The following is a 230,686-nucleotide window of genomic DNA, read 5'->3' on the forward strand; positions in this document are numbered from 1 at the left end:
CTCGCCACCGACCAAAACAAAATCATGATCGTCCGGCCCCGTTTGCAATCGCACATAGTGGTAGGGATCCTCGGTGTCCCAGTAGAGCGCATCCGGAAGCTCACCCCGCGCGATCGCAAAGGCAAGCACATAAGTGCGGTAGGGTGCGACCTTGGTATGCAGTTGCAAGCGGTCGGCAATGGAAGCGTTGGTCGCAATCACGGCTTGCCCGGCCGTGATCTGCCCGTGTCCGGTCCGCAACGTAACGCTGCCATCCCGCTCGGCAATTTCTTCGACCGGACTGTTGGCAAAGAAGCGGACATCGTTCGCCTCGCAGACGGCGGCAACGCCCGCGAGGTATTTGAGGGGATGGAACCTCGCCTGCCGGGGATATCGAAGCACATGGCGACTTTCACATCCCTTGAGTGGCACGCCGACCAGCCGGTGAACCGGTGCGCCGACTTGCTGAACCGCTTCCAGCTCCTGATCGATGACATCGGCCGCCATGCCGTCGCCCTGAAAGAGGTATCCATCCAGTCGCCGGAAGTCGCAGGCGATCGTCTCGCTCGCCTGGACGGCTTCGATCCGGTCGACGGCTTTGGCCTGGCTTTCATAGAAGAGCTTGGCGTTCTCAGCACCTCGCAACTTTCTGAACTCGCTCATCAGATCGTCGCAGAGCGGCGCCAAATGCGCCGAGGTGCGCGCGGTCATGCCGCTTGCGATGCCCTTGCGATCGATGACGATGACCGACCGGCCGCGCTTGCAAAGCTCGTAGGCTGTCGAAAGGCCAGCGATTCCTGAGCCGACCACGGCCACGTCGCAATGCGCATCGCCTTCGAGCTTCCCCGCCTCCGGCAATATCTCCGTATCCATCCATAGCGAGGTGCTGGCCATCCTGAACTCCGCGCAATAAGGCAAAACGCCCGCTCAGTGCCACAGTTCCTTGTTCTACGGGGAGCGGCATTCGCGATCTTGCGTGCGGACAGCCGACGCAGCGACCCGACCTATACAGCCAAACGGCGGCAACGGCGGCGAGGAACAAAGCCCGATCGGTGCCGTTCCATCGCTTTGAGATCAGGGAGTGACGCCATGGGACTATTCACAAAAGACATCAAGACGATGGGTGATCTGCTGCTGCATGGCTTACAGGACATCTATTATGCCGAGCAGCAGATCCTCAAGGCGTTGCCGAAAATGATCGATAACGCGACCAACCGTGATCTGACAATCGGCCTCAAGAGCCATCTCGAAGAAACCAACAAGCAGATCGAACGTCTTGAGAAGGTCTTCGAGAAACTCGGCAAAAAGCCAAGCGGCACGCAATGTCCCGCGATCGACGGCCTGATCAAGGAAGCGGACGAGACAGCCGGCGAGATCGAAGACAAGACGGTACTCGATGCGGCGATCGTCGCCAATGCGCAAGCCGTCGAGCATTACGAGATCTGCCGTTACGGCACTTTGATCGCATGGGCGGAAGAACTTGGCCACGACGATATCGTGCGATTCTTGACAACGAACCTCAACGAAGAGAAAGCGGCGAACACCAAGCTGAACACCGTTGCGCTGCGCAAGGGCGTCAACAAGAAGGCTTCCACCGCCGCCTGACCGGGAATGCGACCAGCGGTCTTCTTGCCTCAGGCGCCCGACTTCGTCTTACTCTCTCCGCCGGCGTCGTCACGCTTTTTCTTGACGACGCTGATCTCTCCATTGCCTTCGACATGCGCACTTTCAACTTCGGAAAAAGCGTCAAGCCCCTCCTGCCGGAGGTGGCTCCTCAGTTCCTCTTCGGTTATAAGCTCGCGCCGCATATTGCGTCGGTTCAAGCGCCCGTCGATAATCAACGGCACCGGCGACGGTGCGAGCAGTCGCTCGAAAAGGCTGACGTGGAAGCCAAGCCAGTTGAACGCAAAATCCCAGAAAACGATAGTGAGTATGAGCACGATGCTTTCTGAGACCGATTTGTACTCCTTTGAGAAACCATTTTGCGCGGCATCCGCAATGACAACGATTACGAGAATGTCGGCAATACCGATTGTGGAAGATTGACGCTTCATGAGAAAGCGCAGGATAAAGAAAAGGGCGACATAGCTAAGGCTGCCGCGCACGACCATTTCCAAGAGGGAGTGGGTCGGAATGACTATGTCAGCCCAGTCGACGCTGTAAATTTTTGACATCGCAGACACCTTCTTCACCTTCAGATCACCCAGAAGCTGACGAGGTCACCGAGCGAGGGCGACAAATACCAGACGCGGTGCATGCGGGGATCTCGACAAGCCAAGCAATGGTTGCCGTGCGGCCAACCTACGGCCCGGCGGTCATGCGTCAAATGGCCAAGTTTCGCAGCTGAGTCTTTGATGGTGACGGCTCTCGTCAGCATTGCCCGCGTCCGGCAGTCCCCCGCATGGCGAGGGCTCATCGTCGTTCATACAGCCTACCGGTAGAACGCCTAGTAAGCAGCTGCTCTTCTCAAGCCGCAGCGCGCAGGTGCAGTCACTATTAGCAATACAGGCCAGCGGTAGCAGGCCTTCATTGGAAATGCATGGGACAGGGCTACTTCTGATCGACGTTGCTGGTCCCGGAGCCGGGGGTCCCAATTGGCAAGCCATTCGCCGCGTGACCAACGCCAACGCCTGGGGCGCTCACGGCGCCAGGAGCCTGGTCTTGAGGCAGCGTCTTGATCCCGGTTCTTGCTTGTTCGGCGGGGCTCATCTGCCGATTGTTGTTGGTGCTGTTGGCGCCGCTCGATGCCGTGATGCCAGACCTGTCGTTTCCGCTTTGCGTACCCGTCTGTGTCGAACCAGTCGCGGTGTTGCCCGTCCCCGAGCTGGTCGGCGCCGCAGGGGTGCTTGCTGTATTCCCGTTTGGCGTTGGGGCCTGAACGTTCGGACTAGTGGGCGAGTTGTTTGTGTGGACCCCAGTTGTGCTGTTGTTAGTGCCCATGCCAGATGGAGCCGACGGGCCACCATTCGCGCTGCTCGACGTCCCGGTGCCTGCGCCGGAGCTAGCGGATCCTCCTGACCCTCCGCTGCTGGAGGCAGCCCCGCCTGCACCTCCGCCTCCGCCGCCACCACCACCGCCTCCGCCACCTTGAGCGAGGGTGGGAGCGGCAACAGCGAGGGACAACGCAGCTGAAAGAAGAAGAGCTTTGCGGTTCATGACCATCTCCCGTTGGAAAGAAGGTCAATGGCGTCAAAGCGTCGATCGTTCCTCGCTGATGCACTTCACCGAACAGCTCCACCGTCGCTAAGGGGCGGTCATGGGAAGTATGTCGCAGGCGGCACGTCAGCAAAGTTGGAGCGAACTGAGTAAGCAACTCAAAAGCAACTGCCTGCGAAAGGGCTGATGTTTGGCACCTACGTTTTTTGCAACGACTAGTGGGAGCTCTCGCGCGCCAACCGGACTACCCTGCGGGGATCTGCCAAACAAACTTGCTGGGCATCGGCCGCCGGAATGGCGGCTACAGCTTGAGCTGGATCAATGGCAAAGAGACCCGGCCGCGCGGCGGCCGCTTGCTCTGGAGGCGCTCGAACCAATTAATGTACAATCCGTCCAAGTATTTCTTTCGGATCGACCACGAATCGGGAAAATCATGCAATGCGCGCCCATTTGGGGCTGCACCGAACGGCCTCAGCATCCGAGCCAGCCCCGGAAATGCTTGAGGCCGTTTTGCTTGCGTCACCGAATGCGGCGGCGGTCAAAAGCGCCGCGTGTCTCGAAGTAAGCGACTATCGCCCCGAGTGTAGCGAGCCCAACAGCGGACATGATGAGGATCATTCCCAGCATCGAATCACCCGCGCATTGCGAGGTTCCTAAGTACCAAAGTGGACACTCGTTCCAATTGGCCTTTCGACGGCTCGGCAAACCGAACGACCGAGGCTCGCCAGTTCAGCCAACCCCGGGCGGGGCCCTCCAGCACCTTGTTAACTTTCGATTCACATTTGTGAGTGCCGCAACCTTCAGGCGCTGTAGACTGCTTCGACCGGGGCTGGCTGCATATTTCACTTAGATCTTTTCACCCGGCATTTTTGACGCGGCGCGGGCCGCAGCGAGGTTGATCGCTGCGGCCTTCGTCTTACGGGTCTCAGAACGAGAGACGCCTGCCAGCGTGAACCGGCGCGCTGTGCGGGTGGCCCAAAAAAGGGCGGCCTCAGCTGGCAGTAGCTGAGGCCGATGGGGGTCTACTCTGGCGCCAACGGGGGAGTTCAACACCGGAGCAAGAACCAATTCGCCAGATAGCGACCTGTTCCTGACTTGTAAAACGTGAAGCGCGATGGCTACCAGATACTGTCATCCGGAAGAACGAGCACGTACGCCTGCTGTCTCGCAACAGCGCCGACTGGCCCGTGCGCTATCCCTGGATCGCTGAGGCGGCGCTGAAGACCCGGCAGAAGCGCTTTCTGATCGACGGCGAGGCGGTCATCCCTGGGGTGGATGGCATCAGGGACTTCAACGCGCTGCAAGCCGACAATACGACCACGAGGTGCAGCTTTCCGCCTTCGATTTTCTCGCCATGGACGGCGATCATTTGCGGTCCCTTCCCCTCCACTTGCGGAAAGCAAATCTGCAGCAGCTATTGGCGCGTCGGCCGGATGGCATCAGCGTCGCGCCGTTCGAGCGCGGCGAGATCGGGCCCGACTTATTCTAGGTTGCCTGCCGCATGGGGCCTGAAGGCATAGTTTCGAAACGACGCGATCGCCGCTACAGCGCCGGCCGCTCGCGAGATTGGATCAAGGTCAAGAACCGCACCCACACTGCGATTTCACGCGTGATGGACGCTTTGAAATAAACGGTCGGGAGCGGCAATCAGGCTCATCCATATCCTAGCATGTCGATGATGGCCGACATCAGCGGCTGCCCCACATCGGCCCCAGCCTGGAGGTTTTCCGATTCGAAAACGAGCTGGGACCGAGAGGCCTGCCGCTCTCGCGGCAAACGCCAGATTATCCCAAATGACACCAGCCTACTCAAATTAAACAACGGAAATAAACACTTCCAGCCCGAAGGGACGGACTGGAGCCTGGTTTGGCAACAGGTCCTGCTAACACGGCTCGCAAGACCGCGCCGCTTCAACACGATCTCGAAGCCTGTGTAGCGATCCTTGCCGGTCCGGGAGTTTAGGCCACGGCCCGTGTCGACAAGCCGCCTTAAGGTGGTCCAGAAGCCGCCGCTCGCGCTCCTTTTCGGTTTTCGCGCTAGCAAGCAGCAGCCGAAAGTGGGCAATGATCTTCTCACTGCCGCGGATCAGCGTGTCCCGCACGGCGATCATGGCGCGGCCCCTGTTGTTGCTGGCAAGACCGGTCTCGGCGGCATCGTGAGCGCGATGGGAAAGGTCTGGGACGTCAACGTCTCCAGGGCCGAGCTCTCCTCCGATAGGCGCCGTTCGATGAACTGTCGCTCGAGGTCCGACAGCCGCGTCTCCAGCAGGCTGCGATAGCGGTGGATGTTGTTGCGGTGGGCACGGATGCGGGCAAGGTTCTCATCGAGCATCTTCGTCACTCCTCACGTCTCCTACGCTGCTGCCCGCTCGACCGGCCGCAGCCGCATCGGCTTGCCGCCCGGCGGATTCCGGGGGCCTTCGTCCAGCGCGCAAAGTGCCTCTAAGATCTCGTCGATCTTGACCGACGCCTTCAGCCCCTCGGGCGCCCTCAGCGACGGGCACGATGCGATTGCAGAAGCGTCCGATGCCCACGAAGCCAGGATGGCGCGCTTCTCGGTCAGGCTGAGAGAGGGATGGGAGACCACATCCCGGGGATGCTCGAAAACCATACCGGGATGGATGATGGCGTTGAGATCAACAACGTTGTCGTGAAGGGCGGTCGTCGGCCGCATGGCTTTCCTCCATTTCCAAGACGAGTTGAGGGATAGCCGCGCGGGACGACCCACGCGGCTTGGTCGCTGTGCTGCGGGATGGCCTTAGGCCGCCTTGGACTCGATCTGCGTCACCTTGCTCGATGCGGCGCCATTGATCGCAATGCGGCGCGGCTTCATCGCCTCGGGGATCTCCCGCTGCAGGTCGATGACCAGCAGGCCATTCTCGAAGATAGCGCCCTTGACCTCGACGTGGTCGGCCAGCGTAAACTGGCGCTTGAAGTTGCGGGCCGAGATGCCGCGATGCAGGAAGGTCTTGCCTTCTTTCTCGCTCTTGTGTCCTTCGAGCGTCAGGACATTCTGCTCAACCGTCAGGACGACCTCGTCCGGGCTGAAACCGGCTAGCGCTACCGAAATCTGGAAGCGGTTCTCGTCGAGACGTTCGATGTTGTAGGGGGGATAAGTCTCTTCGCCCGCGCGCTGGGCGGCTTCGGCGAGATCAAAAAGCCGGTCAAAGCCGATGGCCGACCGGAAGAGGGGCGAAAAATCAACAGTGCGCATAGCCAGATCCTCCTGGGAGCAAAATGGTTACGAGCGGCACCGGACACGACCGGTGCCCGTCTCAGTGGCGGGACCCGAACGGCATCCCGATCGTCGTACGACGACGCCGTAGAAATTTGGGAATCTGAGAAAAGTTTCAAGACCCGGGGACGATTTTTTTGCGAGGACTCCCGATAGTTGACGCGGGCGTCGTGCGGGGAGCAGGATCGCGGTGATCACGACGCCCGGGAGCGTGCATTCGATGTCGCGCGTCAAGTCCCACCGGCCGGGGTTTCTCCAGCGGGCTGCCGCGGTTGCGATCGCAGAAGTCTTAGATTCGATACTCGACGACAAGACTAGGGCTTGGAATAAGCGCGGTAGTACTCAGTTGACGGTGCCAACGAAGTCTACCAGCAATCAGGATCCAGCGGATTTTTGCATTCGGCCGGAGAGCCAACGCCTCGCAAGCAACGCGATCAAGACATGGCCCCCAACTGGCAGCGGCCTGCGCGGGCTTGAGCCCGCCTAGAAAGTGCGCTGGTGATCGCCGACGAGCTGTGTCAGGTCTACGACGGCGCGTGGGCAGACGCTTCCGTTCGACGCCGCGTCCTCAAGATCGGAACGCCGCCGTCTATAGGAACTTAGCCGCGACGCTTCGGTTGGCTATGGTGGGATTCGACGGCCCTTTGCCAGCTCAGGAGGTAAGGGTGGCAAAAGCTCTTATCTCAAAGGCCGACCTCGAACGTATCGCGTTACAGGAAATCCGCAGTTTTCCCGGGTCCGAACAAGTCCGCTCTGTGGAAGTAGAATGCGAGACCGATGTCCCGCGCGACTGGAGGCTCTACGTCATCGCGAACGATGAAGGCGACCTCGACCGCATTCAATACGCCGCAAAGGTCACAACCGAACGCTTGAAGCGCCGATATGATCTTCGGTGAGATACTTAACCCGAATACGGCATTCCAATTCCTGTTCCTCTTCGGCTCCTCGACTTCTTCGATGATCCGCTCGATGTCCGTCGCCCTATCGCACTCACATGGCATGCCAGCGCCACACTGACAGCCTCCGGGCTGCTCGGTCCAAGCGCGGTCAGAGTGGTTCTCGCAGACCCAGCCGAGCTCGAGGCAGATACGATAGTTGGGATCAGTTACAAGAGAGCCCCGCGACCATGTCGCAAGGTTATCATGAGGCCAGACATGCAAGCGACTATCGCGTTATCGATGTAGATCAGCAGTCATTCGCGATCTTCATTGCGCATTTGTCTCTTTGCCCAACTCCTTACGGACCGTAGCTGCGGAGTTGCCCACCTTATCGATTGCTTTCTGTAGCTCTTCACGGGTCACGCCGAGGGCGTGCGTCCAGTACTTTACCTCGTGAGCCTCATGCATGTTTATTTTGCTGCGGTCAGGTTGAGCACGCTTGGTGAGATTATCAGACACGTCCATCCTCCATTTTGGAGAAGAGAACGCTACCAGGGGACTGCGCGTTCCTTTGCTCAATCCCTTTCGGCCAGCGCTCAATAATTGAGACATGGCGACGCGCTCGCCGGACGCTAGGCAAGGTAACGGCGGTACGCTTGGGGCTGGGGAGCACTCTTTCTCTTCAACTTGATCTCAGGAGGTGTTCGCCCTAACCCGTTCGCGCGCCTCGCGTCGACGTCCACGGCGTTCACGACGCCGCTTGGCCCGGTCAGTGGACTGCCGCAACGGAGGAACCGGAGCCGGCACGACTACCGCCTCCGCAACTTCCTCGACCAAAGGCGCCCGGATCGGTTCGGGAGCGGCCGGGCTGGATTCCATGAATTCCAGCACGGCCCGTCCCTTCGACGTGATCTTCCAACCACCGCTTTCCCGGTCCACCAGTCCTTGGGAAAAGATGTCGAGCTCCGAGACGCGCGCGGCCAGCCGCCGGGTTCGGTGCGCCCAATCATGCCCGCTGGTCGCCAGGATGGCCAGGTCGCGCTTGAGATCCTGCATGACAGCGAAGCCATCCGGGTAGCTCACCAGAATCTTCAGCACGGTAACTTGGAAATTCACAGCCGACCCCGCTCGATCAGCGCCACATCGTAGGCGCGTGCGAGAGGGCGTCCCGGCCGACCTGCCTGAGCTCTTCGGGAGAGACCTCGCCTCTGGTAGCAGCCTCTAGAATTTTCGAGGCGACGTGTGCGCGCTCCGATCTCGCGGTGCGAAACGCTCTCACAGACTTCATCGAGGACCGCGCGCAAAAGCGCGGTCGTTGCCGTATCGAACATGAACTACCCCCCGGAGGGAAAACCTTGCTATAGCGGACTTTCCGGGCGACGCGATTCAACAATGTTAACGATCACGAGAGGCCGGTCAAATTCTAGGATGATGAGCTCATGAACATCGTGGCGACCATGCCCACGATGCACAGCGCCATCGCAGCGGTCGCAGCCCAGCCTAACCAATACAACGGTCCTCTGACGACAAGCTCGCCCATGACCTTCGGTCGCCGGACGAGCATCATCAGGACCACCATGACGGGCGCGGCAAGCACGCCGTTGACCACAGCGCTCCAATAGAGAGCCTTGATCGGATCGATCGGAGTAAAGTTGAGCCCGATCCCGCAGAGGCCCGAAAGTGCCAGCACGGAGTAGAACGCGATAGCCTCCTTCGGCTTACGAGACAGGCCGACCGTCCAGCGACGTCCTTCCCCGATGGCGTATGCAGTGGAGCCGGCCAGGACGGGAATCGCCAAGAGCCCGGTTCCGACGATGCCGAGCGCGAAGATGAACTCGGCGAACGGACCGGCAATCGGTTTCAGGGCTTCCGCTGCCTGTGCCGAACTCTCGATGTCGGTCTTGCCCTGGGCATGAAGTGTCGATGCGGTCGTGACGATGATGGAGAGCGCGATGAGGTTAGAGAAGGCCATGCCGATCATGGTATCCAGCCGGATCCGCCGAAATTCTTCCGGCGCATCGGAAGCATCCTTCTTCAAAGGCTTCTTGTTGTTGTCGATCCGCTGCTCCTCTGCTTCCTGCGAAGACTGCCATATGAAGAGATACGGCGATATCGTCGTTCCCAGGATGGCGACGAGGGTCGTCAGGAAGCCGGCATCCCAACTCACGTGGGGAATCAGAATGCCCTTCAGAGCATCGCCCCAAGGCACCTTCACGACGGCGAGTGCGATCACGTAAGCGAACAGGCTGAGCGTCAGCCACTTCAGAACCTTAACGTATCGGTCGTAGTTGAAGAAAATCTGGGCAAGAACCGACACGGCGCCGAATAGCACCACGTAGGCGATGCCGGGGCCGCCGATCAGAAGCTTGAGGGCATCCGCCATGGCCCCGAGATCGGCGGCGATATTGATCGTGTTGGCCACGAAGAGGAGCCCCACGAGGCTCCAGATGTAGCCCGGGCCGAGATTTCGGCAAACGTTGCCGGCGATGCCGTGGCCAGTCACCCGCCCTATCCGTCCCGAAATCTCTTGGATCGCAGTCATGAGCGGATAGGAGAGCAGCATGGTCCAACCAATGCCGAAACCGAGCTGCGCTCCGGCCTGGCTGTAGGTGCCTATTCCGGACGGATCGTCGTCGGACGCCCCCGTGATGAGGCCTGGTCCCAACGTGGACAGAAAGTTGCGGATGCGGAAGGTCTTTCGCTTCTGAACCTTTGGCTCGATCGCCGCATCCATTCGATGCTTCTCCATATTGTCAGCTTCGAACGTCCAATCGGCCCGAGACTGGGATGCCGCCGGCGGCTTCATCATCCCGACAAGGCAGGGGCCGCATTTCTATGAGGCTGACCCCTGCCAAGATGTCGATCACCAGCTACGGGCGCCGATGACGGCCGGCCGCCCACAAGCGTTTGCTTTTACTCAGTTGTAGTCCGAGTATTTGAACTGCGGCAGTGCCTTTAACTGCTCCCTGTTGCCGCTCATGACGGCGTGATCGGGTACCCAATCGTTCGCATTGCGATTCGTCGCGTTGCTCGACGCCGCCCCGGTGCTCGCGGTGCTGGTCGAGCTGGTTTGGACCGGCTCTTCGACGAATTTCAATTTGTCCATGGACACGGCGATGTCGTGCTCGCCCATTCCCAAGAAGCCGCCGATGCCAATCACCACGGCTTCGATCTTGCCGCTCTTGTCGACTAGCAGCTCGTTGACATCGCCGAGCTTCTCGTTGGCTTCGTTGTAGACGTTCAGGCCCATCAGCTTCGAGGCGCGCCAGCTTCCCTTGAGCGCCATCTTCGCGTTGGAGGGCTGACTGGTCACCGCCGGCGCAGCGCGATCCGCAGGCTGGGTGGATTGCGCGAACGCAGAACCACCGATCACGGCAGCACCAAGCAAAGCAACGGAAAGAAAACTTTTCATCGATTATCTCCTTCAACGTGAGCCGGCAGCCTGTCGGATGCCCGCCCCCCAACGTCCCGGGTTGCCACTTGTTCCCAGCGCCGCGCTGATCAAAGGAGTAGAAATCGTTAGCGACGTTCGGTGGTGACCAAGCGAACGGCGGCGGCTCCCCCACCTCCGGAGCGGAGGCAAGCTTGCGTGAAATGCGGCCACACCTGCTTCGAACAGTCCTCCGCTTCCTTCGCAGCGTCGGCTGCCTCCTGTACTTTCGGCAACAAGACGGGCGCTTCTTCCGCCAGTGCCGTCGTGGTGAGAAGAATAAGAACAGCCGTCGTCGAGAAAATAAACTTCATTCGCACCTCGTTGATCGGCAACTCAACGACGGGGCTGCGAAGCCGTTCCACATCGGGCGGAGTTCAGGACGGCCCCCTCGCCCGAGCGACCACCTCGCGATATCGGGATTCATAATCCTTCGCCATCCGGATTGATGTAAAGCGCTCCTCAAACCGGGTGCGAACCACTCTCCGGTCCAGTCGGCCGAGATCGTTCACCGCCCTGACCGCTTCCTCCGCGTTGTCGACGATAAAGCCGGTGACGCCGTCCTCCACCACTTCGGGAACGGAGCCAGAGCGGTAGGCGATGACAGGCGTCCCGCAGGCCATCGCTTCGATCATGACGAGGCCGAACGGCTCGGGCCAATTGATCGGAAACAACAATGCCGCGGCTCCAGCGAGAAATGGTTGCTTCCGGGACTCGTCCACTTCTCCGACAAGTTGGATCCGCTCGCCGTCCATGTCCGGTTCGAGCTTCTTCTTGAAGTATGTCGTCTCCGCGCGAGGTATCTTGGCGGCGATCCTCAGCGGCATCCCGGTAGCACGTGCGATGCGCATGGCGTCTTCGGGTCCCTTTTCCGCCGTCAGCCGCCCCAGAAAGGCCAGGTACGAACCGCGCTCATAGGAGGGCCGAAAGAGATCCTTCGGCAGACCGTGCTGGATCGTCGCGATCCAATTCGCGTCCGGAAGAGGCTGACGCTGATTGTCGGAGATCGAGGCGAAGGCCGCATTCGGAAAGGCCCCAATGACCTCGGCCAGCCCGGGAAGGTCGAGACGGCCGTGCATCGTCGTGAGATACGGCACGCCCGTCCGGCTCAACACCGGAAGCGGCAGCCAGTCGACGTGAGAGTGGACTAGGTCGAAGCTGGCGGCATGTTCGGCAATGGCTTCGATCAGCAGCGCGCAGGCGGCGTTCGGATCCACCCCCCTCCGTCCCAGTCGCAGAGCTCGGGGCCACACCGGGTGGAGCTTTCCCTTCGTGTTCGAATCACCACTTGCGAACAAGGTAACGTCGTGTCCGAGCTCGACCAATTCGTCCACCAGCCAGGCGATTACGCGCTCCGTCCCGCCATAAAGTTTCGGTGGGACGCTCTCGGCCAACGGAGCAAGCTGGGCGATCCGCATCGGTCTAGGTCCCGAAAGCAAAGCGCAGGATCATCACGATGCAAGCGGAAATGAGGGAAGACATCGCAAGCAGTGTCCAACTGGGCCTAGTGCTTCCGCGAGCCACCGGCGCGACGAGCATCTTCATGCCCCTCAGCATTCGTCGCGGGGAAGCCGGTCCAGGTAGGCTATCCCGAAGCTGGCGAGTTCTTCGGAATCACTCCGTCGCTCTTCCCATTTTCTTTGCAGGTGGCGCTCCAGCAAGCAGCGCCGGCCATCCTGTGAGTCGACGTGGGGATGCCTTGCGCGGTAGACCGTCCATGCGGTTTCCCCGGCCATCTTCAACACGACTTCGTCGACCATCTTCACGCTCCGGCGACCACATCCAGTCGCTGGCAACGCGACGCGCTCCGGAAAGTTTCCAGTTTTTCCCGATCGAGCTTGGTTCGGGAGACAGATTAAGAGGATGGCTTGCTCGCAGGTACGTCGGCCAGCCCCGCCGGCAGAGCGTCGTGGCTCGACGTCGCGCTTAAGGTGCTCTGGATCAAGGGGAAGGCTCGTCGAACTTCATCCCTTCCTGTCCAGAGGGCGGGGCCGAAGGGGGCGACCAATCGGACATTCGAGCGCGGCACGATCCCAGCGGCCGACATCGGCTGCCGCTCGATAGGTGCTTTCCAGAAACGACATGAGCGTCGCCTCCGGATCGCCCGACTTCCTCACAACCTCGTAGGCCAGAAGATATTCTCCGAGCTTCTGATCGAAATATGCGCCCGCCGGCAAAATCTGTTCGTCGGCAAAGCCGTTCGGGGTGGGATAGGCATAGGAGTAGAAAGCCGCAAACTCTGTGCCGCCTCCGCCCGGCCAGAAGCCGGCGGATGAGACTTCATCACTGTAGGCCTCGCGCGTCACTTCGTCCGGCAAACCCGGTACGCCACCCGGATGAAGCGGAGCAGGACGTCCGGAGAAGCGCGTCACTGCGAGATCGAAGCTGCCCCAAAAGAGATGGACCGGACTGACCTTTCCGGTGAAGCCCGTCCGAAACCGATGAAACACACCGTTGATCGCAACCAGGGCCCTGAAGAACCGCGTCGCGGCGTCTGCATCATAGGGTCGGATCTGACGGTCGTCCTGGAAGAGAATCGGATCGGGCACTTCATTGGGCCGGCCGTCGAATTCCGGTGTCCCGCCGAGACGTCCCACCAACTCGCAGAACCGGGCGTGAAAGTCGGCAACGGACATCGGCCCGAGCGCCATTTCAACCTGGCGCCCGTCAGAGGCCTCTCCGATCACGATATGACGGGAGAGATCGAAGGTGATCTCGATACCTGAGGCGTCTGGAACCAGTGAAGTCGTGAGCCCACGAGCATTCACGTAGAAAGTCGCGTGCCATGAATGGTTGACCCACGGCGTCCTCGCGAGCCGATACTTGCCGACAACTTGGCAATACAAATGAAGCGCGGAACAGGTTTCGCGCCATGCCTCGAAGGGGATTTCCGGCCAAATCGCGCTCATAGCGTTTCCTCCTTGTGTTTGGTCGCACGTGAGGCGCTTGTATCGTTGTTCCACATATGTGCCTTGACGGTGGCAGGCATTTGAGAACGTTTGCAGCGAAAAACAATGCCGCAAGTTGGAGAGGGAGTGTCGCCAAGTTCGTTGAGGTGCGGCGTTTTGCTAAAGCTCATCTTTGGCCGGGCCGTCGCGCCAAATGGCCGCTTTGGGTCTTGGCCGTGTCGAAACGACCGCAAAGGGCGTCGGTCGGGGAGCTAGGAACAGGGCCTGTCTCGAGCCTCGATCGCAGTGATCAGTGGCTAACGCGGCACTCCAATTGTCAGCAACGGGTCTGCACCACCATTGGTCTCGTCGTGGGATTGCCGCTGCCTTGTTACTCGCTCGCAAAAGACCAACTCGGCACGAATTGAGAGACTCAAGCCGCTACAATGTAGGGCCGACCTACTTGGCTAGCCGATGCATCACTCGGGAATCACGTCAAAGGCGCGAAGAATTTTTTCGTTGAACAGGGCAAGGTTGGAGAGAAGCCCCGGAACTTGCTCCAGCGGAATAGCCCGCTGCTCGATTGCCTTATTAAAAACTCGCAAAAGGCGCGTGATACCGTAGTGCAGAAAGGCTCGCCTCGCTTTTCCAGAGTTCGGGACGGCAATGGCATTGCCCTCGATGATAATCTGGTTCCCGGCGCGCGGGTCCATCTCGAGAACGAATGTCTTGCACGCGAACGCGAATTCGATTTCCTGAACAGTCAGGATAACCCGCCTCGAGCTTGGCTTTCCCATCGTTTCCCGACACTATGGTACCCCCGCTGCGGAGGTCCGACAAGACGATGAGATACCATCACCGCCGCAAGCAGTCCTGCCGAAATCGGCTCCCTGCTTTCTAGCGCCGCCATCTCTGCCGCGGATTACGCCAGCTACGGCAGATCATGCTGCGTTTTCATGAAGAGCGGCGATTTGCCCTTGGCGTGTCCAAGCAGGAGCCGATATGCTTGGTGACAATCTCGCAGCAGCAACGTTCAATGCGCCGAGGTTGTCGAGCAGCCCCATTGATTGGAGCAAGGTCTTGTACCGTCCATCTGAAATCCAGGCAAAATCCTCACGTGAGGAAACCGGCTTTCGCATGATGCAACTACCGGACCTACGAATCAACTACGAGCCGCTCGATCCCGACTTTCTCGATCGTCCGGTTGTCTCCATCGCCATCGAGACACGACAAAACGACGACGAACTTCCGATGCACACGCATCGGAAGGGGCAGCTGGTCGTCGCCTCGCGCGGTTCAGTCATGTGCCGGGCGCCCGACGGGCTATGGATCGTTCCGCCGCAGGGCGCCGTCTGGATCCCCGGTGGCGTGCAGCACAGCAATTGCGTCTCCTCATTCGGCAAGATCTATTGCGTCTTCATCGATTCCCGAGCGATGAAGCTGCCGTCCGAATGCTGCACATTCACGATCTCGCCACTTGTGCGTGAGCTGATCGACAGGCTTGCCTCTTTCCCGCCTTTATATCCCGTAGGCGGGCCGACCAGTCGGCTCGCGCAGGTCCTACTCGACGAATTGGTGCAGATGGATTCCGAGCAGATGTATCTGCCAATCTCACGCGACATTCGCCTGCAACAGCTGGCGACCGCTTTACTGCGAGATCCCGGCGACCGCAGCACGCTCGACGAATGGGCGGAGCGCTATGCGATGAGCGAACGAACGCTAGCGCGCCTCATCCAAAAGCAGACGGGTCTGACGTTCGGCCGCTGGCGCCAGCGTCTGCATATCCTGGTCGCGCTCCAGCGGCTGTCGGTGGGAAAATCGGTTCAGACGGTGTCGCAGGATCTCGGCTACGAGACGCCGAGCGCCTTCATTACCATGTTCAAGAAAGCGTTGGGCAAGAGCCCCCGCCGATACCTGGCCGATCGAAAGATGAGCGGCACCTCGACCACCCCCTGACCAGGGAGGGCGCAGGTTCGCCGTCAAAGCCCGAGATAGGCACGCCGGACATCCTGGTTACTGAGTAGAGCGGCGCCGGTGCCTTCAAGAACAACATTTCCGTTCTCGAGCACATAGCCACGGTCTCCGATCGAGAGCGAGTCCGCAACGTTCTGCTCGACCAGCAGGATCGTGGTCTTCTTGGCATGCAGCATCTTGACGATATCGAACATTGCGCTGGTCAGCGCCGGCGAAAGCCCGATCGAGGGTTCGTCAAGCATGATGAGCTCGGGTTCGGCCATGATGGCGCGGCCGATCGCGAGCATCTGCTGCTCGCCGCCGGACAGCGTGCCCGCGGCCTGCAGCCGCCTCTCCAGCAATCGCGGGAAGAGACCATAGACCTGCTGCATGTTGCCCGACCTGCGAGCCCTTGCGCGCTTGAGCGAGCCCCCAATGAGTAAATTCTCCTCGACCGAAAGGTTTCGAAACAACTCGCGCCCTTCGGGCACTTGTGCGATGCCTAGTTCGCAGATCTCCCACGGTGGAAGGCCCGCAATGTTGGTGCCCCGCCAACGTATCTCTCCATCCAACGGCCGTACGACGCCCGCGACCGACCGGATGAGAGATGTCTTGCCGGCGCCATTTGCGCCGACGACGCTCAGCAGCTCTTCCGGATAGATACAGAGCGACACGCCGTTGAGGGCAACGGATCCGCCGTAGCCGACCGTCAGAGACTGCACAGTGAGAAGCGGCTCGCTAGGCACGGAACCCCTCCCCGAGATAACCTGCAACGACCTCAGGATGACTGACGATGTATTGCGGCGTGCCTTCGGCGATCTTCGCGCCATGATGGAGAACGATGACGTGTTCGGCGGCCTCCATCACGATACGCATGACGTGCTCGACGAGCAGGATCGACAAGCCCTTTTCAGCGAGGCGCCTGAGCACGGCGACCACCGCCGCAGCCTCAGGAGGCCGCAGCCCAGCCATTACTTCGTCGAGCAGAAGCAGGCGGGGCCGGGTCGACAGCGCCTTGGCAGTCTCGAGCATCTTGCGATCGGGGAGGGTCAGCTTGCTGATGGCCGCGTCGGCTTTCGGGCCGAGCCCCACTAGGTTGAGGGCCTCGCGGGCGGCATCCCTCGCCTCGCTCACCTTTCGCGTCCAACTGAAAGCACCGACCATGGCATTCTCGATCACGGTCATGTCGCGCATGGGCCGGACCACCTGGAACGTTCGGCCAATACCGAGCCGGCAGATGGTCTCGGCCGGAAAGCCGGAGATGAGCTTGCCGCCGAATTTGATCGATCCCTGCGTCGGCGGAAAGGCTCCGGCAATCAGATTGAAGCATGTCGTCTTACCTGCGCCGTTTGGTCCGACCAGCGCGGTGATCCCCTCGCTCTTGAGCCGAAAACTGACATTATCGACGGCAAGTAATCCGCCGAACCGGCGCGAGACACCGTCGAGTTCGAGAAGATCGCTCACTTCTTGACCTGCTCTATTTGGAGGTAACCGAACCAGGAAAGTCGGGTGACCGATTTGGCCGAACTGACTATGGCCGGCCAGATGCCGTCCGGCAGCAGCCAGACGGCAGCGATCAAGGCGAAGCCGTAGGCGACGTTGTTAAGCCCGGGAATCCCGAACTTGTTGCCGATGGCACTCGCGAGATGATCCAGGGGCAGCGTGATGAGCGTGCCGACCAGCGGCCCAAAGGCCGTTCCTAATCCGCCGACAACTGGGCCAACCAGAATATCGACCGAGATTCCCATGCCCATGATCGAATCCGGGAATACCGAGCCTTGAACCAGCGCGAGCAACCCTCCGCCAACCGCCGCCCAAGCTCCGGAGAACGAAACAATGACGATCTTGTGCAGGAAAGTACGTACGCCCAGCGCGCGTGAGGCTTCCTCGTCGTCCCGCATCGCGCGCCAGACATAGCCCAGGAAGGATTGGCGAATGAGAGCCGTGACACTGACGCCGAGAAAGACCGCGGCCAGCGCCACGAAATAGTAGAAGCGCGCATCGCCGCGCAGCATCCAGAGCGAGTTCGGCCCGGATTGCGCTGGAAAGAAAAGGCCCTGCATGGCGCCGACGAATTCCCAGCCGCTGAAGACGACGCGGGCAAACTCGGCCGCGGCGATCGTCAGCAGCGCGAAATAGATGCCTCGGACCTCGAAACGAAAGCTAAGCCAGGCCAGTGCCGCGCCGACGATGGCTGCCAGCGCCATCCCGACGACCAGCCCGAACCAAGGGCTCAGGCCGTAGCGAATGTTAAGAACCGCGACGGAATAGGCTCCGATGCCGACGAACAGCGCGTGACCGATCGACAGCTGGCCCCCGAGGCCCAGCATGATGCTCCATGACTGCCCGATGAAGGTGAACAGGAACACGATCGTCAGCAGCGAGATCAGGTAGGGGTTGAGCACGCCGCCAAGCCCCGAAAGGATGGCGAAGGCCGCAAGACTGGCGACAACCGCGCCACGATCCGGCAAGGCATCACGTTTCTTTTGCACCGAAGAACCCTCTTGGACGCACGATCAGGACGATCATCAGCAAGCCGTAGGACAACGCGGACTTAAGGGACGGCGCAAACAGAAGCGCTGCGACCGCTTCCGTAAGCCCGATGGTCAACCCTCCGACGAGAGCTCCCACGAAACTTCCGAGGCCGCCGACGATAACCGTGACGAACGCCAGCAGCGTGAAGTCGACGGCGAGGAAGGGCTGGGCATCGAACAACGGTGATATCAGCGCACCGGCCACGCCAGCGCAGGCCGCTCCGATGCCGAACGTCATCGCGTAAATCTTCGGGATCGGCAGCCCGACCATCAGGCCACCTAGCCGGTTGTCGGCGGCGGCGCGGATGAAGCGGCCGAACGTCGAGTATTTGAGGAACGCCGCGAGCGCCAGGATCATCACGGCCGCAACGATGGCCGCCTGCAGCCTGGCAAGGTCGAGCCGGATGGGCCCGAGAGCGATGGTCTCAAAGGAGAGATGTGAGACCGAGGGACGCGGGTCGGGTCCAAACGCGATCAATTGCGCTCCGCTGAGGACCAGCGAAATCCCGATGAACAGAATGAACTGGATGTGGTGTGGCCGCGCGACGAATCGCTTCACCACCGACGTCTCCAGCACATAGCCGAACACGAACAGGAGTGCGCCGGCGCTGACCGCGGCAACGATGGTCGGAATACCCCACCAGGCGCGAGCGCAATAGCCAACATAAAGACCGAACACGACCATCGCACCGTGCGCAAAATTAACGATGCGGATAACGCCGAAGATGATCGTCAGCCCCAGCGCGATCATGCCGTAAACGAGACCCATGAGGATCCCGCTTACAAGAACGTTGCCCCACAATGTCAGCATCTAGCGCTTCTCGAACGGCACGAGGGGATATTGCGGCTTGTACTCAGCGATGATGTCGGGGCCGACGACGTGGGGCTTCGATTCCTTCGCTTGAAGAACCGCCACAGCCGCGCCGGTGTTCTGCCCGGTCGCATCAAATCTGATCGGGCCGCTGTACATGAGGATGGGCTTGAGGTCCGTCGTCTTCAGCGCCGCATGGATATCGGACGAGACCGCCGACTTGCCACGAGCGACCGCGTCTGCCACGATCTGGACCGCCTCGAACGCGCATCCAGAATTCGCGTCCATCCATTCGTTGGGATAGGCAGACTGAAATCTGTCTACGATCGTGCGCGTATCCCCGCCTTTCGGATTGTACCAGAGGTTCGACGACATCGCGCCATCGGCATACTTTCCAAGCGCGTCGTAGAACGCCTTGTCGGGCACGCCGTTGCCATTCGGCGAGAAGATCATCTTCGGGTTCCACCCCTGCTTGATGCATTCCCGAACGATCATGATTGCATCGTTGACGCGGGTTACGGAGACCAGCGCATCTGCGCCCGATGCTTTGGCCTTCGCCACCTCAACCGAGAGATCGCGCGCCTTCTCGTCGTAAGGGATGTACTCGAGAAGCTTGACCGGTACGTCGAGCTCCTTCCAGGCACCATCGAGACTGGTCGCGGTTGACGTTCCCATCGTATTGCTCAGATGCAGGACGACTGCGCCCTTGGGAGGATCCTTCACGCTCGTGACCAGGGCCTTCATTTCGGCAAGCGACTGACGCACGATCGTGGCTGCAGGCGGATAGAACCGGAACACCTGCGTGAAACCCTGCGAGGTGACCTGGTTGGCGCTCGCGACATGCACCACCATGGGTACCTTTGCTGCTTCGGCGGCCTGAAGCGCCGAGATGGTTGCACCGGAGTCCCACGCCCCGATCAGAACGTTGCAGCCCTGCTGAATAAGAGAGTCGGCTGCGATCCTGCCGTTCTCCGGCTTGCTCTGCGTGTCCGCGTGGACGACGGTCATATCGACGCCAAAGCGTTCCTTTGCAAATTTGGCGCCGAGATCGACGCCGCGAACGCAGGCCTGGCCCGGGAACGCAAGTATGCCGCTACTCGGCATGATCGCACCAACCTTGACGGGCGGTGGCGCCGCGGCACGAACCCAGGGGGCCATCGTCGCAGCTGCGAACCCTGCAGCGCCCTTCATCGCCGTACGTCGGTTAATCGTTGGTCCCTTGAGGCTGGTCATCGAAGTCTCCGTCCATGAAGAAGTGATGCGTGCATAAATCAGGCCGACTTTTCAGGTCCGGCGCGATCGAGATTCGCAGGTACGGCAAATTGTCCCTGCCCGTAGACGAGGGGCTCGAGGTCGTCGCGGTGCATCTCGGCGAGCACCGCTCCGACAAACACGGTGTGCGTGCCGGTTGGATGCACGCCGATGACCCGGCAGTCGAAGCTGCTGAGGGCGTCGATCAAGATCGGCGCTCCCGTTCTAAGCGACCGCCACTCCTTCTCGACAAAGCGAATGTCGCCCTTGCTGCCGTCCTGGCCGGAGAACTTCTGGGCCAGCGGCACATGAGATGACGACAACACATTCCAGCCGAATGAACGGGTCTTAACGATCGTATCGTGCGCACCCGCCGATTTGTTGACGCAGACGAGAACCGTCGACGGCTCGACGGACAGCGAACAGGCGGCGGTGACGGTCAGGCCGTGGCGCGAGGGGTAAGATCCGGACGTCACGATCGATACTGCACCGGTTACGCCTCTGAGCGCCCTCTTGAACGAGGTGCTGTCGACGAGATCGTTTGGATCAAATTGAGCTTCGGCAGTCATGGCTTCTGTTCCGGCGTTGGTAAGTCGTTCCAGGCGAGCAACAAACAACGGCGCCCTGCTCATGCTTTGACTCGCTCGAAGAACTGGATCAGGTTGTTCTGCGGATCTCGGATCTGTGCGGTGCGACCGTGGCTGCCCATGTCGCGGATGCCCGAGATGTTGGTCCCGCCGGCATCGACGGCTTTCGCCAGCACGGCTTCAAGCCCCTCGACTTCGAAAACCACGACGGCGTTCGAAGAGGGTTGCACCGCCGATTCCTCGAGGCCTGCGATGCAGAACGCGGCTCCGTCTGTTGCGAACTGGATCCAGCGCTCGCCATCGGCGAAGCGAACCGGCATGCCGATCTCGCGATAGAACTGCGCCAGGGCCTCGGGGTTCGACGCCGTAAGGTAGGTGTGCTTGATCTTCATGGGCGGGCCCCGTGCGATCTCGATGCCGGCGACAGTTGTTCCTTGATGAGCTGCTCTTCGGAATCGTCGTAGAGCGTGTCGATCAGCGACTTGTAGCGCTCCATCAGCGGCTTGCGGCGCTTCTTGCGCGTTGGCGTCATGACGCCGGTATCGGGCGAGAGTTCTTCTGGCAGAATGCGGAACGACTTGATCTGCTCCACGCGCGCAAGACGCATGTTGGCCTTCGCCACCTCGCCTTCGATCAGGCGGGTCACGATCTCGGACATGGCGAGATCCTTGTACTCCCTCACCTGGTCGTCACGCGACCTCGCCCAGTCCATGCCGGCGGTGGCGTCAACCTCGATCAGCGCCGTGAGGTACTTCTTGCCCTCGCCGATCACGGCGGCTTCGGAGATATAGGGGCTCTGGCGCAGCTCGTTCTCGATTTGGGTCGGACTGACCGATTTGCCGCCCGAGGTGTTGATGATCTCTTTCTTGCGGTCAACGAGCTTGAAGGATCCGTCCGGCTGAACTTGGACGACATCTCCGGTGTAGAGCCATCCGTCCTTGAGCGCGGATTGCGTTTCGGCGGGCTTGTTCCAATATCCGGTGAAGAGGCCCGGGCCGCGAACGATCATCTCGCCGTCTTCGAGAACCCGGGTTTCCCAGGCCGGGTCCTGGACCGGGATGCCGACCGTACCGGCTTTCGACCAATCCGCCATCTGGCCGAGATTGCCGCCGACCATCTCGGTCTGGCCGTAGCACTCCTTGAGGTTCAGTCCCCAGAGTTGCCACAGGGTCATTACCTCCGACGGCATGGGGGCCGAGGCAGTATAGGGATAGGTGAGTTGATCGAAGCCGACTTCGGCAAGAAGCGGACGAAACACCTGCTCGCGGCAGACTTCGAACAGACCATCGAGAAAGGGATTCGCCTCGCGGCCGGCCTGGCGATGCGCCAGCACTGTCTTGGCGATCCGCATTGCGTGTTTGTAGTGTTGGCGGAACCGCGTCGAGCCGGACTGGACCTTACTCAGGATCAGCGCGGCATTGCGCTGATAGAACCGCGGCGGCGCCATGTAGAAGGTCGGCTTTACTTCGCGGATCGTCGCGGCGAACTCGGCCGTGGTTTCACCGAAATGCGGTACGACCCGCGTGATCAGCGGCTTCGTAGTCGCTTGCGCGCGCGCGACAGTGTGCGACATCGGCAGATGCACGGCAACGCGTTGCGGCTCCGTGGCGAGCGGCGGGCAGAACGTGATGTTTGTATGGGCGCCGGCAAGCAGCGCCGTGTGGCTGAGAATGGCACCCTTGGGATAGCCCGTCGTTCCCGAAGTGTAGCCGATCGTCGCGATGTCGGAGGCCTTCGCGATGGCGGCTTCTTCGGTGAGGGCCGCGGCAGCATCGACCGTCACCGCGCCGATGAAGTCCACCAACGTCGTGACGTTGTTCCCTGGCAACGCCCCGCTCCAGCCGGGATCCATAATGACGATCTTGTCGAGCGTGGCCGCCTGGCTACCGGCGAGGAAGGCGCGAAGCTGCGCCTCCCCCCCGACAAAGCCGATCCGCGCTCCCGAATCCTGCAGATAGTAATCGACCTCCTCGGGCGAGGACGTGAAGTAGATGCCGACCGTCACGGCGCCGGAGCAGATCGTGGCCATGTCGGCCAGCAACCACTCCTGCGACACGTCGCCCATGATCGCAACCCGGTCCCCGCGATTGAGCCCAGCGGCTTTCATCGCGGCTGAGATGCGGCAGACCAGCAAAGCATAGTCTTGCCAGGTGGTGCGAAGCCATTGGCCGTTCCGCTTTTGACAGAAGGCGACCTCACCAGCCCGCTCGACGCTTCTGGCCTTCAGCAAGCTCGGGATCGTCACATCGGCATATTGGGCGCCGGACGCCGGCAACGGCTCGGTCATCGTCATTTCTCCGCGAAGCGCCTGCGCTTTTCGGCGAAAGCCGCAACGGCTTCGCGCCGCTCGGGACTCGCAAAGGTCAGCGTTTCCAGCGCGGTCGACGTGTCGAGCAGCAGGTGGGTGTACTCCTTGATGATCTTGTTGACGGAATACTTGGTCCAGACAATCGCGTCGCGCGGACCGCTGGCCAGCATTTCGGCGTACTCGATCGCGTGGTCGCGGACGTCGCGTCCGGTCACTACCTCGTTGATCAACCCGATCGCCGCCGCCTTCTCGGCGGAAATGAAATCACCCGTCATCAGATAGTGCTTGGCGCGCGCCGGCCCGATTAGCAGCGGCCAGATGACCGCGCCGCCGTCACCGGCGACGACGCCGGCCGTCACATGCGTATCGGCAAACCGGGCGCTCGACTGCGCGAAGACGATGTCGCACATCAGGGCGAGCGTCGCGCCAAGTCCGACGGCGGCGCCGTTGACCGCGGCAATGATCGGCGCTTCGACCTCGAGAATGTTGCGGATGAGGTGACGCCCTCCGCGGGTCGCCGATGGAATCGTACCTTTGTCGAGCGTCTTCTGGTCACCGCCTGAGCAGAAGCCGCGGCCGGCGCCGGTCAGCACGATGGCGCGAACGTCCTTGTCGGAATCGAGGTCGACGAAGACCCGCTCCAGCTCGTCGTGCATCTCCCAGTTCACGGCGTTGAGGATCTCGGGGCGGTTCATCGTCACGACGGCGACGCCGCTTGGCCGCTTGTCGACGAGCAAGTAGGTGTAGCTATGGGATGTCATGTTTCTCTCCTCAGGCGGACTTGGCCGCCAGCGCTTCGTTTTGCGGGCGCATCGCCCTGATCCCGTCAAGGATCTCGTCGGTGGGGCGAACGACGTTGTTTCGGTCGTTGAAGTGGGGGATGACGTAGCGGCCGACCATCTCGACACCCTCCATGATTTTCTCGTGCGTCACAGAGTCGAGATGCAGCAGCACCTCCTGGATGCCCATCGCCTGGAACTTCTCGATCTGGCGGATGACGGTATCGGGGCTGCCGCAGACCGTCGTGCCCGAGTGATTGAGCAGGTAATCCCAGTCGCGGCCGGCCCGCTCCATGGCGGGCACGCTCTCGCTCATGTAGGAATAGTCGTCGGCGAGCTTGGCAAGGCGCGGATAAGCGTCCGTCGAGATGCGCGCGTAGTGCATCAGCGCTTCGGCGTAGTCGTCCTTGGCGGCCTGATCGGTCTTGCCGATTCCGAAGAACAGAGGCACACCGACACGTGGGCGATCGAGCGGCCCGGTCTCGTCGCGCTTCCAGGCTTTGTGATAGGCATCGATCAGCTTCTGCTGGTTCTCGAAGCCCTGGTAGATCGTGGCGCTCATGAGAGCGAGGCCTTCGGCACCGGCCCAGGCGTGGCTGCGCTCGCTCGTCGCAGCGATGCCGATGACGGGATAGGGCTTCTGCAACGGCTTCGGCACCAGCATGCGCGGGGGAACCTGGTAGTATTCACCCTCGAACGTGAAGATATCCTCGCGCATCGCCTTGCGAAGCAAGGCCATGCCTTCTTCCATCTGCGGCAACGTTTCCTTGGGATCGACGTTGAAGGCGCGCATCGCGATCGTAGTATTGGCGCGACCGCAATACATCTCCATGCGCCCGTGGGACAGAATGTCGCTGACGGCGAGCCGCTCGGCGGAACGCAGCGCGTGGTTGATGCGCTGGGGCATCAGGGTCACCGCGGTGCGAAGGCGAATCCGCTCGGTGACGGCGGCAAGGTAGCCGAACACGACTTCGGGCGCGGAGCTCGAGATTCCGCCGAGTGCGACATGCTGCTCTGACAACGCGACGAAGTCGAAACCCATCTTCTCGGCCAGCCTGGCCTCGTCGACAAGTTCGTGTAGTCTGCGAGCATAACTGTGTCCGACTTGCGTTTCCTGCTCCGACCACAATCCAAACTTGAGTGACATTCAGCGCTCCCTTGGCGTCGCTTTTTGATGCAAGGAGAGTGTCACAGGTCGCGCAACATTTTCTCCCGAAGGTGCCACCGCGAGATGCGGGCTTCCCTATTTTATGCTGCGCGAGGGATGTGCGTGGTGTTGAACTGGTGTAGCGATCCTGACGAAGAAAGAAGCCGCGACAGAAATTGCGGGGTAAGGAGTCCGGGAGAATGACGTCGCGTCAATCGACGGTGCAAAAGTACTTCGTCAGGAGGCAAGCGACGTCATGCAGGCATTGTTCACCGATTGCGGCCGACGAGCCACGCGGATCGCCGATGATACCGTTTCTGGATACGGACACGATGCCGTTATTCCACATTAGATCCAGTTGATCGGGTGTCAGCGCACCGAGATGGCCGCGCGCGAAGCGATCGACGCGGACGCTTTCCGGCCGAAGCTTGAGCATCAGCGACGTCTCGGCGATATCGGCGTGCCCGCCGACATGGTCCGGATCACCGCCTGCCTCCTGCACTGCGTGCTTCCAGCATCCGATCCAGGCTTGGGAGTCCGTATAGGCGGCGATGCGAACCTTGCCGTTCGTTGCCTGCCGCAACCGCGGCAGCATGTCTGCCAGAACCGGAAAATTCCCGATGTGGCCGGAGAATAGCAGAATGTGCTTGAAGCCGTGAAGAACGAGGCTTGTGCAGTAATCCTGGCACACCGCTTCAAATGTCTCCTTGCGCAACGAGATCGTCCCCGACAGCGCCAGATGATGCGCGGAGCAACCGACCGTGATGATCGGCGCGATCAGCGTCCTGCCGAGCTCTTGCGCGATCAACACCGCCAGACGTTCGGCGTGATCGGCATCCATGCACAGCGGTAGATGGGGACCATGCTGCTCGATCGCGCCGCAGGGGATGAGCACAGTATCGAAGCCGTCACTCAACGCGTTCGACACGTCCTCGAACGTCATGAGTTCGAGCTTCAAAGCGTCTATAGGCGTATTATCGACCATCTTGCTTTCATTTCCGGGCGAGAAACCGTGCGCGAGCATCCGCAGACTCGTCATTGTCGAGATATTGGCTGAGGTCGTCGACCGTCATCTGTTCAAGCTGTTCGTCGCTCAACCGTCCCGTCATATTCAGCGATCTTTTGATGGCCGCAAAGAGCTTTCGGTCTTTGCTGCGGAAGTTGCGGCAGATTTCGATGGCGCGATCCAGCACGACGCCGGTGTCCACGACCTCGTCAAAGGCGCCGATCTGCATCGCTTTTTGCGAATCGATGAGCGCTCCCGAGTAGAGCAAGGCCTGTGCCGCCCGCTTTCCCAAGCGCAACGCAGCCTGGCGAATACCCTTGGCCACCGGCAATAGGCCGTGATTGATCTCGGGAAAGCCGATCTGGGCTTTGTGGTCGGCAATCACGTGATCGGCATGCAGGAGAAACTCGAGCGCGCCGCCGACCGCGTAGCCACGCACGGCACAAGCGACCGGGGCCGGATAGCGTTCGAAGGCACAGAGCACGGCATGGAAGAGACGAATGCGCGGAGTTGCGACTTTCACCCCGGTGACCTCGCGAATATCGCCGCCGGCACTGAAGAAGCGATCTCCCTCGCCGGTCAGGACGATACCGGGCGGTTCGGGCTCGGCTTCCAGGCGTCCGATCTCCTCAAGCAATCGCGCAATCAGCGCATGATTGAGCGCGTTTGCTGGAGGCCGGCTCATCGTAAGGACGACAAGGTTCGGCTCGCGCCTAATCTTGAGAATGTCTGTATCCGTCATGCGCGACAGGCTAACGGAGTGGGCGTTGAATGAACTGCCGTATTGCGTGAGGCTCGATCCGATCGGCGGCAGAAATGATCGCGCTGGGCGCCACGCACCGACTTTTCTGCCGCGCCGACTTCGTGGTCGTTTGTTCGAGTCCGATGGCCACCGTGGCACGCCGATTGAGCAATTTGATCCATTTCTGGTCAGGCCATTGGATCTAAATTGGTCAATTCGCAGCGCGGCTTTTGGCATAAATTTCGAGGTTGTCCGTTTTTCGATATAAGATGACAATTTAGCGAAATACAGACCTGCAGAGCCGCCGTAGCCTTCCTGAAATACCTGAAGCTGCGGCTCGCACCCACAAAAACTCGCCCGGCGGGTATTTGGGAAGGCTAAGGAGGTCTCGATGAGCTTTGACACGCTGGACAAGATCGATCTGCGGATCCTGCAGGAACTTCAAAACGACGCCAGTCTCACCAACGTTGAGTTGGCATCGCGTGTCAACCTGTCGCCATCGCCTTGTCTGACGCGGGTCAAGAATCTCGAGCGTCTCGGTGTGATCAACCGACGCGTGGCCGTCGTCGATCCCCAGATCGTCGGCCTGCGCGTCATGGCCTTCATACAGGTGACGCTCGAAAAACATGCGCAAAGCGTTCGCGACGGTTTCGCCACCGAGGTCGGCCGCATCGACGAGATCATGGACTGCTATCTCATGGTTGGCGATCAGGATTATCTGCTGCGCGCCATCGTGTCCGACGTCCCCGATCTCGAAAATCTGATTGCGCGAATATCGCGCATCACCGGCGTCGCAAGCATCCGTTCGGGCCTCGCCGTCCGAAACGTGTCCTGCCGGCGCGCCCTTCCGCTCGACGTTTCACGTCCCATTCAAGTGAGGTCGGCAACAGGCCATTCCGAACGATCTCGTCCGTCGGTGCATCGTCACCTGCAGGCTCTCGCCTAAGGGATTGCGTCCGCCTTCGGTATTACAACTGACCGTTGTGACGGCTACGACTTCAATGGGTTAGAGAGCCAAGCGAGGGGCACAGGTGCATTTCGCGCGCAAAGTACCTTTTCGCCGAATCGCTGAAGAAGGGCCCTGCTCTAAGCGAAATCAGGTTCGCCCCGCACCTTATAACGGTCTGGTTGCGGGTTCGAATCCTGTTGGCCCACCAAGAATATCAATATCTGGCTTAGTCTTGTTGCCCCGAGCGCGATCATCGCACCAGATACGCGCCCTGTTACCTTGCAAGGTACGCACTTTGGCGCCAGTCATTGATTCGGCAAGAGATCCACACCGAATCTCGTTAGCGAGACCGATCCGAAAATCCAGGAGTCAAAATCGGCAAAGCGTTGTTCTCAGAGCTTTTCCACTAGATGAACTACGACCGGAAATCCCAAAAGCTGAATGCGATCAGCGACAGCGCGGAGGCAATCCCAAGTGAAGAATAGTTAAGCTACCGAACGACGGCGGCTATGTCTTTCTTTTGTATCAGCGCTGAAAGACGACTTTCCCTCCGACGAGGGTGATGTCCGCCTTGATGTCTTTGATCTGCTCTTCCGGTATGGCCATGAAGTCCGCGGAAAGGACCGCGAGGTCGGCAAGCCTGCCCGGCTGGATCGTACCCTTTCGGGTTTCGTCGAACGTGTAGCGCGAAGCTGCCGACGTGTAGAGGCGAAGTGCCTGTTCACGACTGATAGCTTCAGCCGCGCCATAGGCGCTGCCATTCGGATCCCTCCGCGTCACCATGATGTACATGTTGAGGAACGGGTTGATCGGATTAACGGGGAAGTCCGTTCCCGCGCCGAGGTTGTCCAGCCCCATCTTCTCGATCAAGGTCTTTGTCGGTACGGCGCGATCGGCTGTCGGCCGCCCCAAAAACCGCTCCACGGTCGCAGCCTTGTCCCACATGAAGACGTTCTGGAAATCGATCCTGACACCCAACTTGTGAGCGCGCTCCATCTGCTCGGGCCTGATCAGACTCGCGTGGATCAGAACGAAACGACGATCCCGTATGGACCTTTCCTTGTCGGCCGCCTCGAAGGCGTCGAGCACTTGGTCGATGCCGAGATCGCCGACAACGTGCACGCCGACGCGCCAGCCGTAGCGATTGCAGATCGAGACGAGTTGAGCCAGCCGCTCGGGCGTCTGCTGAGCGATGCCATGGTAATTGTCGTGGGAATCCGGGTAGACGTCGCGCATCAGCGCCGTCTTCAGCGTCATGCCGCCGTCGTAGAAAATCTTGATGCCGGCAAACCTGACCCAGTCGTCGCCGAATCCGGACGAAGCGCCATTACCCGACATGATCGCTTCCCAGGCGCTCAGATCGGCGGGCGGCTCGGGTCTGTACATCAATCCCGTCCGCAGCGTCGCGTGTCCGGACGCGGCGAGCTTCTGCAGCGTACGGACGTCGCGCGCTTCCGTGGCGCCTTCGACCGCGCTCGTGATCCCAAAACTGTTCAGCGCTCCTTCGGCAAGCGTGAACTGTCTGATTTCATCCTCTTCGGTCCACGGCGGAACGGCCTTCTCGACCCGATCGATCGCGGTCTCCACGAGGACGCCAGTCAGTTCGCCTGCTGCGTCGCGCTCGAAAGAGCCACCGTCCGGGTTCGCGGCGGTCTTGTCGATGCCCGCCTTCTGCAAAGCCATCGAGTTCGCCATCGAGAAATGCCCGACGGTGCGCAAATAGACCGGATTGTTCGGAGCGACGCTGTCGATCTCCTGCCTCGTCAGGTAGCGCTTCTCCGCGAGTTGTGACGGCGGATGCCACGCTCCACCAACGATCCACTCGCCCGGCTTCTTTTTGGCGGCGAAGACCTTGATGGCCTCGAGCGCTTCCGGGACCGTCTTCGCCCGGCTCATGACAACAACATAGTCGCCAAGTCCAGCCGCCTTGAAGTGGGCATGGGTGTCGATCAGGCCGGGGATCACAGTCTTGCCGGACACATCGAGCACGCGTGTGCGCGCTCCGGCGAGTGTCCGGATGGACGCGTTGCTACCTGTCGCAAGAATCTTTCCGTCCCGAACGGCGATCGCCTCGGTCACGCTGGATTGCTCGTCGAGGGTCAGGACCTTTCCGTTGACGAGAACGAGATCCGGCGAATTGACGTCCTCCTGCTGGGCTGCAGCGGGCGCTGCGGCTGCGAACAGAATTCCCGCACCGAGTATTGCAAGCGCCGTCGACCTGCAGACCATTCCAACCTCCCCAATAATGTGTTCAATAGGCGAACATTCAATCTTTCTTCGATGATAGCCGGGTGCATCAAATCGGTCCAACGATCTGGAAGCTGCTCACGCCGCGATGGTGGCACCTTCATCGACGACGACGGTCGAACCGGTCGAGACGGATTGCGTGCGAGAAGAGGACCGCGTTCGCGATGTTCGCTACGGTGGAAGTATAACGCCGAACTGGTCGCTACTCGTTTGGAAGGGACCTGGTTTGACAATTCCCGGAGCGTCACTTTCAGGCGTCAGAACCAATATCAAAAGCATCGCGCTGGGCCCGACCTCCGAGCAGACGCGGCTACTACTCAATCAGACCTTCACAAACACATTGACCCACTGATCCATCACGCATGGAGGTAGACAAACGCATGATGCCGGCCTTCGCTGCAATTAAGAGGGTTTCGCTTTTTCTTGAGGTTCTCGTCTACATCGTCAACCGCATCAATCGCTTTCGCGGCATACTGAACCGCAGCGCCGTCGAGCGCGATCGTGGCAATGGTCACCAGGCTGGTTGGCGTCAACAGCGAGGCGAAAGCGCTACTCAGTAGAGAGACAGCCCCAGTTGCACCGGACTGGCCCAGCACCCGACTCTGCGTGCCCTACTGCAGTGCAACGGTGAACGGCGACTGCCCGCCTTGAAGCTGGACAGCGATGTCCTGAAACTGGGCCTCCATTTCATGCCACGTTCGATAGAAACCTTCGCCGGCACCAACGATCTTTATTTCGCATACGAGCATGGCCGCGGCGTCGCGGAAAATGAAGGCCCCACGGTGCACTATAATTACCAGCTGTTGCAGGCGATGCCCGCGGGCTTCCGCAATTTTATGATGTACCAAGCCTGCATCCTCAATTATCGCAGCGACCAGGGCCTGCGCAAGCCGATCAACAAGACCGATTACACGAGCTATGAAATCACGGCGGACTGCAGCGCCGTCATCCGCCTGCGCGATGAAAATCGCTTTACCCCGGACGATCTGCGCTCGGTGGAAATCCTGCTGAACACGGAAGATCGCGAAAGACATGACGGGCCGGACACTGAGAAAGCTCAGCGCCGCAAACGCAACATCGCGCAGTGCTACTACCGGAACATGCCAACGGAAGGCACCAAGCCTGCAGCGAAGTCCAGCCAAAACCCGCCGAATACGCCTTAAACTTCCTGCGCGATTGCAGTCACGAGCTGTCGTTTGAGTTTGATCGGTAGCTGACCGATCTGCCGGCCGAAGTCGTCGTTGGGCAATTGATTTTCCTAGTTGCCGGTAGATTTGCGCGCGCCGCGCTATGTGTTAGACCGCGCCCCTCAACATTGAAGGAGCGTCAAGTTGGCTAAGAAGAAATTGGTTCGCCGTGAGTGGACGCTCGCGGAATTGCGGACGTTGAAAAAGCATTCGAAAGATCGGACGCCAGTCGCGAAGATTTCAAAAGAGATGAAGCGTACGGAGGGCGCCCTCCGTCAGAAGGCGCTCAATCTGGGAATCGGATTGGGACACCAGCGGTAATTGAAAACTCCACCGATTGCATCCGGCCGCCAGTTCCCGATATCGATTTAACATCCATCTAACGAGATCGGGGTACAGACTATCGATTGTGCGATGGCGGCGGCCCTGCACTTGACCGAGGCCGAGAGCTCGCGGTCCGCCAGCCCCATCGGCGAGCTTCTCGCCTCGGTCAGCTAAACTGCCGTAGTTAAAGTTTAGAGCGACTGTGACCTAGATGACATTGTGCTTCGGCTGGCTCGCGGTAGGCTTACACCTGCCGGGGCTGGACCACATATTTCACTTGCAATTTTTTAACCCGGCACAGGCCCGCAGTGGTCCGCCGCTGCGGGCCATTTTGTTGGGCACACCGATCAGTGCACGGACAGGCTCACCCCGTGGATCGGCACATTCTTATTATTGAGGGTCTTGATCCGAGCGGCAAACGACGTGCCTACTGTGCACACAGTGTCGGCCGTTTCCGCGATTTTTCGCCCGCCTTGCCCATTCGTTGAGACTGACGCCAGGGTGGCCGCGGTCCAGTGTGCTCCGGCGTCGCAAGTCACCGCGACGGTCAAATCAGTGTTGAGCGTCGGTGAAGCAGAGTTGTCGAATTCCGAGCGAAGCTGATCGACTGCCGCTCATCCAGAAGGTTGGCACCGGCATTTCCTGTCTCATCCACAAATGCAAACATGTCTCGTCTCAAGGCGGCTGCCACGACACTAGGTATGCAATCATCAAATCAGGAGTTGCGATGGCAAGATAGGAATTTTCCCTGATCAAACAGCCGCTACCCTGCGACTACCGACCTAAGGCCTGACCCTACGCTTCCGGCGCGCGCTGGGACAACTCGTAACCCAAAGGATATCGTTCGGTGGTCATTCCAAATCTAAACACCCTTTGGTCAGTGGTCGGCAGATGAAGATCATTAAGAGGCTACCGGGCTTCCCGGTCGAGCGTGCGCTGGGGGTCCTTGCGGGACGATGGAAGGCGGTCCTTATCGATGTGCTCGCGGATGGTCCGCAACGCACATGCGACCTGGAAAAGCGCATTTTCGGCATCACGCAGAAGGTGTTGATCGAGCAACTGCGAGCGCTCGAGGAGCATGGGATGGTAAGCCGGCGGCCCAAGGTCGGCGACAGTCAGGCGATCGAATACCTGCTCACCCCGCTCGGCAAGAGCTTGCGGCCGGTGCTGGATTCCCTCATCGATTGGGGAGCCCATCACGCCAGGGAACTCGATGAAGTCGATGGGCTACTGCCATGCAACGCGGTCGTTCGAGATCGCAGTACCTGACGCTTCTCCCGGCTATCGCCGTGCAAAAGTTCTAGACGCATCTGTCGTCACGTTAGGCGATGCCGTGCGCGACATCTAGAACGGCCCGAAAGACGTTCGGCGTTACAGCCGGCGGCTTAATAAAACCAGACTTCTCCGGCATGACCGCCGCGGGCGTCCAGCGCCAGCCCAGCTGGTCTGCTGCGGGTGAGAGCGACGCTCGGGGCGGTGATCAACACCGGTGGCTAACGCGCAGCCACAGCAATTTGTGGCCCCCTATTCGAGCCGGTATGCCGCAACAGCATCCTCAATCCAGCGGACAGAAGCCCGCGCCGAGCCACTTGTGCACACGGGATCGAGGCTTCGCCGCGGGCCCCGGATTCGCAGATGAGACGTTATGCAATAAGTCAGCCAGTGACCGATTGAGCTGAGCTACTTAGACGAGTAGCGATATAAGTCCCATGAGAACTAAAGAAGGAATTTGCGTAGTTCTTCTTGAAATATTGGCGCGCCGGGATCCTGTGGAAGCAGCATATGGTTTTTACCAGGGAGTGCCACAAACCTCGCTCCGGGAATTTCCGCTGCTAGGTCGCGACCGGAGGCGACCGGCACCCTGCGTTCATCGCGAACGTGCATAACAAGCGTTGGCGCCTTTAGCGCACTGCGCACTCGGCTGAGGCGCTTAGACGTTGAAGCTCATTGAAGGCGTCTGCTTGTTCCTTCGTGGCATCCGGCAACATCGAGGCGATGAACAGTTGCCGAAAAGTCGGATCATCTGCGCCCCACCCGAGTTTCATCAACGTTTTCATTGCAGCAAACCGCTCTCGATCAGCGGCCGTGTAGTTAGGGTTCTTGTTCGCGCCAACGGCGAATCCACCATAAAGAATTAGATGCGAGACGCGTTCGGGATGCCGCGCTGCAAATGCTATAGAAACCGCGCAGCCCTGCGAAAACCCAAGCAACGGAAATCTGTCGAGACCGGCTGCGTCGGCTACGCTCTCCATATCCTTGACCCACGCATCAAGAGAAAGCTCTCCGACATCCCAGTCAGACAGACCGTTGCCACGCGCATCGTACCTCACGAGGGTAAATGACGAAGCAAGCCCAAGCAAGAAGTCGCGCTGGAGCGGAAAGTCCCAGTCGTACTCGAGATGGCCGAGCCAATGCGCCGATTTCAACAGACCAGGTCCCGTTCCCACTTTAGCATAGGCTAACCGCACACCATCCGTGGCTCTGCAATAGCGAATTTCCTGCTTCAGGTTGGCTGCCGATAAAACTCGCGTTGCGGGCGATCCTTCCTCGTTCAGGTCAATCGCATAAACTTCGATTGGGCGAGTAATGTTCTTTAAATTCTGGCGGCCTAACTCGCGCAAAGGGAAGTTAAGCTTGCCGTCGATCTGGTCAAGGACTTGGCGAGAGATGCATATGCCGCCTCGCACCGCAATGCTCTCAAGCCGCGCAGCTACGTTGACGCCATCTCCGAAGATATCGCCCTCGTCCTCAATAATGTCACCGACGTTGATCCCTACCCGAAACTCGATACGTCGGTCCGGACGCACGCTTGCATTTCTGTCGATCATCCCACGCTGCACTTCGACCGCGCATTTTACAGCCTCAACAGCGCTCGAGAACTCCACCAACATGCCGTCACCGGTTGTCTTGATCAGGCGGCCACGATGGGATTTGAGTTTCTGATCAACGAGCTCTCGGCGGTGCGCTTTCAATCCCGCTAGCGTGCCCTCCTCATCCTCCCCCATCAGCCGCGAATAACCGGCGACATCAGCTGCCAATATTGCCGCTAGCCGGCGCTCGACCTGAACGTCTGTCACGGTGATCCTCATTTCCTTGCGTATGGCAGGCGAAGAAGCTCGTGCATGTCCAACGGAAAATAAATCGACGTGCGAATTAGATCATTGGCGGGGGTGAAGTTGCAAGTGGCTGTAATAGCTAACTTATTCTTTAGCGGAGGCGATTACACGCAAGTTGCGAGCCCAAAAATCGACCAGACGGAGAAAAAAATCCGCGAATGAGAGTGGGGCCGGTCCCTGAATCGCGAGGCGCTGAGGAATGACCCACCCCCTACCCTGACCTTTGCAAGTTGCTCCGTGTGCCGTTGCAAGTTTCCCGGGTGCCGCTCCGATTCATCGTCTGGTTCAATAGAGGGGGTGCCCACCTGTGGGCACCCCCCTCTCGCCAAACTGTTTGTGCTATCGCGAGCTATCTCGCAAAGTGTCGCGAATTCACGATTGTGCGGTCAGTCACTGCTCGCGAGATGAAGGGGGGCACATGGGTGCCCCCTTTTCTCTCGCGCTCCACCCTGAGTGGGCTTTTTGTTTTTATTTCTGAACTTTTTGCGTGCGAACCAGGGAGACCGGTCTCCTCATCATCGCCGCCAGACTTTGAGCCCACCCCCGCCCTGTCAACCCGACTGTCAACCGTGTCAACCTTGTCAACCTAACTTGCAGTCCCTTCGGCTAGCGCGGCGGCGCGGTGCGAATTACCCGCACTGAAATCTGACCGCCAGAGGGACCCATGATGCGGGGCAGTTGTCGCGCGACACCTACATCGTGCCACGACGCGCAAGTTGCCATTCCATGGTGATAAGAGGTAAGCAGTTCCATCGCGTCATTTACGGACGTTCGCCCGCTATTGCGGGAATATTGTTGAGGCAGAATTTTCGACTTTTTCAACACAACCAGCCCTAAGCAGAAGTACGCCTTCCTCATTCGATCACTTCGTCGGCGCGGGCGAGGAGCCCTGCTGGTATAGCCACATCGAGAGCCTTTGCCGTCTTGAGGTTGACCGCCAACCACAGCTTGCTCGGAAATTCGATGGGAAGATCGCCCGGGTGTGCCCCCCTGAGTATCTTGTCCACAAAATAGCCTGCGCGACGAAAGCACCAGCGCAAGTCAACGCCATAGCTCACAAGGCCGCCGTGGATAACGTGCTCGCGATATCCGAAGACGGTCGGCAGCCGCTTTTCAAGCGTGATAGCTCCGATCTCCTGGCTCATGTTGAGCAGCAGGTTCGTCTGAAGGACAACGGCGACATCGACCTTTTCGTTCGCCAGCGCAGCGAGCGCATTCGGAATGTCCTTCGCCGCACTGGCATCTGCTTCGACCACGCTGAGGCTCAAAGTCCCACAGGCTGCCCTCAAATCCCCCACTTGAGGCGGCCCCTTAGGATCGTTAATGTTGGTCAGCAGTCCGATGCGCCGCGCCTTCGGAGCGATTTCTCGCGCGAGTTCAATTTGCTTGGTCGGCAAACCCGCGATGTAGGGCTCAATGCCCGTTACATTTCCTCCTGGGCGAGCCTCGCTGGCAATCAAGCCGAGATGGACCGCATCGGCAAGCGCGGGACAGACAATAGGTATTGTCGATGTTACGTTTCGAGCAGCGACCGCTTCTAGCGTTGCTGGCACAGCGATGATATCGGGTTTGAGCAGAGCCACGATCTCCTCAATAGACGGTACGCGGTCCGGAAAGATGTCCTGTCGCCGAATGATATCGATGTTACGGCCCTGTTCGTAGCCGAGCTCAGAGAGCCCCTTAACGAAACTGCCGAACAAGTCTAATATGAACTGGGGAAGCTTCACCCCCGGAGGCGCAGCTCCCGCCCATGCGATGAGCGGACGTTTTCGCACAGGCTGCGCGCTCAAGCCCCAACCAAACAATGTCGATCCTGCTGCAGCGCCAATAACGCTGAGATATCCGATGAACTCCCGTCGTCGCATGTGTCCCCCTGTACGGGCCACGCTATTGGCTGCTGAGGTTAGCACCTTGCGACGGTCTGTGCGGCAATTTAGCGAGCTTGTTGCCCCAAGATGCAATTGCCGGAAGATGGTCGACATGGGTCACCAGCGGCGGTCAAGCGCGGCCCCGCGTCCGGTCCACCGCCGACAGCCGACATCACGATAGCTTCGGCATTGTTCGGCTAAGGGCCATAACCGGTCGTGAGCAGCCTCGGCAACGCCCGGGTCGTTATTCGATTACCTCGTCGGCGCGGGCGAGCAGCATGTCAGGCACCGTAAGACCGAGTGCCTTTGCAGTCCTTAGATTGACGACGAGGTCGAGCCGGGTAGGGAACTCAAAGGGTAAATCGGCTACGGGAGTGCCCTTGAGTATCTTATACACGTAGGTCGCAGCGCGGTAATTGCATGCACGAAGGTCAATTCCATAGCTAATGAGCCCGCCCGCATCGACGAGTTCGCGGTATCCATAAACGGTCGGGAGCCGAGCTGCCGCTGCGACGGCGGCGATCTGAGCCCGATCCAAGAGCAAGAAGTTCGCCTGCAGAACGATGACGACATCAACGCGCTCCGCTTTGAACCTTCTGAACGCGGGTTCAATATCCTCGGTTCTCTGAGCATCCGCACCGACGATCTTGATTTCAAATTTCGCGGCGGTGGCGTTGATTTCGTCCCATTGAGGCGCTGTTTTGATGTCGCTCGTATCGTTTACGATCCCAACTTTCTGCGCGCGGGGAACGATTTCCCGCGCGATCTCAAGCTGCTTTGCAGGCAACCCACGCACGTAGGGCATGATACCGGTCAGGTTGCCAGTCGGACGGCGAACATCGGCTTCCGACAATCCAAGCGCGGTCAGGTTTCCCAACGCTGCAACAACAATCGGGATGGTTGATGTTGCCTGCTTGGCGGCAAGCGCATTGGCGCTGGCGGCGGCAAAAATGACATCGGGGCGGAGCTGAACCACCTCCCTCGCTACCTCTGGTAACTTCTCGGTAGACGCGGCAAGTCGGAACGTTATGTCGAAATCACGCTCCTCGATATATCCGAGTTCTTGCAGCCCCTTCAAGAACGCTGGCCAAGCTCCGTAACCTTTGCGCTGAGCTGGCGTACCCGATCCAAATGTGCCGATAAGGGGCCGTTTCCTCGGAGTCTGGGCTCGTACGACAGACGGCCACGCAATTGCTGCACCGCCAAATAGCGTCACGAACTCGCGTCGTCTCATGTGTCCACCCCGGCTCAGGAGAGGGAGACTTGTCGTGACAAATCATAGCACGTTGAGAGGGGCGGAGCTATTTTTCATGACGTGTGTGTTGGGTAGCTGTCGAGGTCTGTTTCGGGTCACAAGCTCACGCTCGGAGGCTGCGCGCCGAGGTCGGCTACGGGCCCAGAAGCTGACCTTCCATGTGGCCCCCCACGACCAAAAGCACCTTCATTGCGCCAGCTCGTCGAGTAAGGCCTTGGCCTGCTTCAAATCCAACGTGCCGAAGCCCTCGGTGAACCCGCCGTAGATAGGCGCGAGGAGATTGCGGGATTCTCTGCGCTTGCCACGGTCGCGCCAGATCCGGGCCAAGCTGGTGGCAGCGCGCAGCTCTAGGCATTTGGCGCTCTGGCGACCCGCCACGTCTAGCGCACGCTGAAACCACCCTTCTGCTTCGGTCCCGTCGCCGCTCCGCCTGGCAAGCGTCAGCTCCCCAGTTAACCGGCAGATTTCCGCCTCCCATCGTCGCTCGCCAGTTTCTTCGACAACGCGCGCAGCCCCGACCAGCGCGGTTAATCCTTGCTCGATTTCTCCGGCCCACGCCGATGCTTCAGCCAGCGACGCGAGATAATAGGGCCGACGGATGCGCACGCCCGTCGGCTCGACGGCCGCGAGACCGCCGCGAATCTCCGCGGTCGAACAAGGCTGAAGGGCTGCGAGAGCCCCCGCGCCATCCTCACCGCCTCGCGCGCCGTGGCAAGCGCTTGCTCGGGGAAGCCAAGCGGCGCCCGCCCCAGACGATGACCGCCGAGAATTCCTAAAGACGTGCGGGCGTTTCGCCGCCGTGACGCCTCCAGCCATGACGCTCCTACTGTCGACGTCGCTCACATCAGATGCAATTGCGAAGTCCGGCGGTGGACCGGCCGCCCGCGTGGCAACAATGGCAAGGGCAACGGCGGCGGCGACGGCAGCTCCAACGGGAAGACCGATATAGGCCGCTGAGTTGAAGGCTGCTTGGAACGATCTGCCAATTACCAAGTTTTCCTGACACCCATCCCCAAGTGGGTACCCTGTCGGGCTCCAGCTCTTCCACCCGCCCCGCTGTGAGCTGGAGCCCGTCTCGTTTGGCATCTTTAGATTGGGCACATCGTGAATGCTGTCGATGGACCGAGCGTCGATCTACGACGAGTTGAGCCGTATTGAGCGCGAAGTAGTCGCTGGAGAGCGCCAGCTTGCAGAGCAGGAGCGACCAGGAGGGCCAGGATTCTACAAGTGCCGGAAAGGAGCTGGAACGGTTGCGTGCCTGCCAGCGCGCACGCGATCAAGACAGTCAACGGTTTCTGTCACTCCTGCAGCCCTAACAGATACAAAACTCCCGTCGAATTTCACATTTCACTTTGAAAGGAGAATAACGCTAGTGCCCGTGACCGAAGCGGAGCAGCGATGAGCTCACACGGCCGCAACATGGGCGTCAAGGGTATTCGCCGTTCGCGGCTGGCTGCAGATTTCACTTGGACTTTTTCACCCGGCTTTTTTGACTATGCGCGGGCCGCAGCCTGCCCCCAGGCTGCGGCCTTCGTGCGTTTCACCAACGGCTGATTTTCAGAACGTGAGGTTCGCCGCTAGCCACGTGGCGAGGCCGGTGCATACGCCATACGGCAATGCGAGACGCATGGTTGCCTAGCTATGCGAGAGTCGCACGACGGCATGCTGCCGTCCATGTACCATAGGTCAAGCCGATACTTGGCCTAATCGCCTTTGCGATGACGCAAGGGTGCGACTGCCGTCTGCCTCGGCTCGCCCTTTGCCGGTTCTCTGAGAAGACAGTGCATTCAGTCGCGGCCTCGTCTCTGGATCAACGCCGGGTCATGGGAGCCAGCCGGGAGGCATTTTGAGTCATTCGGGTGGCCGTCAGACGCAGGAAATACAACGATAGGCCAGGATTGCGCTCGCAGAGCTTTTTTAATGCTACATCGCTGATGCAAAGCAGATCCACATCGGTTGCTGCAACTGCGGTTTGCGTGCGTCGTCTTTCTAAAGAAAATAATCCAATCTCGCCGAAGAGATCACCTGCCGAAAGTCGCTGGTCAATCTCCGGAAGCTCAACTTCGCCCGATACAACCATATAAAGCAAATCGGCGTGCTGACCTTTCCTAAAGATCGTCTCCCCCGTCCTAAAATGCTTGGGCCACATGAACGGCTGCATCCACAATGGCGAAAGATCCGTGGCCGCAGCGAGCTTCGCTTTCCGAAGCAAAATCATCATGCGAACGAGCAATACAATATTCAAAGGAAGCAGTACGACGTGCAGAATGAGGACAGGATATAGCCCGGCTCCAAAGCCGTAGCTGATGAATGCGAAGTTACTGCAAATTGCCACCGCACGCAGGCTTAACATAGTGCTCATGCAAAACGTGAGCAGGACAAGAGCCGACGCCAAATAGCCGATAGCCTCAATCAAGGTCATTTCGGTGCCCGACCGGAGCAATCAATATCAGAGAGAATGCTGCTAGAGTCGCTTGCGATATCGGGCGGAAATGAGGCCGGCGGGCGCAGCCGCGCTCCCGACTTCACCGGATCATTCTGAACGCCGGCATCTGGGTCCGTCTGACCTCAGCTCAGAGCACCGCGACGTCCGCCTACTGCAAGTGACTTGAACACACCATGCGAGCGCGCCAAGGCGGCCCTTGACCTGGAGCGGACATCCCGCCACCTCTGGCCCTTCCAGGATGCGATTTGAGCCAGTACGATGGCGCCATTGGGCCTTGGGTGGAACCATGAGGCGTCGCAAATTCATCCTACTGACCGGAAGCGTAGCGCTTTGTCCTTTCGCGGCGCGCGCACAACAGGTATCAAAGGTGCCTCGCATAGGCTATCTTGGCGTCACGTCCCCCTTCGATAGGCCGCTTTTACTCGACGCGTTCCGGCAAGGTCTGCGTGAGCGCGGATTAATTGAAGGCCAGAATATTGTCATCGACTATCGTTTCGCTGAGGGTAGGCTCGACCGGTTGCCCGACCTTGCGGCCGAACTGGTCCGGCTCAACGTCGACGTCATCGTATCGTTGGGAACGCAGGGAGTGACGGCAGCCAAGAACGCCACCAAGTCAATCCCCATCGTCATGATTGGTGTTCGCGATCCTGTTGGCATCGGGCTCATCGCCAGCCTTGCGCGCCCGGGCGGAAACATCACCGGGGTGTCCGGCAGCGCCGGCCTGGAAATCGTCACCAAACAGCTAGAACTGCTCAAGGAGACCGTTCCCAAAATCCAACGCGTGGCCATCCTCTCGAACCCGGCGAATGCGTATCACCAGCTCGCGATAAAAGAATTGAACGTCGCAGCCCTGTCGTTGGGAGTGCAGCTCCAACTGCTGGAGGCTCGAGGTCCGAACGAGTTCGACGGCGCATTCGCGGCCATGGCCGAAGAGCGCGTGGAAGCACTCCTGGTCCTGTCAGATGTGATCTTCAACGACCACCGAGCACGGCTTGTAGATCTCGCGGCAATGAACCGCCTGCCGACAGCTTATGGCATCAGGGAGAGTGTGGAGGCCGGGGGTGTAATGTCTTACGGGCCGAGCTTCCTCGATTTTTTTCGGCGCAGCACCGCATACGTGGATAAAATCCTGAAAGGCGTTAAGCCAACCGACCTCCCTGTTGAGCAGCCAACGAAGTTCGAACTGATCATCAACCTCCGGACGGCCAGGACGCTCGGTATCGAAATTCCTCCAACGCTGCTCTCGCGCGCCGACGAGGTGATCGAATAGTCATAGATATTCGCTCTTGGCGCACAGCAGGCCTTTTGGCGCATTCCGGAGACCGCCAGATCTGGCCCTTAGCGGACCAATCGCGGCATGGTTCGCAATGGTAGCTCTTGATCCTTGCAGAATTGGTACGTCTGCGTCCCTTTGGGACTGCTCAATTTCAGCACTTTTTCGGGCCGGCGCTAATACGTCGCACGGCTTCGCGCCAGCGATTGACATGGCTCTAAATGAAGTCTGTCGCATGCAGGTTCGCCGTTTGGAATCCCTGCAGCGTTATCGTATCGCTGGCCGTCAGGTGGATCACGGCGTTGCCGTCGCCGCCGTCGCTGCTCAAGCTCGGCGGGCGCCCTCGATCTTAGCCCCCGGCGAGCGAACGTGGGACAGGATAGCGGATTTGCTTTTGGCTCCAGGCCGACCGAGTTTTGCTCGCTGAGGACCGCTTCTGACCGCCAAGGGACATTCCGACCAAGCCAGTCGGCCGCTCAAGCAAAAGAGCCTGCCTCAGTTGGCGACCCCATCGCGAGCGGCTTCTCATTTTGGCGTGCCGGCCTTGCTACCCGAACCGGTGGTCTGCCCACTTCCCGGTTGGGCCGGGGGATGCGCAGAAGCGGCTGGCGTCTCTTGATCGGCCACGTATCCGGACGCGCCGGAGTTGCGTGTCTTGACACCTTTGTTCGGATCACCCTGCATCTGCTCGTTGGGCGCGCTAGCCTTGAGCCCTTTATCTACATCACCGTGCACTTCATCCTTGGTTTGCTGACTGGGCGCCGCCTTTTGCTCCTGTGCCATTGCAGGAAAGGTAATCGCGCTTCCGGCAACTACAATCATCGCGAGAATTGCTGTTCGCATGTTTCTCCTCCATGGCGTTGCCCCAGTCCCGCTCAACGCGCGAACTTCCCAACCTTTCCTAGGTCTGATCGCTATTTTTATCGGTACGCTTTGCGCAATCGCAGTGGGCTGCGCTCAATGTTGCCTATTGGGCCCTTAGCTGACTTGCGTTGTTGGGATTCCAGAAGCGGCCCCGGCTTGGAGGCGGGACAAGGGTGCGCCGAGGCCGCCGCCAACCCTTCGCCGAGAGGGCCAGCAACTCCAAAACCCGATACAGGGTCTGCCGTTCCTTCCCCTGGCAGGTAGTATCGGCCTGTTGTCAACGGATGCGGAAACATTCCACATCCACGAGAGGAACGGTAGCACCGTTGAGTAGACTACGCTTCCTGCCCCATGTGATCGAAAGGACAGGCAAGGCGACCGAGTACCGGCAGGAGTAATTACGACATGGTCACCATGGTGCGACTGAAGTGCAGGTCTGCTACTGTCCCTTCTCGGACCTCGTGCCATGTCAGCTCCTACGCCGCCGTTGAGAGGAAGTTGACATCGCGGATTCATGAATACACGACCTAGCTAAAGCTCAGCGCTTCTTCGCCTTTTTCTTCTTGGCCTTTGTCTTCTTCTCTACCCGAACTCCCTTGAACTTTTTGGCAGCTTTCTTCGCCTTTCGCGGCTTCTTGACCGCGATAAACTCGCCGGACTTCGTGTCCCGCTTCGTCCACCCTGAGGCGCCGACTATCGTGGTTTTCGTCGGGATCGGTGACCGCATATTCGGGAATGAGGGCCAAAACCCAACCCCGAGCGCATCAGCGCCTGGATCCAGTCGTCGCGGTCGCTGCGGTAAACGGTGTCGATCTCGACTCCCTGTTCCTCGAAGAAGCGATCCGCACAGTCATTAAATCCGCAGCTGGTAAACCTAGGCCGGCCAAGCCACGCGTCTATTCAGAAGCCTTCTTCGCGAGCAAAGCAGAATAGCTTTCATCAATCGCGATCCAAATGCGTGCGCGGTCTGTTCGGCGATTTACGGTTAGGAGAGAGCGGCCTTGAACAGCCGCTAACGTTGCGACCAAATCGCGCGCGTCGGCCTCGCCGAACTACCTTGCCATGTCCGCGATCCCGCGTGGCGAAGCGCTTCGAGTAGGCGACCGGGCAAACCTTACCGGCGATACCACCGAGCCGGCAACTTTTGCCGGCCGGCCGGCGCTGCTCGATGGGCGCGAGCCCGGAAACATATGCAATCAAACGAAGGAATTTGGCACGCACGTTGCTTGCCCTTCGTGATCGTCTTGAGGGGCCGAACATGCAAGTCACGGCAGGAACATCAATCTTCGGCTACCAGCCTGCAAAAGTCGGCTCAACGAACGGTGCATCGAAACCGTCGGTGACCGACAATGGTGGGCTCCCGCAGGCCAGCGAAGATGGCGCATCGAGCGACAGCAGCGTGGTGCAGGAGTTCCTGAAATACGCGAAGATGAACCCCTTCGACCGTATGCGGGCGGCCATTCTGAAAAGCATGAACCTCAGCGAGGCCGACCTCGCCAACATGACCCCGGACCAGAAAGCGGCGGTGGAGCAGAAGATCCGGGACGCCATCGAAAAGCAGCTGGAGAAGAAGGGCCAACAGCCCGGCAGCCTGGTCGATCAGTCCGCGTAACGACCGCGCGTCACCAGTGGAATATCGCGCCTTTTCCAATCTCGCAGTCGAATGCCGTATCCTTGAGAACGGCGTCATTAACGGCGTCCAGGATCATCGTGCGTGCTTCGATCCTGCCGTTTGCGTGCACCCTGAACGACAAGAATTCTCTGACCGCCTTGTCCGGTCCTACCGTGAAATGGGTCGTTGCGAAGGCGATCGTTCCGTCAGGCTGGATCATGTATCCGTCAAACCGCATGCTCGCCTTGATCGGAGGCCCCGCCGCGTTAGTGCCGTGAACTTGGCAAGCCGAAAGGTCGACGAGCATGCGCAATTCCTTCCCAGCGACAATTGCCTTGTTCAGCGCCGCATAGTAGGCGCTTCCGGTTCGTCCGCGATCACGGGGTGCGTCCAGAAGCTCGTTACGATCGCCAGAGTGGCGGCGTAGTTGCGCAGATCATTCGACAAATGTGACTCCCCGGAATGGAGGCTCTCGGCTGGACCTCGTTTCGCCGGAGCAGGCATGTGACGACATTCGTCGCCCTAGCCGGCTCCCGACTCGAACTTCACCGCCTCGTGATTGGTGATGACTTCTCGAACGATCAGAGCATGCAGCTTCTGGGTAAACTCCGGATCGAGCCCGCTCTGTGCGGCGAGCATGCGAAGCCGCTTCAATTGCGCCGCTTCACGTCGGGGATCGCGAGACACCAGTCCATGTCTAGCCTTGAGCTCTCCGATCACATGAGTACAGCGAAAGCGTTCTGCAAGCAGGTGCACCATCGCCGCATCGAGATTGTCGATGCTGCGGCGCAGCTTGGCCAAATCGCCGGCAAACTCCCGGTCATCATCCGTCATCGATGGGTACCTCCGGACAGCGTCGCGGCGGACAACCCGCCCTTCTGCAGAATGAAGCCCGCAATCTCATCGACGCCTTGGCCACTCTTCAGATTGGAGAAGATGAAGGGCCGCGTGCCGCGCATCCGTCGTGCATCCGCTTCCATGATCTCCAGATTTGCGCCCACCAGGGGAGCGAGATCGATCTTGTTGATCACCAGCAGGTCGGATCGCATGATCCCCGGTCCTCCTTTGCGCGGGATCTTCTCTCCAGCCGCAACGTCGATCACGTAGACGGTCAGATCCGCTAGCTCCGGACTGAAGGTGGCAGCGAGATTGTCGCCGCCCGACTCGACAAAGCAAAGCTCCGCGTGCGGAAACTTCAGGTTCATGTCGTGAATCGCCGCCAGGTTCATCGAGGCGTCCTCCCGTATGGCCGTATGCGGACAGCCCCCCGTTTCCACCCCCATGATGCGCTCTGCCGCCAGCGCTTGGGCGCGGGTCAGAATGAGCTGATCCTCCTTGGTGTAGATGTCGTTGGTGATGACGTAGATCTCGTAGAAATCGCGCAGATGCTTGCACAGCGCCTCGACCAGCGCCGTCTTTCCGGAACCGACCGGACCGCCGATTCCGACGCGTAACGGCCCGTTGGTTGCCGGAATGCCGGGTGCGCGGAAAGACCTGCTCTCGCCTTCAATCGTTCTCATGACCGAAACAACCTCGTATACTGGAGCTCGTGCGCGATGGACGCGAGCTCGACCATCAGGCCCGCCGAACCGAGATCGTCGACCGTCTCACGGCTTGCGATTTCACTGCGCGATAGGATCGCCTGCTCGAGCGCCGCGATGGCGAGCTGACCATCGGTCTGACCGAGAGGCACCAATCGCACGCCCGCGCTCACCAGATTGGCGACGTAGCTGTGCAGGAATGCCGGCAGTGCGATTTCGACGCCAATCCGCTCGCGCGCCGCTCTCGCTCCGAGCAGGACGGCCAACACCGGCGGGCATTTCGGGTCGGAGAAAATGTCCAGAATTCGATCCGGCCACACGCTGCGAAGGGTCGTAAGGCACGCTGACGATTGTTGTGCGGATTCGAGCACGAATTCGGCCGTGCCACGGGACGCGGCTGCGAGTTCAGCCAGCTGCGGAATCTGGTCTTCGGCATCCTCCGCCACGCATCGATAGGCTTCGCTGAAAAAAATCGCCTCGTTTCGGCCGGAGCCATAGCAAAGGTCGGCCTTGAGCCAATCGATCAGGCTGCGCCGATCGGACACATAGCCGGCCTCCACGGCCCATTCCAGGCCGTGCGAGTAGCTGTAGGCCCCGTTCGGGAACGACGGCGAGAGCCAGCTCTGCAGCCTCAGGAACGCCAACGCCGTATGTCCATAACTATCGTCTGTCATCGCACCACCATCCTGGCAACGCGTCAGTACATGAAATAGCGCTGCGCCATCGGGACCACATTCACCGGCGGACAAGTGAGGAGTCGCCCGTCGGCTCGCACCTCGTAGGTTTCGGGATCGACCTCCATGTGAGGAAGCGCGTCGTTGAGGATCATGGAATGCTTGCCGATCGATCGCGTGTTCGAGACCGGCAGGAGTTGCTTTGCCAAGCCCAGCTGTCTCGTCGTTTCGAGCGAAGCCTGACTGACGAAGGTTACTGAATTTTTGCCGGGAGAACGGCCAAAGGCACCAAACATCGGCCGGTAATATTCCGGTTGTGGCGTCGGTATCGATGCATTGGGGTCACCCATGATCGCGGCAGCGATCATGCCGGATTTCAGGACCATGTCGGGTTTGATCCCGAAGAACGCCGGATCCCAGACGACGATGTCCGCGAGCTTTCCGACCTCGATCGAACCGACATGGCCTGACATTCCCTGCACGATGGCCGGATTGATCGTGTATTTCGCGACGTAGCGCCGAGCCCTGAAATTGTCGTTCTGCCCTGTTTCTTCCGGCGATCGCCCGAACTGCTTTTTCATCTTGTCGGCGGTCTGCCACGTCCGCGTGATCACCTCACCGACGCGCCCCATCGCCTGGCTATCCGACGACACGATCGAGAACGCACCGAGATCGTGCAGGATGTCCTCTGCGGCGATCGTCTCCTTTCGTATGCGGCTCTCGGCGAAGGCGACATCCTCCGGAATGCGACGGTCCAGATGGTGGGTTACCATCAGCATGTCGAGTGCTTCGTCGAGCGTGTTCGCGGTGTAGGGACGCGTCGGATTTGTCGAGGCCGGGATGACGTTCCTCTCGCCGCAGACCTTGATGATATCAGGCGCATGCCCGCCGCCGGCCCCTTCCGTATGGGCCGCATGGATCGTCCTGCCCTTGAACGCGGCGATCGTGCTCTCGACGAACCCGCCTTCGTTCAGGGAATCGGTGTGGATCATGACCTGCACGTCCATGTCGTCGGCGACTGAGAGACAGCAGTCGATCGATGCGGGCGTGGCGCCCCAGTCTTCGTGCAGCTTCAGCCCGCACGCGCCGGCTTCGACCTGCTCGACAAGGCCCGCGGGTACACTCGCATTGCCCTTGCCGAAAATGCCGAAGTTCATCGGGAACCCATCCAGCGCCTCGAGCATCCGATGGATGTGCCATGGCCCCGGGGTACAGGTCGTTGCCGTCGTTCCAGCGGCAGGCCCGGTCCCACCACCCATCATGGTTGTTACACCAGAAAAGAGCGCCTCCTCGATCTGCTGGGGGCAGATGAAATGAATGTGCGTATCCATTCCGCCGGCGGTGATGATCTTGCCCTCGCCCGCGATGATTTCCGTCCCCGGCCCGATGATGATCGATACACCCGGCTGAACGTCGGGGTTGCCTGCCTTGCCGATGGCGGCAATGAGCCCGTCCTTGATCGCAATGTCGGCCTTGACGATTCCCCAATGATCAAGGATCAGCGCGTTGGTAATGACCGTATCGACTGCACCCTGCGCCCGCGTGAGCTGCGATTGTCCCATGCCGTCGCGGATGACTTTGCCGCCGCCGAACTTGACCTCTTCGCCATAGATCGTGAGGTCCTTCTCCGGCTCAATGAACAGATCGGTGTCAGCCAGCCGCACCCTGTCGCCGACCGTGGGGCCGAACATCTGCGCATAGGCTCTGCGGCTCATCGTGTGGGACATGTCTTCCTCACCTCATTCGTTGGAGCCGGATGCATCGGTCTGTGATTCCAGAGGTCCCATCACGCTGCCGCTAAAGCCGTAAATCCGCCGCGCTCCGGCAAATGGAATCAATGAAACCTCGCGCGACTGACCCGGCTCAAACCGCACGGCCGTCCCGGCCGGGATATCTAGGCGGCGTCCACGGGCGGCGGATCGATCGAACACGAGTGCTGCGTTCACTTCGGCGAAGTGATAATGACTGCCCACCTGGACCGGCCGGTCGCCGGTGTTGGATACGGCAATCGATAGACCCGTCCTGTCCCTATTCAGAACGATGTCGCCGTCAGCCGGAATGACCTCTCCGGGAATCATGCCACGCCTCCAAGCAGCAGCAACCCGACAAGACCGGCACAAACGCCCGCCGCGCGAAGCAAACTTTTTCTGGCCGCGCTTCCTCCCCAGAACCCGATGAACATGCCGGTCAAGAGAAGAGCAGCGGTCGCAGTTATGAAGCCGATCACGTAGGGAGCAAGCATCGAGGCGGCTTCAGTTCCGTGTGCGTGACCATGGAAGAACGCGAACAGGCCGATGGCCGCCGCGCCTAGCATGACGGGCATCCTGAATTCGAACGCAACGAACGCTCCCAGCGCCACCATCGAGAGGCTGATCGCCGCCTCCACAAAGCCCATCTGGAGACCTGCGCTCGCCGCAGCAAAGCCGCCCAGCATCGCGATCAGAAAGGTCAGCGGCCACACGGCTCTCGCGGATCCGCCCACGAGCGCGCTCCACGCTCCCACCAACGTGATCGCAATCAGATGATCCGCGCCGCTGAACGGGTGGACGAGACCGGCATCGAACGAGCTGCCCACGCTAGTAACAGGATGAGCAAAAGCGGGCGAGGCAAGCACGCTCAACGCGGCGACGCAAAACGGGACGATACGCATCATTGGCTCCTATCGGATCGGGTTGTGCACCGGGACAAGCTTGGTCCCATCCGGAAATGTCGCCTCCACCTGGATCTCGCGGATCAATTCCGGGATGCCCTCCATGACCTGGTCCCGGCGCAGCAGCCGGCCGCCTTCAGACATCAGATCCGCGACCGACCGCCCGTCGCGAGCGCCTTCCATGATGGCATCCGAGATCAACGCGATACTTTCGGGATAATTTAGCTTGACGCCTCGCGCGAGCCGGCCACGCGCAACGATCGCGGCGAGTGCTATCATCAGCTTGTCTCGTTCCCGTGGCGTCAAATTCAAGGCGCTTCTCCCACTTGGCCGCGCTGCTAACAGGACCACATCTTCGGCACACCGAAGGGACCGGATCCAAGTTCATGGTCGAGTTGATCGAGGAAGCGGCGCAGACCTCGGCTGAGATCCGCGCTGGCGATCGCGGCGATCCGGATCACGATGATCGCACCCACGATCGTGACGCCGCACGCGCATTCCAGGGAAGCGCCGATCTCGCGCAACCGCTCGAATCGGCTCTCGAGATGCGGACCGAAATAGATCATTGTCGCAATCGCCCTCCAGTTCGAGAGCAGGGCCGTTTTCCGAAGCTGCGGAAACACCTGGTCGGACGCGAGGAAACCATCCGCCCACGCCAGACGGCCATCGACCCTGATGCGCCAACTGTCCCGGACATATCCGCCGAGAATCTCCTCGCCGCTCTCGATGCGGCCGAGAACCAGCCACTCGAGTGCAAGTAACTCGGTGCCCGAGCTCACATCGATCTCGGTTTGCCGCGCGACGCGCGCCTGGTTGAAGACGATCGTTTCCTGTGGAAGCCACGCCAGCCGAGCATTTCCCTCAGCCCTCAATCGGGTCAGGATTCGGGCAGGCCGATCGAGCGCCCGATAAATCTTCTCCGCGGCCTGCGTGGTCACTGCGACCGAGGCATTGCCTTGAGCGACCACCTCGATCCTGATCTCGTCGCCGCCCGCGACACCGCCCGACGTGTTGATGAGGACCGCTTCCTTGCGCCGGCGGGCGTCGATGTTCGGGAAGGCAACGGCCATCGGAAATTTCTGATAAAGGTCGCTGATCTCCGTACCGTTTGCCGCGCCGGCGAACGCCACGCGAATTGCCCCGACGGCGCGCTGCAGGTCAGCCTTGTCCATGGCGCTCTCCCCTTTCCCCGGATGACCGGGACGGGCTGCGGACTTGCCGCGAGAGCGCTCGTGGATCACTTCAAACATCTGTCCCGGGCTTCATGATTGACGCTGCATTTCTCGCCCGCAGGCGAGCGGGAAGCCGGGCGCGGAGCGGCAATGCCGGCCACACCCGGACTTCGTGTCGCGAAACCGGGATCAGAAACCCGCAAGCCCCTGGGGACTATTGTACGGGATCTTGACGCTGCCAATCTCCTTCAGCGAACCGTCCGGCTGGGTGCTGTAGCTGACAAGCTTCGAGGCGTTGCCATAGATCTGATAGAGATAGGCGCCATCAGGCGTGATCCAGCTGTCGCTGGGACCGCTCGTCACGGTTCCGTTCAATCCCCGCGCGGTCCCGTCGCCGGGGACCTTCGGACATGCCGGATCGCAGGCAACCTCCAGGCCGCTGCCATCGATGCGGTAGCTGCTGATGTTGCTGTAGCCGAAATTCGTCGCGTAGATCGTGCGATCATCGGGAGCGATGGCCAGCCAGCACAGCTCGGTGGGCACGCCTGCGCTGGTGTCGATCTTGACGAGCGGACCAATCTTGATCGAGCCGTTCTTCTCGATGCTGCAAATGGAGCAGCCGTCGCCGACGGCATAGCCGATCACGAACATATTCGGGCGCTGATGCAGGAAGGCGATGTAGAATGGAGAGCCGGCCTTCGCATCGTAGAACCTGGCCGTGCCGAGCGAGCCGTCCTTTTGCAGAGCGAACACGGCGAGGCCGTCCGGATCCGGTGCATTCGAAGCGATCGAGTGCAACGCACCGCCGGCCCGCTGGACCCAGAGAATGGGTGAGCCGTCCGGATACAAGCCGGTCAGCGCAATTGGCTCATCGAAGGTCGTGCCGACGAGGACCAGTTCCTCGTTCGGGGAGACCACGACCATGGTCGAGACGCGGTTCCGCTTGCTCGAGGTATTGACCGTGTATCGTTCGGGCCGCGGCTTCAACATGCCTTCGGCATCGACCGACATCAGCCGGAGGTGATCTGGCCCGAATGAGTGCAGCACAAATAGCGTGCGGGTCGACGGAGCGAAGGCGAGCGATTTGGCCGTGCCGCTCCTTCCCTCGACAGGATTCCCGGTCGACTTCACATCGAGCAGCGTGAGGCCGCCGTCACTCCCAAGGCGGAAGCTCGAAACCGAATTGTCTCCACCATTCGTGGCAAACAGAAAACGCCGGTCGGACGTGATGATGACGCTGCCCGCGCCTTCGAAGGAGTTGGGCGCGCTGTCCTGGCCGCTGATCGGCTTGAACTCGCCGGAGCCGGCGCCGCCGGTCTTGATCCGCGCGACCTCGGCCAGCTTGCCGTCCGCCTGCCGCCTGTAGTGAATAATGGCGTTGTCGATCTCATTGGTCTGGATGTAGAGATGGCCAGCCTGACCTTTCGACATTCCCATCTCACTCGTCGTCGCCTCTTTAGCCATCTCTCGCTCCTTTGGTGATTGGCTTTGGTTAAATCGAATGACTTTCCGTGACGTGCACGGCCGTTAGTTCTTCAACGGCGGGTAGCCATCGACGTAGACCCAGTCGGAGGCCCGAGCAGGCACATGGCACGCGAGACATTGGGTCTTGTAATTCGTCGTCGTCGTTCTTGACCGATCGCCGGCGTCGAACCAGGACCATCCCCATCCGTCTCCCCACAGCGCGTTATCCGGATGCTTGTTCGCGGTGTCCTTCACCATGACGAACCAGCCCTTCAGGGCGTCGGCGCGACTGACGGTACCAGTCGTCATTTCGGAGGTTGTCGCCTTGAAAACCTCCTTGATCAGCACGGCTCCATCCGGAAAGCGCTTGTCCTTTCGATAGGCATCGATCACCCCCGGCGAGGCGTACACGACATGAATTTCGTTCGAGCCACCGCCGTCGCCCGCTGCAATCGCCCAGCTTCCGAGGAGCTGATAAGTCGAGCGGTAATCATCGGGCACACGCAGATGCCCGTCGCGGTCGGCGACACTCGCACCGGGCGAAACACCATCCGCCGCGTTCGCCCGCAGCTGCGAATACCTGACCGCGGCCGGGATCGCGAAGATCATGACGAAGGCGATACAAGCGGCTTTGAGGATTTTCACGCCGATCTTCCGCCGATTACGTGGTCACCGGGCGTCCTTGTTATCGAGCAGCGGATAGAACTGGGTCCAGACCTCATCCTTCTTGGCGTTCGCGATATGGCAGTAGGCGCACTCGTCCTTCGACTTCACCTTGGCCATCGACGCTTTCGGTTCGTGGTGATTGAAGTTGAAGTAGCCCCATCCGTTGGTGTCGGCGAAGCGCTTTGAGTCCTTGACGGTCACGTCGGCGCCGTTCCACTTGCCCGGGAAGTAACCACGTCCCGACGCTTCCGTTCGCGAGCCGTCGGCATTCTCCTGCGGCAACGTCAGCTGCAGCTCCTTGAACAGGATCGTCCCCTCGGGGAATTCGCCGGTCTTCTTGTAGATCGCGTACGAGCCCGGCTCGATATAGACGTTGTGGAATTCCGGGAAGTTCGCCTGCCCGCCGTTGAGGGCGTTTGGCGTCAGCGGCGAGCCGACATAGACCCACTCATGGAAATTCTTCGGCAGGAGCAACTGCCCGTCCGCGGTATATTCCGGCAAATAGCGCGCATTGTTCTGAGCATTGCTATGCTTGAGCGATCCGAAGAACAGGATCGTTGCGACCGCACTGCCTGCGATGACCGCCGCTGCTGCCTGGACTCTCACGCGCATTGCTCTCTCCTGCGTCTGCGGCCGACGCTCGATGCGCCGGCAGGATTAACCTGTCGGGAGACGATATAACCAGCCGCAGAAATTCTTGCGCGCTGGAGATTGCCTTCGCTTGTTCTATCTTGATGCATTCCGCATCCGTCTTGCGATCGCCGGAGGCCCGCGCTTCGAAAGCAAGAGGCGCGGCGACCGCAGCGCAGCAGCGACCAACGATGAGGGCGGGGATGCAAAGCCGGACGGCGCGGTCTGAAAGCGGGCCGCTCTCAGGTGACAATCCGTATCACCTGGGAGCGTAGGGCTGGGTCGTCCTTCACGCCTGCAGGGGGCGTTCGCGGCAGATCCCGTAACTATCCTGCCAAGGACGAAGACGTTCGAAAGCCGCGCTCGCGGCCAGTACGTCGAAGTCGGCATTCCGGCGACCTATGATCTGCATCCCGACTGGAAGACCGTCGGACAACCCCGCCGGAATCGAAGCCGCCGGATGGCCGGTAAAGTTGACGAAGTAGGTCAGGCACCATCCGATGAGCGGATCTATCTCGACACCATTGATCGACCTCGGCCCGATCGTGTTGCCGTCGGTTGCGTTGTCGACCGGCGGGCATGCGAGGGTCGGCGTGACGAGCAAATCAAATCTGCCGAGGACGTTCTGGAAGGCGTCGTAAACCTCCGACCGGACAGCCTGGTCCCGGAAGAAATCGAGGCCCGACATGCGATTGGTCTTCTCGACCCAATCCATGTATTCGGGCGGGAAGTCGTCGCGATGCTGGCCGAACAGATCGATGCCGTCGCGCTTCATGTTCTCGATCGCCTGCAGGTTCAGAAGCATGTAGAGACGCGACCAGACATCGCTCAACTCGCGTTGCGAGCGGGTGATCCCGAGCTTCACTTCCTCCACGTGAGCGCCGGCTTCCTCGAACGCCCGTAACGCACGGCCGACTGTCTCTGTGACCTTTCCGTCGACCGGAAAGACGTCGAGATTTGGACTATAGGCAATCTTGAGCCCACGGATGGACCGACGGGTCGCGGCGGTAAAGTCGACAGGCGGCTCGATCAGGCTGAAAGGATCTCGCGGATCATGCCCAGCAAGCACGTTCATCGCGATTGCCGCATCTTCGACCGTCCGCGTGATGGGCCCTTCGAACAGGAACGGGGAGTCGGCCGTGCCGAACGCGTTCGGACGCACAAGGAACGGCACCCGGCCAAACGATGCCTTGTAGCCGTAGACCCCACACCAGGCGGAGGGGATTCGTATCGAGCCGCCGGCATCCGTACCTTCTGCAATGGGCAGCAGTCCATCGGCGACGGCCGCGGCGCTTCCTCCGGACGACCCGCCGGTGTTCTTGGCAAGATTGAAGGGGTTGCGCGTGGGACCAAACAGGTAATTATCGCAGGTGCCCCGGAATCCCATCAGCGAGCTGTTGGTCTTGCCAAGGAACACCGCTCCGCCGCGCTTCTCCATGCGCTCGCAGAACACACAGTAGCCGTTCACGACGTGGTGCTTGAGCGCGCGAATGCCGCCCAGGCTCGCCGGCCAGCCCGGCTTGAAGTCGAACAGATCCTTGAGCGCCGACGGAATGCCGTGCAGTGGCCCCCACGACTCGCCGGCGACCAATGCGCGCTCGGCCTCTTCCGCTCTCATGCGCGCGCCCTCGAAATCGAGATAGACCAGCGCATTCAGGCTCGGGTTTCGCGCTTCGATGCGCCGGATGAATGCGTCGACCACTTCAACCGGCGACAGGTCGCGTCGCCGGATGCGAGCTGCCAGCTCGTGCGCGGGGAGGTACGCGAGTTCGTCGGAATGCAAGGTCCGGATTGCGCTCGACATTGTTTCTCCTTATGAACCACTTCAGGACGAAACCGCATTTGACATTGAAATAGTCGGCGCCCGCGCAGCCGCGATTGCTTCCTCTTTGGCGATCTTGATGCTTTCTCCACCACGGCCATCGACAAGGCATCCATCGCGGTTCATCTGCATTTGTGCGGGCTACACGGTATGTCGACACACATCCGGGCATCCTGCGCGTCACTGCACGAGGGCACGCTTCCATGGACCGACCTCCCGTTTCTCGCGGCTTCAAATCAAAGCGACATCGATCCGAAACCGCCGGGCTACCGCCGGGTCAGTATCTAACGACTGACTTCCCGGTGCTGTCGGCGGGCCCCACACCGGCGATCCGTGTCACCGACTGGAAGATCGCGCTTCAACTTGGCGGCTCGTTGCTGGGGAAATGGACCTGGGACGAGTTCGAGGCGCTGCCCCAGACCACGATCACGGTCGACATTCACTGCGTAACTAAATGGACGAAGCTCAACACGGTCTGGCAGGGCGTCAGCTTCGACGATCTTCTCAAGGTGGTCGGGCTGAGCGAGCCGCCGGACGCCTTTGTCATGGCGCATTGCGACGGCGGATACACGACGAACCTTCCGGTCGCCGACCTGGTCGCGGGAAAGGCGGTGGTCGCGACCCGCTATGACGGTCTGCCGCTTGCCCCCGCGCACGGTGGCCCCGCCCGTCTCCTGGTTCCGCATCTCTACTTCTGGAAGAGCGCAAAGTGGCTGCGAAGGCTCCGCTTCATGCCCAGGGACGAACCGGGCTTCTGGGAATCGCGCGGTTATCACAACTATGGCGATCCTTGGCGGGAGCAGCGTTATGACGGCGACTGATGCGCCTCTGCAGCAGCACAGTATCGACTGGCAGACCGGCCGCGTGCAGGCCATCGTGACCGAAACAAGCCGGGTGAAGAGCATCATCCTGCAGCCGGCGCGCTGGTCCGGACACTGGCCCGGCCAGCATGTCGACATCCGGCTCACCGCCGACGACGGCTATCAAGCCGAACGTAGTTACTCGATCGCATCGCCACCCGAAGAACAACTGCTCACCCTCACCGTCGAACGGGTCGAGGACGGTGAGGTTTCTCCTTATCTCCTCGACGAATTGCGGGTTGGTGACGCTCTCGAATTTCGCGGCCCCATCGGGCGGTATTTCATCTGGAACCAAACTCGCGGTGGACCGATTTGCCTGGTCGCGGGCGGAACCGGGATTACGCCGCTGATGGCCATGTTACGCCACCGCAAGATGTCGCGCCCAAACATACCGGCTTCATTGATCTATTCGGCGCGCAGCCTTGCTGACGTCGTGTACTGGGATGAACTCGATACGATGGCTCGCGGCGATCTCAACCTGCGTCTGGTCTATACGCTCACCCGCGAGCATCCGAGCGACTGGAACGGACATCTGGGGCGGGTCAACGAGGTTCTGCTCGCAGAGAACAGCTTCACGCGCGAGCAAAATCCCACGTTCTTCATTTGCGGTCCTGCCGGGTTTGTCGAAAGCATCTCGAGCATGCTCGTGAAGCTCGGTTTCGATCCCTTCACAGTCAAAACCGAGCGTTTCGGACCAACGGGAGCATGATCGCCATGGCAGACAACATCGCCGACCTCATTCTTGGCGGTGATCCATGCACACACCTGCTTCAGGAAGCCTTTGCCTTTGACATCACGCTGACGAAGATCAGGTGCGCGGTATGCGACACCGTGTCCGGTCTTGGCTCTCTTGGCGTCGACGGCGGGCCCCTGCAGGCGCTCGTCAAGTGCGCCGGTTGCGGAAGCGTTCTGATGAGGGCAAGGCGAACTCAGAAGGGGTATATCCTTGAAATGCACGGGGCCCGGCACCTGTACTTCTGAATGCTGCGCACGATCACCCGTCAAGCTCCAAAATCAAAGACCCGCCATGCCCAGTGAAGACATCCGCCTCGCCGAAATCGAGCGCCAGATTGCCGTCACAGCGGCGAACCTTCGCGAGTTGATTGAACAGGCCGCCTCTTATTCCGTCGCGACCAGCGAAGAGCTCGTCGGCCAGCGAATTGACGATCAGGCCGCGCGGCTCGAGAGTTTGATCAGGCGCCGCGAAGAGCTCCTCAGATCCAGAGCTGGGGAGGACTGACGAGGTCAACGAGAGCGAACGAAAGCGTCTCAACTCGTCGACGATCTTGTTGATCGCGCTGCGCTCGGCGCCATTCAGATCGATTTCACCTCGCCGCCATCCATCCGCAAGGCCGAGCCGGTCATCCAGCGCACGCCAGGCGATACGAGGAATGCCATCAGCTCGGCAATCTCTTCCGGCTCGCCGTAGCGCGCGATGCCGGCCTCCTTCGGAAACTTTGCCGTTGCCTCCTCGACGGTCATGTTGTGCAGGGGCGCCCAGTGCCCGAGATAAGAGCGGCGGCGTCCTGTCATCACCGGCCCCGGCAGGACGCTGTTGACCTGGACGCCATCGCTGATCCCCCTGTCGGAGAACGCCTTTGCCAATGCGACGATTGCCGCATTGATGGTGCCGACCGCTGCGTAGGGCGACTTGGGGAAGGAGGCTGAATTTCCTGACATCAAGACCACAGCCCCCTTCGATGCCATGAGCGATGGCCAGGCCGCGATCGTGAGCCGGCGCGCGCCATGCAGCTTCAAGGCCAGTCCTGCTTCCCACTGCGCGTCCGTCGTCTCGAACAGATCGACCTGCGGCACCGCGCCAGCGATATTGAGCAGTGCGTCGATCCGGCCGAACGCCGCCAAATTCTGGGCGACGACGGCTCGAGCTGCGTCAGGTTCGGCCAGGTCGGCATCGATCACCAGCACCTCTGCGCCGGCGGCCCTAACCATCTTTGCGGTGTCTTCGAGATTGGCACGATTTCGTGCTACGAGCACCAGGGCCTGGAAATCGCGCGCCAGACGCACCGCGGTCGCACGGCCGATTCCCTGGCTCGCACCCGTCACGATGGCCACTGATTTCAACATATGAGTCCTCCGACTATAGGGCTTACGAATATCCGTCGCGAACAACGACCATCTTCCCGACCGCCTCGTTCGCCTCCATGACGCGATGCGCCTCGCGAATCTCTTCGAAGCGAAAGATCCGGGTCGGCTTGACGTCCAGCCGGCCAGCCGCAACGTCGGCGGCGATATCCCGCAACGGCACGTCGGAAAGCGGAAATCCGGGCGTGCCGAATACGAAGCTGCCGAAGAAGGTCAGATAGACGCCGCTCGGCATCTGCAGCAGCGGATTGAAATCCGGAATCGGATCAAGCCCGCCGAGCCAGCCGGCGAGACAGGAACGGCCGCCACGGCGAAGCATGGCGAGGGAGTCGAGCACGACACTGTTGCCGACGAGGTCGAGAACGGCATCAACCTGTTTCGCCTCGGGAAGGTACTTCGAGAGATCTTGACGCTCGATTTCGCAGCGCGCAGCACCGAGCTTCTCCAGCATAGCAAAGCGCCCGCGGCTGCGCGTCGTCGCGATAACCCGCGCGCCTGCACCGACCGCGAGCTTGAGCGCCGCCTGACCAAACGAGGATGTCGCCCCGCGGATAGCGAGAAGCTGACCTCTTTGGAGCTCAAGGTTGCGAAAGAGACAGGTCCATGCCGTCGCATAGGTTTCGGGTATCGCTGCGAGCTCGGCCCAGGGCAAATCTGCATCGATCAATGCCACGTTCGAGACCGGAGCACGGGTGTATTCGGCGTAGCTGCCATTGATGGTTCGGCCGAGACCGCCCATCAATGCGGCCACTTTGGCGCCGACCGGAAATTCTCCGCCCGGGCACGACTTCACGAGACCCACGCATTCAATGCCGCTGATCGGCGCCGCCTCAGCCCATTCGCCCCTGCGCATGTGCATTTCCGCATGGTTGATGCCGAACCCCTTGACCTCGATGACGACATGACCAAGCTGAGGCTCCGGCTCCGGAACGTCCCGATAGACAAGGCTGTCCAGGCCGCCGAATTTTTCAAGAACGATGGCGCGCATGATGATCCTCCTGGCATTCCTCGCGGCGAGGAAAGCGCCGATCACGCATTTGAGATCGGCTGGGCAAGAAAGTCACCGATCGTGGCTGCGATCTCCCGAGCATGGGTTTCGAGCGCAAAATGCCCTGTGTCGAAAAAGCGCACGACGGCATCCGGCATGTCGCGCTGGAATGCCTTCGCGCCCGCCGGCAGGAAGAAGGGATCGTTCTTGCCCCAGACCGTCAGAAAAGGCGGCTTGCGCTCGCGGAAGTAAGCCTGGAATTCCGGATACATGGCGACGTTGGTCCTGTAGTCGCCAAAAAGATCGAGCTGGACCTGGTCGGCGCCGGGACGCGCGAGATAATGGTTGTCCAAAGTGTATCCATCAGGAGAGACCAGAGAGGCGTCAGGCACCCCGTGGGTGTATTGCCAAACCGTCGTCTCCGGCGAAAGGAATGATCGCAGCAGCGTCCGGTTCGCTTGCGATGGATCTTGCCAGTAAGCACGGATCGGGCTCCAGCCTTCGCTCAATCCTTCCTCATAGGCATTGCCATTCTGCGAGATGATGGAAGCGATACGCTCGGGATGTCGAATAGCCATCCGAAAGCCCGTCGGTGCACCATAGTCGAAGACGTAGAGCGAGAAACGAGCGAGTCCGATGACTTCCGTGAACCGCTCGATCACCTGCGCCAACGCGGCGAACGTATAGGCAAAGCTTTCGCGCACCGGCATGTCGGACTGGCCAAACCCGGGTAAGTCCGGCGCCACCAATCGGAAGCGGTCCGAGAGCGCGGGGATCAATTGGCGGAACATGTGGCCGGCCGTCGGAAATCCGTGAAGCAGCAGCAATGCGGGCGCGTCAACCCGGCCAGCCTCCCGATAGAATACGTTCAGTCCGTCCACGTCCGCCTTGCGGTATCGAATGCTCGTCATCTGTGGTCCCTCGCGGTCCCCCCCCTCGACGATCTGCTGCGCCTCGTGAAAACGATGATCCGTTGACAACCGATCCGAGGCGGTCTCAGGTGGATATTTCGTGGCGTGGGACGATCCGGTTACAGACTCCCTGGGATTCTTCTGCTCCGCACGATCGCCTCCTCCGCCAGATCGATCGCCCCTCTGATCGAGTCATTCGAACTCCCTGCGATAATCCGTGGGAGTCCAACCCGTCGCTTTGCGGAAGGCGGAGCTGAAGGAGCTGGTTTGCGCATAGCCCAGGCTGAGTGCGATGTCCGTGATCGATACAGCGCGATCCGCCAGTCTCGACTTGGCGAACTCCATGCGTCGCTGAACCTGATACTGGTAGGCCGGGATTCCGAACGACTTCTTGAATGCACGGCAGAAGTGGTGAAGGCTGAGCCTGGCAAGCTCCGCAAGCTTCAGCAGGCAGACTTGCTCACCCAGATGCTCCTCTACGTACTCGACCACGACACGCTTCTGCCAACCTGCGAGACCTCCGCGGCTGACCGGTGTCGGCTCGCGAACAGGATCGTGATCAGACTTGGAAAGCTCGTGCGCAAGCACGCCGCAGAGCGCCTCGAGGTAAGGGGCGCAATTCGTCTCCGCGCTCTCGATTGCTTTCTTCAGTTTGGAGGCAGTCTCCCAGACCAACGGATCCTCGAAGTATATCCTTGGGGTGAGCCCGCTCTTACTGTCATCGGACTTGTGAAGCGCGGCGGGATCGAAATAGAGGAAGGTCACCTGCGCAGACGCGGCGGTCTCATGCCATTCCCGATAAGCACGTCCCGCCGGGACAAAGGTCAGCTTGTGCTCAGAACCTCGCAACTTCGATGAGCAGATGCCATCGATGGAGGTCTCGCCGCTCTTCCGTGTCCCCTCATTGTACAACGCCAGGAGATGTCTCGATCCCTGAAAGCGAAATTCAATCCGGTTACCGACCGGGAGATGAACGCTCTCCGAAAACCACCAACGCCAGCCTATTCCAAGGCGCTTCACCGGCTCGGACGGCGTTATGCTGACCGTCGGATGAAGCGCCGCCTCGTACGACCTGGAAATCTGCACCTCCTCCACCGGCCGGATCGGCGAGGCGGAGACCGCCATCTGCAACATGCTCTCACTTGAATCTGATACGTACATACCCATCATCGTCGCCCTGTTCTGCGCTCCGGATGGCCGCGTCCGGTCGTCAACCAACTTCTTCACTGAGGAGACGCCTTGATCGCCTGGATACGGGCGTTGAAGCCGCAAGCTGGCGTTACCTCTCCAGTCAAAACAAGCTGCCCAAGCTGGCTGGCAGCACCGCACGGGGACAGGATGCTTTTCATCGCCCTGGCGAGCAATCTCACGTTTGTGCTGTTTCGGCCCATACCTAGGTATGGGCCGCGTGCGGGGACGGCGCCGAAATGGTTCGGCACGAGATGTGGCGAAAGGAGACGCTTCAGCCCTGGAGTTGGAGCGCTTCGGCCATTCGAACGAGCACCGCCGCGGTTTTTGCTCCCAGCTTCCGCATCACGCTGCCACGATGCATTTTGACCGTCGCTTCGCTGATCGAGAGTTCGCTGGCGACCTGCTTGTTCATCAGACCGGATGCCACCAGCGTCATCACTTGTCGCTCGCGGGTGGTCAGAAGTGCGAACTTCTCCTGCAACTGCGCAAGGTGCGCGTTGTCGTCGCGTCGATTGATGTCCTTTCGGATCGCGGCAGTGACCGCATCGAGAAGATCCTGATCCCGTATCGGCTTGGTGAGAAAATCGACTGCCCCCAGCTTCATGCCTCTTACGGACATGGGAATGTCGCCGAAAGCGGTCATCAGTATCACCGGGATTCCGACGTTGATCTTCGTCAGGTACTCCTGCAGCTCCAAGCCACTGGTGCCCGGCAACCTGACATCGAGCACCAGACACGCGGGAGCATCCGACAGTTCTACATTCAGGAAGTCCGAAGCAGATCCATACAACGCGACCTTGTAGTGCAGGGACTCAAGCAGGTCGCCGAGGGACTCACGAACCGCGCGGTCATCGTCGACAATATGAACAACGCCAGAAGGAGGCATGTCTACCGGCTTTCCGACGTCTGAACGGCCTGGCGAAGCGGGAGAGCGAAGATGAACCTCGCTCCGCACCTCCCGTTTTCTTCCACCCATAGCTGCCCTCCGTGGAGTTTCACTATCTTGCGGCAGATCGACAGTCCGAGACCCAGTCCCGCCCCCTTCGTCGTGTAGAGCGTCTCGAAGACCCGCTCTCTGTCAGCCGGGCTGATGCCACCCCCGGTATCCGCGATCGCCACGGAAATCATACCATCAGAGACCCCCGAAGAGAGCGCCAAAATACGGTTCCCATCCTCAACCTCGGCCATGGCCTCGATGGCGTTGCGCACGAGGTTGAGAGCGACCTGCTGGACCTGAACACGGTCTGCTTCAACTTGAGGCGATGATCGATCGAAGTCGGTCCGGACGATGACCCCGGCTCGCTCGATCTCCCTTTTCGACAGAAGTAGAACCTCCGCAACCGCCTCGTTGATATCGAACTCGGCAAAATGGACCTGCGTGCCCCTCAGAAGAGACCGGACCCCGGTCACAACCTCCGCGGCTCGACGTGCCTGCTTGATAATGCGTGCGACCGATTTCCGCGCCTCCGCGGCTTGAGCGGGATCCATGGCGAGCCACCGGAGGCAAGCTTCCGCACTCATGATCGTCCCCGTCAGCGGCTGATCGATCTCGTGGATGATCGAGCCGGCGAGCTCGCCAAGGGACGTCAGACCCGTCGCCCGCGCCAGTTCGTTGCGCGCGTCGGCGAGAGCCTGCTCCGCCGCCTTCCGTTGCGTGACATCCGTGATGATACCTTCCAACTCGAGGTCGCCGGTCGGTCCCTCATCGAATTGTCCGACGGCCGCGACATGCAACGTCTTGCCGTTCCGGTGGACCACACGGTACTCGTGGGCAAATGGTGACTTCGTGCTGATCGCCTCGGTGAGAGCCTGCTCCAGCGCGGGATAATCCTCGGGGTGGACCCGGCTACTGAACACCTCGAACGGCACGGGGTTTACATCCAGGTCGATATCCAGAATACGGTAACATTCGCGCGATCCGCGGGAGAGCAAGGTCCGCGTATTCCACCGATAGCTGCCCATCCCGCCGATCTGCTGGCCTCTGACCATCCACATATTGGTCTCGCGCAGCGCCTCGAACAAGCGAACGGATTCAAATGAGACGGCGGCCTGATTGGCGAGCATGGATATCACCCAGACGCAGCGTGGCGTGAAGACATCCGCATCTCCATCCGCCTCAAGATAGAGGACGCCAATCGCCCAGTTCTGGTGAATCAACGGCAGGCACAGCTGAGCTATCTTTCCAGACGGTACCTTCGCAGGGTCGATCAATGCCGAGCTCTCTGCGTCGGCTTGCCTCACGACCGTTTGCTTTCGATCGAGCACCTCTTCGGCGAGGTCCGTCGGCAAGCGGAATTGGGCGTTTGGCGGGAAAGAGGCAAGGAAGTTTGCCCTCTCGCGCGGGAAGCTCGCATCGGCTTTGGCAAGCAACTCCCTTTGCCCGCTGAGCAAGATCGCCCCCCGATTTGCCGCCGAATAGCCCAGCGCCTCCATGAGGAGAGCCTTGGCCAATCCCTGATAGCTGATTTCTCTCGAAATGGCCTGAAACGCCTTGGCGACCAGATCCAGTTCGTGCGTCTCGTTATCAAGCCTCATACCGAGATGTCTCGTCGTGACCATCATATCCAGACGTCTCGACACTCACCCCGCAGCTTTTACGTCGAGGGATTGGGACGAGAGCTCGTCAGGACACCGCAACATGTAACGGGACTTGCCAACGTTGCCAAGTTTGACCGCCAGGCACGTCAAGCACCTCTTCGCCACGCATCGTGCTTTTTCGAAACACGTGTAACCAAGGCAACCGTTGCTCCGAATATCTACGAAAGTGCGGAGGAGCAGCATTGTGCTGCGGTCGATTGTCATCGCGACTCGCTTGCTGCTTAAGCTGGCTCAGGGTTGACCACGTGCGGCGTTGTATCCGCCCTGGTGAATGCTGTGCCGGGAGGTCGTCGATCGAGGGGATCTCAGGCCTGGCGCGCATGATGATGCGGATGCTGTCCTTGATCACCCTGCCCGGCTTCCTCGCCCGGCGGTGGTCTCGTTGCACTGTCTCATATTCGCGCGGGCGATGATCTGCATCTATCCTGCGGCGCACCTCCGGCCTCAGGTCGCTAAGACACGCGCCGCGTCCTGCTTCAGAAGATACAACGACACCGCAAGCAGTACGACATCCTTCATCAGGAACGGAACGTTGCCCGTCATCGCCGGAAAGCCTCCGGCTGACGCGTCCCAACCATCCGGCATGAACGGAATGATCGTGACTGTCGCGATAAAGGTGCCGGTAGATCCAAGGGCGCCTAGAATGCCGAGGCGTTTGCTCCAGAAGCCCGCGAATATCAAGGCACCGACGGCCCATTCGGAGACACCGAGAAACCAACTGGCACCCTGATGGCCAAAAGCGGGATAGAGCCACCAGATCAGGGGACCGTTGCTGATGAAGGGCTCCAGACGATCCGCCTCGTACGCCCACCATTTCTGATAGCCGAAGAAGAAGAACAGGATCACCATCGACGCCCGGACGATGTGGTAATCTAGATCTCCCATAAGCAACTCCGATATCGGCAACCTGCTTACGAACGATTTCCGCGGGACGCTTGTCAATGTACTCATTGTGTCGCTCCTCCTGATCCTAACTGACAGCCCCCTGCGTGGTCGGCGTCTGGCCGAGATCAAGCAAAAGTCGGCAGACAAGACCGTCGGGTGCGAAGTCGAGATCGACCTGCGCGCCCGGCAACGCTCTTGCGATCAGTTGCGTACCAAAGCCTCTGCGTTCCGGCCGCGTTACCTTCGGTCCGCCGCGCTCGCGCCATTGGATGGCAAGACCTTGTCCGCCAAGAAAGGGAGAGCTGTCCCAGATCACGTCGACGGCTCCCGCAGTCGATGTCAACGCGCCGTACTTGCTCGCGTTCGTCGCCAGCTCATGAATGATGACGTGCATCGCCAAAGCGATGTGGGGCTCCAGCAGGAGGTCCGGTCCCGCCAGCAGAATGCGGCCCTTGTGAAACATCGCGTGTGGCTTGAGCGTTCGCTCCAGCAGTCTCGCGAAAGACACCCGCTGTTCTGCCGCGGATTCGATCATCCTGTAAGCATCGGACAGGGTCGCGATCCGCGCCGAGAGCGCCGCACGAAAATCGGCGGTCGTATTCGCATCGGTATTGTTCACGAAGCACAGAACGATGCTGAGGATATTGCGCATTCGGTGCTGCAATTCCCTGACCACAAGCTCGAGCGCGTCATCCCGGGTCGGGGCGATCCGCTCGTAGTCCGCGCAGGCGCTTCCGTCGTGGAATGAACCGGTGACCGTGTGCCCCATGTGCAGACCCATTGCTGTTGACTGAACCGCTATCGATCAACATCCGCGGCAGATTTTCAGCTTTTTGTCGAGATCTGCGTCCAGCTCCTCCTGCCTCCGATTGAAGTCCGTAATGCGCTTCTGCAACTCATCTTCGACAGGTGAATTCGGCATGAATGCGCTCCCGCGAGGCTGCACGTGAACGCTCTCAGCCGTGCTCGGGGCCTTCGGCGACGGCGCGGGGACCGGGTCTGCCAGGGCAGATAGAGGAATGGCGGCCAAGCTGAGGATCAGAGAGGAACGGAGTTGCATGGTCGCGCCTCGACGCAGTTGATTACAATGAAGATGCACACAGTATGCAGGATAAGCGCGGGCCTCGCTGTTCGTGGATTGCGCCGATTGAGGCGATATTGTCGGAATGACACCGGCTGCACCTTCGATACGACTTAGGGAGCCGCTCGCGCGAGCCTTCGCTCCGCGAGAATGACCGAGAAGAGCTCCCTGTCGTCGGTCCAATCGGCGATGGGATTCCATCCGCCGGCCTGCAGCAGAACGAAGGCATCCCTCCGGCCGTATTTGAGGCTATTCTCCGTGTGGATAGTCTCGCCCTTCGTCAAGAAAAAGACCCAACCATCGACCTCAAAGCGGACATCGCGAGTGGCTTCCAAATGCATCTCGATACGCGCCTCCGCATCATTCCACCGCGCCACGTGGCGAAACGCGCCCAGGGGAATCGAGCCGCCCAGTTCGCGGTTGATCCGATGCAAGAGGTTTAGATTGAACGCCGCCGTCAGCCCCTGCGTGTCATCATATGCCGGCAGCAGAGTATCCCGATCCTTGATGCGATCGATGCCTATCAGCAGCATCGATCCGACACCCAAGGTCGTTGCCATTGCCCGCAACAAATCGACCGCTGCAGAGACAGTCAAGTTTCCGATCGTCGACCCCGGAAAAAAGCCGAGGCGGGCAGTCGACGCAATCTCTTCCGGCAGCGTAAAGGGAAAGGTGAAGTCGGCCTCGGTTGGGTAGATCGGCAGCCCGGGGAATGCATGCGACAAGCCTGCCGCAACCTCCCGAAGGAATTCGCCCGAGATGTCGATCGGCACATAGGCAGAGGGCTCCGTCTCTGTCAGCAACAGTCGCGTCTTTGCCGAGGAGCCCGAACCGAACTCTATGACCGCGCGGCCCGGCCCCGCGAGCGCGGAGATTTCCGATACTGCGGACGCAAGGATCGATCGCTCGGTTCGCGTCGGATAGTATTCGGGCAGCAGCGTGATCGCTTCAAACAGAGCCGATCCGCGGCGATCGTAAAGCCATCTCGCCGGAATTGCCTTTGGCGCGAGACTTAACCCTTCCATGATGTCGTAACGGAATGCCGCCGTCAGGTCGGCCGCGCCGGATCGCACTTCGTTCTGGAGTTGAAGCAATTTCACTTTTCCTTCGCACGACGTCTTGTACGGCTGGGCCGCGGCCGCAATGACGTCAAGAGACCAACGCCGCCAATTTCTTCAGCCCGCGGTGGATATTGATCTTGACCAGGGCCGCCGACTGACCAGTCGCGCCGGACGCTCGCGCGATGCTGAGACCATTGAGCTTCACGAGACGGATCACGCTCTCTTGTGCCGGCTTCAACCGGCCAAGCAACTGGTCTAGCGCAGCAGCGCTGACGGCGGCTTCCTCGTGATCCTCGACTGCGATTTCGTCGTCAAGCGAGAGCGCGCTGTAGCGCGATGCATCGCGAACGCGGTCAACCCATTTGTAGCGAGCAATAGCCGTAACCCAGGCACCAAAAGGCCTCGACGGCGTGAAGGTGTGGCGTTTGGCATGAATGGCCAAAAGCACCTCCTGCCGCGCATCGTCGGCGGCCGGATATGGAAGCCGGCGCGCGTAGTAGGCGCGAAGCCACAGATCCAGCTCCCGAAGCAATTGCTCATAGGCGGCTCCATCCCCTCCCCGCGCCGCAAGCATGAGCCGGCCCCATCGCTCCGAGCAATCGTTCCATCTCTCCCAGCGAGCCGTTTTCCCGCGATCGGGTCGCGACGGAGCGGCATCCTCCCGGGACCGTGGACGCCGCAGTTCATCTCCCCCAGCGGATTGCGTGGCCATGGAAGACGTGATGTCATCACCCGAGAGCGCTTTCATCGCCGAAGGCTCCTGTCGAGACACTCGAGCAGCACGCTTGTCTCGAACGGCTTCCTGAGAAGACAGAATGCGCCGGTCGATGCCGCTTCCGCGTCTAGCTGCTTGTGAGGAAGCGCGGTAATGAGAATGACCGGCGCCCTGACCTTCTGCCCATGGAGCTCGCGAACGAGGTTGAGCCCGCCCATTCCGGGCATGTGAACGTCGGCGATGATGCAGTCGAAGCTAAACCGATCAGCGTAGCTCAGCAGCGCTTCGGCTCTGTCAAACGGCTCAGAGCGGTATCCGATCGATCGCATCAGATCCACCAGAGACAGGCACAGGGCCTCGTCGTCATCGACGACTCCTACGAAAGGGACCTTCACCTGACTTACCCTCGCAAGGCGCAACCATCATCGAAACGCGATCGCAACCAGGTCGACCGGCGCGCAGGCCGCACGCCCTTCGACGAAGCGGCTGCTGTCGTAACGCTCCATGCTTTTTCGCAAGAGGCGCATGTTCGGTCTCCCCAACTGAGGAAAATCCAGTAGCTGCGCCAAGATTGGTAGCGCAGGTGAGCCCGGAGCATGCGTTCGGCAGGTGCCCCCTACAATCTCACGATTGTGATGCACATACCCATACTTTGGTATGGGTTTGCGGCGGCAACACGTGCCACCGGGGCGACGCGGTCACGCAGCAGCAAGACTGCCCTTCGTCTCACGACGTCATTCGCAGATGCCGGAACGCGAGCAAGGTCAGGCCACGCAGATGCCGGCTGCCTGCGGTCGAACAGAGCAATTTTGAGAAACACGCGATAACGCGCGCACAGCGCGCCCTTCGAAGCTTGGTTACCGTTCGAATGACGACAGCGTCAACGCCACCCTTGACGCCAACCCGCGAACTCGATGATGAGACGACATCAGATGGACCATATCATAAAAAGAATGTCCGAACTCGATCTGGTCAGGGGCGATCTTGACTACCATGCCACGCGTGTGGCGATGATCCTCGTCTTCTTCGTCTTCAGCTGCCAGAAATGGTTCGACTACGAAGCGCATGCGTTGATTCCGTTCATCAGCCACGGGCCTCTGATTTTCTGGCTGTATCCGGTGTTTGGCGTGCGCGGGGCGGCCTACTTCCTGGGTTCTGCGGAATTGCTGTTTGGATTGCTTCTTCTGCTCGGCTTCTGGAACCGAAAACTAGCCGTCCTGGGATCACTGGGTTCATGCGCGACCTATGTCGCCACTGTGACGATCATTCCGTTTTTCCCCGATGCCTGGGCTGCGCCGGCCGGCGGCTTTCCCGCGGCCACGTTGCCGTTCCTCTTCCTCATGAAGGACGTCGTGCTGCTTGCGGCTTCGGTCTATCTGCTCAAGCAGGACATCCTCCGGGCAGCGGCCGAAATGTCCCCGACTCAGAACGGGATTGTCGACAGGAAGCGATCCCGTAGCCGCCGGTTGGCGCTGAAGGCGCAAGATCATCGTCGTCCCGTGTGGCGGGCGATGAGCTGCTCGGCTACATCGGCAAGGTTGTTGCCGATGATCTGCGGCTGGGGTCCAACTCCGAGGATGTCGTTTCCGGACCGCCTGATGAACGCGGCTTCCCAACCGGCCGCCACGGCTCCGAGCGTATCCCAGGCGTGGCAGGCGATCATGCAGAGCTGCGACGGACGGGCTCCCAGCTCATTCTCGACATGAACGTAGGTTTGCGGCGAGGGCTTATAGACCTTGACGCTGTCCACGCTGAATGACCTTTCGAAGAATTTTCCAATTCCACCGCGCTCGAGCTGGCGGCTCTGAACTTCAGCCAGGTTGTTTGTCAGGGTGAACAGCCGAAAGCCGGCATCGCGCAGCTTCCGCAGCGCACCCGGCACTTCCGGATAGGGCGGCATCGTCGAGAATTTTTCCTTGAGCTCCTCGCCGTCTGCGCGCTCGATCCTGATGCCTTCGGCGTCGGCGAGCATCTTCAGGACGGCACCACCGATCTCCGTAAAGCACATAAGCTCGTGCCGCCGTCAGGGCCAGCGAATACATGACGAGGTCGGCGAACCAGAGCCGCATATCGACCTTGTCTCCGAAGATGCGCTTGAACGTCGGTTCCATCGTCCGAAGGTCGAGAAGCGTCTCGTTGACATCGAACACGATCAGGGGAAGGTCGGACATGCTGCAAGCTCCATGTTCGCTTCGGCCGCATCCCAAGGATGCAGGTGATGCCGTAAGCCTGGACGGTTTGGGCAAGTCATTCGTGGCCGGACGCGGCTTGGTTACAGCGCGAACCAAATAGGCGGCCAGCCTGGGGATCCACGGCCGCGGGAGAGTTATCGACACTCCGAGTTCCCGATCAAACGCAAAATCTGCCTGTAACGTTTGTGGCGGCATCCCCGAATATTGGAGACCAGAGGAGCGACTAGCGTGAAGCTGGCAGCTTCGCTCTGATGGTCGCCGTTGTGGGGGCATTTTCCGGGGAGTAGGGTGATGAGGGGGCGATTGGACGCTTGGCGGGCCTTCTCCACGGGGCGGCCGGCCGGCTCCGGAGTCCGGCAGATGAACATGTCCTCGCCGATCCCCACGCATGGAGATGCCGGTCGCGAACTTCTGTGGGGCGACGGGGAGCGCGTCTTTTGCCGTGAATTGCGCCGGGACGCCGACGGCAACGTCAAGAGTGTCCTGACCGTCAGGGCCGCTGCGGAGCATCCGCCGGCCACGGTCCTCGACCGGCTCGCCCATGAATACGCCTTGCGCGACGAGCTCGATCGGACCTGGGCCGCACGGCCGCTGGAGTTGATCCGCGACAGCGGTCGAACCTTGCTGATACTGGAAGATCCCGGCGGCGAACCGCTCGAGCGGCAGCTCGGCACACCGGTGAAGCTGGATCGCTTTTTGCGATTGGCTCTTGCCATCACCATCGCCGTCGACCAACTCCATCGGCGGTGTCTGATCCACAAGGACTTGAAGCCGGCAAATCTTCTGGTGAACGGAGCGGACGAGATCAGGATCACTGGATTCGGCCTCGCATCTCGCCTGCCACGCGAGCGACAGCAACTCGCGCCACCGGAGACCATCGCAGGCACACTGGCCTACATGGCGCCCGAGCAGACCGGCCGCATGAACCGGTCCGTTGATTCCCGCAGCGATCTGTACGCGCTCGGCGTGACGTTCTACCGGATGCTCACGGGCGCACTGCCGTTCGCCGCGGCCAATCCGATGGAATGGGTGCACAGCCACATCGCGAGACGAGCCATTCCGCCTGCCGAACGGTGCGGTGATGTGCCTGACGCCGTGTCAGCGATCATTATGAAGCTTCTCGCCAAGACGGCCGAGGACCGCTACCAGACCGCCGCCGGCCTCAAGAGCGACCTCGCGCACTGCCTTGCCGAGTGGCAGGCGCGAGGTCGCATTGACCGCTTCACGCCCGGCGAAGCGGACCAACCGAACCGCCTCCTGATTCCCGAGCGGCTGTACGGTAGGGAACACGAGATCGAGGCCTTGCTCGCCTCGTTCAACCGCGTCGCCCGGAGCGGAACGCCCGAGCTGGTCCTGATCTCGGGCTACGCCGGTATCGGCAAGTCCGCCGTCGTCCACGAATTGCACAGAGCCATGGTTCCGCTTGGCGGCCTTTTCGCCTCGGGCAAGTTCGATCAGTACAAGCGCGACATCCCTTATGCGACTCTCGCGCAGGCCTTTCAAAACATCGTCCGTCGCCTCCTTGCGAAGGATGATGCCGAACTCGCAGCGTGGCGCGACACCATCTGCGAAGCATTGACGCCCAACGGCCAGCTGGTGGTCGATCTGGTTCCCGAATTGAGACTGGTCATCGGCGATCAACCGCCGGTCCCGGAGGCTTCTCCACAAGACGCTCGGCGACGATTCCAACTCGTGCTGCAGCGTTTCATCGGCGTCTTTGCGCGACCGGACCGGCCGCTTGTGCTCTTCCTCGACGATTTGCAGTGGCTGGACGCTGCGACACTCGATCTGCTCGAAGAGCTGCTGACCCGATCGGACCTGCAGTATGTCTTGCTGATCGGCGCTTATCGCAGCAATGAGATCGATGCCGACCACCCACTGAGGCGCAAGCTCGCCGCAATTCACGATTCGGGCGCGCTCGTCCAGACGCTCAGCCTCGCGCCCCTCATTGGCGCGGACGTCGAACGTTTCATCGTTGATGCGCTTCGCTCCGAGGCAGCGCGCGCCGCGCCATTGGCGCATCTGGTACATGAGAAGACGGACGGCAATCCATTCTTCCTGATCCAGTTCCTGCACGCACTCTCGGAAGAAGGATTGCTCGCCTTCGATTATGAGATGGGCCAATGGCAGTGGGACCTGGAGCGTATTCATGCCAAAGGCTATACCGAAAACGTCGTCGACTTGATGATCCGCAAGCTGAACCGCCTCTCGGACGAAACTCGGATGGCTTTGCGGACGCTCGCATGCCTCGGCAGCACCGCCGAGATCCCTACTCTGTCATTGATACTCAGCAGATCGGAACAGCAGGTCCACCTCGATCTCAGCGAAGCGGTGTGGCTCGAGCTGGTCGAGCGACAGGGCCGGCAGTGCAGGTTCGTGCATGACCGGGTGCAAGAAGCCGCCTACGCACTTATTCCCGAGCCCGAGAGGCCTGGGTCGCACTTGCAAATCGGCCGGCTCCTGGTGGCACACACGCCGCCCGAGCAGCGCGGGACGGCGATCTTCGATATTGTCAACCAACTCAACCGCGGCCTGTCCCTCGTCGGCTCGCCGGGCGAGCGCGAGCAAATCGCCGAGCTCAACTTGATCGCCGGCCAGCGCGCCAAGGCATCCTCGGCCTATAGCTCTGCACTTGCCTATCTTTCCACCGGCAGCGAACTCCTGAGCGCTGATTGCTGGGCGCGTCGGCACGAGCTTGCCTTCACACTGGAAATGAATCGGGCCACATGCGAGTTCCTGACCGGCGAGCCAGCCGTCGCAGACGATCGTCTGGCTGCACTGGCGACGCGCGCGACCAATCCGCTCGAACAGGCCGCCGTCGCGTGCCTGCGCATGGATGTCTATACGACGCTCGGCCAATCCAGCCGGGCCGTCGACGTCGGCCTGGGGTACCTGCGGCAGCTAGGCGTGCACTGGTCTCCCAACCCGACGGAAGCGGAGGCACGCCACGAGTACGATCTCATTTGGTCGGGCATTGGGGAGCGCAGCATTGAAGACCTCGTCAAACTGCCCTTGATGAACGACCCTGCCTCTCTTGCGACCATGGATGTTCTAACCAAACTCCTGCCGCCTGCCCTCTTCACTGATATGAATCTCCTTTCCCTCACGATCTGCCGGGCCGTCAATCTCGGCCTCGAATGGGGTCACAGCGACGGGTCGTGCGTTGCCTATGTACAGCTCGGAATGGTGGCCGGCCTGCTATTCGGCGACTACCAGTCCGGCTTTCGTTTCGGAGAACTCGGCTATGAATTGGTCGAGCAGCGCGGAATGGTTCGCTTCCAGGCTGCGACCTATCTGATATTTGGCGCACACGTCGTGCCGTGGACCAGGCACTTCAGGGCCGCGCGCGATCTCCTTCGGCGCGCTTTCGAAAGTGCTCACAGGAGCGGCGACCTGACCTATGCGGCATACAGTTGCAGCAATCTGAATGGCAATCTCTTCCAGGCAGGCGATCCGCTCGTCGAGGTTCTGAGCGAAGCCGAGACCGGCCTCGCCTTCGCCCGGAAGATGGGGTTCGGGTTCATCGAGGACATCATCGCCGCGCAACTCGGATTGTTCCGGACCCTCCGCGGGTTGACCCCAAGATTCGGCTCCTTCGACGACGAACAGTTCGACGAGCAACAGATCGAAGAGCACTTCGCCGCCAATCCGAATTTGTGGCGGGCCGAGTGCATCTACTGGATCCTCAAGCTTCGGGCGCGCTTCTTTGCCGGCGAGCACGCATCAGCGGTCGACATCCTGTCGAAGCTGCAGCGTCGGCGATGGACGCCTCTGACTCCAGCGGAGGCCGCTTCGTATCACTTCTATAGCGCGCTTTCTCTGGCTGCACTGCCGGAAACGATCGCCGGCAGGCATCGACGCATCGACGCCATAACCGCGCATCATCGGCAACTCCGGGCCTGGGCGGAGAACTGCCCGGACAATTTCGAGACTTGCGCGGCGCTGGTCGGCGCCGAAATCGCCCGGCTGGAGGACCGCGACTCCGATGCGATGCGCCTCTACGAAGACGCGGTTCGCTCGGCCCGCACAAACGGACTCGTTGCCGAAGAGGGCCTCGCCTATGAGCTGGCTTCGGACTTCTATGCAGCTCGCGATTATGACGCGTTCGCCAATATGTACCGTCGGAACGCGCGCGACGCCTATGCCCGATGGGGGGCCGATGGCAAGGTACGTCAGATCGACGAAATCTATCCGTACCTTGCGGAGAACGCGCCCGTGCTCACCGCCACCGATACGATCGGTGCAGCGATCGAACATCTGGACCTCGTGGCAGCCTTGAAAGTCGCGGAGGTTGTGTCCGGAGAGATCGTCCTCGAGAAGCTGATGGACGTACTGATGCGCACGACCATCGAGCACGCCGGTGCAGAACGAGGACTGCTGATCGTGCAGCGGGACACGGAGCTGCGAATCCGAGCGGAAGCCACGACCCAGGGAGTTCCGATCAATGTCCATCTGTGCGATCGACCGATCTCCCAGATGGATATCCCGGAGTCGCTCGTCCTGTACGCGGCCCGCACGCACGGGAGCGTTATCCTCGACGATGCTGCGGAAAATGGAGCCTTCGGAGGGGATCGCTACATCCAGCTCAAGAGCGCCCGGTCGATTCTGATCATTCCGCTCACGAAGCAAGGCAGCCTAGTCGCTCTGCTCTATCTCGAGAACAATCTTGCCAAGGCTGTATTTACGCCGGCAAAGGTCGCTCTCCTCAAATTTCTCGCGTCCCAGGCCGCGACGTCACTCGACAATGCGCGTCTGTACCGGGAGCTTCAGGAGCGTGAGCAGCGCTACCGCGAGGCCCAGATGGAACTCGCCCACGCCAACCGTGTCGCGGTGATGGGCCAGCTGACGGCGTCGATCGCCCACGAAGTCAATCAGCCGAACACCGCGATTATCGCCAGCGCCCAGGCGGCATTGAGCTGGCTCGATCACCGCCCGCCGGCGCTGGAGCAGACGCGCAGGGCGCTGACACGCACCATCGAGAACGGTATCCGCTCCAGTGAGGTCATTGGACGAATCCGCGATCTCATCAAAAAGTCACCACCCAGGCGGGACTCGCTGGCGACCAACGACGTGATCGGTCACGTCATTGAGCTCACACAGGCCGAAGCAGCGCGGAACGGTGTCTCGATTCAGACGGCTCTCGCCGATTGCCTGCCGAAAGTCATCGGCGATCGCGTCGAGCTGCAGCAGGTCACGCTTAACCTGATCCTGAACGCCATCGAAGCGATGAGCGGAACCGCGGAGGGCAAGCGCGAGCTATTGATCCAGACCGCGAGAGCAGATGCCGACAGCATACTCGTATCGGTCGCGGATTCGGGCCCGGGCTTGTCTGCGGAGGGGCACTTGCGGCTATTCGAACCCTTCTACACGACCAAGTCGGGCGGCCTGGGTGTCGGACTGTCTATATGCCGTTCGATCATCGTTGCGCATGGCGGCAGACTATGGGCGGTTGCAAACGAACCGCGCGGAGCCGTCTTCCAATTCACCGTACCAATCGATGACGGCTTTGCAGTTGGCTGAGCCACGCTGCGACAGCCGCCGCCAGGCGGCCAAGATACATCAACCGGGGTTGAGCGGAATTGTCAATCAGATCGCATCGGAGCAATCTTTGAAGATGGCCGTCGACACTGGCCTCGACCAGTCCGGCCCGAACGAAATGCGGCTCATGTCACGGCTCCGATCCCGGCTATTGTTGGGGAATGGTGTTGGGAGTACGTTCTCGAACGGGATAGGCACACACCTTTCCCGCGTTTTCAACCGATTGGCCGGCTAATTCCGGAGTCCGGCAGATGCACGTATCCTCACGGATTCCCACCTACGGCGATGCCGGTCTCAAGGCCTCATGGGACGACGGTGAGCGCATCTTTCGCCGCGAATGGTGCAAGGGCGCCGATGGCAACGTCACGAGTGTCCTGATCGTCAGGGCCGCTGCGGAGCATCCGCCGGCCACGGTCCTCGAACGGCTCGCCCATGAGTACGCCTTGCGCGACGAGCTCGATGGGACCTGGGCCTTACGGCCGCTGGAGCTGATCCGCGACGGCGGTCGAACCTCGCTGATATTGGAAGATCCCGGCGGCGAGCCGCTCGAGCAACTGCTCGGCGCGCCGATGAAGCTGGACCGCATTTTCCGATTGGCTCTCGCCATCACCGTCGCCGTCGACCAGCTCCATCGGCGGGGTCTGATCCACAAGGATCTGAAGCCGATAAATCTTCTGGTGACCGCAGCGGACGAAGTCAGGATTACCGGATTCGGCCTCGCTTCTCGTTTGCCGCGCGAGCGACAACGGCTCGAACCGCCCGAGACCATCGCCGGCACGCTGGCCTACATGGCGCCCGAGCAGACCGGCCGCATGAACCGGTCCGTCGATTCCCGCAGCGATCTTTATGCACTTGGCGTGATTTTCTACCGGATGCTCACGGGCGCACTACCGTTCACCGCGGCCAATCCGATGGAATGGGTGCATAGCCATGTCGCGAGACGAGCCGTTCCGCCTGTCGAACGGGTCAGTGGCATTCCTCGCCCCGTCTCGGCGATCATCATGAAGCTTCTCGCCAAGACGGCCGAGGATCGCTACCAGACCGCCGTCGGCCTCAAGAACGACCTCGAACGGTCAGCGGCCGAATGGGAGGCGAAGGGGCGGATCGACGATTTCGTTCTGGCCCAAACCGATAGACCCGACCACCTGCTGATCCCCGAACGACTATACGGCAGAGAACACGAAATCGGGACGTTGCTGGCCTCGTTCGATCGCGTCGCCCGGAGCGGCACACCCGAGTTGATCCTGGTGTCCGGCTCCTCCGGTATCGGCAAGTCCGCTCTCGTCGACGAAATGCACAAGGCTTTAGTCCCGTTGGGAGGGTTCTTCGCAGCGGGCAAATTTGATCAGCACAGGCGCGACATACCTTACGCGACGCTCGTGCATGCTCTTCAAGGGCTCATCCGGAGCCTTCTCGCCAAGAACGATGCCGACCTGGCACCTTGGCGTAGCGCACTGCACGAAGCGCTGGGTCATCTCGGTCAACTGATGGTCGATCTCGTACCGGAACTGCGGCTCGTGATCGGCAATCAACCGCCTGTCCCGGAGACCTCCCCGCAAGACGCACAACGGCGCTTCCAACTCGTCGTTCGACGCTTCGTTGCCATTTTCGCCAAACCACACCATCCGCTTGTGCTCTTCCTCGACGACCTGCAGTGGCTCGACGTGGCCACATTGGAATTGATAGAGGATCTTCTGAACAGATCCGACTTGCGGAATCTGCTTCTCGTTGCCGCGTATAGACCCCACGATGTCGACGTCAAACACCCGCTGGCACAATGGCTATCGGAAATTCGCGCCTCCCGGAAGCGCATTCGAGAAGTCGACCTTACTCCCCTCACTCGCGATGCCGTCTGGGAGTTCACTGCGGATGCACTTCGCTGCGAACCAGCATGCGCCATGCCCGTGGCCGACCTGGCATACGAGAAGACGGGAGGCAATCCGTTCTTTCTCACGCAGTTTTTGCAGGCGCTGGCCGAAGAAAAGCTACTGACCTTCGATCATGACAAAAGGCAATGGCACTGGGACCTCGAACGCATCAAGGACAAGAGCTACGCCGAAAACGTCGCAGATCTCATGGTCGGCAAGCTGAGCGGCTTGCGCGACGAGACACGTCAGGCCCTGCTCGAACTCGCCTGTTTGGGCAGCAGCGCCGAGGTCACGATGCTCTGCCTTGTGCACGGAGGTTCGGAGCAGGCGCTTCATGTGGATATGCGAGACGCGACGCGTCTCGAGCTGGTCCGACGCCTCAAGAACTCGTACGCATTCGTGCACGATCGCGTGCAAGAGGCCGCTTATGCGCTTGAACCGGACCAGGCCAGGCGAACGGCCCTGCACCTTCGGATCGGCATGGCGCTGGCGGCACAGCTGACGCCTGACGAAACCAACGAGCGCGTCTATATCGTTGCCAACCAGCTCAACCGCGGCATCGCCGCCTTGACGAAGGACGCCGAACGCGATCAGGTCATTGCCGTCAATCTTGACGCGGGCCGGCGCGCACGAAATGCAACGGCTTACCATGCCGCAACAACTTACCTCGAAACGGCCCGCACTCTGCTCGGCGAGGAAGGACATCCCCGGTGCAGCCAGGACGCCTTCGCGATCGGCCTGCTGCACGCCGAATGCAAGTTTCTGCTTGGCGATCTGGACACGGCCGAAGCGGAATTAACGATCCTGTCGCAGAGCCGATCGGACATTCAGGCAAGCGCTGAGGTCGCCAGACTTCAGGCGCAGCTGTACACCGCTGCGGGGCAGCTTGGGCCTGCGGTCGACGTCTGCCTTGCATTCTTGCGCACGACCGGGATCGACTGGTCCCCTCATCCCGACCGAAGCGAGGTGGATGAAGATCGGCAACGTCTGCGGAGTTTGGCCGAAAGACTGTCCGACACCCAGCTTCATGCGCTGCCGCCGATGACCGATCCGAATCATCGCACAACGATGTGCGTCTTGGCTGATCTCCTCACTCCTGCGTTTCTCACCGATCGCAACCTGTCCGACATCATGCTCGTAGAGGCAACTCGGCTGACGATCGAGCACGGGATTTGCCCTGAAGCCTGCTATCCGCTGACCGCGATATTCGGCGTGCTCGCGAGTAACTCAACCGATGCCGAACTCGGCTTCCGGCTGTCGCAATTTGGCGCAGCCCTTGCTGACAGGCACCCGCAGATCGGATTGAGCGGCCGTGCGCTTTTGGCATTCGGCCTCCACGTAACCCCTTGGATTCGCCCGATCCGATCGGGAAGGCCATCCATTCAGCGCGCTCTTGCAATCTGTTTGACGACTGGAGAGCTGGCCTTCGCGGCGTACTCGCATCGCGGACTGATATCGGTGGATCTCTTCTGCGGCGATCCGCTCATGGAGGTCTGCTCGAGCGCCGAGCGGGCCTTGTCATTCGCAGAGGGTTTGGGTGTCCGGCTGGCAGCGGAGGGCCTGGTCAAACAAAGGGATTTGGCGCGGAGCCTTGCGGGGCGCGATGGCAATAATGGCTTCGAGAGCCCGGGGTCGCTTCAGCATCCGGATGCGAGCGAACCGTTAACTGCCTTCTTCTACTACGCGACGCAAATTCAGATCGAGGTCCTTGCCGGACGTGACGATGTCGCGATTGACCTCGCCACACGCGCCGAAGAGCTCTCCTGGTGCGCCCGCGCCTATTCGGACTTTGCCGAATACCGGTTCTACACGGCGCTCGCTCATGCCGGGGCCTACCACGCATCACGACCCGAAGATCGCGAGCGGCGCCTCGGCGACCTCCGCGAGCACCACCGTAAGCTCACAGTCTGGTCCAACCGCTGCCCGGCGAACTTCGCCGCCCGGCAGAAGCTCGTCGCGGCGGAGCTTGCGCGCATCGAAGGTCGCGAACTCGAGACGGAACAGCTGTACGAAGAATCGATCCGATTGGCGCAAGAATCCGGATTTGTGCAGATCGAGGCGATCGCCGCTGAGCGCGCAGCACGGTTCTACGAGGCGCGCGGCATTCGAACGGTCGTTCTGTCGTATCTGATGAAAGCGCGCGATTGCTACGCGCGCTGGGGCGCCGAGGCGAAGGTGCGCCAGCTCGAGGAACTCTATCCGGGCCTGCGGGAGCGAGGGTCCACGCTCAACGACGCAGGCACGATCGGAGCGCCCGTCGAGCAGCTGGACCTCGCGACGGTTCTCAAGGTGTCGGAGGCCGTTTCAGGCGAAATCGTGCTGGAGAGGCTCACGGAAACCCTGCTTCGGTCGGCTATCGAGCACGCGGGTGCCGAACGCGGCGTCCTGATTTTACCGAGGGGGCCCGAGCTGAGAATTCGGGCGGAGGCGGTGACTGGTGGCGGTTCGGTCGCTCTCGATCTTGCCGATTCACCGATCTCCACCGCCAAAGTGCCGATGTCGATCGTACTCTACACGGCTCGCACGCGAGAAAGCGTCGTGCTCGACGATGCATCGACGAGCAGCGCATTCGGCGACGACGAATATATCAAGCAAAAACGTGTCCGATCAGCCCTATGCGTACCACTCATCAAGCAAGGTAGGGCGGTCGCATTTCTGTATCTCGAGAACAATCTTGCCTCGCGCGTATTCACCCCCGCCCGGATCGCGATCCTGAAGTTTCTCGCGTCCGAAGCTGCGACCTCGCTCGACAATGCTCGTCTGTATCGAGAGCTTCAGGAGCGGGAGTCGAGAATCCGTCGGCTTGTCGAATCCAACATCATCGGGATCTTCATCTTCGATCACATCCCCGACATTCTCGATGCCAATGAGGCCTTCCTGAAGACATTAGGATATGATCGCGATGATCTCGCCGCGGGCCGGTTGCGCTGGGCAGATCTGACGCCGCCCGAATGGCAGGAGCGCACCGATCGCGCCCGTGCCGAATTGAAGGCGACGCGGGTCGTCAAGCCGTTTGAGAAGGCGTTCTTCCATAAGGACGGCAGCCGGGTGCCGGTGCTGACAGGCGGAGCCTTGTTCGATGACGAGCAAGAGCAGGGCGTCGCCTTCGTGCTGGATCTCAGCGAGCGCAAGCGCGCAGAAACCGAGGCACGCGAAAACGAGCAGCGTTACCGTGAGGCTCAGATGGAACTGGCCCACGCCAACCGGGTGGCGGTGATGGGCCAGCTGACGGCGTCGATCGCCCACGAGGTCAATCAGCCGAACACTGCCGTCATCGCCAGCGCGCAGGCGGCATTGAGCTGGCTCGATCACCAGCCGCCGGCGCTGGAGCAGACGCGCAGGGCCTTGACACGCGCTATCGAGAACGGCATCCGCTCTAGCGAGGTCATTGGGCGCATCCGCGATCTGATAAAAAAATCACCGCCCAAACGGGATTCTCTGGCGATCAACAACGTGATCGGCCACGTCATTGAGCTCACGCAAACCGAAGCAGCGCGGAACGGCGTCTCGATCCAGACGGCCTTCGCCGATCGTCTGCCCAAGGTCATCGGCGATCGCGTCGAGCTGCAGCAGGTGACGCTCAACCTCATCCTGAACGCCATCGAGGCGCTGAGCGGAACCATGGAGGGCAAGCGCCAACTGCTGATCCAGACCGCGCGAGCAGATGCGGACAGCATATTGGTGTCGATCGCGGATTCGGGGCCGGGCCTGTCAGCGGAGGGCCTCGCGCGGCTGTTCGAACCCTTCTACACGACCAAGTCGGGAGGCCTGGGTGTCGGACTGTCGATATGCCGTTCGATCATCGTTGCGCACGGCGGGAGACTATGGATGACCGCCAATGAGCCGCGCGGCGCCGTCTTTCAGTTCACTGTACCGATCAACGACGGGCTATGCATCGAGTAGAGCGCTTGCGAGGAGTTTAGAATCGCTAGTCAACCTGCGGGATGGCCTCACTCGGCGTCGCATCGAGCGTACTCAAAAAGGTTCGTCCCTCGAAATCGAGATCTGCGAGGGCTCGCCAGCAGCGAACAGCTTGCGCCATACCACAGAAGCGGGTTGCTGAAGGACCTTTCATACAAGTCATAATTTCCCACCGGAAGGCAGAAAGATAGCGCTTGCGACGCCTGGCCCTCGTTGCTCCTAAGCGTCCGAATACTTTGCACGCCTCCACTCGCCGGGTGTTATTCCAACCTTCCGCAAAAACACGCGAGTGAGGTGACTCTGATCCGCAAAGCCGCACTCGAACGCGATGTCGCTGATCGACTGCTTCCCACGTAGCAGACACTTGGCGCGTGCCACCCGCTGCTCAAGGAGCCACTGGTGCGGCGAAGTTCCCAGCGTCCGCCTGAAGGCCCGCGAGAACTGCCCTGCGGAAAGTCCGCAGGAAACAGCCAGTTCTGCGACCGAGCGGTCTGCACCGGCGTCATCGAGAAGCAGTTCTTTGATGCGCGCTACCTCCTGGGGCGAAAGTTTGGCTCCCGTCGTGGCTTCAGTGGGGTGCAATCCACAGTAGGCAACAAGCAGGCGTGTGCGCAGCGCAGAGAATACGTGATCGACAAATAGCATTGGAATTTCTCTAGGCCGACTCAACGCCGGTAGGACGGCGCGGGCAAGCGAGGTCGCGACCTCGTCCCTATACTCGCGTTCGACATCGTAGTCGAAACCGGCGAAGGTAGAGCCAAGTTCACGTGCAGTCTCGTCAAAGGCGAGATCGGGCACGAAGAAATTCAATGCTTCGAACGGCGCCATATTGTCGCCTTCCCAGTGATAGCGCATATCGAAAAGGGAGATCGCTCCCGCGTTCATCGCGGGCCGCATGGCGTGATGACCATCCTTCCAGACGTCCTGCGCCTCAGGATGATTTGTGAGATATACGGTCACCATGTACATATTCTCTCGGAGATGCATTGAGGTCATTTCCGAGCCTTGGCGGCGCCTGAGGGTATGAACGGCGTTAAGGCCGGCTTTGGCGAACTTTGCGCCAGCGATCTCTCGAACCTGACAGATGCCGTCCTTGGGATCGGACAAGAAATCCGACGGCTTCTCTCTCACCACCCTGCTCTGACTTCCCATCACTTTGCTCCCATCCGCGACAATGATTGATCGCTAGATCTTGACCCATGATCCCTCAGCCGATGTCCTCGATGAACATGACAACGATTGATCGTCGTCGATCAGATTCGTCCAAAGCGAACGTCAGGTCTATTCAATAACTGCGACCCGGTTTTGAGTAGGATAACTGCCGAAATCAAACGGGTCACCAGCATCGGTCGCATGTTGCATTGCGACAGGAACAGCGTCGATGTTGGAAGTCAGCTCGATGCGGAGCGTCGTGATGGATCTCTTTGAACTGAGGACCGCGGTGAATCTCCTTCATGGAACCGAGCGCGAAAGCGATCGCCAATTGCGGCTGACGCAACTCGGGGAACTCGCTGGAACGATTATGCATGAGGTCAATCAGCCGCTCGGCGCGATCATTTCCAGCGCCGACGCTGCCTTGCGCTGGCTTGACCGCGACGTTCCAAACGTCGCCTCGGCTACAAGGTCCATACAGCGCATCCGTGCCATAGCCGGCCGGTCCGGGCGGACCATCGCGGACCTACAATTGTTGTCGGCGAATATCCTGATCGATTTTACGGAGCAGTCGCTGAACTCCATTGTAGAGGAAGCGGTTCGAATATCTAAGCCGCAACTTGCGCTCGCAGAAGTTACGACGACAATATGCCTGGATCCGGCTCGGCCAGTTGCGAAGGCGAATATGGATCTGCTCCTTCAGGTGATGCTGAACGTTATTCAAAACGCGATTGACAGCGTGCTTGAGGTGTCGGACCGCAAAAGGACCTTGAGTCTTCGAACGTTCACCTCATCGGAATCTGTGATTGTCGAATTTGAGGACAACGGTGTTGGCCTTTCCCAAGACCCGGGGGCAGATCTGTTCGATCCCCTCTACACCACGAAAAAGAGCGGCATGGGCCTCGGTCTTGCGCTCTGCCGGCGCGTCATGGTTGCTCACGGAGGATCGATCCAAGCCAGACCCAATCCCGTTTGCGGTGCGACATTTGCTGTGAGTCTGCCGCAAGTGGCGCCATCGCGCCAATGCTCCAATGTCGTTGGGTAGCGTCAGGCAAGAGTCATCGCAAAATATTTCGATCGTCTGTAACCTCGACCAGAGGGCGCACGAATACACTCGATCGAATAGTTCAGGCGAAGCTACATGGGCCGGGACAGGTCCACCATCAGCTGGCGTGCAACGAGGAGGGAAGTGTGGGACTATCCTGGCAACAAGGCCCGCTCTCAACCGGAGCGATTGGCCGCTTCCTTGTCCCCGAGCCACTGCCCAAACGGCTGTTATACGTCGAGCCGCTGCGCCGCCGCTTACGCGTGCGCTTCGGCGGAAGCTGGATCGCCGATAGCGAGCGATGTCTCCTGCTATTCGAACCGGGGCGCTACCCTGTGGCATATTTCCCCGAGACCGACGTTTCGCCACACGTCCTGGCACGGGCCGAGCATACCAGTCAGCACGTCGACCTCGGGCCTACCTCCTGGTACAGCGTTCGGGCAGACGAGCAACACATCGCGCCTCGGGGAGCGTGGCAGCACACCAATTTGCCCGCTCATGCCAGCGATTTGCAGGGTCTTATCGCTTTCGCCTGGCGTGCCATGGATGCCTTCTACGAGGAAGATGAACGAATCGTGGGCCATGCAGCCGATCCCTATCACCGCATCGACATCCGCCAGACCTCTCGTAACCTCATAGTCAACCATCAGGGCCGGGTCATAGCCGATACAAAGCGACCGCTGGTCCTCTACGAATCTGGCTTTGCACCTCGTTGGTACGTTCCACGTGCCGATATCGACGAGTCTGCCCTCACTCCGGTGAAGCTTCAGACCTTCTGTCCCTACAAGGGCCTCTGCAGCTATTATTCCATTGGAGACGCACGCCAAGCGGCCTGGACCTACCCCGACGCTTATGACGAAGTCCGCAGCATCTCCAATTTCGTGTCCTTCGAACCAGACATTGTAACCGTCCATCTCGATGGCACGCTGATGCGTCTCGAGCCCGGCCAGTCGGTGGTTCCACACGGCCCCGATCGTAACCTTGACGTCGCCGAGGTGGCACCCGCGGCTGGTAGCCAGCCGGCCGAATCTGCGACCCGCCGGTAAGGGCTCGGGCCTTTCGAAACGGAGCAGCATATGGCGCGTCTCCTGTCTGTGAATGTCGGGCTTCCGCGCGACATTGCGTGGAAGAATCGCACGATACACACTGGAATCTGGAAAGATCCCGTGCGTGGTCGCTGTCGGGTCGGCCGATTGAATCTGGACGGAGATGGTCAGGGCGATCTAGCTGGCCACGGGGGTGAGCAACGAGCGGTCTTCGTCTACCAAATCTAATCATACCGCTACTGGCAGATGCAATTGAGCCGCACCGACTTCGTCCACGGACAGTTCGGCGAGAACTTCACGATCGATGGGCTACCCGACGATACCGTTTGCATAGGCGATCGCTTTCGGATCGGCAGCGCCGTGTTCGAAGTTACTCAGCCTCGCGTGACCTGCTACCGTGTCGGCATCCGGACGAACGAGCCGAAGATGCCAGCCCTGCTGACGTCCAGCGGACGGCCGGGGTTCTATTTCCGCGTTTTGAGCGAAGGCGAGGTTGGCGCTGGCGACGAAATCGTGAAGGTCGGCGAAGCGGGCGTGCGGATGACCGTCACCGAGATCAACGCGTTGCTTTATTCTCCCGATCACCCGCGTGATCGGTTGGAGCGCGCCTTGCGGATCAGGGCACTTTCGCCGGGATGGCGCGCGTCGTTTGAGGCGCTCCTTCAGAGCCAGGGGGCCGGTACAGGGAGTAACGGCAACGCGGGTCTTGCCCCGGCAGCCGCTGCACACCCGGTCCCTCCCGGGTTTCGACCGCTCGAGGTTGCGTCGATCGATCGAGAAGCCGCGGATGTCATCTCGCTTTCACTGCAGCATCCGGATCGTGAGCCGCTGCCGCCGCCTCTGCCTGGGCAGTACGTGGTCCTGCGCCTTCCGCGAACCGACGGCTCACCGCTCATTCGCAGCTACTCGATCTCGGGTCCCCGGTCGACACAGGGCTATCGGATCAGCGTGAAAATCGAACCGGATGGGGCGGCCGGCCATTACCTGAGCGAGCACATCCAGGCAGGCGACGTTATCGAGGTGAGTTCTCCGCGTGGAGGATTTACCCTGCAACCCGGGGAGCGGCCGGTGGTGCTGCTCAGCGCGGGAATCGGGGCAACGCCCGTTCTGGCCATGCTGCACGCCCTCGCGGCGGCCCGCTCGACACGGCAGATCTTCTGGTTGCATGCTGCACGAGACGGACAGCATCATCCATTCGCCAGCGAAGTACGCCGTCTGATGCTTGGCCTCCCGCAGGGCCGCAGCTTTGTCTGCTACAGCAAACCAGATCCACATGACAGGCTGGGGGAGGATTTCGATGCTCTCGGCCGCCTGTCGCAAGCGGTGTTCGAGGACATCGGTATTCCGCATGAGGCGGATGTCTACCTCTGTGGGCCGGCTCGTTTCATGGCGGACATGAAACAGGCGCTCGCAGCATCCGGTATGGCGCCGGAACGATTTCATATGGAAATCTTCAATGGCGGCGAGTCATTGATGCCCGGCATCGTCGGCGCAGCCATGCGAGCTCCGCACCCGCCCAAGGACCCCGCCGACAGCGGCCCGCTGGTATCCTTCGCGCGAAGTGGCATCGCCGTCCATTGGAGGCCGTCGGCTTACGCGAGCATTTTGGAGTTGGCCGAGGCGTGTGACGTTCCGGTTCGCTGGTCGTGTCGGACCGGCGTTTGTCACAACTGTGAAAGCGGCCTGATTTCCGGCGCGGTGGCCTATGAGCCTTTGCCGCTCGATCAGCCGGCAGACGGCAATCTCCTGATTTGCTGCTCACGGCCGGTTCGGGACGTCGTCATCGATTTGTAGATCGCAAGGACGCATCAGCGGAGCCATCATGAAGTTTTCGGTCGAGGTGATTACCGTTCCCGTGGCAGACGTCGAGCGGGCGCTGCGCTTCTATGTCGATCAGGTCGGCTTCGCACTCGACGTCGACTATTCGCCGACTGGCACATTCCGCGTGGTGCAGCTCACGCCCCCTGGCTCGAGCTGCTCGATTCAGATCGGCAACGGCATCACCGACGCGCCCGCGGGATCGCTTCGTAACGGCTGTCTCGTCGTCTCTGACCTCGAGGCCACACGCAACCACCTGTTGGAACGTGGCGTTCAGGTCAGTGATATCAGACACAAGACGCCGATCGCCGCGTGGGACGGTGGCTTTGCCCCCGGGCTCGATCCCGCGCGCATTACGCCAGTTTCGCCGACTTTTCGGACCCAGATGGCAATAGCTGGGTGCTTCAGGAACGAGGCCACCGCAAGGCTTGACGCGTGCGGCAGCGGCCAGACATCGGCATGCCCGGTGGCGCGACCGACGCCGGCGCAAGAGGCCGCGGCATCCGCGTCGTCACTCGCAAGGCCGCGTCAACGCCCGTCACGGCAGACCAGTCCCCTCCGTCGACGCCTTTGAGACGAACGAGCATATCTTCGAGATCGCCCGGCATTCAGCCTTTCACGTCCGAGACTATTGTGTACCCCAACGGAGCCGCTCATCCCGAGCCTCCATCAAGGCGCGCAACAATGTCCCATCGCTCTAACCAGACACGCTCGATCCGTTCCGCTGTTGCGGGCCTTGTCATGATTGGCCTGCTGTCGCCCGCAGGCGCCACCGACCAAAGCACCTCTCTCGACGCCGTCCCCGACCTGCCGGCGCATTCGGCTGAGCATCTTGCTTCGGTCGCGCCGACGTCGCATCGGCCCTGGCTCGCGCCGGTCGGTCACCACCAGCCAAAGCGAGCCGATGCGCCTCAATCGGACTCTCTGTCTGCCTGGGAGCGTGAGCAGCAACAGCGCGATCAGGCGCTGGACCGCCAGCTGATCATCTGCCGCGGATGCTGAGGTGGCCCAGCCGCCTCACACTTGGCTAGGCGTCTTCAACTCTCGACATCACCTCTGCGCGCTTTGCCAGCTCCAAATCATCAATCGTCGCTGACGTCTGCGCCGCCTTTCGCCATTGCGCAGGGGTGATGCCCATGTGGCTCTTGAACGCCCGCTGAAACGCCGCCTCAGACAAATATCCGACCGCTTCCGCTACAGCTCCGGTCGAGATCGACGATTTCCTCAATTCGTGCGTTGCGAGGGTCATGCGGATGTCGGTCAGCAGATCGCCCGGCGAACGTCCGACCTTCTCCTGGAACTGACGGGCAAGTGTCGCACGCGACATGTTGGCGAGCTGCGCGAGCTCGGGCAGCGTCCATGCACGGGCTGGCTCGTTGAACATGGCCGCGACCACTGGCGCGAGGCGCGGGTGACCCGCGAGCGCAAGCAGCCCGCACGGCGCGTCCCCGGTCTCGCTGGCGAGACGAAGCACGAGCGCGAACATTGCCGTCGACAGCGCGTTCAGCATCGCTCGGCCACCAAGATGATCATCTGCCGTCTCGCCGCGCATCAGAGTAACGAGGCCCGCGAGCTGCTGCCCGGCACTGTCCCGTTCGCCTGCCTGCTGCGCGCCGGCACGCACGATCAGAATCGGCGGCAGATAATTGCGCAGCAGGCGGTCGTGCGGCGGGGCGATCGAAAAATGTCCGCACAACAGGTCGAGCCGCGCGTCCGAGCCGAGATTTTCGCTGATCGTGAAGTTGAGCGACGCGCGGTTGTGAGCCTTCAGCGGCGCAGCGCCGCCGCCGTCGTGCATGACATGTCTTGGATTGCCCGGCAGCAAGAGGATGTCCCCGGTCTCCAGCCGCAGCGGCTTGCCGCCGGCCGGGTCTTCCAGGATGGCCGAGCCACCGACGACCGCGTGATAGGGAATCTCATTCGCCTCGCCCGGCCCCTGCTCGATCCGCCAGGGCGCGCCATAGGAGCAGCGCAGGTCCAGACGACCGCGCACCGGCATCATCTCGAACAGTCGGCTCAGCCAATCCATTGCGCCCTCCGAATTGAGACGAATGAGCATATATTAGAGCATAAACAGCATTAAACATCTCATACCCGGATCATACTGTCACTCCGCAATCGTTCACCACCCAATCAAGGAGTGCCGCCATGTCCCGTCTTCCCGTCCCCAACCTCGAAGCTGACTCAGGCTCGTCCGGCCAAGTCTACGCCCAGATCAAGAAGGCCATCGGCAGTGTGCCGAACACCTTTGCGGCGCTCGCCGCTCACGGCCCGGCCGCGCTCAAGGCCATCCTCGCTGCGGACACCGTGCTCGCCTCCGGAGGCCTGACCAAGTCCGACAGGGAGATCATCAAGCTCGTGATCAGCGAGGCCGCCCGCTGTGACTATTGTGTCGCCGCCCACAGCCACCTCGGAAAGCTCGTCGGCCTGACAACGGAGGTGCTGAAGCAGATCCGCGACGGCCAGCCGACCGGAGATGCCCAGCGTGATGCGCTGGTCGCTTTCGTCGAAAAGCTCGCGCGCACCAGCGGCACGGTCAGCGACAAGGATTTCGCGGCGATCAAGGCTGCCGGGTACAGCGACGCACAGCTCGTCGACATCAGCCTCGCCTTCGCGACCACCGTGTTCACCAACGTCTTCAACCGCATCAACGACACCGAGATCGACTTCCCCGCCGTCGCGTGAAGCCACTGCGCGAGGTTTCAGATCTCAACCATGAAAGGATCATGACCATGGCTACGTTGTCTGCAACTGCCCAAAACCCGATTGTCCGTGTGCTGAACGGCTCCGGCCTGCTCGCGGAAGACCTCGACTACCACGTCGTCCGCGCCTCGATGGTAATCATGTTCTTCTTCTTCGGTTATCAGAAGTGGTTTCCATATGAATTCGAGCGGCTGGTCCCCTTCATCGACAACGGGCCGTTGATCTGGTGGCTCTATCCCGTGTTCGACCACGCCGGCGCCAGCTATTTCCTCGGCGTCTCGGAATGGACCTTCGGCGCGCTGTTGCTCGCGGGCGTCTGGAGCCACCGGCTCGGTGTGCTCGGAGCGTTGGGCTCGACCGGCACCTTCATTGCGACCGTTACCATCATTCCCTTCATGCCGGAGGGTTGGGACGTCGCCGCGGGAGGCTTCCCGGCGATGACGGGTAACGTGCCCTTCTTGATGAAGGATGTCGTCCTGCTCGCTGTCTCCTTCTATCTGCTGCGGCAGGACCTGGTTCGCCTGACGCGGCAATAGGGTGGCCCCCTGCTGAATGGCGAAGCGCCGCCGGCGAGAGTCCCACCTCGCCGGCGATTGCACGTTCGCGCCGGCCTGCCATCCCGCACGAACGCGAGTTCGCTTCCTATCGTTTCTAGTCATTTCCCATTACGGTCCTTGCGCGCGCAACGCGTTGTCACCGCAGTTACTTCGCTGCCGCGCGCGCGGCCCGTACGATCACGTCGGCCACGACGTCCGGGTTGGAGACGGTGACGGCATGCGACGCATTCACCTCAACGACCTGCGATTTTGCGCGATCAGCCTCGAACTTCTGTTCGGCGACAGGAATGGCGAGATCCTGCAGGGTTCTGATTTGCCAACTCGGCTTATTCATCCATGCAGCGGATGTCAGCGTCTCTGTCAGGGCTGCCAGGTTCATGGGGCGCTGGGTAGCGAGCATCATGGCGGCCTCGCTCGCGGGCACATCTGCAGCGACGTTGCTGTGGAACTTGTCGGCTTGGTAGAGGAGATACGTGCCGCTGCTTCCGTCGGGGAGAGAGTAGTTGACCGCCTCGACCGACGTCGGGAATGTGCTACCGGGAAACCGCTCGAGCAAATTGCTCGCGGCTTCTCCTGCCGCCGGCATCACTGCGGCTGCGTAGACGAGGCCCTTGACCTTGGGGTCCGTGCCGGCCTGGGTGATGACGGACCCGCCGTAGGAATGAGCCGTCAGGATCACGGGCCCCTGAATTCTGTCGATCACGCTGCGCAGGTAGGCGGCGTCGACCGCCACACCGAGCAACGGATTGGCAAAAGCTATGACCGGATAGCCGTCGCGCCGGAGCCGCGGATCACCTTATTCCAGATCGACGCGTCTTCGAAGGCCCCGTGCACGAGCACGATCGTGGGCGTGGACATTTCGGGATTCATCGTGAGTCCTTCTCATCAGAGTTGTGCAGGAGGGGGGTGGCGACCGCGCGATACGAGATACCGCTAACTCCGCAGATGGTGTTGCCGGTACCACTTGTTGATCTCGCCGCTGGTCGTCACCCACACGTCGTTGTGGCTCGAGATGTAGGCGAAGGCCGCCGCCAGGTGCTTGGTCCGAAACGCCTGCCCCGTGATGAAGGGATGCAAGGCAATGGGAAGGACCCTCGGAATCCGCTCCCCCTCCTCGTAGAGCACGTCAAACTGGTCTCGTATGGTGCGGCCAAAGTCTTCTGCGGACGCACCGAACGTCAGAACCGACGGAAGGTCGTTGCATTCGACGGAGTACGGCATTCCCAGAAGGGAGCCCTTCTTCACGTTCATCTGGAACGGCAGATCGTCACACGAATAGTCGCACAGATATTCGATGCCCCGCTCGGCGAGCAGATCCGGCGTGGCGTGCGTCTCCGTCAGGAACGGGCTGAGCCAGCCCTTTGGCTTTTCGGCGGTGGCCGCCGCGATGACCGCGATCGTCTCCTCGATCAGCGCCGCTTCCTCGTCCAACGAAAGGCCGTTGACGATCTCGGAGTTGTTGCGTCCGTGCCCCATGAAATCCCATCTGCGTTTCGAGCCTTCCTCGACGACCCGCGGATATTCACGACAGACATCCGAATTGAGACACACGCTTGCGGGGAGGCCATGCTTGTCCAACGTCTCCATCAGCCGCCAGATGCCCACGCGCTGCCCATAGTCGCGCCAGCCGTAATTGAGAGCGTCCGGCATGAAATGCGCGGTGTGCGGCACGATCGCCGGGCCGGGCCGGTCCTCCGGAAAATGCTCCAGATTGATGTAGATGACGACCGCTATGCGTTCCTTGTTCGGAAAGGACACAACCGGACGATCTACAATCGGCGTGAAGTTGTAATGCTTCGTTTGGGTCTGCATTCAGTCGATAACTCCTCGATAAACCACTTCAAGCGTCAGAAATGCTCGCTGAGCTCATCACGTCGAAAGCACTGGCCGGGCTTGGCCGTGCTGCGTGCACAAGCTGAGATGGATGTTGTTTCGCGACAAAGGCCCTTTCTGCGAGCCGGTCGGTCCAACGTTCGCCATGTTGCCCCAAGTAAAATAGCCCGCCGGCCACGCGCGAGTGCGAGGCCGACCGCCGATAGGCACGACCAGAGATTCGGACCAGGCACCTGCTTGGTTACAGCATCAAGTAATGTTTATGATCATCGGGCGAGCCGCGTGCCGCCCATCGTCAACCATCTTGTCGTCTTTATCCAAGCCAACGGATCAAGTCGGTCAATTGGTTGGAAGATGACCGGAATGCCGACGTTGATCATCTTCCAGTATCCTCGGAAATCGAGCTCGCTGGTGCCGGGGAATCAGACGTCAAGCGCCGCACATGCAGGCCTGTCCCGTTATCGTCTCGGCCTTCGACGATTGACTTACGAGAGACGTCCTCGACGAGCGGGCCGCTATCGTGAAAAGGACTATTTCCGCGTTCAATCTGCGGAAGGAATTGTCATTCCCAGCGCCTTCACCGAGGGACCGACGGCAATCTGACAGACGCCGAGCCGCAGACCGCCCCCGCCCGCTCTTCAGCCGCAAAGAACTTAAAGTCCCTTGGACCTCAGGTGGTGAGTGGCTCCATCCTGAACCGGCATTGATCCCCGATATGAACGCGGTGGTGCACCCGTTCGCTGTCGCGCGTGATAGCTGCGGTCGCGATAGCTGCTCCGATCATTGTGCCGCCTGGAACAAAGGAACGACGGGCAACTCAGGGTTCTGCCTTATCATTTCCATCTCCGCGATTAACCGCGTCCCACCTTAAACGATACCCCAGCACTCGGCCTGACTTTAGTCGCCACGTCCCGTGGAAGACTTCCCACTGTTCCATGTCGGTGTCGCTCCGCCTTACGGTTCAAGTCCGATTCGCCGGGTGAATGCGTTGCTGAACGCGTTGAGTTGACCACCATCGGTGAATCTGTCCAGCACTTCGCGCCACGCGCCAATACGATCTGAGCCGCTGGTCGGCCCGAACAGCCGGTCGATATCGGTTCGGGTGCAGTCGTTGCGTTGACCCCAGTGCAAGATGCCACCGATGTTTGGGTTCCGCGCCAGAGTGACCGCGAAATCAATCAACTCTTGTCCGCCAGTGACATCTCGAAGGCAGGCGACCTCGACAGCACAGTTGGTTTCGAATCTCTCCATGCCGATCAGTGCCGATGTCGGACCTGTAAAGCGCAGGGACGCATAACCAACCATCGATTTCCCATGGTGCTCCTGCGCGATTTCGAACGCAATGAGCGCATCGACGAACGCGATCAGCCGAGTGTCGGCCGCGTCGAAGAAGACCTCTACGGAGTCGACGTTGACTTCGCAGTAATTGCCGTAGTGGTGCTTATCCATGACCGCATAACTGATGGCTTCGAAGTCCGTCGGGCTTTGCTGACCCTCGAATGCCTTGTTGTAGATCATCTGCCAGGCGAATACCCCGGCAGCCCGCGCCAACGGATCCGGATTGTCGGGATCGAGCAGACGATTCTTGACGGTGTTCATAACCTCGGAGAATCGGGTGTCGTCATCGATGAGATCTAGGATCGCATAGAGCGCGAGAAGGATCAGACCTAGAGCGGGAATAAGAGCCAGCAACCCGACTCCCCCGAACGCAGCGGTCGCAGCTATTCCCGCTCCGACGACTGCCCCGTCGCTCTCAACGAACACCTTTATCTCGTTGGCTACTCCCTCAATGATCCCCTTCAGGAAGCTGTCTCTGGAGCACGCAATCTCGAGGAGACTTGGTTGGGCGCCCTTCCTCGGATCATTCGGGTCTGGCGAGTATCCAGGGCCCTTTCCAACTCGCTCAAATTCGGGATCAATCTCGCCGGGTTGGCCGGGGTCGATGAGAGCGCCTACGCGTTCTTCTCGGCCCGGCGGGCGGGAGGTCAGGCTAAGCGTCCAGCGCTGGGTGATTCCTACCCGATTGCGCGTGTTGTTGGCGGAAGGGGCGAGGCAAACCGCGATTTGGAGGAAACGCTGCGGGCCGAAAACTGTGCCGGCTGGTTTGAAGTCTTTGTTGAGTGCTGGAGCTTCAAACAGCTTCGCGGGTAGCTCACGAATCGTCTCTTTGATGTCTTGCCAGTAGTCCAGTCTGCGTCGTTCGTAGAGCGAATATTGTGGCACAGCCTTAAGTATGGCCGAATAGATGGCTCCGAAACGGCCGACCGAAATTACGGTTGCGTCGAATGTCTGATTGTCACGGATGATTTCGATTTCCTCGAATCCGTTCGCAGGTCCGTACAGATCCCGAAGGGCGTCGTCGTCTGTCAATTGCGGCACCCCACCCTCAACCCGTTCGATCCAGTAATGCTTGCCGCCGTCGACGACGAGATGAATGGCCTGCACAGAATCGGCAATCGGCGGACGGTCGAAATCCCCGCCATGAGTTCCGGTACTAAATGCGCCGACGATCGTCTGACCGCCCGCCCCTCCAAGGGTCGCAAAGCCCCAAGGTCCGCCAAATCCTCGATTCCCGAACGTGTCGTTTATGAGTCCGCCTAGAGTAGTGACGTCGCTGACGTCTCCCAAGAAAGTCGTTCGACCCAGTCCCATGGTGGATTGCGGCGCAGCGTGCGCATCAGCGGGGTGCGTCTCGAGCGTTTTGGTAGCAAGCACTTCCCGAACTGATCCTTGCCCAGGGTGACGCCCATTGCGACAACGTATCGCCGCTTTGGGTTTATGGTGCGCTCGGAGGGCGTTCGCATTTTCAGCGATTTCAATGGGTTAGAGAGCGAGAAACGAACTGAGGTGCATTTCGCTCGCAAAAGTGCCTTTTAGCCGAATCGCTGAAGAAGAGCCCTGCCCTGTGCGAAGTTAGGTTAGCCCCACCGCTCATAACGGTCTGGCTGCAGGTTCGAGTCCTTCCGGGCCCACCAACGTGATCAATAGCTTACTTCGTTCTGGTTGTTAGCAGGGCGGTCGGCGCACCAGAAATCGTACCAGATATATCCGCCTTCTGTTCGCGAAGGCTCGCGCACGACTTCCACTGATGTGATCTTCCCGCTGCAAGTGCCATGTCCGCTAAGGGTTCAATCTCGGAAGCGGATTTTCGGGTCTGGGTGGTCCGCAAAGGGCCCAGAAGCCGACGTTGCGCCATAATCAAATCGCTCGGATTTTTAATTGTCGCGCAATCAGCTTTCGTTCTTCCCAGACCGTCGCATTTCCCGGCGCCATGCCGCTGGACTGACGCCAACCAGCGAGGAAAACACACGCGTGAAATGGCTTTGATGGGCAAACCCGGCAGATATTGCAATCTCGGCTAACGGTAAGTCGCGAATGGTCATTAGCTGCTGTGCCACTTTCACGCGCTGTCGCAGTAACCATTGATGTGGCGGAAGCCCGGTGGAAACTCGAAATGCTCGTGAGAAGTGGCTCACTGAAAGATCGAACTCAGCCGCGATCTGCGCCATCGAGAGCCTTCCGCTAAGATCAGATTCGATTTTTTGGCAGGCAAGCCTAGTTTGCCTCGGCGCAAGACCGCCGCGAGTGAGTTTAACCCTGCGCGAACGCCTGCCATAGTCCTGCGCGATATGCGCCGTGACCGCAATCATCGTATGATCGACGAATAGTTGATTAGCTTCCTCCGGACGATGCAACGCTTGCATCAGTGACGATCCCAGATGCCGAATAACGAGGTCGTCAACACCGACGCCAGGCTGGTAGAGGAGCCCGCTAATGCGGGATCCGATAGCCTGTCCGGCGATGTCGTCGAGTGCTGAGCGCGTCAGGTAGAAAAAGATGGAATGATAAGGTTTGTTGATCACATACTGCGGATCGCGTTCTAAATCATACAAATAGGTCGCACCAGCACGAATATCCGACTTGATGACACAGCGACCTCGCTCCCAGCACTCGCACTCGGTGTAGTCGCGCAATTTCAGGCTGACCAGATAGGCCTCCTCGCGGGTAAATCGGCCCGACAGACCTGGCACCGGAGTTTCGTTTCGTGTTTCGGTTACTGCGAGTTTGATGCCTCGCGGTAATCGCGTGATCATGGACGGCGGAGTGTCCACTTGACGCAAGAACTGTCCGTGTCTCTCTCCGAAGGCGCCAGCTCTACTCATTGAAGTCAGCTCTCGCTGTTAAATCGTGGCGAGACTACTCGTTCTCAGTGCGGATATTAATAAACCGCTTAGGGGCAGCCGCGCGACCCTGTTCTGGTACCGGAGTTCGATTGACGAACAAGTAAGTTCAGTTCCTGCCTACACAAGATCGTCTGATGGTCGCAATCTCTGACCTGCACGGACATAGCAGCTTTAGACAAAGATGGCAGCTTTAGACAAAGGTGGCAACTTTAGGCAAGACGACGGACTGTTGGAACTCTAGAAGCCGCGGAAACACGTTCAATCGAAACCTCTTAGCTTGAGGACATGACCGTGAGGCGAGGCCCGATCCTGCGCGAAGGCTCTCAGGGGCAGCCGGATAGCTCCGAACCGGACGCTCCTGCCCCCTCGTTCAACAAGCGCCCTCACGCGGATGCAGAGATGGCGCGGGTTCTCAGGACCAAGCCTGTTAGCATGGCAAAGGATTCCTCAAGCGGCGCAATCACGTTTTGGAAGCATGATCCTCTACACGACGTAGTCGGGGCCATGGCCGATCATGTCATCATGGCTTTTCCCGGAGCGCCATCGAGATTCGAGAGACGCTCCGGGAAAGAACATGTGACTGGAACGGCTCGCAGCGGAACAGTTACAGTCATTCCAGCGGGCTCGACCTCGCGATGGGATATTTTTCAGCCGTTGACCGTTGTGCAGCTCTACCTTCCGCAAACTACGCTCTTGCGCGTTGCGGCAGAGGCCGGCATGGCCGGCCCCGACGACCTTGTCGAGCGAACCGCGAATCCGGACCTCATAACCTCAAGATTGCTGCTGAGTGCAGTTGGTGCTCTGGACGGCAGTGCAGTACTGGACTCGCTATTCAGGCATCAGCTCACTGATCTTGTCGCGACACGTCTACTGGCCGCGTACTCGGGCTCCTTTTCAAGGCCAGTGCCGATTATCGGCGGGCTGTCGCCCAAGATTCTGGCCCGCGCAATTGAACGCCTGCGCTCGGATGTAGACGCGGACCTCTCACTTTCCGCGCTCGCATCGGATGCCGCCTTGTCGCGGTTCCACTTCTGCCGTGCCTTTAAGGAGAGCACTGGGGTCTCGCCACATGCATGGTTGCGGCAGCACCGGCTCGAACAAGCGATGCAGATGCTGCGCGAAACTGATGATTCAATCCTCTCCATCGCCGCGGCGCTCGGCTACGCCTCTCAGACAGCGTTCGCCGCGGCTTTCAAAAAGCTAACTGGAGAATCCCCGAGCGTTTGGCGGACGCGAGTACGTAAGTAGCAATTGCTCGATGATGAGGGCAATCCCTCTGGCGCAAAGGCAAGTCTAGTCCATTAAAAGATCGTCACCCTCCAAGATACACAGGGAGACGATGGATGATCGAAGAGAAACTCGCGATCAACTCATAAGCTCTCCGCCTTCAGGAGCGAACTCAACCCAGTGATACGTTTTGTAACTCTCAATAGGAGCGCGCAGTGACCCATATTCTTCGCAGCGGCTGCGGCAGGGCTTTGATGATTGTCGAGGCAGCAGAAGTTGCTGATATCTACGCCCTTACCATGCCGAACTATCGAGCCGCGATGGAAAGCTTTTGAGAAGGTACAGATCGCAAGTATCGAACAGTTGAAACGAACCAAGCAACTGGAGTTCCAGGCGCTCGTCGCCGGTTAAACGGCGCTAGAAAACAAAATCAATTGGGAGTTTGAAAATGAATCATGTAATCCGCGACCCGCAGCAGGGAATGAAGCTCAGCTCGAAGGTCCGATCTGACGAACTGGTTCCTTCGCGCTACGCACTACGCGTCGGCGAGATCGACGTGATGGTGATAAGTGATGGGGTGCTGACGCCGCCAGCCGAGTCGATGGCTACCAACGCCGACCCAGCCGCCCGCGGCGCTTGGTTAGACGACATGTTTTTGTCCAGAGAGGCATTTGATTGGGCGCTGAACGAGGTCGTGGTGCGCAGCGGCGACCAAACCATCCTCGTCGACAGTGGGCTTGGGGTGGAATACCCGGACTTTCCGCGGGCCGGGCAGCTAGGTTTGCGACTGGAGGCCGCCGGCATCGATCTTGGGTCAGTGACAGACGTGGTCCTGACACACATGCACTTCGACCACGTTGGCGGGCTGCTCGTCGACGGCGTGAAGGAGCGGCTGCGTCCGGACCTCCGGATCCACGTGTCCGCGGCCGAGGTCAAGTTCTGGGCGACGCCCGATTTCTCCCGCACCGCCATGCCGCCCGAGCTCGCCAACCTCGCGCGGCGAGCATCAAAACAATTCCTCGACAAATACCGCGATCAGTTGTGCATTTTCGAGGAACAGCAAGAGGTGGCGCCGGGCGTGGTCGTCAGCCGCACCGGCGGCCACACCCCCGGGCACAGCGTGGTCCGCCTGACGTCCGGTGGGGACCAGCTGATGTTCGCTGGCGATGCCATCTTCCCAGTCTCGTTCGACCACCCCGAATGGCACAACGGCTTCGAGCATGACCCTGAGGAGGCTACCCGCGTCCGGATCCGACTCATGCGGGAGTTAGTCGAGACCGGCTCATGGCTGGTGGCCACGCACATGCCGTTTCCGTCTATCGGCCGGGTAGCGCTCGCAGGCGATGTCTTCCGTTGGGTCCCGACCTGGTGGGATTATTGATCCAGGTGAGCGAGGCTCGCTTCAATGTGAACTTGTCGAACTGATGAGTTCGCACCCCTCCAACGTAGAATGACAAGGTGCCACTTCGAAAGACGGGCTCGATGACATAGGATGTCCGGTAAGGGGCACAAGCGGCGGTCGAGGTGCGCGCGGCCCCGCGACCGGTCCGCCGCCGATAGCCGACACCACAATGGTATCAACCTTGTTCGGCTAAGGGCCCAGAAGCTGAAGTGGCCGGTTCTCATCGTGGCTCTCTCAGATGCCAATCCCCATTCCGGTGCTCGATAGAAGTCGATACAGTTCGTTGGGGAAGCCCGAGAGAAGATGCAAGAAGTTTGACGCGCGTTTCCCCGTCCCAGCCAGTAAACTCATAGAACCACTGCCCGTCGTCCGGCGTGCGATAGTGCCATTCCTTGGAGGATGGATCGGGCGTGCTTGGAACAATATCCATTCCGTCAGGAGGTCCGGCGGGGCCGATCGACGAAGCGACGGAAGCGAGCCAGCGCCTGTCCGGCGAGTAGTGAGGGGGCGCAACGATTTCTGTGGCGTCGCCCGTTTTGCCCCTCACGAGTAGCCAGCTCGCACCTTCCCAATAATCGACTTCGATCAAGACAAGGTCGTGCTCGGGAAAATACCCCGTCAGCTGATATTTGACGCAGCCCTCGGCCTCATTGCTCTGACACTTTGCTTCCTCGTTGAGATAAATTCTTGTCTTTCCGTTCCTGAAATTCAACTGCAGACCCGGGCCGACGCGCTGGGCCAGCTCACCGACCTGTTCAAGACAGGCCTTCTCTGACCGATCAATGTCACCGAGGCCGTTGTCTCCGATACAACGGCCGTCCTGCGACGGATGATCAGAAAACGAATAGGGGGGCGCAGCAAGGGCGGTCGCGTCAAGCAGGAGAGATGCACTCGCTGCGGCAATTGCAAGCCGGATCAACGTCATTGTAGAGCCTTCAGAATTAAGGATCGACTTGATGGCAGAGAAATCGCTTTGGCGGAGTTAATACCTTAGCTCAAAGTTACCGAACCCTCGTCAAAAGCCGACATTGCGCAGGCAGCGCAGCAACAGCTAAGGGCCAATAGGCGACCGTCAATCCTCTGAAAGGAGTAAGCGTTCCAGCGAGACTGTGGCGCAGGCTGAAGCCACGACTCGGCCTTCGTCGTCTCGCACCTCAATCTTGGTTAAACCGGTCCTGCGGTTGCGGGCGTCATCGAGGATAGCTTGGCCTAGAGTCTCAAGGGCTAACGTCTCGGCCGCGCCTACATCGACAACATCAATCCCGTCGTCATCGATAACAACGCCGCCGTCATGATGGATATCGAAGCGGTAAAGCGGCATCGGCGGCCCGTGTCCTGTAGGTTCCTAAGGTTCATTCCATTTAGGGGGACAACGGACCGCTCAGTTCTGGGAACGAACGACCTCCGGCTTATCCGTAATGATCAGCTGGAAACGAGGCACAGCCAGCTTGTCAGGTAAAACGCGAGCGGGTGCGAGTTTCGAATCAGATCGCGTAGCCCGCTTGCAGTTGGGGCACACGAAAAGGCTTGCGATTATTGGTGCAGGCGCGTCTCGAACAAGCTCCGATCGAAACCACCTCATGGCGGTTTGGCAATTCGGGCAATCCGTAGCCTCCAAGTGTTCCGCAGCTTGCTTCAGCACGTCCATTGCCGCCCCATGTTCGGGAAAAAGTAGCATGGCAACGAGCGGCGTACAGTACCAAAAGATACGCTGAGCAATGACAGATGTTAAATTTAGGTACGGGGAACTTTGCGGGCGGGTCGCTTCGACAGCTTGAGTCTAGGCGCGAGCGGGAAGTAGCGGCCCTATGACTTTCGGCGCCTTGATCGAGAGATACCGCAGATTGTCGTGCTGCTAACGGCCGCCAAGGGGCGCACGTAAGATGTAGCCTCACGCGAGACGGTTGAGGGCTGGGTAGGCACAGCCCCAATACGTCGTTCCGCCTCTTCGACTCGAAGGCGTAGATCTTCCAAATCTGACAGTTGGGAAGAGAGGTCGTTCAGCCGTTGGACCAAAAGGATCGTGCGAGAGTCCTGCATCAACATCTCCCGCTTGCCGCGAAGACCGCAGCTTCGTGCGTATGCGGCGTGATGAAGCTGGCGTTGTCGCCCTAGGGGATAGGGCGACGGGAAAACAAGATACCCGTCCAACCGTTCCACTTTCGTTGACGCTATGACTTTCGGCATATGGCCCTAGCCGCGCGAGAACGCCCATATTCCTGAACCGATTGGTGAAGAGACTTAGCTGGTGCCCCGGCCAAATCTCGTCTCTTGGCGGAGGTGCTTGGATGTCCTTTGACGCGATGGCCGCGGCGGTCGATTGGCTAGACGCCTACCGTGCCGGCGATGTTGAGAACATTCTGCGAATGTACGCTGAAGATGCTATCTTCCTCTGCGGCTGCGGCGGCATGAAGACGATTACAGGGTCCGAAGGTCGCCGCGCGTATTGGGTCGACCGGATGGTCGAATATCCCGCGTCGAGGCTCGACAATTGCAGCAGGCCAGTGAAGGAGCTCTGATCTCTTACCTTGCGCGCGACGGCTTGGTCAGCGCGGTCTTGAGGTTCAACGCCGCTGGCCAGATATCGGCGCAGACCTGCGGGCCTTCCGACTGAGGTGCGAAAAGGCACCAGCTCGCGGGCAATGGATGCAAGCTGGTGCTTCTCCACCTGAAACGCGGTCATTTCGCCGCGTTCGGGAAAACGTGGTAATCGATTTAACGTTCCGGGGACCGCGATGCTCGCTGGTAGGGGCGCCGTTCGCCTTCGCGTCTCTGAACCAGCTGGAAGAGTTCCGATTCTCGCGCGGGCATTCCGCCGCTAAATCGCGGCACTCAATTGAGTTCAGCATAAATGGACCGAGCGATATAGGTTCACAGATTAGTCCACCCTCTCAAGGGCCGTAGCTCTAGTCCGCTATGGGTCAAACTGAGAAGTCCGGGCGCTCAGCTGCCAGGTCGGCTTTACCCACAACTGCAGACAAACCGCTGCATCGACCAACTGACGCGATGGGCCAGAAGCCGACATGTCGTGAAACGATGTCGCTCTTAATTTCGGCCGGTCGTAGCACCGGAATTCGTCTGGACCTCCTCGATGTCCGGCAGCTTCCAGCTGCGCTCGAAATACGGCTTCTCCGGGCCGTAAAGACGAAAGTAAGCGAAGAACGATTTGCCTGGAATTGTCTCGATCCAGCTGTTCTCCCAGCCCGCCGGGGCTTTTGGACCGACATAAAGATCGACGGTGCCGTCGGCGTTCTTCCTCAAGCTTCCTTGCGCGACGATATATCGGCCGGCTGTGTCGGGTTGTTCAATTGCACCCGGTCGTAGGTGTCGTACACCGTGAATGACCAGAAGTTCTTGGCAGGTACGTCCGAGGGCACACGCAGTCGGTAGGTCTTGGCGCCGTCGAACCAGTTGTTGTTCTGATCCTTATATGCGCCCAGATATGCGGAGCCAACGCCTGGTATCTTGGTGACCATCGCGTCCGATGCCGTGACGGCCTCGTAAAAGTAATCAGCACGTTCGTCGATCTCGATATAGTTGCGTTTTTCCTGGCTCGGATCGAACATGATCACGGTGCCCATTTGGTATCCGGACGGTCACGTTCTTGTACCGGCTCCTGCTGCATGGACTCGTTGAACCGTTCCCAATACGCGAGGCCACGCGGCTGCACCTGCGACCATTTCTTGCCGTCGACCTTGCGGCTCTTTTGTTCGGGCGAATTCGCTCGCTGGGCGTAGGGATAGAATCGGAAGCCCTTCTGGGCGGCCGCCATATTCTCGGCGCCTGGATCGAGAACCCGTACGCCAGCAAAGAAGTTGTTGGTTGTGACTGGCACCACAAAATACCCGGTCGTGTCGTTGGGAGGTGTCTGTCCCGGTCCGACGAGCATGAATTTTCCGCCCTTGCCTTTGTCGGGTCCCACCTGGCCCAGATCAGTCATCGGCCGCTGCCAGAAGTCCATGATCATGCCGCCGAGATTTGCGGCGGGAACCTCCACAACGATTGGGCCCTTCTCCAGATTACCGAAGGTGATGAGGTAAGGCGTGGTGAGATTAGCGGTCAGGATACCGAGTTTGTCCTTGAAGTCGAGATAGAGAACGGTTTCAAGTTCGGCGGCGCCAATCTCGTTCAGGTGCGCATGCTTCCACTCTGCCATCGCGACAAAAGGAATAGCCCAGATGTAAGCCTGCGTCGCGCGCTGGAAATCCATCTGATCATAGATGCGACGCTCCTCGGCTTCGTTGGCTGGCAGGCCAAACTGGAGCTTCACGCCGCCAATCGGTGTTTGAACAGTTTCGATCTGGGCAGTTTGGGTTTGAGCCTGCGCCAGACCGGCCTGACTAACGGCGGCGGCTAAGACGATGAAGGAATTGATTAGGGGAAGCGCGAGGGCCCTGATCGACATATTTTTCCTCCGTTCCCGCACGATTTTGATGTGGCGCGCTGACGCTGTTCATAATCGCGCTCGCTCGCACTGCTACGGGGAGACTCAATTGTCGGATTATCGTAGACATGCAGGCAGCGCTCCTCATGCGCAACCAGACCTAATTCAACGCCTTGGGCCTGTGCCTCTAACCGACGTGTAGAAAAGCTCTTGTCCGCCAGCCACAAGTAGCGGGTTGGCCAAGACACCATACCCGGTACGGCGTCGATTTCCCTCTCGTTTCGACCCAACCTCAATAGGTCCAAATACTGCTCCTGCAGCTCCGCTACCTTGTCTGGCTCTATAGGAGGTCTCCCTACCCGGCCCCGCCGTGCAGTCTTCTTTGTGATCTCAACCTGCAGTATAACCCAGCTTTTAAAGGTTGAGAATCATGCGTAACGAGAGCCCTCCGCCACCAACCCCTGGCCATGATGCACCGGAGGCTCCAGAAGGAGATTTCAGTGACGCTATCTTTATTCAACCCGGCATCAGAGATCCGAACGACCCGCGCTACGAGCGAATAGAGCCCGAGAAAATCACTCCAAACACGGTGCTAAAACCCCTCGACATTGTCCTCTACTTCGATAAACGCTCTAAGATCCTAATGCAGGAGGGTGTAAATCAGCAGGCTTATGTGATCGACGATAAGCGCGCGCTATTTCTCCGAGGTATCGTCGGGAGCATTTCGCTCGAAGAGCTTAAGCTAAAACCTGAGGCTTTGGTGGTTCGTGGTGTGCCCGACCCAATTGCTCCGTACGTAGCCAAGATGCTTTTGAAATACCGTTGGCGCCCGACAATGTTCGGATTCGCTACGAACTTCATACAGATGCATAACTATGCACCGTTCCTCTCTGGCGAGCTGTTTCCTCCGGATGTTTCGTACACCACAGATGACGAATACTTCGAACAGTGGTCGCGCTTCGAAAGAGCGCTAGAGCCTGACGACGCCCTGTTCACTTTCGACCGACAAAGCTTGCTGAGCAAGGTCATTGCTCTCGGAACGCACGGTCCGTTCAGCCATGTTGCTCACTACATCGGCGACAAGAACATTTGGGAAGTCGTTACGACTGGGACGCGGATTGTTCCTCTGGATACGTACCGCTCGCGCAGGTATCGCGTCGCTGCCTACAGAAACTACGGCCATAGATACGTTTCACACGAGGAATCCATGGCTCACTTTACCGCCACGGCGGGAAAGCCGGGTTACAACTACGCTGGCGCGTTCTTGGCTGGCGTAAGAACCTTCTTCGGTGACAAACACCGCTCACCCACAACGCCGAACGGGATAATCCTCAGTGGGGCTTTGACGTTTATCGATCAGGTCTAACTCGACCCCGACTGGACTCCACTACCTAATCTAACTGCCCGCCACGTTTATTATGCGTACCCATGCATATTTTCATCGACGAGACCGGCACGTTTACCGGGATAGGCCAGCCCCTCAGCATCTCCATGATTGGAGCGTTGATCGTTCCTGATGCCCGCAAGAGCAGCCTGGAACGCGAATACGGAAAACTGCGTAAGTACCTGCCGACCGAGAAGGGCGAGGTCAAGGGAAAGCGGATGTCCGAGAAGGATATCGCGAAGCTCATGCCGATCCTCCGGCATCACGACGTCATCTTTGAGGTCGCCGCTATTGATCTCGGCCTACACACCGAAGACGGTATCCGGCGCAATCAAGCGGCCCGCGCAGAAGCGATGACGAATGGCCTCACCGACAAACACCATCAGTCGATGATCGATGCGGTCTGGAAGGCTCGCCACGAGCTGGAGAACTACAGCTTACAGCTCAACATTCAGAGCGCGATCATATTCGAGCTGATCGACCGCGTCCTTGAGCATGGGACGATGTACTACTGCCAAAGACGTCCAATGGAGCTTTCAGCCTTCCACTGGGTGATTGATGCCAAGGGCGACAACTCCATCCCGACGCCCTGGGAGGAATGGTGGACGATGTTCATCAAGCCGGCCCTTCAAAGCAAGATGGCGCGCGACCCCATGGGCGCCATCAAAATCGGCGATTACTCGCACATGAAGAGATTTGAGTTCGACGAAATTTCCGACTTCATGAGGGATATACTGAATCCAAAGCCGGACGGCCCGAAGCCGATGAACCTCGGTCTGGTGTTATCTGAAAGCCTGCGCTTCTCGAAAGACCCGGAGCCTGGTCTGGAGATGGTCGATATTCTCACTAACGCGACCCGGCGCGCATTGAGGGGCAGTCTTCAGCCTGAAGGTTGGCAGGAGATCCCAACCATCATGATTTCGCGAAACCCACACACGATCCAGTTACTTTCGCTGGACTCCAACGTTCCCGAAAGCATGAAACTTCCCTATGGAAAGACAGTTATGGACTTCCACAAAACTGCAAAGTCGATGCTCACTGAAAGGAATAGGAAGGCCAAATGGTGATACCTAACGGCATCCAACCTCGCCCCAGCTCACTATCTCATTAAACCGGTTATCTAGCGCCCGGCCATCATCGAGCAGCAAAAAGGCGTGCCCCTCACCGCTCTTGAGGTTGCAGGCCCACATGGTGGCGTGAATGCCCTGCTTGGCCAGCTCGGTCTTCTTGGTGAAGGCGATGTCGGTGCAGTTGCCGGGCTCTCCGGGCTTGAGAACCCGGGCATACGTAAGCTTCCGGATGTAGTGGCTGTAGGGATGGTCGCTGTTCACTGAGGTGTTGATGGTCTCCACCATCGAGGGCTCCGCACAGGCGGTCAGAGCCAGGCCAGCGAGCGCGAAGGGCCGGCTAAAACCCACGTAAGCCGAACCCGTTACGCAAAGGAGCTTCTTGAACGAGCGCCCCAACCCTTTCTGACTCCGCCAAAAGCTCTTTCTGGCGCGCGGCAACCTTGTCAGCGAGTGTCTGAGTGACCTTGTCTCTCAGGGCGGCGAGTTCTTCGATGGAAAGAGATTCGATTTGCATGGAGCAATGAAGCTCCCGAACAGTTGAGAACGCAAAGGGCACAGAAGTGCTTTTAGTCGCCCGCAAACCGCCCGCAATCCCTGCCCTTTGGCGCAATTTGCTGCTATTTAGTGCCCCGTCCCGCCTGTAACGACGGAAAATCCGCAAACGTTCCCAAGGAGATAAGAAAAATGCGTTACCTCCACACCATGCTGCGCGTCAGCACGCTCTAGTGGGTGGAACGCTCTATGCGATCGGGTCTGCAATTCATTGGAATATGTAGCGCCGTAACTTCCACTACTGAAATAGATCGACGGGGTCGACATTGAGCGCTTCTGCAAGCTGCTCAAGCGCGTCGACGGTTGGCGCGTTTTCCTCACGCTCAATCATACCGATGTAGTTGCGATTCAGCCCTGCTCGATCAGCCAACTCTTCTTGAGTGAGGCCGCCTTTTCGTCGCAGACGCCGAAGATTCCTGGCTACCAATCGCCGCAACTTCATGCGGCAAGACGGCCCTAAACACTACTTGATCTCCACCTAGTATACTAGGTATTGTCGACCTATTCAGAGTGTTTCTTATGGTCGATGCTCCGCCTCAGACGGTTGATCCATTTGTAGATCTCGTCAACAGACCCAATGGCCGTTTCGCCCTCGTTGGCTATCGGGCGACGGGACTGGATCATACGTTGACGAGTGTCGAACTTCCTATACTGATGCTCGAGCAGGCAATCACGACGGGTCTCGAGATATTCACCAAGATCACTCCTGCAGGGGAAATAGTGTCCAACATCTTCGGCTCGTCCAACGAGGCGTTGTCATGTCCCCCCTCCGTCGCCACGATAGACCAGTTAGTCTCGCAGGCCGTCAGCCCAAACAATCTCCGGCTGGAGGAGGCTTCATCGACGGAACTAGATGAGCTCTTGAGATCACTCGAGCTAGCAGTGCAGCACGTAAGAGCCGCGCTTATGCAGAAGCCCGCCGCCGTTTAGCTCTCGCGTCATGTGGCCCGTCCGGCTTGCGATACGCCGTCGCGCTGGACGTCGCGCTGGTGCGCTCGGATAAGACGAGCGGCAGCTCTTCTTTATGCGCACTAGACGCGCCTTGACCACAACACGACGTTGGCCCTGGCCTCTTCCCCGTCCGGCCAGCACCGTGCCGTGTGCGCGCCCGGGTCCCACCCGGTCGCCCGAAGGCTTGACGTGCGATGCAAGCCGACACCGGCCTCTTCAGCCGCCTGCCGCACCCGTCGCAGATAGGTCTTCGGTCTCTTGGCCTGCGATTACCAATCCGGCCGAGCTTGACCTCAAATTCGTAGCTGTCGACGCAGTGCGTGACGCAGCTCCCCTCGAGAAGAGACCGCGGATAACGAATCCGATCGCGGTCATGGTCTGTCTCCTTCGTTGCCGCAAGGCGCCGATGCCCTGCGATGGCGAGACCGTCATGGCGGCCGGCCCCCATCCGAACCCTTGGGGCGAAGCACAGCGGAGCACCCGAGTACGCTCCTTTTTTGCAGCGAAGCGGCCGCGAGGAGCCGGCTTGCCGGCGGGGAAAAAAGGAAGCGTGCGAAGGTTTCGGATGGGGGGCGGCTGCCATAGGTCGTAGCGCCATAAGCAGGGAATCGTCCTCTTCGGGCGAAGGAAACAGGCCTTGCCGCAGAGCACCCGTCACCGTGCAGAACAGCGCTTTGGGCGACGGTTCGGCGGACGCGTCACCTCGACTTTCTCGCGATCCTGACCAGATTATTTCGTTCGGCAAGCGGCTCGGTTTCGTATCTGAAGCGTGGTCGTGGTCCGCTATCAAGTCGAATTCGGCGATAGTAGTTGGCCGCGTAGACAACGATTGAGCTCGCGAACCGCCCAACGAAATCGCATCTAAGAGCTCGATCAATTCCACAATTCGACGCGTCAAATCGTGCTTGAGGTGCCCCGGGAACACCTTCGCGCACAGCCTCGATGATGCCCGCCTTGGTGACCCGGCCCAGATAATTCCGCACCGTCGGCCGCCAATATCCCGTCATGTCGAGGGCGACGGCCTCGGCCAAACGGCTGGCCGCGATCAACGCACGCGGCCTCAAGTCAAATGGCAACTTGACCGCGTTGACCGTCAATGCCGTACAATGGGCGAACAGCGCCATGCGGCTGTCGTGATCGAGTTCGGTTACGAAGTCCCACAGCCTGGCGACGTCTCGCGGCATCTGCCTCGCCCAATTGGCATGGCGATCCGACCACGCCTTGCCAGCCGGAGTGTCCTCGATTCCGGTCGCATGCGTGGCCAAATCCGTCTTCACGGGTTGGATGCCGACCACATGGGCATTGGCCCCGATATAGAAGATTTGGGCGGCGAGCGCGTGCGTAACAGCCACGATGGCAACGTCCGGCTGCTCACTCAGGTTGAGACGCAGCCCCAAGGTGCGATGCGCGGTGAGGTCACGAACGAGGGTGTCGGACAGTCGCTGTTCTTCCTCTTCGTCTTCGTCCTCGTTCTCTCCGCCCTCTCCGTCACCATCGCGCGTGGCTTGATCGTCTCCTTCTCCCTCCTCATCCGAGACCGAAGCTTCGCCTTCCTGTCCACTTTCTGCACGGGATTTGTCGTCCTCAGGACGGATGAAACCGCGCTCGATCCTGATGGTGCCGTCATGATCGAGGATGACGAACGCACCTCCGCGCGCGACATCGCCGGGATCGTAGGCCTGCCGCTTTGCCTCCAGCTGCTCGATTTTGGTCTCCAGTTCACCGAACCGAGCATCCACCTCATCGGGTAGTTCCTCGGCCGTCTGATGCTGTTCGGTCAGCCAGTCGAACTCGGTTTGAGCGGCATGAAGGGCGGACCGATCCTCCGCCGAAAGTTCGACCGGATGCGGGTAGGCGCGACGCATGCCGTGGGCGTGCGGGAAGTCGAGATGGGGCTCGGTCCACTTCCATCCCTCGGTCGCCCGCAAGGCATCCGCCTCGCGGCCAAGCCGTGCCGTCACCAGCAAATCGAGCAGCGCTACGTCTTCGAGATAGCCGCCGCCATCCTCGGTAAAGAGATCGCGCAGGATCGTCCCGCCCGCCTCCACGTAGGCCTCCAGCCCGACAAACCGCGCCCGGCGATCAGTTGCGGCAATGTGAGTTTCGGTGAGGAGACGGCGGATGGTGCTGGCATCACGGTCGTGAGACAGGCGCTCATAAACGCTCTCCTGCCGGCCCTGATCGTCGGTGATGGCAAAGGCCATCAACTGCTCAAGGGTCAGATCGCCGTCGCGATAGAGCTGGACCAAATTTGGGGAAACGGCCCCCAAACGCAGGCGCTGCCGCACCACATGCGGCGTCACCCCGAAGCGCGCGGCGATCTCCTCCGCACCGAAGCCACGCTCCTCCGCAAGCCGCCTGAACGCCTCGAACTGGTCGGCCGGATGCATGTTTTCCCGGGTGACATTCTCGTCCAGGCTGATCTCGTGGGGGTCATTTGCGGTGTCGATGATGCAGCGGATCGTCTCGGTCTTCTTGATCTCCTTCCGCTTCACCCGCAAAAGCTGGGCAAGCCGCCTGCCCTCGCCGATGGTCACGAGATAGAATCCGGTAGCGGCTCCCTCCTCATCCAACTCCGGCTCGACCACCAGATTTTGCAAGATGCCCTTGGCGGCAATACTCGCCGCATAGCCCTCGATCGCCGCCTCGCTGTGCGGCATCTTGCGCGCATTGTTCGGTGACTTCTTGAGCTTGTTGAGCGGAATGAAAACCTCCGCCCCGCTCGCGGGAATGATTTCAACGTGGTTTGCCGACATGATCATTCTTCCTTTTGCTTCCATGGGTGCAAGGCGCACCACGCGCCTGCACCCCTGCCCGTCGGCGAGATCGGGGGTAGCAAGTGCCAGGGCGACCCGAGCGGAGGGGGATCACCCGCCCGATGAGGGCCGCTCGATAGAAGCGGGTCTGCACGGGCGCATGTGAGCCGTTCGAGAAAGTGACGACCCAGCGGTAGCCCGGAAGACCGGGGAGACCGCTCGGGTCGGCGCCGGCGCCAGCCGGCGCTTTACCCTGGCGGGCGCGAGGGGCAGTGCCCCTGAGACTTCGAGCGATGGAATGTCGAGCAAGCCAGCGCAGGCTAAAACTAGCCAATCGAAAACAAGAGCAAGAGTGAGAAAATCAAAAGAGGCACCCGCAGGAGGGTCAGCATAGCGCCGACGCGGTACGCGGCGGGACCCGGGACCGAGTGCAGTCGCGAGACCGGTTTAACAAGGCACCCGCGCGACGGGCAGTGATAGCGGTGCCGCGAAGCGGCAGCCCTTCGTGCGAGTGCCTCCGGCGAGCGACACATTATATCTACTGCTTGCGCGAGGAATCGAAGCCGAAGGCCGAGACGCGAAGCGGTTCGGTTCACCAGAGCCCGGTGCGGCGATTGCCGCACGCGCCCAGATAGAAATAACACAGGAACAAGTTTGATGAATATGAACTTCATCGCGAGCCTTTGTGTTCGCGACGCCGATTGGACTCTAGCGCACTGGAAGATGCCTTTCCGCTCTTCCTTGTGCGTTGCAGGTCGCAAATTTTGGCTTTCGACCGCCATCCATCGCGGTCGCATAACCTCGAGCGCACAGTTCGCAGCCGCTTATCGGAATCCAGACCTCAAGCTCCCTTCGTCGCCATTCCCAGCCATGCATAGGAGGGGTACGAATGGCGGGCGCTGTCCTATCAGGAGCCATTTCGATGCTGATGACGAGTGAACTGGGACGTCGGAAACGGACATTGCACGAATGCGAGATCCATGTGATCCAGGGAGCCGGCGCCATCCACGAATGCGAGAAGCATGGTTGGATGCAGGATCGTGCCGACCGGCATGCGCGGGAGCGCGCTTTTGAGACCGCCTGTCGAGACCCGCCAGCACGAGTCTCCACTGATGAAGCGGTGGCCGAGGTTCGCGGGTGTTGGAATCGATCGGCGATACCTGCCCGGAATGTCCCTGACTAAGCGGATAGCGTCTATTTGAGTGCTTGAGACCTCTGTCTCATCTCCCTGTTTTCGAGATACACGACCCCGTTTCGGGCCGAGCTGCTGATGAACTCTGCGACAAAGGCGCGTCCGATATCATCCTGCTCGATCACGCCAAACCGTCCAGGGATCAGACGGCCCAACCAGGCGACATAGCGTGGCGTGTGAGCATTGCCCGCGATGATTCCGGGCCGAAAAATTGCCAGACGTTGGAAACCGATCGCTTGAACCGTCTCTTCCTTGAGCCCCATGACCCGCACGTAACGAACCCTGCTTTGCGAGGTGCTTCCGACCGCCGATAGCAGAGAAAACTGTGTGATACCTCCAGCCCGGCAACCGCGGGCAAAGTCACCAACCGCGCCGATTTCGAGCGCCTTTAGCTCTTCCTCACTCCACTTCAGGCTGCCTTGACCGACTCCGACACAGCATGCCCCAAAGACAGTATCGCCTTGCGCAATCATGCTCCGGGCAAGCTTGGTGACCTCTGACGGAAACTCGGTGGCCGCCGTATCCAGAACCACCTGCCGCACACGGGCATCAGCGCTCAGGGAAATTGACCTACGATTGACCATCACGACTTCAATGCAGGACGGTTCCGCGGTCAGGGCGCGCACCACCGCAGTCCCCACCTGCCCCGTGCCACCGACGATCAAGACACGAAATGCCATGTCGTCACTCTATCAGCCAAGGTACGTCCTCATAAGCCACCGCCTCGTACACGGCCTCGAGCGGTGCTGCCACTTTTGTGTTGCACTGTCTTAACGACGCTAAGCATTTCAGGCCTGGGCAAGATCGCTTCAGAGTTTACTAAGCCAATTGCCCTTGCAAATTCACGACGTCGAACCTCTGGACGCCAGAGACACACATTCGACCGACGCGGATCATACTTCGCTCAGGATTGCCTGCAGGCGGCGCACCAGGTCTGCGAGACGAAAGGGCTTATGAATCATCGGGAACTCATCCACCGCATTATGCCGCTCCAGTTCGTCTCTCACGTAGCCGGAAGTCAGCAGTATCTTGATGCCTGGCCTTAGTCGCTTTGCCTCGCGGGCAAGCTCGACACCGCTCATTCCGTTTGGCATGACGACATCGCTGAACAGGAGTTCAAATTCCTGGCCGGTTTGTAGCAACCGGAGCGCTTCCGCGGCGTTTCCAGCGCAAGAGACGTAGTAGCCGAAAGTGGTCAGCATTTCGGAAGTTGCCTCCAGGAGATCCTCGTTGTCGTCGACAATAAGGATGCGCTCGGAGCCTGCCGGCATGATTTCAGGCAGCCCAATTTGCTCCTCTGCGTCCGGTCCTTGGGCAGCCCTGGGCAGGTAGAGAGCCATCCTGGTTCCCACGCCCGGCGTGCTGTCGACGACAATGTGTCCTCCGGACTGCCGGACAAAGCCGTAGACCATGCTGAGGCCAAGCCCTGTCCCCTTGCCGACCTCCTTGGTCGTGAAGAAGGGTTCAAACACTCGATCCCGCACTTCGGGGGTCATCCCGCACCCGGTGTCGGTGACGGAGAGCACGACATACTGTCCAGCAAGGCAACCTGCAACCGCGCCCTCCTCCACGACGACATTCTGCGTCGCGATCTCGAGTACGCCTCCGGTCGGCATGGCATCCCGCGCATTGAGCGTCAGGTTGAGGAGGGCGGTTTCCAGCAGCGACGGATCGACGTGGCACAACCACAATCGATCCTCGGTCTGCAGCTTGATCTTGCAGGCGGCTCCGACCGCCTGACGAATGAGCCCCTGGAATTCACCGATGAGCCGGTTAGCGTTGACGAGCTTCGGATTCAATGTCTGCCGCCGCGAAAAGGCAAGAAGCTGCGCCGTCAGCTTTGTCCCTCTATCAATGGCACGCCGTGCGACAGCAGCGAATTGCTGGATCTTAGCAACGTCCCTCGTCATCTCGATGAGTTCAAGGTTGCCGGAGACGACAGTGAGAAGGTTATTGAAATCGTGCGCAACACCGCCCGTGAGCTGGCCAACGGACTCCATTTTCTGGCTCTGGTGGAACTGCTCCTCGATCTGGTGGCGCGCTTCCAACGCAAGCTTGTGCTCCGTAATGTCGCGAAGAAAAACCGCGAAACCCTGACTTGAAGGGAAGACATTGATCGCGCACCAGATATTTTGACGGGGACAGAACGCTTCGACAAAGCCCGGCCGCTGCTCCGACACCGAGTCCTTAACCTCGCGCAAGACCTCCCCATCAAACACGCTTTGAAATACCACCGGCAGCCTCATACCGACGATATCGCGGCCTTCTGCGAAACGCGTCCAAGCTGGCCCATTTGAGTAGGTGACGCGCCAATCCCGATCGACGATGAGCACGCTGTCGTTGGTGCTCTCAAAGATCGTCGTGATACGGGCAGCGGCCTCCTCGGCGATCTCTTTCGCCTTGGACAATTCCTGCTCGCGATGTTCCAACGCGCTTGCCATGGTATTGAACGCGTCAGCAACGTGCGCGATCTCCGAAGTTCCGCTAATGTTTACACGTCGGGCAAAGTCGCCGAACCGCCATTGGTTCGCTGCGTCGACCAGTTGCCCGAACGGGCGATGGATGAACTGCCGGGCGCCCAACGATGTCAGCAGCAATACCAGCGTAGCGCTCAGGATGATCAAGAAGACGTCGCGCAGCGTCTGGCGCTGGATCTCCTGGAACGCCAATGCCTTGTCGAGGCCGAAGTCGACAACAAGTGCCCCCAAACCATCCTGCAAGGCGGAATAGGCTTCGATCCGCTCTACGCCATCGACGTCGACGATATCGGCCGTACCGCCTAGGTCCAACGACTTTCCGCCGGTCATTTTTGTGCCAACGAACCGGTCATTATCAGGATAACGGGCGAGAAACGTGCCGTTGCGGTCCGTGATTGCGAGAGCAGCGCCCTCTGGCACGCCGTTTCGAGCGATGTAGTCGGCGAGCCAATCCAAGCCAAGACTTGCAACGATGACGCCGCCAATCTTGCCATAGCTGGCGTAGAACGGCATCGCAAACTGTATGACTCTTTGCTTGGACGACAGACCTTGTGAATATTCTCCGATCGTAAAAGAGCTGGTCCTGATAGCGCTCGCGAAGTAGGCGCGCTTGGAGATATCAACCGCTCGGCGATCGCCGTCTGTGTGGCAGAATGACAGGCCACTAACGTCAGTGACGATAAGGGTAATGAACGCAGGGAAGCGTGGCTTCATCGCGCCCAGATAGGCATTGCAACCTTCGCGATCCCCCGCCTTGATTGCCGGCAGTTCCGACAACGCGATCAGGACCTGACGAATCCCCTGAACGATTTGTTGCTGGTTTGCGGCGGCGAGCTTGGCCAAGCTGAGTGCCTGATTTTCCACCTCGACCTGACGCGCTTCACGCCGGCCGAATTCGCTGTAGGCCTGGATTGCGACCGCAGGCAAGAGGGCCGCAGCAACAAGCAAGAAGAGGCGTGATAGAAGGGTCACTTCCGAGCCGGCCTGACCCTAAAACACTCGCTCGTCGGAGTTGCTCATCCGACGTCGAATGGATATCGATGCGCTTGGGTTCATGCTGATCCCTTGAGTAACAGCGCTCAATGAGCGCTTGAAGTATGCACGGCAGATATTGCTAGGTTGGCCACCCCCTGAGCGACGTCTCAACGGTACGGCGCAGGTCTGCCCGGCTTGCTCCCGTCTGCGCCGCAAACGCCAGCCCCCAACCGACAACGATCGCAAATAGTGCAAGCGCTTCCGAATCCGTATTTGCCGGCAGATCACCCATCTCCCGCGCTGTCCGAAACCGCGAAGCCAGCCGTTTACGGCGCGCGTGACGAAGTTTCATGAGCTCATCTTGAACATCTGCCTCTTCTGCGTACGCCTGCGAACATTTGACCGAAAGGCACCCCGGTGGATGAGTCTTGTCCGTATATAGGTCTACCAACCCATAGAGCATAGTCTCCACCACCTCGCGCGCCGTGGACTGGCTCAGAGCCTTTTCGTCGACGCGGCCAAGGTACGCTTCATAATAGTAATTGAGCACCTGCCTGAAAAGACCGGCTTTACTGTCGAAAGCAAAATACAGGCTCGCTGGCGCAATTCCGATTTCGGAGGTCAGGTCTGCAAGTGACGTGCCCTGGTAGCCATTCTTCCAGAACAGTGCAGTTGCTCCTTTGATCGCCTCATCGAGGTCGAAGCTTCTCGGTCGCGGCATGTTCCGATCTCCAATTTGTTATTTAGCATTCACTCTATTTGATTGACAAGGGCTGCCACGAAATTTATCGATCACTAAACTATTGAACTCCATCATCTGTGGCTGCCCTATGTCATCTGAAACCGCGCTCCCAGTATCGCTCCTGCGCTATCCGATCGCCACAGCGCTCGCCTTGTCACTGGCTGCCGCCGTCGCTCTCGGCGTCTCCCGCCTGTCATACGGGCTCTTGCTGACGCCCATGCGTACCGATCTTGGCTGGTCTTACTTGTTGGCTGGCTCGATGAACACGGCGAATGCGCTCGGCTACTTCATTGGCGCGCTGGCGGTACCGGCGCTGATGCGCCGCCTCAGCGTCTGGCGACTGTTGGTCATAGGTTCCGTTCTGACCAGCGTATTCCTGCTCTTGTCTGGCGTCGTGACCGACGCCATAGCCCTGATCCTGCTCCGCCTTGGCGCAGGCGCAGCGAGCGCGTCCGTCTTCGTCATCGGCGGCGTTCTCGCGACCCGTCTTGGCTCTATGCACCGCGAGCGGGCCGGATTCTTGATCGGTCTCTATTACGGCGGCACAGGTTTCGGGATCACACTTTCCGCGCTGCTCGTACCGGCGGCACTTTCGGCCGCAGCACGGCTCGGCGGCGCGCATGACTGGCAATGGGCGTGGTTCGCGCTCGGCATCGCGTGTCTGCTCGCAACCGCCATCATGGCGTTGCCTGCGAAGGCAATTGGCGAAATTCCTTCTGATCTGACCACAAAATCCGAGTTTTCCGTGAAGGACTTCGGGTTTGCCCTAGCTGGCTATTTCATGTTTGGCGTTGGTTACATTGCCTACATGACGTTCGTGATCACACTGCTCAAGCAGCAGGGCATGCAGGCTGCAACTATCACCTTGTTCTATACGCTGTTAGGGGTGGCCGTCGTATTGTCCTCGCGTCTGTGGGCACCGATGCTTGATCGCTTCAAGGGCGGCGAATCGCTGGCGATATTCAACGCTATCGCGGGTGTGGTTTCCATCCTCCCGGCCGTGACTTCTGCGGTTCCAGTCGTATTCATGTCTGGGTTGGCCTTCGGGATGGTCCTGCTATCGGCGGTGGCATCGACCACCGTACTGGTGCGGCACAATCTCCCGCAAGAATCATGGTCGGCCGCGATCAGCGTGTTCACGGTAATTTTCGCATTCGGCCAGATCATCGGCCCCGCGCTCGTTGGCTGGATCGCCGACGGCCCGGGCGGCCTCGAACGCGGATTGATTGTGTCGGCCGTTGCGCTGTTCATTGGCGCAGCACTGGCTTCACGGCAAAAGGCGCTGCCGTTACGGAATTGACGTTATCAAATCGCCGGTGGAATGCGCCGCGTGATGACCAGTGAGTCTCTGACTGTCGCACATCTCGAGAGGGACGCTTGCGATGACAGAAAGGTTACCACGCCATTTGCTCACCTTAGAGAGAGACTGCTATGGGTACGCCGCTCCCGATATCTGTCCTCGATTTTTCGCCAATGCGTGACGGCGAGACGGCGAGCGATTCCCTGCGCCGAACCGTCGAGCTGGCCCAGCAAGCCGAGGAGCTGAATTATCGACGCTTCTGGTTTACCGAGCATCATAATGTGCCCCGCTTGACCAATGCGGCACCGGCCGTCGTGCTCGCCCACATCGCCAGCGTGACAAAATCGATTCGCGTTGGTTCCGGCGGGGTGATGTTGCCCAACCATTCGCCGCTGGTTATCGCCGAGCAGTTTGGAACGCTGGCGGGGCTGCATCCGGGTCGGATTGATCTCGGGATCGGGCGCGCCACGGGCGGACCTGGTACGGGCTCTGAGATATTCAGGATGCTACGCAAGCCGTCCGACGCGCGTAATCGATTTGAATTCGACCTCGACGAGCTCCTGACCTTGCTCGATGAGCGGCAGGCGGATGATGCGCCGTACGTGCCTGCCCGTGGCCTCTATCTTCCGGTGTGGCTCTTGGGATCGTCGACATCGTCGGCGGCGATGGCCGGAAAGCTTGGCTTGCCATTCTCCTACGCGACCCATATTGCGCCCGATGACCTGCAAGTCGCCTTGCAGGCCTATCGCACAAGTTTCCGAGCCTCCAAGACCCTGCAACGCAATTACGCGATGATCTCTACTTTCATCATTGCTGCGGAGACCGATGCTCAGGCTCAGGATCTGCTGGCACCGATCCGGCCGATCCTGCTGCAGTGGTTTCGCAAGTCGAGCGTACGAGTGCCGATCGACAATGCCAGGACACCTGTTGTAGCGGCGGCGCCTGAGCAACACCTGCCCTATGCGATCGTTGGCTCACCTGAGACGGTGCGATCTGGTATCGAGGCGATGGTGCGACAAACGCAGGCCGACGAGCTGATGGTCATCACGCTGATTCGCGACCCCATTGCCGCCCGTCGTTCCTACGAGATCGTTGCCCGCGTCTGCAAGGACATCACGTGAGAATCGGCGACATCAACCGTTGGCTTGTAGAAGTTCCGACATCATCGACATGTCCTAGGCAACCCGCGGTGGGGCAATCGTCGCCCTTCCTGCCAATTTGGAGCGAAAATGAAACCTAGTGTCACTACAGAATTTGAAACGACGGAATTCGCAGGAATAGCCGCTAAGATCATCAACCCCTATCCGTACGCGGTCACTGTCCTCGATATGACTATCAAGCCTGGCTTCGGCGCACCGGCTCATATCTCGTCGACCGAAGACAAGCTATTTATCGTGATCGAGGGGCAACTAAGGTATCTTATCGGCGATAAGACCGAGACCGTCGGCCTTGGCACCCGAGTGATAGTTCCAAGGGGCGTCATTCACGGTTTCACAAATATCGGAGTCCGTGACGCACGGCATATCCTTGTGTCTGCGCCGCGCCGCCACGAGGAATTCTTCCGCGACCTGCATAATATACCTGAGCCGCGTGAACAGCACGGCGATCAACTTCCAATCATCGCCGAACGTCACGACCAAGCTATCGTCGGTCCGCTGCCGTAACCATGGCTCCCTTCGATCGCGCGGGTGTTCTTCCTCGAAAGGAGATTCGCCGTTTCCGGTCTGGGCACCGACTCCTCTCTTTGAACCAGTTCAGGGTCGTTGGACACCTGCTTATGCGTTATGCTGCTTGCGATCAGACCGAATCCGCGAAAGCTATCGATCAGCGCATTGAGCAGTTTTAGGTCTGCACGGCTGCGCGCCGTCAGTTGCGCGCCGGTGACGGCGGGCGTAGATCGCCCGAGCCCTTGCTTCACGCTTGCCGGCGGGAACTGAAGCTGCGACGTTTTTGGTCAACCATGCAGCGTTGACATCGGCGAAAGCCTGCACCTCGGCCTTCACCGGTTCAGGCAGATCATCATATTCGCTGACATGAAGCTGCAGAGTCACATACGATTGTCATGCTCGAGCGATCGACGAAAAAGTCCCGGGTAGGCCCGCAGCGCCTTTCTTCGGATCTCCGTCGCTTTTGAAAGAGCTTCGAGGCTCGCCGCCCGTATCTTCCCACTGGCGCCTCACCACCGCGGCTCCGAACTCAACCTTGCCTGAGAAGTGGTGGTAGAAGCTCGCAGCCTTGATGCCGACTTCGACTCCGGTACTAGGAGGTTCAGCCCGCCACATTCGTGAGCCTGAGCCGTCGCCCGCCGCCGTCAGGATCGCTCCCTTGCAGCATTTTCGCCTCGATCACCTCATCGTGTACCTACCAAATGACAGGTAGGGATTGAAGTCCATAATGGGAGGCGCACCTACCAAATGACAGGTAGGATCACATGACTGGTAACATCGTTAGAATGGACGCAACCCGCATCGCCAAGCTGATTGCTCAACAGGAGCTCTCGCCCGTCGAGGTCATGCAGGCGCATCTCGACCGCATCGCGGCGGTCAATCCCAGGCTGAACGCGATCGTGACGCTGGCCGACGGCGCGATGGAAGGCGCCAAGAGGGCCGAGGCGGCGGTGATGTCCGGCGCACAGCTCGGCCCGCTCCATGGTGTTCCCTTTACGGTCAAGGATGGGATCGACACTGCGGGTGTGCTAACCCAGCGCGGTTCGCCGATTTTCAGAGGGCGCGTGCCTGACACCGATGCCACCGTTGTGGCCAGGCTGAAGGCCGCCGGCGCCATTCTCATCGCAAAGACGAACCCGCCCGAATTTTCCTATTCGATCGAGACCGACAATCTTCTGACGGGCCAGACGAACAATCCCTGGAATCTCGACTACACGCCGGGCGGATCGAGCGGTGGTGAATCCGCCGCCATCGCAGCGGGTATGTCGCCACTCGGTGTGGGCAGCGACCTCTCGATCTCGTTGCGCGGCCCGGCCGCGCATACCGGTGTCGTCGGATTTAAAGCTACTCATGGTCGAATGCCGATGACAGGCCACTGGCCCCGGGTGCCGCGCCGTTTCTGGCACATCGGTCCGATGGCGCGTTCGGTTCGCGACGTGGCACTGGCTTATTCCTTGATGGCAGGCCCCGACGGTGCCGACGGCTTTTCAATCAGCTCGCCCGGCCTTGATACAGGGGTGGGCACGAAATCGACCCGTGAGCTTCGCGTGGGCTGGATGGCCTCTCCGGGCTTCTTCGGACCTATCGATCCGGAGGTGGTCGCGACGGTGAAGGCCGCGGTGCAGGCGTTGAGCAATGCCGGCTACCACGTCGAACAGGTCCGGTTGCCGATGGTGGAGCAGACCGATGCGAACAGCGTCCTCTGGCAGCTCCAGCAGATGGAAAGCCAACCCGAGTTCGAGAAGGTCACGGCCGGCCACGAGGCCGAGATATTCAGGCACGCCAAACTGGTTCTCGATGCACCAGATACCCCGATCCCCGACTTCGTCGCCGCCGAGCAGGCTATAGAGCGTCTTCGCGATAGCTTCGCCGAATACTTCCAGCACTACGATGTGCTGCTATGTCCGGTGACACCGTTCCCGGCGACCAGGCATGGTCTCAACGACGTCGTGGTCGATGGCGTGACGGTTTCGCCGTTCCACGTGATGAGCGCGACATCGCCGTTCAGCCTGACGGGAATGCCGGCTCTCTCGATGCGGTTTGGAACGAGCCATGACGGTCTTCCGATCGGCGTGCAGATCGTCTCGTCGTGGCTGGCGGAATCGACGGTGCTCAAGGTCGCCTCGGCCCTTGAAGACGTGAGTCCCGTCCACAATCTTCATCCCGCGATCTAACGCTACGGGGGTGGGGCTCCCCCGCCCCTTCGACAGGAGCATTGAAACATGAGCGAATTCTACGAGCTCACCTCACTTGCCTGCCCGATGCTTGGGACATCGGAGGTGGCAAAAGCCGCGCGGGACTGGGTTGCCGCGCCCGACGCCAACGGCACGCTGTTGGGCTGCTGGCGGACGGAATTCGGTACGCTCGGACGCCTCTTGATCCTGCGCAGCTTCGAAACGCGCGACGCGCTGGATCAAGAGCGGCGCCGCGCGTTGTTGAGCACCAACCCGTTCAACGCCGGGCGGCTGATTTCGGCGCTGGAGATGGACAGCTACCAGCGCTTTCCTTTCCTGCCGCCGCCGCGACCGGGCGTCTACGGCGATGTCTACGAATTCCGCACTTACAAGCTGAAGCCGGGCGGGCTCCCGCCGACGCTCGCGGGATGGGAGGCCGCGATCGCGCCGGCGCGGGACTACACCGCGCATCTGATGATCAACATGTACGCGCTCGACGGGCCGCCCCGCATCACCCATATCTGGGGTTTCGAAAGCCTTGCACAGCGCGCGTCGCTGCGCAGCACCGCCTTCGCCACCGGCGTCTGGCCTCCGAAGGGCGGCCCGGACAATGTCCGTGAGGCGGTCTCGGTCATCGCGATGCCGGAAGACCAATAGTCAGCCGACGCGGCCATTTTTCGGCCAGGCGGATGGCGAGTTGTCACGCCTCGTCGATCTCCAGACTTCTGCTAGGCCGCAGCCGTCCCATCGTCTTGTCAGCGGCGAAATGGCCGGCCTAGCGCCGCGATGAGGATCGGATGGCCTCACCGCGCTAAGCGAGGATGATCTTACCCGGAGGCCTCCGCCGAGGTCCAGTCAGCGGCCCAATTGCCATCGCGTAATATCTCGTCCCCGGTGTGAACCGTGAATTCGACAAGCACTGTGCGTTTGGCGACCTGCAATACCTCGCTGCAAGTATCGACAAGACGCCTCCCCAACTCGAGACGTTGATCAAGCGATCGGCCCCGGCGGATCTCGACGAGCACCATCGTGATCGATTCCAGTCCGTCCGGACCAAGATGGAACAAGTTATCCTCTCCAAGTTCCGCAATCCCCACGTTCGGACGCCACGACTGCGTCTGCATCACCTCGGAATAGAGCCGACACAGACGCGTCGCGAGCTCTCGCTTCGTCTGTGAGGAATACTTCTTTGCCAGGTTCAAATGTAGATACGGCATTTCACGTTTCCTTTTTCAAGGGATACAAAGTCCGCTACAGCTTGATCAAGGCGATCGCGTCAACCGCGCGGCGCACCCCACGCGGCTGTGGTTCGCGCGCTGACGGAGTCAGGCCGCGGCAATCGCTCCACCCAATCCGCAATCGCCTCACCAATTTCGCGGGGAGAGTCTTCCTGAAGGAAGTGCTTGCCCTTTACACGTACTTCCTCCTGGTTTCGCCAGCTTCTGCAGTATTCCCGGATCGAACCGGTGATGATGGCGCCAGGGTCTCCATCAATGAACAGCTTCGGCACTTCGTTGATCGCCATCCAGTCGCCATAGGCTTTCACAGCCTCTGCGGTATCGTGTGGCTTGCCGTCAATGGGAAGTTCTCGAGGAAATGTCAGCGTAGGACGCCGGTCCTCTCCTGGACGAAGATAGGGACGACGATAGGTCGCCCACTCCGCATCGGATAGACGCCGCAGTATTCTCTCGGAGAACGACTTCTCGACAAACAGATTGTCGCGAAGAACGAGCGTCTCGCCTTCCGGCGACCGTAGGCGCTCGAACATATCCCGAACGGACTGATCCATCTCGTTCCAATTGCGGGTGCGTACAATGGTCTCGAAGTAAACGATTCCACGGACTGACTCCGGGTGACGACTGGCCCAGTCCATAGCCAGGGCACCGCCCCAGTCTTGCCCGACAAGGACGACCTCCTCCGTTGCCCCAATTCCTTTGAGGAAGCCTTCAACAAACCGGCGATGCTGCAAAAAGCCATAGCGCATTGGATCGTCGCCCTCGAGCTTTTCCGAGTCGCCCATACCGATCAGGTCCGGTGCGATGCAGCGGCCCTGGGAAGCAACGATCGGCATGATATTGCGCCAGATGTACGAAGAAGCGGGATTGCCGTGCAGGAAGACAATTGGCCGACCTTCGCCGAGCTCAACATACGCCATCCGCTTCCCGTCGACCTCACAGGTGCGCTTGGGCAGTTCATCGGCATTCAACATGGCATATCATCCTTGTCATCGTGGTCGGGCAATCCTTCCTCCAGCTGGCTCAGCGCGAAGGCGACACGGTCCTTATACGGCCGCCAGTGTAAGGGCGGAGGCCAGCGCCCGCTGTCAGGCCGCCGACTTGATCGCGGCTGCAAGCCTCGGTTCGCCATCGGATTTGCGATCACGGATTAGCAGGCAGGCGAAACCCGCGACGATGCACAGCAGGCCGGAGAGAGCAAATGCCGGCGCATAGGTGCCCTCCAGTGTGCGCGTGACGCCGGCGCCATAAGCCGCGATTGCAGCGCCGATCTGGTGCGCAACGAACATCCAGCCAAAAACTAACGGCCCCGAGGACAGTCCGAATTTGCTCGTCGTAAGTCGGATCGTCGGCGGCAGGGTGGCGAACCAATCAAGGCCGTAGAACGCGGCGAACAACGAGACGGTCCACAGGTCGACCCCCAGTGCGATCGGCAGAAAGAGCAGGGATAATCCCCGACCGGTGTAGTAAATGCAAAGCAGAGCCCGATTGTCGTATTTGTCGGACAACCATCCCGATCCGACCGTACCGAAAAGGTCGAACAGTCCGATGAGGGCGATCATGCTTGCCGCCGTTACCTCGGCGATGCCGTGATCTCCACAGGCCGCAATGAGATGCGTGCCGATGAGGCCCGACGTGCTGAGACCACAAATGAAAAATCCGAAACACAACAGCCAAAAGTCTTTCGAGCGCGCGGCATCCCGCAGAGCCCTGAAGGACATGACGACCGGATTCACTGTTGGCGTCACAGGACCTGCGACTTTGGTGCCCGCAGGCGCACCATACGGCGTCAGACCGATATCGGAGGGACGATTTCGCATGAACGCCGCGATCACGGGGATGAGACAGACGAGGACACACCCGACCACCACGACAAGCGTCCGCCAGCCATACTCATCGCTGATCTTCGCGAAAACCGGCAAGAACAGGAGCTGCCCGGACGCCGAACTCGCAGTCATTAGGCCAAGGACAAGGCCACGACGTTGCACAAACCAGGAGTTTGCGACGGTAGCGCCGAGGACTAGCGCTGTCATTCCGGTCCCACCGCCAACGACGACGCCCCAAAGCAAGGTCAGTTGCCACGACTGGCTCACTAGCGCCGTCAGGCTGACGCCAGCAGCCGTTGTCGCGACCGCGACGAGCATGATGTTACGTAGGCCGAAGCGAAGCATAAGAGCCGCGGCAAACGGCGCCATAAGCCCGAAGACCGCTAGTCGCAGCGAGAGCGCCGTTGAGATGGTCGCAGTGGACCAATTAAAGTCCTTCTGAAGGGCAACCAAAAGCAAGCCCGGCGTCGACATGGCGCCGGCCGTCACAAGCAACGTCAAGAACGTAACGCCAACAACCACCCACGCATAGTGGAAAGGCCTAGCCTCTTTTACTTTGATCGCTTCCAATTTGGTCTCCTGTTGGATGACTTCGTGGGCACGACGGCGGCTAACTCGCACCAGCCAGCGAACTCGCGCGAACCATTGCGATCCGCACGCTTGCTCGGCCGTAGCTTCACTGCGAGAACGTGATCTACGCGCTCCGCTTCCAATTTGCAGGAGAATAATAGCTCCAATTGGTCGAGTCAATTATCAGCATATGCTGATAATTGACCCAGCCCCCGTCGCGCGGTTTTCCGCGTTGGATACGTCGACTTCAGCACTCCGACGCGATGCCAACGAATGCGGTCACGCTCGTTTGATCTAACCGGTGAAGTGCCAAAGCGTGGAGAGTTGCGAGTGGCGAAGCCGGATCGCGCTTCGACCGACCCGGACTTGAGAAATCATCAGCATATGCTTATACTTAACGCAGCAAAGACCAGGATTATCGCGAACTGATGGAGGCTGCCGTGGCGGCGCAATCGAACTCTCAAGTCGGATATCGATGCCACTGCACGGCGCTGCGCAAGGCATCCAGGCGCGTTTCGCAGCTGTATGACGCGGCTCTCGCGCCCTGCGGCCTGAAGGCTACCCAACGTGCGATTCTGACTCAGATCGCACGGTCTGAACCGGCGGCAATCGGCCTTCTCGCCGAAGCGCTCGTCATGGATTCGGGCGGGCTGGCGCATACTCTCAAGCCGCTGATTCGTGATGGGCTGGTCACGATGAAGGTAAATCCGGACGACCGACGTAATCGTTTAGTGTCTTTAACGGCCGTTGGGAGAGCGCGCGTCAAGCAATCTGACCGTTTATGGGGAGAGGCGCAGCGAGCCTTCGAGAAAAGCTTTGGAGCTGCGCGATCAAGGGCGCTTCGCGATGCGATCGACCTTTTGATCTCGGATCAATTTACGAGCAATTTCGAGTCGGCCGCAGCGGCCGATTAGCTAATGGTGGTTTGACTCGCACATCATTGAGCTAGACCCAGAATTGGCGGGACGCCCGAAGGCGATCGGGCTAATAGTCAGTTATCCGGACCAAATGACAAGACATCAATCTGAAGGGCACCCCGAACGGGCCCGCTCAGTGCCGTAGGCGGGTCAAAAGCGGCATTTGCGGCTGAGCTGAGCGACGTGTGGTCTCTCCCAGCGATCTGACGTGGTGATCTCAAATCCGGTCTTTGGTTTTGACAAAGGCGCGAAATATTCAACAACTGATAATTTCCGCCTCGCCCTGTGGATGGTCAAGTCCCAGTACAGACGTCATGCCGGCGGCGACATCAGTCGATCTTGACCAATTTTTGGTTCGGCAGCGGCCCCCCGGGGAATTGAGTGAGTTTACCGCCGACTGCGAGCGATCCGAGATCAATGCCAAAGAACCCGAGCCGGTCGATGAGCGCCGCTACTTCAGCCTTTGCGGTGGCGTCATCACCGGAGTAAAACTGCACGAGGCGTCCGCCGTTCGTCTTCGGATCGTTAGTCAGGACTTCTGCGCGGTGGAGGTTGAATGCCTTGACGACCCGCGCTCCGGGCACGAGATCGGCAAGAACTTGACTGGAGAGGCGTCCCTTAAGATCGAAGGGCCTGAATTGTGGCGGTTCAGTCGCGTGGTTGGCGTCAATGACAATACGGCCATTCCAGTCTGGAAGCCCCGCCAGCGCCGCCGGCAGTTTTGTCCAATTGACCGCAACCAATACAATGTCGGCCAGCGCCGCTTCCTCACGGCGTCCGGCCTTGATTGAGGGGGCGAGTTCGCGGCCAGGCGCTTCGAGCGAATTTGGGCCGCGACTGTTCGAAATAGTCGCTTCAATACCGGCGCGCGCAAGCGCCCGCGCGAAGGCTGTGCCGACCGCGCCTGCTCCGATGATGCCGATGGTCATGTAATCTTCCTTTCAGGAGCGTCCCGGTAACCGCTTCAACGGCGCCCTGCAGGTCGACTAAGAGTCCGAAGTCACCACCGGCAAGGCCGCGGAATCTGTTCGCAAGAGACATTGGACCAGCCTCTCGCTAAAGGCTTTGGTCAATCCAGCTCATTGCTTTGGACCTAGTTCGTAGAGGTCAAATTAGGCTGCGCCGATCGTCATCAATAATCTGCGCAAGTAAGCGACCGCCTTGCGCCAGTGCTCGTTAGCAGGCTTCAGCTGAGATCAATCTTTTTGGACAGATCTATCAAGTCGTCTGCAACGACATCGATGTACGATTCCGGAGATCGGTCCACTTTCATTTCTGGTCCGGTTTCGAGAGGCCTGGGTATGTACGCCGTTTTGAATCCGGCTGCTTTCGCGGCTTTCAGATCGAATTTGTGAGCCGCGACCATCATGATCTCACCCGGCGGAAATCCGAGGTAGGTCGAAGCGGCCTGATAGACGTCGGGAGACGGCTTGTACGAATGAATTAGCTCGCCAGTAAGTACTGCATCGAACGATAGCCCACCACGCTTAGCAAGCGCGATTACCCCGGCCATGCCCGCATTGGAGAGAGCCGCTACCGTAACTTTACGCTTGAGTCGGCGGACGCCTTCCGCACTGTCGTGCCACGGGACCATCTGGGCCCAGACGGACATCAGCTCAACGCGATCAGCTTCATCGAGTTGGTTAGTCAGTCCGCGAGTGGACAAAACAGTTTCGAGCGACTCGCGAAAAATCTGACCCGGCGGAATCCATTTGCGCTTGCCGGCAATGACTGTTTGGATAATCGAAACTGCGCCCGCATTCCACTCTCCAAGAAAGCCCGACCAATTCAAATGTAACGCCTTGCGATTATTCAAGGTGGTACTAATGCGTGTGAAAGGCTGATAGTAGTCGAACAATGTTCCCTGCACATCAAAGGTCATCGCCTTGATGCCGCTCGGGCTTGGCGGTGCAGCTGTCGCTGCTTGTGCAGCTCCTATCCGAATGGAGATCGGCAACGCTGCTGTGGCTGCGGTGAAACCCAGGATGCTCCGCCGGCTGATGGAATCAACTTCGGGATCGTCATGCTCTGCATTCATTTTTTGCTCTTCTGTAAGGGCGAGAATATCGCGGTCCTCTCAAATACGCGTCAGCGCAGCCTAGCGGGATGGTCGACCCTGTTGGCGATTTCCACGATGCGCCTGGCCAGCTCGTCAGGAGCCGAAGACGGCAGCACATGATCGGACGCGATGGTGTAAACGGGGTCGCAAGGCAACCGCGCCTGCATCGACCGCTGGAGAGTCAGGGGCATTACCTGGTCCTCAGTCGCTTCGATGTAGGCTCGGGGCACGGAGCCGAAACGCTCGTCGCTAACCGAGATCGGAGTCGCGATTGCTGCAAGAGGCTCGAGGCATTGCTTTGCCCGCGCAACCTCGATCCAGTGCGCCGGCGTCTTGCTGTAGATCTTCTCCAGGGCTTCAGGAAGAACGGCGGTCATACCAGTCGCCGTGTCGACACTGAAGATCGGCGCTGCGCCGGGGTGCGCGCTCTGGATTGTTCCGCCGAGGGACGCCCCATCTGGAAGCAGAAACGCCGCCGCGTAAACCAGATACCCGACCCGCTCCGGCACTCGCTCGGCGACTTCACTAATAACCAGTCCGCCGCGGCTCTGGGCAACAAGTACAACCGGTCTCGTTGCTTTACGCACTCGTGCAGCGATCTGGTCTGCCCAGGCGGCGATCGGCCTAGACGGAAATCGGGTCCCTCCAGGATCGGCACCCAGCAGCGTGGGGGCCTCGGCGCTATGGCCAGCCGCAGCCAGGATTGGGATGACCCGGTCCCACATCCAGCCGCCGCTCCACGACCCGTGAATCATGATTATGTGCGCCATTCTTCGCCTCTCGTTCTGGGATTGGAAATTGCCGATCTCGTCGAGATTGCCGACAGACTCCTGCCGTACGTTCTCTGGTTGAACTGATTTTCCCGTGTCCACTGCCTTGCCTGCGAGAACTACGATCCCGTATGAAAACCACCCGCGGCGGCGACGCGGACCTGATCACCGCTCGCGATGGCGAAGGAAGGATTGAGTATCACCAAATCGGACGGCTCGACGCCGGTAAGAACCTCGATCGTGTCACCGAAGTCCCGGCCAAGCGTAATCGGCTTCAGAACGACCCTTCCGCTTCGACTTACCTCGGCGACTTGAACACCCTCGGCTCGAAATAAGAGGGCATTGACGGGCAGTCGAAGCCCTTGTCCGACCGGGGGCAGCTGAAAATGCACCTGAACGAAGCTTCCCGGAAAAAGCTCGCCCGAACTGTTGTCGATATCCAGTTCGACCTGAAGCGTGCGCGCCTGGAGATCGATGGCCGAAGAGGTTCGCGTGACCGTCGCTGGATACGATTCTCCGGGTCTATCCGGAAATTGCAGGTTGGCGCTGGTTCCGGTCCGAATGTTGCTAGCATAACTTTGCGGAACGTCGACATAGGCACGAAGCCTATCGATTGCCGCGATGTGAAAGAGCGCGGCCCCCTGGTTGCCGCCGGCGTTGATCAAGGCGCCGACATCCGTGTTGCGTGCGGTGATTACCCCGGCGAACGGTGCAATCACTTGCTCGAAGCTTTGAAGCTGGCGGAGGCGATTTACGTTGGCTTCGTTCGCCGTGACCTGGGCAGCACTTGCCAACGCTGTGGCTTCGCGATCGTCGCCAGCTTGGCGGGAGACTGCAAGCGTCCCTACCAACTGCGCGTAGCGATCGGATGTCCGTCGTGCGATATCGGCATTAGCCTGCGCAGTCTTAAGATCGGCCTCCGCCTGAAGAAGCTGCTGGTCGAGCTCAGGCGAGTCGATTACCGCCAGAAGCTCGCCGGCTTTGACGTGAGCGCCGATGTCCGTCTTCCAAAGACGAATATAACCGCTGGTGCGGGCATATACGGACGTTTCGATTTCACCCTTCACTTGCCCGGGCAGGACCACTTCCTCAAGAGCAGGTCCAGACTTAGGATGGGTCGCGATCACAGTTGTGATGGCGCTGGCTGCGCTCTGCCGCTCCATGGCCGCCTCACTGGCTCTGCGGGTCTCGAGCCCCCGCAGGACAAGCGCCGCGACGCCTGCGACCCTGAGGAAGTTGACCAATAGAGTACGGGCGCGAGTGCGGCCGGCAGTCACGGATACGGTTTGGGAGTGCATTTGGGTCATGGCAAGCTCGGTCATCCGGCAGGTGTGTTGAGAGGGGTCGCCGTGCCATCGAAGGACGCCGGCGGATCGCGGGGGCGTCGCTCGCCGTGCAGGAGAGCGAAGACTGCGGGCACGAAAGTCAAGGTAGCGATCGTCGCGACGATCAAGCCGCCGATCACGGCGCGTCCGAGCGGCGCGTTCTGCTCGCCGCCCTCGCCCAATCCGAGCGCCATCGGCAGCATGCCGATAGTCATCGCGAGTGCCGTCATTAGCACTGGGCGGAAGCGGCCGAATCCAGCCGCGACAGCGGCAACGGCCGGATCGTCTCCCTGGCTCAGGCGGTCGCGCGCCAAACTCACGACGAGAATGCTGTTGGCCGTCGCGACACCAACACTCATGATGGCGCCGGTCAAAGCTGGAACGCTGAGATTGGTCCCGGTCAGAAACAGCATCCAGGCTATGCCCGCCATGGTTGCTGGCAGTGCCGTGACGATGATGAACGGGTCCAGCATGGACTGGAAATTCACAACCATCAGCAGATAGACCAGCAGCATGGCGAAGCCGAGTCCGTAGAGGAGTCCGGCATAGGATGCGGTCATGATGACAACCTGGCCGCGCAGGGTGATCGTAACGCCCTTGGGCAGCCCGGCCTTGGTCATCTCGCCGATCGCCTCGCGGACGTCGTTTGCGACGCTGCCAAAGTCCCGGTCGGCGTTGGTAGCGTAGATGTCCATCGCAGGCTGGGCGTTGTAGCGGGTATCGACCGAGGGGAGGACGTCGCGCTTGATCGTGCTGATGCCACCAAGTATTTGGCCGCGCGATCCGGGGCTCCCCGTGATGAGCGTGTTGCGGAGCGAATCCAGCGTCTGGAGGTCGGTCTGGGGTGCTTGGCTGACGATGGGATAGGATACGCCGCTCTTGGGATCCAGCCAGAATGTGGGTGCTGTCTGGAAGCTTCCGGCCAACGCGATCAACATCGTGTTCGCGACATCCTTCTGCGTCAGTCCGACGTCGCTTGCGCGGCTGCGATCGACCGCAACGGTGAACGTGGGAGCGTCGAGGTCCTGCTGGATCCGCGCGTCGGCGATCCCTGGGATCTTGCGAATTCTCTGGAGAAGGCGTTGGGCGACCACCGCATTGCTCGCCATGTCACGCCCAACGATCTGCACATCGATCGGTGCGGGCGATCCAAAATTCAAAATCTGGCTTACGATATCGGCGGGCAGAAAGGCGAATGTCACACCCGGGAAGTCCTGCGCTAGACTTGCGCGCAGGCGTCGCACGTAGTCGGCCGTTGGATGATGTCTTGCCGCAAGGCTCACCAGGATATCGGCATCTGCCGACCCCGTCGGAGCGGAGTTGCTGTACGACAGGTTCACGCCGGAGACAGGAAGGCCGATGTTGTCGACGACGCCGCTGAGCTCGGTGGAGGGAATGGTGCGTCGTAACTCGCTTTCGACCTCATCGACGATGCGCGCGGTTTCTTCCACGCGGGTTCCGGCATGAGCACGCACATGTATTTTGATCTGGCCGCCGTCGACCGAGGGAAAGAAATCGGACCCCAGTGTGAAAACCAGTAGCACCGACGCTAGAGCTCCACCGAAGAAGATCGGGATGAACAGGCGTCGCCGGGCAACACATCGGACAGAACACGACGATAACTCTCGCGCATGGCTTCGAACCTGCGCTCGAAGCCAGCCTGGAGTCGCGCCAAAGCGCTCAATCGGCCCGTCTCCACTCCCGGCACGTGCGGCTTCAACATCAAATTGGCGAGTGTTGGCACCAGCGTTCGCGACAGAATGTAGGATGCCAGCATTGCGAAGACGATGGCCTCCGCCATGGGCACAAACAAATAGCGCGCCACACCGGATAGGAAGAACATCGGCATGAAGACGATGCAGATGCAAAGGGTCGCGACGAAGGCAGGCGCGGCGATCTCGGCCGATCCATTGAGTACGGAATCCTGAACCGGCTCGCCTCGCTCGAGGTGCGCATTGATGTTCTCGATGGCGACCGTCGCGTCATCTACCAGGATGCCCACCGCGAGCGCCAATCCGCCCAGGGTCATGAGGTTGACGGACTGGCCCAACAGCGAAAGGGCGATGATCGAAACCAACACGGAAAGCGGGATCGAGACCGCGATAATCAGTGTACTGCGCCAGGACCCGAGAAACAGGAGAATCATGGTCGCGGTAAGCGCCGCCGCAACGAAGCCTTCGCGGATCACCCCCGATATGGCCGCACTCACGAAGATCGATTGATCGCCAACGGCATCGATTTTCAGTCCTTCGGGGCCGGCGTTTTGGATAGTTGGAAGCTTGGCCTTGACATCATGCACGATCTGCAAAGTCGAGGAGCTGCCGGTCTTCTGGACCGTCATCAGTACAGCATGTTCGCCGTTCAATCGCACCACATTGGTCTGCGGTGGCGAGCCGTCGCGCACGTGAGCCACATCGCGGACATAAATGGTCGAGCCGTTGACTTGCTTGACGGGCAAATTGTTGAGATCATCGATGGTAACTGCCGCGCCATTCAAGCCAATCACGTATTCATAGGCGCCGACCTTCTGCGTTCCCGCAGGAATGATAAGGTTTTGGCTGATGATCGCGTTTTGCACATCCTGGGCGGACAGCCCGAACGCCTGAAGCTGCTTCGGATACAGGTCGACCTGAACTTGGCGCTGCTTGCCGCCATAGGGATAAGGCAACGACAAACCGGGCACGCCGGAGAGTTGACTGCGAACGTAGATGTTTCCGGTATCGTAAAGAGCCTGCCCGGTCATGGTCTTGCTAGACAGGGCGAGCTGGAGAACCGGGACGCTGGCCGCGTTGTAAGTCAATATCTGCGGCGGAGTCGTGCCAGGTGGGAAGAATTTCGAATAAAACGTGACGCCGGCGACCAATTGGCTTGTCGCCAGAGGGACATTGGCTCCGGGTTGAAAGTAGATCTTGCTGACGCCGACGCCGTTGAGATTACTTGAATCGATGTGTTCGACGCCGTTGACCACCACCGGAGCGACGCGTTCGAAATTGGCACTGATGCGGTTGGCGATCTCCTTTGCGGGTAGACCTGCATAGGTCCAGATCATGCTGACGACCGGGATGCCGATGCTTGGAAAAATATCCACTGGCGTACTGATGATGGCCAGTGGCCCCATGATCACGATCGCGATTGCCATAACGATGAAAGTATAGGGCCGGCTGAGAGCGATCTTGATAAGCCACATGACGGGCTCCCTTTCGAACGTTGCGGCGACATTCAGTCGTCGGTGACACAGCTGGATCTCCTGAGCGAACCGGCCAATCCGCCCGCAAACAGTCGATCACTGGCGAGCGAAACCCCTCGCCTGCTGCTGATTTTCAGTCTCCGGCGGACACGCCGTCGTGGTTTTACGGATAGGCTTTAACGCCAGACACGCCCTCACCCATCGCCGTCACCTTGGCGTCGCATCAGTTCGCCCCGAAAACCGATATCTTCGGCAATAGCATCTCGCCGCCCGCGCAGTTCAGCCAAAGCAGCACCGCCGATGAGTCGCTGGAACTGCCCGTGCGCTTCGACTTCGGAAGTCCGATCGAAACGAGTCTTCATGGCCCCTACGGTCAAGACCTCCCGTCTTGCAACGGGCTTGATCTTGTGAGCGTGGTCCCACGTGAATCGCACAATTCGGCATAGCGGCCTTACCTGTCACTTGGTAGGCTATTGGGATAGTATTGCGAGTTGAAGGATTCAACCTACCTAACAGTTGGTCGAGAAAAGTTGAGGCGATGGTGATGAGCGAAAGCGCGAAAGAAGCGATCCTTGTTGCGGCGCGTCGGACAGCTCAGGCGCACGGGTATGCCGGACTGAACTTCCGTGACATCGGAGATGAGGTCGGCATCAAGGCTGCGAGCATCTATCACCACTTCCGCAGCAAGGCAGATTTGGGTGCAGCGGTAGCGAAGCGCTATTGGCAAGACACGGCGGCGAATCTTGAAGCTCTTTCAAAGGCGAACGGCGATCCGAGAAAGGCGCTTCGGGCCTATCCGGGACTCTTTCGTCGATCGCTCGAGGAGGACAATCGAATGTGCCTCTGCAGTTTCATGGCGGCCGAGTACGACGACCTGCCGGAGACGGTGAAGACGGAAGTGCAGACGTTCGCCGATGTCAATGTGGCGTGGCTTACCAGAATGCTCGCCGCGGCTTCTGTTCCCGCCAGCAAGCGTGAGACTAGGGCTCGCGCAATCTTCGCTGCCGTTGCCGGCGCGCAACTGATGGCGCGGAGCCGTGCGGACCTAAAGCTGTTCGATGCGCTGATCGACAGCTTTCGCGGATCCGGTCTGATCCCAACTTGAATGCCGTTCGTAGGAGGGTGAGCCCGGTCTTCCATGCACTGCACGTTCGCTGCTTTCTGTGCCCGTCTCCATGATCCCGTGGACGCAAGCTGACTTTTGCGCCCGCAAAGCCTCAATCAGTGTGGCTCTACGGATGTCGCCCTTTGGAAACTCACAACGGCCAGCGAGTGAGCTTGGAATGACGATTGCTGTCGTTAACAAGGACACCGTACTGTGAATTTGGAAGACTTGCGCGCAATCCTCTGGTGGCTAGATCGCTTCGGCAACCTCAATGGATCACGCAAACAGAAAGACCCTTCAAGATGATTAGATTCGCCGGAGCTCTTTGGGCCGCGATATGTCAACCGTGGCGCAGAATTACACTGCCCCACAGCCTGCAGTGCCTCGTCGTCGGATTGTTGGCATCGCTGACTTCACAAGCCTACGCTCAGCAGCAAACGGAAGCGCGTCATCAAACGGACGTCACGATCAAGCAATTGCTTTCCACGATGACTACGTCGGCGGGGCAAAAGATCGTACTGCCCAAAAATGGCGCGGAGCTTATAGCGTCCATCTTCGAAATTTCCCCTGGAGCGCATCTTCCAGAGCACGAGCATCCATATCCTCGATATGGTTACATCTTGTCGGGAAGCTTACGCGTGACCGACACAGAAACCGGTCAAAGCAAGACGTATCGGCCGGGAGACTTCGTGGTGGAGTCGGTGGGGCGCTGGCATACTGGTGCCAGTGAAGGAGAGGAGCCGACACGGCTTCTCGTTATCGACATCGTCCAGCATGGACGCACCAACACCGTACTGCGTAAGTCACGGGAAGGTAGTGGGTAACGCGGGAAGGTTGCGCAGTGTCGGCGCACATGGTTGGGTGTGTCGACAATCCGACAAGGCTCGACGCACCGACGTGGCTCCCCGGTGCAGAGCTTGGGCGACCGACTATCATTGTCAGAAATCCTATTGGGCTGTTCGGCGCGGAAGTGTGATCGCATTAGAAGCGCTTGCGACATATCGGCCCCAAGCCTCCATCAATTGTCGTCGCTTCTTCAAGGCGCTGCCGCGTCGATAGGCTTGCTCCGTTTCGTCGCCAACTTTGTGCGCTAACGCCATCTCGGCGATATCGCGCTCGAAGCGAGTTTCATCACCTGCTCAATCCCGAAAGCTCGACCGACAGCCGTGCGTCGTCATCGCCGGATAGACCGCCTTGAGGGGGTGTAGCCCCACCATTGAACGCGGATTAGACGAATATCCGCGAACTTCCGTGGACCACCGCGGAATGTCGATTGGGGAATTATGCAGAACTAACAGATAGTTAGACGCCACCCCCGACTTGGAGCGGACGAAAGAAAAAATGCTAGGCGACTGTGGTGATGCCAGTCGCGGCAAAATGCAGTCCCCGAAAGAGCATCCGCGACGAGTTGCGTCACCCGAGCGTTGAGCTTCGCGTCGCCTAACGGCGGCAGTGGCGGAGGAAGAGAATCTAGAAAGAAAATTGCTCCGATTTCTGATCGCGAACGACGACCTTCCATTCGGAAGGAGGAACCTGGCTCCATCACGGCAACTTCGCTGTGCACGAAGACATCGGCCGCGGTGTTCGGGAACCATTTCTAAGAGTCCCAAGTTAATTTGTGGGGAAGGGTCCGATGAAGAGGACCATCGCCATGAGGACCGGATATCTCGCTGCGATTATGATAGCCGTACTCGCCTCCAGTGCGGCGCTGGCGGTCGACCCAGTCGACTCGAGGCCTTCCGAAAAGCAGTTCTTGCCGGGTGCCGCACAAGTAGCGGCACGATTAGCGGCGTCCGTAGATGCGTTTTCGCTTCGGTTCTAACACCCACGCGCATCTTAAACGTATTGGCGGCGGGGTTTCGGTCTCTTAAGCGCCGTCGCGAAATCCCCAGTGGCCCGACCGGCGCCGCTACCCGCACACCAAGCGACCGTGCGCCCGTATCGATGACGGTTCATCGGCTTGCATGTCACGGCCGCCCATCGATGAAATCGACAAGCTCGCTAGCGGCCCTACTGAGTCATCGGGCGACCGACCGAAGCGAGCAGTAAGTAAATGGCGGAGGTATGCCTTGCCCCTGCGGCAGCGGGGAACTGACGATGTTCAACACAGAGACGGTCTTCCACCTGATTGGCGACCCCTGCCTGAAGCTGTACCGGGCCAAAGGCAAAGGCTTTTGGTATTTCGAGTTCGACGATCGCGTGCGGTTCGGTACCAAGCAGGTGTTGGTGAAGCGAATCAACGACCTGCCACTCGATACATGGGTGAGTAAGGGCAGGACATTCGCGGCCGCGATGCGGGTAAAACACAAGCGGTGACGGCGAGAGCAAGCAGTGAGCAGCAGACTTTAAGCATGGATAGCCCGTCGCGGGCGTGTTTGCCGCGAATCGCGCGCGAGTAGATCACCGTCGCTGATAACGGCCTCCCCAGACGCGTAGTTCTTCAAGCAGTGCTTTGCCTTCCCTCAAGTCTTTCGTGCCGAAACCCTCGCTGAACCAACCGTAGACTGGCTCGAGGGCACCGCGTGCCACATCGCGCTTACCCTGGTCGCGCCTTAGCCGGGCAAGGCTAATGGCAGAACGAAGTTCCCAGAGCTTCGCCTCTTGTTGGCACGCAATCGCGATGGCGTGGCGAAAGTCGGCCTCCGCTTCGGCCTCGGCGCCTTGGTGAGCAGTCAGCAACAGTTCGCCTCGGCGCCGATACAGCTCGGCCTCGAACCAACGCACCCCTGACCTCTCGGTCAAAGCCAAGGCCTCGGCGAGCTGGCCGAGCGCGTCTTCGGGACGCCCCGATTTGGCGTACGCCGTGGCCAGCTGTGCGAGGTAGAGCGGAAGGGTCCAGGCCGCGCCCGACGCCTGGAACCCCGCGATGCCGCGCCGCAGCAGATCCGTTCCAGCCTCGCCCTCACCAGCCTCGACTAGCGTCCAGCCTCGATATGCCGTTCCCATCGCAAGGAAGAAGCCAAAGCCATGCTCGGTGGTAAGTGCGACCAGCTCATCCGCCCGCTGGCGAACGGTAGGCGGATCCTCGACCACGAAATGGAGCCGGCAGGAGACGCTGAGCGCGAATGCGAGGCTGATAGGATGCGACAGCTCGCGTGCTTCCGCCAAGGCTTCCCTGCTCAGTGCTCCAGCCTGATCGGCAAAACCAAGAAGCCCGAGCGTCAGCGACAGGAAGGAAAGCATCGCGACGCGGGCGTTTTCTGCGAGCAGAGCCGTCAGAGAGCGCTGCTGCGCCGGCTCGTATAGGGCGAGCCCGCGCTCGAGATGGGCTCGCGCCAAGACCAATTGTCCGCGATGAAGCCAGCTATCGCCGACCGCCCGATGGCCTGCGACCAAGATGGCCGCATCGTTCTGTCGTTCGGCCAAGTCGAGCAGTTCCTCGGCGATGGGATGCGATCGGTCCGGTTCGCCGCGCACGTGATAATGCACGAACTCGCCCCACAGCGCCTTGAGCAGGTTCGGCCTGTCGTTCAGTAACTCGCAGAGACGGCGCGCCCGCACGTAGGCCTTTCCGGTTTCTTCGGCCGCATGCCCCTTCGCGGCGATCAGGGCACCGCCGAGCGCGAGTTGAAGCTCAGCTTCGGTGCGCTGGTGCCCGGGGGTATCCGGCAGATGAGATAGAAGATCGAGCGCCTTTCGCATCTGGTTGATCGCCTCTGTCATCGCCGAGCGAGCCTTGGAGCGCTCGCCGGCCTTGTGCCAATAGGAAACCGCCTTCTCGACCAGACCCGCATGCCCGAAATGGTGGGCGAGGATCTCCGGTTGCTCTTGGGCGCCCGTAGCAAGCCTATCCTCGAGCATGCGAGCGATCCTCGCGTGCAGCTCGCGGCGTTGGCCGCGCAACAACGTGCCGTACGCTGCGTCCTGCACCAATGCGTGCTTGAAGAGGAAATTGGCATCGGGCGGTTCGCCGCGCCCGAACACCAGCTCGGCGCTGATCAGCCGGGCGAGCGCCGCTCGCAGCTCGCTGTCGCCCCGCTGTGCGACGGCGGCGAGGAGATCGTAGGAGAACTCGCGGCCAATGGCCGCGCCAATTTGCGCCACCTCCTTAGCTATCGGGCCGACACGATCGAGCCGTGCCATTAACGAAGCGTGCAACGTGGCCGGCACTGCCAGTCCCGGCAGCGGCGCAGCGGAAACGGCTCTCGCAATTCCGTCAGGGCCCGCCTCGAGCACTGCCTTGGTCAACTCTTCAACGAACAGCGGCACGCCGTCCGTTCGTTCGGCAATTTCATTGACGATTTCGTCCGGCAGTGTCCGGACACCGGCCACGCTTCGGATCAGCGCAGCGCCAGCGCGCTGGTCGAGATGGTTCAGCACGATCAATGTGACATGGGACCTGTCGGTCCATACGGTCTGAAACTCGGGCCGGTAGGTGACCAGCACCAACACCGGGAGGCTTGCTACGCGATCGACCGTCCGGTCGAGCAACTCGCGCGAGCTAGGGTCGATCCATTGTGTGTCCTCGAATACGACGATGATTGGATGTCTTCGCGCCAGAGATTCAAGTTGCCGAAGCAGTGCGTCGAAGCTTCTCTCCTTCTTTTGCTGCGGTGTGAGGAAGAGTGGCAGGTACTGATTACCCGGCGGGATCGAGAGCAATTCGGCAAAGATTGCCACGTCCCCGTCGGGCGGCGATGCCGGGGATAAAAGCGCTTGGAGTTTATCGAGCTTGGACCGCGGTGTGTCCTCACGCTCAAAACCAGCGGCTCGCTGGAGCTGTGCAATGAAGGGATAGAGCGCGCTTTCCTGATGATGTGGTGAGCAGAAATAGCGCAAGCAGGTGTGCGGCTCGCGCTCGATACGCTCCTGGAGAGCCGCGACGAGGCGCGACTTGCCGATCCCGGCCTCGCCGGCTAGCAACATGACCTGACCGGTCCCCGTCCGCGCGCGCCGCCAGGCTTGTTCCAGCCGCGCCAGTTCCTCCTCGCGCCCGACCAGCGGAAGGACCGCAGGGTGCAGCGCCTCGAAGCGGCTTTCTGCCGTACCCTCACGCAGCACCCGCCACGCGTGCACCGGCGCGACGAAGCCCTTCAGAGTGACCGCGCCGAGATCTTCGTAGTCAAAAAGCCCGCCGATGAGCCTACGCGTGTCCTCAGCGATCACCACCCCATCCGGCTCGGCGAGCGCCTGCAGTCGCGCGGCCAGGTTCGGCGTCTCGCCAAGCACCGCCAGAGTCTCCGTGGCTTCGCTGCCGATAAGGTCGCCGACGATGACGAGACCTGTCGCGAGCCCAAGGCGAACCCGCAGCTCGACCTCCCGTGGGGCGCCCGGCGCGTGGCTGGCGCAAGCGATTTCAAGCGCCGCGCGCACCGCGCTCTCGGCATCGTCCTCATGTGCTGACGGATGGCCGAACAGGATCAGCATGCCGTCGCCGATGTATCGGCTGATGGTGCCGCCGTACTTGCGTACGATCGCCGCCACACTATCGCGGTACTCGGCGATTATGTCCCGTAGATCCTCCGGATCGAGCTTTGTAGCAAGCGCCGTCGAGCCAACGAGGTCGCAGAACATAACTGTGAGCTGCCGGCGCTCGGCGGAAGAACTTGGCGCGGGTGACGCGGTCGAGCGCCCCGCGGCCCCCGCCACGTTGGCTGTCGACACGCAGGCCGCTGGTGTTACTCGCGCCGCTCTCGTCGACGTGAGCGTAGCCCCACAGTCGCCGCAGAACTTTTTGCCTGACGGATTGTCGGCGCCGCACGCAAGGCAGCGAACGAATAGCAGCGCGCCGCAATCGCCGCAGACCTTCTTGCCCTCCGGATTGACTCTCCCGCAGCTTGGGCAATCCATGCCGCACCTGATCGATTACATTAGGCTTTTCAGAGCGCGCTTCTTGAAGATGTCTTCGTCTGCCGCCTACCAAGCGCCAACGGCAATCAAAGCCGCTATACCCAGGAGGAGAACAGAGGCGATGGTCGTAGGGAAGATGAGCCAATCGGGTATCATCGTTGCCTCCCGAGCGGTTGCCTCAAGAAGCGTAAGCCGCAGGCGCCGCAAGAATTATTAACTGGCTAACACTTTGTAGCGGCAGCGTATTTTCAATCTAAGAAAGATGATTTCAGCGTCCTCGCTCGCAACGCGAAAGCTGGTCGCGAGAGGGATGGTGCCTGCATCTGTGGGCAGTCCGCCTACTTATTGCTAGTCGATGAAGGACTCCCGCCCTGACAGCGGTGCAGGCCCGCGGGCGTAGCGTTCTCCACCTCGTCAAATACCTCTTGTACTCATCCCAAAGCGTCAGAGAGGATGGACTGAAGAGATTCATTGCCCATGCTGCCCAGATGATCCCTGCCCGTCCCAATGGCTTCTCTAGGTCATCTTTGACCCAGGCTCCTTCAGCATGACTCTAAGCTTGTCTTTACCCCACAGCCATCGGTCTCGATCCCGAAGCCCGCGTGAGCTCTACTGGCGATAGCCGACATCACAACAGGATGAGCGGCGTTCGGCTGCGGGCCACTTCCGGACTCATGCACCGCAACAAACGAGAGTCTTATTCGATCACCTCATCTGCGCGGCCGAGCGGCGGCAACGGAATGGAGAGACCGCAGGGCACTTTTGCCGCGCATCGGCATGGTGGTGAGCCCGAAACAGCAAAGCGTGCGCGTCGCTGACGAGCTGCGATTCCGAAGCATGGAAATTCGCTGATGTTCCGCTATTCTGTATTGAGCTGCAATTCTGTAGCGGTTATCTCGAAACGAGGTTCGCCCATGACCTCCGTGTCCTGGATCAGGCGGCTCGGCGCGCCGCTCGTCGCTTTTGTTTTGATCATCGGGCCGTCGTTTTCGCCGATACATGCTGTTGAGGATGCTGGAAAGGTTGGCGTGGTGTCCTTTGGCCTGTTCGGCGATCAAGGCGTGTTTAGATCCGAGGCGACTGGCGCAGCTCAGATCGTAGCCGGCCGTTTCGAGACTGGCCCGATCAACGTGCAGTACAATTCCAAGAAAGGCGGAAGCGCAACGATCGAAGCCCTGGCCCGGTCGTTGCAAGTGACAGCCAACCGCTTGGATGCCGAGAAAGATGTTCTCTTTTTGATTCTTACCTCGCATGGCTCTCCGGACGGCCTTGCAATCAAGGCGGGGCGGGTCACACAAACGCTCACGCCGTCTCGTCTCGCCGACATGCTCGCAAAGACGGGTGTGCGACACAAGGTGGTGGTCATCTCGGCATGTTATTCCGGGGTCTTCATCCCGCGTCTAGCGAATGCCGATGTGCTGGTCATCACCGCGGCCGATGCCAGCCATCCGTCTTTCGGCTGTGAGGACAAGGCCAAGTGGACCTATTTCGGCGACGCTTTTTTCAACGTCGCGCTCCGGCAGGCCGTCAGCCTAAAGGAGGCGTTTCTCGATGCGCGCTCACTCATCCGGAAGCGAGAATTCCGGGAGCATTTCGAGCCGTCGAATCCCCTCATGGCAGGCGGTGCAAACGTGCTACCATTGCTTGTCGGACGCCGTTGAATGACCGGCCGCGAGTGTGGCTGCAGCGGACGGAAGCTCACTGCGGTACGGTCATGAGTTCGAGCACATGGCCGTCAGGGTCGCGAAAATAGACGCCGCGGCCGCCATTCCAGTCGTTGAGCTTACCGTCGTCGAGACTCAATGGTGTGCCGCCATAGGCGAGCTTCGCCTCGCGAACGCGGCCGAAGATGGCATCGAACTCGGCATCGCTTACGTGGAAGGCGTAGTGGTGGCTCTCGAACTCCTCGTCGTCGTCGAAAAGGAGCGTGAGCGTGTCGTTGATACGTACCGGCGCGAAATGTCCACCTTTCGGATCGGCCTGGAGGCCAAAAATGCGCGCAAAAAATTGCGCCGCCGCGCGCTTGTCGCGGGCGGGGACGATGGTGTGGTTGAGGGTGATGGTCATCGGAAGACCTCTCTCCAACGATGATATACTCAAGACAAACCATAGATAGGTTTTGCAGGTCGTGGCGTGAAGGGGGCTTTATCGGACTGCGGGATGCCTAAAGACTGGATTGGGTCATTCGCGTCATTTTTGGTCCACTCGCCGCATGTCTGCTTATCGCCTGACAGCGGGCAAATAGCAGACATCCTTCAACCGCCGCTTGGGGCCACAATCAGACGCTCAATGGATCGAACCTGGCTCCGCCGCGTGGTATCCTCTGTCGGCTGAGTGTCGTTGTAGGGGAGAGGATGACATGCGTATCGCTGTGATGGCGGCCGGTGCCCTCGGTGGTTATTTCGGAGCACGCATGGCTGCGGCAGGGCACGATGTGTTCTTTATCGCCCGCGGCTCCAACCTCGAAGCAATTAGGAAAAACGGTCTCAAGGTCGAGAGTGTGCTTGGCAATCTTCATTTGCCTGAACCCAATGTGACCGATGATCCTGCCACGGTCGGCCCGGTTGATATCGTTCTGTTCGCGGTCAAGCTTTGGGACAGTGAGAAGGCAGCTAGGCTGACTCTCCCCCTGGTGGGACCCCACACCCGGGTGATCCCGTTGCAAAACGGCGTCGATAGCGCGGAGAGGATCGCCCCGATTCTCGGCACCGACAACGTGGTCGCCGGAAGTGCCTATATTGCTACAGTGCTGTCCGCGCCTGGCGTCGTCACCCACACGAGCCAGTTCGCGCGCATGGTCTGCGGCAGGACCGACGGTAAGCCCGATGGGGGTCTCAAAGCCTTTACCGACGCTGCTCATGTGGCCGGGATCGACATCTCGGTGTCCGACGGGATTGACCGGGAGCGCTGGCAGAAATTTGTTTTTCTCGTCGGACTATCGGGCGCGACCACAACGACTCGCCAGCCGCTGGGGCCAATCCTGGCCGACCCGGATACGCGAGCGTTCTTTTACAGCCTGATGAGCGAGGTGGTGGCGGTCGGCCGCGCCAAGGGCGTTCCGATCCCGGAGAATTTTGCCGAGGACAGAATGAAATTCGCCGAAGCCTCGCCGCCAACCTTCAAGGCTTCTATGCTGCACGATCTCGAACGCGGCAACCGGCTCGAACTCGACTGGCTCGCCGGAAAGGTGGTGGAGTTCGGGCGCCTGCTTGGCGTTCCTACGCCAGCCAACAATGCGGTCTATGCCATGCTCAAGCTGTACAGGATGGGTAACGCCCACGCCAACTGAGCGCAGCAGAGCACTTCGACATGTCCGCCTCGGGAGGAGCTCTGGCGGCGTTTTGAGTTGTACCACATCAGCTTAAAGCCGCGCGACCGTCCGCGGTAATTTGGTATTCGGTCTCGCCCGATGTTTGGGGGATCGCATCAATCAGGCCCAGCTCCACCAATCGCGCGACGAGCTCGTGATCGAACAAAGGTGTGCTGATCCACGGTTCAGAGGTCAGCTGCTTCAAGAACGCTCGCTCGATCTCGGTTAGGTCCACGGTTGCCTCTCGGAAACCAACTCGAGCAGACCTGGCGTCGTTCCGCCCGCCCCAATCAGGAAGGGCCGAAAGCACTAGTCAGTCCGATCGCTACGGGCACCAGTCCCACGATACTCCACAGAGAGGGTGAGCTGGAGCCCAGGCCCATGACGAAGATCCAGACGCCGAAGCCCACAATGATTGCCGAAATGGCGTAGGCGAGTGCTTTGTCCATCGGACGATCCACGAGAAACAAGGAGCTTCCATGCGATCTTTGGAGCAAGCCGCTCGACAAGCCCTCCTCGCCGCCGCGATGAAAATATTGAATGGCGGTTTGAAAGTGATTCGAAGGCAAAACGAAAATAGCATGTGCTTTGGCAGAACCTTAGGCCGCGATTAAATGAGATATTTGGTTATATGTAGTAATAATGATGACTCACCCCAGAATTAAAAAATATGTTTGGGGAAAACATGGGAGGTTTGAATGGAAGCTGCTCGCCGCTTTCGCGCAATGGCGTTGCTTTGCCGGCAGACGGCCGCGCTTCATCCTGAGAGAAGCTGGAAGCTGCTCGCCGAGGCAGAATATTGGGAGCATCTGGCGTCTGCGACTCGAAATGACTGAGCTTCGACCATCGGTCTGCGCTTCCGTCCTATCGGGGTAGTCATGTGCATTACTATTGAGGCAATGACTTGTGCTATTCTGCGAGAGCGTCTGCAACCGATCGTGGCAGAGCTTAGAGAAGTGAAGAGGCTTCGAAGTAGGTTCCAGAATGTTGAAGCGAGAAAAGTTGGCAGAAGACGACGGATCAAAGCGCATAGCAGACGCTTCTTAGAACATTCGTCGTTCAAATATATTGATCCGCACCGGCTCATGCACGCGGCCTTGATGTACTGATCCGCAAGTGCGAATGCCGATTGAGTGCGAGATTATCTTCTGCAAAGGGCCATGAACCGACCTTCCGGCAATCGCGTTGAGCTACTGGCTTCAGCGACGGTGCCGGTCGCTTGAAGCCGGCAACCCGGCCGAACGGACGACAGCTAGCTTGTTGTCGCGCCATCCGCCCGCTCGGCTGAGGTTGCGGAGTTTCAGGCAGGATTCGCGTATTGAGCGTTATGGAATGAAAGAGCGATCACGCTCGCGCATAGAGATGTTCCGGATCAAGCCGGCCATTGGCCGACCAATATCGATTGTCCGCTCGCTGCCCGCAGATGCCACGCGAGATGGCTGCTCCAGCATCCACTTGGTCTCCGGGCGATCAAGCCCGGTGTGACGCTGCGCGGCCGCTCGCCTGCACTGCCAAGAGCGCGGCTACGCCGAAACCGGCTGCCACCCAGCCGAGCCGTCCTACTCCGCCATTGGTGACGACCAGCGCGCCTATCGCCGCACCCGTAGCGCTGCCCAGATAGATCGCCGACGAATTCAGCGACAGGCTGAGCGAGGCAAGGCTCGGAGCCAACGCGACCAGCCGCGCCTGCTGCGCCGTCATCAAACCCCAACTGGCAAGGCCCCATAGCAGGATGGCCGGCAGAAGCGCGAGCATGGAATGTGCGGGCGCGAGCGCCGCACCCAGAGAGAGGATGAGGTACGCCAGAACGGTAAGGCCTCCACCGACGATCACCGTCTGCGTCGCGCCCCACTGATCCACCATGATGCCGCCGAGCCGGGCGCCCGCAGCACTGGCGAGCCCAAAGCCGAGCAGCACCAGGGCCAGCCCTCGCGACCCAATGCCGGCGACATCGGCAAGGAAGACGCCCAGATAAGTGTAAACGGTGAACGTGCCGGCTACCGTCAGCACGGTCGTCGACAGGACCGCCAACACGTCAATGCGCTTGGCCAGCGCGACGCGCTCGCCCAGACTCGCGATCACACCAGGCGCCTGATTTGGCAATCGCGCGAGGATACCAAAGAGCGAGATCATCGCCAATCCCGCTACGCTGAGAAAAGTGGCGCGCCAGCCGAAACCCTCGCCGACCAATACTCCGAGCGGCACACCGGCGATGATTGCCGACGTCAGCCCATTGGTGACCATGGAGAGCGCGCGGCCGCGTCTCTCGGGTCCGCCCATTGCGGCGGCATAGCCGCTGGCTGCCGGCATGAAGGTGGCGGCGGACAGCGCCAACAACAGCCGCGCCGCCAACAGCCCGGCATAGCCCGGCGCCAGTGCGGCGAGCAGATTAGCAATACAGAACCCTGCCATCGCGACGGCTAACAAACGGCGCCGCTCGAGTCCGGCCGTCAGCACGGCCATCACCGGCGCGCCGATGGCATAAGCAAGCGAGAAGGCCGTGACCAGATGACCGGCAGCAGGCAGGCCGACGTTCAGGTCGCGGGCCAGCGCGGGCAACAAGCCGGCGATCATGAAGCCCTCAGTGCCGATCGCGAAGGCGCCGAGGGCCAGCCACATCAGGGAGTTCAGTGATCCGGGCATCGAGGCCACAACGGCTCAGGTGCCCCAGGGCGCGTTGCGGATAAGAGCGCATGCGCCCGGCAGATGAAATGCCGGATCGTGTTGATGGATGTAATCGAAATTGACGGTGCCGAGCGTCGTCAGGGGCTTCTTCAAGGCCGAGCAGGTTTGAGCCTTGATGAAATCATCCTTAAAATTGTCACCGCGAGGAAAAGCAGTGAGAACCTGGTCGCGCTGTTCCGGCGTGTATTCATCGAACCCAACGCCGATGACATCAAGCAGGACACCCGCATTTGTGAGAGCAATCTCGGGCCGCATGTATTGGGGAATGCCCGGCGTGGTATGGAGGGCGATGGCTTCCCAGACCAGATCCGATTTGGGATCAGGAATACCACGGCTGTGAAGGAATTCGCGTGCCGCATCAGCGCCGTCGACTTCAAACCGCTTTGCGTCGGTATGATAGGCGTCGACAAGACCAAGATCATGGAACAGCGAAGCGACATAGAGCAGTTCAGAATCGAACTTCAGATTCTGGCGAATGCCTTTCATCGCACCGAACACAAAGACGCGAACCGAGTGATTGAACAAGAGCTCGGATTCGTGTTGTCGCACCAGTTCGGCGGCTTCGCGCGCGATCTTGCTGTCGGGAATCCTGATGCCGGAAATAACGTCAACCATATTGGAACTCCTGTCTCCGTGGGTGTGTGTGGGTAATCTGTGTTGTCTGCATTGCCCGGGCTCACGCGAGCCTGACGCGTCGGGATCGGACCGACCGGCTTCAGCGCCCCGGCCTGGAAGCGACACTGGTCTGTTCTTCCCGACTGCGCCGCCTCACTGCGAATTCGTCCGTCGTGATTTCTACCCGCTTCACGCGATGCACCCTCACGCTCTCAGGAACGATGCGCAGGCTTTCTTCACGCCTATCGACGTCCCGAGAATCAACAGGCGTTGCTGCCGCGATGATGTCGAGATCGGGCCATCCCGGCTCTTGCTCGACGTTGTCGAAAACTGGGGGCGCTGTCTCGCGCACTTCGTACTCTTCCACCCAGCCATCTTCCGTCCAATGGCCCATGCTCACGCTGATTTCCGTTTGCTCCGAATCGCTCATGGACTCGACGCGGGCAGCCTTGTGAAAAAGGATGACATTGAGAGCGTCCGGGAGGGACTGCGCTGATGGAACAATGATCCCGTCAATCGGCGCCGACGTATCGGCCGCAAGAAAATCAACGATGGCTTGCGTCGCGACGTATCCAAGCGGTTCGTCATCCGGCATTGCCGGCCGCGTGATATGTTTACTCAGCGAGCGCATGAACATGGCGCTATCCAATCTCTCGGCCAACCCGAAATCGGCAAGGTCTTCTGTGACCCGGACGTGCCCGAGCGCGGCCAAGTCGAGCAGTCGGAGCGTCCTGATAATTTCGAACTGAGCCACCGCGACCCGGCTACCAACAGCGGGCGCACCTCGGCAATAGCCGCGTTCTGATTGTTTGCGCCGTAGAAGACCGAGACGCCGCGTGCGTTAATATGTCCGGCCATCGCCAGGAGAGACGGTGGAGAAGCCAAGTGGTTATCCGGTCTGCCGAGGGCGGTTTCGAGCTTGCCGTCAGATTGAAAGACTCGCGCACGATAGAGGGTATGAAAATCCTTTCCGGGACCGGCATCCACCACGAGCGGGCGGCCCGCGCGCGTTTTCAGTCCGGCAACGCCATCGAAAATCGACGTGAGATAGTCTGCTGCTGTCCGACTGAAACACCGCGCCTCGGTTCTGAGCCAGTTTTCCAGGATACGCCAACCCATACTTCGATTCATCTACGTTCTCCCGCGCAGCGTCGAACGTCCATGCCGACGTAAGACATCGTGCGAATGAATCAGCCAGTCCATCCCTGCAGGAAGTCAATCAAAAGGTCGTTTGTAATTTCGGGCTGCTCTTCCTGGGGGACATGCCCGCAACGAGGCACAGCAAATGTCCTCAAGTTGCTGGCCATCTCCGCCCAGATAGCCGGCATGTTGAACGCCTTACCTACGCCGTCGAATTCCGCACCCCACACCGACAAGGTTGGGCACGCGATCTTTATCTCAGCGTCGGCGTGATCCTGCGCGAGATCGTCTGAACTGGCGCGGTAATCCGCCAATGCGCCACGGATAGCACCGGGGCTGCGATATGCCGCGACGTAGGTGTCAAACGCTTCACCGGAGATGGCGTGAGGATTGTAGCACCACTCTGAAAACAGATGGCGCAGCCACTGCTCCTCGCGTCCCGTAATGAATATCTCCGGGAGATCGAGCTTGAGATGGAACAAGAAAAGCCAGTAGGTCTTCGCCATTTTTGCGAAGTCAAAGTCGCGTGCGATAATGCGCGTGGGAACATTGTCCATAACCACCAGGCGATCGGCTGCATCCGGATAATCCTTTGCAAAGCGGGTGGCCACCCGTGCACCGCGATCGTGCCCGATCAAAGCGATCTTCTCGACATCCAGTTCGTGCATCAACTCGCGGAGGTCCTTCGCCATGTTGCGCTTGTCGTAGCCAGTCACGGGCTTGTCCGTTTCGCCGTACCCCCTCAAATCCGGCGCAATGACCCGGTACTTTTTCGCAAGTCCCGGGATCTGATGTCGCCAAGTGAAACTCGTGAACGGGAAGCCATGCAACAGGACCACCGGTGCTCCGCTGCCCGCCTCGACGTAGTGCTGACGGATTCCATTGGCCTGAATTGTGTGATGGCTAATTCCAGTCATCGAACCGTTCCTTCTTATCCATCGAACGAGGCTCACCAAGGTTCCACGGACGTTCGGACGTCGACCTCGAACGACCAGGCTCTGCGGCACTGCCGGTAGAGAAAGGCGTAGCATTCCACGATGCCCGCGATATCGAGCAGCCGGTCGCGGCGCGAGTCGGCGTCCGGAAAGCGGCTGTGGATCTTGTCGCCGTCGACAGCTCCATCGACGACGACGTGGCCGACGTGGATTCCCTCGGGCCCGTATTCCTTGGCCATCGCCTGGGCCAAGGTCCGCAGGCCCGCCTTGGCGGAGTTGAACGCACCATATCCGGCCCGGCCGCGCAGCGAGGCGCTGGCTCCGGTAAATAGGATCGTCCCTCGCTTCCGCAGGACCATGCGGCGCAGCGCCTCGCGCCCGAACAGAAAGCCGCCGAAGCAGACGGCGCGCCAGCTTCTCTCGAAACAGTCCGCGTCCATTTCGAGGATACGTCCCGCCGTGTTGCTACCGGCGTTGTAGATCGCCAGATCCACATCAGCGCCGGCATAATCGAACAGCGCGGCCACCTCAGCCTCGTTGGTGGTGTCGGCGACGAACGAGGAAGCTTTGCCTCCCGATCGCTCGATGTCCGCGGCGACCACGTCCAGCGCGGCCTGCGTACGCCCGGCCGCGACGATTCCTAGCCCCTCCTTCGCAAATCGTTTGCAAAGTTGAGCGCCGAGCCCGCGATCTGGACCGACGCCGATGATCACCGCCTTGGACATTGCCTTTCTCCGAGTGAGTGGTCCGCGACAATCACAGGTCAGTTCGGCCAAGCCGAGCCAAAAATGATCGAACAGAAATTCTGACGAACAAAATTCTTGTCCTTCAATGCCAAGACATCGGCCTTCACATTCCCGAACGTCGTCAGCGGCTTCCTGACAATGCCGTTGGCGAAGTGCTCGATGATGTTCTCCTTGAAGTTCTTCTCGCGCGGATGGTGGACGCAGACATGGTCACGCTGCTCCTGTGTGAACTCGTGATAGTCGACGCCGAGCACGTCCATTTCGACGCCGGCGGTCACCAACGCGATGGTGGGGCGCATATGCTCGGGAATGCCGGGCGTGGTGTGGAGCGCGATTGCTGTCCATACGTCGTCGACGGCACGCTCCGGCACACCATAGCTCTTCAAGAAGTCGCGTGCGGCATTGGCGCCGTCGACTTCGAAGCGCAGGTCGGGGCTCGAATATTTCTCTGTGAGGCCCATGTCGTGGAACATGGCGCCGAGATAAAGCAACTCCGGGTCGTATTTGAGCCCGTGGCGCTCGCCGGTCAGCGCACCCCAAAGGAAGACGCGGCGACTGTGATTGTAGATCAGGTCGTCTTCGGTATCTCGCACGAGTTGCGTGGCAGCACGCGCGATTGCGCTGTCTGGCACGCATATGCCGGCGATGATGTCGGACATCGAGCAATCTCCGTGGTTGGTATCCAGCTAGTTCTCGACGGGTTCGCTTCGGCGAAGGGTCGATTTTGCCGGTCGGGCCTGCCGGTATTACGCAGTAAAGCCGTGCTCTGGACAACGAACGGAGTCCTGTGGATCAGGACAGCCGTACGATGTATCAGGACAAAGTCCCGTCGGAGATTTCGCGGCAGCAAAACACAGCGGCTTCTTCGTCGGATAGCTTGCAATCTATTCCGACTCAGCCCGCCGGAAGCTGGCGCGATATTGGACAGGGGTCACGCCAATGTGAGTGCTGAAGACAACCCTCATCCGGTCCGCCGACCCGAAGCCGCAATCGAAGGCGACGGCCTTCAGCGGCCGGTCAGTTGCTTCCAGCATCATGCGAGCCGCATCAACGCGGGCGCGATCGATGAATTCGTGCGGTGTGATCCCGCTCGCCTGCACGAAATGTCGGACTAAGTTCCGGGAGCTCATGCCGACGACCGCAGCAAGCGAATCCAGAGTATGGCGAGCCCCGATGTTCCCCATGACGTGGTCCTGGATGCGTGCGATCGGCGATTCCGGATCCGCAGACGCCGTGAGGTAGGGGCTGAACTGTGACTGTCCACCCTGCCGCTGGGCAACCACGACCAGACGCTTGGCAACCTTGAGCGCCGTTTCCGCGCCATGCCGCTGCCCGACGAGCGCCAAGCCCAAATCTATTCCCGCCGTGACACCAGCCGCAGTGATGAGCCGTCCATCGCGGACATAGATCAAATCCGGCTCGACTTTTGCTCTCGGGAACCTGGCTGCCAGCGCCCGGGCATCCTGCCAATGGGTAGTAACGCGCCGGTCATCCAGGAGACCGGCATAGCCAAGGACAAAGGCGCCGGTGCAAATCGATCCGTAAACGCTCGAGCGCCATGGCAACTCCTTGACCCACTGAACCAGAGCCTGGTCGGGCTCCGCTTCGGGCGGCGTCGGAGAGCCGGCGATCAGAACAATGTCGAAGCCGCCTGTTGCCTCCTCGAAGGTCAGGTCGGCCACCAGTTGCATGCCGTTCGACGCGCGAAGCGGATTGCGGTGAGCGGCAACCAAGACTGTTTCATAGAGGGAGGAACCGTCGAGAAACGTGTTCGTCTCGCTGAACACGTCCATCGGACCCGCCACGTCCAGGGCCTGGATCCCCTCATACACGACGATCGCGACAGATTGTACCGGCACCTCTTTCAGCCCCTCCCGTTTGGCGCCGTATTATGTGCAGGTGTGCGGACGCTGTAAAATGCCTCGTGCGATCTGGGGCAACAAACTTGCGACGTCGCATCAGGCGGCCGGCATCACATTGTGGTTGAGCCTGAACATGTTGGACGGGTCGTAGACCTTCTTGATGGACGCCAGACGCGCGTAGCGCTCCGGGCCGTAAATCGCCGCGGCGTCGGCCGCCTCATCCGGTGCGAGATTGTTCACCATCCGCCGGTCGCCCCGCCATCGCTCCATGCCGTCGAGCAACTCGGCGACCGACCTCTTGAGCTGCTGCTCCTCCGACAGCGGACCGGCCGCAACACCCAACAGAACATACGGCAGGCCCCTGGTCGCCACGGCGTTGGGCACCGCCGGGTCCCGGTCCCACGCTCCGCCCAGAGCACGCAGTTCAGCGATGCACAGGCCGGTCTCGGAATCCGGGCCGACGAGTTCGACCAGCTTGTCCTGCGCCGCTGCAGAAAACTCCCGCAGGGTGATGCTCCGCTCGTAGTAGGGCACCGGTTCGGTCGGCTCGTTGTGGATCGACGCGACAGCGGTGTACGGCATGTCCGCCATCGTGTCCAAGACTGCCGGAGCTACCGCCCGCAGCGGCGCTATCATCCGTTCGCCATCCTCGGACGTGCCCGTGTAGGCGATGCGCAGACACACCAGGAACTTCCCGCGTAGCAGTTCAGGCACTTCGGGCAGCGGCGGCATCCGCAACACAGCGAATGACGAGATCATGGTCTTCGGGGTGCGAGGGTGCCAGTCGGTCCAGACTCGCAGCACATCGGCCATCCCTTCACCGGAGAAATAGATGCCACCGCCGTAAAGGCGGGACACCGGGAACAGATCGAACTCCAGCGAGGTGACCACTCCAAAATTGCCCTTGCCGCCGCGCAGCGCCCAAAACAGTTCGGGTTCGCGCTCCGCATCGACATACCTCAATTTGCCGTCAGCGGTCACGACATCCAGCGAGCGCACATGGTCGGCGGCGTAGCCGTGAGAGCGGCCGAGGGTCGGACTGAGCCCGCCGCCCAAAGTATAACCGACGACTCCTACCGTGGGATTTGACCCGCTCAGCGGCGCCAGCCCGGCCTTGGCCGCCTTCTCGATGACCTCGGACCATATCGCTCCGGCGCCGACGCGGGCAGTACGGCCGGCCGCATCGATGACCACGTTATTCATTCGCCGGGTCGCGATCACGACGGCGTCGTGCGCCTTGTCGATTACCTGGTGGCCGGTGGCCTTCACCAGAACCGGACGGTGCTGCTCCGCCGCGAAAATGACGGCGGCCTGCACGTCGGCCACATTCTCCGGCACCACGATCACAGCGGGCGCCAATTCGTGATTCAGATTCCAGACGGCGCGTTCATCGTCGTAACCCGCATTGCCCGGCAGTAAAACCGAACCCGCGACCTTAGACACGAGAGGCGCGGCATCCTTCGGCAAGACCGGCGGCAGGCGGGAAGCGCTGAAAGTCATGACATACATCCTGTTGCTGGTGCCCTGCCCGAAGCAAAGACACCTCCGAACGGCTCAGAAAAACCTCGTTCTTCATGAGCCTGAGCTATCGGGCGGACCTGTTCGTGTTTTCGGGATGAAGCGTTGCCAAGACAACGACCACGATCCTGCGGATCAGGACCGCAAGCGAATCGTTTGGCGTCCCGTCGTCGACCGGGCCGGTGGAGGACTCGGACTATTTCTTCTCACTAGACACCCCATCCACCAGAACGAACTCGAGCGTCGCGCTGTCACGTCGCAAAGGAAGGATCGACTGATAAGCATCTGACCGGTAACAGCGTTCAGCCGCGTCAAAATCCGGAAACTCAGCGACCACAACATGCGCGCGGTCCGCAGCTCCCTCAAAGACGATCGTCTTGCCGCCTCGCGCGATATGTCGGCCGCCGAAACTCGCGAGAACAGCAGGCGACCTCGCCGCATAATCTTGAAAAGCGGTTCGGTCATGAATGACCCCCCGCACGACAAAGTATGCTGGCATAACGCGATCTTCCTTTTCAACTGTCGGTGGACTACCGGGCCGACTTATCTATTGGCACTTTTCCGCATCAGCTATTTGCAGACCCCGAGCGAAGCGGCACTGCGCATTTACAAATGCGCGAACAACACGCCGTTCCTTGAATATAGATCGATCGCTCCTTAATTGCAAGCGAGTGAAAATCATCCGGATAATCTGGATTGATTGCTCTATAATTGGCGCATTGATGCTCGCCAAAGCACGGAGACACCATGATTAAGCGAACTTTCCTAGTTACTGGGGCCAGCAAGGGCATTGGCCGCGCGTTGTGCGACCAGCTTTCGGCCTTGGGCCACAGCGTTGTCGGCATCGCGAGATCCCACGACCCGACCTTCCCTGGGACGCTCGTTTCGATCGATCTCGCCGATCGAAATGCAACGGACCAAGCGCTCAGCGAGCTCACCTCAAGCTATTCATTCGACGGCGTCGTCAACAACGTGGGGTTTGTACGACTTAACCGGATCGGCGAAATAGACATCAACGAGATAGATGAATCATTTAGAAGAAATCTGACACCTGCCGTGCAAGCAGTTCAAGCAATCCTTCCGTCGATGAAGGCGAAGCAATGGGGCCGAATCGTCAATCTCTCTAGCCTGGTCATTGTCGGTGTCGAGGGACGCACAATTTACGGAGGGGCGAAAGCTGCAATATCGAGCTTTACACGCACGTGGGCTGTGGAGCTAGCGGGGAGCGGCATTACGGTGAATGCCGTGGCTCCAGGTCCAACCGAGACTGAGATGTTTCGTCAGTATACACCCGTCGGAAGTATAGCCGAACGACGTTTCCTTTCGCTGGTTCCAATGAAGCGCCTGGGCAAGCCCTCAGAACTCGCAGCGTCAGTTGCTTTTCTTCTTTCGGAGGAAGCTGGCTTCATCACTGGCCAGACGCTTTTTGTCGACGGAGGCGCATCGATAGGCAAGGCATCCATCTAGCTTTCTGGCAATGAACGCGAGCCAATCGCGGCAAGCGAGCATCGTGCCCCCACTGCGTTGGAGATATCCCTAAGTATCTCCAAGGCGCGCTTTAGGTGGATGTTGGACTGAGGTGCCGAAACGCGTCCACATAGTGAGACTTGATAAGTTCGGCAAAACACTTCATGTTTTAGATCAACCGCTACATTTTAACTGGAATGAGCGCGAAAATGGCCCGCCCCCGCGAATTTGATGAAGAGAGAGTGTTGAAGGCTGCGGTCGACGCCTTCTGGACTAAAGGTTATGTCGCTACATCGACCCGCGATCTGACGGAATGTACCGGGCTCACCCAGAGCAGCATCTATGCAGCTTTCGGCGATAAGCGCGGAATCTTCTTGCGCTCATTAGAGCACTACCTCAATCAGTTCCTTCGGGAACGCATCGTGCGCTTGGAGACTTCGCTGTCGCCTGGCCAAGCCATTTCAACCTTCTTTAGAGAGGGCTTGGTTCGATCTCTCGCTGATCCGAAGCATCGGGGTTGTATGCTGGTCAACACAGCACTGGAAGTGACCCCAGACGATCCGGAACTCCTTCGGCTTGTGGCTGATGAAACTGTCTTGATCGAGCAATTCTTCCGACGTTGCATTATTGCAGGCCAAAGGACCGGCGAAATTCGGACAGAATCTGCTGATGAAAGTGCGCGCCATTTGCTTGGCGTCCTTTTGGGATTGCGAGTGCTCGCTCGCGTTCGTCCGAAATCCGAGCTGTTAATGAGCATAGTGCGGCCCGTCTTGGAAAACCTGGGTGTTCCGTGGCCGAGGAACGCTTCCGAAGCAACTCGAAAGCCACGGGTAACGCGAAAGCGTTGAATAGCCGCGCGCTTGACGCCATCGACCAGCGCAAAGAGGTCGTCGACATTGATGCCGTTGACGATGGCGGGTTCCGCAAGCTTCGTTGCTGCACCCATTTGGCGCTCCTTTGCTTACGTCAGGCTTCGCATTCGGATAAGCGGCGCGTCGCAGTTGCCAGCGGGATGGGTTGGCCCTGCTTTTCATAAACAGGGAAGTCCGTGAAACCCACTTCGCCGCGCCGGGTGTAATAGGTTGACCGGTCCGCAACGGCCAACGGCCAGCCGTGCTTGAGACGCTCGGCAAGGTCCGGGTTTGCGATGTAAGGTCTTCCGAACGCGATCAGGTCCACCAACCCGGTGTCGAGCGCAGCCTGGGCGCGCTCGCGGTCGTTGAAACCGCCGCACCAGATGAAGGCACCGGGAAACACTGCGCGGGCCTTCGCCAACAGTGCGTGGTCGAGATAGCGAGGCTTGAAAGCCGCCGTCTCCATGTTTCCTTCGGGCAGCAACTCGTAGAGCAGATGGATGTAGGCCACGCCGCGTCGACCCAGTTGCTCGATAACGTACAGAAACGTTTCCTCGACGAGCGGCTCGGGTGGCATGGAGTTGTACTTGCCGAACGGAGATAAGCGAACACCGACGCGCCCCGGTCCGAATTCAGCCACGACAGCATCGACAACCTCCATCAGGAAGCGCGTACGATCTTCCATGCTGCCTCCACCGTAGCGGTCGGTGCGCGTGTTGAGCACCGAGTTCATGAATTGCTCGATCAGATAGCCGTTGGCCGCATGGAGTTCGACGCCATCGAATCCGGCCTTGCGCGCATTGGCGGCAGCCTTGGCGAAGGTATCAACCATGGCCGACACTTCATCCGTGCTCAGCGGCCTCGGCGTCTGCGCAGACATATAGCCCAACCGGCCGTCCGGGCCGTGGGCAAACACCGACGAGGCCTCTGCCCGTTGCCCGGTCACGCCCACCGGGGCCTGACCGTTCGGCAGAATCGAAGAATGGGCCATCCTGCCGACGTGCCACAACTGCGAAAATATCGTGCCGCCGTTCCGGTGGACCTCATCGGTAACCAGACGCCAGCCCTGTATCTGGGCTTCCGAGTGCATGCCGGGTGTCCTCGCGTAGCCGTGACCGGACTGATCCACGTCGGCGGCCTCGGCAATGATCAGGCCAGCACCGGCCCGCTGGCCATAGTACCTGGCGATCAGTTCGTTCGGCAGGTCACCATCGGTCGGGAGGTTGCCCTCGGACGTCCGCGTGCGGGTCATGGGTGGCATGACGATACGGTTCCTCAGCGGAACCGTGCCGCCAAGCAGTTGAGTTTCGAACAAGTGGGCCATAGATCATCCTCCGATCAGGTTGCTGCCGGAGGATATCGTTCGGTGGCCATTCCAAATCTACACACCCTTTGGTCAGTGGTCGGCGGATGAAGATCATCAAGAGACTACCGGGCTTGCCGGTCGAGCGTGCGCTGGGCGTGCTTTCGGGACGCTGGAAGGCAGTCCTTCTCGATGTTCTATCGGATGGCCCGCAACGCACATGCGACCTGGAAAAGCGCATTGCGGGCATCACGCAGAAGGTGTTGATCGAGCAGCTGCGAGCGCTTGAGGAACATGGAATGGTGAGCCGGCAGCCCAGGGCCGGCGACAGTCAGGCGATCGAGTATCTGCTCACTCCGCTCGGCAAGAGCCTGCGGCCGGTATTGGACTCTCTCATTGAATGGGGAGCCCATCACGCCAGAGAACTCGATGAGGCCCATAGGCTTCTGCCATGCAGTGCTGTCGTTCGAGATCGCAGTACCTGACGCTTCTCCCGGCTATCGCCGTGCAAAAGTTCTAGACGCATCTGTCGTCACGTGAGGCGATGCTGTGCTCGACATCTAGAACGGCCCGAAAGACGTTTGGCATTACAGCCGGCGGCTTAATAGAACCAGACTTCTCCGGCATGACCGCCGCGGGCGTCCAGCGCCAGCCCAGCTGGTCTGCTGCGGGTGAAAGCGACGCTCGGGTCAGTGATCAACACCGGTGGCTAACTTGCAGCCACAGCAATTTGTGGCCCCCTATTCGAGCCGGTATGCCGCAACAGCATCCTCATTCCAGCGGACAGAAGCCCGCGCCGAGTCACTTGTGCACACGGGAGCGAGGCTTCGCCGCGCGCCCCGGATTCGCAGATCAGTTGTTATGGAAAAGCCGGCCAGCGGCCGACGTCCGGTTTGATCGGCTTAGCGGACTTGAAAACATTCAGAGCGTAAGTCAGCAATGGGCCATTTCCGGACTCGTGCACGGCAGCAACAAGGGTTTCTGTTCGATCGCCTCGTCGGCACCCGCGCACCGAGCTTATTCGGGTAACCCAGCTTTGCGAAGACCCTCGGTATACAGCTTCCAGCGTGATTGCCCGCCCCGGGCGATCCACGCAGATATTGTAAAAGCGGGATCGACTTTAAGCACATGCGCCGCCCACTCACGCGCCTCTGCGTCGCGTCCGAGATGGGCGAAAGCGGCGGCGAGACAGCGGTAAGCCGACGAATAGGGGTTCTGACGAAGGGCCTTCTTTCCAGCGACGATTGCCTCGTCAAAGCGCCCAAGCTCAATTAAGGCCACCCCCATCCCAGTAAACGGCCGGTATAGCAGCGGGTCTACCGGGCTCAAGCGGATAGCACGTTCAAAGCTGCGGAGCGCTTCCTCCGGCTGAAGTGCAATTGTATAGACCCAACCTCGGCCATTCCATGCGTGATGTGAATTTGGATTGAGCTTGACCGCCCGCTCTGCCATTTCGATCTCACGTTCACTATCGCTGACCATGAATGCCGAGGTTGCGGCAGCCATAGCTAACGTATCTGGATCATCATCGTCGACGCTCAATGCATAGTGAGAAAGCCGAATTGCTTCCTCCCGCTCGGAATCAGGATCGTCAGCATAGCCAAAGAGGACGTTGTTCATGTGACAGAGACCTGCCAGAGCAGCGACAACGCCGAACCGGGGATCTAGCTCCAAAGCCCGACGAGCCAGCCTGATCGCCTCGGCCACCCCTTCACGGGTCATTGGGTAGTACTGTTGCGCGGCTCGAAGATAGAAATCATACGCGGTTAGGTTCTTCGGTCGTCGCCGCGCCGCCTCCGCAATTTCTGTTTGAAGTAATTTCGGGTGAATGGTTGAGACGACCGCGACCGTGACTTCGTCCTGAAGAACGAAAATATCAGTCAGGTCGCGCTCGAACCTGTCCACCCAAATGTGCGCGCCTGTCACCGCATCAACCAACTGCCCAATGATGCGAACTTTGCCTGACGCCTTGCGCACCGACCCCTCAAGGACGTAGCGCACGCCAAGTCTGCGCCCGACTTCCTTAATATCGACGGCTCGGCCTTTGAAAGTGAAGCTAGAATTGCGAGCGATCACGAACAACGATTTGAACCGCGAGAGCGCGGTGATGATCTCCTCAACCATCCCGTCCGCAAAATATTCCTGCTCGGGATCGCCGCTCATGTTATCGAACGGCAATACCGCGATAGAGGGCTTGTCGGGGAGCGCAAGAGCGCTCTCGGGCGCATCGCCCGGATCCGGGCCCGCAACTTCTCGCGTCTCCTGCACCTGTCCCACGAAACGGAAGCCCTTGCGCGGAAACGTCTTGATCAGGCGCTGCTCCTTGCCGGTATCGCCGATGGCCGCGCGGACAGCATTCAGGCGGGTCGTAAGCGCAGCATCGGACACAATGCGACCATTCCAAATGGCATCGATGAGGTCGCCCTTGCTGACAACCCGCTCCCTGTTGCGGATCAGGTAATCGAGCAGGTCAAAAACTTGCGGTGTGATCGACACCGCATCGGTCCGCCGATGCAGCTCGCGCCGGTCGGTGTCGAATGCATATTCCTCGAAAAGATAGCGCAAGCTGCCATTCCTTCTCGGGGCCGCCTCTGTATTAGCGCATGAAGAATAAGTCGCCAGTAAGAGAAATGTAAGCCACCAGTTAAGCGCGCCGGCACCTCTTGGCGCAACCTCCGCCTGGTGAATAGTCGGGACAGAATACCCTCAATGAGCACGATATCGATCGGCTATGTCAGTGGTCGCGTCCGGTCTACCACAGAGAGCTGAGGTCAGCGCGAATATGGACGTTCGACGCTAAGGGCCACCTGCGGCCGTGGCAGGGACCGCTCAGGTTGAGCGAAAAGCGAGAAAAAAGTTGACGGGACGTGAACCAATTCACATCTGACAAGGCCGGCCGGGGAAAGTATGAAGCGGTACATTAGCAGAACCAAGGTCGGGGGAACGATTGCCAAACCTGCTGCTACGGAGTGCTCCATGAGCAGCGAACGGTGGCCTTACTTTGCCGGCGTTGCATCGATCATCCTAGCGATATGCTTTGCGTACTTGCTTGAACGGAAGTGCCAAAGAGAGCTTGCATTTCAACGCTCCTTTCCTTCCGCTCTGTCCGAGCTAATTGTAGGAGACGAGCCGATTAGGTGTTGGTTTGATAATTGATCTATGTGGAGGCCGGTTACTGCTCTGGGGCATAAGCGGCGGTCCGGCCCCTCGGCGAAGGCATAACCGAATGTTTGCATAGGGGTGATCCGATGAATTCCAATGCAGATTTTTCGAGAATTCTAGACCGCATACTTGATACAGCGGCCGACAATTTCAGGATCGCAAAGATCCTCGTTAAACTGGGACTTGATCCTGACAACATCACCTACGACGCACTGTTCAATCGGCTGTTTGAAATTGTGTTGGCGAATATCACGCTCGCCAACATGTTCGCCTTGGTTGGCGCCATATTCTTTGTCGCTACCTTGTTGATGCAGAGAATGGTGCCGCTGCGGGTCGCGAATATGGTCGGCTGTACATTCTTCGCAATTTCTTGCGCGCTTTCCGGAAGCGCTGCCACCTTTCTGCTTTATCTGTTGCTGTTGCCAGTCAATGCCGTTCGCCTCCGCCAACTGCTCAAGCTCGTTAAGAAAGCACGTAACGCGACGCGGGGTGACAGGTCGATGGAATGGCTCAAACCATTCATGACCGAACGTAGATATCGCCGAGGCGACATACTCTTCAGGAAGGGTGATGCCGCTTCGGAGATGTTCCTCATCGTCACCGGGAAGTTTCTCGTCAAAGAAATCGGCGTCGAGCTTCCGCCAGGGCGCTTCATGGGAGAGCTTGGCTTCCTCACACCCGATAACCGGCGAACCGCGACCGTCGAGTGCATAGAAGAGAGTCAAGTCCTGACCATAACTTATGAAAGGCTACTTGAAATCTATTTTCAGAGTGATCAGCAATTCGGCTACCATATCCTCCTTCTGACCAGCCAGCGTCTCCTGGAAAACAACCAACGACTCCAGGAAAGCATCTCGCGGCTGGAAGCAGCTCTCGCACAAGAGAAGGCGGCGCGACAGATGGCAGCTGTGCGGGGCGCAGCTTGAATGGCATTAACTACCATTGGGGGCACGGTCCGCTTCTGCCCCCAAGCGGACTTCGTTGCGTCGCGGTTCTCTCCTCTCTAAGGCTCCACAATCCGAACAATGCTGATGCTGTATGTTTTAGGGGCACGGCAAGTTGCTTAGATCTGACCTCTGAAGCGATATTTCATCGAGTCTCTTGAGACAGGCGAACTGGTGAAACGGCCGAACTTGCTGAGCGGCACTTGCAACACGTCGCGGCCCTTCGTATCTAATTCTCAAAAAGCGAATACTCCAGTCTCGCTCAAGCTTCTGAAATGTAACGGGATCGGACTGGCGTCGGCTGGGCCCACGGTCTCCTCGGTTGAGCGAGAGAGATCCAAACCGCGCCCCAAATAAGCGGTTGGTTTTCCGGCAAATCCTGTACTGGACCGATTCTGCGGGTTCTAAGATTCGGAGAAAATTCGGTTCTCCAGACCTATTCGGCACTAGGTTGGATGGATGGCCGAACCTCTCCGTCAGCGAAAAAGCAGGAAAACGGCCGTATTTCTGGCCTCGCTCCAGATCGTAGTACGTGATCATTTTGGTGGGGTGGCGGAGAGAGTGAGATTCGAACCCACGGTACGGTACGGTACAAAGCTTGTCCGAAGCGGGACCGAACTTGAATTGGACGCATGCTCGTCATCATCAAAAAATGAAGACTGAGCTATTTACCACAAATGATGGTTTTCACCTTTGGTAGAACGATCAGCTCCATCGCGATCCAGCGGGGCGAGGGTCGAAGACTGAGCAAAGAGCCGGCGACGGCGACATATGACGGCTCAGACATGTCCAGCCTTGCGATAACGCGAAGATGATCGATTTGACCTAACAGCCACCAGCCTTATCGAGGTGACGCAAGCAGGCTGACCTGAGTGCATGATGTGGCAACCTTGATTGGCTTGGAGTTGAACGATCTGCCGAATGATGTTTGCTTTGCTTCATGGCGATCGACGGATCCACAGCCCAACCGACCTATGACCGTAAAAAGCGCGATTCCAGAATGCGGCAGCGCGCGCGTTCCCCTCGCTATCCCGAAAACGGTGCTTGGCCGGCGGAGATGCGGATTGACATGCTCGCTGCATATCTCGATTTCCGGAGCGTACATGAACTCGTAGGCACCATCTCCAGGGGCCTCGCGCCCGCACCGACGAGCTGTCGAATCCGAGGCCGAGTACGAGAGCCAATTTGGTCTAAGGTCGCCGTAGACGAATATGTTGCGCGGGTCTGCGCCATCCGGCAGAATCGGCCGTTAACCGATCTGGCAACGCTGGTATGAAGCCCCCGAAAACTGCTTTGAAATTGCCTCGGTATTGCAGACGGAAGCCATCGAAGAGTGGCCGATGGGCCTACTTTTTTGAGCCTCCGACCTGGGCCCGCGACCAGGGATGTCATGTGAAGGCAGAGCCCTTGGGCGAGGATTACGCCGCAGCCGTCGAGCGCGCCGAATACGTTCTGTTGCCAGCTTTCGACAGTTGGCGGTCTCGCGGCCTCACGGACCTGGTCCCCGTCGGCATTGCACTGGGATCATTTGACTGGCTCGCGGGCGTATTCAGGGGGCACCAGAAGTGGAAGGAAATCGACCACAAGACGCAGCGTCTTTACGAGCAAGGCTTGGCATTGTTCGCTGATCAGTTGTTAAAGGACGGCACGCGCGCTGGCTCGAAGCAGATTACCGATTTTACAAAGGGCTTCGTCGACGCCGTTTATGCAAAGCTGCTCATTGTTGAAGAGAAAGACGCCGATGGAAACGTCGTCCAACGGGAACGTCGACGCTTTGCGAACGCTGCGATGACGGCATGCCGTCGTGCCTGGTTCGTCGGGCAACGTGCAGAAGAAAAGAGAGTGCCCGCCGTCAACCCGTTCTCAAAAATGGGACTGAAGGCCCGCGCGCCAGGAACGCCCGCGCGAGAAACGCCGACTGCGACCTGGGACGAGCTCGTCGCCTTTCGCGCCAAGGCGAACGAACTTGGCTACCGGTCCGTGGCAACGGCGGCACTTGTCGCGTGGGAGTGGCTCCAGAGAGAAGAGCACGTCTTCGGTGCACTCAAGATCAGCCACTATCGACCGAAAGAGCGTCCGAATAGCGTTCGCATCGTCCATCCAAAAAATGGCGAGGAAGCTTGGTGGCCGCTTTTCGATGAAACCGGTGAGACCTTGTTCCCGGAACTGATGACCGAGCTGGATGAAATCAAGCAGACAACCGTGTCCGGCCTGGTCTTTCGACGCGACCATTCGCACCGGAGGTCACCTACCCCGCTGCCATGGATCACAGCCAAGCAGGATCTTCGCTACCTACGCGGGGTCGTGAAGAAGATCGTTCGCGCAGCCGATCTTCGAGAGGAACTGTCTTTTACATCATTCCGCCACGGCGGGTTCACCGAGGGCGCCGACAGTGATCTGACAGATGCCGAGCTAAGAGCGGCAGGCCGGCACAGGTCATCGCGGCAATTGCCGACCTATGCAAAGCGCACACGGAAACAGCTAATTTCCGGCACCAAGAAGCGACGTGAGGAAAGAACAAAGGCAGCCGGTTTGTCGGAATAGCCACGACCCGTCTGTCGGAATAACGACCGCGAGAAACCCCTAAGCTATTGAAAAGCTTGGTGGGCGCACCAGGGCTCGAACCTGGGACCCGCTGATTAAGAGTCAGCTGCTCTACCAACTGAGCTATGCGCCCGAAAGGCGGTCAATTGCCTTGCGAGGCCGGTCGTTTAGCAAAGCGATCCGGGTCTGGCAAGCGATGGGACGAAGGTTTTTCCACAGTCCCCAAAAAGCGAAAAGCCGCTGGATTCCAGCGGCTTCGCCAAGGTTAATCCGGGGCTCGCCCCCGCAGAAATCCGCCCCCCGCTCAGAGCCGCCCTTCGCGATCGCGGTCCGGGCCGCCGTCGCGGTCGAAACGGTCGCGGTGGAAATGGTCCATGCCGCGTTCCATCATCCGGTCCATGCCGCGTTCCATGAAGTGGCGGTGGCGCGGGCCGTCCTCACCGCCGCCGAACGGGCCGCGATGGCGGGTCAGCACGGCAAGCCGCCGCTTCTGGCCCTCGTCCAGCGTCTTGTAGAGCGGATCGGCCGCATCGGCGATCTTCTTCAAGGCCGCGGAGCTGGCGCCCATGTCCTCGGCGCGCTGGCGCAGGCGGGCGATCGGATCCTCCGGCTTGTCGGCATCGCCCGGCCCGGCATTCATCCGCGCATTGGCGCGGTCAATGCGCAGCTTGGCGAAATCGCGCACGGCAGCCTCGACTGGCGGCCACAGCTTCTCCTGGTCGGCGTTGAGCTTCAGCCCGGCATGGACGGCGGCGATCCGGGCGTCGACGAAGGCGGCGCGGTCTTCCGGGTTGATGCGGATGTGGCGGACGTGCTCCATCCACGGGCGATGATATTGAGCATAGACCGCGCCCGAGCCGGCGATGCTGAGCACGGCGATGGCGGCGATGGTGAACTTCCTCATACGGACCTCCTCTGGAAGGAGGCCCGAGGATGAGCGCCGAACCGCTGACGCGCAACTTACAACTTGGAAAGACAAGCGGTTCTTACCGAGATGTAAGTACCGTGAATGCCTGTTCAGACGCACACTGAAACCATTTGCAACAAAAAGGGCCTCCCTGCCACCAGGAAGGCCCTTTGCTCACGCACTGCGACGTGAGCCAGATGATCGTGCTTGGCGTGCTCAGTTCGTGGTGCTCTTGGCTTCCTTCTGGAACTCGTCGATCAGCGACTGGCCGACGCGGCCTGCGGCGTCCTTGTAGACCGGCTCCATCGCCTTGCGCATCGCCTCGTCCTGCTCCGGCGTGAGCTTGATGATCTCGCTCTTGCCGCTCTTCTTGATTTCGGCGAGCGCGTCGTCATTCTCCTTCTGCGACTGCGCGTTGCTGTAGGCGGTCGCCTCCTTCATCGCCTTCGAAAGCTGGTCGCGGATATCGGCCGGCAGATCGTCCCAGAACTTCTTGTTCACGATCACGACGTAGCCGATGTAACCGTGATTGGTTTCGGTGATGTACTTCTGCACCTCGTGCATCTTCTGGGTATAGATGTTCGACCAGGTGTTCTCCTGTCCGTCGACCACGCCGGTCTGGAGTGCCTGGTAGACTTCCGAGAACGCCATGACCTGCGGCAGCGAGCTGAGCGCCTTGAACTGGGCCTGCAGAACGCGCGAGGACTGGATGCGGAATTTCACGCCCTGATAATCGGCCGGCGTCACCAGCTTCTTGTTGGCGCTCATCTGCTTGAAGCCGTTGTCCCAATAGGCAAGTCCGGTGATGCCCTTGGCGTCCAGCAGCTTGAGCAGCTTTGCGCCGAGGGGGCCTTCCGTCACCTTCCGCAGCGTCTTCAGGTCCGGAAGGATGTAGGGCAGATCGAACACCTCGAACTCGCGGATGCCGAGCGGACCGAATTTCGAGTTGGACGGCGCCAGCATCTGCACGCTGCCGAGCTGCAGCGCCTCGAGCTCTTCCTTGTCCTTGTAGAGCGTCGAGTTCGGATAGACCTCGACCTTGACCTTGCCGCCGGTGTACTTCTCGGCGAGCTCCTTGAACTTCTCCGCCCCCTTGCCCTTCGGCGTGTCCGTGGCGACGACGTGGCTGAACTTGATGATGATCGGCGATTGGGCCAGTGCCGGCCCGGTCAGGCCAAGTGCCAATACCGCGATGGACGCGGCGATCGCGAAGGTGCGCATAGTATCTCCCTGTCGTTATTCTCTTGGGCTGCCCAGAGCGGGCGCCTGTTCAATAGCCGGGAGCATCAATAGCGGCTCACGCGTTGAGCCGCTATTGGCCCTTAGCAGGGCAGCCATTCATGATGAATGATGTCGTTCCGGGGGCCGAACCTGGATTCCCGAGGTTCCGGGCTCTCGCTTCGCGAGCCCGGAATGACGAACTAAGATTTGTCAGCTGGCCGCCGCCGTCGTCACCGTGTCGCGCTGGCGCTTCATGACGATCTTGTTGAGCGCGCCGAGATAGGCCTTGGCCGAGGCCACCAGCGTATCCGGATCCGCTGCGCGCGCCGTCATCGAGCGGCCGTCATGCGACAGCCGCACCGAGACCTCGGCCTGCGCGTCGGTGCCTTCGGTCACCGCGTGCACCTGATACAGCTCGAGCTTGGCCTCGTGCGGCACCAGGCGCTTGATGCAGTTGAACACCGCGTCGACCGGGCCATTGCCCTCGGCCTCCTCGATCTTTATCTGGCCGTCGACGTCCAGCTTCATGGTCGCGCGCTGCGGGCCGTGCGTGCCCGCGATCACCGTCAGCGAGGTCAGCTTGATGCGGTCGTGCGAGGCCGCCATCTCCTCGTCGACCAGCGCCTCGATGTCCTCGTCGTAGATGTCCTTCTTGCGGTCGGCAAGCGCCTTCATCCGCGTGAAGGCGTCTTCCAGCTGGTTCGGGCCGAGCTTGTAGCCCATCTCCTCCAGCTTGTGCACGAAGGCATGGCGGCCGGAATGCTTGCCCAGCACCAGCGAGGACTGCTTCAGGCCGACCATCTCGGGCCGCATGATCTCGTAGGTGGAGGCGTCCTTCAGCACGCCGTCCTGGTGGATGCCGCTCTCATGCGCGAACGCGTTCCGGCCGACGATGGCCTTGTTGTACTGGACGGGAAACGAGGTCGCCGCCGACACCACCTTCGAGGCCCGGGTGAGCTGCGTGGTGTCGATCTTGTTCCAGTAGGGGAATTTGTCGTTGCGCACGTTGATCGCCATCACGATCTCTTCGAGCGCGGCGTTGCCGGCGCGCTCGCCGATGCCGTTGATGGTGCACTCCACCTGGCGCGCGCCGCCGACGATTCCGGCCAGCGAGTTCGCCACCGCCATGCCGAGGTCGTTGTGGCAGTGCACGGAGAACACGGCCTTGTCCGAATTCGGCACGCGCTCGATCAGCGTCTTCATGAAGTGGGTGTATTCCTCCGGCACCGTGTAGCCGACGGTGTCGGGGATGTTCACCGTGGTGGCGCCGGCCTTGATCACGGCCTCGACGATGCGGCACAGGAAGTCCATCTCGCTGCGGGTGCCGTCTTCCGCCGACCATTCGACATCGTCGATCTGGTTGCGGGCGCGTGCGACCATGGCGACCGAGGTCTCGATCACCTGCTCCGGGGTCTTGTTCAGCTTCACTCGCATGTGCAGCGGCGAGGTCGCGATCACGGTGTGGACGCGGCCGCGCTTGGCGAATTTCACCGCCTCGGCGCAGCGGTCGATGTCGGCCGGATGCGCGCGGGACAGGCCGGCAATGACGGCGTTCTTGGAGCGGCGCGCGATCTCGCTGACCGCCTGGAAGTCACCTTCGGAGGTGATCGGAAAGCCGGCTTCGATGACGTCGACGCCCATATCGTCCAGCAGCTCGGCGACCTCCAGCTTCTCCTCGAAGGTCATGGTGGCGCCGGGGCATTGCTCGCCGTCGCGCAACGTGGTGTCGAAAATGATGACGCGGTCCTTGTCGGACTTGTTCACGGTGGCCATTTCAAAATTTCCTTTTGAGCTTTTGCGCCGTTCAGGACTGTTAAGTCTCTTGGCGCCTGAGGTGTCCGGTGTTCTCGTACAACCCCTGAGTGCCCAGGCGCGTGGCGCCCAGCCGGCCCTCAGGGGCAGCTAAGAAGGAGCCCGCCAAGAAGGAGGGTGGGCAGCGCGGCCGGGATCGTGGCGGCGGCCAGAGCCACCTCCTCCGAAATCCCATCGATTTGGCCGCGAATCAGCATTGCCAGACCCTTTTGAGCCACAAATTCTCGGCCAAAACCGTTGACGGTTGGTTGCCGGAAGGCTCAGTGGGGTCGTTTCTAGACGAGAAACGGCCGCAACTGCAACGCCAAAAGATGGTCAGTATGGGTGACCTAGTAGATCCGTGTCGCCCATATGGAGCACAGCGGCCCCGCATTTCGCTTGGCTCCATCCAGGCAACTTCGCGAGCCACCCGCCGCCGGCTATCCCGTCCCGGTACGGCGGGCGCGCGCCCTGCTCTCCCAGCGGTTCAGCATCTGGCCGAGCTCGCCGTTGACCACGGGGACCGCGGTGCTTGGAAGCGCGATCTCGTTGGTGTTGGCCGGCGTGTTGGCGGAGAGCCAGTCCGGCTCGGTGTATTGACGCCAGCGACGTGCCTCCGCGCGCCTTTTGCGGGAGACGTAGTCTCGCGTGAAATAGCCAGCCGCAAATACGATCGCGAGCAGGATGACCAGGACGACACTTTGCACAATGAGCTCCGGCTTTATTCCCCGTAGGCGCCCCCACTTCAAACGCATTCGAAGGTGACGAAATTGCGACCCGCGATCGCGCAGCGGTTTCGATTCCACCTCTCGCAACCTGCATCGGACCGGACTAACCTCCGCCCGGCTTGGCCGGATCAACCGGCCGGCGAACATGATCGGGAGGACGCAATGACACGCCAAGAGGCTCGTGACGAAGAGCAGCGTGACCGGGATGCTGCGCTTTCACGACGAACACTTGTCCAGGGGCTTGCAATCAGTGCGGCCACCATAGCCGGAGCCGGCTCCGCGCTGGCCCAGACCGGACCGGCCGCACCGCCGACCACGATCACCACACCGCCGCGCGATTTCGGCCCGAACGGCGCGCCGACCACCTATTTCTGGGACCCCGATATCATCGCGGTCGATCCCTCCTTCAACGATCTCGCGCAGCCCAACACCGCGATCAAGCGTCTCTACACCGGCCTGTTGTGGGCCGAAGGTCCGGCGTGGAGTGCGCAGGGCCGCTATCTGCTGTGGAGCGACATCCCCAACAACCGGCAGATGCGCTGGACCGAGGACGACGGCCGTGTGAGCGTATTCCGCACGCCCTCCAACAATTCCAACGGCAACTCATTCGACTTCCAGGGCCGCCAGCTTTCCTGCGAACACCTGACACGGCGGGTGACACGCTACGAGCATGACGGCACCGCGACCGTGCTCGCCGACTCCTACCAGGGCAAGCGGCTGAACTCGCCGAACGACATCGCCGCGCATCCCGACGGCAGCTACTGGTTCACCGATCCGCCCTATGGCGGCCAGCTCTACGAAGGCGAGCCCGACGTCGCGGGCGGTCCGAGCAATGCGGCCGGCAAGCTCAATCCGCGGATCGGCCAGCCCGCCGGCTTCGTGCCGGGCAAGCGGGAGCTGCCGACCAATTGTTATCGCATCGATCCCACGGGCCGCATCGACCTCGTCGTCACCGAGGACCAGGTGCCCGATCCGAACGGCCTGTGCTTTTCCCCCGACTTCAAGAAGCTCTACGTCGCCTCGACCGGCAAGGGGCCGGGCGACACCGGCCCCGGCGGCAAGGGCGAGATCTTCGTGTTCGACGTCGGCAGCGACAACAAGCTCACCAACCCCAAGAAGTTCAGCGATTGCGTGATCGACGGCGTGAAGTGCGGACCGGACGGCCTGCGCTGCGACGTCAACGGCAATCTCTGGGCCTCCAGCAATGCCGGCCGCGCCGTCGGCTACAGCGGCGTCACAGTGTGGTCGCCGGAGGGCAAGCTGCTCGGCCGCATTCGACTCCCCGAGGTCTGCGGCAACGTCTGCTTCGGCGGCCCCAAGCGCAACCGCCTGTTCATGGCGGCGAGCCAGTCGCTCTACGCGGTCTACACGGCAACGCAGGGCGCCGGCCCGGGCTGAGCGGAGCAGACAAGATCACGTCACGGCGCCGGCGTGCCACGCCGGCGCCGGATTTTCTGGAAATGATCCATTCGGTGCAAATCGGATCGTCTGGGACCATGCGCGTTGTGATCTGCGGCGGCGGCGTGATCGGGGCCTGCATTGCCTGGTTCCTCCGCCGCCGCGGCATCGACGTCATCGTCGTCGAGAGGACCGAGGTGGCCGCGGCCGCGTCGGGCAAGGCTGGCGGCTTCCTTGCGCGCGACTGGTGCGCCGGCACGCCGCTCGACGCGCTGGCCCGGCGCAGCTTTGCGCTTCACGCGGAACTGGCCAGCGAGATCGCGGGCGATTGGGGCTACCGCCCCATGTCCGCCTATAGCGGCTTCGTTGCCCCCGATGGCGACGCACGCAGGAATCTTCTCCCCACACTTGCCTGGCTCGCCAAGGGCGTCGTCATCGCCCAGCGCATCGGCACGCGCGAGACGACTGCGATCGTTCATCCGCGCAAGTTCACCTCCGCCGTGATGGACGCGGTGCTCGCGCAAGGCGGACAGCTCCATCACGGCCGCGTCACGGCGATCGTGCGCGATGCGGACGGCGTGACGGCGAGGGGTGTCGAGGTCGACGGCAACGTCGTCGAGGCCGACGCCGTCGTCATCGCCATGGGGCCATGGTCGCTGCTCGCCGCGCAATGGATGAGCCTGCCCGCCGTCTACGGCCAGCGCAGCCCGAGCATCGTGTACGACACCGGCACGGACGTGCCGGCCGACGCGCTCTTCCTCGAGTACGAGGATGACGGCAGCGCCGTGTCGATCGAGGTCTTCCCCCGCGCGGACGGCAGCACGCATATCACGGCCCTCTCCGACATCGCGCCGCTTCCGCTCGATCCCGCATCCGTGACGCCAGACCAGGACGCGATCGCGCGCCTGCAAGCGATGAGCGAGCGACTGTCGCCGCTGTTTTCCTCTGCGAACATCATCGCGCGGCAAGCATGCTTCCGCCCGGTGACGCAGGATGGCCTGCCGCTGATCGGCAAGGTGCCGGAGAGCAACGGCCTCTATGTTGCGACCGGACACAATGTCTGGGGCATCCTCAACGCGCCCGCCACCGGCGAGGCGCTCGCGCAGCTGATCGCCGATGGCGCCGCGCAGATCGACCTCTCGCCATTCGATCCCGCCCGGCTCAGTCCGCTCGATCCGTCGCTGCTGCACGGGCGCTGAGCAGGACGGCGACATGCTCGCCACGTCCATGCATGGGTGCCGCCGGAATCTGCATGCCTGCGTTGCTTCCTATCGTGCCGCGATAGACTTTAGTCCGCCTCTCACAATCCTGAATGCAGTTTCACTTGCCGAGACCGGCCTCGCCGCTATAGTCGCCGCCCAATAGCTCACAAGAGGCTTGTTCAAAGGAGAGAAGCAATATGAAGATAAGACTCTCAGTTACGTTGCAAATTCCAGCTGCGTTGCAAGTTCGCTCGACGCCGCCGTGACCGGCGCGCCCGAGACGTCGTCAGGCTGACGTCAGTCTCCCGAGCTCCATCAAGCTAACCGCGAACTGAACTGAACGTCATCCGGGCCTTGCCCGGAGAGCTTTCTGCATGCCGCGAACGCAGCACTTTCTCTCCAACCGGCAGCTAGGCTGCCCGGCCACTCATCAATGCGAGCATTCCAGATCCTGATCGATGGCTTTGCCATCAGCGCGCTCTACGCCCTCGGTGCCACCGGTTTCACGCTGATCTTCGGCGTCTCCGGCGTGCTCAACCTCTCCCACGGTGCCATCATGGTGGCCGCAGCGGTGGCGGCCTGGGCCGCCGCCAGCGTGCTCAACGTCGGCACCTATGCCGGCGCGCTGATCGGGGTCGGCGTCGCCCTTCTCACCGCCTTCGCCACCTATTTCGCGGTGGTGAAGCCGATCCAGGATTCCCGGCGCATTCCCAATGAGGAGAAGGAGATCTTCGTCCTTACGGGAACGCTGCTCTGGGGCATCATGATCCAGGAACTGATCGCCTATTTCTTCACCAACAATGCCAAGACGGTGCTGCCGATCGTCGAGGGCGTGGTCGAGATCCTCGGCGTGCGCACGCCGCGCAACGAGATCTTCACGGCGATCGTCTGCTGTCTGGTCATCGCGCTGTTGTGGCTTTTGGTGAACCGCACCCGCACCGGCAAGGCGGTGCTGGCGGCGTCGATGAACCCGCGCGGCGTCACCCTGCTCGGGCTCGAGCTCACTAACATCTACGTCGTGGTCTGGGCGATCTATGGCATTCTAGCCGGCATTGCCGGTGTGCTGCTCGGCATGTTCCTGGGCGTCAGCTCCTACAGCGTCGGTCCGCTGACCGCGAGCGCGTTCTCGATCGTCGTGCTCGGCGGCCTCGGCAGCGTCTCCGGCTCACTGATCGCGGCCTTCGTGGTCGGTTATCTCGAGACGTTGACCGCCTATCTCGTCTCGCCGGCCTACCGCACCATCCCGGCCCTGCTGCTGCTCGTGGTCGTGATGTACGTCCGGCCCCAGGGCCTTCTGGGGAGGCGCTGAGATGTCCAATTTCTTCACCTCGCGCCTCTTCTTCGTCTCGCTCGCGCTCGTCCTCATTGCAGCGACGCTGCCGCTCTATGTCTCCGGCTATGTGCTCGGCCTGCTCACGGTCGCGTTCTATTTCGGCGTGTTCGCTATGGCCTGGGATCTGCTGTTCGGCTTCGCGGGCGAAGTCAATTTCGGGCCGACCTTCCTGATCGGCGTCGGCGCCTACACTGCCGGCATTCTCAATGCCCAGTTGGGCTGGTCGGTTTATCTCTGCATCGTGCTGGGCGCGCTCGCCTCCGTCGTCGCCGGCCTCGTGCTGGCGCTGCCGGCGCTGCGCGTGCGCGGGCCCTATTTCGGCCTGACCACGCTGGTCGCGGTGCTGATGCTGCAAAACTTCATCGTGGTGTTCGCCGATCTCACCGGCGGCGAGATCGGGCTCACGATTCCCGACGTCATCAGCATCGATGCCGGCACGAACTACTGGATCGCGCTCGGCTTCATGACGATCTCGGCGGCGATCCTCTACGGCCTCTCGCAATCGCCGATCGGTCTCGTGCTGCAGGCCAGCGGCCAGGATCCGGTGCAGGCCGGCGCGCTCGGCTTCAACATCGTCAAGCACAAGCTCGCCGCCTTCGTCGTCAGTGCGTTCTTCTCCGGACTCTCGGGTGCGCTGCTGGTGTTCTACTTCGGCACCGCCTCGGTCGGCACCGTCGTCGACGTTGCCGTCGGCGTAAACGTCATCGTCGCGGCCGTGCTCGGCGGGCGGCGCACGGTGCTGGGCGCAGCGTTAGGGGCGATCTTCCTGATCGTTGCCGGCGAGTTCCTGCGTCCCACCGGCGAGCTCGCGACCTTCATCGTCTCTGCGGTTGCCCTCCTCGTGGTGCTGTTCTTCCCCGGTGGCTTCCTCGGAGCGGCCCTCTCGCGTGAGGCGCGCTCGTGATGGATATGAGGCTATCAAACCGGGCCGTGCTCGAAGTCCGCGGCCTCACAAAGCGATTTGGCGGCCTGACGGCCGTGAAGAACCTTGGTTTCGACGTCAACGGTGGCGAGATTTTTGGCCTGATCGGGCCGAACGGCTCCGGCAAGTCGACCGCGATGAAGAGCGTGATGGGGATCGAGCGCCCGACCGCCGGCGAGGTGATCTTCGAGGGCGAGAACGTCGCCGGGCTTCCCGCGCACAAGATCGCGCGCAAGGGCTTTGGCATGGTGTTCCAGCATTCGCGTCCGCTGAACCGGCAGACCGTGCTGGAGAACATTCTGGTCGCTCTGCTGCCGGACAGCCTGTTCATGCTGTTCCCCGACAAGACGCTGGTCGAACGCGCCAAATGGATCGCCGAGCGCGTCGGGCTCGGCAATGTGATGAACCGCCGCCCCCCGACGCTGCCCTTCGCCGACCTCCGCCGGCTCGAGCTCGCCAAGGCGATCGCGCGTGATCCCAAAGTCGTGCTGGTGGACGAGCCCTTCGCCGGGTTGACGCGCGCCGAGGTCGACATCTTCTCGGACCTGATCCGCAGCTTCCGCGACGAGGGGCGCGCGGTGATGCTGGTCGACCACAACGTCAAGAGTGTCGCCGCTCTCGTGGACCGCGTGCTCGCGATGTATCTCGGAGAGGAGATCGTCACCGGCAAGGCCGACGAGGTCATGAGGAACGAAACGGTGCGCCGGGTGTATCTCGGCGGCGCCATCGAGACTCACGCACGGCCCGAGACCAGCTTCAAAGACAAGGCGCCGCTGCTCCAGGTCGAGAACGTCAGCGTGTTCTACGGCAAGGCCCAGGCGCTGGAGAACGTCTCGATCCACGTGCACGAGGGCGAGTTCGTCTCCGTGGTCGGCCTCAACGGCGCCGGCAAGACCACGCTGTTCAACACCATCTCCGGCTTCCCGCCTTATAGTGGCGAGATCGTGCGCGGCGGCGAGAAGCTGCGCGGCACCAGCCCGGCGAAGATCGCGCGCAGCGGCCTCGTGCAGTGCCCGGAATCGCGTGAGCTGTTCGGCGAGATGAGCGTACGGGAAAACCTCGATCTCGGTGGCCAGCATCTTGCCGACGACAAGCGCGCCGCGCAGCTCGCCTGGCTGTTCGAGCTATTCCCGATCCTCAAGGAACGCCAGGGCCAGATGGCGCAGACGCTGTCGGGCGGCGAGCAGCAGATGCTCGCCATCGGCCGCGCCCTGATGATGCAGCCGCAGATCCTGATCCTGGACGAGCCGACGCTAGGCCTTGCGCCGGTCATCCTCGAGCAACTCTCCAAGGCGCTGACGAAGCTGCGGCAGACCACGTCGATCACCGTGCTGCTCGGCGAGCAGAACGTCACCTTCGCGCTGCCCCATGCCGACCGCGTCTATGTGCTGGAGCATGCACGGATCGTCTGGGAGGGCGATCCCGGCCGCTTCGCGAGCGAAGCCGGCGCCGATTTTCTCTGAGTCCGTCAACATCAAAAAAAGCAATAGAAAGGGAAATGACCATGCGACCATCAGTTCTCGGCAACAGCTTCCTCGCCTCCGCACTGGCGCTGTGCCTTGCCGCGCCCGCCTACGCGCAATCGAGCGCTCCCATCAAGATCGGCGTCATCGCCGAGGTGCAGTCGATCGCCGGCGCGGCGACACCGGGCGGCGCGCAGATCGCCGCCGACGAGATCAACGCCAAGGGCGGCATTCTCGGCCGCAAGGTCGAGATCGTCACCTACGATAACAAGAGCTCGTCGGCAGATTCCGTGCGCGCCTTCCAGCGTGCGGTCAGCGAGGACAAGGTCTCGGCCGTGATCGCGAGCTACATCAGCGAGGTCGTGCTGGCGCTGGAGCCCTGGGCGGCGCGGCTGAAGATGCCTCTGATCACGCCGGGTGCCGCCTCCAACGAGATCACCAAGGCAATCCACAACGACTACGAGAAGAACAAGTACACCTTCCATGGCTATCTGACGTCCGCGGCGCAAGCACAGCTCGTCTGCGACGCAGCCAAGGATCTGCTCGTCGACAAGCTCAAGTTCAAGACCGTCGCGATCATGAGCGAGGACGCCGCCTGGACCAAGCCGCTCGATGTCGGCTACGAGGCATGCCTCCCGAAGGCCGGTCTCAAGGTGGTCGAGCACGTGCGCTTCTCCCCTGATACCACCGACTTCACGCCGATCTTCAACAACATCGAGAGCAAGAAGCCCGACGTGATCGTCACCGGAATTTCGCATGTCGGCGTGCAGCCGACGGTGCAGTGGAAGAACCAGCAGGTGCCGATCCCGATGTTCGGCATCAGCGCGCAGGCACTGAGCCCCAGCTTCTGGAAGGACACCAATGGCGCCGCCGACGGCGTGCCGTCGCTAGCGGTTGCGACACCTGATGTCGCCGTGACCTCCAAGACAAAGCCGTTCGCTGCCGCCTTCAAGGCCAAGTTCGGCACCCCCCCGGCCTATACCGGCTACACCGCCTATGACGAGGTCTATATCATCACGGACGCGATCAAGCGGGCCGGCTCGACCGATCCCGAAAAGATGGTCGCCGAGCTCGAGAAGACGGATTACGAGGGCACGATCGGCCAGATTCAGTTCTACGGCAAGAACGACGAGTTCACCCACGGGATCAAGTCCGGCCCGGGCACCGTTTCCGGCCTGATCTTCCAATGGCAGGACTCCAAGCAGGTCGTGGTCTGGCCCGAGAAGATCGCGGAAGGCAAGATGAAGTTTCCGAGCTTCGTGAAGCTGTCGCAGTAACCGGCTGGCGCCGGACGCTGCGGTCGTCTGCGTCCGGCGTTCCCACCACCTTGCCAAGGCCCGTCGCTTCACTGCGGCGGGCCTTCATCATGAGAAGGACGCCCCCCGCCCGCTAGCATCCTGGGACCCATCCTGCGATCCTGCCGTTACCCTCCCGCGGGAGGCTGGAGGAGCCAGATGGACGACCGACCGAAACAAGTTGACAGCCTGATGCAGGACGACGGCTTCGTCCGGGTGCGCGGGGCGCGCGAGCACAACCTCAAAAACGTCGATGTTCGCATTCCTCGCAACGCTCTTGTCGTGTTCACGGGCGTGTCAGGCTCGGGGAAATCCTCGCTCGCCTTCGGGACGATCTACGCCGAGGCGCAACGGCGCTATCTGGAGTCGGTGTCGCCCTATGCGCGGCGCCTGTTCCACCAGATGCAAATCCCTGAGGTCGACGACATCGAGGGCCTGCCGCCCGCCGTGGCGCTCCAGCAGCAACGCGGCGCACCGACGACGCGGTCCTCGGTCGGCAGCGTGACGACCATCTCGAACCTGCTCAGGATGCTCTATTCCCGCGCCGGCGATTATCCGCGGGGGCAAGCGATGCTCTATGCCGAGGCATTCTCCCCGAACACGCCGGAAGGAGCCTGCCCGACCTGCCATGGTATCGGCAGGATGCTCGACGTCACCGAGAAGTCCATGGTGCCCGACGACACCAAGACGATCCGCGAGCGCGCCGTTGCGGCCTGGCCGAGCGCCTGGCAAGGCCAGAACCTCCGCGACATCCTGACGACGCTCGGCTACGACGTCGACAAGCCCTGGCGCGAGCTTCCGAGGAAGGACCGCGACTGGATTCTGTTCACCGAGGAGCAGCCGACCGTTCCGGTCTATGCCGGTTACGACGCCACCGAGGTCAAACGCGCCCTGCGTCGCAAGGAGGAGCCGAGCTACCAGGGCACGTTCACCGGCGCCAAGCGCTACGTGATGCAGACCTACGCCAAGTCCGAGAGCGCGATGATGAAGCGCCGCGTCGCGCAGTACATGATCACGCGTGATTGTCCGACCTGCCATGGCACGCGGCTGAAACCCGAAGCGCTCAAGGTCAAGTTCGCCGGCCTCAACATCGCGGAGATGTCGCACCTGCCGCTCAAGGAGCTGCAGGAGCTGATCAGGCCATTCGCAAAGAGCTCGGCCGATAGGTCGGAGAAGGCCGTCGTCGCCCGGCGCATCTGCGAGGATCTGTCGGCCCGGCTCGTCGTTCTGCTCGACCTTGGCCTCGGCTACCTCGCTTGCGAGCGCAGCACGCCGACGCTGTCGCCGGGCGAGTTGCAACGGCTGCGCCTGGCGACGCAGGTCCGCTCAAACTTATTCGGAGTCGTCTACGTGCTCGACGAGCCGTCAGCTGGCCTGCATCCCGCCGACACCGAGGCACTGCTGCGGGCGCTCGATCGCCTGAAGCTCGCGGGCAATTCGATCTTCGTGGTCGAGCACGAAATCGAGGTGATCAGGCATGCCGACTGGCTGGTGGATGTCGGGCCTGAAGCCGGCGAACACGGCGGAAGCATCCTCTATAGCGGGCCGCCGGCAGGACTCGGTCAGGTCGAGGAATCGCGGACCGCCACCTATCTTGCACATCCGCGGCGGCCGCTGCCGACGACCCGTCGTGAGGCGAAGGGGCATCTCGAGGTCAGAGGCGTGACCCGCAACAACCTCCGCGGCCTCGACGTCGACATTCCGCTGGGCGTCATCGCCGGCGTGACCGGCGTGTCCGGCTCCGGCAAATCGAGCCTGATCAGCCAATTCCTCGTCGATGCCGTGGCCGGGCATCTCGGCCACACGCTTGCCGCCGATTCCGACGACGACAGCCTCGCTCCCGCGGTCGAAACATTGGGTGGCAAGATTGCTGCGGGTCTCGATCAGATCGATCGCCTCGTCGTGGTCGATCAGAAGCCGATCGGCCGCACGCCGCGGTCCAACCTTGCAACCTATACCGGCCTGTTCGACCACGTGCGGAAGCTGTTTGCCGCGACGCCGCAGGCCAGGTCGCGCCGCTACGACGCCGGACGTTTCTCGTTCAATGTCGCAAAGGGCCGCTGTGCGACCTGCGAGGGCGAGGGCTTCGTCTGCGTCGAGCTTCTGTTCCTGCCCAGCGTCTATGCGCCCTGCCCGACCTGCAAGGGTGCGCGCTATAACGACAAGACGCTCGAGGTGAAGATCCGCGGCAGATCCATTGCGGACGTGCTGGCGATGCGGGTCGACGAGGCCTTCGACTTCTTCCACGACGATACCGCGCTCAACCGATCGCTGTCGGTCGTCCGCGAGGTCGGCCTCGGCTATATCCGGCTCGGCCAGTCCGCGACCGAATTGTCCGGCGGCGAAGCCCAACGCATCAAGCTCGCGACCGAGCTCATGCGGCCGCAACGTGGCCACACGCTCTACGTCCTGGACGAGCCGACGACCGGGCTGCATCCAAGGGACGTCGAACGGCTGATCGCCCAGCTCGAACGGATCGTGGACGCCGGCAACAGCGTGGTCGTGGTCGAGCACGATATGGATGTGGTCTCGCACAGCGACTGGATCATCGATCTCGGGCCCGGTGCCGGCGACGAGGGCGGCCGCATTGTCACCGCCGGAACGCCGCATCAGGTCGCCCAAACCGGCGGGAAGACGGCTCAATATCTTGCGCACCGCCTGGAGCAGTAGCGGCGATCTCGCATCTGCGTCCGGTGCAGGAAGGGGCATCGCCTGAAAATTCACAGACGATGTCATGCCCGGGGCTTGTCCCGGGCATGACATTGTAGAGACTGCAGGATCCTTGCGTACTGCAGCACGGGCGGACCCGACTTTCGGGCATGTTGACTTTCCGCTGGCTCGCTCCCCATACTTCGCAAAAAAACAAGACCAATCAACAGACGGTTCAGAGGGAGGATAGGATGCCGACTTCACGCAGGCAGCTGCTGAAGACCTCGGCGGCTGCCGCCGCCGCACTCAGCCTCGATTGGACGCGCGCCCAGGCGCAAGCCGAGAATCTACGCATCGGCGTGATCTACGATCTGACTGGCCCGTTCGCCGCAGGCGGCTCGGTCGCCTCCTCGATCGGCGCGCAGATCGCCATCGACCTCGTCAACGAGAAGGGCGGAATCGGAGGCAAGACCAAGATCGTGCCTGTCGCCGCCGACTCCCAGAGCAAGCCGGACGTCGCGATCAACGAGGCCGAACGCCTGATCAACCAGGAAAAGGTCGATATCCTCAACGGCGTCTATGCGAGCTCTCACGCCGTACCGCTCGCGGCCAAGGTGGAGCAGCAGAAGAAGATCCTCTGGATCACCACCGCGGTCTCGACCGCCGTGTTCAAGGACAAGAACCTGCAATACGTCTTCCGCGCGCAGATTCATTCCGACCAGTACGGGCAGGCCTTCGCAAGCTTCCTCAATGAGCATGCGAAATCCAAGCTCGGCATGGACGCGAAGGAGGTCAAGGTCGCGTTGATCCACGAGGACGGCCCCTACGGGGTCGGCGTTGCCTCCGCCGACGAGGCCTATGCCAAGGAGGCCGGCATCCCGGTGGTGCTGCGCGAAGGCTATTCGGCCTCGGCGCCCGATCTCTCGGTGCTGGTCACGAAGATCAAGCGCGCCAAGGCCGACGTGATCTCGCATGCCGGCTACAATCCCGACATCACCCTGTTCCTGCGCCAGGCGCGCGAGAGCGGGCTGCGCTTCAAGATGCTGTTCGGCGCGGGCGCCGGCTACAGCCAGCTCGACAAGCTGCGCGCCACCTTCGGTGCCGATATCGACAATTTCTGCAACATCGATCCGGTGCCGGCCCAGCTGCTCGATCCCGCCAAGCTCGCGCCGGGCATGGGCGACCTGATCAACGCGATGGTCACGCGCTACAAGGCCAAGACCGGTGCCACCGACGTGCCGCCGCATTGCTCGATGGGCTTCAACCAGACCTGGGTGCTGCTCAACAATGTGCTGCCGGTCGCCAAGGAGAAGTACGGCAGCTTCGAGCCCGAGGCCATCCGCAAGGCGGCGCTCGACGTCGACATCCCCGCCGGCGGCACCGTCCAGGGCTATGGCGTGAAGTTCTTCCCGCCGGGCACGCCCCTCTCCGGCCAGAACGAACGCTCGACGCCGGTCGTGATGCAGAACGCCGGCGAGCACATCTCGGTGGTGTGGCCGACGAACATCCGTACGCGGGATCCGGTCTTCCCGCTGCCGAAGGGATCGACCTACGGGGCGTAGGAGGGCGGCGCGCGGCGACGATGTCCCCTCTCCCCTTGTGGGAGAGGGTGACTCGCCGCGAAGCGGCGAGACGGGTGAGGGGTATCTCTCCGCAGCGTGCACGTGGTGATATTTACAACACCACCCGTCTGCCCTCCTCCGCCGCCCAATAGCCGGCGTAGTTCACCTTGATCGTCTCATACGCCAGCGCAAGATCCGACAGCGGCTGTCGTCCGGTCGCGACACATTCCATGAAGTCCTGGATCTCCTGCAGATACCCGCGCGTCCATTCCTCTTCGAGGCAGACATATTGCCAGCCGGTCTTGCGATCGACCTTTTCGGTGATGTAGACGCTCGCGAGCTTTTCCTCGCTGGTCTGGTAGCTCATCAGATGCGTGTTCGGGGTGATGTTGGCGAACAGTGAGCCGCCGCTCGTATAGGTCTCGATCAGATTGCGCACGCCGCCCATGATCATGTCGCCGGAGAACACGGTCGCCTTGGTGCCGTCGGAGAAGGTGGCGGTGAGCGTGCCCCAGTCCTCGACATCGATCGGGTTGGCCTTGATGTAAGTGCGCTCCTCGGGCTTCAGCCCGGCGGTGACGTTGCCGACATCGCAGGTGACGCTGGCGACGCCAATGATCTCGCCGCGCGCCTTGGCCTCGACCTGTTTCAGATACAGCACGGCCGAGAGCGGATGACAGCCCATGCGGATCAGCGAGCCGCCACCGGTCATGGCCCATTGCGCGGCATGGGCCGCGTGCGAGCCGGAATGGCTCTCCTCGCCCTTCATGAACAGGACCTTGTCTTTGGTCGCCTTGAGGATCTCGGCGGTCTTGGTCACCGCGGGTGCGTAGATCCAGTCCTCGGCATACATGAAGAGTTTTCCGGTGCGCTCGATCGCGGCCCGCGTCGCGTCCATCTCCTCGAGCACGCGCTCATACATCAGCGCCTTCGGCACATGCTTGCCGATCGGCTGCTGGTCGTCCTCGCGGCCAAAATAGCCTGCAAAAGGCTTCTCGCAGATGACATGCTTGCCGGCGCGCATGGCGCCGACGATCATCTCGGCATGGAGGTTGGGTGGAGTGCAGATGTCCACCACATCTATCTCGCGGTCCGCGATCAGGTCGGCAAAGCTGCGATAGACGCGCGGGATACCATGGCGGGCAGCGAAGTCGACGACATGGTCGCCGCGCGCGGCCACCGCCGCGACCTCGACGTCCACGCCATAAACCCGCCGGAACGCATACATATGCAGCTCCGACACGAAGCCGCAGCCGACGAGTCCCACCCTGATCCCAGCCATAGCGCCCCTCACCCTTGGTTTGGGCGGCACTATAGCGCGCCGGCGGTCCTAATCCACGGGGGCACTGCCGGGCGTTGCCCGGCAGTGCCATCACACTTTGCTACGGCCTGTGGAACACCAGCGTGCGCACCTCGATGCTTTCGCGCGGCGCGGCATCGGCCGGCGTGGTCGGATCGACGAACGCCGTGTGCGGCCCGAAGCGGGTGCGGCCGTCGGTTGCGGAATCATAGCATTTGAGCAGCAGCGCCTCGTCGGGCGTCATCTCGGGGAAATAGAACCAGCGGTGATTCGGATTGTATTTCACCGAGTAGGTCTCTCCGCGCCGGTTGGGATAGATCAGGTCGGAGGCGACGAGATCGTCCGGCGCAACCGTCGTGCCGTCCGCCATCGCCAGCGGCGAATCGCGCAAGGGACCGCGGATCGGCCGCCACAAATTGATCACCTGCACCCGGCCTTTGAGCAGCTCTTCGGCTTCCTCAGGCAGATGCTCGCGCACGCGATTGGCCCCGGAGATTGCGGTCTGGTCGACATGGACGCGCGTCGCCGGCTGACGCGGGCCGCCATCGCGGATGTCAGGTGCACCTTCGACGCGCCTGCGCACGGTGTGGTCGAAGATGACGACGCGGTCGGCCTGCAACGTCGCCCGCAGGAACGCCTCGACCGCGGGATAGTAGACCGCCCTCACCTCCGCGTCGTTGTAGAAGTCTTTCACCTGCGTCGGATGACGCACCAGCGCAAAGCCTTCCCGGTCGAGCGAGAAGTTCTGCGCGATCAGCCGCGCATCAAAGATCGGAACATGATGCGGCTCCGGCAGCGACGTGCTCTTCGGCTCGCCCGGCGGAGGATCGAAGGCATAGGTGCGCGGCTTGGCTGATGTCGGTGCGAGATAGTTGAGTTCGGCGGTAACGTAGGGAAGCGACTCGATTTTTGTTTCTTGCAGGCCCATGGCCGGTCTCCCGATGTGGTCGTCGGATGGATTTTTGAGGGGATGCGGCACACCGCAAGGGAGGCGCTGCAAATAGCAATGAGCGTGTTGTCAGCCGCATGGAACGAAGAAGGAAAGCGTCGACGAACAAGCGCTATGGAAACACTGTTCTCGTCTCACGGATGCTTGAGGATGTCGTGAGGTCTCGTGCCCCGGACGCAGCGCAGCGCTTCTTCAGCGGTGCGCTGCAGAGCCGGGGCCCATCTCTCCGGGAGCAGGCTCTGTGACTGGGATCCCGGCTCTGCGGCGTCGCGTTTCACGCTGCAGCGCGTCCGGGACACGAGGGCTGCCTACAACCCCGCCTTCGCAATCGCATCCGTGAACGAACGATCGACGATGTCGGCGGCATTGAGCTTCTGCTTGATCAGTCCCCAGCGGAAATAGAGGTCGATGGTGCCCTGCTCGTCAGCGACCACGCCGTCGTCGATCGGCGCGATGCGGATCCTTGCGCGCGACAGCCAGTTCTGCGGCACGGCGGTCGGGATGTTCATCAGCCTGCCCCAGGTCGCGGCATAGCTGTCGATATTGTTCAGCGACCACGCCCGCGCCGCGGTGAGGCGGCGGATGAAGTCCGTCAGCTCCGCGCGCTTGTCGCGGATGGCGTCGGGCCGTGCGACCTGGAAGCTCAGCCCCGGCGTCAGGCCTTCCGAGGTGATGATGCGGCGCGACCTGAACAGCACCTCCTCCTGGCTCACATAAGGCTCCCAGGTCGACCACGCGTCGACCGAGCCCTGCGTGTAGGCGATCTTGGCATCCGAGGGCGCCAGGAACGCGATCTGCACGTCGCTCGCACTCCAGCCGTTCTTCTCCAGCGCGGCGAGGATCAGCTGATGGCCGATCGAGCCGCGGCCGGTTGCGATCTTCTTGGCGCGCAGATCGGCGAAGCTCTTGATCGGCGAAGTCTCCGGCACGAGGATCGCGAGCCCCTCGCGGGTCTGCCGGATGGCGGCGATCGCCTTCACCGGCGCGCCCGAGGCGGCGGCGAAGGTGAAGGGCGCGTCTCCGACCAGACCGGTTTCGATCGCGCCGGCACTGAGCGCCTCCAGCAAGGGGGCTGCCGCCGGAAACTCCTTCCACTCGATCCTGTAGGGCACGTCCTTGAGCACGCCGGCCGCTTCCATCACGGCCTGCGCATTGCCCTTCTGGTCGCCGACGCGCAAGGTGGTTTGCGCCGCCGCCAGCTCGAACGAGGCGAACAGCAGCGCGCCGGCCAGCATGAGGCGGATCATTCCGCGGCCTCGCCGCGCAGGGCCTGGCGCTTTGCGACCAGCTCACGCGTGAGCGGGATCAGCTCGCGGCCGTATTCGATGGCGTCGATCAGCGGATCGAAGCCGCGGATCAGGAAATGACTGATGCCGAGGTCGTAATAGTCGCCGAAGACTTCGGCGACCTGTTCGGGCGTGCCCACGAGCGCGGTGGTGTTGCTGTTGGCGCCGGTGAGCTTGGCGATCTCGGTCCAGAGCCGCTTGTCGATACGGCTGCCCTGGTCGGCGAGTGCAAGCAGGCGCCGCGCACCGGCCGTGGCATGGCCGTCGGCGGGCTTGCGATAGCCGGTCTTGTCCTGAAGCGCGACGGCGCGCGCCAGAATCTCTTCCGCCTTCTGCCAGGCCTGCTTCTCGGTCGGCGCGATGATCGGCCGCACCGACAGGCTGAAGCGCGGCGTCGGTCGCCCCTGGCGAACCGCTGCGTTGTGGACGCGCGAGGTGACGTCGCGTACCTGCGCATAGGATTCGCCCCACAGCGCAAACGTGTCGGCGTGCTTGCCGGCGACGTCGATCGCCGCATCCGAGGCGCCGCCGAAGTAGACGCGGATGCCCTCGGGGCGATACGGCTTCACCTGCGAGAAGGCGTTCTCGACCTGGTAGTACCTGCCTTTGTAAGTGAACGGCTTGTCGCTGGTCCATTCCAGCTTGAGGACGTCGAGGAATTCGGAGGTGCGGGCGTAACGTTCGTCCTTGTCGTCGAGCGTGTTGCCGTCCTGCCTGAGCTCGGTGGCGTTGCCGCCGGTGATGACATGCAGAGCGACCCTGCCGCGCGAGAACTGGTCGAGCGCCGCGAACTGCCGCGCCAGCAGCGTCGGGGCGGTGAAGCCGGGCCGCTGCGCGATCAGCACGTTGAGGCGGGAGGTCGTGTTGAGCACGTGCTGGGCCACCTGGAGGGCGTCGGGCGAGGTCGAATGAAACGCCAGCAGCGCGCGATCGAAGCCGGCATTCTCGTGCGCCTTCGCCACCGTCTCGATGTGGGTGGGGTTGAGGACCGGACCTTCGCGGACGACGGTCTCGGACGAATTGTTGTTGCTGATGAAGCCGATGAACTCGATCGACATGACTGTCTCCGTGATTGTTTCTGCGGAAAGCTAGAGGCCCAATGCGGCGCGGCCGAAGCCGATGCGTGTGGAATCGTCCTGCGGTGTGTGCACGCGCCCGCACAGCACGTCGCGATAGTGCCGCTCCAGCGGATTGGCGCGGGACAGGCCGTGATTGCCGGAGAGCGACAGCGCGTCCTCCACCGCGGCAACGGCGTTGTTGGTCACGGTGAGCTTGATGACGTTGGACTCGCTTCCCGAGAGCTCGACACCGTCATCGAAATCGCGTGCAAACGAATAGATCAGCCGCGCATTGACCGCGAGCCGCGCCTCGATGGCACCGACGATCTCCTGCGCGCGCGGCAGGGTTGCCAGCGGCGCACCGAGGCTGGCGGGAACACGCTGCTTCAGGAACGTGATCAGCCAATCGCGCGCCGCGCGGGCGACGCCGTCATAGATCGCGGCGACGAAGAGCGTGTGCACGCTCGCCTGCGTGACGTCGAGCGTGCGCCAGTCGGCCGGCTTGCGCACGTCGACCTCGGCATCGAGGGGGATCACGACGTCGTCGAAGATCACGTCGTGACTGCCGCTGGCGCGCAGGCCGTGATGGTCCCAGGTCTCGACGATGCGCGTGCCCGGCAGGCCGGCCGGCACCAGGAACTGTCCGACGCGCGGCTCGGGCTCGTCCGTCCGCGCCCAGACCAGGTACCATTTCAGGATCGGCGATCCCGTCGAATAGATCTTGTGACCGGAGAGGCGCCAGCCGGTCTCGGTGCGCCGTGCGATTGTCGCCGGCAGGCCGCCGCGTGCGGGCGAGCCGAGCTCCGGCTCGACCCGCAGCGCGTTGACCAGCGCGAGGCCCTCGACGCTTTCGCGCGCAAGCTTGCGCGACAGCCGCGGCGGCCATGTCGGGCTGCGCGCCATCACCAGATGATTGATGTAGTGCATCGACAGCACCAGCGCCGTCGACGGATCGGCCTTGCCGAAGATGCCGACGACGCGCGCAGCATATCGTGCACCGGCACCGGCACCGCCATGAACGGCGGGCACCGTCAGCGACAACAGGCCCGCCTCGGACAATTCGCGAAAATTCTCGAACGGGAAGCTGCCGATGCGGTCGTGCTCGGCCGCACGCGCGGCAAAGCCCGTCGCCAGCGCCTTGGCGCGCGCGATGTAATCGGGCTCGCTATGGGATGTTCGCCCTCTCACCGCGGGAGTCACCATGTCGCGTCCAATCCCAGCAGGCCGAGAATCTGACGGCGCAGATCGGCCAGATACGGATCGCCGCGATGGCGCGGATAAGGCCGCTCGACGCGGATGTCGGCCTTCACGCGGGCCGGGCGATCGCTGAAGACGATGACGCGGTTGGCGAGCACCAGGGCTTCCTCGGCGTCGTGCGTCACCAGCAGCGTGGTGAAGCCCTTGCGCTGCCACAGCGAGACGAGCTCCGCCTGCATGGTGATGCGGGTGAGCGAATCGAGCTTGCCGAGCGGCTCGTCGAGGATCAGGATCTTGGGATCGTTGACCAGCGCCCGCGCCAACGCGACGCGCTGCGCCATGCCGCCGGAGAGCTGGTGCGGATAGGCGTTGCGGAACGACGCCAGCCCGACCAGGTCGAGCGCGGCGTCGACGCGGTGACGCTGGCTCTTCAGAATGCCCTGGGCCTCGAGGCCCAAGGCGACGTTGTCCCAGACCGACCGCCAGGGAAACAAGGTCGGATCCTGGAACACGACGACGCGGGAGGGATGCGGGCTTCTGATGCGCTGCTCGTCCTCGCGCAACCTTCCGGCCTTGGGCTTGTCGAGGCCGGCGACCAGACGCAACAAGGTCGACTTGCCGCAACCGGAGGGGCCGAGCAGCGCAACGAACTCACCCGGCTCCACCGAGATGCTGACGTCGCTGAGCACCGGCAGCTCGGTGCCGTCGATGTCGAAGGCGTGGCTGACCTGCTCGATGTCGAGCGCGGCGCCGGCGGCGGGATGCGTGACCGCTTCGGCCAAGGCTACCATTTCGGCTACCATTTCACAGTCCCCTTCTGCCAGACCAGCAGCCGGTCGCGGACCGCAAACAGCAGCGTGATCGCGCCGGAGCAGAGCAGCGACATCACGATCAGCGCGGCATACATGTTGGCGTAGGCGGCCCAGCCCTGCGCCCATTGCAGGTACCAGCCGAGGCCGGCCTTGACGCCGATCATCTCGGCAACGACCAGCACGGCGAAGGACGAGCCGAGCCCCATGAACAGGCCGACGAAGACGTGCGGCAACGCCGCGGGAATCGCGACCTTCAACACCAGGAAGGACGGCTTCGCGCCCAGCGTGCGGGCGACGTCGTAATAGGCATTGCTGACGCTCGCGACACCCGACCATGTCAGCACGGTCACGGGAAAGCCCGTTGCCAGCGCGATCAGGAAGGTCGAGGCGCTCCAGCTCGAGGGGAAGGTGAAGAAGGCGATCGGCAGCCAGGCCGTTGCCGGCAGCGGGCCGATGAAGCGCAGCACCGGATGCACCCAATAGCCGACCGCGCGCGACCAGCCGATCGAGACGCCGGTCAGGAAGCCAGCGGTCGCGCCGATCAGATAGCCGCCGAGCTGCAGCTTGACCGAGGCGAAGACGCTGTCGAGCAGCTTTGGCAGATCGTCGGTGTAGACCTCGATGATCGCCTGCGGCGGCGGAAAGAACGGCAGCGGCAGCCAGGCGAATTTCGCGGTCGCGACCTCCCACACGGTCAGGAATGCTCCGAGTGCGACCAGCCAGGGCGCCCGCTTCTGCAAAGCCTTGCCCGCCGACCCGAGATAATCGGCCCCGACGGTACCGAACAGCGCGACGGCCGCGATGATGAAGGCCGCTATGCCGAGCGAATGCGTGCGCGACCAGTCCCCGACATCCTGCCACCACAGGCAGGACAGGCCGAAGGCGATCCAGGCGAGGCTGGCGAGCACGCCTACGCCGGATTCCCGGATCCAGCCCGCAAGCAGCGGCGCGCGCGAGAGGCGCGGCGCGCCGGAGGCGAGGCCGTCAGACAGCGAATACGTCGACATAGATGCGCTCCGCGAATTTGGCGGTGTCGGTGGTCTGCTTGAAGACCTGCACGGTCTTCAGGTCGTCGGCATAGGCCTTCAGCTCGCGCTTGAGCACTTCACCCACGGGATGATGATGATGGGTGTGGTAGCGCACCATGCCCTCGATATCGGCGAGCGATGCGGTCTTCGGCGCATAAGGCTGGAACGACTTCGCCGTCACGGACGGATTCTGCGCGGTGAACATCGCGGCATCGAGCAGCGCCTGCGTGAGGGCGCGTGCGACCTGCGGCTCCTCACGCACCAGACTGCCGCGCAGGCCGAGGATGCAGCAGCTCTTGTCGCGATATTCGCCGTCGAGGTTGGAGGCGACTTCCTTGTACTGGCTGTCCTTGAGCCAGAGATAGCCGAGCGGATCGGACGACAGGAAGGCCTGCACCTCGCCCTTCTCGACGGCGACGTTGAGAAGGTTGCCGGGATAGGCGCGCCAATCGACATCCTTGCTGGGGTCGATGCCGAGCTTGGCAAGCTGAACGGAGAAGAAGTTCTTGTCGGGGCCGCCGAGATCGCCGACTGCGACGATCTTGCCCTTGAGATCGGCGAGCTTGCTCACGTTGGAGTCGGCGCGGGTCAGAACGCGCATGCAACCGCCATGGGTGCCGGCGGCGATCTTGACGTCAAAGCCTTGCTCCAGCGGCTTCAGCCAGCGGAGCGCCATGCCGAGGCCGGCATCGCTCTTTCCGGTCGCGATCGCCTCGAGCAGCTGGTCGGTTGAGCCGGAATAATTGATGAGCTCGATGTCGAGATTGTGCTTCTGGAAGAAGCCGTGCTCGATCGCGACCGGCACCGGCGCGAGGCACACCGCGCCGGCATTCCACGACAGTTTCAGCTTGCGCGGCGCGCCGGTGAGCGCGGGTGCATCCGACGCCGTCCGGCACAGCGGAAATTCCGAGAGGTCGACGCCGGTCGCAATCCCGCCCGGCGCGAAAGCCTGTGCTGCACCAAAGGCCCCGAGCGGCGCGGCGAAGGCCGCCGCGAGTCCCGCTTGAAGCAGATGGCGCCGGTCCAGCCTTGATCCGCCGCGCTCATTGTCGTTGTTCATCGGTCCCCGCTCCTGCGCTGGCACGGCTCCGCCGTTCGCGCAACGTGTCGCGTTGCGCAAGTTCCGTGCGGAGCCGCGTTGAGAGAATGTCTTGCTGCGGCGGTCACGCGCCGCGTTGATGCGATGCGCAAATCATGCGGCGCATACGCCGTATCGTCAATGAAATGGAATTTCGAATGTCGCGCGAAGCGAAGTCATTCTCTCCATCCCTGCACGCGGGAACGATGAAAGGATTTTCGAGAATGCGACTGCCGCCGCCGAGCGAAGGGGGCACGCATGTGCATCATTCCTGTGCAGCTCTCCCTCGCAAGCATGCCGCCTTCTCGCGCGCGGCCATTCGATGAAACGTCCTTGCCCGACGCACGCGCAATACGGACGGCCATTTCATTGACTGCCTATGGCGCGCTCATAGACTTGATCGTCTCGCTGTATCGTCCGCTCACGCGTCGTGAGCAAAGCAACAAGACAGGCCATATGCGCATCAACTCCCGTCACCATCCCATCACCCGCCGTCTCGCGGCATCGCTGCTTGCCGCCGCCGTCACCTTGTCGACGGCCGCAATATCGTTCGCGGCCGACACCGTCGTGCTGCGCGTCGGCGATCAGAAGGGCGGCAACCGGTCGCTGCTCGAGATCTCCGGCTATGCGAAAGACCTGCCCTACAAGATCGAGTGGTCAGAATTCCCCGCAGCGGCGCCGATTCTCGAAGCGCTCAACGCCGGCGCGCTCGACGTCGGCTACACCGGCGATCTCTCGTTCCTGTCGGTCTACGCGGCCGGCGCGCCGATCAAGGCGATCGGCGGCACGAGGTCGGACGCGAAGACCCAGGCCATCCTGGTGCGCCAGGATTCGCCGATCAAATCCGCTGCCGACCTCAAGGGAAAACGGCTCGCCGGCACGCGCGGCGGCTGGGGCCAATTCCTGATCGATGCCACGCTGGAGAAAGCAGAGATCAAGCCGGAGGATGCGACCTTCGCACCGCTCGGCCCCGTCGACGCCAAGATCGCGCTGCTCGCCGGCTCGATCGATGCATGGGCGGTGTGGGAGCCTTACGTGTCGTTCGCCACGCTGAAGGACAAGGCCCGCGTGATCGCCGATGGCGAGGGCCTGACGCCGACCATCACCTTCATCGTCGCGTCCGACAACGCCATCGCCACCAAGCGCGCGGCGGTGCAGGATCTGGTGCACCGCTTGAACAAGGCGCGGCTTTGGTCGCTTGATCATCTGCCCGAGTACGCCAGGAACACGGCCGAGCTGACCAGGCTGCCGGAGGACGTGCTGCTGCCGGCCTACACCGCGCAGCGCACCAGCCCGATCGTGATCGACGAGAACGTGGTGAAGGAGGTGCAGGCAGCCTCCGACCGCTCGACGCGTTACGGCATCCTGCCGAAAAAGCTCGACGTGAGCAAAGCCGTCGACCGCAGCTTCACCGCCGCGGCGGCGGGATCGAACTAGTCAAATGACTTTCGAACTGAGCCACTGGACTATCCCAACCTCTCCCGCTTGCGGGAGAGGTTGGCGCAGCGCGCCGGGTGAGGGCCTTTTCCTCTGGGGGGTTCTCGCCCGTGCAGACACCCCTACCCCAGCTTTCCCCCGCAAGCGGGAGAGGGAACGCACCGTGTTCGCGGCAATAGGCAAATCCAGCAAGGCGATAGGCGGCGGGATGCGCGGGCTTGGTCTCAGAGCCGGCCCGCTGCATCTCGCCGCGATCGTGCTCATGCATCTCGCATGCATGAGCCTGATCGTGTGGCTCTCGCTCTAGCCGCGCAAGTTCACCAATAGGCGCGGCGGTAGTAACGCGGATACGGCCGGTAGTAGCCGCCGTAATAGGAGCGGTAGGGCCGGTAGTAGCTGCGATAGCCATAATAGCGCGGATAGCCGTAAGCAGGCGCGTAGCCGCCATAATAGGCGGGCGCATAACCATAGCCGTAGCCGGGATATCCATAACCGCCGTAATACGGACGGCCATAGCCATAGCCGTAGCCGTAGCCGTAAGGCGCGCCAGCGGCGATGGCACCGCCGATGATCGCTCCGGCGGCGAGACCACCGATGCCCCATCCCCATCCACCGCCGCGCCAATGCACCTGCGTGACGTCGTTGCCAGCCGCGGCCTTCATGGTCGCGACATTGGTCGGCAGCGGGGCTGCCGACGCCTGCTGAACTTCGCCGGCGACGACCGCGCCGGCCAGCCCACAGGCAATTGCCGTTCTCCAGATCCTCATCGTCCTACTCCCTGTCTGACGTTTCGCTTGGAAAAGGATCGCACCACCATGATCGGGCATCCCGACGCCAGGTCAAAGCCCGGATTTTGCGTGCGGCGCACAAGTCCCGCGCATGGCGCGCTGCTGGATGGCCAGAACAAAAGCATTAAGCTTCTCATGCTCGCAACCAACAACCTACTTCCTGATTGACTATGCATACCATTACTATCGGTTCCATTGGGTGCGGGACCGCGGGGCTTTTCGCGACAAAAAGCCCCGGCATGCCAGCGTGTGGGAGGATGACATGAGTGCCGTCGGTAATGAGCCGCTTGCCCGTCAGGCGCTGGCGTTCGTCCTGGCCGGGGGGCGCGGCAGCCGGCTTTTGGAGCTGACGGACCGGCGCGCCAAGCCCGCCGTCTATTTCGGCGGAAAATCCCGCATCATCGATTTCGCCCTGTCGAACGCGGTGAACTCCGGCATCCGCCGCATTGCAGTTGCGACACAGTACAAGGCGCACAGCCTGATCCGGCACCTTCAGATGGGCTGGAACTTCTTCCGCCCGGAGCGCAACGAGAGCTTTGACATCCTCCCCGCCAGCCAGCGCGTGTCCGAGAACATGTGGTATGTCGGCACGGCGGACGCGGTCTACCAGAACATCGACATCATCGAATCCCACGCCTGCCGCTTCATCGTGGTGCTGGCCGGGGATCACATCTACAAGATGGACTACGAGGTGATGCTGCGCGAGCATGTCGAGAGCGGCGCCGACGTCACGGTCGGCTGCCTCGAAATGCCGCGCACGGAATCCTCGGGTTTCGGCATCATGCATATCGACGAGAAGGGCTGGATCCAGTCGTTCCTGGAGAAGCCAAAAGACCCGCCGCCGATGCCCGGCAAGCCGGACGTCTCGCTCGCCAGCATGGGCATCTACGTGTTCGACGCGAAATTCCTGTTCGACCAGCTCAAGCGTGACGCCGAGGATCCGAACTCGAACCACGATTTCGGCAAGGACATCATTCCGTACCTCGTCAAGAACGGCCGCGCCTTCGCGCACCAGTTCTCGACCTCCTGCGTGCGCTCCAGCAGCCACAACGGCTCCTATTGGCGTGACGTCGGCACCGTCGACGCCTATTGGTCCGCCAATATCGATCTCACCGACGTCGTGCCGGAGCTCGACCTGTTCGACCGCGCCTGGCCGATCTGGTCCTATGCGGAGATCACGCCGCCGGCCAAATTCGTCCATGACGAGGAGAGCCGGCGCGGCCAGGCAGTGAGCTCGCTGGTCTCGGGCGGCTGCATCATCTCCGGCGCGTCGCTGCGACGCTCGCTGCTGTTCACCGGCGTGCGCATCAACTCCTACGCCAATGTCGAGAACGCCGTGATCATGCCTTACGTCAATGTCGGGCGCGGCGCTCGCTTGAAGAACGTCGTGATCGACCGCGGCGTCGAGATTCCTGAGGGCCTCGTCGTCGGCGAAGATCCCGAGATCGACGCCAAGCGCTTCCGCACCACCGAAGAGGGCATCTCGCTGATCACCCAGCCGATGATCGACAGGCTCAATACATGACGCCTGTTCGCGTCCTCGCGGTCGCTTCTGAAGTCTACCCCATCGTCAAGACCGGTGGCCTCGCAGATGTCGCCGGCGCGCTGCCGGCCGCGTTGAAGGCGCATGGCGTCGAGATGCGCACCCTGATGCCCGGCTATCCCGACGTGACGCGGATGCTCGCCGGCGCGGAGGAAATCCGGCGCTGGCCGGACTATTTCGGCGGGCCGGGCCGGCTGTTCGCAGGCGCGCATGATGGCCTTGATCTGTTCGTGCTCGACGTGCCGCATCTTTATGCACGGCCGGGCAATCCCTACGTCACCAGCGAGGGCATCGACTGGCCGGACAACGGTGTACGCTTTGCGGCGCTGGCCCGCGTCGCCGCCGATATCGGCCACGGCCTCGTTCCGGCCTTCGTGCCCGACGTCGTGCATGCCCACGACTGGCAGGCGGGGCTTGCGCCGGCCTATCTGCATTACGACAACCGTCCGCGGCCCGGCACCGTGATGACGATTCACAACATGGCCTATCAGGGCAAGTTCGCGCCTGAGCTGATCGGCGCAATCGGCCTGCCCTGGCACTCGTTCAACGTCAATGAGCTCGAATATTTCGGCGGCATCAGCTTTCTGAAAGCCGGCCTGCAATTTGCCGACCGCATCACAACGGTGTCGCCGACCTACGCGCGCGAGATCCAGAGCGACGAGGGCGGCATGGGGTTCGGCGGGCTCTTGCGCGCACGCGCCGGCGTGCTCAGCGGCATCCTCAACGGCATCGACATCTCGGTATGGAATCCGCAGGAGGACCCGCACATCGCCTACCGCTTCGGCGCGGAGGATTTGACGTTCCGGGCCGCGAACAAGGCGGTGCTCCAGCAACAGTTCAATCTCGATTCCTCCGACGAGGCGCCATTGCTCGGCGTGATCAGCCGCCTGTCCTGGCAGAAGGGGCTCGATCTCCTGCTCGAGGCCATCCCGACCATCTTGGGCGAAGGCATGCAGCTCGCGCTGCTCGGCAGCGGGGACCGCGATCTTCAGGAGGCCTATCAGGCCGCCGCGCGCGCCAATCCCGGCCGCATCGGCGTCATGATCGGCTACGACGAGATTTTGGCGCATCTGATCCAGGCCGGCTCCGACGCGCTGATCGTGCCGTCGCGCTTCGAGCCGTGCGGACTGACCCAGCTCTGCGCGCTACGCTATGGCGCCGTTCCGGTCGTGTCGCGCGTCGGCGGCCTCGAGGACACCATCGTCGATGTCGGCGAGGCCGACGCGTCCGGCCGTGATGCCACCGGTTTCAAGTTCGGCCCCGTGACGGCCGACGCTCTCGCCGGCAGCTTGCGCAAGGCCAACATCGCTTTCCACGACAAGGCGACCTGGCGCCGGCTGCAACGAAACGGCCTTGCCACCGACGTCTCCTGGCGCAACCGCGCCGGCGATTATGCCGCGCTCTACCGCGGCCTCATGGCGGCTCGCGCGTAGAGCGCTTTCGGCTCAGGCATGGCCGTCGTCGAATCCATGCTATAGAGCTGCCATGGACCCCTTCGTGATCAAGCTGATCGGCTTCGCCGCCGCCACCTGCACCACCGTGGCCTACGCGCCGCAAGCCATCAAGGTGTGGAAGACCCGCTCCACCGGCGACATCTCGCTCGGCATGTTCCTGGTCATGGTGCTGGGACTTGCGCTCTGGCTGATCTACGGCCTGCTCTCCGGCGACGCCCCGCTGATCGCCTCGAACGCCGTCACCATGCTGCTCGCCGGCGGCATCCTGTTCATGAAGCTGAGATACGGCTGAACTTCCCTCCCCTTGTGGGGGAAGGAAAAGTCATCCACCAAACACATACGACGCCATCGCCACACTGGCGACCTCGTCGACGAAGACGCGCTGGCCCACATCGCTGCCGGCGGCGCCGGCGGCGACCATCAGCGGCAAGAGATGGTCCTCGCGCGGATGCGCAAGGCGCGCGCTCGGCGCATTTTCCCAATCGACCAGCATCGCATTGCGTCGCTCCGCATCCGGATGGCTGATGGCCTCGTTCAGATAGGCCTCGAAATCGTACGAGACCGGCTTCGACTCCGGCCGGTTGAAGCCGCGCATATTGTGATAGGTGAGCCCGCTGCCGACGATCAGGATGCCGTCGTCGCGCAAGGGTGCGATCGCCTGCCCGACCCTGACGTGCTCCGCCGCGTCATAGCTCGATTTCAGCGACAGCAGCACGATCGGCATGTCCGCGTTCGGATACATCAGGCCGAGCGGCACGAAGGTGCCGTGGTCGAAGCCCTGATCGGGATCCTCCCGGCAATCGAGGCCGGCGCGCGCGAGCAGCGCCTTCACTTGCGCGGCGAGCTCCGGCTGGCCCGGCGCCGGATATTTGAGATGGTAGGTATGCTCGGGGAAACCGTAATAATCGTACACCATCGGCGGATGCGCCGAGGTCGACACGGTGAAGGCGTCGGCCTCCCAATGGCCGGTGATGACGAGCACGGCCTTCGGCCTCTCGGGGAGCAGCTGCGGCAGCCGGGCGAACTCCGCGGCGGTCTTCGCATATTGTATCCGCCTGTCCTCCATGAACGGCCAGGGGCCGCCGCCATGCGACAGGAACAAGGTTGGAAGTCGCGTCATGGGCTCGTGTCTCGTCGGCAACAGGCGCGTGCGAGCTGCCCGCGCGATCGGCGCCGAGCATAGGCAAAGCCGTATGGTTAGCAAGCCGTTAACGATTTGCCTTCCAGAATCCCCGGCGTGGCCGAAGCAGTCGGCCAGATGACGAGGACGGAAGATGAGGAAGTTTGCGCTGGGGGACGTCGTCAACAGTGACAAGGGCCGCCGCGGCGTCGTGCGCGCCGCCTTCAAGTCGCGGGAAGGCCTGCAGTTCTATGCCGTCGAGAAGGACGGCGCGATGGACTATCTGGAGGAAGACCGGCTGAGCCCGGCGCCGCGCGTCGAGCTCGCGGCTTAAGTCAGCTCATTTCCTGCTCTCACCTGCGATCCGATCGAGACGCTCCGCGAAGGGGTCGTCTCCGCTCGCGATGCCGTCATTCGTGACCAGCAGCAGGCGATCGCGGTCTGTGGCGGCATCCCAACGGGGCAGCCCGCGGCCATTGGGATCGCCACTCCTCGCAAAATTGATCCAGTAGCCGCGCATGCGGCGTGCGACCTCGCGATCGCCTCGCGAGAAGATCCCGGCGCCGGGCACGCCCTCCGCGCCGAAGATGAATTGCAGCTCGCGTCCGTGCCCGCGATCGGGACTTGCCCGCCGCGCCTCGGGCACATAGCCGAAGCGATAGCGAAAGGCCGGCGCGCCGATGGCCGCGTGACGGCGAGCCAGCAGCCTGGCCGGCTCGGCGAAGACCTTGTCGGTGTAGAAGCGCGCCTTCAGCTCTGCAGGTTTCGAAACGTCGGGATAGAGCTGGCGCAGCCTGTCAATCATGCCGTCCGGCGATGCAAGGTCGACATCGCTTTCATTGCCGAAACGCGTCTCGTCGTCATTCGAGCCGATGATGACAGGAATGCGGCTCTGGTGCCCCGCGCTGAATCCCGCAGCGATGTCCTCAGTGACCAGGCTCCCATCGATGGCCGGCCCAAGGGCGCGCGTGAATTTCGTCAGCATGCGCTCTTCGGCGGCCAGCAATTTTGCCGGCGGGACAGCCCGCAGATCTGGCGCGGGAACGAGCCCGAGGACATGCGCGCTCACGAGCTCGGCCTCCTCCGGTGAATGCAGAGTGGCGCGGCCGGGCAGCGATTGCAGAATGGCTTTCTGGAATAGACCGTGCGCCTGCCGGCACAGCATCAGCAAGGCGATCGATGTCGCGCCGGCACCGTTGCCGAACAGGGTGACGTTGTTGGGATCGCCGCCGAACGCGGCGATGTTGTCGTGCACCCAATGCAGCGCCGCGATCTGGTCCATCAGGCCATAATTGCCGGAGCCGCCTTCCGACAGCGCCGGATGCGCAAGCCAGCCGGGCACGCCGAGGCGATAATTCACGGTGACGACGATGAGGCCGGCCTGCGCCAGCCGGGCACCGTCGAACAGCGGATCGTTGGCGGTGCCCGTGACGAAACCGCCGCCGTGGATGAACACCATCACCGGCAGCGGACCGTCGACCCCGAAGGGACGGAACACGTTCAGCGTGAGGCAATCCTCGCTCGCGCCGGGCAATGACGGCTGGAGGCATGGCGCACCATAGTCGTAGGCGGTGCGCATCTCCGAACTCTCGACTGTCGGCTGCGGCGGTCGCCAGCGCAGCGCAGCGACCGGCGGCGCCGCATAAGCCAGTCCCTTGAAAGAGGCCACCTCGCCTTCGACGGCGCCAAGCATCTGCCCTTCACGCGTCAGCGCGAATGGAAACTGTCCGACCGGCTGGGCGAGGCCCGAGCCGACGCAACACAGCACCATGGAAGCCGCAACAAGCGCGAGCACGGATCGCATCTTCGAAGCATCTCGATGCAACGGTTCCGGCAGGTTACGTCCGCAGCCGTGAGCGAGGCAAGCCTCGCGAGTTAATCGCCCTTGGCGACGAGCTCCGCCAGCGCGCGGCGCGCGATGATGCCGAGCTCACCGAGCGTCGAGTGGCCCGCCCGTGCCGCCTCGATCAAGCGCTCGGCGATGAACCTGCGGCTGTCGTGATCGCCGCCATGCGGCAGCTGGCGGCACGTCTGCTCCAGAACGACGTCCATGTTCGCTTTGGTTCGCTCACTCAACTCTGGCATGACGCTCGGTCGCTAGGCGTGGCTTGTAGCCACAAGCATACACAGACGGATCAGGCATGATTACCCCGGGTTATCACGGCCATTGTGCATCGCGATGCGTGTAGCGCCGCAAAGATTCACGCGGCCATGATGCCGCCCCAAACGACCACCGAGGATTGCACTTGCTCTGATGACAAGCTGAACCTGCAGCGATAGCCTGCCGGCAAAACAAAACATACGGGAGGAATGCCATGTCTGACGCAATGGTTGCCACACGCGCCTCCAATGAGCGCGGAACCGCCCAAGAGGTCGACGTCGCCGTGGTCGGCGCCGGATTTGCCGGCCTCTATCTCCTGCATCGCCTGCGCAAGGCCGGGCTCAAGGCGGTCGCCCTCGAGGAGGCCGGCGATGTCGGCGGTACCTGGTACTGGAACCGCTATCCGGGCGCCCGCTGCGACATTCAGACCATCGACTACAGCTACACCTTCGATCCCGAGCTCGAGACCGCCTGGACCTGGTCGGAGAAATACGCGACCCAGCCCGAGATCCTGCGCTATCTCGGTTTTGTCGCCGACCGCTACGACCTCCGGCGCGACATCCGCTTCAAGACCAAGGTCGCCGAAGCCAGATGGGACGAGAAGGCCGAACGCTGGCTCATCACCACCGACAATGGCGCGCCGGTCTCCTGCCGTCATTACATCATGGCGACCGGCTGCCTGTCGGCGCCGAAGCCGCCGGAAATCGACGGCGTCAAGGATTTCAAGGGCGAGGTGTATTTCACCGGGCGCTGGCCGCATGACGGCGTCAACCTCGCCGGCAAGCGCGTCGCCGTGATCGGCACGGGCTCGTCCGCCATCCAGTCGATCCCGCTGATCGCCGAGCAGGCCGCGCACCTGACCGTGTTCCAGCGCACGCCGAATTTCGCGCTGCCCGCGCATAACGGCCCGGCACCGTCGGACCGCACGAGCCTGTTGCAAGGCGACCGCGCGGCGTATCGCGAGCAGGCGCGCCAGTCGATGGCCGGCGTGCCCTATCCGCAGCAGACCGTCGTGAGCTGGCAGCTGAGCGACGCCGAGCGTCGTGAGCGGTTCGAACGCGCCTGGGCCGCCGGCGACCTCGTCCACATCCTGACGCAGCTCTGGGCCGACCAGGCCGTCGACGTCGACGGCAACAAGATCGTCCAGGACCTGATCCGCGAGAAGATCCGCGCCGCCGTCAATGATCCCGAGACCGCCGCGGCCCTCACGCCGCACGATCACCCCTTCGGCGCCAAGCGTCCGTGCCTCGATACCAATTACTACGCGACCTACAACCGGCCGAACGTCACGCTGGTCAATCTGCGCCAGGAGCCGATCACGGCGATCACCGCGAGCGGCGTCTCCACGAGCGGCCGCAGCTTCGATGTCGACGTCATCGTGTTCGCGACCGGCTTCGACGCCATGACCGGCGCGATCCGTGCCGTGCATCCGATCACCGGCCGCGGCGGCAAGTCGCTCTCGAACGTCTGGGCGCAGGGACCGCAAACCTATCTCGGCCTCACGGTCGAGGGTTTCCCGAACTTCTTCATGATCACCGGCCCCGGCAGCCCGTCGGTGCTGTCGAACATGGCGGTGTCGATCGAGCAGCATGTGGACTGGGTGGTCGATCGCCTCACCGCGCTGCGCGATGCCGGCTTCACCACGATGGAGCCGACCGAGACGGCGCAGGAGGGTTGGGGCCAGCACATGGCGGACTGCTCGATGCTGACCCTGCACCGGCTCGCCAACACCTGGTACACGGGCGCCAACGTGCCCGGCAAGGTGCAGGGGCTGATGCCCTATACCGGCGGCGTCGGCCCCTATCGCAGCATCTGTGACGAGGTGGTCAGCCGCGGCATGCTCGGCTTCAAGCTCACCGGCCCCAACGGCGCTGCGCAATGCAATGATGGCGAGGTGGTGCGCCTGCAGCCGGACGTGCGGCTGGTGCTGAACTTGCTGGCATCGCTGAACCTGCCCCCGATCGAGTCGATGGGCGCGCTCGGCGCCCGCGCCTTCGTCAACGAGTTCAACCAGGGACGCCCCGCAGGGCGGCCGATCGGCGACATCGTCGACGGCACCCTGCCCGTCACCGACGGCACGCTGGCCTACCGCGTCTACAAGCCGGCAACGCCGGGCCCCCATCCGGTCGTGGTCTATTTCCACGGCGGCGGCTGGGTGCTCGGCGACGAGCAGTCGGACGAGCCGTTCTGCCGCGACATGGTGCGGCGGACCGGCATGATCTTCGTCAGCGTCGGCTACCGCCACGCGCCGGAACATCGCTTCCCGACCGCCGCCGAGGATGGCTATGCGGCGACGCGCTGGATCGCCGAGCACGCCGCCGAGCTCGGCGGCAAGCCGGGTCCGGTGCTGGTTGCCGGCTGGAGCGCCGGCGGCAATATCGCCGCCGTCACCTGCCAGCTCGCGCGCGACCGCGGCGGGCCCGCTATCGCCGGCCAGCTTCTGGTCTGCCCGGTCACCGACTGCACCTTCGATCGCCCGTCCTACAACGACAATGCGACCGCTTACTTCCTGACGCGCTCGCTGATGTACTGGTTCTGGGACCTCTATTGCTCGCCGGCCGACCGCACCGACCCGCGCGTCTCGCCGCTCCGCGGCAAGGTCGCCGGCCTGCCGCCGGCCTTCGTCGTCACCTGCGAGTTCGATCCCCTGCGCGACGAGGGCGTTGCCTATGCCGAGGCGATGCAAGCCGCTGGCGTCCCGGTCGAGCAGCTCAAGGCGCGCGGCCACTTCCACTCGTCCTTCGCGATGGTGGACGTGGTGATCACAGGGGTGCCGGGCCGGGTGCAGATGGCCGGGGCCCTGCGGCGCTTCGCCGGGCTGCCGCCGGAGCTCAGCCGCGGCGACGAGAGCAGCCAGGGCCAGGCCAGCCCGGGGCACAAGATCGCCGCCGCCGCCAGCTGACAGAAGACAAAGGGGCCGGGAACTTTTTCCCGGCCCCCGCGTTGAGCACGTGGCATTGAGATGCAGCGACAGGTGTGAGCCCCCGGTGCGCAAGTCCGCGTACGGGGGTTCTTTTTGCGTGAGGCAAGACGATGGGCGGCGTGGCCGGAGATTCAAAGGTCGATTTCGGCGCACTTGCCGTGCTGCAGAAATGGCCGTCGCTGGCCAATCAGCGCCAGCCTGACCGGGAGCCGTATCAGGTCATCGAAGGCACGCTCGACGATTGCATCTCGGCGTTTATGGCGAAGCCGGCGGCAACCCGGCACCTCTACGAAATCCGCACCGCGGCGCAGCCTCCGCTCGTCACCGAAATCCTCTCGCCCGAGCATGTCCTCGAGCTCTCGCGCTTGAGGGAATTTCTCTGACCGCACTTCACAGGTACGCGCAGGAACCTTCTGCCGGATCTTCCCGTTGTCAGGGATCGGAAGCCAAATCGTGAGCGCCCCACATGCCTGAAGCTGGCGTTGCATCTCCCGTCGTGCCCTATGGCGCGGACCAAACCCTCTTCGTCGTCGTCGACCGTCTCGACAGAGCGACTGAAATCCGCATCGAGCGCAGCGATCTCGAAGCCACCATCGGCGAGTTCGTCGCCGGCTGCTTCAACGATCCCGTCAAGGTGATCTCGTTCAACACGCTCGAGCACTGGATGAAGGACATCTCGACCGACGTCGCCGGTGCGATAAAGGCACGCTGCGACATCTATGGCATAGAGCTGCCCGATTATCTCAGCGACTTCGTCGAGAGCCATAGCTGAGGGCGCATCGCACCTCAGACGTTGCAAATCGCGCCCAACAAAAAAGCGCCGCTTCCGCGGCGCTTTTCGTATGGCAACCTCAATGGTGCCAGAACAATGCCAGCAGCAGAACGATCGGCAGCGGCACGCCAAGCAACCAAAGCAAAGCACCTCGTCCAAAACCCATGATGTCCTCCTCTTGGATCGCCGGAATGACGCCCGGAGAAAAGAGAAGTTCCGCGCCTCACAGCGAGGGCGAATGCAACCAGAGCATGGAACGCGGGAGTTATGCGCTGCGGTGCCTGCCGGCGATGACCTCGATCTCGCGGCGGCGCTCGCCCGCGAAGGTCAGGAGCTTTTCGATCGTCAGCGTATCCGTGATCCGTTTGGCAAGCCGCTCGGCACGCGCGGCCTGATCTTCGAGATACTGGATCGTGGTCAAACGCCGCCTCCCCCGAAAGCCCAAGATTGTTGGACAGCCATGGTGCTGGAGAAGCCGCTAACAGCCGGTTAAGCGCGCAATGTCGACCTCGCTGAATCGCGCTATTGCACGACATCGAGCCGGACATTGGTGATGCCCTTGTCGACCATGCCGAGCGCCTCGGCCGCGGACGGCGAGACGTCGACCACGCGGCCGCGAATGTAAGGCCCGCGATCGTTGACCCGGACGGTGACGAAGCGGCCAGAGGACGTATCGGTGACGCGCAGCTTGGTGCCGAACGGCAGGGTGGGATGGGCCGCGGTCAATTCGTTTCTGTCGAACTTCTCGCCGCTCGCGGTTTGCGTATCCGAATAGAAGCTGGCAACGCCATGCGACGCCGTCTGCTTTGCGTCACGGTTGGCGCGCGCCCGACGGATCGGGCGCGGATGCAGCGCCGCCACCCTGTGCGGGCGCTCCACCGCGGCCTGTCGGCTGGTACCGGCGAGATCGGCCTTCTGGCGGCCGACCGGCGATTGCGCGCAGGCGGCGAGCGATGCGGCGCCGGCGATGGCAAGCAACAGCCGGCACGAGGTTGCGAAGGAAATCCGGGAAGTTGCGGCACGTGCAATGCGAGACATGGTACGCCCTCCGAACGACCCGATTTTCGGTGGGCAATGAGGGCAGAACCTTGTCTGAACAAAAGCGGGCCTGAGGCCGAGGCAGTTTCACGCTGGCTGTGACGATTCCACCACAGTTTGGATTTGCCGAAAAGGGACAGACCACCAGAGGTGGCCTGTCGATCCGACGCCTCAATAATGCGGCTCGTACATCTGCGACTGCACGAGATCCTTCACGTCGTTGGGCGCAGGTCCTTCGGCAAGGCCGCGCTGATAGGCGACGTCTGCGACGGCGGCGGCGATGCGGACCGAGACCTCGCGGATGCGCGGCAGTGCCGGATAGAGGCTCCCCTGCGCCAGATCCTCCTTGCCGACGCAATCGGCCAGCGTGTGGGCGGCGGCCATGAACATCTCGTCGGTGACGAGGCGCGAGCTGCTGGCGATGACGCCAAGGCCGACACCGGGGAAGATGTAGGAGTTGTTGCCCTGGCGCGGCACGAACGTGCGGCCGTTGAGCGTCACCGGGTCATATGGGCTGCCGCAGGCGAACAGCGCACGACCCTCGGTGTAGCGATAGGCATCCTCGGCCGAGCACTCGGCCTTCGAGGTCGGATTGGAGAGTGCGAACACGATCGGCTGCTCGTTGAGCTCGGCCATCGTCTTGAGCACCTCGGGCGTGAAGGCGCCGCCGACCGCAGCGACGCCGATGATCGCCGTCGGCTTCAGCGTCTTGATCGCGGTGAGGAAGTCGGCGATCGGTGCCTGGCCGGCGTGGGCATAGCGCAGCTTGTGGCCGGAGAGGCCGTCACGGCCGCCAACGACGAGGCCGCGGGAATCCACCAGCCAGTTGCGGCGAAGCGCTTCCGCCTCGGATGCGCCCTCCGCCATCATGGCGGAGACGACGAGGTCGGCAATGCCGGTCGCCGCCTCGCCCGCGCCGAGGAAGAGAATGCGCTGGTCCCTGAGCTTGCCGCCGGAGATGCGCAAGCCTGAGAACAGGCCGGCGAGCGCCACCGCCGCGGTGCCCTGGATGTCGTCGTTGAAGACGCAGGCTTCGTCGCGATATTTGTGCAGCAGCTTGAACGCCGAATGGTTGGCAAAATCCTCGAACTGGATCAGCACGCCCGGAAAGGTCTTGCGCGCGGCCTGCATGAACTCGTCGACGAAGCTGTCATAGGCCTCGCCCGTGAGCCGCCGCTCGCGCAGGCCGAGATAATAGGGATCGTTCAAGAGCTCTTCGTTGTTGGTGCCGACGTCGAGCACGATGGGCAGGCAGTGCTCGGGATGCACGCCGGCGCACGCCGAATACAGCGAGAGCTTGCCGACCGGAATCCCCATGCCGTTGGCGCCGAGGTCGCCCAGACCCAGGATGCGCTCGCCGTCGGTGACGACGATCAGCCTCGCCTGGTAGGGCCAGTTCTTCAGGATCTCCGCGATCTGGCCGCGATCGCGCGAGGAGATGAACATGCCGCGCGGGCGCTGGAAGATCAGGCCGTATTTCTGGCAGGCGAGCCCGACCGTCGGCGTGTAGATGATCGGCTGGATCTCGTCGATGTTGTCGACGACGACGCGGAAGAACAGCGCCTCGTTGCGGTCATGCAGCGCGTTCAGGGCGACGTATTTTTCCAGATCCGTCGGCAGCGTGCGCAGATTGGTGAGAATGCGCTGAGCCTGCGTCTCCATCGTCGTCACGCAAGGCGGCAGCAGGCCCCGCAGGCCGAGCGCCTCGCGCTCGGATTCCGTGAAAGCGGTGCCCTTATTGAGCAAGGGATCGCGCAGCAGCGTCATGCCGTGCGCTTGATCGGATGATGTCGGTTGGGCAGCGACCCGGGAAGGTCTATTCACTTATTCCCCCAAAGAGTTTCTTATTGAACCGCGGGCATTGTCGGCCAGCGCTCCCCTGAGATCAAGGATGTTGGGACTCGTGCAACGATTGTGATCTCGCACCGCAGCGAGAGCGTGGTGCGGGATAGAAGCTCAATGCGCAACACTCTCTCCCCGCCATTCCGGGCGCGCGCCAGCGCGAGCCCGGAATGACGAGAAAGCCTCACAATCTGTCAGAACGAGAGAATGTCACGCCGCTGGCAGCGCTATTCCGGCTTGATGTCGGCGGCCTTCACGATCGGCCACCATTTCTCGGTCTCGGCCTTCTGGAAGGCCGCGAGGCTTGCGGGCGTCTGCTGATCGCGCGGCGGAATCTCCTGGCCCAGCTCGGTGAAGCGCTGCTTGACCGCGGGATCGGCAAGCACGGTGACGATGGCCGCATTGAGCTTCGTGACGATCTCGCTCGGCGTGTTCTTCGGTGCCCAGATGCCGTGCCAGTAGGAAATATAGAGCCCGGGCAGGCCCGCCTCGTCGACGGTCGGAATGTCGGGCGCAGATGCAAGCCGCGTCGGCGAGGTCACCGCGAACGCCTTGATCGCACCGCTTTTGGCATGCGCGAGCGAGTTCGACGCCTGGTCGAACATGATGTCGATCTGCCCGGCGACGAGGTCGATCATGGCCGGCCCGGCGCCGCGATAGGGCACGAACTGGAAGTCGGTGCCGGTCTTGCCCTTGAAGAAGACGCCGGCGACATGGGCGCCGGTGCCTGCCCCGGCGGTCCCCGCGGTGGCCTTGCCGGGATTGGCCTTCAGCCAGGCAATCAGCTCCTTGAGATTGTTCGCTTCGAGCGATTTTCGGCCGACGATGAGCTGCGTTCCCATCGCGATCATCGCAACCGGCTCGAAATCGGCGACGACGTCATAGGGCAGCTTGAGGATCGCGCCGTTCAGCACATGGGTGCCCCAATGGCCGATGGTGATCGTGGTCCCGTCGGGCGTGGCGCGGGCAACGCGGGTACCGGCGATGCTGCCGGAGGCGCCGGCGACGTTCTCCACCACGACCGTGGTGTGCAGCTCGGCGGCGATGCGCTCGGACAGGATCCGCGCCAGCGTATCGGTCGGACCGCCCGCCGCGAACGGCACGATGAGGGTGATGGGGCGCGACGGAAACGGCTGGGCGTTGCCCGGCGCGGGCCAGGCCGCACATCCGATCAACGCGCATATGACGATCGCACCGCCGCGCAATCCGGCCCACAGCCCCCGCATCGGTCTCTCCCACCCCTTGTCGCCCGCATGTCGTCAGCGGGCTGGAGCCGGAGTGAACGCTGCCGGACGCACGGAGGCAAGCGGAAGATTGCCGAGCCGCTATCCGGCCGCCCGCCGCGGCGTCAGATTGGCGGCGCTGTCGGCCGGCGGCGCCGCGACATGCATCAGGATCGTCTGCGTCGCGGATGCGACCTGGATGCCGTTCTGCTGGAAACGCTGCTTCATGCGGCGGTTGAATTCGCGCTGAACCGGCCAGCGGCCGGCCTCGGTGCAGCGGATCTGGCCGACGATCGACACCATCGCGCCATCGACCTTGTCGACGCCCCAGAGCTCGAGATCGCCGCGGATCAGTGCACGGAACTCCGGCTCGTGCCGCATCTCGTCGACGATATCCTTGAGCATCTGGCCGGCGCGGTCGGTGTCTTCCTTGTAGGCGACGTTGACGCTGACGGAGGCATTGCCGGCGCCGCGGCTGGCATTGGTGATGGTCGTGACCGCGCTGAAGGGCACGATGTGCACGGCGCCGTCGCCGGCGCGCAGGCGGATGGTGCGGATCGAAACGTTCTCCACCACGCCCGACAGCCCCGACACGCTGACATTGTCGCCGACCTGCACCGTGTTCTCCAACAGCAAGAACAGCCCCGTGATGAGGTCCTGCACCAGCTTCTGCGAACCGAAGCCGATGGCAATGCCGACGATGCCGGCGCCCGCCAGCAGCGGAGCGACGTTGACGCCGATCTCGCTCAGCGCGGTGAGGCCGACGACGGTCCCTATCAGGCAGAGCAGCGCCGTGCGCAGCATCGGCTGGAAGGTGCGCAAGCGTGCGGCACGGGCATAGTGGCCGTCCCGGGACAGCGTATTGATCTGCCGATCCAGCAGTGCGTTGCTGGCTTCCCAGATCGCGGCTGCGATCAACACGGCAAGTCCGATCGTCACCACGGCCGAGATCAGCCGGCTGCCGATCTGGCCGCCATAGAACCAGACGATGGCGTCCACGCCCCATACTTCGAGCACGGCCACGAAGCCGATGAACGCGATCACGCCGGATACGATCTTGCGCAGCATCGGCAGATAGCGGTTGGCGCGGATCTCGAGACCGGGAAAGCGCTGGAGGATCTCCGGCTTGATGCGGAAGCCGCGGTCGATCAGGCTCAGCGTCAGCATGATGGCGACGCGCGTGACCAGCGCTACCACGACCGTGCCGACGAAATACTGCAGGAGCAGCGAATAGCCGTTGCGGATGTTGAGCGCCCACACCGCCCACAGGGCGAGATCGAGCGCGATGGCGAGATAGTGCCAGCCGCCGGCGATGCGGTTGCGCAGACGGGCCGCGATCCCCTGCCGTTCGGCGGGTGCACGGATGGCATCGGCGACCTGGCGGCGGCATTGCAGGATGATGACGACGATGAAGAGATGCACGACCAGCATCACCATGCGGAGCAGCGCGGCATAGCCCGCACGATGCAGTCCGAGCAGCAAGGCCACATTGGCAAAGGCGATGCCGGACACGCCGACCCCGACGATGCGGCGCGCCCAGATCTCGACATAGGCTGCGGTTTCGGCCCGAACCGGAAACAGGCCGAACGGCCCCGCCAGCGCCCGGATCACGCAGATCAGGCCGCGCGAGAACGCATAGGCATTGACGACCGCGAGGATCACGAGGCGAACGGTCGTGGGCTCGCCGATCTCGGTCCCGAGCAGCGCCGTCGCGACACCGACGAAGAGGACCACCGGCAGCAGTTCGAGCGCGAGGCGCCCCAGCACGAAGGGCAGCCGCAGCATGACCTGCCAGACCCGCGCGAGACTGTGACGGCGCTTGTTCAGCTCGGGCGCGGGGGTCACATCGGCGACTGACGACGGTGGATCTGCGATGGGCAACACCTGCGCCGGCAGGCGCGCGGTCTGCGGCACGCGTCCTTCCAGGAACGCGACCGGACGGCGGATCAGGCGGAAGATCACCCACTCGGCCGCAAGCGCGCAGCCGAGCACCAGCGCCAGCTTCCAGGCGATCTCGATCAGGAGATTGTAGGCCGCGGGATCGTTCGCGGTGCGCAGGAACCAGTAATAGAACGCCGGAAAGTGCGTGAGCGTCCGCGCGATGCTGGCGATCTCGCTCGAGATCGAACCGATCTCCTCGGAGACTGTGAGCAGGAGCTGCGCACCGAGGCCGTCGGCCGAGAGCGGGATCGGCGATTTTGGCGCCGGCGCGGCGGGGGCAGGCTGCTGCTGGCCCGAGACATTCGCAATTGCGCGCAGCGTATCGATCATCTGCGCGCGCTTCTTGTCGTCCTGCAGCGTGTCCAGCGCACGTCTGGCCTCGTCAGGCGACAGCGTGGCGGCGCTGCTGGCGGCCGGCGTCTCGGCGCGGGCGCCGCAGAGAGATGAGATCGCGAGGAAGAGAGCGGCGAAGAGCGCCGGGGCAAGCTTGTGCGACACGCGGATTCCCTGAAAAAAATGAATGCACCCGCGGTGTCGTGGCCGTCACCGCCGAAGCACATGCGTCATGTCGGATTGGTGTTATTCGCCCCGCGCCTGTGTCGGAAGTTGGCCTTTGAGACGACATTCTCTTGGCATTTGCCGCAATGCGAAGTTCGGGGAACCGCAACATCGGCGGCGCCGGACGCCAATGGACGAAGCCGCTTCGGCGAGGCGAAGGCCCGGGCAGCCACGTTCTTCGTGCCGTGTGGCCGGCCTGAATGGACGGTGTCTGAATGGACGGTGTGGCGACCGGCGTGCCCTCGCGCACAGCCCTTGCGCAATTGCCTCCGTCATCCCGGGCATCGGCCCGGGATGACGGCGAGAAGGAGGAGGGGAAAGCAAAGACGTGAAAAGCGCTCGGCACGGCGGCTTCGTCGCGGCCATCCGACACGATCGATGTGATGCAAAATACAGCGCCGGGAAGGTAGGGGCTTTGCCTCACTGATGCAGCCCGCTAAACCTTGACCCGGCGTGCCGTTCGCGGTTTTCGCCGCTATGCGATAGTCCGAACGAGCTCCATCGCACTTAACGCGGCTGGATTTGCGGAGGTGGAGTCATAGACCTCCCCTTGCTCATGAGGTGGACGTTGCGTGTCGCTTGCTTGCGGCCACCCGTTATGCTCCTCCCGGGACATAAAACTGTCAAGCGGGATCGATGATCCGGCGGATCACATTTCAACGCGCGAGTTCCGCAAGCCAGTGGCATGGTGGCATCATGCACGTGTTTTGCCCGACGTGTCAAATGGATTTCGTAAAATCAGCAATAACATCAAGCCGCCGGCAAGCCGTTGATTTCACTATCTGCGGCTACTGTGCATGGGGTTGTTTTCGCATTTATCGTCGATGGCAGCTCCGGCTGACTCGAATTTGCCGAGCGACGGAGTTCTAGAGAAACATGTCTGCGAGATCGACCGTCGAGGACTTTCCGACGCGGTCGACGTTTCGCGTCAGCCAGCTTCGCGCCGCCGTACGGCCCTCGTCGCGCAGGCGGCACAACAGGCTCCATTCGGGGTGGAATTGCGTGGCCGTGCCGAGCTGCGACATCAGCTGGTCGTTGCCGATCCAATGCATGTACATGCGACTGTGCCTGGCGCTGTCGAGCTCGCCGTCGTCGATCAACCGGGTGGCGAAGGCGATCGCACGCATCTCGCGCATCAGGGACGAATTGAAGCTGATCTCGTTGATGCGGTGAAGGACGTCGGCCGCGCTCGTCGGCAGCTCGTCGCGCCGGATCGCCGTCACCTGCACGATGACGACGTCGTGGCTGCCCTTGCGATAGATCAGCGGATAGATCGCGGGATTGCCGAGATAGCCGCCATCCCAATAATGCTCGCCGTCGATCTCGACCGCCTGGAAATAGGGCGGCAGACAGGCCGAGGCCAGCACGGTCTCCGCGGTGAGATGCGGGCTCTGGAACACCTTGATCTTGCCGGTGCGGACGTTTGTGGCATTGAGAAACAGCGCTGGCGCATCGGGCGAGGAATTGAGCCGGTCGAAATCGACCACGCGCTGCAAGAGCGAGCGCAGCGGATTGAAATGGAAGGGATTGAGCAGGTTCGGCGGCAGCGTGTGCGTCAGCGTGTGGATGAAGGCGTGCACCGGATGATATTCCGGCGGCAGCTTGAGGGCCTGGATCCACTGGTTCAGCGGCGAGAGCAGATCGTACGCCATGTCCATGCGCGACACTTCGTACCAGAATGCGTGCAGGTTCTGCCGCGCCGCCTCCGCGCCTCCCTTCGCCATGCCGGAGGCCATCGCCACGGCGTTCATCGCGCCGGCGCTGGTGGCGCTGATCGCCTCGATCGCGAGCCGGCCATCCTCGAGCACCTGGTCGAGCACGCCCCAGACGAAGGCACCGTGCGCGCCGCCGCCCTGGAGGGCGAAGCTGACGTTCTTCCGGTTCGAGGTCCCGCTGACTGTCACCTTGCTCGTTTCCTGCCTCCCTTACCTCCCTTGTCTCCCTTGTCCCCCTTGCCCTCCTTCTCCAGCGCCTTGCGCACCTCGTCGAACTCCCGCAGCGAGGCCTTGTCGGCGCGTGGAAAGCGCAGGTCCAGCTTTTCCAAGGCAGCATTGATCACCGAGCCGATCACGACGCGCGCGAACCATTTGTGATCGGCCGGCACGACGTACCAGGGCGCGTGAGACGTCGCGGTGTGGCGCACGATGTCCTGATAGACGGCCTGGTAGCGCGGCCACAGCGCGCGCTCCTTGATGTCGTCCATCGAGAACTTCCACTGCTTGGCCGGCTCCTCCAGCCGGTCGAGGAAGCGCTGGCGCTGCTCCTCCCTGGAGAGGTTGAGGAAGAATTTCAGCACCACGGTGCCGTTGCGGCAGAGATAGCGCTCGAAGGCCGAGATGTCCTCGAACCGCTCCTTCCAGATGTTCTTGGTGACGAGCTTCGGCGGCAGCTTCTCCTTGGCGAGGATCTCCGGATGCACGCGCGTCACCAGGCATTCCTCGTAATGCGAGCGGTTGAAGATGCCGATATGGCCGCGCTCGGGCAGCGCGACGGCGTGGCGCCAGAGGAAGTCGTGGTCGAGCTCCTTACTGCTCGGCGCCTTGAAGGCATGGACCTCGCAGCCTTGCGGATTGATGCCCTCGAAGATCGCCTTGATCGCGCTGTCCTTGCCGCCGGCGTCCATGGCCTGGAACACGATCAGCAGCGACCAGCGATCCTGGGCGTAGAGCTTCTCCTGAAATTCGACGAGGCGCTTCTTGTTGGCCTCGAGGATCTCCTGCGCCTGCTCCTTGTCGAGATCGCCCTTCTCGTCAGTCTTGTGATCCTTGAGGCGAAACTTGCCGGAGCCGTCGTAGCGGAACGGCGTGATGTAGCGGTCGAGCTGTTCGGCGAGTGAATTGGACGGCTTCTTGCTCATGAGTTCGGGGATACCTTGCGTTGCGGCTTCAGTCGGTCGAGCACGCTACCAAGAATGCCCTTGGGAAGGAATATGATGAAGAGCACGAGCAGCACGCCGTAGACGAGGTTGTCCCAGCCGACCGCCTTGGTGCCGAAGCCGATGCGCAGGGTCTCCGCGAGCAGGATGGTGATGATGGCGCCGACGGTCGGGCCGAGGGAGACGAACAGGCCGCCGACGATCGCGGCGAACACCATCTGCAGCGACACCGCGATGCCGCTGACGGTGTCCGGCGTGATGAACATCTGGTACTGGCAGTAGATTGCGCCGGCGAGCGCGGTCATCAGCGCGCTGAGCAGCGTGATCTTCAGCTTCTCCGCGGTGACGTCGACGCCGGCCGCGGCCGCGGCGTCCTCGTCCTCCGAGATCGCCTCCAGCGCATAGCGGGCCATGCTGCGGTCGACCCAGTGCCAGACCACGATGCCGAACAGCCAGACGGCGAGCGCGATCAGATACCACGTCGTCTTGTCGTCGAATTGCAGCGCCAGCAGCCTGTTGCCGGACGCGCGGTTCGGCGTGTAGCCGAGCGAGCCGCCAGTATAGTCGCGCGTCGCGGTGATGACCTGCAGCACGATGCCGGACAGCGCCAGCGTCACCAGAACGAAATAGTGCCCAGTGATGCGGAAGCGAAAGCAGGGATAGCCGACGATCAGCGCCAGCGCGCCGGCCGCGACCATGCTGATGGGAATGCCGATCCAGGGCGACAGGCCGAGGTGATTCCACAGAAGTGCCGTGACATAGGCACCGATCCCCATGAAGCCGCCGTGGCCGAGCGAGACGAGGCCGAACCGCCCCATCATCGACCACGACGTGTAGGCGAACGACCAGATCAGGATCAGCACCAGGATGTGCAGATGATAGGGATCGCGATAGACGAACGGCAGCGCGACCAGCGCCGCCAATCCGATCCCCCACGCCGCAAGCCGCCCCTGCCCCATCATCGGCGCCTCGCCAGGAGGCCCGCGGGCCGGATGAACATCATGACGATGAAGAACGCGAAGGCGAGCACATAGCCCCATTCGAGATCGGAGAACAGCCCGCCGAGCGAGATGATCTCGGCGAACACGAAGGCGGCGATGAAGCCGCCGATGAAATTGCCGAGGCCGCCGAGCACGCAGATCAGGAAGGTGATCGGCCCGAAGGAGAGGCCGACGAAGGGATGCACGTCGTATTGCAGCACCAGAAGGCACGCGGCGAGCCCGGCCAGCGCACCGCCGAGCGCGGAGGTGATGATGTAGATCCGCCTGGTGTCGACACCCATCAGCGCCATGATCTGCCGGTCCTGCGAGATGGCGCGGATCGCGGTGCCGGTGAAGGTCCGCGTCATGAACAGATAGACCGCAATCATACCGACCAGCGCGGCTAGGAACGACAGGAGCCGTGCGTAGCTGAAGTTCATGTCGCCGAAGGCGAGCACCGGCAGGCGGATGCCGAGATTGCGGAAGTCGATGCCGAAGGCGACGGTGGCAAAGCTCTGCAGCACGAACAGCACGCCGCCGGTCGCGAGCAGCTGGTTGATCGGCGGCGCGGTGAGCAGCGGCGCGATCACGAGGTAGTGCAGCGCCGCGCCGAGCAGTGCGACCAGCAGGATGGTGAGTGGCGCGGCGACGAAATAGCTGACGCCGTAATACTGCACCATGAAGTACATGGCGTACATGCCGATCATCACCAGCTCGGCATAACAAATCCAGGTCACGTCGATGACGCCGAAGATCAGGTTGAGCCCGAGCGCGAGCAGCGCCAGCACGCCGCCGAGCAGGATGCCGTTGATCACGGCCTCCAGCAGGTAGATGTCGAAGACGTCCAGAAATGCCTGCATGCCCCCTCACACCCCGAGATACGCTTCCTTGACCGTGTCGCTCGCCAGCATCTCGGCCGAGGTGCCGGACGCCCTGATCGTACCCGCCTCGATCAGATAGGCGCGGTCGACTACTTTCAGCACCTGCTGCACGTTCTGCTCGACGATCAGCACGGTCAGTCCGCTGGCGCGGATCCGCTTCACCAGCTCGAACACCTGCTGCACCACGACCGGCGCGAGGCCCGCCGAGGGCTCGTCGAGCAGCAGCAGCTTCGGATTGGACATCAGCGCGCGGCCGATGGCGCACATCTGCTGCTCGCCGCCGGACATTGTGCCGGCCATCTGATGCCGCCGCTCCTTCAGGCGCGGAAACAGGTCGAACACGACGTCGAGCCGTTCGGCATATTGCCCGCGCGCCTCCTTCATGAAGGCGCCCATCTTGAGATTGTCGTCCACCGTGAGCTGCGGGAACAGCCGGCGGTTCTCCGGCACATGGGCGATGCCGAGGCTGACGATCTTGTGCGAGGGCGTCGCCACGACGTCGACGCCTTCCATCCTGATCGTGCCGCGCGAGGGCCGGATCAGGCCGGAGATGACGCGCATCAGGGTGGTCTTGCCGGCACCGTTGGGGCCGATGACGCCGACGGCTTCGCCGGCCTTGACGTCGAGATTGACGTCGAACAGCGCCTGGAACGTACCATAGCCGGCATTGACGCCGCGGAGCTCCAGCATCGGCTAACCTCCCGCGCGGCGGCGCGCTTCGGCGGCCGCGGCCTGCGTGGTTTCGGCGTCGGTGCCGAGATAGACCTCGATCACGCGCGGATCGCCGGCGACGGCGCTGGGGAGGCCCTCGGAGATCTTCTCGCCATGATCGAGTACCATGACGCGATCGACGACGCGCATCAGCACGCCCATGATGTGCTCGACCCAGATGATCGTGATGCCGAGCTCGTCGCGGATGTTGCGCAGCATGTCGGCGGCCTGTTCCATCTCGGCCTCGTCGAGGCCGCCGAGACTCTCGTCGGCGAGCAGCAGCTTCGGCGCAGTGGCGAGAGCCTTTGCAAGCTCGAGCTTCTTCAGGCCGGCGGCCCCTAAGCCATCGACGCTGGCATGGCGATCGGTTGGCAGGCCGACCATCGCCAGCGACCGCTCGGCGGCCTCCTCGGCCTTGATGCGGCTGTGCCGGCCCTGGCCGTAGAAGCCGGCGAGCGCGACGTTCTCGAAGATGGTCAGGCGGCGGAAGGGGCGCGGAATCTGGAAGGTACGGCCGATGCCGCGATTGATGATCCGGTGCGGCGGCAGGCCCGCAATCTCGTGCCCGGCGAACAGGATCGATCCGGAGGTCGGCGCCAGCGTGCCCGAGAGCATGTTGAAGATCGTGCTCTTGCCCGAGCCGTTGGGTCCGATCAGGCCGAGGATCTCGCCCTGGTCGACCTTGAACGAGACGTTGTTGACCGCCGTGAAGCCGCCAAACCGCTTCACCAGCCCGCTGACTTCCAACACCGAAGCACCCCGCCGCTACTGGTTGCTGTAGGTGGTGCCTTTCGGCAGCGGCAGCACTGCCTCGCGCTGCGCCTGGCTCTTGGGCCACACCACGGAGGATTTGTCGTCCATGTACTGGATCACGACCGGGAACGAGCGCTCGTTCTGCCCGGCCATCGGCGTGCCCTCGCCATAGAACTTCACGCCGAACCCGAGCATGGTGCCGCCTTCGGGAATGTCGGTGTCGAGCGCCGCCTTGCGCAGCGCGTCGGGATCGACACCGCCATACTTCTTGATGGCGCGCGGCAATATGTCGGACATGAAGACGTAGGTGTTGGATGCGCCGATGCCGACATGAGCGGAGCGGATGGCAACGCCCGGCCTGATCTTGTCGAACTCCTCGCCGACCATCTTGATCACGGCCGGAAGCTTCGGATCCATGGTCTTCTGGTTGGCGAGCCAGATCGAGATCGGATCGGTGTTGAAGATGTAGGTGGCGTCCGCGCCCATGCCCTCCTTCAGCTTCTCATAGACGCCGTAGCCGGCGCCATGCCCCATCAGCGCGCCGAACTTCAACCCCTGCTCGCGGGCCTGGCGCAGCAGCAGCGTGATGTCGGGGTTGTAGCCGGTGTGGAAGATCACGTCCGGCTTGGCGCGCTTCAGCTTGGTCACCAGCGCGGAGAGATCCGGCGCGGTGGCGGAATAGCCTTCCTTCAGCACGACATTGAAGCCGGCCTTCCTCGCACCCGCCTCGTTTCCCTTGGAGACGTCGACGCCATAGGCGCCGTCCTCGTGGATGATGGCGACGCGCAGATCCTTGGGCTCCTTGCCCAGCTTCTCCTTGGCGTTCTGCGCGACGAAATCCATCGTCATCATGCCGAACTGGTCGCCGCTCGCCTGCGGGCGGAACACGTATTTGTAACCTTTGTCGTTGAACACGGCCGACGAGATGCAGGTCGTCATCCACATGAACTTCTTGAGCTGCTCGACGCGGGCCGCGACCGGCACGCACTGCGCCGAGGAGAAGAAGCCGAGCACCATGTCGACCTTCTCCTGTTCGAGCAGGCGGACGGATTCGTTGATGGCGATGTCGGGCTTGCTCTGCGCGTCCGCGTAGACCGCTTCGACCTTGTAACCCTCGACGCCGGTCTTGGCGAAATGGTCGAGGATGATCTTTGCGCCGATATAGCCGAGCTCGGAGCCGCCGCCGGCGAGAGGTCCGGTCAAATCAAAGACGACGCCGATCTTGATCTTCTTCTCCTGAGCCTGGGCGGACACCGCCAAGCCCGTCGCTGATATCGCGACCAACAGCCCACATGCCAAACGGGCAGCCCTGCGCAGGCGCATCAAAACCTCCCTGAGCGATTGTGCATCGCATTCTTGTTGCTGTTGCTTTTTTGGCCCATCACATGGGCTACGCGAAGCGATGTCAAGCCTTGCGCGTCAGCGGGAGGCGAACTGCTGCGCAATAAAGGCCGTGACAAATCGCGGCATGGTGGCCGTAAGATCGCTCATCCCGCGCACGAGATGGATGGCCGACAACTCGGGCTCGTCCTCGCGCGCGAGGTTGGCTTCGATCCGGGCGCGGGCTTCGTCGCCCGGCATGTCCAGGTTGAGAACCTGAATCATCGCAATCGCACGGCCGGAGACGACGCAGTGCCAATCCGGCTCCGCCACGTAGTCCTCGGCATCCAGCCCGGTCTCTTCCGCGATCTCGCGGACGACGCTGCCGGGAATGTCGAGGGCGCCATCCCTGACGTCGTCGAGGTCGGGCGTGCCCGAAGGGAAATAGATGCGGCCCGCATTGGCGGTATGCTGGGCCATCTCGCCCATCACGAAGGCGCCGTCGGAGGTGCGCAGCGCGCCCATGCCGAAACCATTGAACACGGCCGCATCGGGGGCGCCCCAGTCGCGCCAGGCGAGGAAGCTGGCGAAATCGGTCTCGAAATAGGTCGCTGCGAGATGGCCGCCCGCGAACACGGCATCGCGCCCGAGCAGGACGCGACCGTTCCACAGCTTCGGCCGCTCACGCTGCTTCTCGGCGAAATGCGCCGCGATCTCGGCGCGACGTTCCTCCGCGAACGCCCACACGATCGGCCGCACGGCAAGATCGAGCGTCGTGACGCGATGAATGACCGGTGACGTCATGACGCCCGATGACTTCGCCTTCGCGTCAGCTATTTGGCGTTCCCCGTCGTCTTCTTGGCCTGGTCGATGAACTTGTTGGTGAAAGTCTTGCTGACGTCGATCTTGGCGTTCGCCACCTCGGGCGAGCCGACGCTGAACACCGCAAGCACGGCGTCCGCGCCCTTCGGGTCCATCCTGCCGGTTTCTGAGAACATCGGGATCGTGTTCTTCAGCGCGGCGAGATAAAGCTCCTTGTTCTTGCCGACCATCTCCTCCGGCATCTTCGCCATGATCTCCTCGGGCGAGTGCGAATGGATCCAGGCGAGCGTGGCCAGGATCGCATTGGTGAGCGCCTGCGTCTCCTTCTCGTGGCCTTTGATCCAGGCCGTCGTCGAGTACAGCGCGCCGCCCGGATATTCGCCGCCGAAGGTCTCGAGCGTGTCCTTCTGGGTACGGGTGTCCGACAGGATGCGCAGATCCTTGTGGCTGCCCTGGAGCACGGTGACGGAGGGATCGAGCATCACGGCCGCGTCGATCTGGCCCTGCTGCATGGCGGCGACCGCGGTAGCGCCGAGGCCGACGCCGATCACGGCAGTGCCGGCGGGATCGAGGCCGTTCTTCTTGAGCATGTATTTGAGGAAGAAGTCGGTGGAAGAGCCCGGCGCGCTGACGCCCACCTTCTTGCCGGCGAGATCCTTGACCGACTTGATGTCGTTGGTGCGCGATGGCGCGACCACCAGCACGAGGCCGGGATAGCGGTCATAGACCACGAAGGCCTGAAGTTCCTGCTTCTTGGCGGCGAGATTGACGCAATGGTCGAAATAGCCGGAGACGACGTCGGCGCTGCCGCCGAGCACGGCTTTCAGCGCATCCGAGCCGCCCTTGAGGTCCACCAGCTCGACATTGAGGCCTGCTTTCTCGTATTCGCCGAGCTGCTTGGCCAGCACCGTCGGCAGATAGCACAGGCAGGCGCCGCCACCGACGGCCACGGTGACCTTGCTTTGCGCCGCGGCAAGCGAGGTGGTGAGCGTCAGCGCAAGCAGCGCGCCGGCGAGCCTGGCAATCGTGTTCTTCATTGGTTTCCTCCGTTCGGCCGGCGGCACCATAAAGCAGCGGGGCAGGCTTGAGAAGCACTGCCGAAGTGGGCTGGCCATCGGCGTTCCGGCGCAATAGCATACCCGGACAACAACAATACTTGATGGGGAGGATCATCCATGAATCGCCTTGCTGCCGCGCTGTCGATCGCCGCCGCCTTTGCCGCCGGATGCGGCGCAACCCACCTGCTGCGGCCGGCGCTCGCCGCCGAGAACATCACCGCGCAGATCATCCACACCGGCGAGATGCAGGGCGATGCGCTCGGGCCCGCCAACGCCGTCGGCTATCGCTCCAAGATGTTCGCGAGCGCCGACGGTGCCACCATCTCGATCCAGGTCGGCAACGTGCCCAAGCACATGCATCCCAACACCAACGAGATCCAGTACATCCTGGACGGCACCGGCACGATCTGGCTCGGCGACAAGGAGGTCACCGTGAAGCCCGGCGACCTCGTGATCATCCCGAAGGGCACGCCGCATGGCGGCACCAAGCCGATCAGCGGTCAGGTCAAGGCGATCGCGATCAAGACCCCGCCGCAGGCGCCCGACGACACCAAGCTGCTGGATTGAGCTCTTGCTTTCACCTCTCCCGCTTGCGGGAGAGGTGAACTCGCGCTCTAGCCGCGCCCGTCCGACGCCGTCGGCCGCCACACCAGCAACCTGCGCTCGACCAGCGTGACCCCGAAGTCGATCAGGATCACGAAGGCCGAGAGCACGAACATGCCGGCGAACACGCCGGCGACGTCGAAGATGCCCTCGGCCTGCTGGATGAGGTAGCCGAGCCCGGCCGCCGATCCCAGATATTCGCCGACGACCGCGCCGACCACGGCGAAGCCCACCGAGGTGTGCAGCGAGGAGAACATCCAGGACAGCGCTGACGGCCAATAAACATGCTGCATCAATTGCCGTTCGCTCATGCCGAGCATGCGGCCGTTGTCGAGCACGGTGCGGCTGACCTCCTTCACTCCCTGATAGACGTTGAAGAAGACGATGAAGAACACCAGGGTGACACCGAGTGCGACCTTGGACCAGATGCCGAGCCCGAGCCACAGCGCGAAGATCGGCGCCAGCACCACGCGTGGCAGCGCATTGACCATCTTCACATAGGGGTCGAACACGGCGGCCACCAGCGGCTGGCGCGCGAACCAGAAGCCGACCAGCACGCCACCGAGCGATCCGATCACGAAGGCGAGGATCGATTCCGCTAATGTGATGCCGAGATGCTTCCAGATCACGCCGGACGAAAACCATTTCACGATCTGGCTGAACACGTCGAACGGGTTGGAGAAGAAGAACGGCGGCAGCAGGATCTTGCCGAATACGGGGACGGTCGTCAGCACCTGCCACAGCACGATGAAGATGACCGCGACCAGGATTTGCAGCGCAAGCAGCGTCGGGCGCGACATCAGACCGCCTCCGCCGCGTTGGTAGATTGGGCGTAACCCTTCATCACCTCGTCCTTGAGCACGCCCCAGATCTCGCGATGCAGTGCGTGGAACTCCTTGTCGAGCCGCACCTCGAATATGTCGCGCGGGCGCGGCAAGCTCACGCGCCAGTCGCCGATGATGCGGGAAGACGGGCCCGCCGACATGATCACGACGCGATCGGCGAGCGCGATCGCCTCTTCGAGGTCGTGGGTGACGAACAGCACCGCCTTGCGGTCGGCGTTCCAGAGGTCGAGCAGCAGATTGCCCATGACCTGGCGCGTCTGCGCATCGAGCGGCCCGAATGGCTCGTCCATCAGCAGGATTTTGGGATCGCGGATCAGCACCTGCGCCAGCGCCACGCGCTTGCGCTGGCCGCCGGAGAGCATGTGCGGATAGCGGTTCGCAAAGGCGCCGAGGCCGACGGAGGTCAGCCATTTCTGTGCTCGTGGCCGCGCCTCGGCGCGCGGCGTGCCCTTGATCTCGAGCCCGATCGCGACATTGTCGAGCGCCGTCTTCCACGGGAACAACGCGTCGGCCTGGAACAGATATCCGGCATCCCGATTCAGCCCCGCGAGCGGCCGGTCGAATATTCTGACGCTGCCGGCGGCGGGCTTGAGCAGCCCCGCGGCGACGTTGAGCAGCGTCGATTTCCCGCACCCCGTGGGCCCGACAATGGCGACGAACTCGCCCTGCGCCACCGCGAGATGGGCCTTCTCCACCGCCGTATAAACCCGCCCGTCCCCGAGGCGAAACGCAACCTTGGCATCTTCCAGCGCCACTGCCGTGGGCGTTGTCATGTAGTCCCTCCGAATTTGGCCCGATGCCTTAGCCGCTCGCGCAGCCAAGTTCAATCGACCAGGCAAGCGTGCTAGGCATGGTGTCACTTCCTCCACCCTCCCCTAGAGGGCAACAGAGCCGCGTCCAATGCCCTCCAAACCGGCGATCAGCTACCAACACGTCACCAAGAGCTTCGGCCTGCTCAAGGCCGTCGATGATGTGTCGCTCGACATCGCCGAGGGCGAGTTCGTGGCCATCGTCGGTGGGTCAGGCTCCGGCAAGACGACGCTGCTGCGGCTCGCCAACCGGCTGATCGAGGCGGATAGCGGCACGATCACGGTCGCGGGCGAGGACGTGCGAGGCGTCGACCCGGTCGCACTGCGGCGGCGGATCGGCTACGTGTTCCAGGCTGGCGGCCTGTTTCCGCATCTGAGCGTTGCCGAGAACATCGGGATCACGCCAAGACTGCTGGGCGCGCCGGCAGCGGACATCGCGATGCGTGTCGATGAGCTGCTGGACCTCGTGCAGCTCGACCGGCTTGCGCATCGCGACCGGCTTCCGGAAGCGTTGTCAGGCGGCCAGCGCCAGCGCGTCGGCGTGGCGCGGGCGCTCGCGGCAAAGCCCCGCATCGTGCTGATGGACGAGCCCTTCGGCGCGCTCGACCCTCTCACCCGCGATGCGCTCGGCGAGGATTTTCGCGATTTGCATCGCAAGCTCGGCCTGACCACCGTCATGATCACGCACGACATGATGGAGGCGATCCTGCTCGCCGACCGCATCGCCGTGATGCGTGACGGAAGGCTGCTGGCACAGGGGACGCCCGCGGAGCTCTCGAACAGCAGCGAGCCCTACGTGCTGGAACTGTTGCGCACGCCCCGGCGCCAGGTCGAACGGTTGAATGCGTTGCTGCCGACGAGCGGTACGGCATGAGCATCTTCGCCGATCCGCGCTGGGGCGAGGCACTGTCGCATTTGCCCGATTATCTCGGCAACCACGTGCGGGTGAGCCTTGCGGCGCTCGCGCTTGGTCTTGTCGTCAGCCTTCCGCTGGCCATCCTTACGCGCAACCGCCCGGCGCCGCGCGGCATCCTGCTTGCGCTTGCCAGCATCGTGCAGACGGTGCCCGGACTTGCGCTGCTTGCGCTGTTCTATCCGCTGCTGTTGCTGGCGGCTTCGTTGACGCTCGCCTGGTTCGGCTTCTCCTTCTCCGCCTTCGGCTTCCTGCCGGCGGTGCTGGCGCTGGCGCTCTATTCGATGCTGCCGGTGCTGCGCAACGGCATCACCGGCCTCAATGGCATCGATGCCGCGCTGCTCGAAGCCGCCAAAGGCGTCGGCATGACCGCGCGGCAGTCCCTGGTCATGGTCGAGCTGCCGCTGGCGCTGCCGGTGATGATGGCGGGCATCCGCACCGCCGCCGTGTGGGTGATCGGCACGGCGACGCTGTCGACGCCGATCGGGCAGACCAGCCTCGGCAATTACATCTTCGCCGGGCTCCAGACCCAGAACTGGGTGCTCGTGCTGTTCGGCTGCATTGCCTCCGCCCTGCTCGCCCTTGCCGTGGACCAATTGCTCGGCCTGATCGAGAACGGCCTGCGCCAGCGCAGCCGTCTGCGCACAGCGCTCGGCGGCGTCGGGATCGCCACCCTCGTTGCTGCGGCGCTGGTTCCGACGATGGGACGCTCGTCTCAAGGCTATATCGTCGGCGCCAAGACCTTCGCCGAGCAATATGTGCTGTCGGCCCTGCTCAGGGATCGGCTGCAGGCGGCCGGCCTTTCCGCCAGTGCACGATCCGGCCTCGGCTCCAGCGTGATCTTCGCGGCGCTGAAGGCCGGCGACATCGATCTCTATGTCGATTATTCCGGCACGCTCTGGGCCAACCAGCTGCATCGCAGCGATATCAAGCCGCGGGCGGAATTGCTCGCGGAGCTGAAGACGGCGCTGGCCAGGGACAACATCACCCTGCTCGGCGAGCTCGGCTTCGAGAATGCCTATGCGCTGGTGATGCCGCGCAAGCGCGCCGAGGCGCTTGGCATCCGCACCATCGCCGATCTCGCCGCGCATGCATCGACGATGTCGATCGCCGGCGACTATGAATTCTTCTCGCGCCCGGAATGGGCCGCGCTGCAAAGGGCCTACGGCCTATCCTTCCGCGCGCAGCGCCAGATGCAGCCGGACTTCATGTATGCGGCGGTCGCCGGCGGCGAGGTCGACGTCATCGCCGGTTACACCAGCGACGGCCTGATCGCGAAATACGATCTCGTTGCGCTCGATGATCCCCGGCACGCGATCCCGCCCTACGATGCCATTGTGTTGCTCGCGCCCAAGCGCGCCGGCGACGAGCGGCTGCAGATGGCGCTCAAGCCGCTGCTCGGCAAGATCGACATCGCCACCATGCGCGAAGCAAATTTGCGCGCCAGCGGCAATGATGCGAACTCATCGCCCGATGCGGTGGCGAGGTGGCTGTGGGAAAAGGTGGGCAAGCGGTAGGACCCACCATTTACTCGATGTCGTCCTGGCTTTCGCCAGGACGACGCTGAGGAGACATGCGCGCTCCCAGGGACGCAGCTGAAATGCGGGCGAAGCACTACAGCCCCCGGATCATGCCCGCGTTGATCAGCAGCCGGTTCAGCCGCCGCGCCTCGGCACCGTCCTTGCAGCCGTAGAAGATGCCCTTGCAGCGGAGCATGATCTCCTTTTGCTCGGCGAAGGACGGATCGAGCGGGATACCGGCGGCCTCCTGGATCACCAGCGGCAGATAGGGGCCGTCGACCGTGTCCATCACGGCTTCACTCTTCACCGGCTCGAAGTTGATGGCATCGATCGCATAGTACGTCGCATAGAGACGCGGATCGTAAGCGTCGAGCTTCTTTCCGAGAGCGCCCTCGTCGAGCCCGGGCTCGAGCAGGCTCGGTGCAAACTCCGGCTGGTGATCGCCGTAGCGCACGATCAGGAAAGGCTCGCCCGGAAAATTCTTCTTCAGGCCGGCGACGAACGCCTTGTACTGCTCGGCGCTCATGGTCTGCCGGCGCAGATATTCGTCGATGGACGGCGCGTTGCCCGGCGCCCGCCAGTTCGGCAGCAGGTCTGGACGGAAGCGCGTCTCCCAGGGGAAATGATTGGCGCCGAGATAGATGAAGGTGAACAGCGGCTTGTTCGGCGGCTGCTGGCCCATCAATTGAAGCGCCTTGTCGTAGAAGAAGGAGTCGGGCTCCACGTCCTTGGCGCCGAGATCTTTCGAATCGAGGAAGCGTTCGATGCCGGTCGTCATCTGGAAGGTGCGCGCACCCATGAAACCGCCATAGGCGGGATAGAGCGACATCGTGTCGTAGCCGCAGCGGCGCAGCGCCAGCGGCAGGCCGCGCTCGACGCGGTTCGAGGCGATGCGCGTCACGAAATAGGCGAAGCGGCCGAACGAACGCGAGGAGAGCCCCGCGAGCACGTTGTATTCGGTGAACCAGCTCGGCCCGCCATTGCTCTCGGCCAGGAACGTGCGCTGCCTGCCGTCCCAGGACTTGAAGTGATCGCCATAGCGCGGCGGCACCTTGATGCCCTGGGCGGCGCGGATGTCGAAGCTCGATTCATCATGGATCATGATGATGTTGGGCCGGCGGCCCGCGGGATGGCAGGCATCGACCAGCGGCACGTTGAGCTGCTCGTTGGTCGAGGCAGCCGATTCCATGAAGCCGGATTGCACGAAGTCGGAGACCGCGGTGACGCCGGAGCGGAAGAATTTCGAGAGATAGCCGTCGTCGTAATAGCCGCGCCAGGCCTCGTCCGGATGGTAGAGCGAATAGCCCGCCAGCGCGGCAAGGCAGGCGAGCTTGCAGGCCAGCGCCGGCAGCCGGCGGATGCGGAACGGATCGAGCCACCACAGCGCATACATCAGCGGCAGGGTGACGAGGCCGGCCAGGATCACCGACCAGCGCAGGTTCGGGAAGATCGTGAACAGGAACGCGACGCTGTCGCGGTCGATCATCATCAGGTCGATGAAGTTGACCGTCATCTGCACCACGTCGTGCTTGAGCCGCGACAGCAGCACCAGCACCACGACCATGGTCAGCGACAGCGCGCCCGACAGGGCCGGCCGGCGCAGCAGCGTGATCCAGAAGAAATTGAGGAAGCCCCAGGCCAGCGCGAAGGAGAGACGTGAGCCGAAATCGGTCTCGGTCTCGTACATCAGGGCAAGCGCTGCGAAATGGGGCGCTGTGACCGCGAGCAGCCGCCAGATGCCGAGCGCGGCAACGCTCGCCAGCACGGCGGTTGTGGCAGAGGGACCTGGATTCGGCGCGGACGCCATCTACGGCACGCAACTTCTGGTCCGGTGCGGTGATGCCAAGCCGCCTGGCCGGCCCTCGAGACGACTAGCGGCGCCCGGCGCATCCGGAAGCCTGCACCGTGTCATAAAACTGTAACGGAACCGTCAAGGACAGGCAACGCGCCCGGCAATTCGACCTTCGCTTATTGTTAGCGGGAGACGATGGGCCGCAGGTCGGAGAGGCGGGACCCGCCTGCAACGTGGGACCGTGTGTCGCCACCACGCTCCTGCCAGCGCCCGGTTGCAGCGCACCAACACACGGGGTTCGCCGGGGTATGGTCGGGCGAGGAGCCGGGCGCGCAGCTCCGCGGGACGGACGCCCGGACGAACTGAACGCCGGTCATCCCTGCGGCAACAGCCCTAGCCGCTTGGCGATGATGCGGTCGACCGTCCGTTTCGGCAGCACGGCCCCGATCAGATGGCGCACCGGGTCCGGCGTGATCTGGTAGCGCACCTTCGGGCTCGCCGCCGTCAACGCCTCGAACACGATCTCGGCAATGCGCTCGGCGGGCAGGCCCTTGGCGCCGAGATTCATCATGAACGCCATCACCTTGTTCAGCGCCGGCAGATAGGGCGAGTTCTGGTAGACCGAGAGATCGATCTCTTCGGCCTTGCTCCAGATCGGCGTCTTCACGGCCCCCGGGGCGACGATGATGACGTCGATGCCGAACAGCATCAGTTCGCGGCGCAGGCTCTCCGACAATCCTTCGATGGCGTGCTTGGAAGTGCAGTAGGGCGCCGACAGCGGGTTGCCGTTCTTGCCCGCGACCGAGCTGATCATCACGATCCGGCCCTTCGGTCCCTTCAGCGAGGGGTCGGCGCCGAGCAGCGGACCGAACGCCTGGGTCGCGATGACAGGACCGATGACGTTGACGTCCATCTGGCGGCGGAAATCGTCGGCCGACAATTCGAGCACGGGGCCGGCGACCGCGATACCCGCGTTGTTGACGAGACCGGCCAGCGTCTCGCCGCCCAGTGCCTCGCGCACTTGGCGTGCGGCGGCCAGCACGGCGGCCTCGTCGGTGACGTCGAACAGCAGCGGCGTGAAGTGGGCGCCGAACTCACCCGCCAGCCGGTCGGCGTCGGCCTGCTTGCGGACGCTGCCGAACACACGATAGCCGTGCTTGATCAGGAATTTCACAACGGCCCAGCCAATGCCGGTGGACGCGCCGGTGACGACGACAGAACGCATGATCCCTCCCCTCAAGGTTCCCGCGATCATGTAGGTGGAAGGCGCCTGTGCGCAATGGATCGCGGCGCTGAGGCCGCGGCAAGGTGCTCACCAAATGTCGATTCTTAGAATCGCAAGAAACGTGAACGCCGCGGAGCGGGATCGCACGATGAGAGTGCGGATGAAGAGTGGATTCCTAGACTCTGAAGACGCTGGTGTTTTGGCGTTCAGATACTGGCGGGAAAATCCCAGAAACGACCCAAGGTCAAGAATGTGGTTTAAGCGTCAGTTCTTCGCCCTGAGAGCGCACATCAGCTCGCGAAGAATTTGAATGAAGCGGCAATGTTTCGCGCGAGTTGAAAAGAGCGAGACCGCTGATTGCGATCTCGCTCGAGCCTAATGGCCTAGGTTTAAGATTTGGTTTGGCGAGCGAAGCCTGTGTTTCGCTCCAGTGTCCGGACGCGGTGCAGCGCCGAAGCGACGCGCCGCATCCGGCAAACGCAAAACTTAGTTCTTGCTCTTGTCGACCAGCGCGCCCTTCTTGATCCAGGGCATCATGTCGCGGAGCTTGGCGCCGACTTCCTCGATCGGGTGGGCGGCGAGCTTGGCGCGGGTCGCCTTGAACGAGGTCTGGTTGACCTTGTTCTCGAGCATCCAGTCGCGAGCAAACTTGCCGCCCTGGATGTCGGCGAGAACGCGCTTCATCTCGGCCTTGGTCTCGGCGGTGACGATGCGCGGGCCGGTGACGTACTCGCCATACTCCGCGGTGTTGGAGATCGAATAGTTCATGTTGGCGATGCCGCCTTCATAGATCAGGTCGACGATCAGCTTCACTTCGTGCAGGCACTCGAAATAGGCCATCTCCGGCGCGTAGCCGGCTTCGACCAGCGTCTCGTAACCGCCCTTGATCAGCTCGACCAGGCCGCCGCAGAGCACCACCTGCTCGCCGAACAGGTCGGTCTCGCACTCTTCCTTGAAGGTCGTTTCGATGATGCCGGCGCGGCCGCCGCCGACGGCGGAGGCGTAGGACAGGCCGAGGTCATGGGCGTTGCCCGAGACGTCCTTGGCGATCGCGATCAGGCAGGGCACGCCGCCGCCGCGCTGATATTCCGAGCGCACGGTGTGGCCAGGGCCCTTCGGCGCGATCATCAGCACGTCGAGGTCAGCGCGCGGGTCGAGCAGGTTGAAGTGGACGTTGAGGCCGTGCGCGAACACGAGGGCGGCGCCCTTCTTCATGTTGTCGTGCAGGTGCTCGCGATAGATGTCGCCCTGGAGTTCGTCCGGGGTCAGCATCATGACGAGGTCGGCCCATTTGGCGGCTTCGGCGACGTCCATCACCTTGAAGCCGGCGGCTTCCGCCTTCTTCACCGAGCCCGAATCCTTGCGCAGCGCAATGGCGACTTCCTTGACGCCGGAGTCCTTCAGGTTGAGCGCATGGGCGTGGCCCTGGCTGCCATAGCCGACGATGGCGACCTTCTTGCCCTTGATCAGGTTCAGGTCGGCGTCGCGATCGTAATAAACACGCATAGTCGTTTCCTCGTTCGGGGGCCGGGATCGGCCGATGGTCAGTCTTTCTTAGGCGAATTGACGGATTTCGGGGGCTGTCTAGAGCATTTTAGGGCCCCTGGGAAACCCGTTTCTGCATGGAAATCTGCGGCATCATGCATCCATGAAGACGGGGTAGAGGGAGGCGAGCAGCAGGACCGCCATCAGGATGTTGAAGGCGCGGACCAGCCGCTCGGAGGTGAGGACAGGGCGCAACGCGGTGCCGAACAGGGCCCAGACCACGGTCGAGATCGTGCCGACGAGCAGGCTGATCACGGTCTGGATCGCGATATTGAGCGGAAACTGGGCGATCGCCGCATAGGCCGTGATGGTGCCGATCACGATCACCCACCCTTTGGCGTTGATCCACTGAAACATGGCCGCGCCCCAGAACGTCATCGGGCCGCGGCCACTCCCCTCACCCGGCCTGGTCGGGCCGGACATGGCGATCGCAGCGGCAAGATAGATCAGGTAGACCGCACCGCCATATTTCAAGATGGTCTGGAGGATCGGATAGGTCAGGAACACGGTGCCGAGCCCGAGGCCGACGGCGGCGACCATGAAGGCAAAGCCGATCACGATGCCGGCGATGTGCGGGATGGTGCGGCGGAAGCCGTAGGTCAGCCCCGAGGACAGCAGCATGATGTTGTTTGGCCCGGGCGTGAAATACATCACGACCATGAAAGCCAGAAAAGCATAGAACATCGATTGCGACATGCCCGCCTCACGCCGCCTTGGGCAGCGCCTGAGGGCGCCGCGCCAGCACCATCACGGCAATCCCGCCGATCACGGTGAGCATGCCGGCGAGGCGCAAGGGTCCGAACCGCTCGCCGAACACGATGCTGGAGGCGGCCGATCCCACGAACGGCACCAGCAGCGCGAACGGCACCACCTGGGCAGCCGGATAGTCGCGGAGCAGACGTCCCCACAGCCAATAGGCGATGCTGGTGGAGATGGCGCCGATGACCAGCAGGCAGATCAGGCCGGTGAGCGACATGTGGATCAACGACTGAATGGTCGGCATCGGCCCGTCGACGACCAGCGTCAGCGCAAACAGCGGCACCGCCGCGGTGAGGCATAGCCAGGCGAACAGGTCGAACATCGGCGCACCGCGGGCGCCCCGCAGCAGCAGATTGCCGACGGCGAAGCAGATCGGCGCGATCATCAGCACCGCGAAGGCGCCGACGCTGAAATCATAGCCGACGGTGCCGCAGATCATCAAAAGCCCGGCTGCGGCGATCACGATGCCCAGCGTCTGCTTCGCCGTCGGCCGCTCGCCGAAGGCAACCGCGGCAAAGCCGATCGTGAACAACGCCTGGCTCTGCACGACCACGCTGGTCAGCCCCACCGGCACGCCATGGGCAATGCCGTAGGCCTGGCTCAGGAACTGTCCGAGAAACAACGTGAAGCTGATGGCAATCAGCAGCGACCAGGCGACCTTCGGCTTGGGAATGAACAGGCACGGCAGCGCGGCAATGGCGAAGCGCATCGCCGTCATCAGCTCCGGCGAAAACTCGTCGAGCGCGATCCGGCTCGCCACGAAGGCAAGCCCCCAGATGATCGCCACCAGAACGGCGATGAGGATGTCGGCCGGCTTCATTGTTGTTCCCGGTTCTGCACTGCCGTGCAGCCCTGCTGTTTCTTTCTGTCTAGCCTTGCTCGCCGGCTTTCGGTTTCCGCAACAGGTAAGTGCCGTGCATGGGGGCGTGGTAATCGGCCGAGACCAGCATGAAGCCGACGTCGGTCAGCATCCGTTCCATGACCCAGCCGAAGGTGGAATATTCGTCGCGCATGTGCGTGACGACGCCATCGCGCGAAAAGTCGTGGTTCTTGATCTGGAAATCGGCCCATTGCTCGACGTCGCGCTCGACGGCATCGGGCATCGACGCATAGACGATGTCGCGCAAGTAGAAGCTTCCGCCCGGCTTGAGCGCGCGGTAGATCCGCGACATCGCAACCGCCTTCCAGAAGTCCGGCAGATGATGCAGCGTGAACTCGCTGACGATCAGATCGTAGGACTCCGCCTCGTAGGAAAAGCTGAGCAGGCCGGCCGATTGGGTGCGCACCGGCGCCTTGCGGTCACGCGCGTAGATCTCGGCGAGCGCCAGCATCGCCGGCGAGATGTCGATGGCGTCGACCTCGGCGCCCATCAGGGCGGCTTCGGTGGCGAGCACGCCGTTGCCGCAGCCGATGTCGGCGATGCGCCAGCCGCGCTGGACCCCGAGCGTTTTCAGCGCGGCGCGCGCCCGCAAATCGGCATCCTCGTGGCTGTCGTAGATCGAGGCCACCGCGGGCTCGATGCCCATCCGGTTCCGCTCGTTATAATACCAGTCGCGCGCCAGCATGGCTCACATCCCTTCGGGCCCGCGACCGATCGCGGCAACACCGGTGCGCGACACCTCGACGAGGCCGAGCGGGCGCATCAGGTCGATATACTGATTGATCTTGTCCGTATTGCCTGTGATCTCGAACACAAAGCTCTCGGTGGTGGCGTCGATCACGCGGGCGCGGAACGCATCCGCCAGCCTGAGCGCCTCGACCCGGTGCTCGCCCTGCCCGCGCACCTTCACCATGGCGAGCTCCCGCTCGATCGATCGCTTGGTCAGGGTCATGTCGACGACGCGGTAGACCGGGATCATGCGGTCGAGCTGGTGCTTGATCTGTTCGATCACCATCGGCGTGCCCGTGGTGACGATGGTGATGCGCGACAGGTGCTTCTGCGCTTCCGTCTCCGAGACCGTGAGGCTTTCGATGTTGTAGCCACGGCCCGAGAACAGGCCGATGACGCGTGCGAGCACGCCCGGCTCGTTCTGCACCAGCACCGCCAGCGTGTGCGTCTCGTTGGGATCGTGGCGGTCTTCGATGAAATAGGCGGATGCGGGCTGGTTCATTGTCGTCCCCTCTTGTCTTTCCGTCACGCCATCGCCGGCGTGTCCGTCCCGACCCAACGGCGGAACAGATCGAAATCGATATTGCCGCCGGACAGCACGAGACCGACGCGCTTGCCTCGCAGCTTTGTCTTTTCCTGAAGCGCCGCGGCGAGCGCGGCAGCGCCGGCGCCTTCGGCGAGATTGTGCGTGTCGGTCCAGTAGGCGCGGATCGCCGCGGCCACCTCGTCGTCAGTCACCTGGACAATCCGCGCGGCGCCCTTGCGGATCAGCGCGAATGCATCGGGATCGGGAATACGCGTCGCCATGCCGTCCGCCCGGGTGTTGCTGGTCTCCGTCGTCACGATCTTGCCGGCCGCAAACGACAGCGCGTAGGACGGCGCCTCGGTCGACTGCACGCCGACGATCTCGGTCGTCAGGCCGAGCAGGTCGCGCGCCATGATGCAGCCGCAGATGCCGGACCCCTGCCCGATCGGCACATAGAAAACATCGAGATCCGGCGCGGAGCGGAACAGCTCGAGCGCGTAGGTGGCGACGCCGAGCACGAGATCCGGATGAAACGACGGCACCATATGCAGACCGGCGAACTGCGCGCGACGCTCGGCCTCCTCGCGCGCAGCCTGAAAGTCCTCGCCATGCTCGACCAGTTCGGCGCCGAAGGCCTTCATGGCCCGATTCTTCTCGACCGAGTTGCCGCGCGGCACGTAGATCACCGCCGGCACACCATGGCGGCCAGCGGCAAAGGCCAGGCTCTGGCCGTGATTGCCGCGCGTCGCCGAGATGATCCCGGGAATGTCCGACCGCTCGCGCTTCAGCCGATCCAGATAGACCAGCCCGCCGCGCACCTTGAAGGCACCGATCGGCGTGTGGTTCTCGTGCTTGACCACGACCTCGGTGCCGAGGCGCTCGCTCAGCAGCGGCCAGCCGCGTGCCGGCGTCGCCGGCACCGCCTGCCCCACGATCGCATGTGCGCGCTCGAGCTCCGTCAGGTCGAACATGGCTTCACACCAGCGCCTTGCCGCCGGCGAATGCCTTCGCGGTGGCCTCGTCGTTGGCCTGCTCCGGCAACAGCATCTCGTTGTGCGCCTTGCCGGAGGGGATCATCGGGAAGCAGTTTTCGAGCGCCGCGACGCGGCAGTCGAACAGCACCGGGCGCTTGACCGAGATCATCTCCTTGATGGCGCCCTCGAGATCGGCGGGCTTGTGCACCTGCAGGCCGACGCCGCCATAGGCTTCAGCGAGCTTGACGAAGTCAGGCAGCGCCTCCGAGTAGGAATGCGACAGGCGGTTGCCGTGCAGAAGCTGCTGCCACTGCCGCACCATGCCCATGTACTGGTTGTTCAGGATGAAGATCTTGATCGGCAGCTCGTACTGCACCGCCGTCGACATCTCCTGCATCGTCATCTGCACCGAGGCATCGCCCGCGATGTCGATGACGAGGCTGTCCGGATGGGCCACCTGCACGCCGATCGCCGCCGGCAGGCCGTAGCCCATGGTGCCGAGACCGCCCGACGTCATCCAGCGATGCGGCTCCTCGAAGCCGTAGAACTGCGCGGCCCACATCTGGTGCTGGCCGACCTCGGTCGTGATATAGGTGTCCTTGCCGCGCGTCAGCTCGAACAGGCTCTGGATCGCGTGCTGCGGCAGGATGACGTCGTTGCTCTTCTTGTAATAGAGCGAGTTGCGGGCACGCCATTGCGCGATCTGCTGCCACCACGACTTGATGTCGGGCTTCTTCGCCTCCGCCTTGAACACCTGGAGGATGTCGCCGAGGATGTTGCCGCAATCGCCGATGATCGGCACGTCGACGCGGATGTTCTTGTTGATCGAGGACGGGTCGATGTCGATGTGGATCTTCTTCGAACCCGGCGAGAACGCATCGACCCGGCCGGTGATGCGGTCGTCGAAGCGCGCACCGACGCACAGCATGACGTCGCAATCATGCATGGTCATGTTGGCCTCATAGGTGCCGTGCATGCCGAGCATGCCGAGCCAGTTCTTGCCCGATGCCGGATACGCGCCCAGACCCATCAGCGTCGAGGTGATCGGAAAACCGGTGACCTCGACCAGTTCGCGCAGGAGCCTGGTCGCCTCGGGGCCGGAATTGATGACGCCGCCGCCGCTGTAGATGACGGGGCGCTTGGCATTGGCGAGCAGCGACACGGCCTTGCGGATCTGCGTCGCATCGCCCTTCACGCGCGGCGCATAGGAGCGGTGCACGTCGGACTTGCGCGGCGGATGATAGGTGCCAGTCGCGAACTGCACGTCCTTGGGGACGTCGACCAGCACCGGACCCGGACGGCCCGAGGTTGCGACATAGAAGGCCTCATGCAGCACTTTGGCGAGGTCGTTGACGTCCCGCACCAGCCAATTGTGCTTGGTGCAGGGGCGCGTGATGCCGACGGTGTCGCATTCCTGGAACGCGTCGTTGCCGATCAGATGCGTCGGCACCTGGCCGGAGATGCAGACCAGCGGGATCGAGTCCATCAGCGCGTCGGTGAGCGGCGTCACCATGTTGGTGGCGCCGGGGCCGGAGGTCACCAGCGCAACGCCCGGCTTGCCGGTCGAGCGCGCATAGCCTTCGGCCGCATGGCCCGCGCCCTGCTCGTGACGGACCAGGATGTGCTGGACTTCGCTCTGCTGGAAGATCTCGTCGTAGATCGGAAGCACCGCGCCGCCGGGATAGCCGAAAATGTCGGTCACGCCGTGATCGATGAGCGCGCGGACGATCATCGCGGCGCCGGTCATCTGGTTCGGATCGTGGCTCTTGTCACTCATTGGCTTGCTCCGGATGCGCTGTTGTCAGCGGCTTCGTTCGTTCGGGTTCGGGAAATAAAAAAGGCCCCGAAGAGGGCCCACACACACCGCCTGTCTTGTGGATGGCAGCTAGCCATCCCCGGCGGTGTGCCTGGGTACGACGGCGATAAGAAGTTTGGTAATAATGTTACGCATGGCAGGTGCCCGGCTTCCCAAAGGTTGCGCGAAACATAGCGGCCAAAGCTTGGATGTCAAGGCAATGCGGCCGTTCCCGCGCGATTTTGGCAGTGTAGCGGTGTTCCCGGGGTTCGGCGAGTGGTAAATTGGGGGAACCAGGCACAAAAGCGCGTCAGTCGGGGTCCTCGGTCGCGCGCACAACCGCCGCGAGCCATCCCCTCGCCTCCTCCAGTCTCACCCATTCGAATTCGGGCAATTGATGCCGGAACCAGGTGAACTGGCGCTTGGCATAGTGGCGGGTATCGGCACGGCCGATCGCAGCGGCCTCCTCCAGGCTGAGCTCACCGCGCAGATGCCGGATCAAAGCCGGCACGCCATGGGCCTTCATCGCCGGCAGCAGGGGATCGAGCCGTCTGGCGGCGAGCCGCTCGGCCTCCCTCAGCGCGCCGGCACCCAGCATGGCATCGAAGCGGGCATCGATGCGGGCATAGAGATCGTCGCGCTCGGGGGCGAGAAACACCGCGTGAAAACTGTCCTTGGGCAGCAAGGGCGGCTGCCCCTCCCGGTGCCAGTCGAGCAGCGACCGGCCGGTCGCCTCAATCACTTCGAGCGCACGCGCGATGCGGGTGCGGTCGCGCGGATTCAATCGTTCGGCTGCACGCGGATCGCGGCGCGCAAGTTCCGCGTGCAGCGCCTCGACGCCGTTCCGCTCCAGCCGCGCGCGCACGTCCTCGCGCACCTCTCCAGGAATTGGCGGCACCACGGAAAGGCCCGCCGTCAGCGCCTTGAAATAGAGCCCGGTGCCGCCGATGAAGATCGGCAGGCGGCCCTCGGACGTCGCCTCTTCGAGTGCCTTCGCCGCGTCGCTTACCCAGGCGCCGGCCGAGAAATTCACGGCCGCATCGACATGGCCATAGAGACGATGCGGCACGAGCGCCTCATCCGCCCCCGTCGGCCGCGCCGTGATGATGCGCAGATCACGATAGACCTGCATGGAATCGGCATTGATGACGACGCCGCCGGCAGCGAGCGCGAGCTCCAGCGCCAGCGCCGACTTGCCGCTGGCGGTCGGGCCTGCGATAAGCACGGCCTTGCCAACAGGACTTCTGCCGACTTGCCTCTCGCTCACGAAAACCTCAAATGTCCCTCGTCGCCACGCTGATCTGCAATCCCGACAATCCCGCCCTCGACTCTACCATCGTCGACGGCGCCCGCGCCGTGCTGCCTCAGGCAGCTCCCGCGCACTGGCTGTTCGACGGGGTTGCGGTCGACATTCCGTTCGGGGCCGACAGTAACCTCGGAGGCGACCGTCACGCCATCGAGCAGCGGCTCCGCGAGCTTCGCGGCGACCTGCCCATCGATATCGTCGTGCAGCCAGCCGGCTTCCGGCGCAAGAAGCTTTTTCTCGCCGACATGGATTCCACCATGATCGGCCAGGAATGCATCGACGAGCTTGCCGACTTCGTCGGGGTGAAGGCGCATGTGGCCGCCATCACCGA

Annotated in this window: 210 protein-coding genes, 1 tRNA gene and 7 pseudogenes (2 of these 218 running past the window's edge); 68 read left to right on the forward strand and 150 right to left on the reverse strand. The window is 61.4% G+C overall.

Going from position 1 to position 230,686, the window contains the following annotated elements; all coding sequences use genetic code 11:
• Positions 1-873, reverse strand: the 5' portion of a protein-coding gene (locus tag HAP40_RS28830) for an FAD-dependent oxidoreductase (protein ID WP_166814587.1). The gene continues 633 nt to the left of window position 1, outside the view; 873 of the gene's 1,506 nt are visible here — the first part of the coding sequence; the start codon lies at positions 871-873; its stop codon lies beyond the left edge, outside the window.
• Positions 874-1,068: 195 nt separating this feature from the next.
• Between HAP40_RS28830 and HAP40_RS28835 the strand changes: the two genes are divergently transcribed.
• Positions 1,069-1,584: a ferritin-like domain-containing protein gene (locus HAP40_RS28835; RefSeq protein WP_166819306.1), complete on the forward strand. Its 516-nt coding sequence runs from the start codon at positions 1,069-1,071 to the stop codon at positions 1,582-1,584.
• 29 nt (positions 1,585-1,613) lie between these two features.
• On the opposite strand, the gene HAP40_RS28840 is transcribed toward HAP40_RS28835, so the two are convergent.
• From HAP40_RS28840 to HAP40_RS28860, 5 genes are all read right to left on the reverse strand, one after another.
• Entirely contained in the window at positions 1,614-2,153 is a 540-nt protein-coding gene (locus HAP40_RS28840) for a DUF421 domain-containing protein (protein WP_166814586.1), read from the reverse strand.
• A 2,174-nt stretch (positions 2,154-4,327) separates the two neighbouring features.
• Positions 4,328-4,504 (reverse strand): hypothetical protein, encoded by a 177-nt coding sequence (locus HAP40_RS28845; protein ID WP_166814585.1) that lies wholly within the window; start codon positions 4,502-4,504, stop codon positions 4,328-4,330.
• A gap of 737 nt (positions 4,505-5,241) precedes the next feature.
• Entirely contained in the window at positions 5,242-5,466 is a 225-nt protein-coding gene (locus HAP40_RS28850; RefSeq protein WP_166819305.1) for a hypothetical protein, read from the reverse strand.
• A gap of 21 nt (positions 5,467-5,487) precedes the next feature.
• Positions 5,488-5,808, reverse strand: a complete 321-nt coding sequence (locus HAP40_RS28855; protein WP_166814584.1) for a hypothetical protein — start codon at positions 5,806-5,808, stop codon at positions 5,488-5,490.
• A gap of 84 nt (positions 5,809-5,892) precedes the next feature.
• Positions 5,893-6,348, reverse strand: a complete 456-nt coding sequence (locus tag HAP40_RS28860; RefSeq protein WP_166814583.1) for an Hsp20 family protein — start codon at positions 6,346-6,348, stop codon at positions 5,893-5,895.
• Positions 6,349-7,034: 686 nt separating this feature from the next.
• Here HAP40_RS28860 and HAP40_RS28865 point away from each other — a divergent pair.
• Positions 7,035-7,265, forward strand: coding sequence for a hypothetical protein (locus HAP40_RS28865; RefSeq protein WP_246741273.1), 231 nt, complete (start codon positions 7,035-7,037; stop codon positions 7,263-7,265).
• 309 nt (positions 7,266-7,574) lie between these two features.
• On the opposite strand, the gene HAP40_RS28870 is transcribed toward HAP40_RS28865, so the two are convergent.
• The 10 genes and pseudogenes from HAP40_RS28870 to HAP40_RS28915 all read right to left on the reverse strand — a co-directional run bounded on the left by HAP40_RS28870 (position 7,575) and on the right by HAP40_RS28915 (position 14,362).
• Entirely contained in the window at positions 7,575-7,772 is a 198-nt protein-coding gene (locus HAP40_RS28870; RefSeq protein WP_166819304.1) for a DUF3606 domain-containing protein, read from the reverse strand.
• Between the two features lie 168 nt (positions 7,773-7,940).
• Positions 7,941-8,363 (reverse strand): hypothetical protein, encoded by a 423-nt coding sequence (locus HAP40_RS28875; RefSeq protein WP_166814581.1) that lies wholly within the window; start codon positions 8,361-8,363, stop codon positions 7,941-7,943.
• Between the two features lie 16 nt (positions 8,364-8,379).
• Positions 8,380-8,578: pseudogene (locus tag HAP40_RS28880) on the reverse strand (hypothetical protein).
• A gap of 92 nt (positions 8,579-8,670) precedes the next feature.
• Positions 8,671-9,981: an NRAMP family divalent metal transporter gene (locus HAP40_RS28885; RefSeq protein WP_166814580.1), complete on the reverse strand. Its 1,311-nt coding sequence runs from the start codon at positions 9,979-9,981 to the stop codon at positions 8,671-8,673.
• Between the two features lie 183 nt (positions 9,982-10,164).
• A complete protein-coding gene (locus tag HAP40_RS28890; protein WP_166814579.1) occupies positions 10,165-10,659 on the reverse strand; it encodes a PRC-barrel domain-containing protein in 495 nt (164 codons plus the stop codon).
• A 107-nt stretch (positions 10,660-10,766) separates the two neighbouring features.
• On the reverse strand, positions 10,767-10,991 hold the full coding sequence (locus tag HAP40_RS28895) for a hypothetical protein (protein WP_166814578.1): 225 nt from the start codon (positions 10,989-10,991) through the stop codon (positions 10,767-10,769).
• Positions 10,992-11,054: 63 nt separating this feature from the next.
• The gene (locus HAP40_RS28900; RefSeq protein ID WP_166814577.1) at positions 11,055-12,095 is read right to left on the reverse strand and encodes a glycosyltransferase family 4 protein; all 1,041 of its coding nucleotides are present in this window, start codon (positions 12,093-12,095) and stop codon (positions 11,055-11,057) included.
• Between the two features lie 132 nt (positions 12,096-12,227).
• Positions 12,228-12,437, reverse strand: coding sequence for a hypothetical protein (locus tag HAP40_RS28905; protein ID WP_166814576.1), 210 nt, complete (start codon positions 12,435-12,437; stop codon positions 12,228-12,230).
• 204 nt (positions 12,438-12,641) lie between these two features.
• Positions 12,642-13,586 carry a DUF5996 family protein gene (locus HAP40_RS28910; protein ID WP_166814575.1) on the reverse strand — a complete coding sequence of 315 codons (945 nt, stop codon included), beginning with the start codon at positions 13,584-13,586 and terminating at the stop codon, positions 12,642-12,644.
• Positions 13,587-14,044: 458 nt separating this feature from the next.
• A complete protein-coding gene (locus HAP40_RS28915) occupies positions 14,045-14,362 on the reverse strand; it encodes a hypothetical protein (protein WP_166814574.1) in 318 nt (105 codons plus the stop codon).
• Between the two features lie 205 nt (positions 14,363-14,567).
• On the opposite strand from HAP40_RS28915, the gene HAP40_RS28920 reads away from it, so the two are divergent.
• Positions 14,568-15,521, forward strand: a complete 954-nt coding sequence (locus HAP40_RS28920) for a helix-turn-helix transcriptional regulator (RefSeq protein ID WP_334270720.1) — start codon at positions 14,568-14,570, stop codon at positions 15,519-15,521.
• Positions 15,522-15,544: 23 nt separating this feature from the next.
• On the opposite strand, the gene HAP40_RS28925 is transcribed toward HAP40_RS28920, so the two are convergent.
• The 12 genes from HAP40_RS28925 to HAP40_RS28980 form a co-directional block, all read right to left on the reverse strand.
• Positions 15,545-16,291 (reverse strand): ABC transporter ATP-binding protein, encoded by a 747-nt coding sequence (locus HAP40_RS28925; RefSeq protein WP_246741271.1) that lies wholly within the window; start codon positions 16,289-16,291, stop codon positions 15,545-15,547.
• On the reverse strand, positions 16,257-16,982 hold the full coding sequence (locus HAP40_RS28930) for an ABC transporter ATP-binding protein (RefSeq protein ID WP_166814572.1): 726 nt from the start codon (positions 16,980-16,982) through the stop codon (positions 16,257-16,259). The genes HAP40_RS28925 and HAP40_RS28930 overlap by 35 nt, the downstream gene beginning before the upstream one ends.
• On the reverse strand, positions 16,979-18,010 hold the full coding sequence (locus tag HAP40_RS28935) for a branched-chain amino acid ABC transporter permease (protein WP_246741270.1): 1,032 nt from the start codon (positions 18,008-18,010) through the stop codon (positions 16,979-16,981). Before HAP40_RS28935 ends, HAP40_RS28930 begins: the two co-directional genes overlap by 4 nt.
• Complete coding sequence (locus HAP40_RS28940) at positions 17,994-18,863, reverse strand: branched-chain amino acid ABC transporter permease (RefSeq protein WP_166814571.1); 870 nt, start codon at positions 18,861-18,863, stop codon at positions 17,994-17,996. The genes HAP40_RS28935 and HAP40_RS28940 overlap by 17 nt, the downstream gene beginning before the upstream one ends.
• Positions 18,864-20,096, reverse strand: coding sequence for an ABC transporter substrate-binding protein (locus HAP40_RS28945; RefSeq protein WP_246741269.1), 1,233 nt, complete (start codon positions 20,094-20,096; stop codon positions 18,864-18,866). It abuts the gene before it with no gap.
• A gap of 38 nt (positions 20,097-20,134) precedes the next feature.
• On the reverse strand, positions 20,135-20,746 hold the full coding sequence (locus HAP40_RS28950) for a flavin reductase family protein (RefSeq protein ID WP_246741268.1): 612 nt from the start codon (positions 20,744-20,746) through the stop codon (positions 20,135-20,137).
• The gene (locus tag HAP40_RS28955) at positions 20,743-21,093 is read right to left on the reverse strand and encodes a VOC family protein (protein ID WP_166814570.1); all 351 of its coding nucleotides are present in this window, start codon (positions 21,091-21,093) and stop codon (positions 20,743-20,745) included. Before HAP40_RS28955 ends, HAP40_RS28950 begins: the two co-directional genes overlap by 4 nt.
• Positions 21,090-22,988, reverse strand: coding sequence for an AMP-dependent synthetase/ligase (locus HAP40_RS28960; RefSeq protein WP_166814569.1), 1,899 nt, complete (start codon positions 22,986-22,988; stop codon positions 21,090-21,092). Before HAP40_RS28960 ends, HAP40_RS28955 begins: the two co-directional genes overlap by 4 nt.
• Before the next feature lie 2 nt (positions 22,989-22,990).
• Entirely contained in the window at positions 22,991-23,770 is a 780-nt protein-coding gene (locus tag HAP40_RS28965) for an enoyl-CoA hydratase/isomerase family protein (RefSeq protein ID WP_166814568.1), read from the reverse strand.
• Between the two features lie 10 nt (positions 23,771-23,780).
• Entirely contained in the window at positions 23,781-24,935 is a 1,155-nt protein-coding gene (locus HAP40_RS28970; RefSeq protein ID WP_166814567.1) for an LLM class flavin-dependent oxidoreductase, read from the reverse strand.
• Between the two features lie 211 nt (positions 24,936-25,146).
• Complete coding sequence (locus HAP40_RS28975; RefSeq protein WP_334270721.1) at positions 25,147-25,959, reverse strand: creatininase family protein; 813 nt, start codon at positions 25,957-25,959, stop codon at positions 25,147-25,149.
• Positions 25,928-27,088 (reverse strand): enoyl-CoA hydratase/isomerase family protein, encoded by a 1,161-nt coding sequence (locus tag HAP40_RS28980; RefSeq protein WP_246741267.1) that lies wholly within the window; start codon positions 27,086-27,088, stop codon positions 25,928-25,930. Before HAP40_RS28980 ends, HAP40_RS28975 begins: the two co-directional genes overlap by 32 nt.
• Here HAP40_RS28980 and HAP40_RS28985 point away from each other — a divergent pair.
• Positions 27,075-27,629 (forward strand): Lrp/AsnC family transcriptional regulator, encoded by a 555-nt coding sequence (locus HAP40_RS28985; RefSeq protein ID WP_166814566.1) that lies wholly within the window; start codon positions 27,075-27,077, stop codon positions 27,627-27,629. The two genes, HAP40_RS28980 and HAP40_RS28985, sit on opposite strands and share 14 nt — an antisense overlap.
• A 528-nt stretch (positions 27,630-28,157) precedes the next feature.
• On the opposite strand, the gene HAP40_RS28990 is transcribed toward HAP40_RS28985, so the two are convergent.
• Both HAP40_RS28990 and HAP40_RS28995 read right to left on the reverse strand, forming a co-directional pair.
• Entirely contained in the window at positions 28,158-29,861 is a 1,704-nt protein-coding gene (locus tag HAP40_RS28990) for an amidohydrolase (RefSeq protein WP_166814565.1), read from the reverse strand.
• A 374-nt stretch (positions 29,862-30,235) separates the two neighbouring features.
• A complete protein-coding gene (locus HAP40_RS28995) occupies positions 30,236-30,475 on the reverse strand; it encodes a hypothetical protein (protein ID WP_166814564.1) in 240 nt (79 codons plus the stop codon).
• A gap of 51 nt (positions 30,476-30,526) precedes the next feature.
• Between HAP40_RS28995 and HAP40_RS29000 the strand changes: the two genes are divergently transcribed.
• From HAP40_RS29000 to HAP40_RS29010, 3 genes are all read left to right on the forward strand, one after another.
• On the forward strand, positions 30,527-31,042 hold the full coding sequence (locus tag HAP40_RS29000) for a hypothetical protein (RefSeq protein ID WP_166814563.1): 516 nt from the start codon (positions 30,527-30,529) through the stop codon (positions 31,040-31,042).
• 168 nt (positions 31,043-31,210) lie between these two features.
• Positions 31,211-31,387, forward strand: a complete 177-nt coding sequence (locus HAP40_RS29005; protein ID WP_166814562.1) for a hypothetical protein — start codon at positions 31,211-31,213, stop codon at positions 31,385-31,387.
• An 894-nt stretch (positions 31,388-32,281) separates the two neighbouring features.
• Positions 32,282-32,659, forward strand: a complete 378-nt coding sequence (locus tag HAP40_RS29010; RefSeq protein ID WP_166814561.1) for a winged helix-turn-helix transcriptional regulator — start codon at positions 32,282-32,284, stop codon at positions 32,657-32,659.
• Positions 32,660-33,291: 632 nt separating this feature from the next.
• On the opposite strand, the gene HAP40_RS29015 is transcribed toward HAP40_RS29010, so the two are convergent.
• From HAP40_RS29015 to HAP40_RS29030, 4 genes are all read right to left on the reverse strand, one after another.
• A complete protein-coding gene (locus HAP40_RS29015; RefSeq protein WP_208024875.1) occupies positions 33,292-34,467 on the reverse strand; it encodes an alpha/beta fold hydrolase in 1,176 nt (391 codons plus the stop codon).
• Between the two features lie 893 nt (positions 34,468-35,360).
• The gene (locus tag HAP40_RS29020; protein ID WP_246741266.1) at positions 35,361-36,488 is read right to left on the reverse strand and encodes an ABC transporter substrate-binding protein; all 1,128 of its coding nucleotides are present in this window, start codon (positions 36,486-36,488) and stop codon (positions 35,361-35,363) included.
• Between the two features lie 130 nt (positions 36,489-36,618).
• A complete protein-coding gene (locus HAP40_RS29025) occupies positions 36,619-37,452 on the reverse strand; it encodes an ABC transporter substrate-binding protein (RefSeq protein WP_166814559.1) in 834 nt (277 codons plus the stop codon).
• A gap of 363 nt (positions 37,453-37,815) precedes the next feature.
• Positions 37,816-38,235 carry a hypothetical protein gene (locus HAP40_RS29030; RefSeq protein ID WP_166814558.1) on the reverse strand — a complete coding sequence of 140 codons (420 nt, stop codon included), beginning with the start codon at positions 38,233-38,235 and terminating at the stop codon, positions 37,816-37,818.
• A gap of 145 nt (positions 38,236-38,380) precedes the next feature.
• On the opposite strand from HAP40_RS29030, the pseudogene HAP40_RS29035 reads away from it, so the two are divergent.
• Both HAP40_RS29035 and HAP40_RS29040 read left to right on the forward strand, forming a co-directional pair.
• Positions 38,381-38,586 (forward strand): annotated as a pseudogene (locus HAP40_RS29035) (hypothetical protein); the annotation flags it as partial.
• Positions 38,587-39,027: 441 nt separating this feature from the next.
• Positions 39,028-39,183 carry a hypothetical protein gene (locus HAP40_RS29040; protein WP_166814557.1) on the forward strand — a complete coding sequence of 52 codons (156 nt, stop codon included), beginning with the start codon at positions 39,028-39,030 and terminating at the stop codon, positions 39,181-39,183.
• A 256-nt stretch (positions 39,184-39,439) separates the two neighbouring features.
• On the opposite strand, the gene HAP40_RS29045 is transcribed toward HAP40_RS29040, so the two are convergent.
• On the reverse strand, positions 39,440-40,051 hold the full coding sequence (locus tag HAP40_RS29045; RefSeq protein WP_166814556.1) for a cyclic nucleotide-binding domain-containing protein: 612 nt from the start codon (positions 40,049-40,051) through the stop codon (positions 39,440-39,442).
• 310 nt (positions 40,052-40,361) lie between these two features.
• On the opposite strand from HAP40_RS29045, the gene HAP40_RS29050 reads away from it, so the two are divergent.
• Positions 40,362-41,345 (forward strand): ABC transporter substrate-binding protein, encoded by a 984-nt coding sequence (locus HAP40_RS29050; RefSeq protein WP_166814555.1) that lies wholly within the window; start codon positions 40,362-40,364, stop codon positions 41,343-41,345.
• A 528-nt stretch (positions 41,346-41,873) separates the two neighbouring features.
• On the opposite strand, the gene HAP40_RS29055 is transcribed toward HAP40_RS29050, so the two are convergent.
• Together HAP40_RS29055 and HAP40_RS29060 are read right to left on the reverse strand one after the other, a co-directional pair.
• Positions 41,874-42,191, reverse strand: coding sequence for a hypothetical protein (locus HAP40_RS29055; RefSeq protein ID WP_166814554.1), 318 nt, complete (start codon positions 42,189-42,191; stop codon positions 41,874-41,876).
• Between the two features lie 548 nt (positions 42,192-42,739).
• Entirely contained in the window at positions 42,740-42,958 is a 219-nt protein-coding gene (locus tag HAP40_RS29060) for a hypothetical protein (RefSeq protein ID WP_166814553.1), read from the reverse strand.
• A 512-nt stretch (positions 42,959-43,470) separates the two neighbouring features.
• On the opposite strand from HAP40_RS29060, the gene HAP40_RS29065 reads away from it, so the two are divergent.
• On the forward strand, positions 43,471-43,824 hold the full coding sequence (locus HAP40_RS29065; protein WP_166814552.1) for a hypothetical protein: 354 nt from the start codon (positions 43,471-43,473) through the stop codon (positions 43,822-43,824).
• A gap of 10 nt (positions 43,825-43,834) precedes the next feature.
• Here the strand turns inward: HAP40_RS29065 and HAP40_RS29070 are convergent, their stop codons facing one another.
• The 13 genes from HAP40_RS29070 to HAP40_RS29130 form a co-directional block, all read right to left on the reverse strand.
• Positions 43,835-44,131 (reverse strand): VirK family protein, encoded by a 297-nt coding sequence (locus tag HAP40_RS29070; protein ID WP_246741265.1) that lies wholly within the window; start codon positions 44,129-44,131, stop codon positions 43,835-43,837.
• A gap of 215 nt (positions 44,132-44,346) precedes the next feature.
• Positions 44,347-44,658 (reverse strand): chorismate mutase, encoded by a 312-nt coding sequence (locus HAP40_RS29075; protein WP_166814550.1) that lies wholly within the window; start codon positions 44,656-44,658, stop codon positions 44,347-44,349.
• On the reverse strand, positions 44,655-45,344 hold the full coding sequence (gene ureG / locus HAP40_RS29080) for an urease accessory protein UreG (RefSeq protein ID WP_166814549.1): 690 nt from the start codon (positions 45,342-45,344) through the stop codon (positions 44,655-44,657). The genes HAP40_RS29075 and ureG overlap by 4 nt, the downstream gene beginning before the upstream one ends.
• Positions 45,341-46,009 (reverse strand): urease accessory protein UreF, encoded by a 669-nt coding sequence (locus tag HAP40_RS29085; protein ID WP_246741264.1) that lies wholly within the window; start codon positions 46,007-46,009, stop codon positions 45,341-45,343. Before HAP40_RS29085 ends, ureG begins: the two co-directional genes overlap by 4 nt.
• A gap of 53 nt (positions 46,010-46,062) precedes the next feature.
• On the reverse strand, positions 46,063-47,766 hold the full coding sequence (ureC, locus tag HAP40_RS29090; RefSeq protein WP_166814548.1) for an urease subunit alpha: 1,704 nt from the start codon (positions 47,764-47,766) through the stop codon (positions 46,063-46,065).
• A gap of 12 nt (positions 47,767-47,778) precedes the next feature.
• Positions 47,779-48,117: an urease subunit beta gene (locus HAP40_RS29095; protein WP_166814547.1), complete on the reverse strand. Its 339-nt coding sequence runs from the start codon at positions 48,115-48,117 to the stop codon at positions 47,779-47,781.
• Positions 48,114-48,692, reverse strand: coding sequence for a HupE/UreJ family protein (locus tag HAP40_RS29100; protein ID WP_166814546.1), 579 nt, complete (start codon positions 48,690-48,692; stop codon positions 48,114-48,116). The genes HAP40_RS29095 and HAP40_RS29100 overlap by 4 nt, the downstream gene beginning before the upstream one ends.
• Positions 48,693-48,698: 6 nt before the next feature.
• Positions 48,699-49,001, reverse strand: coding sequence for an urease subunit gamma (locus HAP40_RS29105; protein ID WP_166814545.1), 303 nt, complete (start codon positions 48,999-49,001; stop codon positions 48,699-48,701).
• A 26-nt stretch (positions 49,002-49,027) separates the two neighbouring features.
• Positions 49,028-49,861, reverse strand: coding sequence for an urease accessory protein UreD (locus HAP40_RS29110; RefSeq protein WP_246741263.1), 834 nt, complete (start codon positions 49,859-49,861; stop codon positions 49,028-49,030).
• Positions 49,862-50,050: 189 nt separating this feature from the next.
• Positions 50,051-51,325 (reverse strand): lactonase family protein, encoded by a 1,275-nt coding sequence (locus HAP40_RS29115; protein ID WP_166814544.1) that lies wholly within the window; start codon positions 51,323-51,325, stop codon positions 50,051-50,053.
• Between the two features lie 63 nt (positions 51,326-51,388).
• Positions 51,389-51,970, reverse strand: a complete 582-nt coding sequence (locus HAP40_RS29120) for a cytochrome P460 family protein (RefSeq protein WP_166814543.1) — start codon at positions 51,968-51,970, stop codon at positions 51,389-51,391.
• A 24-nt stretch (positions 51,971-51,994) separates the two neighbouring features.
• Entirely contained in the window at positions 51,995-52,603 is a 609-nt protein-coding gene (locus HAP40_RS29125; protein ID WP_166814542.1) for a cytochrome P460 family protein, read from the reverse strand.
• Between the two features lie 307 nt (positions 52,604-52,910).
• Positions 52,911-54,425, reverse strand: a complete 1,515-nt coding sequence (locus tag HAP40_RS29130) for an amidase (RefSeq protein WP_166814541.1) — start codon at positions 54,423-54,425, stop codon at positions 52,911-52,913.
• Between the two features lie 221 nt (positions 54,426-54,646).
• Here HAP40_RS29130 and HAP40_RS29135 point away from each other — a divergent pair, with 221 nt between their 5' ends.
• From HAP40_RS29135 to HAP40_RS29150, 4 genes are read left to right on the forward strand one after another with little or no spacing between them, the layout of a single operon-like run.
• A complete protein-coding gene (locus HAP40_RS29135; RefSeq protein WP_166814540.1) occupies positions 54,647-55,264 on the forward strand; it encodes a sulfite oxidase-like oxidoreductase in 618 nt (205 codons plus the stop codon).
• The gene (locus HAP40_RS29140) at positions 55,251-56,012 is read left to right on the forward strand and encodes a ferredoxin reductase (protein WP_166814539.1); all 762 of its coding nucleotides are present in this window, start codon (positions 55,251-55,253) and stop codon (positions 56,010-56,012) included. Before HAP40_RS29135 ends, HAP40_RS29140 begins: the two co-directional genes overlap by 14 nt.
• Positions 56,013-56,017: 5 nt before the next feature.
• Positions 56,018-56,284 (forward strand): DUF6510 family protein, encoded by a 267-nt coding sequence (locus HAP40_RS29145; protein WP_246741262.1) that lies wholly within the window; start codon positions 56,018-56,020, stop codon positions 56,282-56,284.
• A gap of 46 nt (positions 56,285-56,330) precedes the next feature.
• Positions 56,331-56,543, forward strand: a complete 213-nt coding sequence (locus HAP40_RS29150; protein WP_166814537.1) for a hypothetical protein — start codon at positions 56,331-56,333, stop codon at positions 56,541-56,543.
• Between the two features lie 74 nt (positions 56,544-56,617).
• Here HAP40_RS29150 and HAP40_RS29155 read toward each other — a convergent pair whose 3' ends face one another.
• The 11 genes from HAP40_RS29155 to HAP40_RS29205 form a co-directional block, all read right to left on the reverse strand.
• On the reverse strand, positions 56,618-57,388 hold the full coding sequence (locus HAP40_RS29155) for an SDR family oxidoreductase (protein ID WP_166814536.1): 771 nt from the start codon (positions 57,386-57,388) through the stop codon (positions 56,618-56,620).
• 22 nt (positions 57,389-57,410) lie between these two features.
• Positions 57,411-58,394: a zinc-binding alcohol dehydrogenase family protein gene (locus tag HAP40_RS29160; protein ID WP_166814535.1), complete on the reverse strand. Its 984-nt coding sequence runs from the start codon at positions 58,392-58,394 to the stop codon at positions 57,411-57,413.
• Between the two features lie 41 nt (positions 58,395-58,435).
• Entirely contained in the window at positions 58,436-59,305 is an 870-nt protein-coding gene (locus HAP40_RS29165) for an alpha/beta fold hydrolase (protein WP_166819295.1), read from the reverse strand.
• A gap of 192 nt (positions 59,306-59,497) precedes the next feature.
• Entirely contained in the window at positions 59,498-60,532 is a 1,035-nt protein-coding gene (locus HAP40_RS29170; protein ID WP_246741261.1) for an AraC family transcriptional regulator, read from the reverse strand.
• 235 nt (positions 60,533-60,767) lie between these two features.
• Positions 60,768-61,382, reverse strand: coding sequence for a response regulator transcription factor (locus tag HAP40_RS29175; protein WP_166814534.1), 615 nt, complete (start codon positions 61,380-61,382; stop codon positions 60,768-60,770).
• A gap of 2 nt (positions 61,383-61,384) precedes the next feature.
• Positions 61,385-63,058 (reverse strand): ATP-binding protein, encoded by a 1,674-nt coding sequence (locus HAP40_RS29180; protein ID WP_166814533.1) that lies wholly within the window; start codon positions 63,056-63,058, stop codon positions 61,385-61,387.
• A 480-nt stretch (positions 63,059-63,538) separates the two neighbouring features.
• Positions 63,539-64,045: a YkgB family protein gene (locus HAP40_RS29185; RefSeq protein WP_166814532.1), complete on the reverse strand. Its 507-nt coding sequence runs from the start codon at positions 64,043-64,045 to the stop codon at positions 63,539-63,541.
• Positions 64,046-64,064: 19 nt separating this feature from the next.
• The gene (locus tag HAP40_RS29190; RefSeq protein WP_166814531.1) at positions 64,065-64,748 is read right to left on the reverse strand and encodes a sensor histidine kinase; all 684 of its coding nucleotides are present in this window, start codon (positions 64,746-64,748) and stop codon (positions 64,065-64,067) included.
• Positions 64,749-65,173: 425 nt separating this feature from the next.
• On the reverse strand, positions 65,174-66,154 hold the full coding sequence (gene egtD / locus HAP40_RS29195) for an L-histidine N(alpha)-methyltransferase (RefSeq protein WP_246741260.1): 981 nt from the start codon (positions 66,152-66,154) through the stop codon (positions 65,174-65,176).
• Positions 66,155-66,209: 55 nt separating this feature from the next.
• The gene (locus HAP40_RS29200; protein WP_246741259.1) at positions 66,210-66,695 is read right to left on the reverse strand and encodes a sigma-70 family RNA polymerase sigma factor; all 486 of its coding nucleotides are present in this window, start codon (positions 66,693-66,695) and stop codon (positions 66,210-66,212) included.
• A 170-nt stretch (positions 66,696-66,865) separates the two neighbouring features.
• Positions 66,866-67,231: a response regulator transcription factor gene (locus HAP40_RS29205; RefSeq protein ID WP_166814529.1), complete on the reverse strand. Its 366-nt coding sequence runs from the start codon at positions 67,229-67,231 to the stop codon at positions 66,866-66,868.
• A 615-nt stretch (positions 67,232-67,846) separates the two neighbouring features.
• Here HAP40_RS29205 and HAP40_RS29210 point away from each other — a divergent pair.
• Positions 67,847-68,542, forward strand: a complete 696-nt coding sequence (locus tag HAP40_RS29210; protein ID WP_414645413.1) for a DUF417 family protein — start codon at positions 67,847-67,849, stop codon at positions 68,540-68,542.
• On the opposite strand, the pseudogene HAP40_RS37405 reads toward HAP40_RS29210, so the two are convergent.
• Together HAP40_RS37405 and HAP40_RS29215 are read right to left on the reverse strand one after the other, a co-directional pair.
• Positions 68,500-68,736 (reverse strand): annotated as a pseudogene (locus tag HAP40_RS37405) (HAD family hydrolase); the annotation flags it as partial. The gene HAP40_RS29210 and the pseudogene HAP40_RS37405 sit on opposite strands and share 43 nt — an antisense overlap.
• The gene (locus tag HAP40_RS29215; protein WP_246741258.1) at positions 68,648-69,007 is read right to left on the reverse strand and encodes a hypothetical protein; all 360 of its coding nucleotides are present in this window, start codon (positions 69,005-69,007) and stop codon (positions 68,648-68,650) included. The gene HAP40_RS29215 and the pseudogene HAP40_RS37405, both read right to left, overlap by 89 nt.
• Before the next feature lie 381 nt (positions 69,008-69,388).
• On the opposite strand from HAP40_RS29215, the gene HAP40_RS29220 reads away from it, so the two are divergent.
• Both HAP40_RS29220 and HAP40_RS29225 read left to right on the forward strand, forming a co-directional pair.
• Positions 69,389-74,548: a trifunctional serine/threonine-protein kinase/ATP-binding protein/sensor histidine kinase gene (locus tag HAP40_RS29220; RefSeq protein ID WP_166814528.1), complete on the forward strand. Its 5,160-nt coding sequence runs from the start codon at positions 69,389-69,391 to the stop codon at positions 74,546-74,548.
• A 269-nt stretch (positions 74,549-74,817) separates the two neighbouring features.
• The gene (locus HAP40_RS29225; protein WP_166814527.1) at positions 74,818-80,337 is read left to right on the forward strand and encodes a trifunctional serine/threonine-protein kinase/ATP-binding protein/sensor histidine kinase; all 5,520 of its coding nucleotides are present in this window, start codon (positions 74,818-74,820) and stop codon (positions 80,335-80,337) included.
• Positions 80,338-80,574: 237 nt separating this feature from the next.
• Here HAP40_RS29225 and HAP40_RS29230 read toward each other — a convergent pair whose 3' ends face one another.
• The gene (locus HAP40_RS29230; protein WP_166814526.1) at positions 80,575-81,507 is read right to left on the reverse strand and encodes an AraC family transcriptional regulator; all 933 of its coding nucleotides are present in this window, start codon (positions 81,505-81,507) and stop codon (positions 80,575-80,577) included.
• Positions 81,508-81,736: 229 nt separating this feature from the next.
• Between HAP40_RS29230 and HAP40_RS29235 the strand changes: the two genes are divergently transcribed.
• The 5 genes and pseudogenes from HAP40_RS29235 (at position 81,737) to HAP40_RS29255 (ending at position 86,418) form a co-directional block, all read left to right on the forward strand.
• A complete protein-coding gene (locus HAP40_RS29235; RefSeq protein ID WP_166814525.1) occupies positions 81,737-82,552 on the forward strand; it encodes a sensor histidine kinase in 816 nt (271 codons plus the stop codon).
• 146 nt (positions 82,553-82,698) lie between these two features.
• Entirely contained in the window at positions 82,699-83,598 is a 900-nt protein-coding gene (locus HAP40_RS29240) for a DUF427 domain-containing protein (protein ID WP_166814524.1), read from the forward strand.
• 30 nt (positions 83,599-83,628) lie between these two features.
• Positions 83,629-85,392, forward strand: a pseudogene (locus HAP40_RS29245) (MOSC domain-containing protein).
• A gap of 28 nt (positions 85,393-85,420) precedes the next feature.
• Entirely contained in the window at positions 85,421-85,990 is a 570-nt protein-coding gene (locus HAP40_RS29250) for a VOC family protein (RefSeq protein WP_208024873.1), read from the forward strand.
• Between the two features lie 167 nt (positions 85,991-86,157).
• Positions 86,158-86,418, forward strand: coding sequence for a hypothetical protein (locus HAP40_RS29255; protein ID WP_166814523.1), 261 nt, complete (start codon positions 86,158-86,160; stop codon positions 86,416-86,418).
• A 25-nt stretch (positions 86,419-86,443) separates the two neighbouring features.
• On the opposite strand, the gene HAP40_RS29260 is transcribed toward HAP40_RS29255, so the two are convergent.
• A complete protein-coding gene (locus HAP40_RS29260; RefSeq protein ID WP_166814522.1) occupies positions 86,444-87,445 on the reverse strand; it encodes an AraC family transcriptional regulator in 1,002 nt (333 codons plus the stop codon).
• Between the two features lie 119 nt (positions 87,446-87,564).
• On the opposite strand from HAP40_RS29260, the gene HAP40_RS29265 reads away from it, so the two are divergent.
• Together HAP40_RS29265 and HAP40_RS29270 are read left to right on the forward strand one after the other, a co-directional pair.
• Entirely contained in the window at positions 87,565-88,101 is a 537-nt protein-coding gene (locus HAP40_RS29265; protein ID WP_166814521.1) for a carboxymuconolactone decarboxylase family protein, read from the forward strand.
• 47 nt (positions 88,102-88,148) lie between these two features.
• Positions 88,149-88,655: a YkgB family protein gene (locus HAP40_RS29270; protein ID WP_166814520.1), complete on the forward strand. Its 507-nt coding sequence runs from the start codon at positions 88,149-88,151 to the stop codon at positions 88,653-88,655.
• 166 nt (positions 88,656-88,821) lie between these two features.
• On the opposite strand, the gene HAP40_RS29275 is transcribed toward HAP40_RS29270, so the two are convergent.
• Complete coding sequence (locus tag HAP40_RS29275; protein WP_208024872.1) at positions 88,822-89,409, reverse strand: alpha/beta hydrolase; 588 nt, start codon at positions 89,407-89,409, stop codon at positions 88,822-88,824.
• Positions 89,410-89,609: 200 nt separating this feature from the next.
• Positions 89,610-90,488 carry a polysaccharide deacetylase family protein gene (locus HAP40_RS29280; protein WP_166814519.1) on the reverse strand — a complete coding sequence of 293 codons (879 nt, stop codon included), beginning with the start codon at positions 90,486-90,488 and terminating at the stop codon, positions 89,610-89,612.
• Positions 90,489-90,791: 303 nt separating this feature from the next.
• Between HAP40_RS29280 and HAP40_RS29285 the strand changes: the two genes are divergently transcribed.
• Positions 90,792-91,112 carry a hypothetical protein gene (locus HAP40_RS29285; protein WP_166814518.1) on the forward strand — a complete coding sequence of 107 codons (321 nt, stop codon included), beginning with the start codon at positions 90,792-90,794 and terminating at the stop codon, positions 91,110-91,112.
• Positions 91,113-91,463: 351 nt separating this feature from the next.
• On the opposite strand, the gene HAP40_RS29290 is transcribed toward HAP40_RS29285, so the two are convergent.
• Positions 91,464-93,224: a hypothetical protein gene (locus HAP40_RS29290; RefSeq protein WP_166814517.1), complete on the reverse strand. Its 1,761-nt coding sequence runs from the start codon at positions 93,222-93,224 to the stop codon at positions 91,464-91,466.
• A gap of 515 nt (positions 93,225-93,739) precedes the next feature.
• Positions 93,740-94,540 carry an AraC family transcriptional regulator gene (locus HAP40_RS29295; protein WP_334270723.1) on the reverse strand — a complete coding sequence of 267 codons (801 nt, stop codon included), beginning with the start codon at positions 94,538-94,540 and terminating at the stop codon, positions 93,740-93,742.
• Positions 94,541-94,978: 438 nt separating this feature from the next.
• On the opposite strand from HAP40_RS29295, the gene HAP40_RS29300 reads away from it, so the two are divergent.
• On the forward strand, positions 94,979-95,941 hold the full coding sequence (locus HAP40_RS29300) for a helix-turn-helix transcriptional regulator (protein ID WP_166814515.1): 963 nt from the start codon (positions 94,979-94,981) through the stop codon (positions 95,939-95,941).
• 427 nt (positions 95,942-96,368) lie between these two features.
• Entirely contained in the window at positions 96,369-97,301 is a 933-nt protein-coding gene (locus HAP40_RS29305) for an MBL fold metallo-hydrolase (protein ID WP_166814514.1), read from the forward strand.
• Positions 97,302-97,542: 241 nt separating this feature from the next.
• Here the strand turns inward: HAP40_RS29305 and HAP40_RS29310 are convergent, their stop codons facing one another.
• Both HAP40_RS29310 and HAP40_RS29315 read right to left on the reverse strand, forming a co-directional pair.
• Positions 97,543-98,247, reverse strand: coding sequence for a hypothetical protein (locus HAP40_RS29310; RefSeq protein WP_166814513.1), 705 nt, complete (start codon positions 98,245-98,247; stop codon positions 97,543-97,545).
• 147 nt (positions 98,248-98,394) lie between these two features.
• On the reverse strand, positions 98,395-98,643 hold the full coding sequence (locus HAP40_RS29315; RefSeq protein WP_166814512.1) for a DUF6894 family protein: 249 nt from the start codon (positions 98,641-98,643) through the stop codon (positions 98,395-98,397).
• Positions 98,644-99,610: 967 nt separating this feature from the next.
• On the opposite strand from HAP40_RS29315, the gene HAP40_RS29320 reads away from it, so the two are divergent.
• Positions 99,611-99,841, forward strand: coding sequence for a nuclear transport factor 2 family protein (locus HAP40_RS29320; RefSeq protein WP_246741257.1), 231 nt, complete (start codon positions 99,611-99,613; stop codon positions 99,839-99,841).
• Positions 99,842-100,367: 526 nt separating this feature from the next.
• On the opposite strand, the gene HAP40_RS29325 is transcribed toward HAP40_RS29320, so the two are convergent.
• From HAP40_RS29325 to HAP40_RS29335, 3 genes are read right to left on the reverse strand one after another with little or no spacing between them, the layout of a single operon-like run.
• Positions 100,368-100,583 carry a DUF1214 domain-containing protein gene (locus HAP40_RS29325; RefSeq protein ID WP_166814511.1) on the reverse strand — a complete coding sequence of 72 codons (216 nt, stop codon included), beginning with the start codon at positions 100,581-100,583 and terminating at the stop codon, positions 100,368-100,370.
• Entirely contained in the window at positions 100,580-100,903 is a 324-nt protein-coding gene (locus tag HAP40_RS29330) for a DUF1214 domain-containing protein (RefSeq protein ID WP_166814510.1), read from the reverse strand. The genes HAP40_RS29325 and HAP40_RS29330 overlap by 4 nt, the downstream gene beginning before the upstream one ends.
• Positions 100,891-101,727: a DUF1254 domain-containing protein gene (locus tag HAP40_RS29335; protein ID WP_166814509.1), complete on the reverse strand. Its 837-nt coding sequence runs from the start codon at positions 101,725-101,727 to the stop codon at positions 100,891-100,893. The genes HAP40_RS29330 and HAP40_RS29335 overlap by 13 nt, the downstream gene beginning before the upstream one ends.
• A 409-nt stretch (positions 101,728-102,136) precedes the next feature.
• On the opposite strand from HAP40_RS29335, the gene HAP40_RS29340 reads away from it, so the two are divergent.
• Both HAP40_RS29340 and HAP40_RS29345 read left to right on the forward strand, forming a co-directional pair.
• Complete coding sequence (locus HAP40_RS29340; RefSeq protein WP_166814508.1) at positions 102,137-103,072, forward strand: hypothetical protein; 936 nt, start codon at positions 102,137-102,139, stop codon at positions 103,070-103,072.
• A gap of 62 nt (positions 103,073-103,134) precedes the next feature.
• Positions 103,135-104,157, forward strand: a complete 1,023-nt coding sequence (locus HAP40_RS29345) for a hypothetical protein (protein WP_166814507.1) — start codon at positions 103,135-103,137, stop codon at positions 104,155-104,157.
• 3 nt (positions 104,158-104,160) lie between these two features.
• On the opposite strand, the gene HAP40_RS29350 is transcribed toward HAP40_RS29345, so the two are convergent.
• The 7 genes from HAP40_RS29350 to HAP40_RS29385 all read right to left on the reverse strand — a co-directional run bounded on the left by HAP40_RS29350 (position 104,161) and on the right by HAP40_RS29385 (position 113,784).
• Positions 104,161-104,445, reverse strand: coding sequence for a transglutaminase-like cysteine peptidase (locus HAP40_RS29350; RefSeq protein WP_166814506.1), 285 nt, complete (start codon positions 104,443-104,445; stop codon positions 104,161-104,163).
• 52 nt (positions 104,446-104,497) lie between these two features.
• A complete protein-coding gene (locus tag HAP40_RS29355; RefSeq protein WP_166814505.1) occupies positions 104,498-104,674 on the reverse strand; it encodes a hypothetical protein in 177 nt (58 codons plus the stop codon).
• Between the two features lie 276 nt (positions 104,675-104,950).
• Complete coding sequence (locus HAP40_RS29360; protein WP_166814504.1) at positions 104,951-105,154, reverse strand: helix-turn-helix domain-containing protein; 204 nt, start codon at positions 105,152-105,154, stop codon at positions 104,951-104,953.
• 1,207 nt (positions 105,155-106,361) lie between these two features.
• A complete protein-coding gene (locus tag HAP40_RS29365; RefSeq protein ID WP_246741256.1) occupies positions 106,362-108,419 on the reverse strand; it encodes a ParB/RepB/Spo0J family partition protein in 2,058 nt (685 codons plus the stop codon).
• 1,194 nt (positions 108,420-109,613) lie between these two features.
• Positions 109,614-110,291, reverse strand: coding sequence for an NAD-dependent epimerase/dehydratase family protein (locus HAP40_RS29375; RefSeq protein ID WP_166814503.1), 678 nt, complete (start codon positions 110,289-110,291; stop codon positions 109,614-109,616).
• Positions 110,292-110,504: 213 nt separating this feature from the next.
• Positions 110,505-113,060, reverse strand: coding sequence for an ATP-binding protein (locus HAP40_RS29380; protein ID WP_166814502.1), 2,556 nt, complete (start codon positions 113,058-113,060; stop codon positions 110,505-110,507).
• A 142-nt stretch (positions 113,061-113,202) separates the two neighbouring features.
• Positions 113,203-113,784: a TetR/AcrR family transcriptional regulator gene (locus HAP40_RS29385; protein WP_166814501.1), complete on the reverse strand. Its 582-nt coding sequence runs from the start codon at positions 113,782-113,784 to the stop codon at positions 113,203-113,205.
• 109 nt (positions 113,785-113,893) lie between these two features.
• Here HAP40_RS29385 and HAP40_RS29390 point away from each other — a divergent pair, with 109 nt between their 5' ends.
• The 5 genes from HAP40_RS29390 to HAP40_RS29410 all read left to right on the forward strand — a co-directional run bounded on the left by HAP40_RS29390 (position 113,894) and on the right by HAP40_RS29410 (position 119,603).
• Positions 113,894-115,105 (forward strand): YbfB/YjiJ family MFS transporter, encoded by a 1,212-nt coding sequence (locus HAP40_RS29390; RefSeq protein WP_166814500.1) that lies wholly within the window; start codon positions 113,894-113,896, stop codon positions 115,103-115,105.
• Positions 115,106-115,236: 131 nt separating this feature from the next.
• A complete protein-coding gene (locus HAP40_RS29395) occupies positions 115,237-116,226 on the forward strand; it encodes an LLM class flavin-dependent oxidoreductase (protein WP_166814499.1) in 990 nt (329 codons plus the stop codon).
• 108 nt (positions 116,227-116,334) lie between these two features.
• Positions 116,335-116,769 (forward strand): cupin domain-containing protein, encoded by a 435-nt coding sequence (locus HAP40_RS29400; protein WP_166814498.1) that lies wholly within the window; start codon positions 116,335-116,337, stop codon positions 116,767-116,769.
• Positions 116,770-117,536: 767 nt separating this feature from the next.
• Complete coding sequence (locus HAP40_RS29405) at positions 117,537-118,946, forward strand: amidase (RefSeq protein ID WP_166814497.1); 1,410 nt, start codon at positions 117,537-117,539, stop codon at positions 118,944-118,946.
• Positions 118,947-119,051: 105 nt separating this feature from the next.
• Positions 119,052-119,603, forward strand: a complete 552-nt coding sequence (locus tag HAP40_RS29410; RefSeq protein ID WP_334270724.1) for an NIPSNAP family protein — start codon at positions 119,052-119,054, stop codon at positions 119,601-119,603.
• Between the two features lie 170 nt (positions 119,604-119,773).
• Here the strand turns inward: HAP40_RS29410 and HAP40_RS29415 are convergent, their stop codons facing one another.
• The 3 genes from HAP40_RS29415 to HAP40_RS29425 form a co-directional block, all read right to left on the reverse strand.
• Positions 119,774-120,163, reverse strand: a complete 390-nt coding sequence (locus HAP40_RS29415; protein ID WP_166814495.1) for a hypothetical protein — start codon at positions 120,161-120,163, stop codon at positions 119,774-119,776.
• Positions 120,164-120,222: 59 nt separating this feature from the next.
• Positions 120,223-121,155, reverse strand: coding sequence for a haloalkane dehalogenase (locus HAP40_RS29420; protein WP_166814494.1), 933 nt, complete (start codon positions 121,153-121,155; stop codon positions 120,223-120,225).
• A gap of 114 nt (positions 121,156-121,269) precedes the next feature.
• The gene (locus HAP40_RS29425) at positions 121,270-122,577 is read right to left on the reverse strand and encodes an MFS transporter (protein ID WP_246741255.1); all 1,308 of its coding nucleotides are present in this window, start codon (positions 122,575-122,577) and stop codon (positions 121,270-121,272) included.
• Positions 122,578-123,017: 440 nt separating this feature from the next.
• On the opposite strand from HAP40_RS29425, the gene HAP40_RS29430 reads away from it, so the two are divergent.
• Positions 123,018-123,491 (forward strand): MarR family winged helix-turn-helix transcriptional regulator, encoded by a 474-nt coding sequence (locus tag HAP40_RS29430; RefSeq protein WP_246741254.1) that lies wholly within the window; start codon positions 123,018-123,020, stop codon positions 123,489-123,491.
• Between the two features lie 332 nt (positions 123,492-123,823).
• Here HAP40_RS29430 and HAP40_RS29435 read toward each other — a convergent pair whose 3' ends face one another.
• The 6 genes and pseudogenes from HAP40_RS29435 to HAP40_RS29460 all read right to left on the reverse strand — a co-directional run bounded on the left by HAP40_RS29435 (position 123,824) and on the right by HAP40_RS29460 (position 131,197).
• Positions 123,824-124,423 carry an NADPH-dependent F420 reductase gene (locus tag HAP40_RS29435; RefSeq protein WP_166814492.1) on the reverse strand — a complete coding sequence of 200 codons (600 nt, stop codon included), beginning with the start codon at positions 124,421-124,423 and terminating at the stop codon, positions 123,824-123,826.
• 257 nt (positions 124,424-124,680) lie between these two features.
• Complete coding sequence (locus tag HAP40_RS29440) at positions 124,681-125,532, reverse strand: haloacid dehalogenase type II (protein ID WP_166814491.1); 852 nt, start codon at positions 125,530-125,532, stop codon at positions 124,681-124,683.
• Between the two features lie 50 nt (positions 125,533-125,582).
• Complete coding sequence (locus HAP40_RS29445) at positions 125,583-126,425, reverse strand: alpha/beta fold hydrolase (protein ID WP_166814490.1); 843 nt, start codon at positions 126,423-126,425, stop codon at positions 125,583-125,585.
• 17 nt (positions 126,426-126,442) lie between these two features.
• A complete protein-coding gene (locus HAP40_RS29450; protein ID WP_208024871.1) occupies positions 126,443-127,486 on the reverse strand; it encodes an efflux RND transporter periplasmic adaptor subunit in 1,044 nt (347 codons plus the stop codon).
• Between the two features lie 155 nt (positions 127,487-127,641).
• Positions 127,642-130,835, reverse strand: a pseudogene (locus tag HAP40_RS29455) (efflux RND transporter permease subunit).
• A 194-nt stretch (positions 130,836-131,029) separates the two neighbouring features.
• Entirely contained in the window at positions 131,030-131,197 is a 168-nt protein-coding gene (locus HAP40_RS29460; protein WP_166814489.1) for a hypothetical protein, read from the reverse strand.
• Positions 131,198-131,379: 182 nt separating this feature from the next.
• Here HAP40_RS29460 and HAP40_RS29465 point away from each other — a divergent pair, with 182 nt between their 5' ends.
• The 3 genes from HAP40_RS29465 (at position 131,380) to HAP40_RS29480 (ending at position 134,256) form a co-directional block, all read left to right on the forward strand.
• The gene (locus HAP40_RS29465; protein WP_166814488.1) at positions 131,380-131,940 is read left to right on the forward strand and encodes a TetR/AcrR family transcriptional regulator; all 561 of its coding nucleotides are present in this window, start codon (positions 131,380-131,382) and stop codon (positions 131,938-131,940) included.
• A gap of 398 nt (positions 131,941-132,338) precedes the next feature.
• Positions 132,339-132,764 (forward strand): cupin domain-containing protein, encoded by a 426-nt coding sequence (locus tag HAP40_RS29470; protein ID WP_166814487.1) that lies wholly within the window; start codon positions 132,339-132,341, stop codon positions 132,762-132,764.
• 1,273 nt (positions 132,765-134,037) lie between these two features.
• Positions 134,038-134,256, forward strand: a complete 219-nt coding sequence (locus HAP40_RS29480; RefSeq protein WP_166814486.1) for a hypothetical protein — start codon at positions 134,038-134,040, stop codon at positions 134,254-134,256.
• 84 nt (positions 134,257-134,340) lie between these two features.
• Here the strand turns inward: HAP40_RS29480 and HAP40_RS29485 are convergent, their stop codons facing one another.
• Positions 134,341-137,454 carry an ATP-binding protein gene (locus HAP40_RS29485; RefSeq protein ID WP_246741253.1) on the reverse strand — a complete coding sequence of 1,038 codons (3,114 nt, stop codon included), beginning with the start codon at positions 137,452-137,454 and terminating at the stop codon, positions 134,341-134,343.
• Positions 137,455-137,652: 198 nt separating this feature from the next.
• Positions 137,653-137,730, reverse strand: a pseudogene (locus HAP40_RS37410) (zinc-ribbon domain-containing protein); the annotation flags it as partial.
• Between the two features lie 914 nt (positions 137,731-138,644).
• On the opposite strand from HAP40_RS37410, the gene HAP40_RS29490 reads away from it, so the two are divergent.
• Positions 138,645-139,391: a C13 family peptidase gene (locus HAP40_RS29490; RefSeq protein ID WP_246741252.1), complete on the forward strand. Its 747-nt coding sequence runs from the start codon at positions 138,645-138,647 to the stop codon at positions 139,389-139,391.
• Positions 139,392-139,428: 37 nt separating this feature from the next.
• Here HAP40_RS29490 and HAP40_RS29495 read toward each other — a convergent pair whose 3' ends face one another.
• On the reverse strand, positions 139,429-139,797 hold the full coding sequence (locus HAP40_RS29495) for a VOC family protein (RefSeq protein WP_166814484.1): 369 nt from the start codon (positions 139,795-139,797) through the stop codon (positions 139,429-139,431).
• Positions 139,798-140,089: 292 nt separating this feature from the next.
• On the opposite strand from HAP40_RS29495, the gene HAP40_RS29500 reads away from it, so the two are divergent.
• Positions 140,090-141,019 carry a ketopantoate reductase family protein gene (locus HAP40_RS29500; protein ID WP_166814483.1) on the forward strand — a complete coding sequence of 310 codons (930 nt, stop codon included), beginning with the start codon at positions 140,090-140,092 and terminating at the stop codon, positions 141,017-141,019.
• Positions 141,020-141,086: 67 nt separating this feature from the next.
• Here the strand turns inward: HAP40_RS29500 and HAP40_RS29505 are convergent, their stop codons facing one another.
• The 12 genes from HAP40_RS29505 to HAP40_RS37415 form a co-directional block, all read right to left on the reverse strand.
• Positions 141,087-141,245, reverse strand: a complete 159-nt coding sequence (locus HAP40_RS29505; RefSeq protein ID WP_246741251.1) for a hypothetical protein — start codon at positions 141,243-141,245, stop codon at positions 141,087-141,089.
• 85 nt (positions 141,246-141,330) lie between these two features.
• Positions 141,331-141,489 (reverse strand): hypothetical protein, encoded by a 159-nt coding sequence (locus HAP40_RS29510; RefSeq protein WP_166814481.1) that lies wholly within the window; start codon positions 141,487-141,489, stop codon positions 141,331-141,333.
• A gap of 1,021 nt (positions 141,490-142,510) precedes the next feature.
• Positions 142,511-143,659: an MFS transporter gene (locus HAP40_RS29515; RefSeq protein ID WP_246741250.1), complete on the reverse strand. Its 1,149-nt coding sequence runs from the start codon at positions 143,657-143,659 to the stop codon at positions 142,511-142,513.
• A gap of 39 nt (positions 143,660-143,698) precedes the next feature.
• On the reverse strand, positions 143,699-144,340 hold the full coding sequence (locus tag HAP40_RS29520) for an HD domain-containing protein (RefSeq protein ID WP_166814479.1): 642 nt from the start codon (positions 144,338-144,340) through the stop codon (positions 143,699-143,701).
• A 100-nt stretch (positions 144,341-144,440) separates the two neighbouring features.
• Complete coding sequence (locus HAP40_RS29525) at positions 144,441-145,052, reverse strand: RES domain-containing protein (RefSeq protein WP_256380460.1); 612 nt, start codon at positions 145,050-145,052, stop codon at positions 144,441-144,443.
• Entirely contained in the window at positions 144,959-145,471 is a 513-nt protein-coding gene (locus HAP40_RS29530) for an RES domain-containing protein (RefSeq protein WP_166814478.1), read from the reverse strand. Before HAP40_RS29530 ends, HAP40_RS29525 begins: the two co-directional genes overlap by 94 nt.
• Before the next feature lie 59 nt (positions 145,472-145,530).
• Positions 145,531-146,397 (reverse strand): alpha/beta fold hydrolase, encoded by an 867-nt coding sequence (locus HAP40_RS29535; protein WP_166814477.1) that lies wholly within the window; start codon positions 146,395-146,397, stop codon positions 145,531-145,533.
• A 32-nt stretch (positions 146,398-146,429) separates the two neighbouring features.
• A complete protein-coding gene (locus HAP40_RS29540) occupies positions 146,430-147,128 on the reverse strand; it encodes an SDR family NAD(P)-dependent oxidoreductase (RefSeq protein ID WP_246741249.1) in 699 nt (232 codons plus the stop codon).
• A gap of 50 nt (positions 147,129-147,178) precedes the next feature.
• Positions 147,179-147,820 carry an HD domain-containing protein gene (locus HAP40_RS29545; RefSeq protein WP_166814476.1) on the reverse strand — a complete coding sequence of 214 codons (642 nt, stop codon included), beginning with the start codon at positions 147,818-147,820 and terminating at the stop codon, positions 147,179-147,181.
• Positions 147,821-148,045: 225 nt separating this feature from the next.
• Entirely contained in the window at positions 148,046-149,020 is a 975-nt protein-coding gene (locus tag HAP40_RS29550) for a GlxA family transcriptional regulator (RefSeq protein WP_166814475.1), read from the reverse strand.
• 99 nt (positions 149,021-149,119) lie between these two features.
• Positions 149,120-150,523 (reverse strand): FAD-binding oxidoreductase, encoded by a 1,404-nt coding sequence (locus HAP40_RS29555; RefSeq protein ID WP_166814474.1) that lies wholly within the window; start codon positions 150,521-150,523, stop codon positions 149,120-149,122.
• A 214-nt stretch (positions 150,524-150,737) separates the two neighbouring features.
• On the reverse strand, positions 150,738-151,040 hold the full coding sequence (locus HAP40_RS37415; RefSeq protein ID WP_166814473.1) for a DUF1330 domain-containing protein: 303 nt from the start codon (positions 151,038-151,040) through the stop codon (positions 150,738-150,740).
• A 248-nt stretch (positions 151,041-151,288) separates the two neighbouring features.
• Here HAP40_RS37415 and HAP40_RS29560 point away from each other — a divergent pair, with 248 nt between their 5' ends.
• Together HAP40_RS29560 and HAP40_RS29565 are read left to right on the forward strand one after the other, a co-directional pair.
• Positions 151,289-152,008 carry an SDR family oxidoreductase gene (locus HAP40_RS29560; RefSeq protein WP_166814472.1) on the forward strand — a complete coding sequence of 240 codons (720 nt, stop codon included), beginning with the start codon at positions 151,289-151,291 and terminating at the stop codon, positions 152,006-152,008.
• Between the two features lie 209 nt (positions 152,009-152,217).
• Positions 152,218-152,856, forward strand: a complete 639-nt coding sequence (locus tag HAP40_RS29565) for a TetR/AcrR family transcriptional regulator (protein ID WP_166814471.1) — start codon at positions 152,218-152,220, stop codon at positions 152,854-152,856.
• Between the two features lie 118 nt (positions 152,857-152,974).
• On the opposite strand, the gene HAP40_RS29570 is transcribed toward HAP40_RS29565, so the two are convergent.
• Positions 152,975-154,186: an alkene reductase gene (locus HAP40_RS29570; protein ID WP_166814470.1), complete on the reverse strand. Its 1,212-nt coding sequence runs from the start codon at positions 154,184-154,186 to the stop codon at positions 152,975-152,977.
• Between the two features lie 86 nt (positions 154,187-154,272).
• On the opposite strand from HAP40_RS29570, the gene HAP40_RS29575 reads away from it, so the two are divergent.
• Positions 154,273-154,650 (forward strand): winged helix-turn-helix transcriptional regulator, encoded by a 378-nt coding sequence (locus HAP40_RS29575; RefSeq protein WP_166814469.1) that lies wholly within the window; start codon positions 154,273-154,275, stop codon positions 154,648-154,650.
• A 532-nt stretch (positions 154,651-155,182) separates the two neighbouring features.
• On the opposite strand, the gene HAP40_RS29580 is transcribed toward HAP40_RS29575, so the two are convergent.
• The gene (locus HAP40_RS29580) at positions 155,183-156,730 is read right to left on the reverse strand and encodes a winged helix-turn-helix domain-containing tetratricopeptide repeat protein (protein ID WP_166814468.1); all 1,548 of its coding nucleotides are present in this window, start codon (positions 156,728-156,730) and stop codon (positions 155,183-155,185) included.
• 683 nt (positions 156,731-157,413) lie between these two features.
• On the opposite strand from HAP40_RS29580, the gene HAP40_RS29585 reads away from it, so the two are divergent.
• Positions 157,414-158,253, forward strand: a complete 840-nt coding sequence (locus HAP40_RS29585; RefSeq protein ID WP_166814467.1) for a Crp/Fnr family transcriptional regulator — start codon at positions 157,414-157,416, stop codon at positions 158,251-158,253.
• A 1,410-nt stretch (positions 158,254-159,663) separates the two neighbouring features.
• Positions 159,664-160,815 (forward strand): hypothetical protein, encoded by a 1,152-nt coding sequence (locus HAP40_RS29590; RefSeq protein ID WP_166814466.1) that lies wholly within the window; start codon positions 159,664-159,666, stop codon positions 160,813-160,815.
• Between the two features lie 57 nt (positions 160,816-160,872).
• Here the strand turns inward: HAP40_RS29590 and HAP40_RS29595 are convergent.
• The 5 genes from HAP40_RS29595 to HAP40_RS29615 all read right to left on the reverse strand — a co-directional run bounded on the left by HAP40_RS29595 (position 160,873) and on the right by HAP40_RS29615 (position 165,444).
• Positions 160,873-160,948, reverse strand: a tRNA-Lys gene (locus tag HAP40_RS29595).
• Between the two features lie 171 nt (positions 160,949-161,119).
• Positions 161,120-161,719, reverse strand: a complete 600-nt coding sequence (locus HAP40_RS29600; protein WP_166814465.1) for a Spy/CpxP family protein refolding chaperone — start codon at positions 161,717-161,719, stop codon at positions 161,120-161,122.
• Positions 161,720-161,938: 219 nt separating this feature from the next.
• Positions 161,939-162,943, reverse strand: a complete 1,005-nt coding sequence (locus HAP40_RS29605) for a TRAP transporter substrate-binding protein (protein ID WP_166814464.1) — start codon at positions 162,941-162,943, stop codon at positions 161,939-161,941.
• A 210-nt stretch (positions 162,944-163,153) separates the two neighbouring features.
• Positions 163,154-164,716, reverse strand: coding sequence for a 2-isopropylmalate synthase (locus tag HAP40_RS29610; protein WP_060735266.1), 1,563 nt, complete (start codon positions 164,714-164,716; stop codon positions 163,154-163,156).
• Between the two features lie 458 nt (positions 164,717-165,174).
• Complete coding sequence (locus tag HAP40_RS29615; RefSeq protein ID WP_166819288.1) at positions 165,175-165,444, reverse strand: hypothetical protein; 270 nt, start codon at positions 165,442-165,444, stop codon at positions 165,175-165,177.
• Positions 165,445-165,624: 180 nt separating this feature from the next.
• Between HAP40_RS29615 and HAP40_RS29620 the strand changes: the two genes are divergently transcribed.
• From HAP40_RS29620 to HAP40_RS29655, 8 genes are all read left to right on the forward strand, one after another.
• Positions 165,625-166,860 carry an SMP-30/gluconolactonase/LRE family protein gene (locus HAP40_RS29620; RefSeq protein WP_166814463.1) on the forward strand — a complete coding sequence of 412 codons (1,236 nt, stop codon included), beginning with the start codon at positions 165,625-165,627 and terminating at the stop codon, positions 166,858-166,860.
• Between the two features lie 98 nt (positions 166,861-166,958).
• On the forward strand, positions 166,959-168,059 hold the full coding sequence (locus HAP40_RS29625) for an NAD(P)/FAD-dependent oxidoreductase (RefSeq protein ID WP_166814462.1): 1,101 nt from the start codon (positions 166,959-166,961) through the stop codon (positions 168,057-168,059).
• Between the two features lie 436 nt (positions 168,060-168,495).
• On the forward strand, positions 168,496-169,371 hold the full coding sequence (locus HAP40_RS29630; protein WP_166814461.1) for a branched-chain amino acid ABC transporter permease: 876 nt from the start codon (positions 168,496-168,498) through the stop codon (positions 169,369-169,371).
• Position 169,372: 1 nt separating this feature from the next.
• Positions 169,373-170,299 (forward strand): branched-chain amino acid ABC transporter permease, encoded by a 927-nt coding sequence (locus HAP40_RS29635; RefSeq protein WP_166814460.1) that lies wholly within the window; start codon positions 169,373-169,375, stop codon positions 170,297-170,299.
• A complete protein-coding gene (locus HAP40_RS29640) occupies positions 170,299-171,780 on the forward strand; it encodes an ATP-binding cassette domain-containing protein (RefSeq protein ID WP_166814459.1) in 1,482 nt (493 codons plus the stop codon). Before HAP40_RS29635 ends, HAP40_RS29640 begins: the two co-directional genes overlap by 1 nt.
• 41 nt (positions 171,781-171,821) lie before the next feature.
• Positions 171,822-173,057, forward strand: coding sequence for an ABC transporter substrate-binding protein (locus HAP40_RS29645; protein WP_166814458.1), 1,236 nt, complete (start codon positions 171,822-171,824; stop codon positions 173,055-173,057).
• 177 nt (positions 173,058-173,234) lie between these two features.
• Entirely contained in the window at positions 173,235-175,745 is a 2,511-nt protein-coding gene (gene uvrA, locus HAP40_RS29650; protein WP_166814457.1) for an excinuclease ABC subunit UvrA, read from the forward strand.
• A gap of 230 nt (positions 175,746-175,975) precedes the next feature.
• A complete protein-coding gene (locus tag HAP40_RS29655; protein WP_166814456.1) occupies positions 175,976-177,286 on the forward strand; it encodes an ABC transporter substrate-binding protein in 1,311 nt (436 codons plus the stop codon).
• 112 nt (positions 177,287-177,398) lie between these two features.
• On the opposite strand, the gene HAP40_RS29660 is transcribed toward HAP40_RS29655, so the two are convergent.
• The 8 genes from HAP40_RS29660 to HAP40_RS29695 all read right to left on the reverse strand — a co-directional run bounded on the left by HAP40_RS29660 (position 177,399) and on the right by HAP40_RS29695 (position 185,976).
• Positions 177,399-178,568 (reverse strand): Gfo/Idh/MocA family protein, encoded by a 1,170-nt coding sequence (locus HAP40_RS29660; protein ID WP_166814455.1) that lies wholly within the window; start codon positions 178,566-178,568, stop codon positions 177,399-177,401.
• Positions 178,569-178,668: 100 nt separating this feature from the next.
• A complete protein-coding gene (locus tag HAP40_RS29665; RefSeq protein WP_166814454.1) occupies positions 178,669-179,514 on the reverse strand; it encodes a CmcJ/NvfI family oxidoreductase in 846 nt (281 codons plus the stop codon).
• Positions 179,515-179,843: 329 nt separating this feature from the next.
• The gene (locus tag HAP40_RS29670; RefSeq protein ID WP_166814453.1) at positions 179,844-180,782 is read right to left on the reverse strand and encodes an ABC transporter substrate-binding protein; all 939 of its coding nucleotides are present in this window, start codon (positions 180,780-180,782) and stop codon (positions 179,844-179,846) included.
• On the reverse strand, positions 180,779-181,879 hold the full coding sequence (locus HAP40_RS29675) for an LLM class flavin-dependent oxidoreductase (protein WP_166814452.1): 1,101 nt from the start codon (positions 181,877-181,879) through the stop codon (positions 180,779-180,781). Before HAP40_RS29675 ends, HAP40_RS29670 begins: the two co-directional genes overlap by 4 nt.
• Before the next feature lie 30 nt (positions 181,880-181,909).
• The gene (locus tag HAP40_RS29680) at positions 181,910-183,082 is read right to left on the reverse strand and encodes an acyl-CoA dehydrogenase family protein (RefSeq protein ID WP_166814451.1); all 1,173 of its coding nucleotides are present in this window, start codon (positions 183,080-183,082) and stop codon (positions 181,910-181,912) included.
• Positions 183,076-183,867 (reverse strand): ABC transporter ATP-binding protein, encoded by a 792-nt coding sequence (locus HAP40_RS29685; protein WP_166819287.1) that lies wholly within the window; start codon positions 183,865-183,867, stop codon positions 183,076-183,078. The genes HAP40_RS29680 and HAP40_RS29685 overlap by 7 nt, the downstream gene beginning before the upstream one ends.
• A gap of 5 nt (positions 183,868-183,872) precedes the next feature.
• On the reverse strand, positions 183,873-184,895 hold the full coding sequence (locus tag HAP40_RS29690; protein WP_166814450.1) for an ABC transporter permease: 1,023 nt from the start codon (positions 184,893-184,895) through the stop codon (positions 183,873-183,875).
• Positions 184,873-185,976 carry an ABC transporter substrate-binding protein gene (locus HAP40_RS29695; protein ID WP_166814449.1) on the reverse strand — a complete coding sequence of 368 codons (1,104 nt, stop codon included), beginning with the start codon at positions 185,974-185,976 and terminating at the stop codon, positions 184,873-184,875. Before HAP40_RS29695 ends, HAP40_RS29690 begins: the two co-directional genes overlap by 23 nt.
• Positions 185,977-186,450: 474 nt before the next feature.
• Between HAP40_RS29695 and HAP40_RS29700 the strand changes: the two genes are divergently transcribed.
• Together HAP40_RS29700 and HAP40_RS29705 are read left to right on the forward strand one after the other, a co-directional pair.
• Positions 186,451-187,431, forward strand: coding sequence for an ABC transporter substrate-binding protein (locus tag HAP40_RS29700; protein WP_166814448.1), 981 nt, complete (start codon positions 186,451-186,453; stop codon positions 187,429-187,431).
• 163 nt (positions 187,432-187,594) lie between these two features.
• Entirely contained in the window at positions 187,595-187,738 is a 144-nt protein-coding gene (locus tag HAP40_RS29705) for a hypothetical protein (protein ID WP_166810874.1), read from the forward strand.
• Between the two features lie 10 nt (positions 187,739-187,748).
• Here the strand turns inward: HAP40_RS29705 and HAP40_RS29710 are convergent, their stop codons facing one another.
• Entirely contained in the window at positions 187,749-188,198 is a 450-nt protein-coding gene (locus HAP40_RS29710; RefSeq protein WP_166814447.1) for a hypothetical protein, read from the reverse strand.
• Between the two features lie 283 nt (positions 188,199-188,481).
• On the opposite strand from HAP40_RS29710, the gene glgC reads away from it, so the two are divergent.
• From glgC to HAP40_RS29725, 3 genes are read left to right on the forward strand one after another with little or no spacing between them, the layout of a single operon-like run.
• Positions 188,482-189,744, forward strand: a complete 1,263-nt coding sequence (gene glgC, locus HAP40_RS29715) for a glucose-1-phosphate adenylyltransferase (RefSeq protein WP_166814446.1) — start codon at positions 188,482-188,484, stop codon at positions 189,742-189,744.
• Positions 189,741-191,195, forward strand: coding sequence for a glycogen synthase GlgA (glgA, locus tag HAP40_RS29720; RefSeq protein ID WP_166814445.1), 1,455 nt, complete (start codon positions 189,741-189,743; stop codon positions 191,193-191,195). Before glgC ends, glgA begins: the two co-directional genes overlap by 4 nt.
• A 52-nt stretch (positions 191,196-191,247) precedes the next feature.
• Positions 191,248-191,508 carry a SemiSWEET transporter gene (locus HAP40_RS29725; RefSeq protein ID WP_166814444.1) on the forward strand — a complete coding sequence of 87 codons (261 nt, stop codon included), beginning with the start codon at positions 191,248-191,250 and terminating at the stop codon, positions 191,506-191,508.
• Between the two features lie 30 nt (positions 191,509-191,538).
• On the opposite strand, the gene HAP40_RS29730 is transcribed toward HAP40_RS29725, so the two are convergent.
• Positions 191,539-192,336, reverse strand: coding sequence for a DODA-type extradiol aromatic ring-opening family dioxygenase (locus HAP40_RS29730; RefSeq protein WP_166814443.1), 798 nt, complete (start codon positions 192,334-192,336; stop codon positions 191,539-191,541).
• A 154-nt stretch (positions 192,337-192,490) separates the two neighbouring features.
• Here HAP40_RS29730 and HAP40_RS29735 point away from each other — a divergent pair, with 154 nt between their 5' ends.
• Positions 192,491-192,670 (forward strand): hypothetical protein, encoded by a 180-nt coding sequence (locus tag HAP40_RS29735; RefSeq protein ID WP_166814442.1) that lies wholly within the window; start codon positions 192,491-192,493, stop codon positions 192,668-192,670.
• A 6-nt stretch (positions 192,671-192,676) separates the two neighbouring features.
• Here HAP40_RS29735 and HAP40_RS29740 read toward each other — a convergent pair whose 3' ends face one another.
• A complete protein-coding gene (locus tag HAP40_RS29740) occupies positions 192,677-194,140 on the reverse strand; it encodes a carboxylesterase/lipase family protein (protein ID WP_166814441.1) in 1,464 nt (487 codons plus the stop codon).
• A gap of 71 nt (positions 194,141-194,211) precedes the next feature.
• Positions 194,212-194,388 carry a hypothetical protein gene (locus HAP40_RS29745; protein WP_246557627.1) on the reverse strand — a complete coding sequence of 59 codons (177 nt, stop codon included), beginning with the start codon at positions 194,386-194,388 and terminating at the stop codon, positions 194,212-194,214.
• Between the two features lie 263 nt (positions 194,389-194,651).
• Here HAP40_RS29745 and HAP40_RS29750 point away from each other — a divergent pair, with 263 nt between their 5' ends.
• The 3 genes from HAP40_RS29750 (at position 194,652) to HAP40_RS29760 (ending at position 198,132) form a co-directional block, all read left to right on the forward strand.
• Positions 194,652-197,339 carry a flavin-containing monooxygenase gene (locus tag HAP40_RS29750; RefSeq protein WP_166814439.1) on the forward strand — a complete coding sequence of 896 codons (2,688 nt, stop codon included), beginning with the start codon at positions 194,652-194,654 and terminating at the stop codon, positions 197,337-197,339.
• A 131-nt stretch (positions 197,340-197,470) separates the two neighbouring features.
• The gene (locus HAP40_RS29755; RefSeq protein ID WP_166814438.1) at positions 197,471-197,743 is read left to right on the forward strand and encodes a hypothetical protein; all 273 of its coding nucleotides are present in this window, start codon (positions 197,471-197,473) and stop codon (positions 197,741-197,743) included.
• Between the two features lie 83 nt (positions 197,744-197,826).
• On the forward strand, positions 197,827-198,132 hold the full coding sequence (locus HAP40_RS29760; protein ID WP_166814437.1) for a hypothetical protein: 306 nt from the start codon (positions 197,827-197,829) through the stop codon (positions 198,130-198,132).
• A gap of 265 nt (positions 198,133-198,397) precedes the next feature.
• Here the strand turns inward: HAP40_RS29760 and HAP40_RS29765 are convergent, their stop codons facing one another.
• The 14 genes and pseudogenes from HAP40_RS29765 to HAP40_RS29830 form a co-directional block, all read right to left on the reverse strand.
• Positions 198,398-198,553 carry a hypothetical protein gene (locus HAP40_RS29765; RefSeq protein ID WP_166814436.1) on the reverse strand — a complete coding sequence of 52 codons (156 nt, stop codon included), beginning with the start codon at positions 198,551-198,553 and terminating at the stop codon, positions 198,398-198,400.
• Positions 198,554-198,654: 101 nt separating this feature from the next.
• Entirely contained in the window at positions 198,655-199,170 is a 516-nt protein-coding gene (locus tag HAP40_RS29770; RefSeq protein ID WP_166814435.1) for a septal ring lytic transglycosylase RlpA family protein, read from the reverse strand.
• Positions 199,171-199,341: 171 nt separating this feature from the next.
• Positions 199,342-200,937, reverse strand: a complete 1,596-nt coding sequence (locus HAP40_RS29775; protein ID WP_166814434.1) for an NAD-dependent malic enzyme — start codon at positions 200,935-200,937, stop codon at positions 199,342-199,344.
• A gap of 302 nt (positions 200,938-201,239) precedes the next feature.
• Entirely contained in the window at positions 201,240-202,238 is a 999-nt protein-coding gene (locus tag HAP40_RS29780; protein WP_166814433.1) for a Bug family tripartite tricarboxylate transporter substrate binding protein, read from the reverse strand.
• A gap of 99 nt (positions 202,239-202,337) precedes the next feature.
• Positions 202,338-204,674 carry a mechanosensitive ion channel domain-containing protein gene (locus HAP40_RS29785; protein ID WP_166814432.1) on the reverse strand — a complete coding sequence of 779 codons (2,337 nt, stop codon included), beginning with the start codon at positions 204,672-204,674 and terminating at the stop codon, positions 202,338-202,340.
• A gap of 926 nt (positions 204,675-205,600) precedes the next feature.
• Positions 205,601-206,638: a patatin-like phospholipase family protein gene (locus tag HAP40_RS29790; RefSeq protein WP_166814431.1), complete on the reverse strand. Its 1,038-nt coding sequence runs from the start codon at positions 206,636-206,638 to the stop codon at positions 205,601-205,603.
• Positions 206,635-207,591, reverse strand: coding sequence for a polyphosphate kinase 2 family protein (locus tag HAP40_RS29795; protein WP_166814430.1), 957 nt, complete (start codon positions 207,589-207,591; stop codon positions 206,635-206,637). Before HAP40_RS29795 ends, HAP40_RS29790 begins: the two co-directional genes overlap by 4 nt.
• Positions 207,485-208,571, reverse strand: a pseudogene (locus tag HAP40_RS29800) (branched-chain amino acid ABC transporter permease). Before HAP40_RS29800 ends, HAP40_RS29795 begins: the two are co-directional and overlap by 107 nt.
• Positions 208,568-209,449, reverse strand: a complete 882-nt coding sequence (locus HAP40_RS29805) for a branched-chain amino acid ABC transporter permease (RefSeq protein WP_166814428.1) — start codon at positions 209,447-209,449, stop codon at positions 208,568-208,570. Before HAP40_RS29805 ends, HAP40_RS29800 begins: the two are co-directional and overlap by 4 nt.
• Before the next feature lie 6 nt (positions 209,450-209,455).
• Entirely contained in the window at positions 209,456-210,160 is a 705-nt protein-coding gene (locus HAP40_RS29810) for an ABC transporter ATP-binding protein (RefSeq protein ID WP_166814427.1), read from the reverse strand.
• A gap of 3 nt (positions 210,161-210,163) precedes the next feature.
• A complete protein-coding gene (locus tag HAP40_RS29815) occupies positions 210,164-210,931 on the reverse strand; it encodes an ABC transporter ATP-binding protein (RefSeq protein WP_166814426.1) in 768 nt (255 codons plus the stop codon).
• Between the two features lie 15 nt (positions 210,932-210,946).
• Positions 210,947-212,257 (reverse strand): ABC transporter substrate-binding protein, encoded by a 1,311-nt coding sequence (locus HAP40_RS29820; protein ID WP_166814425.1) that lies wholly within the window; start codon positions 212,255-212,257, stop codon positions 210,947-210,949.
• A 96-nt stretch (positions 212,258-212,353) separates the two neighbouring features.
• Entirely contained in the window at positions 212,354-213,058 is a 705-nt protein-coding gene (locus tag HAP40_RS29825; protein WP_166814424.1) for an NUDIX hydrolase, read from the reverse strand.
• A gap of 29 nt (positions 213,059-213,087) precedes the next feature.
• A complete protein-coding gene (locus tag HAP40_RS29830; protein ID WP_166814423.1) occupies positions 213,088-214,113 on the reverse strand; it encodes an ABC transporter substrate-binding protein in 1,026 nt (341 codons plus the stop codon).
• Positions 214,114-214,251: 138 nt separating this feature from the next.
• On the opposite strand from HAP40_RS29830, the gene HAP40_RS29835 reads away from it, so the two are divergent.
• A complete protein-coding gene (locus HAP40_RS29835; RefSeq protein WP_166814422.1) occupies positions 214,252-214,701 on the forward strand; it encodes a cupin domain-containing protein in 450 nt (149 codons plus the stop codon).
• Positions 214,702-214,748: 47 nt separating this feature from the next.
• On the opposite strand, the gene HAP40_RS29840 is transcribed toward HAP40_RS29835, so the two are convergent.
• Together HAP40_RS29840 and HAP40_RS29845 are read right to left on the reverse strand one after the other, a co-directional pair.
• The gene (locus tag HAP40_RS29840) at positions 214,749-215,537 is read right to left on the reverse strand and encodes an ABC transporter permease (protein WP_166814421.1); all 789 of its coding nucleotides are present in this window, start codon (positions 215,535-215,537) and stop codon (positions 214,749-214,751) included.
• Complete coding sequence (locus tag HAP40_RS29845) at positions 215,537-216,355, reverse strand: ABC transporter ATP-binding protein (RefSeq protein ID WP_166814420.1); 819 nt, start codon at positions 216,353-216,355, stop codon at positions 215,537-215,539. The genes HAP40_RS29840 and HAP40_RS29845 overlap by 1 nt, the downstream gene beginning before the upstream one ends.
• 127 nt (positions 216,356-216,482) lie before the next feature.
• Between HAP40_RS29845 and HAP40_RS29850 the strand changes: the two genes are divergently transcribed.
• Positions 216,483-217,265: an ABC transporter ATP-binding protein gene (locus HAP40_RS29850; RefSeq protein WP_166814419.1), complete on the forward strand. Its 783-nt coding sequence runs from the start codon at positions 216,483-216,485 to the stop codon at positions 217,263-217,265.
• Entirely contained in the window at positions 217,262-218,821 is a 1,560-nt protein-coding gene (locus HAP40_RS29855; RefSeq protein ID WP_166814418.1) for a glycine betaine ABC transporter substrate-binding protein, read from the forward strand. Before HAP40_RS29850 ends, HAP40_RS29855 begins: the two co-directional genes overlap by 4 nt.
• Positions 218,822-218,918: 97 nt before the next feature.
• On the opposite strand, the gene HAP40_RS29860 is transcribed toward HAP40_RS29855, so the two are convergent.
• The 10 genes from HAP40_RS29860 to miaA all read right to left on the reverse strand — a co-directional run bounded on the left by HAP40_RS29860 (position 218,919) and on the right by miaA (position 230,316).
• Complete coding sequence (locus HAP40_RS29860) at positions 218,919-220,631, reverse strand: sulfatase-like hydrolase/transferase (RefSeq protein WP_166814417.1); 1,713 nt, start codon at positions 220,629-220,631, stop codon at positions 218,919-218,921.
• Positions 220,632-220,989: 358 nt separating this feature from the next.
• Entirely contained in the window at positions 220,990-221,841 is an 852-nt protein-coding gene (locus tag HAP40_RS29865) for an SDR family oxidoreductase (RefSeq protein WP_166814416.1), read from the reverse strand.
• A gap of 486 nt (positions 221,842-222,327) precedes the next feature.
• Positions 222,328-223,347, reverse strand: a complete 1,020-nt coding sequence (gene ilvC, locus HAP40_RS29870; protein WP_166814415.1) for a ketol-acid reductoisomerase — start codon at positions 223,345-223,347, stop codon at positions 222,328-222,330.
• 132 nt (positions 223,348-223,479) lie between these two features.
• Positions 223,480-224,082 carry a LysE family translocator gene (locus tag HAP40_RS29875; RefSeq protein ID WP_166814414.1) on the reverse strand — a complete coding sequence of 201 codons (603 nt, stop codon included), beginning with the start codon at positions 224,080-224,082 and terminating at the stop codon, positions 223,480-223,482.
• Between the two features lie 7 nt (positions 224,083-224,089).
• Positions 224,090-224,965, reverse strand: coding sequence for an EamA family transporter (locus HAP40_RS29880; protein ID WP_166814413.1), 876 nt, complete (start codon positions 224,963-224,965; stop codon positions 224,090-224,092).
• Positions 224,966-225,014: 49 nt separating this feature from the next.
• Entirely contained in the window at positions 225,015-225,710 is a 696-nt protein-coding gene (locus HAP40_RS29885) for a class I SAM-dependent methyltransferase (protein WP_166814412.1), read from the reverse strand.
• Positions 225,711-225,713: 3 nt separating this feature from the next.
• A complete protein-coding gene (gene ilvN / locus HAP40_RS29890) occupies positions 225,714-226,256 on the reverse strand; it encodes an acetolactate synthase small subunit (RefSeq protein WP_166814411.1) in 543 nt (180 codons plus the stop codon).
• A 23-nt stretch (positions 226,257-226,279) separates the two neighbouring features.
• A complete protein-coding gene (locus HAP40_RS29895) occupies positions 226,280-227,251 on the reverse strand; it encodes a threonine dehydratase (protein ID WP_166814410.1) in 972 nt (323 codons plus the stop codon).
• A 4-nt stretch (positions 227,252-227,255) separates the two neighbouring features.
• Positions 227,256-229,031 carry an acetolactate synthase 3 large subunit gene (locus HAP40_RS29900; protein ID WP_166814409.1) on the reverse strand — a complete coding sequence of 592 codons (1,776 nt, stop codon included), beginning with the start codon at positions 229,029-229,031 and terminating at the stop codon, positions 227,256-227,258.
• Between the two features lie 328 nt (positions 229,032-229,359).
• Positions 229,360-230,316 carry a tRNA (adenosine(37)-N6)-dimethylallyltransferase MiaA gene (gene miaA, locus HAP40_RS29905; RefSeq protein ID WP_166814408.1) on the reverse strand — a complete coding sequence of 319 codons (957 nt, stop codon included), beginning with the start codon at positions 230,314-230,316 and terminating at the stop codon, positions 229,360-229,362.
• An 11-nt stretch (positions 230,317-230,327) separates the two neighbouring features.
• Here miaA and serB point away from each other — a divergent pair, with 11 nt between their 5' ends.
• Positions 230,328-230,686, forward strand: partial view of a phosphoserine phosphatase SerB gene (serB, locus tag HAP40_RS29910; RefSeq protein ID WP_166814407.1) — the 5' end (the start) only. It continues 547 nt past the right edge of the window; the window shows 359 of its 906 coding nt (coding positions 1-359); its start codon is at positions 230,328-230,330; its stop codon lies off the right edge, out of view.

It is taken from the genome of Bradyrhizobium sp. 1(2017) (assembly GCF_011602485.2).
Lineage (GTDB): Bacteria > Pseudomonadota > Alphaproteobacteria > Rhizobiales > Xanthobacteraceae > Bradyrhizobium.

Bases quoted from the DNA above. Each gene is read 5' to 3' on its own strand.
- HAP40_RS29355 (WP_166814505.1), bottom strand. From the start codon at position 104,674: ATGCAAATCGAATCTCTTTCCATCGAAGAACTCGCCGCCCTGAGAGAC.
- HAP40_RS28940 (WP_166814571.1), bottom strand. From the start codon at position 18,863: ATGCTGACATTGTGGGGCAACGTTCTTGTAAGCGGGATCCTCATGGGT.
- HAP40_RS29235 (WP_166814525.1), top strand. From the start codon at position 81,737: ATGTTGGAAGTCAGCTCGATGCGGAGCGTCGTGATGGATCTCTTTGAA.
- HAP40_RS29415 (WP_166814495.1), bottom strand. From the start codon at position 120,163: ATGCCGTATCTACATTTGAACCTGGCAAAGAAGTATTCCTCACAGACG.
- HAP40_RS29755 (WP_166814438.1), top strand. From the start codon at position 197,471: ATGGGCGGCGTGGCCGGAGATTCAAAGGTCGATTTCGGCGCACTTGCC.
- HAP40_RS29845 (WP_166814420.1), bottom strand. From the start codon at position 216,355: ATGACAACGCCCACGGCAGTGGCGCTGGAAGATGCCAAGGTTGCGTTT.
- HAP40_RS29680 (WP_166814451.1), bottom strand. From the start codon at position 183,082: ATGGTGACTCCCGCGGTGAGAGGGCGAACATCCCATAGCGAGCCCGAT.
- HAP40_RS29625 (WP_166814462.1), top strand. From the start codon at position 166,959: ATGCGCGTTGTGATCTGCGGCGGCGGCGTGATCGGGGCCTGCATTGCC.
- HAP40_RS29050 (WP_166814555.1), top strand. From the start codon at position 40,362: ATGAGGCGTCGCAAATTCATCCTACTGACCGGAAGCGTAGCGCTTTGT.
- HAP40_RS29575 (WP_166814469.1), top strand. From the start codon at position 154,273: ATGAAGATCATCAAGAGACTACCGGGCTTGCCGGTCGAGCGTGCGCTG.
- HAP40_RS29070 (WP_246741265.1), bottom strand. From the start codon at position 44,131: ATGCTCGTCGACCTTTCGGCTTGCCAAGTTCACGGCACTAACGCGGCG.
- HAP40_RS29555 (WP_166814474.1), bottom strand. From the start codon at position 150,523: ATGACTTTCAGCGCTTCCCGCCTGCCGCCGGTCTTGCCGAAGGATGCC.
- HAP40_RS29345 (WP_166814507.1), top strand. From the start codon at position 103,135: ATGCATATTTTCATCGACGAGACCGGCACGTTTACCGGGATAGGCCAG.
- HAP40_RS29630 (WP_166814461.1), top strand. From the start codon at position 168,496: ATGCGAGCATTCCAGATCCTGATCGATGGCTTTGCCATCAGCGCGCTC.
- HAP40_RS29820 (WP_166814425.1), bottom strand. From the start codon at position 212,257: ATGCGCCTGCGCAGGGCTGCCCGTTTGGCATGTGGGCTGTTGGTCGCG.
- HAP40_RS29710 (WP_166814447.1), bottom strand. From the start codon at position 188,198: ATGAGGATCTGGAGAACGGCAATTGCCTGTGGGCTGGCCGGCGCGGTC.
- HAP40_RS29725 (WP_166814444.1), top strand. From the start codon at position 191,248: ATGGACCCCTTCGTGATCAAGCTGATCGGCTTCGCCGCCGCCACCTGC.
- HAP40_RS28910 (WP_166814575.1), bottom strand. From the start codon at position 13,586: ATGAGCGCGATTTGGCCGGAAATCCCCTTCGAGGCATGGCGCGAAACC.
- HAP40_RS29095 (WP_166814547.1), bottom strand. From the start codon at position 48,117: ATGATTCCCGGAGAGGTCATTCCGGCTGACGGCGACATCGTTCTGAAT.
- HAP40_RS29780 (WP_166814433.1), bottom strand. From the start codon at position 202,238: ATGCGGGGGCTGTGGGCCGGATTGCGCGGCGGTGCGATCGTCATATGC.
- HAP40_RS29310 (WP_166814513.1), bottom strand. From the start codon at position 98,247: ATGACGTTGATCCGGCTTGCAATTGCCGCAGCGAGTGCATCTCTCCTG.
- HAP40_RS29365 (WP_246741256.1), bottom strand. From the start codon at position 108,419: ATGTCGGCAAACCACGTTGAAATCATTCCCGCGAGCGGGGCGGAGGTT.
- HAP40_RS29165 (WP_166819295.1), bottom strand. From the start codon at position 59,305: ATGACGAGCATTCGATACCGCAAGGCGGACGTGGACGGACTGAACGTA.
- HAP40_RS29045 (WP_166814556.1), bottom strand. From the start codon at position 40,051: ATGACCTTGATTGAGGCTATCGGCTATTTGGCGTCGGCTCTTGTCCTG.
- HAP40_RS28970 (WP_166814567.1), bottom strand. From the start codon at position 24,935: ATGTCACTCAAGTTTGGATTGTGGTCGGAGCAGGAAACGCAAGTCGGA.
- HAP40_RS28990 (WP_166814565.1), bottom strand. From the start codon at position 29,861: ATGGTCTGCAGGTCGACGGCGCTTGCAATACTCGGTGCGGGAATTCTG.
- HAP40_RS29460 (WP_166814489.1), bottom strand. From the start codon at position 131,197: ATGAAGACTCGTTTCGATCGGACTTCCGAAGTCGAAGCGCACGGGCAG.
- HAP40_RS29735 (WP_166814442.1), top strand. From the start codon at position 192,491: ATGAGGAAGTTTGCGCTGGGGGACGTCGTCAACAGTGACAAGGGCCGC.
- HAP40_RS29485 (WP_246741253.1), bottom strand. From the start codon at position 137,454: ATGTTCTGCGACCTCGTTGGCTCGACGGCGCTTGCTACAAAGCTCGAT.
- HAP40_RS29435 (WP_166814492.1), bottom strand. From the start codon at position 124,423: ATGACCATCGGCATCATCGGAGCAGGCGCGGTCGGCACAGCCTTCGCG.
- HAP40_RS29850 (WP_166814419.1), top strand. From the start codon at position 216,483: ATGCCCTCCAAACCGGCGATCAGCTACCAACACGTCACCAAGAGCTTC.
- HAP40_RS28885 (WP_166814580.1), bottom strand. From the start codon at position 9,981: ATGGATGCGGCGATCGAGCCAAAGGTTCAGAAGCGAAAGACCTTCCGC.
- HAP40_RS29865 (WP_166814416.1), bottom strand. From the start codon at position 221,841: ATGCGTTCTGTCGTCGTCACCGGCGCGTCCACCGGCATTGGCTGGGCC.
- HAP40_RS29560 (WP_166814472.1), top strand. From the start codon at position 151,289: ATGATTAAGCGAACTTTCCTAGTTACTGGGGCCAGCAAGGGCATTGGC.
- HAP40_RS29655 (WP_166814456.1), top strand. From the start codon at position 175,976: ATGCCGACTTCACGCAGGCAGCTGCTGAAGACCTCGGCGGCTGCCGCC.
- HAP40_RS28905 (WP_166814576.1), bottom strand. From the start codon at position 12,437: ATGGTCGACGAAGTCGTGTTGAAGATGGCCGGGGAAACCGCATGGACG.
- HAP40_RS29610 (WP_060735266.1), bottom strand. From the start codon at position 164,716: ATGGCCACCGTGAACAAGTCCGACAAGGACCGCGTCATCATTTTCGAC.
- HAP40_RS29075 (WP_166814550.1), bottom strand. From the start codon at position 44,658: ATGACGGATGATGACCGGGAGTTTGCCGGCGATTTGGCCAAGCTGCGC.
- HAP40_RS29270 (WP_166814520.1), top strand. From the start codon at position 88,149: ATGGCTACGTTGTCTGCAACTGCCCAAAACCCGATTGTCCGTGTGCTG.
- HAP40_RS29640 (WP_166814459.1), top strand. From the start codon at position 170,299: ATGGATATGAGGCTATCAAACCGGGCCGTGCTCGAAGTCCGCGGCCTC.
- HAP40_RS29450 (WP_208024871.1), bottom strand. From the start codon at position 127,486: ATGGAGCGGCAGAGCGCAGCCAGCGCCATCACAACTGTGATCGCGACC.
- HAP40_RS29875 (WP_166814414.1), bottom strand. From the start codon at position 224,082: ATGTCGCAATCGATGTTCTATGCTTTTCTGGCTTTCATGGTCGTGATG.
- HAP40_RS29675 (WP_166814452.1), bottom strand. From the start codon at position 181,879: ATGTCGATCGAGTTCATCGGCTTCATCAGCAACAACAATTCGTCCGAG.
- HAP40_RS29265 (WP_166814521.1), top strand. From the start codon at position 87,565: ATGTCCCGTCTTCCCGTCCCCAACCTCGAAGCTGACTCAGGCTCGTCC.
- HAP40_RS29620 (WP_166814463.1), top strand. From the start codon at position 165,625: ATGACACGCCAAGAGGCTCGTGACGAAGAGCAGCGTGACCGGGATGCT.
- HAP40_RS28895 (WP_166814578.1), bottom strand. From the start codon at position 10,991: ATGAAGTTTATTTTCTCGACGACGGCTGTTCTTATTCTTCTCACCACG.
- HAP40_RS29260 (WP_166814522.1), bottom strand. From the start codon at position 87,445: ATGGATTGGCTGAGCCGACTGTTCGAGATGATGCCGGTGCGCGGTCGT.
- HAP40_RS29145 (WP_246741262.1), top strand. From the start codon at position 56,018: ATGGCAGACAACATCGCCGACCTCATTCTTGGCGGTGATCCATGCACA.
- HAP40_RS29665 (WP_166814454.1), bottom strand. From the start codon at position 179,514: ATGGGCCTGCAAGAAACAAAAATCGAGTCGCTTCCCTACGTTACCGCC.
- HAP40_RS29500 (WP_166814483.1), top strand. From the start codon at position 140,090: ATGCGTATCGCTGTGATGGCGGCCGGTGCCCTCGGTGGTTATTTCGGA.
- HAP40_RS29605 (WP_166814464.1), bottom strand. From the start codon at position 162,943: ATGCGCACCTTCGCGATCGCCGCGTCCATCGCGGTATTGGCACTTGGC.
- HAP40_RS29440 (WP_166814491.1), bottom strand. From the start codon at position 125,532: ATGAATGCAGAGCATGACGATCCCGAAGTTGATTCCATCAGCCGGCGG.
- HAP40_RS29375 (WP_166814503.1), bottom strand. From the start codon at position 110,291: ATGGCATTTCGTGTCTTGATCGTCGGTGGCACGGGGCAGGTGGGGACT.
- HAP40_RS28955 (WP_166814570.1), bottom strand. From the start codon at position 21,093: ATGAAGATCAAGCACACCTACCTTACGGCGTCGAACCCCGAGGCCCTG.
- HAP40_RS29515 (WP_246741250.1), bottom strand. From the start codon at position 143,659: ATGTGGCTGGCCCTCGGCGCCTTCGCGATCGGCACTGAGGGCTTCATG.
- HAP40_RS29280 (WP_166814519.1), bottom strand. From the start codon at position 90,488: ATGCAGACCCAAACGAAGCATTACAACTTCACGCCGATTGTAGATCGT.
- HAP40_RS29745 (WP_246557627.1), bottom strand. From the start codon at position 194,388: ATGGACGTCGTTCTGGAGCAGACGTGCCGCCAGCTGCCGCATGGCGGC.
- HAP40_RS28920 (WP_334270720.1), top strand. From the start codon at position 14,568: ATGCTTGGTGACAATCTCGCAGCAGCAACGTTCAATGCGCCGAGGTTG.
- HAP40_RS28840 (WP_166814586.1), bottom strand. From the start codon at position 2,153: ATGTCAAAAATTTACAGCGTCGACTGGGCTGACATAGTCATTCCGACC.
- HAP40_RS29395 (WP_166814499.1), top strand. From the start codon at position 115,237: ATGGGTACGCCGCTCCCGATATCTGTCCTCGATTTTTCGCCAATGCGT.
- HAP40_RS29860 (WP_166814417.1), bottom strand. From the start codon at position 220,631: ATGGCGTCCGCGCCGAATCCAGGTCCCTCTGCCACAACCGCCGTGCTG.
- HAP40_RS29390 (WP_166814500.1), top strand. From the start codon at position 113,894: ATGTCATCTGAAACCGCGCTCCCAGTATCGCTCCTGCGCTATCCGATC.
- HAP40_RS29565 (WP_166814471.1), top strand. From the start codon at position 152,218: ATGGCCCGCCCCCGCGAATTTGATGAAGAGAGAGTGTTGAAGGCTGCG.
- HAP40_RS29250 (WP_208024873.1), top strand. From the start codon at position 85,421: ATGAAGTTTTCGGTCGAGGTGATTACCGTTCCCGTGGCAGACGTCGAG.
- HAP40_RS28950 (WP_246741268.1), bottom strand. From the start codon at position 20,746: ATGAGCAGGGCGCCGTTGTTTGTTGCTCGCCTGGAACGACTTACCAAC.
- HAP40_RS29700 (WP_166814448.1), top strand. From the start codon at position 186,451: ATGCGCATCAACTCCCGTCACCATCCCATCACCCGCCGTCTCGCGGCA.
- HAP40_RS29225 (WP_166814527.1), top strand. From the start codon at position 74,818: ATGCACGTATCCTCACGGATTCCCACCTACGGCGATGCCGGTCTCAAG.
- HAP40_RS29150 (WP_166814537.1), top strand. From the start codon at position 56,331: ATGCCCAGTGAAGACATCCGCCTCGCCGAAATCGAGCGCCAGATTGCC.
- HAP40_RS28855 (WP_166814584.1), bottom strand. From the start codon at position 5,808: ATGCGGCCGACGACCGCCCTTCACGACAACGTTGTTGATCTCAACGCC.
- HAP40_RS29335 (WP_166814509.1), bottom strand. From the start codon at position 101,727: ATGTCGATCAGGGCCCTCGCGCTTCCCCTAATCAATTCCTTCATCGTC.
- HAP40_RS29175 (WP_166814534.1), bottom strand. From the start codon at position 61,382: ATGCCTCCTTCTGGCGTTGTTCATATTGTCGACGATGACCGCGCGGTT.
- HAP40_RS29695 (WP_166814449.1), bottom strand. From the start codon at position 185,976: ATGAACAACGACAATGAGCGCGGCGGATCAAGGCTGGACCGGCGCCAT.
- HAP40_RS29330 (WP_166814510.1), bottom strand. From the start codon at position 100,903: ATGGGCACCGTGATCATGTTCGATCCGAGCCAGGAAAAACGCAACTAT.
- HAP40_RS29880 (WP_166814413.1), bottom strand. From the start codon at position 224,965: ATGAAGCCGGCCGACATCCTCATCGCCGTTCTGGTGGCGATCATCTGG.
- glgA (WP_166814445.1), top strand. From the start codon at position 189,741: ATGACGCCTGTTCGCGTCCTCGCGGTCGCTTCTGAAGTCTACCCCATC.
- HAP40_RS29115 (WP_166814544.1), bottom strand. From the start codon at position 51,325: ATGGCTAAAGAGGCGACGACGAGTGAGATGGGAATGTCGAAAGGTCAG.
- HAP40_RS29465 (WP_166814488.1), top strand. From the start codon at position 131,380: ATGAGCGAAAGCGCGAAAGAAGCGATCCTTGTTGCGGCGCGTCGGACA.
- ureC (WP_166814548.1), bottom strand. From the start codon at position 47,766: ATGTCCCACACGATGAGCCGCAGAGCCTATGCGCAGATGTTCGGCCCC.
- HAP40_RS28985 (WP_166814566.1), top strand. From the start codon at position 27,075: ATGAGCTTTGACACGCTGGACAAGATCGATCTGCGGATCCTGCAGGAA.
- HAP40_RS29545 (WP_166814476.1), bottom strand. From the start codon at position 147,820: ATGTCCGACATCATCGCCGGCATATGCGTGCCAGACAGCGCAATCGCG.
- HAP40_RS29210 (WP_414645413.1), top strand. From the start codon at position 67,847: ATGATCCTCGTCTTCTTCGTCTTCAGCTGCCAGAAATGGTTCGACTAC.
- HAP40_RS29340 (WP_166814508.1), top strand. From the start codon at position 102,137: ATGCGTAACGAGAGCCCTCCGCCACCAACCCCTGGCCATGATGCACCG.
- HAP40_RS29010 (WP_166814561.1), top strand. From the start codon at position 32,282: ATGAAGATCATTAAGAGGCTACCGGGCTTCCCGGTCGAGCGTGCGCTG.
- HAP40_RS29300 (WP_166814515.1), top strand. From the start codon at position 94,979: ATGACCGTGAGGCGAGGCCCGATCCTGCGCGAAGGCTCTCAGGGGCAG.
- HAP40_RS29810 (WP_166814427.1), bottom strand. From the start codon at position 210,160: ATGCTGGAGCTCCGCGGCGTCAATGCCGGCTATGGTACGTTCCAGGCG.
- HAP40_RS28860 (WP_166814583.1), bottom strand. From the start codon at position 6,348: ATGCGCACTGTTGATTTTTCGCCCCTCTTCCGGTCGGCCATCGGCTTT.
- HAP40_RS28915 (WP_166814574.1), bottom strand. From the start codon at position 14,362: ATGGGAAAGCCAAGCTCGAGGCGGGTTATCCTGACTGTTCAGGAAATC.
- HAP40_RS29885 (WP_166814412.1), bottom strand. From the start codon at position 225,710: ATGCTGGCGCGCGACTGGTATTATAACGAGCGGAACCGGATGGGCATC.
- HAP40_RS29125 (WP_166814542.1), bottom strand. From the start codon at position 52,603: ATGCGCGTGAGAGTCCAGGCAGCAGCGGCGGTCATCGCAGGCAGTGCG.
- HAP40_RS29495 (WP_166814484.1), bottom strand. From the start codon at position 139,797: ATGACCATCACCCTCAACCACACCATCGTCCCCGCCCGCGACAAGCGC.
- HAP40_RS29065 (WP_166814552.1), top strand. From the start codon at position 43,471: ATGCAAGTCACGGCAGGAACATCAATCTTCGGCTACCAGCCTGCAAAA.
- HAP40_RS29305 (WP_166814514.1), top strand. From the start codon at position 96,369: ATGAATCATGTAATCCGCGACCCGCAGCAGGGAATGAAGCTCAGCTCG.
- HAP40_RS29600 (WP_166814465.1), bottom strand. From the start codon at position 161,719: ATGAGGAAGTTCACCATCGCCGCCATCGCCGTGCTCAGCATCGCCGGC.
- HAP40_RS29160 (WP_166814535.1), bottom strand. From the start codon at position 58,394: ATGCGCGCCATCGTTCTTGAAAAATTCGGCGGCCTGGACAGCCTTGTC.
- HAP40_RS29130 (WP_166814541.1), bottom strand. From the start codon at position 54,425: ATGTCGAGCGCAATCCGGACCTTGCATTCCGACGAACTCGCGTACCTC.
- HAP40_RS37415 (WP_166814473.1), bottom strand. From the start codon at position 151,040: ATGCCAGCATACTTTGTCGTGCGGGGGGTCATTCATGACCGAACCGCT.
- HAP40_RS29100 (WP_166814546.1), bottom strand. From the start codon at position 48,692: ATGATGCGTATCGTCCCGTTTTGCGTCGCCGCGTTGAGCGTGCTTGCC.
- HAP40_RS28945 (WP_246741269.1), bottom strand. From the start codon at position 20,096: ATGACCAGCCTCAAGGGACCAACGATTAACCGACGTACGGCGATGAAG.
- HAP40_RS29020 (WP_246741266.1), bottom strand. From the start codon at position 36,488: ATGTCGACCATCTTCCGGCAATTGCATCTTGGGGCAACAAGCTCGCTA.
- HAP40_RS28850 (WP_166819305.1), bottom strand. From the start codon at position 5,466: ATGCTCGATGAGAACCTTGCCCGCATCCGTGCCCACCGCAACAACATC.
- HAP40_RS29830 (WP_166814423.1), bottom strand. From the start codon at position 214,113: ATGAAGAACACGATTGCCAGGCTCGCCGGCGCGCTGCTTGCGCTGACG.
- HAP40_RS29315 (WP_166814512.1), bottom strand. From the start codon at position 98,643: ATGCCGCTTTACCGCTTCGATATCCATCATGACGGCGGCGTTGTTATC.
- HAP40_RS29530 (WP_166814478.1), bottom strand. From the start codon at position 145,471: ATGAATCGAAGTATGGGTTGGCGTATCCTGGAAAACTGGCTCAGAACC.
- HAP40_RS28890 (WP_166814579.1), bottom strand. From the start codon at position 10,659: ATGAAAAGTTTTCTTTCCGTTGCTTTGCTTGGTGCTGCCGTGATCGGT.
- HAP40_RS29840 (WP_166814421.1), bottom strand. From the start codon at position 215,537: ATGTCGCGCCCGACGCTGCTTGCGCTGCAAATCCTGGTCGCGGTCATC.
- HAP40_RS29750 (WP_166814439.1), top strand. From the start codon at position 194,652: ATGTCTGACGCAATGGTTGCCACACGCGCCTCCAATGAGCGCGGAACC.
- HAP40_RS29670 (WP_166814453.1), bottom strand. From the start codon at position 180,782: ATGATCCGCCTCATGCTGGCCGGCGCGCTGCTGTTCGCCTCGTTCGAG.
- HAP40_RS28900 (WP_166814577.1), bottom strand. From the start codon at position 12,095: ATGCGGATCGCCCAGCTTGCTCCGTTGGCCGAGAGCGTCCCACCGAAA.
- HAP40_RS29510 (WP_166814481.1), bottom strand. From the start codon at position 141,489: ATGGACAAAGCACTCGCCTACGCCATTTCGGCAATCATTGTGGGCTTC.
- HAP40_RS29635 (WP_166814460.1), top strand. From the start codon at position 169,373: ATGTCCAATTTCTTCACCTCGCGCCTCTTCTTCGTCTCGCTCGCGCTC.
- uvrA (WP_166814457.1), top strand. From the start codon at position 173,235: ATGGACGACCGACCGAAACAAGTTGACAGCCTGATGCAGGACGACGGC.
- HAP40_RS29185 (WP_166814532.1), bottom strand. From the start codon at position 64,045: ATGAGTACATTGACAAGCGTCCCGCGGAAATCGTTCGTAAGCAGGTTG.
- HAP40_RS29660 (WP_166814455.1), bottom strand. From the start codon at position 178,568: ATGGCTGGGATCAGGGTGGGACTCGTCGGCTGCGGCTTCGTGTCGGAG.
- HAP40_RS29795 (WP_166814430.1), bottom strand. From the start codon at position 207,591: ATGAGCAAGAAGCCGTCCAATTCACTCGCCGAACAGCTCGACCGCTAC.
- HAP40_RS28965 (WP_166814568.1), bottom strand. From the start codon at position 23,770: ATGACATCCCATAGCTACACCTACTTGCTCGTCGACAAGCGGCCAAGC.
- HAP40_RS29585 (WP_166814467.1), top strand. From the start codon at position 157,414: ATGAATTCCAATGCAGATTTTTCGAGAATTCTAGACCGCATACTTGAT.
- HAP40_RS29690 (WP_166814450.1), bottom strand. From the start codon at position 184,895: ATGTCGACGTATTCGCTGTCTGACGGCCTCGCCTCCGGCGCGCCGCGC.
- HAP40_RS29835 (WP_166814422.1), top strand. From the start codon at position 214,252: ATGAATCGCCTTGCTGCCGCGCTGTCGATCGCCGCCGCCTTTGCCGCC.
- HAP40_RS29140 (WP_166814539.1), top strand. From the start codon at position 55,251: ATGACGGCGACTGATGCGCCTCTGCAGCAGCACAGTATCGACTGGCAG.
- HAP40_RS29230 (WP_166814526.1), bottom strand. From the start codon at position 81,507: ATGGGAAGTCAGAGCAGGGTGGTGAGAGAGAAGCCGTCGGATTTCTTG.
- HAP40_RS29730 (WP_166814443.1), bottom strand. From the start codon at position 192,336: ATGACGCGACTTCCAACCTTGTTCCTGTCGCATGGCGGCGGCCCCTGG.
- glgC (WP_166814446.1), top strand. From the start codon at position 188,482: ATGAGTGCCGTCGGTAATGAGCCGCTTGCCCGTCAGGCGCTGGCGTTC.
- HAP40_RS29480 (WP_166814486.1), top strand. From the start codon at position 134,038: ATGTTCAACACAGAGACGGTCTTCCACCTGATTGGCGACCCCTGCCTG.
- HAP40_RS29400 (WP_166814498.1), top strand. From the start codon at position 116,335: ATGAAACCTAGTGTCACTACAGAATTTGAAACGACGGAATTCGCAGGA.
- HAP40_RS29805 (WP_166814428.1), bottom strand. From the start codon at position 209,449: ATGCAGGCATTTCTGGACGTCTTCGACATCTACCTGCTGGAGGCCGTG.
- HAP40_RS29350 (WP_166814506.1), bottom strand. From the start codon at position 104,445: ATGGTGGAGACCATCAACACCTCAGTGAACAGCGACCATCCCTACAGC.
- HAP40_RS29775 (WP_166814434.1), bottom strand. From the start codon at position 200,937: ATGACGCTGCTGCGCGATCCCTTGCTCAATAAGGGCACCGCTTTCACG.
- HAP40_RS29180 (WP_166814533.1), bottom strand. From the start codon at position 63,058: ATGATGGTCACGACGAGACATCTCGGTATGAGGCTTGATAACGAGACG.
- HAP40_RS29320 (WP_246741257.1), top strand. From the start codon at position 99,611: ATGTCCTTTGACGCGATGGCCGCGGCGGTCGATTGGCTAGACGCCTAC.
- HAP40_RS29490 (WP_246741252.1), top strand. From the start codon at position 138,645: ATGACCTCCGTGTCCTGGATCAGGCGGCTCGGCGCGCCGCTCGTCGCT.
- HAP40_RS29405 (WP_166814497.1), top strand. From the start codon at position 117,537: ATGACTGGTAACATCGTTAGAATGGACGCAACCCGCATCGCCAAGCTG.
- HAP40_RS29740 (WP_166814441.1), bottom strand. From the start codon at position 194,140: ATGCGATCCGTGCTCGCGCTTGTTGCGGCTTCCATGGTGCTGTGTTGC.
- HAP40_RS29825 (WP_166814424.1), bottom strand. From the start codon at position 213,058: ATGACGTCACCGGTCATTCATCGCGTCACGACGCTCGATCTTGCCGTG.
- HAP40_RS28870 (WP_166819304.1), bottom strand. From the start codon at position 7,772: ATGGACGTGTCTGATAATCTCACCAAGCGTGCTCAACCTGACCGCAGC.
- HAP40_RS29190 (WP_166814531.1), bottom strand. From the start codon at position 64,748: ATGGGGCACACGGTCACCGGTTCATTCCACGACGGAAGCGCCTGCGCG.
- HAP40_RS29360 (WP_166814504.1), bottom strand. From the start codon at position 105,154: ATGAAGTTGCGGCGATTGGTAGCCAGGAATCTTCGGCGTCTGCGACGA.
- HAP40_RS29055 (WP_166814554.1), bottom strand. From the start codon at position 42,191: ATGCGAACAGCAATTCTCGCGATGATTGTAGTTGCCGGAAGCGCGATT.
- ilvN (WP_166814411.1), bottom strand. From the start codon at position 226,256: ATGAACCAGCCCGCATCCGCCTATTTCATCGAAGACCGCCACGATCCC.
- HAP40_RS29570 (WP_166814470.1), bottom strand. From the start codon at position 154,186: ATGGCCCACTTGTTCGAAACTCAACTGCTTGGCGGCACGGTTCCGCTG.
- HAP40_RS29895 (WP_166814410.1), bottom strand. From the start codon at position 227,251: ATGTTCGACCTGACGGAGCTCGAGCGCGCACATGCGATCGTGGGGCAG.
- HAP40_RS29110 (WP_246741263.1), bottom strand. From the start codon at position 49,861: ATGGACAAGGCTGACCTGCAGCGCGCCGTCGGGGCAATTCGCGTGGCG.
- HAP40_RS29770 (WP_166814435.1), bottom strand. From the start codon at position 199,170: ATGTCTCGCATTGCACGTGCCGCAACTTCCCGGATTTCCTTCGCAACC.
- HAP40_RS29760 (WP_166814437.1), top strand. From the start codon at position 197,827: ATGCCTGAAGCTGGCGTTGCATCTCCCGTCGTGCCCTATGGCGCGGAC.
- ilvC (WP_166814415.1), bottom strand. From the start codon at position 223,347: ATGCGTGTTTATTACGATCGCGACGCCGACCTGAACCTGATCAAGGGC.
- HAP40_RS29155 (WP_166814536.1), bottom strand. From the start codon at position 57,388: ATGTTGAAATCAGTGGCCATCGTGACGGGTGCGAGCCAGGGAATCGGC.
- HAP40_RS29215 (WP_246741258.1), bottom strand. From the start codon at position 69,007: ATGTCCGACCTTCCCCTGATCGTGTTCGATGTCAACGAGACGCTTCTC.
- HAP40_RS29220 (WP_166814528.1), top strand. From the start codon at position 69,389: ATGAACATGTCCTCGCCGATCCCCACGCATGGAGATGCCGGTCGCGAA.
- HAP40_RS28835 (WP_166819306.1), top strand. From the start codon at position 1,069: ATGGGACTATTCACAAAAGACATCAAGACGATGGGTGATCTGCTGCTG.
- HAP40_RS28845 (WP_166814585.1), bottom strand. From the start codon at position 4,504: ATGATCGCCGTCCATGGCGAGAAAATCGAAGGCGGAAAGCTGCACCTC.
- HAP40_RS29685 (WP_166819287.1), bottom strand. From the start codon at position 183,867: ATGGTAGCCTTGGCCGAAGCGGTCACGCATCCCGCCGCCGGCGCCGCG.
- HAP40_RS29520 (WP_166814479.1), bottom strand. From the start codon at position 144,340: ATGGTTGACGTTATTTCCGGCATCAGGATTCCCGACAGCAAGATCGCG.
- HAP40_RS29900 (WP_166814409.1), bottom strand. From the start codon at position 229,031: ATGAGTGACAAGAGCCACGATCCGAACCAGATGACCGGCGCCGCGATG.
- HAP40_RS29645 (WP_166814458.1), top strand. From the start codon at position 171,822: ATGCGACCATCAGTTCTCGGCAACAGCTTCCTCGCCTCCGCACTGGCG.
- HAP40_RS29855 (WP_166814418.1), top strand. From the start codon at position 217,262: ATGAGCATCTTCGCCGATCCGCGCTGGGGCGAGGCACTGTCGCATTTG.
- HAP40_RS29385 (WP_166814501.1), bottom strand. From the start codon at position 113,784: ATGCCGCGACCGAGAAGCTTCGACCTCGATGAGGCGATCAAAGGAGCA.
- HAP40_RS29420 (WP_166814494.1), bottom strand. From the start codon at position 121,155: ATGTTGAATGCCGATGAACTGCCCAAGCGCACCTGTGAGGTCGACGGG.
- HAP40_RS29200 (WP_246741259.1), bottom strand. From the start codon at position 66,695: ATGCTTGCGGCGCGGGGAGGGGATGGAGCCGCCTATGAGCAATTGCTT.
- HAP40_RS28975 (WP_334270721.1), bottom strand. From the start codon at position 25,959: ATGCTCGCGCACGGTTTCTCGCCCGGAAATGAAAGCAAGATGGTCGAT.
- HAP40_RS28960 (WP_166814569.1), bottom strand. From the start codon at position 22,988: ATGACCGAGCCGTTGCCGGCGTCCGGCGCCCAATATGCCGATGTGACG.
- HAP40_RS29040 (WP_166814557.1), top strand. From the start codon at position 39,028: ATGAGCTCACACGGCCGCAACATGGGCGTCAAGGGTATTCGCCGTTCG.
- HAP40_RS29255 (WP_166814523.1), top strand. From the start codon at position 86,158: ATGATTGGCCTGCTGTCGCCCGCAGGCGCCACCGACCAAAGCACCTCT.
- HAP40_RS29135 (WP_166814540.1), top strand. From the start codon at position 54,647: ATGGACCGACCTCCCGTTTCTCGCGGCTTCAAATCAAAGCGACATCGA.
- HAP40_RS29535 (WP_166814477.1), bottom strand. From the start codon at position 146,397: ATGACTGGAATTAGCCATCACACAATTCAGGCCAATGGAATCCGTCAG.
- ureG (WP_166814549.1), bottom strand. From the start codon at position 45,344: ATGAGAACGATTGAAGGCGAGAGCAGGTCTTTCCGCGCACCCGGCATT.